Origin of the sequence: Mesorhizobium sp. B2-9-1 (assembly GCF_006439455.1) — a bacterium.
GTDB lineage: Bacteria > Pseudomonadota > Alphaproteobacteria > Rhizobiales > Rhizobiaceae > Mesorhizobium.
Genome location: NZ_VFTP01000003.1, coordinates 397,084 through 568,496 on the forward strand (window position 1 = coordinate 397,084; position 171,413 = coordinate 568,496).

A 171,413-nucleotide genomic window follows, 5' to 3' on the forward strand; every position below is an offset into this window, starting at 1 on the left:
CACGTCCGACGAAAACGGCTTCGAAACGGTCAATGCCGCCGGGGGAATTTCGATCCGCGTCAAGCCGCAGGGCGAGACCACCGCGCGCTTCGCCATCGAGGATGTTGCGAGCGCCATTGCCTGGCTCGAGGCCAATTTCGGAGAGCCGGCCATGCAAACGCCAAGGAGCGATCTCGTCGCTTAGGCCTGTCGGCCAGGAAATCCGCCCGGCTCAAGCCGCTCAGTCCAAGCTCGCGCTGCCGCGTTGCCGCACCCTGTCAGCTTGAGCGTGTTCAGCCGCGCTTTCGCGGCGGCCCGGCAACATGTGGGGGACGGCCTGGCAAATCGCGCGCCGCGCGTTTTGGCTTATTCGAAACTAGTTCCCCGACACAGGGATTTTGAAAGGTTGCCGTTGGTGCGAGATTTTCCATTCATTTCCGTGAAATCAGCGCAAACGCCGGGGATTGGTTGAAGCCGCCCCAATCTCGTCATTCTATGGCGGAGCAAGGAGCGAAGCGACGCGCGCAGACCATAGAATCCATTCCGTGACTTGGAAGCGTTGCTGCGGTGCAGAATTCTGCTCCGTTGCACGCCTTGGCGAAGGTAACGGCATGGATTCCAGGGTCTTCGCGACGGAGCTTCGCTCCTGCTCCGCCCTGGAATGACGATCGCGATGGGTGTTTCGGCCAATCTCCACCTGCCAACGCAAACAGAGCGGACCGGTCAAAACCCCCTGTGCAGTGCCACTAGTTCCTGTCGACCGGCTTGGAGCGCATGCGCGAAACCGTCTCGCGCTCGGCGCGCTTGGAGCGGAGCGGCGGCAGGCCGCGGTCGATAAGGTCCATATCCTCCAACACCATGTCGCCCATGCGCTTGAAGGCGACGTCGAGCGCGCCGGCGCGATGCGCCGAACGCAGGAAGCCGGGCAGGGTGCGGACGGGATGGTCCTTTGCCAGCGGCTCCTCCGGGAAGACGTCGCTCGCGGCGACGATGTGGCCGCTCTTCACCGCTTGCATCAAAGCCGGGAAATCGACGACGCCGGCGCGGCTGAGCAGGATGAAGGCCGCGCCCTTGCGCATCCTCGCAAAGGCGTCGGCGCCCAGGAAACCCTCATTCTCGCTGGTGACGGAAGCGACGACGAAGACGAAATCGCTTTGCGACAGCACCTCGTCCAGCGAGGCCGGCTCGACGCCGTTGTCGATCAGGATCGACGGCGGCAGCCAAGGATCATAGACCTTGGTGCGGGTGCGAAAACCGGCCAGCAGGCGGTTGAGCGCACGGCCGAGATCGCCGAAGCCGATGATGCCCACATCGGCGCCGGAGAGAAGCCGAGCCGTCTGGTTGCCGTCGCCGCCCCAGAGCTCCTTGCCCTGCCGGAAGGCGAGGTCGGCGTCGACAATGTCGCGCGCAAGGTTCAGCGCCATGGCAAGGCCGAGTTCCGCGACCGGCTCAGCAAAGACCAGGCCCGTGGTGACGACATGGATGCCGCGCGCAAACAGCGTCTCATAAGGCATGTTGTTGAGCAGGTTGGTCTCCACGTTGAAGATGCAGCGCAGCCCCTTCAGCTTCTCCAGCGTCTCAGCTGAAATCGGCGGCTGGCCGATGATAAAACGCGCCTCGGCCAGGGTTTCGGCGGGCAGGGCGGCAACGACTTCCGGGGTGGTCTCGACAATGCGATAGTGTTTGCGCAGGCGCGCCAGCTGCGGCGGCGTGAAGATGAGCTCCAATGTGCGCGGTTCGGGGGCGCTGATGACCAGCGGCAAGGCTTTGTCGGGCATGTTTTTCCTCCGGGCGCGATTGGATCGCGTCAATCACGCATTCAAGTCTTACTCCCGATGAAACGATTTACAAGAACGAAAAATCGATTTATCGATTACAACAGCAAGGCAGAAAATCGGCTGCTTGCCCTCGGGAGGGGTCAATGGCACAACACCAAACCCGGCAGCGGCGTCCGTCGATCCACGACGTCGCAAGCCATGCCGGCGTGTCCGCGGCCACTGTCTCCAAGGTGCTGGCCGGCGTCACCACGGTCAAGCCCGAAAACGCGCAGCGTGTATTCGATGCCGTCGAGCATCTGGGCTATCGCGTCGATCCTTTAGCCTCTGACATGCGCAGGGCCAAGCGCCGTATCATCGGCGCCATCATGCCTGAGTTCGAGAGCGAGTTCTTCGGCCAGATGGTGACCGAGCTCGAAGGCCTTGCCGAGCAGCGCGGCTACACGTTGGTCGCCGCATCGAGCCGTGAATCGGAGGCGCGCGAGAAGGAAATCCTTGCCCGCATGCATGACTGGCGTGTTGCCGGAGTCGTGCTGGCGCCTGTGCGCAACGAGCATGGTCCGGCGGCCGCCTTCATGAAAGCCCACGGCATGACCGGCGTGCTGATCGACCGCGTCTTGTCCGACGACGCTTTCGACACGGTATCGGCTGATAGTTTCACCGCCAGCGCCGAAGTGGCGCGGATGCTGGTCGGCAAGGGCCATAACCATATCCTGGTCATCGGCCTTGCCGAGCAGGCGGCGACGGTGCGGGCGCGCCTGGAAGGTTTTCGCAGCCAGGCGCTGGCGCTCAACCCATCGGTGCGCATCGACGTCATCACCTCGGAAGTCAGCGTCGAGCCGCTGAGGTCCTCGCTGCGCGAATACTTCGCCAGGGGAGAGCGGCCGACCGCCGTTTATTCGCTGCTTTTGAAGGGCACGCTGGTCGCGCTGTCCGAATTCCGCCGGCGCGACTGGCATTGCCCGAACGACATCTCGCTGGTCGGCTTCGACGATGCCGAATGGATGCAGGTGACATGGCCGGCGATCGCCGCCGTGGTGCAGCCGGTGCACCGGATCGCCAGCGAGGCGATGAACCTTTTGTTTCGCAGGGTCGAGGGTGATGTGGGACCACCCACGGCGCGGCTCGAGCCCTGCCAGGTGTTGATGCGGGAATCCGTTGGCTCGCCAGGCAGCGGTCCGCATTCCGGGGGAGGAGACCGACAACAGCCCCCATTGTCGTGAGCGGAAGCATGCGCCGGCCCTGGCCGTGGCATCCGGCGCCAAGGATCAACGGAGGATAGAATGATATCGCATTTCCCCAGGATAAATCGATTTACCATTGCCATCGGCGCCGCGCTTGCGTTTTCCGCCGTCGGCGTTGCCAATGCCGAGGACGGCGAATATGGCGTGCTGATGAAGACGCTGGCCAACCCGTTCTGGGGCGCGATGGCGCAGGGTGTCGCGGACGGCGCCAAGGAAGCCGGCGTGAAATATTTCCAGCAGGCGGCCGAGAGCGATCAGGCGGCCGAACCGCAGCTCAACCTTTGCAACACCATGCTCGAGCGCAAGCCGGTGGCGATGATCACCGCAGCCATCAACTCGACCAACCTTCTACCTTGCCTGAAGTCGGCGCAGGAGGCCGGCATCAAGATCGTCGACCTCGACAACAATCTCGACCAGGCGGTGCTCGACAAGGAAGGCGTCAAGGTCACCTTCCATATCGGCTCCGATAACATCGCCGCCGGCGCGCAGGGCGCGGAGTATCTCGCCAACAAGCTCGGGAAGGACGCCAAGGGTCCGGTGCTGGTGATCGAAGGCCTGTCCGGCAACATCACCGGCGAGAAGCGTGCCAAGGGTTTTGCCGACAAGCTGAAGGAGCTGGCGCCCGGCCTCGAAATCGTCGCTTCGCTGCCGGGCGACTGGGACCGCGGCAAGGCCGCTTCGATCGCCACCGACACGCTGACGGCGCATCCCGATCTCGTCGCCATCTTCTGCGCCAATGACGGCATGGCGCTTGGTGCAGTCGAGTCTGTCTATGCGGCGGGCAAGGGTTCGCAGGTGACGCTCATCGGCGTCGACGGCAATGTCGATGCGGTGAAATCGATCAAGGAAGGCCGCCTCAATGCCTCGGTGGCGCAGCTTCCCTATTTGGTCGGCAAGCAGGCGGTGGAGAACGTCAAGAAGGCGCTGGCCGGCGAGAAGGTCGAGGACAGCATCGCAGTACCCACGCTGGTGCTGACCAAGGACGTGATCGACGCCGGCAAGGAACCGATGCTGCAATATGTGAAGTAAGGAAGGAAGGGAGTAGGGGAGTAAGGCAGTAGGGGAGTAGGGGAGCGCGGTTTGCGCTTCGCCCATCTTTCCCTACTCCCCTACTCCCCTACTCCCTTACCCGAAGGGTAGAAAACATGGCTTCTGAACAGCCCGGCTTCTGGGCTCGGGTGCAGCGAGCATCCGTCGAAAGGCTCCACATCCGGCTGGAGTCGCTGGTGGTGCTTCTGGCGCTGAGCACGGCAATGGCGCTCTTGTCGCCCTATTTCCTGTCGCTCAGCAATTTCCTCAACATCCTGCTCGCGACCTCGACGATCGGCGTGCTGGCGATCGCCGCCACTTTCGTCATCGGTTCCGGCGGGCTCGACCTGTCGCTCGGCTCGGTCATGGGGCTTGCGGGCGTCGCAGGCGCTTTCGTGGCGGTCAATCTCGGCTGGCCGTCGGTCTTCGCCGTCGCCGCCTGCATCCTCGCAGGCGCGATCGCCGGCTACATCAACGGGCAACTGGTCACCCGCGCCTTCGTGCCGGCTTTCATTGTCACGCTCGGCATGCTGGGCCTGGCGCGCGGGCTGGCGCTGGTCATCTCGAAGGGCAGGGCGATCTACGGACTGCCGCAGGAGATCGTCTATATCGGGCAGGGGCGGCCGTTCGGCGTTCCGATGCCCGTGATCATCCTGGTGCTGACGGCCATCGTCGCGCATGCGGTGCTTGCTTATACGCGTTTCGGCCGCCACACGCTGGCGCTGGGAGATAGCGAAGGTGCTGCGCGAGCCGCGGGCATCCGCGTCGAGCATCACCGCCGCATCATCTACACGCTGTCGGGCGCGCTGGCCGGGCTCGCCGGCCTGCTCTTCACCGCCCGCGTCAATGCCGGCGACCCGACCGCCGGCATCAACTACGAGCTCACCGCCATCACGGCGGCGATCATCGGCGGCACCAATCTGTTCGGCGGCCGCGCCTCGATCCTCGGCACCATGATCGGGGCGCTGATCATGGGCGTCTTGCAGAACGGGCTGACGCTGCTTGCCGTGCAATCCTATTACCAGCAGATGGCGATCGGCGCGGTGCTGATCCTCGCGGTCTTCATCGACCAGTACCAGGTGCGGAAGGAGTCGCGCGTATGACCCTGCTTTCGCTGCGCGGCATCCGCAAAAGCTTCGGCGCGGTCGATGTGCTGCATGGCGTCGATCTTTCGGTCGCGGCCGGCGAGGTGGTCGGGCTGGTCGGCGACAATGGCGCCGGCAAATCGACGCTGATGAAGACCATCACCGGCATCTACCGCGCCGACACCGGCTCGATCGAGTTCGACGGCAAGGACATCCTGGCGCTGGACCCCGGTCAGCGGCGGCGCCTCGGCATCGAAATGATCTACCAGGATCTTTCTTTGGCCAAGCAACAGGACGTGGCGTCGAACATCTTCCTCGGACGCGAACCGACGAAAAAGTTGCTCGGCCTGTTCCCCGGCTTCGTCGACAAAAGCGAGATGGATCGCCAAGCGTCGAAAATGATCGAGCGGCTGGGCGCGCACCTGCCGTCAATAAACCGGTCGGTCGGTTCGTTTTCCGGCGGCCAACAGCAGACGGTGGCGATCGCGCGGGCGCTCACCTTCAATCCGAAGCTCGTTATCATGGACGAGCCGACGGCGGCTCTGGCCGTGCGCGAGGTGCAGAGCGTGCTCGACCTTATCCGGCGGCTGAAGTCGGAAGGCATCGCCGTCATCCTGATCTCGCACCGGCTGAACGACGTGCTGTCGGTCACCGATCGCATCGTCGTGCTTCGCCACGGCAGGGCGGATGCCGATCTCGTCACCGCCAGGACCAACATGAACGAAGTCGTCAGCCGCATCGTCGGCGGCGGCGATACGGCCGCAGCGGCGGCGCATGAGCAACGAGGCTGACATGAACACCTTCGGACTGCACACTTTCGCCATCGCGCCGGTCTGGGACCTCGCCCGCATCGAGCCGCAGATGGACAGGCTCAAGGAATACGGCATCGGGCTGATGGAGATCCCTTTGCTTCGGCCTGAGGAGATCGACACCAAGCGGACGCGCAGCTTTGCCAATCACTATCGTGTTGAACTGGTCCCCTCGCTCGGCCTGCCGCGCGCGCTCGATGTGGTCGAACGGCCGGACGAGGCGCTGGATTTCCTCGAACCGGCTTTCCGGGTCTGCAATGAGGTCGGCGCGGAAGCGCTCGGCGGCGTCACCTACGGCACGATCGGCAAGACCACCGGCCGCGCGCCGACGCAAAGGGAAATCGACGGTATGTGCCGTTTCCTCGAACGCGCGGCGAAGGCGGCGAAGTCCCGCGGCCTGAAGCTCGGCATCGAGCCCTGCAACCGCTATGAGACGCATCTGATCAACCGCGGCATCGATGCGGCGAAGATCATCGAGCGCATCGGCGCGCCCAACATCTTCATTCATCTCGACACCTACCACATGCATATCGAGGAGGAGAGCTTTGCTTCCGGTTTCGAGGCGGCGGCGCCCTATCTCGGCTATGTGCATGTGTCGGAGGCCAACCGCGGCGTGCCGGGACGAGGCATGCTCAACTGGGCAGCCTGCATGAAGGCCATCGCCGACATCGGCTATCAGGGCGCGATCACGCTCGAAAGCATGAACCATGTCGATGTCGACATCGCCGGCGGGCTCGCCGTTTGGCGCCCCGTGGCGGAAGATCCGCGCGACGTGATCGAGGTCGGCCTGCCGTTCCTGCGGGAGGAGGCGAAGAAGGCGGGGCTGACGCTCGGATAACAGCAAGCTTCCGCATAGGGAGCCGCCGAAGCAACCCTGGACGGTTTCGATTTACCGAACCAAATAGCTGGTGCAATGTGGGTTCGGAGGATCGGAACCGTGCCATTCGTCAGCATAGGCGGCGTCACGCTGCACCACCGTTATATCGAAGCGACCGGCACGTCGCGTCCGATCATCTTCATCAATTCGCTCGGCACCGACTTCCGGATCTGGGACGATGTCGTCGCGCGACTGAGCGGCGAAATGCCGATGCTCGTCTACGACAAGCGCGGTCACGGCCTGTCCGACATCGGCAACGGGGTTCATTCGATAGACGACCATGTCGACGACCTGCTGGGTCTCATCGATCATTTCGGTTTCGACAAGGTCGTGCTGTTCGGCCTGTCGGTCGGCGGCCTGATCGCGCAGCGGCTCTATACCCGTCATCCAAAATGCGTCGAGGCCCTGATCCTCAGCGACACCGCGCACAAGATCGGCACCGCCGAGAGCTGGAACACGCGCATGGCGACCGTCGAGCGCGACGGCATAGAGGCGATCGCCGACGGCGTGCTGCAAGTGTGGTTCACCCCCGATTTCCATGCCAGGCGCGCCGCCGAGCTGGCCGGCTGCCGCAACATGCTGACCAGGCAGGCGCTGCCTGGTTATATCGGGACATGCGCGGCGGTGCGCGATGCCGATCTTACCGACGCGGCGCGGCGTATCGCTGCGCCGACGCTCTGCATCGTCGGCGATCAGGACGGCTCGACGCCACCCGACCTTGTTCGCTCGCTGGCGGATCTGATCCCCGGCGCACGCTTCGAGGTGATCCGCGATGCCGCGCACATCCTGTGTATCGAGCAGCCCGAAGCGCTCGTCACCTTGATCCGCGATTTCGTCGCCTCGTTGCCTGGGGGAAAGTCTGCTCATGGATGATGTCGCGAAGAACCGCTACCGGACCGGGCTCGAGGTCCGTCGCGCCGTGCTCGGCGATCCGCATGTCGACGGCGCCGAGGCTGCCGCTACCGATTTCGACCGGCCGTTCCAGCGGCTGATCACCGAGGCTGCCTGGGGAACGGTGTGGGCGCGACCCGGCTGGTCGAAGCGCGAACGCTCGATCGTGACGCTGGCGCTGCTTGCAGCACTTGGCCATGACGAGGAGGTCGCCCTGCATGTGCGGGCCACCGTCAACACCGGCGCGTCGCGCGACGACATCTGCGAAGCCTTCCTGCATGTCGCGATCTATGCCGGGGTGCCGGCCGCCAACCGCGCCTTCAAGATCGCCAAGGAGGTGTTTGCGCAGATGGACGGGGCCGCTCATGGCTGAGACCGGCTCCAACCGGGCGCCGGAAACCGGCGCCTTCTTCCAGCGCGACCGCCAATGGCACCCGCCTGCGTTGACGCCGAACTACAAAAGTTCGGTGCTGCGCTCGCCGCAGAAAGCATTGGTGTCGTTCGACAACACGCTGTCGGAATCGACCGGCCCGGTGTTCGGGCATGCGATGCTCGGCGAGCTCGATAACGACCTGATCCACAATTTCGCCAGACCCGGCGAAAGCGCCATCGGCGAGCGCATCATCGTTCATGGGCGGGTGCTCGACGAGCGCGGCAATGGCGTGCCCGGCGTGCTGCTCGAACTCTGGCAAGCCAATGCAGGCGGCCGCTACCGACACAAGAGGGAGGGGTATCTTGCGCCCCTCGATCCGAATTTCGGCGGCTGCGGGCGCGCGATTACCGGCGAGGACGGCGGCTACGCCTTGCGCACCATCAGGCCCGGACCGTATCCCTGGCCCAACGGACCGAACGACTGGCGGCCGGCGCATATCCATTTTTCCGTGTTCGGCCACGGCTTCGCGCAGCGCCTGATCACGCAGATGTATTTCGAGGGCGATCCGTTGATCTGGCGCTGCCCGATCGTCGGCGGGATCTCCAACAAGGCAGCCATCGAAGCGCTGATCGCCGCGCTCGACATGCAGTCGACGATCCCGATGGATGCGCTCGCCTACAAGTTCGACATCGTGCTGCGCGGGCGACGCTCGACGCTGTTCGAGAACAGACCGGAGGGCAACTGATGGCACAGTCGCTCGACCGGTTGAAGGAGAGCCCTTCGCAGACCGCCGGACCTTATGTGCATATCGGGCTCACGCCCAATTTCTGCGGCATCGGCGGCGTCTATGCGAGCGACCTCGGCTCGTCGATGATCAACGACCAGACCAAGGGCGAGCGCATCGAATTGCGCATTCGCGTGCTCGACGGCACCGGCACGCCGCTGAGGGAGGCGCTGGTCGAGATCTGGCAGGCGGACGCCAACGGGTTCTACAATTCACCGGCAGAGATGCGCGGCGCAGCCGATCCGAATTTCCCTGGTTGGGGCCGGCAGCCGACCGACACGGAAACGGGCGTCTGCCTGTTCCAGACGATCAAGCCGGGCCGCGTGCCGTTCCGCGACGGGCGCCTGATGGCGCCGCACATCACGCTTTGGATCGCGGCGCGCGGCATCAATGTCGGCCTGCACACCAGGCTCTATTTTTCGGACGAGGAAAAGGCCAATGCCGAGGACCCGATCCTCGCCCGCATCGAGCATCGCCTGCGTGTGCCGACGCTGATCGCCGAGCGCCAACGCGATACTTACGTCTTCGACATCCACCTGCAGGGCGAAAAGGAGACGGTCTTTTTCGACAGCTGACCGTGGCCGCCATGACCGTTTCGCCCTTCGATCACCCGCTGCTTTCCGGCCTGCTCGGCGACGAAGAGGCGGCCAGACATTTTTCCGTCGAAGCCGACATCGCCGCGATGCTCAGCTTCGAGCGGGCGCTGGCCGAGGCGGAAGCCGAGTGCGGCGCAATACCCTGCGATGCGGCGGCGATCGTGAAAGCGCTGGCGGCGTTCCGGCCGGACACGGCGAAGCTGCGCGCCGGCGTCGCCACCGACGGCGTCGTGGTGCCGGAACTGGTGCGACAGATCAAGGCTGCTGTTGGCGTGCCGCACGATGCGCACGTTCATTTCGGCGCCACCAGCCAGGATGTGATCGATACGTCGCTGGTGCTGCGCCTGGGCGAGGCGGTCGAGCATGTCGGCCTGCTGCTCAGCGAGAACGTCGTGCGGCTCGCCGGACTCGAACAGGATTTCGAGGGCAGGGCGATGATGGCGGTCACGCGCATGCAACCGGCGATACCGATCGCCGTGACCGACCGGATCGCTTCCTGGCGAGCGCCGCTCCAGCGTCACCAGGAGCGTTTGAAGGAGCTCTCCGGCCGGCTGCTGGTGGTGCAGTTCGGCGGTGCCGCCGGCACGCTGGAAAAGCTCGGCGACAAGGCCGCCGCAGTGCGCGCCGCGCTTGCCGGCAAGCTCGGCCTTGCCGACGCGCCGCAATGGCACAATCAGCGCGACGCGCTCGCCGAGTTCGCCGGCTGGCTGTCGCTGGTGACCGGCAGCCTCGGCAAGTTCGGGCAGGACGTTGCGCTGATGGCGCAGGCGGGCACCGACATCAAGCTCACCGGCGGCGGCGGTTCATCTACCATGCCGCATAAGCAGAATCCCGTGAAGGCGGAAGCCCTGGTGGCGCTCGCCCGCTTCAATGCCATCCAGCTTTCCGGAATGCACCAGGCGCTGGTGCATGAGCAGGAGCGCTCGGGTTCGGCCTGGACGCTGGAATGGCTTATCCTGCCGCAAATGGTCGTGGCGACGGCGGCCGCGCTCAGGCTTGCGGCAGAGTTGGCCGCGCAGGTCGAGAGCCTCGGTCATTGATGCGCACGCAGGTCGCCATCATTGGCTCCGGGCCGTCCGGGCTGTTGCTCGGCCAATTGCTTGCCACGATTGGCGTCGAGACAATCATCCTCGAGCGGTCGAGCCGCGAGCATGTGCTTGGGCGGGTGCGCGCCGGTGTGCTCGAACAGGGCACGGTGGACCTGCTCGGCGAAGCGGGCGCGGCGGAGAGGCTCTATGCCCAGGGCCTGCAGCATGCCGGCATCTCGCTCGCCTTCGGCGGCCGCGCGCATCGCATCGACATGACGGCGCTCACCGGCGGCAAGCATGTGACCGTCTATGGCCAGACCGAGGTGACGCTCGATCTGATGCAGAAGCGCGAAGCGGCGGGTCTCCCGACCGCCTTCGAGACGTCGAATGTCGCGCTGCATGATTTCGGCGGCGCGTCGCCCTTCGTCACCTACGACAAGGACGGCCTCACGCATCGCATCGACTGCGACTTCATTGCCGGTTGCGACGGTTATCACGGCATCAGCCGCCGCTCGGTGCCAGAGGACGCGCTGAAGACGTTCGAGCGGCAATATCCGTTCGGCTGGCTGGGCGTGCTGGCCGAGGTGCCGCCGGCCGACCGCGAGCTGGTCTATGCCAATCATGAGCGCGGCTTTGCGCTCTGCTCGATGCGCTCGCCGCGACGCAGCCGTTACTATGTGCAGGTTCCCGCCGACGAGCGCGTCGAGGCCTGGTCCGACGACCGCTTCTGGGACGAGTTGCGCCGCCGCCTGCCGCCGGCGACGGCTGCCGCCGTCACCACCGGCCCCTCGTTCGAGAAGTCGATCGCGCCGCTGCGCTCCTTCGTCGCCGAGCCGATGCGCTTCGGCAGGCTGTTCCTGGTCGGAGACGCCGCCCATATCGTGCCGCCGACCGGCGCCAAAGGCCTCAACCTCGCTGCCAGCGACGTGCGCTATCTGTTTGCCGGGCTTCGTGAATTCTATCGCGACGGCTCGCAGACAGGACTCGACGCCTATTCTGCCAAGGCGCTGGCGCGGGTGTGGAAAGCGGTGCGCTTTTCCTGGTGGATGACGACAATGCTGCACCGTTTTCCGGAGACGGGAGAGTTCGGCCAACGCATCCAGGAAGCCGAGCTCGACTATCTCGTGCATTCGAGAGCCGCATCGACCGCACTCGCCGAAAACTATGTCGGCTTGCCCTATTGATCTGCCTGGGCCGTCAAACCCGCTCCAGCGCGATGGCGATGCCCTGGCCGACACCGATGCACATGGTGGCCAAAGCCAGCTTGCCGCCGCGCTCGCGCAGCTCGAGCGCCGCCGTGCCGGTGATGCGCGCGCCCGACATGCCGAGCGGGTGACCGAGCGCGATCGCGCCGCCGTTCGGATTGACGTGCGCGGCGTCCTCGGCGATGCCGAGCTGGCGCAGCACGGCAATGCCTTGCGAGGCGAAAGCTTCGTTCAATTCGACGACGTCGAATTGCTCGGGCGTCAGGCCAAGGCGAGCGCAAAGCTTCTTGGTGGCCGGCGCCGGACCGATGCCCATGATGCGCGGCGCCACACCGGCGACGGCACCGCCGAGGATGCGAGCGATCGGCGTCAGGCCATGCTTCTTCGCCGCCGCTTCGGAGGCGATGATCAGCGCGGCCGCGCCGTCATTGACGCCAGAGGCGTTGCCGGCGGTGATGCTGCCGCCCTGGCGGAACGGCGTCGGCAGTTTGGCCAGCGCTTCTATGGTGGTGCCGGCCCGGGGATGCTCGTCCTTCGAGACGACGACCGGATCGCCCTTCTTCTGCGGGATGGTCACCGGCGTGATCTCCTTCGCCAGCCGGCCGCTTCCTTGCGCGGCCACCGCCTTGTCCTGGCTGCGCATGGCGAAGGCGTCCTGGTCCGCGCGGGAAACGGAAAAATCCTCGGCCACGTTCTCGCCGGTCTCCGGCATGGACTCGACGCCATACTGCTTCTTCATCAGCGGGTTGACGAAGCGCCAGCCGATGGTGGTGTCGTAGATCTCGGCATTGCGCGAGAAGGCGGCGTCGGCCTTCGGCATGACGAAGGGCGCGCGGCTCATCGATTCGACGCCGCCGGCGATCATCAATTCGGCTTCGCCGGACTTGATGGCGCGCGCGGCGATGGTGACGGCATCCATGCCCGAGCCGCACAAGCGGTTGACTGTCGAACCGGGGATGTCCTGCGGCAGGCCGGCAAGCAGCAGCGCCATGCGCGCCACGTTGCGATTGTCCTCGCCGGCCTGGTTGGCGCAGCCATAGACGACATCATCGACGGCCGACCAGTCGACGCCCAGATTGCGCTCGACCGAGGCCCTCAACGGGATGGCGCCAAGATCGTCGGCGCGGACGGAGGACAACGAGCCGCCGAAGCGGCCGATGGGCGTGCGGATGTAATCGCAGATGAAGGCGTCGATCATCTAGGCAGCTTTCCCTTCGGCGATTCCTTGATGCGCCGCCTTGGTGCGGGCGTGCAGGTCGCGCAATGTCTTCAGCTCGAGTTCCGTCGGCGCCGGCGTCTCGTCAAGAGCCTCGGCGAACTTGACCGTCCAGCCACAGGTCTCCTGCACCTGCTCGCGCGTGACGCCGGGATGCAGCGACACCACGGTAAACTCCTTGGTCGCCGGGTCCGGCTTCCAGATGGCGAGGTCGGTGATCAAAAGCATCGGCCCTGCGGTGTCGATGCCGAGCCGCTTGCGATGATCGCCGCCTTCGCCATGGCCGAAGGAGGTGAAGAAGTCGATCTTTTCGACCATGCCGCGCTTCGACTGCGCCATGGTAATGTAGACTTGCTTTGACGAGGTGGCGATTTCCGGCGCGCCGCCGCCGCCGGGCAGGCGGGTCTTCGGATGCGCATAGTCGCCGATGACGGTTGTGTTGATGTTGCCGAATTTGTCGAGCTGGGCGGCGCCCAGGAAGCCGATCGAGATGCGGCCGCCCTGCAGCCAATAGCGGAACATCTCCGGCACGGAGACGGTGGCGACCGCGGTCTCGCACAATTCGCCGTCGCCGATCGACAGCGGCAGAACGTCGGGGGCGGCGCCGATGGTGCCGCTCTCGTAGATCAGCGTGATGTCGGGCGCATGGGTCAGCCGCGCGACGTTGCAGGCGGCCGACGGCGCGCCGATGCCGACGAAGCAGACATCGTCGCTCTTCAAGGCGCGGCTGGCGGCGATCGTCATCATCTCGTTCGGGGTGAAACCAATATCCTTCGCGTCGCTCATGCGGCTTTCCTCAGATGCTCGACGCGGCCGGCAAAGTCATCCGGGCTGCTCTCCATGACGTTCTGCTGCATCCACGCCTGGAAGCGGCCGCGGTCGGCGGCGATCTCGTCCCATTCGAGATAGGCGGCGTTGTCGCGCTCGTAATAGCCATGCGTGTAGGAGGGATGCGAGCCGCCGGGCACGACCGAAATCGCCGCGATCGTCCAGTTCGGCAGCACCGTGAGATTGGGGTGGAGGTCGTCGAAATTGTCCACCATTTCCTCGACCGTCACAACAGCGCGCTTTGCGGCAAGGACGGCCTCCTTCTGGATCCCGATGATGCCCTCGACCAGCACATTGCCTTTCCGGTCCGCCTTCTGCGCGTGGATGAAGGTAACGTCAGGCCTTATCGCCGGGACGGCGGCCAGCACCTCGCCGGTGAAAGGGCATGTGACGGATTTGATGTTCGGATTGACCGCGGCAAGGCCGGCGCCGCGATAGCCGCGGAACACCGCGCAGGGCAGGCCGGCGGCGCCCGCCTCATAGGCATTGGCCATGCCGGCGTGGCTGTGCTCCTCGACCTCGATGACGCGAGGAAAGCCGTTCTCGATGGCGTCGCGGGCGCGCCTGAGCAGGCCGACGCCAGGATTGCCGATATAGGAGAAGACGATTTTCCGCGCCATGCCCATGCCGATCATCTGGTCGTAGATCAGGTCGGGCGTCATGCGGATCAGCGTCAGGTCGCGAAAGCCCTGGCGGATCGCCTCATGCGCGGCGGCGGTCGGGATCAGATGGGTGAAACCCTCGAAGGCGACCGTATCGCCGTCATGCAGGTTTTCCGCGACCGCCTCTTTCAGCGGCAGGAACTTGACCATCGGGGCGGCTCCGGAGATGCAAAAAAGTTCGCATTGCGAACATAGTCTTATCACCGGTCGTGCCGCTCCGGGCAAGCCATCGACAAGGCGAAGGCCGATGCCTTCGCCATTGTCGAACCTACGCTCGATCGCCGTGCCGATCACGGACCGCTGGCACGGAACGCCCCACCGTCGTCATCCACGGGCGGAGCGGGAGCGAAGCGGACGCGTAGACCCGAGGATCCATTCCGTGACTTCGAAGCGTTGCTGCGGTGCAGAATTCTGCTCCGCTGCGCTCTTCGATCAAGGTCACGGAATGGATTCCAGGGTCTCCGCGACGGAGCTTCGCTCCTGCTCCGCCCTGGAATGACGAGGGATTTTGAAAGGTTGCCGTTTGTCTTCGAGCAAGATTTTCCGTTCATTTCCGTGAAATCAGCGCAAACGCTGGGGATTGGTTGAAGCCGCCCCAACATCGTCATTCTATGGCGGAGCAAGGAGCGAAGCGACGCGCGCAGACCATAGAATCCATTCCGTGATGTCGAGGCGTTGCCACGGTCCAGAATTCCGCACCGCTGCACCCCACGGCAAAGGTCACGGAATGGATTCCAGGGTCTCCGCGACGCCGCTTCGCGGCTGCTCCGCCCTGGAATGACGATCGCGATAGGCGTTTCGGCCAATCTCCAACGCATGCCACCGGGGGAGTTTGAGAGAGACCTAAATCTCCGGGATGCTCTCGCGGAAGATCACTTGCAGCCGAGGCTGGTGCAGCTCGTAGGGCAATCCTCTGACCGAATGCGACAGGATGTTGAGCGCCTCCCTGGCCTCCACGCGCGGGTTCTGGTCGATCACCGCGTCGAGCGTGCCGTCGAGCAAAAGCTCCTTCGTGCCGTCGGTCACCTCATGGCCGAGGAAGATGATCTCCTTCGCGCGTCCGCGTTCCTTCAGCGCTCGGGCGATCCCGGTGTTGCCGGCGCCGACATTGTAGATCGCAGCGAGGTCGGGGTGGCGCTCCAGCAATGCGGAGGCCTCGGAATAGGCCTTGTCGCGATCGTCGAGCATTTCACGCATCTCGACGATTTCGAGGTTGGGCGATTCTTCGGCGAGGATATGGCGGAAACCCATCTCGCGCTCCTCATGGCCGCGATAGGCGAGCGAGCCTGCGAACAGCGCGACTTTGCCCGGATGGCCGGCGCCCATGAAGCGGTTGAGCAGATAGCCGGCCAGCCGGCCCGCGGCGCGGTTGTCGATGCCGATATAGGCGACCCTCGGCACGTGCAGGATGTCGGAGGCGATGGTGACGACCTTGATGTCGCTCGCCGATAGCGAGCGGATCGCCTCGCGCACCGTCGGGTGGTCGAGCGCGATGACGCCGACGCCTTGCGTCTGGCCATGCAGGTCCTGCAGCAGGCGGGCAAGCCGGTCGGGGTTGAAGCCTTCGATGGTCGTCACGCGGACGTCGAGATCGGGCCGCGCCAATGCCTGCGCCTCGATGTGCCGGTGTAAGAGCTTGATGAAGGAGTTGGTGCCGGCCGGCAGCGCGAAGTCGAGCCTTACCGTTTGGCCCGGCACGAAACGTTGCGGCGTCCCGTTCGGCGTTTCGGCGATGTATCCCAGGCGTTGCGCCATCTCGATGACGATCTCGCGCGTGCGCGCCCGCACGCCCGGCCGGTTGTTGAGCACGCGGTCGACCGTGGCCGGAGAAACGCCGGCTTCCCGGGCTATGTCTGTCAGGGTTGACCGCACGTCGAGCACCTCATCGCAAGCATCAAAATCACGCAGCGTCCACTCAGTTCCGGAAAACGCCTCGGCAGCGCCCGCGATTCTGATGTGAAATGATGTAACCGCCCTTGGCCTGGGCGCAAGCCGGCGCGGTACATAAGGCGGCGAAGGTCCGGCCAAGCCGGGAGGATCGGGGCGAAAGCCCCTCAAATCCAAGCAATGGGTGCGCTGTGATGGGTCGGGCGGGCGGCATTTTCTCTCTCATCTGCGATCTTATGACGTATTTTGAGCATTTATGATGTTGACAGGCTTCATGCACTGCCGTCAATATCCCTCACGTGGGCCATGGAGGAACAGGCCCGAGGGAGGAATTCGATGTCTCAACTGATCCGCATGTCGCGGCGCCGCCTGTTGGCGTCCGGAGGAAAGGCGGCTGTCTTCGTCGCCGCGACTGGTATTGCACCGCAGTTCATTCGTCCCGGCCGCGCCTTCGCGGCGGATGCGCTGGCGCCTGGCATGATCGGCGGGCCGACCGGCTTCGACGGCGCCGAACGCTATCAGTACGGTCCCGACACGCCGGAAGGGCGCGCGGTCGAGGCGGCCAAGGCGCTGAAGGCGGCGGGCAAGGCGCCGACGAAGATCGTTCTCGGCCTGTCCGATGGCTCGATCGGCCAGCTGACCAAGCCTTTCCCGGCCGGCGCGCCGTCGATCAAGGATCTGTGGGAAAAGGAAACCGGCATCCAGATAGAGATCGTCGGCCTGCCGAACGGCCAGGAATTCACCAAGACGATGCAGGACATCTCCACCAAGGGTGGGGCCTACGACATCTATTCGACCGAATGGAACCGCCTTGGCGATCTCGCCGAGACCGGCGGCATCGCCAAGCTCGACGACTTCGTCGCCAAGCACAAGCCGGAATGGGACGACCCGAAGCAGGGTTACGTCAACGGCGCCAAGGGCGTGTCGCTGCTCAACCAGTATCGCGGCTCGACCTATGGCGTGTCGCTCGACGGCGACTTCCAGACCTGGGTCTATCGCAAGGACCTGTTCGGCGATGCGGCCGAGCAAAAGGCCTTCAAGGACAAATATGGCTACGACCTCGCTCCGCCGAAGACCTGGAAGCAGCACAGCGACGTCGCGGCCTTCTTCCAGCGGCCGGACAAGGGCCTGTTCGGCTCCACCGACCTGCGCAACCAGGGCTGGGGCTACACAAACTGGTACCAGCGCTATGTCTCCATGGCCTCGCCCAACCAGTTCCTGTTCGGCGATGACGGCAAGCCGCTGATCAATTCCGAGCATGGCATCGCCGCCACCAAGGAATATGTCGATTCGCTGGCGCATCATTCGCCCGACGCGATCTCGTGGGGCTGGCCGGAGCAGTACGGCAACTTCGCCAAGGGGGGTGCTGCGATGACCTGCGCCTTCTCCAACCTGCCGAAATTCCTCGATAATGCCGGCAACAAGGATTCGGCTGTCACCGGCAAGATCGGCTCGATGCTGCCGCCGGGGCGCGAGATCGACGGCAAGCTGATCAGCCGTTCGGTGCTCTGGTTCTCGCTGACCGGCATGGTGTCGTCGCAGTCGAAGAATCCGGAGGCAGCCTACCTGTTGCTGCAGTGGCTCGGCTCCGCCCGCATCTATGCCTGGATGAGCGCCAATCCCGGCGGCTATCTCGATCCTTTCCGGCTCTCGGATTTCTCCGATCCGCTCGTACGCCAGACCTATCACGCCTACCACATGGACGTGGTGCGCGAGACGGTGGCGCGCACGGTGCCGACCATCAACTATCCAGGCGCCACGGCCTTCCACAACGCGCTCGACGAGAATCTTGTGGCCTCGCTGACCAAGGCCAAGACGCCGGAGCAGGCTATGGCCGACACCGAACGCGAGTGGAAGAAGATCGCGCGCCGCATCGGCGAGGACAAGCTCCTCGAAGCCATCAAGACCAACAAGGAGGCCTGGCCCACGGTTCTCGATCCGATCAGCTGATCCGCCTCCCTGGATCAGAGCCGGAGGGGAGGGGCGTCAGCTCTTCCCCTCCTTCCTTAACGCCGCCAGCAAAGCAGCCAGATGAAGCGTTCCGTTCTCTTCGAGATATTTCGTTACGCCGCGATCCTCGCGGCGATGGCGGTGACGCTGGTGCCGATCCTGTGGATGGTGTCGATGGCCTTCAAGCCGATCGGCGAGTGGTCGGCGACCGGCGCCGACCTCACCTGGTGGCCGAAGCATCCGACTCTCAGCAATTTCCGCTTCGTCTTCGGCGAATCCGACAACGACCTGATCGTCGCACTCGACCATACGGCGCTGAAGCCGATCCTGTCGTCGCTGCTCTCGGCGGTGTTCGGCACCGTGATCGCCATGTCGGCGGGCACCGCCGCGGCCTACGGCCTGTCGCGTTTCGGTTCGGGCCAGAACCTGCCGCTGGCGCTGATCCAGCTCAGGCTGTTTCCGCCGATGGCGGTGATGATCCCGGTGATGATCATGTGGGCCTTTCTCAACCTCAACGACACGTGGTTGGGGCTGGCGCTGATCTACGGCATCGTCACGCTGCCCTTCGCCTTCTGGCTGATGAAGACCTTCTTCGATGACATGCCGCGCGAGATCGAGGAGGCAGCACTTGTCGAAGGCTGCTCGCGGCTGCGCGTCTTCACGCGCATCACGCTGCCGATGATGCGGGCGCCGCTGGCGAGCGCCGCGCTCTTCGTCTTCATCCTCAACTGGTCGGACTATCTCATCGCGCTGCTGCTCACCACGCGCGAATGGGTGACGGTTCCCGTCTATATGGCGTCGCTGTCCTCCTCGATGACCGGGCAGCTCTACGGCGCCAAGGCCGCGCTCGGCCTGATCGCGGCGGTGCCGCCGGTGATCATGGGCATCGCTATCCAGCGCCATCTGGTGCGCGGGCTGACCTTCGGAGCGCTCAAGCAATGAGCGCGGTGACGGCGATGATTTCGGAGGACAAGATGGGCGCGCGGACAAAGCCCGCCACGCCTGACGAGGGCGCACGGCTGGGCTTCCGCCTGACCTTGCCGGCGCAGATCCTGGTGCTGTTCATCTCGGCCTTTCCGCTGCTGATGCAGCTCTACATCAGCGTCACCGACTGGTCGCCGCTCTCCGGCATCGGCTGGTGGAACGCCTGGGAGATGTGGAACAGTTTCGCCAACTACACCGACCTTGCGGCCGACACCCGCTTCTGGAGCGCGCTGCAGCGCACCGCGATCGTCATGCTCGTCTGCGTGCCGGCCGAGTTCCTGCTGGGTCTCGCGCTGGCGACGCTGTTTGCGGACGACTTTCCCGGCAAGCGCATCTTCTATTCGATCCTTTTGATGCCGATGATGGTCGTGCCGGCGGTCGCCGGCTACATGTTCTTCATGCTGTTCCAGTCGGGCGGCCCGGTGAACGACATCCTGTCGCGGATCGTCGGCACGCCGGTGACCATCGCCTGGCTGTCGGATCCGAACCTGGCGCTGATCGCCGTCATGATCGCCGACATCTGGCAGTGGACGCCGCTGATGTTCCTCATCCTGCTCGCCGGCCTGGTCGGCGTGCCGGAGGACCAGATGAAGGCGGCGACCCTGCTCGGCGCCAATGCGTGGCAGCGCTTCGTCACCATCGTGCTGCCGAAGATGAAGACGATCATCATCATCGCGCTGGCGATCCGGGTGATCGAGAACTTCAAGATCTTCGACACGCTCTACATCATGACCGACGGCGGCCCCGGCGTCGCCACCGAGACGATCTCCGTCTACATCTACAAGGTCACCACGCAGGACCTGATCTGGGGTTATGTGGCGGCGATCGCTTTAGCCATCCTGATCGTGCTCTCGATCGTCGCGGTCTACGCCATGAAGCGCATGGCCAAGGGCCGGGAGGTGCCGGCATGAGCACCATCCACCTTCAAAACCTGGTCAAGAAATTCGGCGACTTCACCGCGCTGAAGACGATGGATCTCGAAATCGCCGATGGCGAGTTCATGGCGCTGCTCGGGCCGTCCGGCTGCGGCAAGTCGACGACGATGAACATGATCGCCGGCATGGAGGAGCCGACCAGCGGCAAGATCCTGTTCGGCGAGCGCGACATGGCGGGCGTGCCGATGGGGCGGCGCGGCGTCGGCTTCGTGTTCCAGAACTACGCCATCTTCACCCATATGACGGTGCGCCAGAACCTTGCCTATGGTCCGAGGATGCGCGGCGCCGCCAGGGCCGAGATCGACCGCCGCGTCGGCGCCATCGCCGAGATGCTGCAGCTTTCGCCGCTGCTCGACCGCAAGGCGGACCGGCTCTCCGTCAACATCCTGCAGCGCGTGGCGATCGGCCGCTCGGCGATCATGGAGCCGGCAATCTTCCTGCTCGACGAGCCGCTGTCCAATGTCGACGCGGCCTTCCGCGCGGTGATGCGCACCGAGCTCAAACAACTGCAGCGCCAATTCAGGCAGACGATGGTCTATGTCACGCATGACCAGCTCGAAGCGATGACCATGGCCGACCGCATCGCGGTGATGGACCATGGCGTGCTGCAGCAGGTCGGCACGCCGCTCGAAGTCTATAACAATCCGGCCAATGTCTTCGTCGCGCGCTTCATCGGCGCCCCGGGCATGAACCTGCTGAAGGGCAGGCCGGCCGAAAGCGATCGCGGGCTGGTGATCGATCTCGGACCGCTCGGCGTCACGCCGCCCTTGCCGGATGACCTGGTTTCGGCTGTGCGCGCGGTGCGCGGCGACGTGCTCTATGGCTTCCGACCTGAGCAGGTGGCGCTTGCCGAGCGCGGGCTGTCGATGCCGGTGAGCTTCGTCGAACGGATCGGCGCGCGCACCATCGTCCATCTCGGCGAAGCCGAGAGCGCGGTGAAGGCGGTGTTCGAGAACGATGTCGGGCTGTCGGTCGGGCAGACGGCGATCGTCGCGCCGCCGGCTTCCTCGGTACGCGTGTTTGACGCCGAGACCGGCCTTGCAGTGAGGGCGGGCTGAGACATGGCCGATATCATTTTCCGCAATGTCACGAAGCGCTATGGCAATACGCTTGCCGTCGACGACGCTTCCTTCACCGTCAACGACAACGAGTTCTTCTGCTTCTTCGGCCCGCCGCTGTCGGGCAAGTCGACGATCCTGCGCCTTGTGCTCGGCCTGGAAGTGCCGGACCAAGGCGAGATCCTGATCGGCGGCAAGCCGGTCAACGGCGTTTCGCCGGCCGAACGCAATGTCGCCATGGTGTTTCAGAACCTGGCGCTGTTCCCGCATATGAGCGCGCGCGACAATGTCCGTTTCCCGCTGGTCGAGCGGAAGGTTGCCGAAGCCGAGATCGAGAAGCGGCTGGCCGACGTCGCGGCGAAGCTGCATATCGGCCACATCCTACACAAGCCGCCGGCGCAGCTTTCCGGCGGCGAGCGGCAGCGCGTGGCGATCGCGCGCGCTTTGGTGCGCGACCCGGCCGCCTATCTGATGGACGATCCGATCTCGGCGCTCGATGCGCGGCTGCGCGAGGAGACGCGCGTCGAGCTTAAGCGCATCCAGCGCGAGCTCGGCAAGACGCTGATCTACGTCACGCACGACCAGGAGGAGGCGATGTCGGTCGCCGACCGCATGGCGATCCTGGAGAATGGCCGCATCAGGCAGATCGGCGCGCCGGCCGAAATCTACGACCGGCCGGCCAGCGCCTATGTGGCGCGTATGCTGGGTTCCCCGATGATGAACATCCTGCCGTCGGTGCGCGGCGTAAGCGGGATCGAGGCGGCCGAAGGGACCATCCGAATTGCCGATGCCAAGGCGCCCGCCGAGGCGGTCGAGATCGGGCTGAGGCCGGAAGACATCAAGGTGCGGCCCTGGACGAGCAACGGGACGGCGGAAGGCCGCCCGGCGCGGGTGTTCGAGGTCGAGCCGCTCGGCGGCTACACCGTGGTGACTTTAGCGGCAGGGGAAGCGCGGCTCAGGGCACTGCTGCGCGGGCAGCCCGATATCAGGCCGGATGCGATGGTGGCGATATCCTGCGAGCCGGGTCGCGTGCATTATTTCGGCCAGGACGGAGGTGCGCTGTGACGGCGGCCGCGAGGACAGAATTTCGGGAGGAAGAGATGGCAGAAAAAGGCTTCGAGCCGGACGTCAAGGTTCGCACCAGGGACTACCGGATCGGCTGCGTCGGCGCCGGCATGATCATGGCCGAGTGCCATCTGGCGGCCTACAAGGAAGCGGGCTTTCCGGTGGTGGCAATCGCCTCTCGCACCAAGGCGAATGCTCAGAAGGTCGCCACCCGCTGGGGCATTCCGACCGTACACGACACGCCGGAACAGCTGATCGACGATACCAACGTCGACATCATCGACCTGGCCTTTCCGCCGGACCAGCAGCCGGCGCTGATCCGCCATGCGCTGAAGCAGAAGCACATCAAGGCGATCCTGGCGCAGAAACCGCTGGCGCTGTCGGTCGAAGAAGCCGTCAAGCTGCGCGACGAGGCGGCGAAGTCGGGCAAGATCCTCTCGGTCAACCAGAACATGCGCTACGACCAGTCGATGCGCGTGTTGAAGCAGATCATCGACAGCGGCGCGCTTGGCGACATCGTCTTCGCGCAGATCGACATGCACGCGATCCCGCACTGGCAGACCTTCCTCCAGGGCTACGACCGGCTGACGCTTGCCAATATGAGCGTGCACCATCTCGACGTGCTGCGCTTCCTGTTCGGCGATCCCGACGAGATCACGACGCTGACGCGCAAGGACCCGCGCACCCAGTTCGACCATTCCGACGGCATCACCGTGTCGACGCTGCGCTTCCCGTCGGGCGTGCTTGCCGTCTCGCTGGAGGACGTCTGGTCCGGTCCGCGCCAGGAAGGTTACAAGGACGACCAGCACATCAACTGGCGCGTCGACGGCACCAAGGGCGTCGCCAAGGGCACGATCGGCTGGCCGACCGGTGCTGCCTCGACGCTGACCTACGCTTCGGCCGAGACGGCCGGCGGCGAATGGGTGAGCCCGAGCTGGGAAACGATGTGGTTCCCGCATGCCTTCATCGGCGTGATGGAACAGCTGCAGCACGCCGTGAAGACCGGCACGCCGCCGGCGCTCTCCGTCGCCGACAACGTCAAGACCATGGCGCTGGTCGAGGCGGGCTACCGCTCTATTGCCATGGGCCGCACGGTCAAGCTCTCCGAAATCTCAACAAACTGAATCAACTGAATCGCTTACAGGGAGGAATTCAAGATCATGATGCAGGCAGGTATTTTCACGGGCTATTTCCCGTACGGCCTCGAGGAGACGGCGCAGAAGATCCGCGGTCTCGGTTTCAACACGGTGCAGCTCGACCTGCACTTCAAGGACATCGACCTCTCGGCCGGCCAGATCACCGCGGACAAGGCCAAGAAGGTGCGCAACACCTTCCGCGACCACAACCTGCCGATCTGCTGCGTGTCGGGCTACACCAACATCATCCATCCGGACAAGGCGGAGCGCGAGAAGCGCGTCGGCTATCTCAAGGAGATCATCCGCAATGCGCGCCATTTCGGCTCGCCTTACGTGATCTCGGAGACCGGCACCTACAACACCGAGTCCGACTGGGTGCATCACCCGAAGAACAAGACCGAAGAAGGTTTTGAGGAATGCCGCAAGGTGATCGCCGACCTTGCCCAGACGGCTTACGACCACGGCGCGGTCTTCCTGCTCGAAACCTATGTCAACAACGTCGTCGGCTCGGTCGAGGAGACGGTGAAGATGTTCGCGCAGGTCGACCATCCTGGCCTCGGCCTGCTGATGGACCCGACCAACTATTTCGAGACCCACAACATCGACCGGATGGACCAGATCCTGAACCAGGTCTTCGACACGCTGACCGACAAGATCAGAATAGCCCACGCCAAGGACGTCAAGCGCTCGGGCGACGACAAGTCCGAGAAGCATGCCGATATCGGCGACGCCGACGCGATGGAAAGCCACACCTTCCGCGGTGTCGGCGAGATCGAGCTGCCGGCGCCCGGCCTCGGTTCGCTGAACTACGACCTCTACCTCAAGCGTCTCGCCGAGAAGCATCCGAACATCCCGGTGATCATCGAGCATCTGTCGGAAGACGACGTGCCGCGCGCGAAGAAGTTCCTCGACGGGAAGCTGCGCGTCAACGGCCTTTAAGGGTCGCGCGGGCGCCGTCGCTCGGACGGCGTCCTGCGGCTTGCACGAACACATAGTGGAGGAAACCAGATGTTGAAATTCGGATTGAAACTGGCGGCCGCGGCGACCGTATTCGCCAGCGTTGCGTTCGGCTCGGCTGCGCAGGCCGCGGACGGCCAGAAGACATTCTATCTCTTGTCGCATGGCGGTCCGTCCGACGCGTTCTGGATCGACTGGAATGCCGGCGCCACCAAGGCCTGCGACCAGCTCAAGGTGACCTGCAAGATCTCCTTCAGCGGCGGCGACATGGCGGCGCAGAAGGAAGCCTTCAACTCGGCGCTCGCCGCCAAGCCGGACGGCATTGCCACGACCTCGGCGCAGCCGGGGCTGTGGACCGAGGAAGTGAAGGCAGCTAAGGCGGCCGGCATTCCGATCGTGTTCTTCAACACGGACGATCCGGCCACTGGCCGCCAGGCCTATGTCGGCGCCGACCTCAAGGAAGCCGGCGCCATCTGGGCGAAATATCTCGTCGACCACAAGATGGTGAAGCAGGGCGACAAGGTGTTCCTCCCGGTCGAGGTGCCTGGCGCCAGCTACCAGCAGCTCGAGACGGAAGGCATCGCCGGCGTCTTCGATCCGCTCGGCATCAAATATGACGTGGTCGATTGCGGCACCGATCCGGCCGGCATCATCGCCAAGATGACCGACTATATGGTCGCCAACAATCCGCCGGCGATCATCGCGCTCGGCGATTCCGTGGCGGCCAGCGTCAAGCGGGTGTTCGACGGCGCCGGCATTCCGGCCGGCAAGATCCCGGTCGTCGGCTGGGGCAATTCCAAGGAGACGGCGCAGGCTGTCAAGGACGGCTTCGTCAATGCCGCCGCCTGGCAGTACCCGTCGGCGCAAGGCTTCATGCCGGTCGCGCTGCTCGGTCTCGCGGCTTCGGGCGAGCCGATCGGCTACGACATCCACACATTCGGCCTCTACGACGCCTCCAGCGTCGAGCCGATCCTGAAGCTCTACGACAAGAAGTGAAAAAACTGGCGCCCGCCGTGTGAGCGGCGGGCGCAAGGCAGAGAGCATGGTTCAGCAAGTCATGGTTGAGCAAGTCGGGGCGGTCACCTCGGAAGACGGCGCAGGGCGCGCGAAAGGCAGGTCGAGCCTGATGCGCTCGCCGCAATTCTCCTCCTTCGTCATCCTCATCGTGCTGCTGGCGGTGTTCGCGGTCGCCGACGGCAATTTCCTGTCGCCGCTCAACATCTCCAACATGATGGCGTTCCTGCCGGAGCTTGGCATCATCGCGCTCGGCATGACGCTGCTTCTGACCGCCGGCGAATTCGACCTGTCGGTCGGCGCGGTGTTCGCGCTTGCCCCGGTGGTTGTGATGCTGCTGGTGCAGAATGCCGGGATCGATATCGGCGTGGCGCTGCTTGCGGGGCTACTGCTCTGCATCGCGATCGGCGCGATCAACGGCGTGATCGTCACCAAGATCGGCATCTCGTCCTTCCTGGTGACGCTGTCGATGCTGCTTATCGTGCGCGGTGCGGCGCTCTACATCACGCAGGGTTTTCCGCTGAAGTCCTGGGACCAGCCGGGCTTCTTCGTCACGCTGCTGGCCGGCAGCTTCAACATCGGCGCGTTCCGCTTCTACACCTCGCTCTGGTGGTTCATCGGCCTGTCGCTGCTTGCGGTCCATGTGCTGCGCTACGCCAAGCTCGGCAACTGGATCAGCGCCATCGGCTCCAACCGCAGCGCGGCGGTGGCGCGCGGCGTGCCGGCCGACGCGGTCAAGATCTGGCTGTTCATCCTGACTTCGGTGCTCGCCGGGCTCGCCGGCATGATCAGCGCTTTCCGCATCTCGGCGGCTTCGCCGGTTGCGGGCACGGGCTACGAGTTGGAGGTGATCGCCATGGTCGTGGTGGGTGGCACGGCCCTGACCGGCGGCCGCGGCACGATCCTCGGCACCATCGTCGGCGCGCTGATGCTGCGGGCGATCCGCAACGGCATCGTGCTCGTCGGCGTGCCGGGGCTGGCCTACAACATCTTCGTCGGCGTTATCATCCTCGCCATGCTCATCCTGCACGCGCTGCTGCAGAAAAACGCCGCAAGGAGCTGACGATGATGCAGGAAGTGCTCCGGCTGCAGAATCTGCAAAAATCCTTCGGCAGCGTGCGCGCGCTGAAGAATGCCTCGCTGACGCTCAAGGAAGGCGAGGTAGTGGCGCTGCTCGGCGACAACGGCGCCGGCAAATCGACGCTGATCAAGGCGATCTCTGGCGTTTTCCCGATCGATCGCGGCGATATCTATGTGCGCGGCGAGAAGGTCTCGATCCGCTCGACGCGCGAGGCGATGGACCTCGGCATCGAGACCATCCACCAGGACACCTCGCTTGCGCCCGACCTCAGCATCGCGCGCAACCTGTTCCTCGGCCGCGAGCCGGTCAATCTCAAATGGCTGGGCGTCTTCGCGCCGCTCGACCTCGCCAAATTGCGCGATGCGGCTTCGGCGCTTCTCAAGCGCGTCGGCATCTCCAAGAAGCTCGACGCCGATGCACTGGTCTCGACGCTTTCCGGCGGCGAGCGCCAGTCGATCGCGATCTCGCGCGCCATGCAGTTCGCCGCCAAGGTGATCATACTTGACGAGCCGACCAACAATCTCGGCGTCGAGGAGACGCATGGCGTGCTGCGCTTCGTCAAAGAGATGCGCGCGGCCGGGCATTCAGTGCTCTTGATCACTCACAACATCCACCACGTCTTCGAGGTCGCCGACCGCATCATCGTCATGCGCCGCGGCGAGATCGTCGCCGAGCAGACGGTCGCCGACACCGACCTCCTGACCGTGGAAAGCCTGATAACCGGCGCCGACCTGTCGGCCCTGATGAAAAGGGCGCAGTGACGGCATGGTGAAGCTCTACGGACAGACGCTTTCGCGCCGGCAGGTCGCCGAACGCTCCGGCATGCTGTCGCAGTTCGCCGGCGTGCGGCTGATGACGCTCGGCGACGGCGTCGAGCGCGGCATCCGCATGCTTGAATTCCGCACCGGCTCGGGCCTGCGCTTCACCGCGCTGGTCGACCGCGCGCTCGACATTGCCGATTGCGAATACAAGGGCCAGGCGATCGGCTGGCACTCGCCGAGCGGCTTTCGCCATCCCGGTCTGCATGATTATGAAGGCGAGGACGGCTTCGCCTGGGGCCGGTCCTTTTCCGGCCTGCTGGTCACCTGCGGCCTCGACCACATTCTCGGCCGCAACGAGGTGCCTGCCGAAAACTACAATTATCCCGGACGCAAGACTGTAAAGCATTCGCTGCATGGCCGCGTCGGCACCATTCCGGCGCGGCTCACCGGCTACGGCGAAAGCTGGGACGGCGACCGCTGCGTCTTGTGGGCGGAAGGCATCGTCCAGCAGGCCAGCGTGTTCGGCGAGGACCTGCATCTCATCCGCCGCATCGAGGCCGATGTCGGCGGCAGCGAGATCCGGCTATCGGACCGCGCCGTCAATCACGGCTTCCACCGCACGCCGCATATGTATTTCTACCACGTCAATGTCGGGCATCCGCTGCTCGACGAAGGCTCGCGCTATTTGGCGCCGATCCGTGACGTGGTCTGGGCCGCGCATGAAGGCGAGCGCTACGAAGCGCAGAAGGTCGGCTACCGCACGGTTTCTGGGCCACAGCACGGCTTCAGCGAGCAGGTCTGGCAGCATGAGCTTGGCGCCGACACCAGCGGCGAGGTGCCGGTCGCCGTCGTCAACGATCGGCTTGGCCTCGGATTCGAGGTCGTCACCCGCAAGGACCAGCTGCCTTGTTGCTATGAGTGGCAGAATTTCCAGGCCGGGCAGTATGCGCTTGGCATCGAGCCCTCGACCCATCATGTGCTCGGCAATCTTGCCGCGCGCGAGCGCGGCGAGATGATCTGGCTGGAGCATGGCGAGACACGGGCCTATGACGCCGTGTTTCGCGTCCTTGATGGCAAGGATGCGATTGCCGATGCGGAACACAGGATAGCGACCATCGCCCGCCAGCCCGAGCAGGATTATCCTCAGCCCTCCGGCAATTTCCCAGGACTGGCGGGCAGGGGATGAGCGCGACGACTATCCATAGCAAGCCCTCCGGCCGGAGGACCGGATTTGATTGGAGGCCGATTTGACGATGGCAAAGAAGCGTGACTACAGCCTTGTCGGCGAAAGCACTCGGCTTGCGATCGAGACCGGGCTCGCCTCGGCCGAGTGGTACCATACCGACGTGCCGCGCAAGACCATGAAGGAATTGATGCAGCGCTCCGACGGCCCGGCGATCCGCGACACCATCATCTGGATCGTCGCGATCCTGGGCTCGGCGGCCGGCATCGTCTGGTTCTGGGGCGGTTGGTGGGTCGTGCCGTTCCTGTTCGTCTATGGCGTGCTCTACGGCTCGTCGAGCGACTCGCGCTGGCACGAATGCGGCCACGGCACCGCCTTCCGCACGCGCTGGATGAACGACGTCGTCTACCACATCGCCTCGTTCATGCTGATGCGCAATCCGGTGCAGTGGCGCTGGAGCCATGCGCGCCACCACACCGACACCATCATCGTCGGCCGCGATGCCGAGATCGCGGTGATGCGGCCGCCGGACCTTATCAAGGCGGCGCTTGCCTTCACCGGCATTCTCGACTTCCGCTATTCGCTGCCGACGCTGGTACGCCAGGCCCTCGGCACATTGTCGGACGAGGAGAAGAGCTACATCCCGGAGATGGAGCAGCACAAGGCGGTGACTGCGGCGCGCTGGCACATGGTCGTCTACGCCGCGACGATCGCCGTCGCGATCGCGCTTGGGTCATGGATACCGCTGGTGCTGATCGGCCTGCCGCGCCTCTACGGCACCTGGCACATGGTGCTGACGGGGCTGTTGCAGCATATCGGGCTCGCCGACAACGTCACCGACCACCGGCTGAACACCCGCACCGTCCACATGAACCCGATCAGCCGGTTCATCTACTGGAACATGAATTACCATGTGGAGCACCACATGTTCCCGATGGTTCCGTATCACGCGCTGCCGAAACTGCATGAATTGATCAAGCACGATCTGCCGGTGGCGAACCCCTCGATGTGGCATGCCTATCGCGAGGTCTGGCCGGTGCTGCTCAGGCAACTGAAATACGAGGACTATTATCTCAAGCGCGAATTGCCGCCGACGGCCAAGCCCTATCGCGGCGAATTCCATGATCTCGACATAACGGCGGCGGCCGCCGAATAGGCGCAGCTTAGGCAAATTGGAGACAGACGATGGCGGAGTGGGTCGAAGCATGCGCGGTGGATGACGTGGACGAGGAAGATGTGATCCGCTTCGATCATGGCGGCCGCACCTTCGCGATCTACCGCTCGCCGGACAACGCGTTCTTCGCCACGGACGGCTTCTGCACGCATGAAAAGGCCCATCTCGCCGACGGGCTGGTGATGGACGACATCATCGAATGCCCCAAGCACAATGGCCGCTTCAACTACAAGACCGGCCAAGCCAAGGGCGCGCCGGTCTGCGTCAACCTCAAGACCTATCCGGTCAAGGTCGAGGCCGGTAAGGTGATGATCGATATCGGCTGAAAGCCGCCAGACAAACAGGATGTACCGATGAGCCGAAAGAGACCGACCGTTGCCGACCTGCGCGCCATGAAGGGCAAGCGGCAGCTGACCATGCTGCGCGTGCTGACGCTGGAGGAAGCCGAGGCTGCCGAGCGGGCAGGGGTCGACATCGTCTCGGTGCCGCCGGAACTGGTGCTCAACCCGCAATATCGCGACGCCGCGCCCCGCCTCTTCACCATGCCGGGCGACAATTTCTTCGAGATCGGCACGGCCGACGATTTCGTGCGCTGGTCGTTCCGGCTCTACAAAGCCGGCGCCGACGCGGTCTATTGCAGCGCCGGCTACGCCACGATCAAGCGCATGGCCGACGACGCCATTCCGGTGATCGGCCATGTCGGCCTGATCCCGTCGCGCGCGACCTGGACCGGCGGCTTCAAGGCGGTCGGCAAGACCGCCGATACGGCCATGCAGGTGTTCGAGGCGGTCAAGCAGTTGGAGGCGGCCGGCGCCGTCGGCGCCGAGATCGAGGTGGTGCCGGTGGAGGTGGCGAAGGCGATCTCGGAGCGCACTTCGCTGATCATGCTGTCGATGGGTGCCGGCACCGGCTGCGACGCGCAATATCTGTTCGCCGAGGATATCCTCGGCACAAATCGCGGTCACATGCCGCGCCACTCGAAAGTATACCGCAATTTCGCCGCCGAATATGACCGGCTGCAGCAGGAGCGCATCGCGGCGTTCTCGGAATATGTGGCCGACGTCAACAGCGGCGCCTATCCCGAAGACAGGCATATCGTGCACATGGATCCGGACGAGCTCACCCACTTCATGAAGAAGGTGGATGCAAAGCCCTGAACCGAGAATCGAAAAGCGTCAGCCCGTGGCCGGAGGGCCTTGCCAGATTCCGCTGACGAGAGCGGCATAGAGCGCTTCGACATCGATGCCGAGCGGCCTGTCTTCCTTGAGCGTCGCCACATGCGAACGCACGGCCGCGTGGATCGCGCCGGTGGCCGGCGCGAGCGCCATGCCCTCGCGCAAGTCGATGGCCTGCGCCGCGGCCATCAGCTCGAAAGCGATCAGCCGCCGCCACAGCACGATCATCTCGGCGCATTTGGCGATGGCGAGCGGCGTCTGCGTGGCGTGATCCTCGACGCCCTCGGACACGGGCAGGAAATCGAGCATCACCGGATTGGCCTTGTGGCGGATCGCGGCCAGGATCGCCGTCACCGTCTTCTGCAACGGGACGAAGCCGGCAGAGGCACCGCCGACCGGCGAGAGGTACTTCGGCAGGCCGTGACGGGTCGAGCCGGTGAGCTGGATGAAGCGCGCGGCGGACGCTGCCGCGCATTGCGCGATCGCAAGGCCCAGCGTCTCGAAGGCGAGCGCCAGCGACGCGGTGTGGAAATTGCCGGTCGACATGACCAGTTCATCCTCCACAAGCACCAACGGATTGTCGGCGGCGGCGTTGAGCTCGATCTCGACAGCCAACCTGGCATGGTCGATCGCCTGGATCAGCGCGCCGTGGATCGAGGGCATGCAGCGGATCGACAGCGGGTCCTGGATGGCGGTCGGCGCCGGCGCCTCATCGCGCGCCAACAGGTCGCGCAGCGCCTTCGCCGCAAGCTGCTGGCAGGCGCCCGGGCGTGCCTGATGCTGGCGCGGATCGAGGATGGTGCGGTTGGCGCCGATGCCTTCCATCGTGAGCGCGCCGGCCTGCTGCTGTTGTTCGAGCGCCGACAGCGCATCGGTCAGCGCCAGCGCCGCGGTCCCGACGGAAACCGCTGAAGCGTTGATCAGCGATAGACCGTCCTTCGGCGAGAGAATGACGGGTGCAAGGCGCGCCATCATCAGCGCCTTGGCGGCAGGCATGCGGCGGCCCTGATATTCGGCTTCGCCATCGCCGATCAGCACGCGGGCGATCGCCGTCATCAGCAGAAGGTCGCCGGCGCCGATCGAACCCAGCGACGGCATCACCGGATGCACGCCGGCATTGAGCGCCTCGACCAGCGCGGTGAACACGCGCGGCGACAGGCCCGAGCCGCCGGCGGCGAGCATCGCGATGCGGGCGAACATCGCCGCCCGCGCCGCCGGCACCGGCAGAGCCTCGCCGACGGCGGCGCTGCGGCCGTCGATCAACTGGCGCTGGAAGGCGCCGGCGTCGCCTTCGACAGCCGTGACGAGATTGGCGCCGAGCCCGGTGTTCAGCCCGTAAATCTGCTGGCCGCCGGCCGCGGCGGCATCGAGAACCTGGCGAGCCTTGTCGAGCTTTTCGAGGACTGCCGGCGTGACCTCGACCTTGCAGGCGTTGCGCGCGGCGGCAACCACATCCTCGATGCTGACGCCAGCGCCGGTGAGAACGAGCGGGCTCATGCGAAGCGCAGCCTCTGGCCGATGCCGTTTTCGCCGGCCTTGGCGAGCATGGCCTTGCCGAGCGCGATGTCTGAGAGCGAGAGGCCGCGATGCCAGAACAGGATCGTCTCGCCATCGCTTTGCCGGCCGGGTTTGAGGCCGGCGGCGATCTGGCCGAGCTCGGCGTGCAGCGTCGCTTCGCTCAGCCGTCCCGTCTCGACATGCGCGCGCAGCGAGCCGAACTTGCCGCCCTTGCACTGGCCCCAATCGTCGACGACGATCTTCTGCATAATATCGGTCAATGACAGCTCGACCGCGCTCATCGTGCCATAGGGCACGACCAGCGCGCCGCGCTTGATCCATTCGGTCTTGAGCAGCGGCTGCGGTTCCGGCAGCCGCGAGGCTTCGACGACGATGTCGGCGCCCTCGACACAGCTTTTCCAGTCAGCCACGGCCATGACCGGCTTGCCGAGGTCGGCCGCCAGCCTCGCGACGAAGCTATCGCGGCTTTCGGGCCGGCGTGAGTGGACGCGGATCTCGTCGAAGTCGAAGAGATGGTCGAGCAGGCGCACGTTCCAATAGGCGGTGCCGCGCGCGCCGATATGGCCGAGCACCTTGGACGACCTCTTCGCCAGATGCTTGGCGCCGATGGCGGTGACCGCGCCGGTGCGCATATCGGTGATGACGGTGGCGTCGAGGATAGCGCGCGGCGCGCCGGTGCGCGGATCGAAAAGGTTGAGGATGCCGAATTCCGACGGCAGGCCGTGCCTGTAGTTGTCGACATAGTCGCCCACGATCTTCACGCCGGCGGTGTCGAGCGGCGCCACATAGCCGCGCAGCACGTTGAAGTGGCCGTGGAAGGACGGGTCGGGCTCGAGATGGACCCGCGGCTCGATAACGGTCTGGCCGTTGCCCTGCGCGACGAGCCCGGCTTCGACGGCGCCGATGATCTCGGCGTCGGTCATGGCAAGCGCTTCGATGTCGAGAGCATTGAGGTAGTCGATATAAATCGGCTTCATGCGTTTTCCTCGGCCACCCCGGGCTCATCCATAACAGGCGAGACGGCGACACGGAAGTTTGTTGGATAAGCTCTGGACTGGGCCGGCGCCACGGCGAAGTGTGCATGGTTCTGCCGTCCAAAGCCGGCGCGGAGGTTTCGGGTCTGCGCGCGTCGCTTCGCTCCTTGCTCCGCCCTGGACGCGCAGCATGGCGAGCTGGTGTCGATCGGGCTTGCGGGACAGACGAACCATCTGGTGACGGCTTTGCAGATACCGCTCGACCCGCAGTTCGAGGTGAAGTGAGGCGCCGGCTTCCCCTTCTCCCCTTGTGGGAGAAGGTGGCCGAGCGAAGCTCGGTCGGATGAGGGTGTTCCAGGGAATGCCAACGTCTCACTCCGCTGGAACACCCCTCAGCCGTCTCGGCGCTGCGCGCCGATCCACCTTCTCCCACAAGGGGAGAAGGGAAGACCTCTACACCGGCCGGTAAACCCTCTCGGCCGTGTTCCAGAAGATATCCGCCTCAGCGTTCGCGCCATGCTTCGTCACCGCCGCGCGGTGCGCCTGGATCAGCTCGGCATGGCTGGTCCACAGCTTCTCGATCGGGAAGTTCGAGCCGAACATCAGCCGGTCGCTGCCGAGGATCTCGATCGCGTTGTCGACGATGTAGGCGATGAGCTCCGGATCGTTGCGGTGGACGAAGGTGCCGAGCCCCGACAGCTTGGCGTAGAAATTGGGCGCTGCCGAAAGCGTGCGCAGGCCCGCCTTCCATGCTTCGGTGGTTTCCGGCTCCATGCCGGTCAGCATGCCGGCATGGGTGAGGATGAAATTCGTCTGAGGGTTCTCGCCGACCAGTGTCAGCCCGTCCTTCATCTGCGCGGGAAAGAGCTGCAGGTCGAAGGAGAGGCCGTAATCCTTCAAACGCGCCACGTTCTTCCGCACTTTCGGATCGATCACCTGGTCGGCCGAAGCGGCGAAACGGAAGGCGGGCGTCTCGTGCCAGTGGAGCTGCATGCGCACGCCGCGCAGCAGCTTGTATTTCATCAGCCGGTCGATCTGCGGGCGGACATCGTCGACCGTCATGTCGGCATAGCCGACGATGGCGTGCGGCCAGCCGGTTTCATCTGCGGTGTTCTGCAGGAACGCGACCTCCTTTTCGAAATCCTCCTTGGCCCAGTTGGTCTGGACGTAGACGGCCTTCTCGACGCCCGAGCCTTTCTGGTCCTCGAGAAACTCCGTGATCGGATAGTCGCGGCGGATCGGCTCGTAGGGGCCGAAGATGCGCGGCACCATCGGCCCGACCAGCCAGGGCTGGTCCTTCTGGCGCCAGATGTGGAAATGCGCGTCGATGGCTTTCTGCATCACGATATCCTTTTCCAGATGGAAGCGGCCGCAGGCGCAGGACGGGCGAGCGACAGGATGAAATCGGTCAGGCTTCCGACCGACGAGCCGTCGACGAGATCGTCAAGCGCCGGCAGGATGGCGCGGAGCGCCGCAGTTTCCGGCCGAAAGCGCGGATCGCCGGCGAGCGGCGTCGCCAGCGACAGCCGGAAGGCGCGGGCGCTGAACCGCCGCATCGCGATCTCCAGTTCGGCATGGCTGCCGCGTTCCAGGCCATCGGACAGGATGACGACGCAGGCACCGCGCGGGAAGGCGGAAAAGCGTGGCACCGACAGGAAGGCGAGCAAGGTCGGGCCCATGCGCGTGCCGCCGTCCCAATCGTCGACAAGTGCTGCGGCGCTGGCGAGCGCCTGCTCGCGGTCGCGGATGCGCAGCGCCGAGGTGATGCGGGTGAGCCGCGTACCGAAGGTGAAGACTTCGGCGCGGTCCGCGCCTTGCACCGCCGCATGCGCCAGCTTGAGGTAGTCGGCGGTGTGCAGCTTCATCGATCCGGAGACATCGATGAGCAGAAGCAGTTTTCGCGAAATTGTTTGCCGGCGACGCAGCAGCGGCGAGGGTATGTCGCCATCGGCGCTGACGATTTCGCTCAGCGAGCGCCGGAGGTCGAGCGTGCCGCGCGAACGCGTGCGCGCGGTGCGGAAGGAACGGCGCGCGGGCAGGGCGGAGGCGAGCTTGCTGCGGAACTGGCCAAGACCATCGGGATCGCGCTGGAAATCGCGGCTGCTCAGCTGCTCGAGCGCCGAGGAGAGCTCGCCGCCTTTCTCCTGGCGAGCGATCTGGTTCTCTTCCTCGCGCGTGCCGCGATTGTCCTTGACGCGGGTTTCGTCGTCCTCCTCATCTTGGATCGAAGGCTTGGCGTCGCCGTAGAAATAGGCGCGGAAATGCGCCTCGAATTCGCCGCGGCGATCGGGCGAGGGCGCCAGTGTTGCCAGGGCTGCCTCGCGGATGTCGTTCATCGAGCGCGGCCCAAGCAGGGTGACCGCTTGCATGAAACCGGTCACCTGTTCGGGTGCGATGGCGAAGGCGTGACGGCGCAGCAGGCGGGCGAAGCCGAGAAAAGGCGCGGCGGCACGAGGCAAGCTTTCCTCTCCCCGTTCACGGGGAGAGGATGCCGGCAGGCAGGTGAGGGGCGGCGCCATGTTCTGCCTAGCGTGGCGCTGCCCCTCATCCGCCCCTTCGGGGCACCTTCTCCCCGTGAACGGGGAGAAGGGATTGTTGAGGTCACGCATCACGCCAGCGCCTCCTCGACAATCCTCCCCAGCTCAGGCGCAATGGCAGTCAAATCCTCCTCGTCCTTGATCAGCACGCCGATGGCGCGGCGGAAGGCTTGCGGCCATGGGCTGCCGCCTTTTTCGAGGATGGTCGCGGCATTCGCCCATTCGACCGCTTCGGCGATACCCGGCGGCTTGGCCAGGGGCCGCGCGCGGATCTCTTGCACGGCATTCGCCACCGCTTTTGCCGTCGCCTCGGCGACGTTGCCCGAGCGCAGCATGATGATCTCGGCCTCGCGCGCGGCGTCTGGATAACCAATCCAATGATAGACGCAGCGGCGGCGCAGCGCCTCGGCCAGCTCGCGCGTGCGGTTGGAGGTGAGGACGACGATCGGCTGCGTGGCGGCACGGATCGTGCCGCGTTCCGGGATGCTGATCTGGAAGTCGGAGAGGAATTCGAGCAGCAGCGCCTCGAACTCGTGGTCCGAACGATCGATCTCGTCGACCAGCAGCACACGCTCAACCGGTGCGCGCAACACCTGCAGCAGCGGCCGGGCGATCAGAAAACGGTCGTCATAGATGTCGATCTCATGCTCGCCGGCATGGCGGATGGCGAGCAGCTGGCGCTGGTAGTTCCACTCGTAGAGCGCATGCCCGGCATCGATGCCTTCATAGCATTGCAGCCGCACCAGCTCGCGGCCAAGCAGTTCGGCCACCGCCTTGGCGGCCTCGGTCTTGCCGACGCCCGGCGCGCCTTCGAGCAGCAGCGGCTTGCCCAGGCGGATCGCCAGGAAGATCGCGGTGGCAAGGCTGTCGTCGGCCAGGTAGCGCGAAGCGGCAAGGCGCGCGGCTATCGCTTCCGGCGAAACCGCGACCGCAACGGCGTCGGCGCTGGTCATCTTCCCCTCAGCCCGCGGCCTGCGCCTTCAGCGCGCGCAGGATGCGCTCGGGCGTGATCGGCAGCGTGTCGATGCGGACGCCGACGGCGTCGAACACGGCATTGGCGACGGCCGGGATCTGCGGGTTGGCGCACATCTCGCCCGGACCCTTGGCGCCGAACGGGCCGTCGGCGGAAGGACGCTCCAGCACGATGACCTCGGTCTCGGCCAGATCGCCGGGACCCGGCATCAGATACTGGTTGAAGTCGGTGCCGCCATGGTCGCGGCTCGGATAATAAGGTTCGGTCGTCTCGTAGAGCGCATGGCTGATGCCCATCCACGAGCCGCCGACGAGCTGCTGCTCGACCATCTTCGGGTTGAGCGCGCGGCCGATCTCGAAGACGTTCTTCACGGTGAGCACCGTGACCTCGCCGGTCTCGTCGTCGACCTCAACCTCGGCCACCGTGCAGGCATGGGCGTAGCAGGTCGACGGCTTCATCGCGCCGGTCTCCTTCTCCGGATAGGAGCGCGGGATCAGGAACATGCCGCGGCCGGAGATCGAGCGGCCGCGCTTGAAATGCGCCGACAGCGCGACATCGAAGATCGAGATCGATTTCTGCGGCGCGCCCTTCACCTGTATGTTGCCCTGGCCGTCGGTCTCAAGGTCGGAGGCGTTCACCTCCAGCTCCTCGGCGGCCACTTCCAGCATCACCTGGCGGGCTTCCTTGGCCGCCTGGATGACCGCGTTGCCGGCGCGGTGCGTGCCGCGCGAGGCGAAGGTGCCCATGCAGTGCGGGCCGGTGTCGGTGTCGGCGGTGTCGATGACGACGCGGTCGGTCGGCACGCCGATCGTCTCGGCGCAGATCTGCGCCATGATCTGTTTCATGCCCTGGCCCAGATCGACGCTGGACAACGTCACCATGAAGTTACCGGTCGGGGTCGAATGGACCAGCGCCTGGGTCGGGTCGCCGCCGAGGTTCATGCCGGTCGGATAGTTGATCGCGGCGACGCCGCGTCCACGCCGGATCGCCATCTCAGGCTCCCTTCCTGTAGGAGGACATCGCCATGTACTTTTCCGCCACCGGCCAGTTGGCGGCACGCGAGGCTTCCTGCATGCATTCGATCAGCGCCGCGCCCTCGGTCGGCTGGCGATGCGCCTTCATGTCGCCGTCGCGATAGGCATTGACGAAGCGGAACTCGAGCGGGTCCATGCCGATCAGCCGCGCCAGCTTGTCCATCTGCACCTCCAGCGCGAAGTCGCCGATGGTGACGCCAAAGCCGCGCATGGCCGACGAAGGGGTGCGGTTGGTGTAGACGCAATAGGTGTCAATCCAGACATTCGGGATCGCGTAGGGGCCTGGATAGTGCGCCGCGCCCTTCTGCGCGCCATAGGGCGAGTGGCGCGAATAGGCGCCCGCATCGGTGTAGCCGGTCACCTTGCGCGCGACGATGCGGCCGTCCTTCATCACGCCGTCCTTGATGACAACTTTCTCGGCGGCGCGCGGCGAGGAGATCTGCATCTCCTCCTCACGGCTGTAGATAAAACAGACCGGGCGTCCGGTCAGCTTGGCCGCGAGGATGGCGATCGGCTCGACGATGACGTCGACCTTGCCGCCAAAACCGCCGCCAACGGTGCCGCCGACGAAATGCAGTTTCGAGCCCGGCATCTGCAGGATGATCGAGGCGTTGTCGAGGGTGAAGAACATCGCCTGCGTGTTGGTGTAGCAGGTGAAGCGGTCATTGCCTTCCGGCGCCACCACGCAGCCCGTCGTCTCGGTCGGCGCATGCTCGATCGGCGAGGACTGGTATGACTGTTCGAGGATGTGGTCGGCGTGGGCAAAGCCTGCCTCGACATCGCCGAAGCGCACCTTGCGGCACTCGCCGCTGTCATAGAGATAGTAATTCTGGCCGTGATATTCGTTGACCAAAGGCGCGCCGGGCTTCAGCGCCTCCTCCATGTCGAAGACCGCCGGCAGCACCTCGTAGTCGACCTTCACCTTGGCGGCGGCTTCCTGCGCTGCGCGCTCGGTCTCGGCCAGCACCGCCACCACGGCCTCGCCCTTCCAGCGCACCTTGCCGTCGGCGAGCACGGTTTCGTCCTCGGGGCCGATCTGGATCAGGATCAGGATGGTGTAGACATTGTGCGGCACATCCTTGGCGGTCAGCACGCGCACGACTCCCGGATGCTTCTCCGCTTCGGACGTGTCGATCGAGCGGATGCAGGCATGGTGGTGCGGGCTGCGCACCATCTTCAGATGCAGCATGCCCGGGAAGTTTCGGTCGGCGAAATAAGCGGTCTTGCCGGTGACGTGTCCCGGCGAGTCGAGCCGCGGGCGGCCCTGACCGATCTCATGCAGGCCGTCCTTGCGGACATCGGCGAAATAATCCTTGCGCAGTTGCATGGCTCGTTCCCTCAAGCGGCGTTCTGCGAGTTGGCGCGCGCCGCAAGCAGCACCGCCTGGATGATCGGCTCGTAGCCGGTGCAGCGGCAGATGTTGCCGGACAGCGCCTCGACCACATCCTCGCGGCTGGGGTTGGGCGTGCGGTCGAGCAGAACTTTAGCGGCCATGATCATCCCCGGCGTGCAGAAGCCGCATTGCGTGGCGAAGGCATCGAGGAAGGCGCGTTGCAGCGGATGCAGGACGCCGCCTTCGGCAAGGCCGGCGGTGGTCCTGATGTCGGCACCGCCGCAGGTTTCGGCCAGCGTCAGGCAGGAGAGCCTGAGTTCCCCGTCGATGATGACCGAGCAGGCGCCGCAGGTGCCCTGGTGGCAACCGCCTTTGGGCGAGGTGTCGCCGATCTTGTCGCGCAGCGCGTGGAGCAACGTCGTGCCGCTTTCGACGAACTCGGCTTTTTCGGAGCCGTTGAGTGTGAATTGAACAGGTACTTTTGCCATTTTTCCTCCCTGCGCGCCTGCCCGGACCGGCCGGACAGACGCGCGTCCCCCACGGATATTAGTCAAGCAGCAGCCGGCCGAGATGGACCGGCAGAACCACGGCGCGATACCAGGCGCTGGCGATCGGGTCGGTGATCGGCGCGATGCCTTCGCTCGCGGCCATCAGCACCGGCGCGATCTCCTGCGGGGTGAGCTTGCAGCCGAGCAGCGCCTTTTCGGCCGCCAAAGCGCGCATTGGACGATCGGCCATGCAGCCCAGCGCGATGCGAGCCGAGGTCACCGCGCCGTCCGACGCGAGCTCCAGAAGCGCGGCGATGCTCAGCACCGACACACCCTTGGGCTTGACCCGCGATACTTTCAGGAAGCGGAAGCTCTCGGCTTTGGGCAATGAAAAGCCGACAGCCGAGACGATGGCGCGGCTGGTGTCGCGATCGGCCAAAAAAGTCTCGATCGGCACTTCGCCGTCTTCGGTGGCGACGGTCGCGTCCAGCGCCAGCAGCGCCACCGCGAAATCCCCATAAGGGGCAGGGGCGAACAGATTGCCGCCGACGGTCGCCATGTTGCGGATCGCCGGCCCGCCAACGGCGCGCGCGGCCGGCGCGAGCGCGGCAAGCTCGGGATGGCGGGCAATCGCGGCCATGGTGACAGAAGCGCCGAGCCGGACCTTGCCGCCGGAAACCGCGATCTGCGAGAGGCCGGGATCGGTGACGCGGATCAGGCTGGAGACGGAAACGTCGCCTTCATTGGCGGAGCGGACCATCAGCGTGCCGCCGCCAAGATAACGCGTGCCGGCTGCCTGCAAGGCGGCATTGGCGTCTTTCACGCTCGAAAAAGTCTGCAGCATAAGCGACATGGCGCGCTCCGTCAGCTCTGGCCGGCGAAATGGGCCTTCAGGGCGTTGAAACCGCCCTGGAAGACGTTGGCGCCCATGCCTTCGGCCAGCTTGTCGGCCTCCTCGGGCGCGGCGTCGAAGCTCGCTGTCCATTCGGCATAGGTGCGGTTGCCGTCGGTGACGCGCCGCAACTGCAGCGTCGCCTTGTGATTGGTGAGCGGTTGCGGCGTTTCGAGGATCGAATAGCTGACCAGGAAGTTCTCATCCGAAAAGTCCAGCAGCTTCTCGCGCAGCCGCGCGCCGCTGACCAGTTGGAAGTTGCGCACGCAGCCGATCGCGGTGGCGTCCTTGCCGTCCTCGATATGGCTTTCCACCATGCGCGGATGCCAACTGGGCAAATCGTTGAAGTCGCGGATGCGCGCCCAGACCTGCTCGACCGGCGCGTCGATGACGCTGGAGATGGTGACTTTCGCCATAGGCTGGTCCTCTTGCAAAGATCGGGAGCAGGCTAGAGCGGCGGACGGACCCGCGCTTATCAATGCGTCTTGAGCGCCTATCAACCAGTCGGAAAAACCGGCGCGTCGATATTCAGGTGATGCCGGCCTGCAAATGGCGGCTTCCTGCGCTTCCGGTGCTCACGTACCTGAAGTGCGCTCCGCTCCGGCCTTCGCCGGCCGAAGCCCTCATAAGTGTCTTTGCTCTATGAAGGCTACGGCCGGCGTAGGCCGGTTCTCGGGAGCCACCTTGTTTGGTCGCTTCGCGCCCGTCTTCGACTCCGGCTCGGCCTGACCTGAATCTCAACGCGCCTTACGCTGTCGCCCGCGCGGCTTCCCGGTAGAGCGTCGGCGGCACGCCGACATGGTCGCGGAAGAAGCGCGAGAAATTGCCCTGGGTGGTGAAGCCGAGGTTGCAGGCGACGGAGATCAGCGGTTCCTGCGACCACTGCAGCTGGCGCACGGCTTCCTCCATGCGCAGCGTGTTCCAGTAGACGTTCGGCGTCAGGTTGGTCTGTTCCTTGAAGAGCGCGAAAAAGTGCGGCCTAGACAGGCCAACCGAACGGGCGACGTCGTCGAAGGAGATGCGCTCGCAGACATTGGCCTTCATCAGCTGGATCGCCTTGCGGACGCGGAAATCGAGCATCGTGTTGATGCGCGCGCGGGCTATCTGTGGGGCGGATGTATCGGCCGCGTCGAGAACGCTGTCGATGAAACGCTCGATCTCGTAATTGGCGACGTCGTCGATGCTTTCATTGTCGGTGAGGTGATCGAGCAGGTTCGCCGCCGCCTGGTGCAGCCAGGGCTCCAGTGTGATCGCCGCTTGCGTGAACAGCGGCGCGGAGGAGGGCAGGTCGCGGCGCCGGCGCGCCCAATCCGGGTCGATGTAGAAGGCGAGGAACAGGCCGGGCTTGCCGTCGTGGGAAAGGGCGTGGCTGTGCGGCTGGAACGAATTGATGCCGGCCGCGGTGCCAGGCCCAAGCCGCACCGTTTCGCGGCCGATGGTCATTTCGCCTGCCGTGCCTTCCAGCCAGATGATGAGATGCGCTTCGCCATGGGCATGGGTAACGAAGTCGTTGGCGACATTGAGCACGGAAACATGTCCGAACCGGCCCCAGTAGAGCCTGATCGCGTCCGTCATGGCTATCGTTCCTCCCGCAGGCGACTGGCCTCCCTTCGCCTGCCGGGGGATTGTGCGGCTGGGGTGAGGCTGCGTCAAGGCAGACAGGAATGGTGGCCATCTCGCATCGCCCGGCCGGGGCGGATTTTCAGACTGGGCGATAGGCGCGTTCCCTTCTCCCCTTGTGGGAGAAGGTGGATCGGCGCGCAAGCGCCGAGACGGATGAGGGGTGTTCCAGCGGAGTGAGACGCTGGCTTTCCCTGGAGCACCCCTCATCCGTCGCCTTCGGCGACACCTTCTCCCACAGGGGGAGAAGGGAAAGCTAGTCGCTACGCCTGAAATTGCGGATACGGTCGAACAGAACCGCCAGGATGATCGCGCCGCCGATGAAGGTGCCTTGCCAGAAGGCGTTGATGCCGAGCAGGCCGAGGCTGTTGCGGATCACCTCGATCAGCGCGGCGCCGACGATGGCGCCGAGCGCGGTGCCGACGCCGCCGGCCAGATTGGCGCCGCCGATGACGGTGGCGGCAATCACCTGCAGCTCCATGCCGTTGCCGAGATTGGTGGTGACGGCGCCCAGCCACCCGGTCTGAATGATGCCGGCAAGCCCTGCCGACAGCGCCGAGATCATGTAGACGACGACCTTGATCTGCTTGACGGGAACACCGGTCAGCGTCGCCGCATGCTCATTGCCGCCGATGGCGAAGATGTGCCGGCCGAACTTGGTCCAGCGCAGGATGAAGCCGGTGATCGCCGCCAGGAGGATCATGTAGAGCACCGGATTGGCGATGCCGAAAAGCCAGGCGCCGCCGCCCAGTGCCAGAAGCTTCTGGTGGTCCGGCCCGAACTGGAACACCACGGTGTTGTTCGAGGCGACCATGGCAAGGCTGCGCGCCACCGACAGCATGCCGAGCGTGACCACGAAAGGCGGGAAGCCGAGATAGGCGATGAGTAGGCCGTTGAAGGCGCCGATCGCAAGCGCGGTGGCGATCGAGGCCAGGATGCCCACTTCGATCGAATAGCCGGCATGCATGGTGACGGCGAGCACCATCGAGGAAAGGCAAAGCACCGAGCCGACCGAAAGGTCGATGCCGCCGGTGATGATGACGAAGGTCATGCCGAGCGCGACGATGGCGACGAAGGTGATGTTGCGCGTGATGTTGAAGATGTTCTTCGACGTGGCGAAGGAATCGGTGGCGACGGACAGGAACAGGCAGGCGAGGATGACCGCGATCACCACCCAGAAGGTCTGGTTGGCAAAGAGCCGCGACAGGAAGGTGTGCTGCTTCTGCGCGATCGTCTGGTCAAGTGTGACTGCCATTATCGACCTTTCCTGAGGCGTGGACGCCCGATCCACGCGACTACGCAACCTGTTCGATGGCGCCGGTGATCAGCCCGGTGACTTCCTCGGGCGAGCTAGAGGCGATTTTCTTGTCGGCCACCTTCCGGCCGCGCCGCATGACGATAACACGGTCGGCGACGTCGAACACGTCGGGCATGCGGTGGCTGATCAGCACCACGGCGATGCCCTGATCGCGCAGGTGGCGGATGAGATTGAGCACTTCGGCGACCTGCCTGACCGAAATCGCCGCCGTCGGCTCATCCATCAGCACGATCTTGGCCTGCGACAGCATGGTGCGGGCAATCGCCACCGCCTGGCGCTGGCCACCCGACATCTGCTTGACGAGGTCGCGCGGCCGCGTCTCGGATTTCAGCTCGGCAAAGAGCTGGCCGGCGCGCTTGTACATCGCGCCATAGTCGAGAATGCGCAGCGGACCGAAGCCGCGGCGCAGCTCGCGGCCCAGATAGACATTGGCCGCGGCGGTCAGGTTGTTGCAGAGCGCGAGGTCCTGGTGGACGATCTCGATGCCGTGCTGGCGCGCATCCGCAGGCTTGTGCAGGACAAGGTCCTTGCCGTCCAGCCGCATGGTGCCGTGGCTCGGGTGGAAATTGCCAGCGATCATCTTTACCAGCGTCGACTTGCCAGCGCCGTTATCGCCCATCAGGCCGACGACTTCGCCGGCTTCCAGCGAAAACGATACATCGTTGACCGCCTGGATGGCGCCGAAATGCTTCGAGATGTTGGCGAGTTCCAGAACCGACACCAGCCTTAACCCTCCCCTTATTGGCGCAACTGGCCACCGAACCCGCCGGCGCCGCTTGCGTCCTTGTCCCGTCCATCTCCTCCGGAACGGTGCATCCACGCATTTAGGCAAAAGCGGACGGGGGCGTCAATCAATTGTCTGACGATTAATTTCGAGACTCGACGAAAAATCCGTTTTGTAGGACAAATAGCAATTGACGCTGGCGGAAAGCCGATATTAGCTAAGCTTCGGAACAAGACTTTGCCAATCGTCCGTCTATCCGGCGGAGGCAGGCAGATGATTTGAGGGTAAAGGATTCGACTGCATCGGTATTCGGGCGGACGGATCGGCAAATGCTTATCAGCCCGGCGCGGGGCGCGAACATCATGAGATGCTCGTCGTGGTTCTTGTGTATCCGGGTTGATCAGTGTGGCGGGCACGCGGTGTCCGTCTGTTTCAAGGGAGGACTGATATGAGGAAAACACTTTTGCTTGCCGCCGTCGCCGCCATGGCGTTGGGCGCCGGGCCGGCTTTGGCCAAGAAACAGCTCGTCATCGTTGTGAAGGGTCTCGACAATCCGTTCTTCGAAGCCATCCATCAGGGCTGCGAGAAGTGGAACAAGGAAAACGCCAGCTCGGAATATGAATGCTTCTACACCGGCCCGGCATCGACTTCCGACGAAGCCGGCGAGGCGCAGATCGTGCAGGATATGCTGAGCAAGCCCGACACCGTGGCGATGGCGATCTCGCCGTCGAACGCGCCGCTGATCGCGCAGACGATCAAGAGCGCCAATCCGTCGATCCCGATCATGACGGTCGACGCCGACCTTGCCAAGGAAGACGCCGCCCTTCGCAAGACCTATCTCGGGACCGACAACTACCTGATGGGCAAGAAGATCGGTGAGTACATCAAGAAAGCCAAGCCGAATGGCGGCACGATCTGCACGATCGAGGGCAATCCGGCGGCCGACAACATCCTGCGCCGCGCGCAAGGCATGCGCGATGCGCTGACCGGGAAGGAAGGTCTTGCGGCACTTGCCGGCGAAGGCGGCTGGACCGAAGCTCCCGGCTGCCCGGTGTTCACCAACGACGACGGCGCCAAGGGCGTGCAGGCGATGACCGACATCCTCGCCGCCAACCCGAAGCTCGACGCCTTCGGCATCATGGGCGGCTGGCCGCTGTTCGGCGCCCCGCAGCCCTATCGCGACCTGTTCAAGCCGATGGCCGACAAGATCGCCAAGAACGAGTTCGTCATCGGCGCCGCCGACACGATCGGCGACGAGGTGGCGATCGCCAAGGAAGGACTTGTCACCGCGCTGGTCGGCCAGCGGCCGTTCGAAATGGGCTACAAGGCGCCTTCGGTGATGCTCGACCTCGTCGGCGGCAAGAAGGTCGACGATCCGGTCTTCACCGGCCTCGACGAATGCACCAAGGAAACGGCCGACACCTGCATCCAGAAGTAGGCGCAGGTCGCATCCATAACCAATGCAACAGGGGCGCCGCGAGGCGCCCCTGACTTCTTGATGAAGGGCGCTTTCGTCTCAGATCTTCTGCTTCACGCTGTCCTTCGAAGGCATCAGGTCGACGCCGTTGAGCTTGCCGACATGCGTGGCGAGCATCGGCACATACTGTTCCGTGGGGCCGGTGGCGAAGGCGGTCGCAAAGGAATTCTTGGTCGCGTTGCCCAGAGGGTTGGCGATGCCTGCCGCGCCCGCCATCGATTCCAGATAGGTCAGGTCCTTGAAGGCGTTGGCGATGGTGAACTTGTGCGCGTCGCGGTCGCCCTCCAGCGTCCAGCGCATGAAGGTCTGGTAGAAGCCGCAATCCATGCGGCCGTTGCGAATGACGCTGTCGAAGCGTGGCGGCGAGATGCCGACCTTCTCGGCCAGCGCCAGCGCCTCGGAATAGATCGCGGCGTAGCCCAGCGAGATGAAGTTGTTGAGCAGCTTCATGCGGTGGCCGTCGCCGGTATCGCCGATATGGACGATGCGGCCGGCCCAGGTCTCGAGTACCGGCTTCAGTCTGGCGAACACGGTGTCCGGCGCGCCGACCATGGCGTCGAGCGTGCCTTCCCAGGCCTCCTTCGGCGTGCGGCTGAGCGGCGCATCGACATAGTCGACGCCGAGCGCCTTGAGTTCGGCGGCCAGGGCCACGGTCGAGACCGGATCGGAGGTCGAGCAATCGACGACGACCGAGCCTTGCTTCAGGCCCCCCTTCAATCCGCCGGCGCCGCGGATGATCGCCTCCACCTCGCGCGAGCCGGTGACGCAGATGAAGACGATGTCGGAGGCCGCGGCCACGTCCTTGGACGTGGCAACCTCCGTGGCGCCGCGTCCGGCCAAGTCTTCCGCCGGCTTGCGGTTCTTGCGACCGAGGAAAGTCAGCGGATAGCCCTTGTCGACGATGTTCTTGGCGATGCCGTGCCCCATCAGGCCCAGGCCGATGAAACCGATGTTCTCGCGGGCAGCGGTGGTGCTCATGTCGTCTCTTCCCTGTCTTTCATGGTGATGGGCGGCCCGCGCGGCGGGCGATTGTCGAGAAGGTTTCCGCGGATCGCGGGTGGCGGGCGATCGCAGAATGCCATATTGTCTGACAATACACATAATTACCTAGCATTGTGGAGAGCAAAATGACGAAGCGGATCATGTTCACCGGCGGCAGCGGCAAGGCTGGCCGGCATGTCGTGGAATATCTGGTCGAACATGGCTGCCAGGTGCTCAACATCGACACCAAGCCGCTCGACAATCCGAAGGTGCGCACCTTGATCACCGACATCACCGACAGCGGCCAGGTTTTCAACGCGCTGTCGAGCTATATGGGCCTGCACGAGTTCGACCCGTCGCTGAGGGCGCAGCCGGTCGACGCCGTGGTGCATTTCGCGGCGATCCCGCGCATCATGATCACGCCGGACAACGAGGTGTTCCGCATCAATGCGATGGGCACCTACAATGTTATCGAGGCGGCGGTGAAGCTCGGCATCCGCAAGGTTATTATCGCTTCCAGCGAGACGACCTACGGTCTTGTCTTCGCCAACGAGCCACGCAATCCGACGCATTTCCCGCTCGACGAGGATTATGACGTCGACCCGATGGACTCCTATGCGCTGTCGAAGATCGTCAATGAGAAGACCGCGCGGGCCTTCGCTTTGCGCAGCGGCTTCGACATCTATGCGCTGCGCATCGGCAATGTCATCGAGCCGCATGAATATTCGCTATTCCCGAAATGGTTCGCCGATCCCGGTTTCCGCAAGCGCATCGCCTGGAGCTATATCGATGCGCGCGATCTCGGCCAGATTACCTTGCGCGCCATCGAGAAGGACGGCCTGGGCTATCAGGTGTTCAACGCGGCCAACGACGACACCTCGTCGGACCTGCCGACGGCGGAGCTGTTGAAGCGCTTTTATCCGGGCGTGCCGGTCAAGGCCGAACTTGGCGAATATGAGACGCTGCTTTCGAACCGCAAGGCGCGCGATGTGCTTGGCTTCCGGCCCGAGCACAGCTGGCGCAAATACGTCAAGACGGCGTGAGCCGGCGGCAAATGCCGGTTGATCTGTGCACATCCTCGCGCATTGCGGCAAAGCGGGCTTGCCGTGCTTGACAGCTTCTGAAAACGGGATTTTGTGGAACCATGCGGGACGCTAAGCCGAACAACGAAAAGAGGCCGACGAAAATGGCAGCGGCGGAACGTCCGTCCGGCGTTCGCCGGGCCAACGCGTCACGCATCCCGGGCGCCAGCGTGCATGCTTCGCTTGCGAGCGAAATCGGCCTTCGGATCGTGCGCGGCGACTATCCGCCGGGCACTATCCTGCCCAATGAGGCCAAATGGTCGGAGACCTTCGACGTCAGCCGCTCGGCGGTGCGCGAGGCGATCAAGATGCTGATGGCAAAGAGCCTTCTGGCCTCGCGACCGAAGATCGGCAGCTGGGTCGAACCGAAGGAACGCTGGAACCTTCTCGACCGCGACGTGCTCGCCTGGTACGCGACTTCGCCGGACCGCGAGGTGTTCCTCAAGACCGTGCAGGAGTTCCGCCACATCATCGAGCCGGAGGCGACGGCCTTCGCGGCGATCCGGCGCACCCACGAGCAGATGGCCGAGATCAGCCAGGCCTGTCGCGAGATGGGCGAGGCGACCAACCTGCAGGAGCGCACGCGGGCCGACACGCGCTTCCACCTCGCCATCCTCAGGGCTTCCGGCAACGACCTCCTGGTGCCGCTGGGCGTCTTGATCGAATCCGCCTTCGACCATCTCTTCACCTATACGACGCGCGAGCTCGACAATCTGCAGCACGCCCAGAAGCTGCATGAGGCGATCGAACGCAGTATCCGCCTGCAAAGGCCGGACGCGGCGCGCAATGCGGTGCGCAAGCTGCTGGCCAATACCGACGAAGTGATCCAGTCGCGCTAAGGCCTTGTACTGGGCCAGTTCTCCAGCGCAGAAACTTTGACCGCTGCCCATGCGTCCATAGGCAGATCCCATGCGTTGGCGATTGGCCAAGACGCCTATCGCGGTCGTCATCCACGGGCGGAGCAAGGAGCGAAGCGACGCGCGCAGACCCGAGGATCCATGCCGTGACTTGGAAGCGCCGTGGCGGTCCAGAATTCTGCACCGTTGCACACTTCGGTCGATGTAACGGCATGGATTCTAGGGTCTACGCTCCGCTTCGCGTAGCTCCGCCCTAGAATGACGAGGTTGGGGTCTTCAGCTCATCGCCAGCGTTTGCGCTGACTACCCCAAACGGATGTTGATAGCCTTGCCCGACAAGCCTGCAATATTTCCAGATCCCTGCGTTGAGGAACTGGTGCTAGCCGCTCTCAGCAATCCTCAATTCTGCTTTTCGCGACCGAAGGCGACACGCAGCTCGTCCTTCGCTTTTTCCAGCACCTTCTTGCGCTCGTCAGGCAGATTCTTGCCGGCACGGTTGATGTAGAAATTCAACATCGACATGGCGGATTGGAACGGCTCTGCCTTGCGGCGGTGGCTGTGCTCGGCCGAGCGCTTGAGCGATGCGGCGATCTTCTTCGCGTCATCGGATTCGAAGACGTGCTCCTCGAGATCGAGGGCGTCGCTGTGCTCGGTCACGTCGGCCGACCATTTCTTCTTGGCGGTCATGACAAACTCCTTCCTTCAAAGAAACCCCATGAGGTGAGGCGGGTTCCCGGTTCTGGAGCCACGGATTTGCCGGTCGTGGCGCTGCTCGGCCCGGAAAATGGGCCGATAGTGCGCTCAAACACCCGATCTCGAAGAAATCGTGGACAGGAAACGCCGTGACGACAGTTCCAGGAAACGCGGCAAACAGCGCCGGCATCGACAGCTTCTATGCGTGGACGCGGCTCGGCATCTCCTTGCTGCTGGCGACCATCGGCGGCGTCGGCATGTGGGCCGTAGTCGTGGTCCTGCCCGCCGTGCAGGCCGAGTTCGGCGTCGATCGTGCCGCCGCGTCGATGCCTTACACCGCTACCATGGTCGGCTTCGCCGCCGGCAATGTGCTGGTCGGCCGCGCCATCGACCGTGTCGGTTACTGGATCCCGGCGCTGGTTTCCTCGATGGCCCTGGTTGCCGGCTTCGCGCTGGCGTCGCTCTCCACTTCGATCGTGCAATTCACGCTCGCCCAAGGCTTGCTCATCGGGGTGGGGACATCGGCGATTTTCGGACCGCTGATCGCCGATATCTCGCACTGGTTCAACCGCCGGCGCGGCGTTGCCGTGGCCACGGCCGCGGCCGGCAGCTATCTCGCCGGAACGGTCTGGCCAGCAATCATACCGCCGCTGATGAAGGCGGAGGGTTGGCGCTTCACCTATGTGGCTATCGGCATCGCTTGCCTGGTGACTATGGCGCCGCTGGTCATAATGCTGCGACGTCGCGCCCCGGTGGTCGTCGCAGGCTCGCCAGGCGCACGCCCGGTCCAGCCGATTTCATTGTCGCCGGCCGCCCTTCAGGCGCTGCTCGTCATAGCCGGTCTTGGCTGTTGCGTGGCGATGTCGATGCCGCAGGTGCATATCGTCGCCTATTGCATGGACCTCGGCTATGGCGTCGCTCACGGCGCCGATATGCTGTCGATCATGATGGCCGCCGGCGTCGTCAGCCGCCTTGTTTCCGGCTTCGTCGCCGACCGTATCGGCGGGGTGAAGACCTTGCTGATCGGTTCGGTGCTGCAGTGCCTGTCGCTGTTCTTCTACATTCCCTTCGACGGTCTTGCCTCGCTCTATGTCGTCTCGCTGGTGTTCGGCCTGTCGCAAGGCGGCATCGTGCCCTGCTATGCGATCATCGTGCGCGAATACATGCCTGCCAGGGAGGCCGGCCAGCGCGTTGGCATCGTCATCATGGCGACCATTTTCGGCATGGCCATCGGCGGCTGGATGTCGGGCTGGATCTACGATCTCACCGGGTCTTACGCGGCCGCCTTCCTCAACGGAATTGGCTGGAACCTGCTCAACATCCTGATGATGGTCGTGGTGTTCTGGAGGGCAAGGCGCAGCGGCGTCGTCATGGCCTGACGGCTCGCGACGGCGCTTCTCCTGGAAATGCCCTCAGCTTGACAACAAATCGCGGCTGCGCGACGCCAAGGGCAGGGAACGTGGCACAGGCCTGCGAGATGGCGACACCAGGGTCAATGGCATTGCAAGCGCGCAGCAGGCGGGATTTGACGCACGAGGCTCGCCCTTGACCAAGCCGCGCTCCCGCCGCGGCGGCGGCCGTCCGACCATTGCCGATGTGGCGCGCAAGGCCGGCGTCGGCGCGATCACCGTGTCGCGGGCGTTGCGTGAGCCCGGGCGAGTGTCGGAAGACCTTCGACGGCAGATACGGGCCGCGGTCGACGAACTCGGCTACGTGCCCGACCCGAATGCCCGCGCGCTTGCCTCGGCGCGTGCGGAGGTGTTCGGCGTGCTGGTGCCATCGCTGACCAACAACGTCTTCGCCGAGGTGGTGCGCGGCATCTATGACAGCCTTTCCGACAGTCCGTTCCGCATCCAGATCGGCAACACCCATTATTCAGGCCTGGAGGAAGAGCGGCTGCTGCAGGTCTTCGGATCGCAACGCCCGGCGGCGCTGATCGTGGCCGGCATCGACCAGACGCCCAGCGCGCGACGACTGCTGGAGAATGCCGGCTGCCCGGTGGTTCAAGTGATGGAGACCGGGCCGGACCCGGTCGACATGATGGTCGGCTTCTCGCATTTCGACGGCGGCAGGACCGCCGCCGAACACCTGCTGCAAGCCGGATACCGCAAGATCGGCTTCATCGGCGCGCGGATGGATCCGCGTTCGCAGCGGCGCCTTGCCGGCTACCGCGCCGCGATGGAGGCCGCCGGCCTGTTCGACGCGCGGCTGGTCACCACAACGCCGGTGCCGTCAAGCGTGACGCTCGGGCGCGAGTTGTTCCGCGACGCGCTGGCCAAGATGCCGACGCTGGACGGCGTGTTCTGCAACAATGACGATATCGCGCTTGGCGTTCTGTTCGAATGCCATCGAGCATCGATCGACGTGCCGAAGCAGATCGGCATCGTCGGTTTCAACGATCTCGACATGATGCAGGTGTCGTTTCCTTCAATCACAAGCGTGCGCACGCATCGCTATGAAATCGGCACCCGTGCCGTCGCCATGGCGCTGTCGGCGATCGCCGGAAACCGGCCGGAACAGCGGATCGTCGATCTCGGTTTCGAGCTGATGCGGCGCGAGAGCACCGGGCGCTGACGCGGTACTGTCGGTTCTTAAGATGATGCTTTACAGCCCGAGATGGTAGCGCTACCATTTGCATGGCGGCAAAGGCTCGGCGAGGCGGGAAGGCTGTTTATTATACATAAGCAACAGCTCATACTTGTTTATTATGTATAATATGATAGTTTTCTAAATTGCCAGAGAGCTGAGGGGGACGAGGAGGATCAGGGCGGCGCGGCCATCCTGTGCAGGTGTCTGGTTGGCCGGAGGATGCCGACCGTATCGCCAAAGATTCATAACAGCAGAACTGCAACTGGGAGGAATATCAATGATCAAGTCACTCGTTGGCGGCGTCATTGCCGCCACCGCATTCGCCATGCTGAGCTCGTCGGCGATCGCCGGACCCGAGGTCGTCAAGGGGCCCGCGGCCGAGCCGGACTGCTTCGCGCCGTGGTCGGCCGACACGCGGTTTTTCAAGTATCCGAAGAAGGACGGTCCCTACCGCATCGCGCTTGCCAACGGCTACATCGCCAACACCTGGCGCATCCAGATGATCCAGACGGCCAAGGCCTATGCGGCGCAGCCCGATGTCGCCAAGAAGCTAAAGGAATTCAAGGTCGTGTCGACCAGCGAGGATGTGCCGGCGCAGATCTCGGCGATCAACAACTTCATCGATTCCGGCTTTGACGCAATCGTCGTCAACGCGCAGAACCCGACCGCATTCGGGCCGGTCATCAAGCGTGCCAAGGAAGCCGGTGTCGTGCTGGTCGCCTTCGACAACATCCTCGACACCAAGGACGCCATCAACGTCAATGTCGATCAGAAGGGCCTCGGCGAACTCTGGGGCAAGTGGCTGGTCGCGCATGTGCCGAACGGCGGCAAGGTGCTCGAGGTGCGCGGCGTCGCCGGCACTTCGGTCGACACCGACCGCCACAACGGCATCCACGAGGTGCTCGACGGTTCCGGCAAGAAGTGGGCCGTCACCGAGGTGGTCGGCAAGTGGGATGACGGCGTGGCGCAAAAGGCCACGGCCGATGCGATCGCCACCAGCGGCCCGTTCGACGGCATCACCGGGCAGGGCGGTGACACCGGCATCGTGCAGGCGATGATCGACGCCAAGCATCCGTTCGTGCCGTTCGGCGGCGAGACGGAAAACGGCTTCCGCAAATTCTGCGCCGCGCATGCGGCTGACGGGCTGAAATGCTCGTCCGCCGGTACCGGTCCGGCCCAGGTGGCGGTCGCCATCAAGACGGCGATTGCCGCGCTCGAAGGCAATGTCGTGCCACAATCGGTCAAGCTGCCTTTGGCCATCGTCGAGGATCCGAACTTCAAGGCAGGGCAGGATTTCTTCCCCGACCAGTCCGACAATTTCTTCGTCGGCAATTCCTTCCCGACCTGCGGCATCAATTTCACCGCGCAGGAAATCATGGGCCAGACCAAGGAAAACAAATAGTCTGACCGGACAGTGCCGCGGCGAGCCCGAGGCACTGTCTCCCTAAATCGAAACCGGCCGGGAGGGCTGATGGACGGCACGGCTCCGCTCTTCCGCATGGAAGGCATATCCAAGCGCTATGGCGGCGTGCGGGCCTTGGAAAAGGCCGAGCTGACGGTCACCGCCGGCAGCATCCACGCCATCCTCGGCGAGAACGGCGCCGGCAAATCGACGCTGATCAAGATCATGGCTGGCGTCGTGGCGCCGGATGAAGGGCGCATGACGCTGGACGGAAGCGAGGTCACCTTCGCTTCGCCTGCCGCCGCCAACCAGTCCGGCATCGTCTGCATTTTCCAGGAGCTGTCGCTGATTCCGGAGCTCAGCGTCGCCGACAACATCGTCATTTCCAATCCACCCAAGCGTTTCGGCATGATCGACCGCAAGGCGCAGCGGAAGATCGCTGAGGAAGCGCTGGCACGCGCCGGCGCTTCCGACATTCATCCCCGCGCGCTGGTCAAGGACCTGCCGCTGTCGCGCCGGCAGATGGTGGAGATCGCCAAGGCATTGGCCCGGAAGCCGCGCATCCTGATCCTCGACGAGGCGACCTCGGCGCTGACGGCAGCGGACGTCGCCAGGGTCTTCGAGGTGTTGAAACGCCTGCGCTCGGAAGGGTTGGCGCTGCTCTACATCTCGCACCGCATGAACGAGATCGCGGAACTCGCCGACCATTGCACGGTGTTCCGCAACGGCCGCAACGTCGCCAGCTACCCCGCCGGCTCGAAGAGCGACAATGAGGTGGTCGAGCTGATGATCGGCCGCGAATACAGCCATATCTTCCCGCCGAAACCGGCTTCCGCCCCGGCCGCTGCAACGGTGCTCGAAGCGCGCAATCTCTCCTGGGCCGACCGGCTGGACAATATTTCGCTGAGCGTCAGGGCAGGGGAGGTCGTGGGCCTGGGCGGTCTCGACGGGCAGGGTCAGCGTGAATTGCTGCTTGCCTTCTTCGGCGTGCTGCGCGGCCTGCGCGGCGAGGTGCTGATCGACGGCAGGCCGGTCTCGATCGCCAGCCCGACCGCGGCCAGCCATGGCCGCATCGGCATGGCGCTGATCCCCGAGGATCGCAAGACCGAAGGACTGATGCTGCCGATGACGGTGCGCGAGAACCTGTCGTTTGCCGCGCTCGACCGGTTGTCCAAGGCCGGCATCATCGACCGCGCCGCCGAACAGCGCCTGATCGACGACATGGTCGGGCTGCTGGCGATCAAGACGGCGGGCCTGGACATTCCGGTCGGCGCGCTTTCCGGCGGCAACCAGCAGAAGGTGGTGATCGCCAAATGGCTGATGCGGCAGCCGCGCATCATCCTGCTCAACGATCCGACGCGCGGCATCGATGTCGGCACCAAGCAGGAGCTCTACCAGCTTATGCGCAAGCTCGCCGATGCGGGTGCCGCGATCCTGTTCTATTCGACCGACTATGACGAGCTGATCGGCTGCTGCGACCGCGTGCTCGTGCTCTATGACGGCGCGGTCAAGCGCGAGCTGGTCGGCGCGGGGCTCACCGAGCACGCGCTGATCGCCAGCGCGCTCAACATCCACGGCGATGACGTCCGCATCGGGCAGGGAGAGCACGCGTGAAGGATTGGCGCTACCGGCTGGCCGAACAACGCGGAACGCTTTTGGCCTTCGGCATCTTCATCGTCATGTTCGCCATCTACAGCGGAAACCATCCGGCCGGCTTCACCGCCAATGTCGTGCAGACGGCCGCCAACAAGGGCGTGCTGCTCGCCTTCGTCGCGATGGCGCAGACATTGGTGGTGATCACCGCCGGCATCGATCTGTCGGTCGGCATGATCTTCACGCTGACCAACTGCATGGCTTCATGGCTGGTGGTCGGCACCGGCCTGGAAACGGCGTTCGGCGTGCTGGCGGTGCTGGGCACCGGGCTCATCTGCGGGGCGGTCAACGGCGCCATCGTCATCTACGGGCGGCTGCAGCCGATCGTTACCACCATCGCCACGGGCGCCGTCTATTTCGGCCTGGCTTTGCTTTTGCGCCCCGTTCCGGGCGGTTCGGTCAACGAGGACCTTGCCGATTTCCTGACCGGGCGTTTCTTCGGCGTCGTGCCGGCGAGCCTCGTGGCGCTGCTCGTCATCGTGCTTGTCGTCTGGGTGCCGTTCAGTCGCTCCGAACTTGGGCGCGCCGCTTATGCCGCGGGCTCGTCGGAGACGGCGGCCTACATGTCCGGGGTGCCGATCCGCAGAGGCAAGTTGCTGGCTTATACGCTTGCCGGCCTGCTTGCGGCCATCGGCGGACTGTTCCTGACCTTCTTCACCTATACGGGCGAGGCGGCCTATGCCAGCGGCAATGCCTATACGCTGTTTTCGATCGCGGCCGTCGTGCTCGGCGGCGTGTCGCTGTTCGGCGGCAAGGGCAGCGCCATCGGCGCGATCTTCGGCGCGCTTGCCTTCCGCACCATCGGCGACCTCTTGTTCGTCTTCGATTTCGATCCGCTCTGGCAGCCGTTGTTCCAGGGCGTTATCCTGTTGATCGCGGTCAGCCTTGGCGCCTTCGCGCTGTTTCGGGTACGCAACCGGCTGGAGTGGTTCCTGTGAGCGAGACGACGCATGGCGGCATCATGGGCGGCATTGCCGGCCGCATGCCCAAATTCATCCGGCGCGCCGACCCGGCCGTGCTGACGGCCTTTGCCTGCATCGTGGTCCTGCTCCTGCTCGGCAGCCTCTATTCGCGCAACTTCCTGTCGCCGGAATATCTCCTGCAGCAATTGAAGGTCGCGTCTTTCCTCGGCGTCATCGCCACCGGCATGATGCTGGTCATCCTGCTTGGCCAGATCGACCTTTCCGTGCCATGGGCCGTGGCCGCCGGCGCCATGATGGCCTGCGCGGCCGCTGCTTACGGGTCGGTCGGCGTTGCTCTCGCCATCCCCTTCGGCGTCCTGTGCGGCGTGGCGATCGGCATCGTCAACGGCATCGGGGTCGCCTATCTGCGCATCCCCTCGATGATCATTACCTTAGCCACCAATGCCGTGGCGCAAGGGCTGATGGTGGTCTACACAGGCGGCTTCTCGCCACAGGATTCGGCGACCGCCGCGATGCGCTACCTGGCAACCGGTTTCACCATTCCAGGTGTTCCCAATGCCGTCATCATCTGGGCGCTGATCGGCGCCGCGATGGTCTTCGCGCTGACCCGCACCAGCTTCGGCCGCGCCGTCTACGGCATCGGCAACCGTGAGCGCGCCGCTTATCTTTCGGGCATCGACACGCGTCGCGTCGTCATGATCGCCTTCGCCGTCTCCGGCGGGCTGTCTGCCTTTGGCGGCGTGCTTCTGGCGGGCTATGCATCCAAGGCGGCGCAGTCCATGGGCGATGCCTATCTCCTGCCGTCGATCGCGGCGGTTGTCCTGGGCGGCACATCGATCCTGGGCGGGCGAGGCTCCTATCTGGGCACGGTGGCCGGCGTGATCCTGATCACGCTCCTGCAATCCATCCTCTCCGTCATGCAGATGCCCGAGGCCGGACGGCAGATCATCTATGGTGTCGTCATCGTCGCCATGCTTCTGCTCTACGGGCGCGCGCCGGCAAGCCGCTGACCGTGGACGAGGCGCACACGAGACCGCAGATCCCGGAGCCTTGCATGAACGATCTTCGGACAGCGCCCGCCATCGTCGTGATGGGCGTTGCCGGCTGCGGCAAGACGGCCGTCGGCGAGGCGCTCGCCAAGGCGCTGGGCGCCGACTTCATCGAAGGAGACCTGCTGCATCCGCCGGAGAACGTGGCGCGCATGGCGCGCGGCGAGCCGCTGACCGATGCGTTGCGCGCGGGCTGGCTCGACGCCATAGGCGAGCGTATCGCGACCTCGGTTGCCGATGGACGGAAGGCGGTGGCGGCGTGCTCGGCGCTGAAGCGTGGCTATCGCGACCGGCTGAGCCGCTTCTGCCCCGACACAGTCTTCCTCTATCTCAGGATCGATCGGGAGACCGCCTGGCGACGGGTCGCCGATCGCAAGGGCCATTTCATGCCGGCAAGCCTGGTCGACAGCCAGTTCGCCACGCTGGAGGAGCCTGCGGCGGACGAACGAGCCGTGACGGTCGACGGAACGCGAAGTGTTGCAGGAATCCTGCAAGAGATCATCCGCTAGATCAGTTGGTAATCAGGCTTCGTCGTTGCCGATCGCGGCTTCGGCTGGCTGCTCGGTCAGCCGCACGGCGCTCGACCAGGCCATCATCTGTTCAGGACAGAGTTTGAGCGTCTCCAGCATCCGGTCGCGCTTCGACAGGATAAATCCCGCCTGAACGACGAGGTTCTTCCCTGTCATGTCCTTGGCAGGCGATGCGGGCGCCCCTGGAGTCGCGCTCAGTTCTTTGACGATCGCCCTATATTCGCGAAAGGGCGCCGTCTCGATGGTCGCCATATGAAACAGCACAGCGCCGGCGCGCGCGGCGAAGTTTGCCGGCGCCGAGGCGAGATGGGTCCAGCCGCGCTCGCCCATGGCGGTCTCGGTGAAGGCGGAGCCTGCATAGACGGTGTTGGTCATCAGCACTAAGCCATTTGCTTTCAGCACCTTCTGGATGCGCGTGGTGACCTGATAGGCGTCGGTGCGCTCAAAGATGATCCGGCTTTTCAGGAAGCGGTTCTCGAGCCTGACCAGCGGCGGGTTGATCACGCGCAGGCCGAACTTGCTCGGCGAGAAGCCGTGGTAGCGCGCGCTCACCTGATGGGCATCGATGCCGGCCTGATGCAGGGCGCGCTTGCCCATGATCGTCTGCGCCGTGAACTGGTCGCACCACACGATGGCGCCGCGCCCGTTGCGCAGGGCTTGTTGCAGAGCCTCGAGGCCTTCGAGCCGGATCGCCGGCGACCAGCGCCAGCCGGCGACGAGATGCGCCGCGAGCGTCAGCCGCCGGCGGTGAACAGCGGCGAGTTGCGCCTCGAACATGCTTTTCGTGTCGACGGTATTGCCGAGCACGGCCTTCACCGCGACGTCGTAACGGGCAAACTCCTTGCGGAAGTGGCGCTTGCGCCTGAGCCTGGACACCCAGCCGCAGATCGGGCTCCACCAGGAGACCGGCAGCATCGCCGCGACACCGAGATAGAAACAGGACAACAGGCTCTCGCGCGGGTCCCGATTGGTGAAGCGACGCAATTTGCCGGGGCGCACAACCTTGCGGCTGAAGAAGCGAACGGACTCGTCGCGCTCCGGCACCGGCACGTCGGCCGTGATCTCGGTATGATAGATGTCGTTCGACGATGGTTGCCGGCTGGCCTTACGGGAATTGCCAAGCCAAGGCAGCCTCATGCGTCAGAGCCCCGTTTCATCCTCCAGCCGCTTTACTGCGTGGAAAGCAGACAAGCAACCGATGGGACTGCCGGGTGGGCAGGGTCGCTTCAAATCTGAGAGGTGAGCTCCGCCGGGAAATCGTCGTTGTCGGCGTCGCGCATGGCGGCGAGGCTGCGGTTGTCGAGCACCTCGGCGATCGCCTGGCGTACTTCCAGCATCATGTGGCGGACCTGGCAGGTTGCCTCGTCGCAGTCCTCGCAGCGCTGGTATTGCGTGCGGCTGGCGCAAGGGATCGGCGCCAGCGGGCCGTCGAGCACGCGCACGACATGGCCGATCTTGATCTCGGAAGCGGGACTGGCGAGGCGGTAACCGCCTTCCTTGCCCTTGCGGCTCTGGACGAAACCGGCATTGCGCAATTCGCCCAGGATCGCATCCAGGAATTTCTTCGGGATGTTGTTGGCGACGGCGATGTCGTTGACGAATGCAAGCTGGCCAGCCGGCAGGCCGGAAAGATGCACGAGGGCCTTGAGGCCGTATTTGCCTTTTTTGGTCAGCATGCCCGATTCAGTTCGTCAAACCCCAATGCGCCTGCATCTGGCGGTTGTTTGTGTGCAAATCATGACAGTTGGACCGCCTGACGCCGCCTGGCCCAATAATTCCCACCGCAGCTTAGGCACAAACGCGTTGATTCTTCGTAACGTTTTTCACATTTCGGGTTGGGATTTCCCCCCGCGAACTCATGCAGCCCAGCTTACATGAAGAAAGCCGGCAAAGCCGGCTTACTTGCTCTTCCTGATTGCGGAGCTTTTCAACGGCTGCCGTAGGCCTGATCGAGCAGCCCGCCGGCGGCGAAATGCTCTTTCTGCACCTTGTCCCAGCCGCCAAAGACGTCCTCCACGGTCAGCAGCCGGACATCCGGGAAGTCGGCCTTGTGCTTGGCGGCGACCGTCGCGTCGCGGACCCGCAAGCCGTTTCCGGCGGCGATCTCCTGGCCCTCCGGCGTGTAGAGGAAGTCGAGATAGGTCTTGGCGAGATCGCGGCTGCCATGCTCGTCGGCGACCTTGTCAACGACCGCTACCGGGAACTCGGCCAGCAGGCTGACCGAAGGCGTGACCTGCTCGAACTTGTCGTCGCCATACTCCTTGCGAATACTGCGCGTCTCCGACTCGAAGGTGATCAGCACGTCGCCGATCTCGCGCTGGACGAAAGTGGTGGTGGCGGCGCGGCCGCCGGTGTCGAAGATCGGCACGTTGTTGAAGAGCTTGGTGATGAACTCCTTCACCTTGGCGTCGTCGCCTTTGAAGGCTTCCTTGGCGTAGGCGGTGGCGGCGAGATAGGTGTAGCGCGCATTGCCGGATGTCTTCGGGTTCGGGAAGATCACCTGCACGTCGTCGCGCACCAAATCGTTCCAGTCCTTGATATGCTTGGGATTGCCGGCGCGCACCAGGAAGGACGGCAGCGAATAGAAGGGCGAGGCGTTGTCCGGGAAGTTCTTCTGCCAGTCGGCCGAGACAAGGCCCTTCTTGACCAGGAAGTCGACATCGGTGACCTGGTTGAAGGTGACGACATCGGCGCCAAGACCTTCGGCGATCGCGCGCGCCTGCGCCGAGGTGCCGGCGTGCGACTGGTCGATCGCGACGCCGGGGTGCTTCGCGATGAAGGCCTTGTTGATGTCGGCGAACAACTCGCGGCCGACGTCGTAGGATGCATTCAAAAGCTTGTCGGCCGACCAGGCTTGGGAGGACGCGAGGAGGAGACCGGCAACAGCCGCGATGCCGAGCAACAGACGCTTCATGAAAACGGGCTCCAAGGAAAATATGGCAATGGCTGATGATAGCCGTGGCGCTGTCGCGCGGCGAGACACGCGCGCCGGCTAGACGGCATCACGTGAGAAAAGTCACCGCCGGAACAGTCGGTTGCTAGGATTTCTTTCCAGCAAGAGTCACCGTGGGGCGATATCCATAGGCAGAGAGATTGCGCTTCGGCGCCTTGGCATAAACATATGGCATATACAAGGGAATGCCGTGATGAGCCAACAACGCCATGCAGCGACGCCGCCGAAGGAGGCGAAGCTGTTCCGCAACAACCGCAGCCAGGCGGTGCGGATTCCAGTCGAGTTCGAACTCCCCGGCGACAAGGTCCTGATCAGCCGTGAGGGCGACCGTCTTGTCATCGAGCCCATTCGTAAATCTGGTCTCACGGCGCTGCTCGCTCAGTGGGCGAAGGAAGCCCCGCTCCGTCCTGAAGATGACTTCCCCGAGATCAAGGATAGTCCTGTCGGACCCGAGGACATTTTTTGATGCGGTTTATGCTCGACACGAACATCATAAGCGGCATGATCCGAAACCCGGGCGGCAAGGCCGCCGGCGTCATGGCGCGCGTGGGAGACGCCGCTGTGTGCACCAGCATCGTCGTCGCTTCGGAACTTCGGTATGGCTGCGCCAGGAAGGGATCGGCCAAGTTGCTCAAGAAGGTCGAGGAACTGCTGGCCGAGATTCCGGTGCTGCCGCTCGATGTGCGGGCGGATGCCGAGTACGCCGCGCTGCGCGCCGAACTGGAAGGCAGGGGCGAGACCATCGGCCACAACGACCTCTTTATCGCTGCTCACGCCTGCGCGTCAGGTTCCACGCTGGTGACAGCCAACATGGCCGAGTTCAGCCGTATCAGAAAACTGAACGTCGAGAACTGGCTGGAATAACGCTCGACGCGACGATCACGTCGCCGGAAAAAGCTTCCAGCGTCGCGGCCTGAAAGCCACCCGGCTCTTCTGCGCCGCGGGATGGTCGACCGGCAACTCGATCTCGACGCGCTGGCGCTCACCGCCGATCTCGAGCTCGACGCGCCTGGTGCCGGCGACGCGGCGGCTGGCGGCAACCGTGCCGGCGATGCAGCCGCTGCAGCCGTCGACCAGGTCGACGTCATGCGGACGGAAGTGGAGGACTGCCTCGCCGGACGGCGCGTGCGGCGCCGAGAGCCCGATCGGCCTGTCGGCGATCCACACCTCGCCGTTCTCGACCTTGACCGGCAGCGAGCTCGACTCGCCGATGAAGGAGTAGACGAAGGGCGAGTTCGGCGTGTCGTAGATATCGTCGGCGGTGCCGACCTGCTCGATGCGGCCCTGGCTCATGACCACGACGCGGTCGGCAAGCTCCAGCGCTTCTTCCTGGTCATGCGTGACGAAGACGGTCGTGTGGCCGGTGCGGTCGTGGATCTCTCGCAGCCAGCGGCGAAGCTCACGACGAACCTGCGCGTCGAGCGCGCCGAACGGTTCGTCGAGCAAAAGCACCTTGGGCTCGATCGCCATGGCGCGGGCGAGCGCGACGCGCTGGCGCTGGCCGCCTGAAAGTTGCGCCGGATAGCGCTTTTCCAGTCCCGACAGCTGAACGAGATCGAGCAGTTCCAGCGCCCGGCGGCGGATTTCCTGCCCCGACGGCCTTGCGGCGCCGTGCCGGACCTTCAGGCCGAAGCCGATGTTGTCGGCAACCGTCATGTGGCGGAACAGCGCGTAATGCTGGAAGACGAAGCCGACATTGCGCTCCTGGATCGACTTCTGCGAGGCGTCCTCGTCGCCGAAGAAGATCGCGCCCTTGGTCGGCCGTTCCAGGCCGGCGATCAGCCGAAGCAGGGTCGTCTTGCCGGAGCCGGACGGCCCGAGCAGCGCGATGAGCTCGCCGGACCTGATGTCGAGCGATACGTCGTGGAGCGCTGGAAACCGCTCGAACTCCTTGCGCACGTTGACGACGCGAACTTCCATGCAAATCCCTCGGTTCGTTGATGCTGTCGGTGTTCCCAAACTGCCAGCCACTCTCGGGCGACAGGTAGTGTTCAGTGTCCGCGTGCCGCGGCAAGCTCGGCGCCGTAGCGCATCTCCAGAAGCGTTTTCAAGACCAGCGTCACCAGCGCCAGGCCGGCCAGCAGCGAAGCGACGGCAAAGGCGCCGACGGCGTTGTATTCGTTGTAGAGTATCTCGACATGCAGCGGCATGGTGTTGGTGAGGCCGCGTATGTGGCCCGAAACCACCGAGACCGCGCCGAACTCGCCCATGGCGCGCGCATTGCACAGAAGCACGCCGTAGAGCAGTCCCCATTTGACGTTGGGCAGCGTCACATACCAGAAGGCTTGCCAGCCGCTGGCGCCCAGCGAAAGCGCCGCCTCTTCGTCGCCATTGCCCTGTTCCTGCATCAGCGGGATGAGCTCGCGGGCGACGAAGGGGAAGGTGACGAAGATGGTGGCCAGCACGATGCCGGGCACGGCGAAGAGGATGACGATGCCATGCGCCTTCAACCAGGCGCCGAGCAGCCCTTGCGCGCCGAAGAGAAGCACATAGACCAGGCCGGAGATGACCGGCGAGACCGAGAAGGGCAGGTCGATCAGCGTGGTCAGGAACGCCTTGCCCTTGAATTCGAACTTGGCGATGGCCCAGGCGGCAGAGATGCCGAAGACGACGTTGAGCGGCACCGAGATCGCCGCCACAAGCAATGTCAGGCGGATGGCGGAGCGCGTGTCGGGGCTGGAAAGGGCTTCCGTGTAGGCGCCGGCGCCTTTGGCAAGCGCCTCATGAAAGACGACGATCAGCGGCAAAAGCAGGAAGACTGCAAGGAAGGCGAAGGCGAATGCCATCAGCACGGCCTTGACGGGCCGGCTTTCGGTCACCGCTGCCGACTGGCTCTCGTGATGCGGCTCGTAGGATTTGATCTCGGGATCAGCCATAGCGCTTGCGGCTCCATGTCTGGACGAGATTGACCACCAAAAGCATCACGAAGGACAGCGCCAGCATGATCGCGGCGATCGCGGTCGCCGCCTCGTAATTGTATTCCTCTAGCCTGATCACGATGAGAAGCGGCGCGATCTCGGACTTGAAGGGCAGGTTGCCGGCGATGAAGATGACCGAGCCGTATTCGCCGACGCCGCGCGCGAAGGCGAGCGAAAAGCCGGTGATGATCGCCGGCGCCAGGCCTGGGAAAAGCACCCGGGCGATGATCTGGAAACGGCTGGCGCCGAGCGTGGCGGCTGCTTCCTCGACCTCCTTGTCGACCTCTTCCATGATCGGCTGGACGGTGCGCACGACGAAGGGCAGGCCGATGAACACCAGCGCGACGACGATGCCGAGCGGCGTGTAGGCGACCTTGATGCCGAGCGGCATCAGAAGCTGGCCGATCCAGCCGTTCGGCGCATAGAGCGTGGTGAGCGCTATGCCGGCGACGGCCGTTGGCAGGGCGAAGGGCAGGTCGACCATCGCGTCGGCGATGCGGCGTCCGGGGAAGCGGTAGCGGACCAGAACCCAGGCGACGATGGTGCCGAACACGACGTTGACGACAGCCGCCAGGAAGGCAGTGCCGAAGCTTATCTTCAGCGCGTTGAGGGTGCGCCGGTCGACGGCGATCGCCCAGAAATCGACCCAGCCGAGCGCGGCCGAACGCCAGACCAGTCCCGAAAGCGGTATGAGGATGATGAGCGTGAGGTAGGCAAGTGAGAAGCCGAGCGTCAATCCGAACCCCGGAATGACACTCGGCTGTCTGAATCGCCACCCCGCCTTGGCAGGTGCTGTGGTCATGCTGTCCTGGATCGTCCTTCTATTCAAACCGGAATGGCTCTGCGCAGTCGCATTCAGCCGGGACGCCCGTGAGGCTCACCGGCCGTCCGTCCTCACTGCGCCGGTTTGTAGATCTGGTCGAATATACCGCCGTCGCCGAAATGGTAAGGCTGCGCTTTCTTCCAACCGCCGAACTGCGGGTCGTCGATGGTGACCAGTTTGATTGCCGGCAGCTTGGCAAGGTCCTCGGCCGGCACCAGGTCGGGCTTGGCCGGGCGATAGTGGTTCTTGGCGATGATGGTCTGCGCTTCCTTGGAATAGAGCCAGCCCAGATAGGCCTCCGCGACCTTGCGCGTGCCCTTGGCGTCGACATTGGCGTCGACGACCGCGACCGGCGGCTCGGCCAGGATCGAGGTCGGCGGGTAGACGATGTCGAAATTGTCGGCGCCGAATTCGTCGAGCGCGAGATAGGCTTCATTCTCCCAGGCGATCAGCACGTCGCCCAGGCCCTTCTGCGCGAAGGTCACCGTCGAGCCGCGCGCGCCGGTATCGAGCACCGGGACATTCGCATAAAGCTTGCCGACGAACTCCTTGGTCTTGGCTTCGTCATTGCCGTCATTGGCGTTCGCATAGGCCCAGGCGGCAAGATAGTTCCAGCGCGCGCCGCCGGACGTCTTCGGGTTCGGCGTGATCACCTGGACGCCGTCCTTCACCAGATCGCTCCAGTCCTGGATGCCCTTGAGATTGCCCTTGCGCACCAGGAAGATGATGGTCGAGGTATAGGGTGCGGAGTTGTTCTCGAACTTCGTGCGCCAATCCGGGTTGATCTTCTTCGTCTTCGAGACGATGGCGTTGATGTCGCCTTCGAGGGCCAGCGTGACGACGTCGGCGTCGAGGCCGTCGATCACCGCCCGGGCCTGCGCGCCGGAACCGCCATGCGACTGCTGGATGGTGACTGTTTCTCCGGTCTCAGCCTTCCAGTGCGCGGCGAACGCCTCATCATAGGCCTTGTAGAGTTCACGTGTCGGGTCATAGGACACATTCAGAATGGTCGTGTCGGCAAACGCGAAACCGAGCGTGCCGAACTGGACAGACGTGGCGACCAGCGCGCCGAGCAGTTTCCTGAAATGAGGTTTGGTCATTCCGGCCTCCGTTGAACTGCTGCGAACTCTACCGAGTTTATAGAATTTAGATGCATTGAATGTTGCCTTTTTCATCTCCTCGAAACAATTTTTCGCCGAGCGTGGGTCGGTTAAGGAAATAACTTCCTCAGCGGCCGCATGGCTCTTCATCCGCCGGCCCTAATTAGAAGCGGTCAGGGTGATGACAACCCCGGGCGCCTCAATTGGCGTTAACCGGAAAATCGAAGCGCTGTTTTGGGAAAGGCTCTTTTGCCAGGGTGAAGTGCCACCATTCGCGCGCATAGTTGCGAAAGCCGGCGGCGCGCATTGCGCTCAGCAGCGTCTTGCGGTTTGCGGTGGCTTCGGCGCCGATCAAGGCACTGGCGGTTTCGCTCTTTGGGTCAAAGCAGTCGAAACCGGTGCCGAAATCGAGCGTGCCGCCGTCCGGCGCGCCGCAGGCCGGATGAACCGCGCTTTTATTGCCGGCCTTGGCGATGGCAAGGTCCACCGTCGAACCTCGAGAATGGCTGGAGAACTCGCCGATATAGCCTTTGGCGATGAGATCGCCACGCTCGGCGGTCGGATACCATTGCGGGTCGGGCTGGCCGCCTTCTCTTGTCCACCTGCCCATATCGGCAACCGCTCGCGCCGGGCGGTAGCAGTCGAAGACGACCAGCGTCAGGCCTTTGGCGGTCATGGCTTTCTGGACGCTGGACAGCGCCTTCGCGGCCTGCGCGGTCAGGATGCAGACCGGCGCGTCATAGCCGTCGGCTTTGCGGTGCAGGAAGTTTTCCAGGCCGGCGTAGCGGATATCCTGGCGAATGGTCGGATCGATTTCGGCCAGCCTGACGAAGCCGGCGGGGAGGGGACCGGCGCGGACTGAGAGAGGGCTCGCGATTGCTAGCGCAAGCGCTGCGAAGAATGCTCTCGACAAAAGTCGGCCGAGAAACGCAATCCCCTGAATCGCTTGCCGCGTTCTACTCAACGAAAACCTTCACGCTTGCCGCTCGCCCCACAGCGTCGATCACCGTCAGCGTCGAATAGCCGGTGCCGTCGGGTTGCCAGGTTGCCGTGCGGCGGCGGTCGATGCCGGCGAGCGGCTTGCCATTGGCAAGCCAGCGGAACGGGGCGCGGCCGCCCTGCAGTTTCAGCACCAGCGGCGTGGCATCGGCCGAATTGGTGCCGAGGTCGACGCGGGCGCCGTTGGGCGGGAAGATGATGGTCGGCGCCGGCTCGGTGGCGGTGGCCTGCACCAGACCGTCGGCGCCGGCGCCGAAGCGGGTGAGCGTCACCGGCAATTCATCGCGCTTGGGGTTGAAGACGCCCGGCGGCCGGCCGGGCAGCGGCACGCCGGCAAGGCCGGAACGGACGAAGCCTTCGAACAGGATGGGTGCTGCCGAGACATAGCCCGACAGGCCGGGGACAGGGCTGGCATCGGCGCGGCCGACCCACACACCCAGCACGTAGCGGCCGTCGAAGCCGACGGACCAGGCATCGCGATAACCGTAAGAGGTGCCGGTCTTGTAGGCGATGCCACGCTGCATGGCGCCTTCCGGCGGCTTCACGCCAGACAGGATGTCGTTGATCTGCCAGGCTGCCTGGTCGTCGAGAATGGTGGCGATGGCGCGCTCGGCGGCGGCCGGCTCGGTGCCGTCATGCAGCGTATGCATCTTGCCGCCATTGGCGAGCCCCGTATAGAGCTGCACCAGGTCGCGCAAGGTCACGCCGACGCCGCCAAGTCCGATCGCCAAGCCCGGCGCTTCGTTGACCGGCAGGATCGGGTTGACGCCGGCCTGGCGGAAGCGCGCGGTGAGCCGCGCGGGGCCGACCGCGTCGAGCACGCGGATCGCCGGCACGTTGAGCGACAATTGCAGCGCCTGGCGAATCGAGACGTCGCCCTGGTAACCCATGTCGAAATTCTTCGGACGGTAGCCGCCGAAATCGGCCGGACTGTCCTCGATGATCATCTCCTGCGCCACCAGCCCCTGCTCGAAGGCAAGCCCATAGATGAAGGGCTTCAGCGTCGAGCCGGGTGAGCGCACCACCTTGGTCATGTCGATCCAGCCGGAGCGGCTGGCATCGAAGAAATCGGCCGAGCCGACCTCGCCCAGGACGTCGCCGGTGCGCGCATCGGCCATGACCATGGCGACGGAAAGTTTCGGGCCAAGCTTCCTGGCGGCATCCCTTGCCACCTGTTCCAGCCCCTGCTGCACGCTTTTGCGGATGGTGAGCCGCAGCGGCTTGCCTGGCACGGCCTTCGGCAGCATGGCGTAGGAAGCATGCGCGGCCAGCGCCGGCAGTTTTCTGCGCAGGCCGGAGACGTCGTCCAGCGCGGCGCGCGCGGCTTCGCGTTCGCCGAGCAGGCCGGCCGAGACCATACGGGTGAGCACACGGTCCCGTGCGGCGTGGGCGATGTCGAGGTTGCGGTCGGGCCGGCGCTTTTCCGGCAGTTGCGGCAGGGCGACGAGCAGGGCGGCTTCCGAGACCGTGAGCCGCTTCGGCTCCTTGCCGAAATAAGCGAGCGATGCGGCGCGCACGCCTTCGAGATTGCCGCCATAGGGCGCCAGCGTCAGGTAGCGTTCGAGGATTTCCTGCTTGGTGAGCCGCCGTTCGATCTGGACGGCGCGCAGCATCTGCCTGAGCTTGGAGGCAAGGCTGCGGCTGTCGCGCGGCTCGATCAGCCGGGCGAGCTGCATCGACAAGGTCGAGCCGCCGGACACGATATGACCGCTGGTGACGAGCTGGCCGGCAGCCCGGCAAAGCGCCAGGACATCGACGCCGCGGTGATCCCAGAAGCGCTTGTCTTCATAAGTCACCAGCATGTCGACGAATTGCCTGTCGACCTGGTCGAGGCGGGTTTCGAGCCGCCAGTAGCCGTCGGGCGTGGCGAAGGCGCGCAGCAGCTGACCGTCGCGGTCCTGCACCTCCGTCGAGACCGTCAGCTTTGCCGGCAGCGGCGGCGGGAAGGCGCGGTCGAGCTCCCAGAGCGCGGCGACCGAAAGCGCCGCGAAGCCGGCGAGGCAAAGGCCTGCGATGGCGGTGCGTCTGAGAAATTTCCTGGAGAACATGGCGCTGACCTTCATCCGCCTGCCCCTCCTTCGCAGCAGCTACGCTGCAGCTTCGGAGGGTGAACCGGCCCCTTCTCCCGGTGTAGAGTGGGGGAGAAGGGGGATATCGGCGACCTTGTCATCGCTACTCGGCCTTCACCTCCATCACGCCGGTGGCGGTGCGGGCCGAGTATTGCGGCCGGTACATGTCCTCCACCGTCGCCGCCGGATGGGCGTAGGTGCCCGGCGTCACGGCGCGCACGACATAGGCCAGCGTGATGTTGCGGCCGTGGTCGCCTTCATCGGGGTTGAAAGCGGCGACGAAGCGGTCGTCGCGGAATTCCAGATGCGCGGCGTCGGTTTGCGCCAGCCAGGAGAAGTTCGACAATTGCGCGCTGGAAACCAGGCTCGGATTGTCGATCTCGAAGCCGGCCGGCAACAGATCGGTGATCAGGAGCCGCGACGGCCATTTGTTCTGCTCATAGACCTTGAGCACGACCACGTAGCGCTCGTTCTGCTTGGCCTCGGTGACATTGGCCTCGGTGCCGTCGAGCTTGTAGTAGGTGCGCGCGATGGTGAAGCCGTCGCCGCCGGCCGGCAGCGGCTCGACCGGCGCGGCGACCGCGGTCACCACCGCCTGCAGCGGCGTCGCGCCGGTGTTGGCGATGGTGAGGGGGCTGTCGACAAGCTCGCTGCCGGCGACCTGGTCTGAATAGCCGCCCGAATGCGGCGCGCCGTTGACGGAAAGCGTGATGGAATCATTGCCTTCCTTCAGCGCCCGCGCGGCGAGCAGCATCCAGGATTCGTCCTGCGTGCTCGTCCAGCGGGCGTCCGCTCGTGCCACTCCCACCAGCTTGATCAGCTGCGGCATGATGCTCGGTACCGGCTTCGATTCCGCCGCCAACGCGAGCATCGCCGCGCCGTCACGCAGCCGCGAGCCGTAGTCCGAGCGGTAGTAGTCGTAGTCGGTTTCCGACTTCGCCAGCCTGAGCGCCGTCTGGAAGGTGGCTTCCGAACGCTGCGCGTCGCCGTAGAGCGCCAGGCTTGCCGCCAACTGGGCGACGGCCATGGGGCTGGAGAAGGCTTCAAGCTGCGTGTCGGCATAATAGCGCAGATCGCCGATCGAGGCCTTCTTGTTGCGGGCGAGCACATAGAGCGCATAGGCGATGTCGCTGCCCCTGTCCTGGACGTCCTGGTCGTAGCCGAGCGAGTTCTGCAGGTTGTTGAGCGCCTGGTTCATGGCCAGCGCCGGCACATCGTACTTCTGCTCACGCGCCCGGGTCAGGAACTCCGTGACATAAGCGTCGAGCCACAGATCGCCGGAGCCGGGTCCCCAGAGGCCGAAGCTGCCGCTTGCCGCCTGGTAGGACAGCACCTTGTAGATGGCGTCCTGGATGCGGCCATGGAGGTCCGGATCGCTCTCCATGCCGATGCTCTTGGCCATGTCGTTGACATAGAGCAGCGGCATGGCGCGGCTGGTGGTCTGCTCCGCACAGCCATAGGGGTAGCGGTCGAGCGACATCAGAAGCGACGGCACGTCGAGCGCGGACGACTGCGAGACGCCGACGCTGACCGAAGCGCCGCCGAGCACGCTTGCGGCAAGCAGTTCCTTGTCGACGCGCAACGAGCCGCCATTGGGCTTCAGGTCGACAACCATGCGGTTGGTGACCGGAAGCTGCGCCGGGCGCACCGGCAGGTAGAGCGTCTGCTCGACTTCCGTGCCATCGGCCTGCGCGAGCTTGATCGTGACCGAGGCGTCGCCCGCGGTCTTGGCGACCAGCGGGAAGGTGAGCGACTGACGCTTGCCCTGGGCGAGCGTCAGCTTCTCGGGCAATGGCTTGTCGCCGGTCGTGAGGTCCCCGGTCGTGGTGACCGAGAGCGCATAGTCGCCGGCCGGGCCGTCGGTGTCGGCAATGTCGAGGCGCATGGTCGCCGCATCGCCCGGCGCCAGGAAGCGCGGCAGGCCGGCGGTGATCACCACCGGATCGCGCACGATGACGTCGGTCTGGGCGTGGCCGACCGCATCCTTGGTCCAGGCGACGGCCATGACGCGCACGGTGCCGTTGAACTGCGGGATGTCGAAATCGACCCGCGCCTTGCCATTGGCATCGAGCTCGACCGGGCCGGAGAAGAAGGCGACCAACTTTTCCGTCGGCGGGCTGCCCTGCGCCTGCATGTTCGCCCCATCGCCGCCGGTGCGTATCTTGCCCATGGCGCCGAGCGAGCCGTCGATCAGGCGTCCGTAGAGGTCGCGGATCTCCAGCCCCAGCATGCGCTGGCCGAAGAACCAGTCCTCGGGATCGGGCGCCTTGTAGTTGGTGAGGTTGAGGATGCCGACATCGACGGCAGCCACCATCACATAGGCATTGCTGCCGGCCTGAGCGCCGCTGACGGCGACCGGGATCGACAGCTGCTGGCGCGGCACGGTTTTTTCCGGCGGCGTCAGGCTGACCGCCAGCTTCTTCGAGCCCGGATCGACCGACAGCCATTGGATGCCGATGGCGCGGGCCGGCATGCGCGATTCCTGCGCGTCGCCGGGCCGGAACAAGGTCGCCGTGACATAGGCGCCGGCGCCCCAGTCGTCGCCGACGGGGATGTCGACGGTGCTGCCGCCGGCCGGCACCGAAGCGGTGACGGTCTTCAGCAGCTTTTCGGCACCGATGGTGACCAGAAGCTCGCCGGCAAAATGCGGCGAGACCTTCAGCTTGGCGACTTCGCCGGCGGCATAAGTGTCCTTGTCCAGCGCGATCTCCAGGCCGTCCGGCGTCTCGGTGGTGGAGGAGGCGACGTACCAGCCGGCGTCGAACTCATAGCTGGTGGCCGGACCGTCGGGATCGGCCGTCTCGACCTCGAGCCGGTAGCGGCCCCAGTCGACGGGCAGCGACACCGTCGCCTCGCCATTGGCCTTCAGGTCCATCGCGCCGTTGGCGACGGCCTTGGTGAGGCTGACCGCCTCGTAGTTCCAGGAATTGTTGGAACGATACCATTGATAGTTGCGCTCGACCTTAACCAGCGACCACTGCGCGCCCTTCAGGTCCTCGCGCTTGCCGTTGGGGTCGACGGCGATGATGCTGAACTTGGCGGTGCCGCCCTGCGGCACCTCATCGCCCTCGAAATCCGGGCGAATGCCGATGACGTCGCGCTGTGGGCGCACGCCGATTTCGAGCGAGCGCTCGACGGCGCGGCCGCCGGCCTCGCGCATGCGCACGGTGACCTTGGCGTTGACCAGCTTGGTGGTCGACGGCAACTGGTCGATCGTGACCGGGAAAGTCGCCTTGCCGTCGTCGCCGACCACGGGGAGGTTGGCGAGAGGCGTCACGGTCGGCTCGCCCGACTGCTCGTCGGCCAGGCCGAAGGTGAAATCCTTGAAGCTGTCCCAGGTGCTTGTGGTCGACAGCGTCAGCTCGCCTTCAAGCGCGAGGCCCGCGGCCGGCGCGCCATAGAGAAAGCGGCCGTCGACGGTAGCGTTGGCAGTCTCGCCCTGGGCGATCTCCTTCTTGTCGGCGGTCAGGTCGAATTCGATGCGATCCGGCACGAAATCCTCGACCAGGAACATCTGGCTGGCGACCGGCGACTGCTTGGGATCGGTGTAGATCGACACCGTCCAGGTGCCGCGCATGGCGTTGGCCTCGAGCGGCAGGTCGACGGCGTGGCCGCCGGCCGACTCGCCATTGCTGATTATGCGGCGGTTCTCGACGCCGTCTGGACGTGTGAAGATAAAGGTCAGCGGCAGGTTCTCAACCGCTTTTGCCGCGCCGTCGCGGGCAAGGGCCGCGACATGCACGTCCTCGCCGGCGCGGTAGATGCCGCGCTCCGTCCAGGCATAGACGTCGAGCGCGCCCGGCGAGGCACGCCCCTCGACGCCGCGATCCGACAGGTCGAAGCCGGCCTTGCCCATGTCGAGGAAGACGAAGTCGTTGTCGCCCTGCTTGGCCATCAGCACGGCCGGCACCATACCGTTCTCGCCGCGGGTGAGGCCCGGATTGAAGACGGCGTGGCCCTCGGCGTCGGTGGTCGCCGTGCCGAGAATCTCGTTGTTTCTGGCAAGCATCGTCAGTTCGGCACCGGAGATCGGCTTGGCCGAGCCCAGCGAACGGGCAAAGACGTTGAGGCCGTCCTGGCCGGTATAGGTGGAAAGGCCGATATCTGAGACGACGAACCACTGCGTGGCGCGTGAACCATAGTCGTCGCTCTTGTCGTCGACCGGCTGCGCGGTCAGCACATAGACGCCGGGCTTGCGCTGCGGGATCGCCTCATCCACCGGGAACGAGGTGGTAACCTCCTTATTGAGATCATTGGCGATTTCGAGCGTGCCAGACCAGACGGGCGAGCCCATCTGGTCCGAAATGGTGGAGATGTCATAGCCGTCGAGCTGATGCAGGAACTGATAGCCGGACAGAAGCTGCGCCAGCGAACGATCGCCGATGCGATAGAGCGTCATCTTGGCGGCGTTCATGTTGACGGTGACGACCGGGATGCCTCGGCGCGCGCCGGCCGGCAGCACGAAGCTGTCGCCGGTGAAGCGGGCGGAGGGAGCGCGGTCCTGGACGTAGATTGACAGCACGACGGGCGCCGCGATCGTCTCGCCGATCGCCGACGGCAAGCCGGCGCGGAAGGTCACGTCATAATGCTGGCCGTGTTCCAGGCCTTCGACGCAGATCTGCTTGTCCTTGGCCTCGACGGCCTTGGGCGCCGCGTTATCGACCGTCACGAATTGCGAATAGTCGACCCCGGTCTTGACCAGTCCTTCGGAAAACTGGGCGCAGATGCGCGGCGAGGAGGAATCGGCGTCGACGGTGTGCTCGACGACGCGAAAGCCCTTGCGCGCCTTGAGGTCGGCATAGTCGGCCTGGACGGCAGGCGAGCTCACCAGCGCAAGGCTTGCCTCATAGGCCTGCAGCGAGGGCCGGTAGAGATCGCGCTTGTCGAGGCCGGCGCCAAGCAGCGCCAACGTCTCGGCTCGGGTCTTCGCCGTGCGCACCAGCTTGTAGGCGTTGAAGGCCGCCGAAGTGGCGTTCATCGGGAACGTCGAAGGTTCGGTGGTGTTCGACGCCGGCTGCACGGCAAGCGTCTCGCGCGCCAGCGCCAGCCACAGCGCGCCGTCATCGGGCAGCACCGAGACCGCGGCCTGGTATTTCTGCATGGCAAGGCGATGATCGCCGGTAAGCGATGCCTGCTCGGCGGCGGCCTGCAGGGCGGCAAGGCCTTCGGTCGGCTTGTCATAGGCCGGATCGGTCAGCTTATTGCGGAACTGCTGAGCCTGGTCGGCCATCCAGTTGGGGAAAAAGGCCAGTGCCGGCGGAGCGCCGATATCGGGATCGCCGTCAACATTCGCGACCTTGCCGGCGACGGCGCCGGTGAAGGATTTCAACTGGTTATAGTCGGATTTGAGAAAACACCATTTGGCCTTGGTGTTGTAGGTGAAGGCGCGGCAGGCGGGATCGCCGAGACATGCGGTCTTGCACTGGTCAAGGCTGACATTCTGCTCCGATCTGAGGTCGAAACCGAAATAGTCGGAATTATCGGTCGTCACGATTCGCCGGGCTTCGGCCGCAAAGGCCGCTCCGCCCAGGGCGAAAAAGATCAGAAGAAGGAAAGAGAGACCACGAGCCGCGCGCATTGCCATACCACCCTCCAGACATCGCCAGCGTCCGGGCATGATCAAGCCTCGTGCAGGCTTGTCAACGCCGGATCGCCGCAGGTTTATCACCCGCGAACGGTTTCCATGCCGGCCAAAGGCCGGTATTTCGACAGAACCTCTGTGAGACGGATCACACATTCTTGCGAAAATGCAAAAGGTGTGAATTCCAAGCCCGGTCTATTTCAGACAATTGGATTGTGGCCCCTTTACGAACGTTTCGGAACTTCATTCCAATTTTAGTTTTGTCGACTAGGTTGTCTTAATGCCGGCGCATGAAACGCAGATGTCAAAGGGGTTCGCGCCAGGGCGCGGGCTTCCGCGCGCCCTGCTTTTCGCGCTCGTCTGCTCGACCGTGCTGGCCGCAGAGGTACGGCAGGCAGCGGCTTTCGAGATTTTCGGCATCAAGCTTTGGGGCTCGTCCAAGGACGAGGATGCCGACATCGTCGATCCGCTGCGCTACTCGGTGACGATCAATGCGCCTGATGCCGACAAGGATCTGATCAAGAGGCTCGAAAACGCCTCGGCGCTGAAAAATGACGAGGATCATCCGGTGTCCGGATCGCTCGGCCTGATGGCCAAGGCGCGCGGCGACCGCGAACAGCTCGTCGCCGCCCTCTACGCCGATGCCCGCTACGAAGGCGTGGTCACCATCACGATCGAGGGCAAGTCGATCGACGAATTGCCGCCGGATGCCGAGTTCAAGGGGCCACAGCCCATTCCGGTGGTCATTACGGTTTCCCCCGGGGCGAAATTCACGCTTGGCAATATCCGGCTGAAGGGCGATGCGGCGGGGTTGGCGGCAGCCGATTTCGGCCTGATCGCCGGCGGCGATGCCGGTTCCGGCGCGGTGCTCAAGGCCGAAGTGCTGATCGTGCGGGCGCTGAAGGAAGAGGGCAGGCCGCTTGCCAAGGTCACGGACCGCGAGATCGTCGCCGAGCACGCCAGCTCGACGCTGGACGTGACGCTGACGGTGGCCGCCGGCCCGGTCGCCGGCTATGGCGACACGACGGTCGAGGGCACGGAAAAGGTCGATCGCGACTTCACTGAATACATGACCGGGCTGAAACGGGGCCAGCAATATTCGCCGCAGGAGATCGATGACGCGCGCGACCGGCTGCTCGGGCTCGAGGTCTTCAACAGCGTGACGATCAAGGAAGGCGACAGGCTCGACGCCAGCGGCAACATTCCGATCGGCGTCCAGGTGAGCGAGCGCAAGCCGCGCTATTTCGGCGTCGGCGGCAGCTTCTCGAACACGGAAGGCCTGGGGCTCGAAGGCTATTGGGGCCACCGCAACCTCTTCGGCCAGGCCGAGAAGCTGCGCATCGACGGCTCGATCAGCGGCATCGGCAGCAATAGCCTTTCCGCGCTCAACTACAATGCCGGCGTCATGTTCGAGAAGCCGGGCGTGCTCGGGCCGACGTCGAAGTTCTTCACCGGCGTCAAGACAGTTCTCGAACACCCCGATGCCTACGACCATTTCTCGGTCAAGGGCGACGTCGGCGTCTCCTACGACCTCGACAAGAAGCAGCGGGTCTCGGCCGAGTTCGACCTCGATTATTCGAAGATCACCGACGCCTTCGGCAAGCATACCTATCTGATCGCCAGCGTGCCGCTGCAATATGTCTATGACAGCCGCGACAACAAGCTGAACCCGACCAAGGGGTTCCGCTTCCTCGCTTATGCCGAGCCGAGCTACGACATAATGAACGGCGCGGCCTTCCTGAAGCTGAAGGGCGAAGGCTATGCCTACCAGTCGATCGACACGGCAAGCCGGTTCGTGCTCGCCGAGCGCGCGACGCTAGGCTCGATCGTCGGCACCGGGCTGCAGAACGTGCCGGCCGACCGGCGCTTCTATTCCGGCGGCGGCGGCTCGGTGCGCGGCTATGCCTACCAGGGCATCGGCCCGAAAGACATTGACGGCCAGCCGATCGGCGGTCTCTCCTTCTTCGAGACCTCGGTCGAGATGCGCATCGGCGTCACCGACACGATCGGCATCGTGCCCTTCGTCGATGCCGGCACGGTCTCGACCAAATCCTTTCCCGATTTCTCGAATGTGAAGGTCGGCGCCGGCGTCGGCCTGCGCTATATTACTCCCTTCGGGCCGTTGCGCATCGACGCTGCCGTGCCGCTCAACCGCGATCCGGGCGATCCGCATTTCGGCATTTATGCCGGCATCGGCCAGGCGTTCTGACGATGAAGATGGTCTGGCGCATCCTCCGTATCTGCCTCTACGCGCTGCTTGTGCTGCTCGTGGTGGCGATCGGCGCGCTTGTCGTTTTGACCGGCACCGAAGGCGGCCGGCAGAATCTCGCCGGCCTGATTTCGAAGATGGCTTCGAGCGAGGACCGCAAGGTGACGGTCAGCGGCATCGAAGGCATCTGGTCGGGCGCGCTCAGGGTGGACCATGTCGTGCTGGAAGACCGCGCCGGCCCCTGGATGGTGGCGCGCAAGGTGGCGCTCGACTGGTCGCCGACGGCGCTGCTCTCCTGGAATTTCAATGCCGACCGCTTTGCCGCCGAGCGCATCGAGCTGGCGCGGCTGCCGCAGCCAGGCCTGCAGCCGTCGCAAGGCGGCTCGTCCAGCCTGCCGGTGTCGATCGACGTGAAGCAGATCGACCTGCCGGAGATCGCGCTTGGACAGGAGCTTGCCGGCAGCGGCATCGCCGAGTTGGCCGCCAAGGGTTCGCTCAAGGCCGATCCGTCGCCGCTGGCGATCGAGAGCGTGCTCAACGTCAGCCGCCATGACGGCAAGCAAGGCAATGTCGACGCCAAAGTCCACTTTGCGCCGGCCGACAACAAGCTCGACCTCGACCTCAAGGCGTCGGAACCGGCCGGCGGCATCATCGCCAATTTGCTCAAGCTGCCGGATGCGCCGCCCGTCAACATCGTCGTTTCCGGCGGCGGGCCTTTGGCCAACTGGAGCGGCGTCGGCACCTTCATGGTCGACGGTCGGATCGTCAGCCAGTTGACCGGTCGGCACCAGCTCACCGACAAGGGCCGCCGCATCGAGGCCAAGGGCGACGGCCAGTTCGAAGGGTTCCTGCCGGAGAAGATAAAGGCTTTGTTTGCCGGCAAGACGAGCTTCGACCTCGCCGGAACGGCGACCGCGTCGGGTGGGATCGATATCGAGCAGGCCATCATAGAGAGCGATGCGGTGCACGGCACTGCAACCGGCAATGTCGATCCGAAGGGCGCCAGCGACCTGGCGGTCGAGCTCTCCGCCAAGAACAAGCCGGTCACCGTCGATGTCGGCAACAGCGCGGTTCCGATCCTGGTCGCGGTCGAAAAGGCCACGGTGCGCGCCTTCGGCGACGGCAAGGCGCCGATGGTCGATATCGGCACGTCGCTTACTTCGGTCGCCGTCGGCGGCACCCAGCTCAACAATATTACGGGCGAGATCCATTCCGACGGCTTCGACATCGAGACCGTTAACGGCCCGGTCGCCATCAAGCTCGCGGCCGCCGGCCTGAAGACCGATGTCGCGACGCTGGCGCCGCTGGTGACCGGCAAGCTCGCCGCGGATCTTTCCGGCACGATCAGCCGCGAGACCGTGACCATCGACAAAGGCACCTTGCGCAGCGATGCGCTCAATGCCGGGCTGACGGCAAATGTGGCGCTGGCCGATTTGTCGATGACGCTGAAGATGAATGCCGACGCCGTCTCGAAGGCATTGCCGCCGCAGATCAGCTCGCTGCTTGGCGAGCGGGTGAAATTCTCGGCCACCGCCACGCGCGATCCGCAAGGGGCGTTCGCCGCCAATTCGCTGGAGATCAGTTCCGGCTCGCTTAGCGCCAGCGGTACCGGCAGCATGCAAGGATCGGATATCCAGGCCAGCGTCAAAGGCACGTTGGGCGATGTCTCGCCACTGTCGTCGCTCGCCGGCACGCCGCTTGCCGGCGGGGTCAATTTCGCGCTGACCACGAGCGGTCCGCGCTGGGCGCCTGATTTCTCCGTTTCAGCAGACAGCGCCAGCCTGACGGCCGCCGGCCGCACGGTGAAGGACATCAAACTCTCGGCCAAGGGCAAGGCCGACATCGCCAACCCGTCCGCTGAAATCTCGCTGACCGGCAGCGCCGAGGGGCAGGCGCTAGACATCGCAGCCTCGCTGGTGACGGCCGACGGCAAGCGCTCGATCAGGGGTCTTAGCCTTGCGCTTGGCAACAACAAAGTCTCGGGCGATCTTGCGCTCGACGACAAGTTCCTGCCGCTCGGCACGCTGACGCTTGCCGTGCCCGACATCGGACCGCTCGCGGCGCTCGCGAATCAGAGCGCGACCGGCGATATCAACGGCACGATCGCCTTCGCCAAGGACGGCGAGGCGCCGACCGTCACCGTAAATGCGACCAGCACGTCGATCGCGCGCGGCGATCTGGCGGCGAAAGCCATCACCGTCAACGCGCTGATCGCCAACTACCTGAAAGGGCCGGCGATCTCAGGCACGATCAAGGCCGATAGCGTGACCTCCGGCGGCACGGTCATCAGCGGCATCAGCATCGACTTGAAGCGCGACGGCGATTGGACCAACTTTACCGGCGGCGCCACCGCGTCCGGCATTCCGGCCACCGCCACCGGCCGGGTGAAGATCGCCAACGGCACGACGAGCGTGGAAATCGCTTCCGGCGAGGCGACGGTGCGCGGCATCAAGGCGGCCATCGCCGAGCCTTCCAGCATCTCCATCGCCAATGGCGTGACCGCCATCGAGAAGCTCGCGCTCAATCTCGGCGGCGGCTCGGCGACGGTTTCCGGCAGCGCCGGTCAGGCCCTGGACCTGACGGCAAACCTCACCAATCTCCCGTTGGCGCTCGCCAATGATTTCGTGCCGGGCCTCGACGGGGCCGGAACGCTGGAGGGCACGGCACACGTCACGGGTCCATCGTCCAATCCCGACGTTCAGTTCAACGCGAAGGTGGCGGGCGCCGAGACCAGCCAGACCCGCCAGGCCGGACTCGGGCCGCTGGATCTGGACGCCGCCGGCAGCTACACGCTGGAGGGCGGCGTCGCCCTGGACCACGCCACGCTTTCGGGCGAAGGGATTTCAGGCAAGGCCGCCGGCACCCTCAACCCGAACGGCGCCAGCGATTTCTCCTTCGACCTTACCTCGTCCGGAGCCAGCCTGCCGTTGACAGTCGGCAGCGCCCAAAGCCCGGTCAAGATCGCCGTCCAGTCCTTGTCGGCAAAGATGGCGGGCGAAAGCACGCAAGCACGGCTCGATGTGTCCGCGATCCTGCCTTCCATTGCCGCCAGCCAGGCGACGGTCGACGGCCTCACACTGGCGCTGCATTCGGATGCCTTCGACCTCAAGGGGCGGGCAGGTCAGGTTTCCGGCACGGTGTCGGTGGACAGGATCGGCCTCGACAATCCGATGATCGCGCCGCTGATCGCCGGCAAGGTCACGGCGAAAGTCAATGGCCGCCTGACGACCGATGCCGTCGCCGTCAATAGCGGCTCGATCACCAGCGATGCGCTCGACGGCCAGGTCGCCGGCCGGATATCGCTGGGCGACGGTTCGGTCGACCTCAACATGAAGGCCAATGTCGCCTCTTCAGCCTTGCCGGCGGCGGTGCGGGGCATGCTTGGCGAGAGCGCTGCGTTGAGCGCCGTGCTGAAGCGCGATGCCAATGGCAATGTCAATGTCGACGGGCTGAAGCTGAATTCCGGCGCGCTTGGCGCCGACGGGCAGGCGAGCCTTGCCGACGGCAAGCTGGCCGCCGGGATCAGAGGCGCGTTGAGCGATGTTTCGGGGCTGTCGAAAGACGCCAAGGGCGCCATCGCCTTTGCCTTGAACGCGCAAGGCCCGGTCACCACGCCGGACTTGTCGATGACGGTGAGCAGCGACCGGCTTTCGGTGGCGGCGCGCGAGATCACCGGGCTGAAGCTGACGGCCAGCGGCAAGGCCGATGCCGCCAATCCGGCGGCCAATGTTGAGCTCACCGGCAACGTCGCCGGGCAGAACCTGCAAGGCAGCGCGGTGCTCGCCACGACCAATGGCAGCCGCGCGATCAACGGGCTTTTGCTGTCGCTCGGTCCGAACAAGATTTCCGGCGATCTCACTCTCGACGATGCCTTCGTGCCGGTCGGCACCGTTTCGCTCGACTTGCCCGATATCGGGCCGCTGGCCGCGCTGGCGCTGGAAAAAGCCGAGGGCAATGTGCGCGGCACGATCGCTTTTACCAAGGCAGGCAATGGACCCAATGTCGCGGTCAAGGCGAACACCTCCGAGATCAAGCGCGGCGATCTCTCCGCCAGGAATGTCGCCATCGACGCGCAGATCGCGAATTACATGGCAGCACCGGTTATTGCCGGCACGGTGCGCGCCGAGAGCGTGACTTCCGGCGGCACGGCCGTCACCGGTATCGATGTCAATCTCAAGCGCGACGGCGACTGGACCGGATTCTCCGGCGGCGCCACCGTCAAGAATATCCCGGCGAAGGCAGCCGGCCGGGTGAGGATCGCCAACGGCACGACGACCGTCGAGCTCGCGTCGGGCCAGGCGACGGTGCAGGGCATCAAGGCCGCGATCGCGCAGGCCTCGACCGTGACCATCGCCAACGGGGTGACGACGCTCGACCGGCTGGTGCTGAATCTCGGCGGCGGCACGGCGACGGTGACAGGCAAGGTCGCGCAGACGCTCGACATCAACGCCAATCTGGCTCGGGTGCCGATCTCGCTCGCCAACAGTTTCTCGCCGGGCCTCGATGCAGCCGGCACGGTCTCGGGCAGGGTCAAGGTCACCGGCGCGCCGGCGACCCCTTCGGCGGCCTTCAACATCGATGCTTCCGGCGTGCAGACCTCGCAGACGCGCGGCGCCGGCCTCGGCGGCATGAATGTGTCGTCGTCGGGAACCTTCGCCGGCAACAAGCTCGCCTTCGACGCCAACATCAGCGATGGCGCCGGCCTCGGCCTCAAGGGCGGCGGCACGGTGGCGACGGCAGGCACGCCCACCTTGGCGCTCGATTTCAGCGGCAAGGTGCCGTTTTCCTTCCTTGCTGCCAAGCTCGCCGCGCAAGGTCTGGCGCTCAACGGCACTGCCAATGTCGATGTGCAGGTGCGCGGTCCCGCATCCGCGCCGGTGATCAGCGGCAAAGTCACGACATCCGGCGCGCGCCTTATCGATGCGCGTTCCGGCCTGGCGGTCAACGATATCGCCGCCGATGTCTCGATTGGCGGCGGCGTCGCCAGGATCAATCGCTTGACCGGAAAGCTGTCGACGCGCGGCAGCCTGTCGGCCAGCGGCACGGTGGGCATCACGCCGGCGCAAGGCTTTCCGGCCGACCTGTCGATCAAGCTCACCGATGGCCGTTATACCGACGGCCGGGTGGTGACCGCCAATCTCGGCGGCGACCTGACCGTCAAGGGGCCGCTGGTCTCGGCGCCGGTGATCGCCGGCACCGTCAACCTGGCGAGGACGGTCATCACCGTTCCGGACAAGCTGCCGGGGTCGCTTTCGGAACTCAACGTCAAACACAAGAACGCGCCTCGCGCCGTGCGAGCACAGGACAAGGCGCTGCGCCCGCCGACGTCCAGCGGCAGCAGCAAGGGCGGCAGCGGCCTGACGCTTGACGTGACGGTCAACGCGCCGAACCAGATATTCATCCAGGGCAGGGGCGTCGACGCCGAGCTCGGCGGCTCGCTCAAACTAACCGGGACGGCGTCGTCACCGCAGGCCGTGGGCACTTTCACCTTGCAGCGCGGACGGCTAACGATCCTTGCAAAACGGCTGACATTCACGGACGGCACGGTCGGGTTCCAGGGATCGCTGGTGCCTTACCTCAATCTCACCGCGACCACGACGACAAGCAGTGCCACCGTGACAATCGTGGTTTCCGGCGAGGCGACCGATCCGAAATTCAACTTCTCCTCGGTGCCGGCGCTGCCGCAGGACGAGGTCCTGGCGCAGCTCATCTTCGGTCAATCCATGTCCAGACTATCACCGCTGCAGATCGCCCAGCTCGCCGATGCCGCCGCGCAATTAGCAGGCGCCGGCGGCACGACCTCGCTGCTCGACAACCTGCGCAACGCAATCGGCGTCGACGACCTCGACGTGACGACGGACGAGAAGGGCGGCACCGCGGTCTCGGCCGGCAAATACCTTAACGACCGCACCTATGTGACCATACAGAAGGGCGACAAGCCAGGCTCCGGCAAGGCCACGATCGACCTTAATGTCGGTCGTGGCGTGAAGCTGCGCGGCGAGGCCAATGATGCCGGCGAAGCCAAGGGCGGCGTCTTCTACGAACGCGAATATTGAGGCCGCGCCGGCGCTTCTGTGTTTGCCCAGCAGGCGGGCGGGGCCGTTATCCGTATAAAATGTATTGATTTAATCGCCCAACGATTTTTTGGGAAATCCGCCTCGCGATAACAAATTTGCGTCAAGACTGTCGCTAACGCGCGAACCGGGTTGTAGCCAAAGATGCACATTCCCTGGCATGTTCCTATTCCACACCGTGTTTTGACATCACGGTCTGGATGCGGAATGTTACAAGGCGGAAAGCCAACAATGGGAGTAAGTCATGGCAATCTATAAGAGCAATGGTGATCGTGTTCCCGATCACATCCTGAAAATGGCTGAAGAGGCCAAATCGGGCGGCGTGGACCGCCGCGAATTCCTGGCTTTGGCCAGTGTCTTCGGCGCATCGACCGCAATGGCCTATGGCATGCTCGGCCTCGCCGCGCCGACCCCGGCCCGGGCCGAGGACGTGCAGGGCAAGAAGGGCGGCGTGCTCAAGGTCGCGATGTCGATCAAGGATCCGAAGGATCCGCGCACCGCCGACTGGTCCGAAATCTCCAATGCCGAGCGCCAGGCGCTCGAGCCGCTGGTGAAATACACGAAGGAATATACCTTCGCGCCCTACCTCCTGGCGAGCTGGGACATCAACGACGATGCCACCGAATACACGCTGCATGTGCGGCCGGGCGTCGAATGGAACAACGGCGACAAGTTCACCGCCGACGACGTGATCCACAATTTCACCCGCTGGGCGGATAAGGGCGCGGAAGGCAACTCGATGCCTGGCCGCCTCGGCAGCCTCGTCGACGACACGACCAAGAAGCTGCGCGAAGGCTCCGTCGTCAAGGTCGACGACATGACCGTCAAGCTCAAGCTGACCAAGCCCGACATCGCCATCATCCCGAACCTTTGCGACTATCCGGCGCTGGTCGTGCACAAGACCTTCGACGAGAAGGGCGCCAACTTCAAGAACTGCCCGATCGGCACCGGTCCGTTCGAGCTCGTCTCCTATGACGTCGGCCAGAAGGTGGTCTACAAGCGCCGCACGACCGGCAAATGGTGGCAGGGCGAGGCCTTCCTCGACGGCGTCGAGTTCATCGATTACGGCACCGATCCGGCCGCGACCGTCTCGGCCTTCGAGTCGGGCGAAGTCCAGACCAACCACGAAACGACCGCCGACTACATCAAGATCATCGCCGACGTCGGCGCTCCGGTCTCGGAAGTCGTGACGGCTGCCACCGTGGTGTCGCGCTTCAACGTCACCCACAAGCCTTATGACGACCAGAAGGTTCGCCAGGCGATGTTGCTTGCCGTCGACAATGCCACCGTGCTGCAGCTCGGCTACGGCAATGCCGGCACGCCGGCGGAAAACCACCACGTCGCGCCGATCCATCCGGAATATGTCAAGCTGCCGGAGGTCAAGCGCGATATCGCCAAGGCCAAGCAGATGCTGACGGAAGCGGGCGCGATCGATTTCGAGCACGAGCTGATCAGCAACGACGAGGACTACCACAAGAACACCACGGACGCGATCGCCGCCCAGCTGCGCGAAGCCGGCATCAAGGTGAAGCGCACCGTGCTGCCGAGCTCGACCTTCTGGAACGACTGGACGAAGTATCCGTTCTCGGAAACCAACTGGAACATGCGCCCGCTGGGCATCCAGGTGATCGCCATCGCTTACCGCTCCGGTGAAGCGTGGAACGAGACGGCCTACGCCAATCCGGACTTCGACAAGAAGGTGAACGAGGCGCTCGGCATTGCCGATGCGGAGAAGCGCAAGGTTGTGATGAAGGATATCGAGCAGACCCTGCAAGAGTCCGGCATCATCATCCAGCCCTACTGGCGCAAGCTCTACATCAATATCAAGCCCGAGGTGAAGAACCACTCGATGCACCCCACCTACGAGCACGACTTCGGCAAGGTTTGGCTCGACCAGGCGTGATCCATAGCGCGATGGATACGAGGGGCTGCGGCCCCTCGTATTTGCAGCTTCGTCGCCGTTGCATATCCTGCAGCGGTGGCGGGGCGTTCATCCGCTTTTCGAAACAGGGTTGAACCTATCTGACCCCAACCCGGCCGGCAGGGGGGCACATGTTCTCATTCATCGCCAGACGCATCGGCACGATACTGCTCACGATGCTGTGCCTGACGCTGGTCGTCTTCTTCCTCGTCAATCTCGAGCCCAATCTGAAGAAACTGGCGATCAGCCAGACCGAGATGCATACGCCCGCCGACCAGCTCGAAAGCTGGCTGGTCAATCATGGCTACCGGCAGAACTTCTTCGTGCGCTACGGCCAGTGGCTGGGCGTCTTGCCGAAGCATCCGATCACCGATCCGGCGACCGGCAAGACGACGCAACGCTTCTCCTTCTGCAACGACCCGGTCGAGCCGACATTCTCGGGGGTCCTGCAGGGCGATTTCGGCTGCTCGACCAAGTTCAAGACGACGGTCGCAGCCAAGCTGTTCCCGGCCCTCGGCGCCACCGGATTGCTGATGTTTTGGGTGCTGGCGGTGATGGTGCCGATCTCGCTGCTGATCGGCATTCTCGCCGGCATGCGCGAAGGCTCGCGCACCGACCGTGTGCTGTCGGTGGCCTCGATCGCCTCGACGGCGACGCCCGAATATGTGTCGGGCGTCATCTTCACCGTCATCTTTGCATCCTGGCTCGGCTGGCTGAACGGCTCGGCGGCGTCCGCCAGCCAGGGCATAACCTTCTACAATTTCACGCTGCCGGTGATCACGCTGGCGATCTACGGCATCGGCTATATCGCGCGCATGACACGCGCCTCGATGGTCGAGGTGATGACGCAGCAATATATCCGCACCGCCCGGCTGAAGGGCCTGTCCTTCAGCAGCGTGGTCATCAAGCATGCGTTGCGCAACGCGCTGATCGCGCCCTTCACCGTCATCATGCTGCAGTTCCCATGGCTGCTCACCGGCGTCGTCATCGTCGAGGTGATGTTCCGCTACCAGGGTTTCGGCTACACGCTGGTCGAGGCCGCCGGCAACAACGACATCGACCTGCTGCTCGGCTGCTCGCTGGTCTCGGTGTTCATCGTGCTGATCACGCAGCTGATTTCCGACGTCGGCTACGCGTTTCTCAATCCGCGTATCAGGGTTCAGTAGGGGCAGGGGCCGATGCAAACCGAATATATCAGCGCCTTCGACGTGGTTATCGGCGTGCTCTGGCGGTTCTGGCCGGTGTGGGTCGGGCTCATCCTGGTGATGGGCGCCAGCTTTACCTACAAGAAGCGGCTCGGGCTCTACGGCCAGCTCTTCGACAGCGGCGTCGGCATCGCCGGGGTCTTCATCTGCCTGTTCTGGCTGTTCACGGCGATCTTCGCCTCCACCATCTCGCCCTTCGATCCGCTGGCGCAGGTCTCGGTGATGAAGGACACGCTGCCCGGGGCGATCGAGCCGGCGTCGAAGCTCGTCTATTATTTCGGCGGCGACAAGCTTGCCCGCGACGTGTTCTCGCGCATGGTCTATGGCAGCCAGATCGTGCTGATCATCGCGCCGGCCGCCACCGGCTTCGCGCTGATGGTCGGCATCACGCTCGGCCTGCCGGCCGGTTATTATGGCGGCAAGATCGACACGCTCTTGTCGTTCCTTGCCAATCTGGTGCTGGCCTTCCCGGTCATCCTCTTGTTCTACTTGCTGGTGACGCCGGGCATCATGGACACGCCGATCCCCTATGGGATGGCGGGGCTGTTCTTCCTGTTCCCGATCATCTTCTTCTGCGTGCTGTTCTGGACCCGCTACAAGAACCGGCCGGACCGCCTCTATATCCTGCTCGGCATCACGCTGGTCCTGGGCGGCTGGATCTATACGGGCCTCGTCTTCGACAAGGATCCGCTCCACATCGTCCACATCGATCCCAACCAGCTCAACATCTTCGTGGCGGTGGTGTTCGCCTCCAGCCCGGGCGTGTTCCGCATCGTGCGCGGGCTGACCATGGACATCAAGACGCGCGACTATGTGGCGGCGGCGCAGACGCGCGGTGAATCGCCCTGGTACATCATGCTGTGGGAGATCCTGCCCAATGCGCGCGGTCCGCTGATCGTCGATGCCTGCCTGCGCATCGGCTACACGACGATCCTGCTCGGAACGCTCGGTTATTTCGGCCTGGGCCTGGCGCCGGAAAGCCCCGATTGGGGCACAGCGATCAAGGATGCCAGCCGCCTCTTGCGGTCCTTCATCCACCCGGCGCTGCCGCCGACGATCGCGCTGATGTCGTTCGTGCTGGGGCTGAACCTGTTGGCGGATTCGCTGCGTGAACAGTCGATGAAAGATTGATGGCGGGGTTTTCGGCCCCATCTTCCAAGGACCAAGGATTGGAGCGACCCATGAACGAGGCAGTTCGAGATCCAGCCAAGGCGACCAGTCAGCCGATCATCGAGATCGAGAACCTCTCGATCTCCTTCTTCACCCGCAAGGGCGAGATCCCGGCCGTGATGGATTTTTCCTGCACGGTCATGCCGGGCGAGGCGATGGGCATCGTCGGCGAGTCCGGCTGCGGCAAGTCGACCGTGTCGCTCGGCATCATGCGCGACCTCTCCAACATCGGGAAGATCGTCGGCGGAAAGATCAAGTTCCAGGGCAAGGACATGGGCGAGCTCTCCGAGGATGAGCTGCGCTCGATCCGCGGCAACAAGATCGCCATGATCTACCAGGAGCCGATGGCGAGCCTCAATCCGGCGATGAAGATCGGCCAGCAGCTGATGGAAGTGCCGCTGATCCACGACAGGGTGTCGAAGGAAGAGGCGTACAACCGCGCCCTTGAGATGGTGCGGGCGGTGAGGCTGCCCGATCCGGAGCGCATGATGCGCTCCTATCCGCACCAGCTTTCCGGCGGCCAGCAGCAGCGCATCGTCATCGCCATGGCGCTGCTTTCCAAGCCGGCGCTCTTGCTGCTCGACGAGCCGACGACGGCGCTCGACGTCACCGTCGAGGCCGGTATCGTCGAGCTGGTCAAGGGTCTGGGCGAGAAGTTCGGCACCTCGATGATTTTCGTGTCGCACAATCTCGGCCTTATCCTCGAGACCTGCGACAAGATCACGGTGATGTATTCGGGCGAGGCGGTCGAGACCGGCAAGATCGAGGACGTGTTCGACCGGATGCGCCACCCCTACACGCAAGGGCTGTTCCGTTCGATCCCGCTGCCTGGCGCGGACAAGAACTCACGGCCGCTGATCTCCATTCCTGGACAGTTGCCGCTGCCGCATGAGCGGCCGAAGGGCTGCAATTTCGGGCCGCGCTGCCACCATTTCGTCGAGGGCGTCTGCAACGCCGCGGAAATCCCGATGATCCCGGTCGAGGGCCATGAGGGCCATTTCTCGCGCTGCGTGCGGTTCAACGAGATCGACTGGGAGGCGCTGCCCCCCGGTGCCAAGAAGGTCAACGAAAAGGTCGAGCCCGGCGCGCCGGTGCTCAAGATCGACGACCTCAAGAAATACTACAAGGTCGGCGGCAGCGAGGTGTTCGGCTCCAGCGAAGGCCGCGTCGTCAAGGCCAACGAAACGATCTCGTTCACCGCGCGCGAATCCGAGACGGTCGCAATCGTCGGTGAATCCGGCTGCGGAAAATCGACGCTCGCCAAGGTGTTGTTGGGCCTCGAGACCGCAAGCTCCGGCACCGTGACGCTGGGCAACAAGGAGATCCAATCGACCGGCATCGAGCGCCGCAATGTCGAGACGGTGTCTTCGATCCAGATGGTGTTCCAGAATCCGTTCGACACGCTGAACCCCAGCCACACGGTCGGCTCGCAGATCATCCGCACGCTGGAGAAGTTCAAAGTCGGCAGGACAGTCGCCGAGCGGCGCCAGCGGATGCTGGAACTGCTCGACCTGGTGAAGCTGCCGCGCGCCTTCGAAACCCGCAAGCCGCGCCAGCTGTCGGGCGGGCAGAAGCAGCGTATCGGCGTTGCGCGCGCCTTTGCCGGTGACGCCAAGGTGGTGGTGGCCGACGAGCCGGTCTCGGCGCTCGACGTCTCGGTGCAGGCGGCGGTGACCGAGTTGTTGATGGACATCCAGCGCAAGAACAAGACGACGATGCTGTTCATCAGCCACGATCTGTCGGTGGTGCGCTATATCGCCGACCGCGTCGTCGTCATGTATCTCGGCTACATCGTCGAGCAGGGGACGACCGACCAGATCTTCTCGCCGCCCTACCACCCCTATACCGAGGCATTGCTGTCGGCGATCCCGATCGCCGACACCAGCGTGGTCAAGAAGCATATCGTGCTGGAAGGCGACATCCCGTCGGCGATGAACCCGCCGACCGGCTGCCCGTTCCAGACGCGCTGCGGCTATAAGAAGCTGGTGCCCGACAATCTGTGCGAGACCAAGGTGCCGCCGGTGAAGAACCTCGGCGACGGCCATATGAGCCTTTGCTGGCTTGCCGACGACGTGCTGGCCAAGATGGAGCCGGTCATCAAGTTCGACAAGGAACATGCCGCGCATGAGGGCGTGCCGGATGATGCGCCGCACGGCGAGGGGCCGGGCTTTGCCGGTTCGCCGCCGCAGCGCCCCGACGGCAAGAACGCCAGCGCGGAGGCCGATGCGACCGGAGAGGGCGTCGAAAACGACGAGGTGCTCAAAGCCCGTCGCCACGAAGTGCGCGACGAGGATTCGGAAACCGGTGTTTCAAGGCCGAAGGACACGACAAGGCGGCACTAGACCGTGATGGCGTTTCGTTGAATCGCCATCACGGTCTAACTCTTTGTTGGAGCATGATCTTCATCCGAAACCCGGTTCCACTTTCGGGATCATGCTCTGACCCCGAAGGGTGCTAACTGCCGCACTGCCGAATCTGCGCGGCGTAATCGCGCGCCATCTGATCGGTGGCGCGTGCGTAGCCTTGAACGCCGGCGTCGCCCCGGTTGCCGCGGCCGTAGGCGGTCCAGCCGAGATAATAGGCCAGATAGAGATTGTAGGTGTCGTTGCGGGCGACGCTGAACGTATCGGCCGTTTTTGAGTGATACCAGCCGACGAAATCGATGGCGTCGGCAAAGCGCGTGCGGCGCGCCGTCCAGTTTCCGGTCTCGCTTTGATATTGCGACCATGTGCCGTCGAGCGCCTGCGAGTAGCCGGTGGCGCTCGAGACATGCGTCCACGGGATGAAGCCGAGCAGCTTGGTGCGCGGCGGGCGGGCATTGCTCTTGAAGCCGGATTCCTTGCGCACTGTCGCCATCAGCACGGGGACGGGAACGCCGTATTTCTGCTCGGTCCGCTCGGCGGCGGACTGCCAGTTGTCGAACCAGCCGTCATTCTGGTCGAAGACCGCGCAGACGTTGTTGATATGACTGGGCGCCGTCGCGCAGGCCGAAAGCGCCAGCAGCACGGAGATAGCGACAATTTTACTAAAACTCGACCTACGCATTGGAAGACGAATAGGCCGAAATCATAAAGGGAGTGTTGCGCGCTTCCTTAACGCGGGGCGCGGGAAGCGCGAAAAACCGAATATCGATATTGCGACTGTTTGCGTCGCCATTCTTTTCGTCGATTTTGAAAAATGCCGCCTTGGCTAAAATCACGCCGGCAAATGGCGAATTCCTGACAGCCCGCATGCGATGCCGGCGCTCTGATGCGGGCATGAGCGAACCAAGACGCAAGCGCGGCGCCGAGCGCACCAGCAACCGGGGACCAGCCGCCATCCCGCAACTGCCGGCGCGGCGGGTGGAGAATCCCTATCCGCCCATGGCGCTGCTGTCGGCCAACCAGATCGAAGCCATCCACCAGGCATCGATGCACATACTGGAGAATTTCGGCATCGAGGTGATGAGCGCACGCGCCCTGTCGCTGTTCGACCGCGCCGGCGCCAAGGTCGACCACGGCTCGATGAACGTGCGCGTCGATCGCGGCATGATCGAGGAGGCGCTGAAGTCGACGCGCTCGGCCTATACGCTGACGCCCCGAAACCCAGACCACGCCATTCATCTTGGCGGCAGCACCATCAACTTCACACTCGTCGCCGGGCCGCCCAATGTGCACGACATGGAGCGCGGCCGTCGCGCCGGCAATCTTGCGGATTATTCGGACCTTGTGCGGCTGGCGCAGCATTTCAACTGCATCCACATGCTGGGCAACCAGGTCTGTGCCCCGGTCGAGCTGCCGGCGAACACCAGGCATATGGACACCTATTTCGCCAATCTGACGCTGACCGACAAATGTTTCCACGTCTCGGCGATTGGGCGGGGCAGGGCGCTCGACGGCATCGAGATGATGGCGATCGCGCGCGGGCTGACGCTTGAGCAGATGGGAGAGGATCCCGGCGTCACCACCATCATTTCGGTCAACTCGCCGCGCCGCTTCGACGAGATGATGGCCGAAGGGCTGATGACCATGGCCGAATACGGGCAGTCGGTGGCGGTGACGCCGTTCACGCTGATGGGGGCGATGAGCCCGGTGACGTTGGCCGGTGCGCTGGCGCAGCAGAATGCCGAAGCGCTGTTCGGCATCGTGCTGACGCAGCTGGTGCGTCCGGGGGCACCGGTGATGTATGGCGCCTTCACCTCCAATGTCGACATGAAGTCGGGCGCGCCGGCCTTCGGCACGCCGGAAAACACCAAAGCCAACATCGCTTCGGGACAGCTGGCGCGGCGCTACAGATTGCCTTATCGCACGACGCCGGGCTCCGCCTCCAATGCCGCCGATGCGCAAGGCGCCTACGAGACGCTGATGGCCTTGTGGGGCGCGGTGCTCGGCCACGGCAATCTCGTCTACCATGCCGCCGGCTGGCAGGAGGGCGGGCTGACAGCCTCGTTCGAAAAGCTCATCATTGACGTCGAGATGATCCAGCACATGATGGAATTCTTGCGGCCGATCGTCGTCGACGAGGCGGAGCTTGCGGTGGAGGCGCTCGGCGCGGTGCCGACCGGCGGCCATTTCTTCGGCGAGCCGCACACGCTGGAGCGCTACGCCACCGCCTTCTACCAGCCGATGCTTTCCAACTGGCAGAATTACGAGGCATGGCAGGAGGCGGGCGCCCTCGACACGACGGCGCGCGCGACGCGGCTGTGGAAGAAGGCGCTGGAGGAGTATGTCCAGCCGGCGATGGATCCCGCGGTGCGCGAGGCGCTCGAAGCCTATATGGCGCGCCGCAAGGAAGCGATCGGGCAGGGTGAGCCGTGAGGGAACAGCTTCCCATCCTGATTCATTTCAATCTCTCAACTCACTGAACCAACGAGAAAAGTCCATGAAGTCGCATGCAAAGGTCGTGGTCATCGGCGGCGGTGTCGTCGGATGCTCGGTGCTGTTCCATCTTGCCCGCCATGGCTGGACCGATGTCGTGCTTCTGGAGCGCGACGAGCTGACTTCCGGCTCGACCTGGCACGCGGCCGGCGGCATGCACACCATCAACGGCGACCCCAATGTCGCCAAGCTGCAGAAATACACGATCTCTCTCTACAAGGAGATCGAGGAACTGTCGGGGCAGGCCACCGGCGTACATCTCACCGGCGGCGTGCTTCTGGCGGCGACGGAGGCGCGGCTCGACTGGCTGCGCGGCGTGGTGTCCAAGGGCCGCTATCTCGGCATCGACCTCGAGGTGATCTCGGCCAAGGAAGCGGCGGAATTGATGCCGCTCATCGATCCCAGCCAGTTTGTCGGCGCCGTGCGCAACAAGGAGGACGGCCATCTCGACCCCTCCGGCGTGACGCATGCCTATGCCAAGGCGGCGCGGAAACTGGGGGCCGAGGTGGAGCGCTTCACCAAGGTCGAGGACATCGTGCGCCGTCCCGACGGGCTGTGGCGGATCATCACCAACAAGGGCGATATCGTTGCCGAGCACGTCGTCAATGCCGGCGGTCTGTGGGCGCGCGAGGTCGGCCGCATGGTCGGGCTCGAACTGCCGGTTCTGGCCATGGAGCACATGTACCTGATCACCGAGGACATGCCGGAGGTCGCCGACTGGAACAAGAAGACCGGCACCGAGGTCATCCATGCCGTCGACTTCGACGGCGAGCTCTATCTGCGCCAGGAACGCGGCGGCATGCTGATGGGCACTTACGAGAAGGCCAACAAGGTCTGGTCCGAGTTCCAGACGCCCTGGAATTTCGGCCATGAGCTTTTGGAGCCGGACATCGACCGCATCGCGCCGTCGCTCGAAGTCGGCTTCCGCCATTTCCCGGCCTTCCAGAAGACCGGCATCAAGCAGATCATCAATGGCCCCTTCACCTTCGCGCCGGACGGCAATCCGCTGGTCGGTCCGGTGCGCGGCCTGCCCGGCTTCTGGGTCGCCTGCGGCGTCATGGCCGGTTTCAGCCAGGGCGGCGGCGTGGGGCTCGCGCTCTCCAACTGGATGATCGAGGGGGATCCGGGCGCCGACATCTGGGCTATGGACGTGGCGCGCTACGGCGACTGGGCGACTATGGCCTATACCAACGCCAAGGTGCGCGAGAATTATTCGCGTCGTTTCTCGATCCGCTTCCCGAATGAGGAACTGCCGGCCGGGCGGCCGCTGAAGACGACGCCGGTCTATGACACGCTGTCGGCCAAGGGCGCGCAATGGGGCGTGTCCTATGGGCTCGAAGTGCCGCTCTGGTATGCGCCGGAAGGCGTCAAGGACGAGTTTTCCTGGCGGCGCTCGACCGACTTCGACCATGTTGCAAAGGAAGTCGCGGCGGTACGCGACGGCGTCGGCCTGTCGGAGATCTCGAACTTCGCCAAATACAAGGTGACGGGCGAGGGCGCGGCCGCTTGGCTCGACCGCATGCTTGCCTGCAGGCTGCCAAAGCGCGGCCGCATGACCCTGGCGCCGATGCTGAAGGAAGACGGCAGGCTGATCGGCGATTTCACTTTAGCCAATATTGACGACGGCGAATGGTTCATCGCCGGCTCCGGCATCGCCGAGCAGTACCACATGCGCTGGTTCGAGGCGCATCTGCCGAAGGACGGCTCGGTGCAAATCGAGGCGCTGGGCCAAAAGCTCGCGGGTCTCGCCATCGCCGGGCCGAAGGCCAGGGAAGTGCTCGCCAAAGTCACCCGCGCCGACGTTTCCAGTGAGGCGTTCCCCTTCATGGCGGTTGCGCGGATGGATATCGGCATGGTGCCTTGCCTCGTCGGCCGCGTCAGCTACACCGGCGATCTCGGCTACGAGATTTGGGTGGCGCCCGAATATCAGCGCGCCGCATACCAGGCGCTGCTGGCCGCGGGCGAAGCGTCAGGCATCGGCCTGTTCGGCTCGCGCGCGCTCAATGCGCTGAGGCTCGAGAAGAACTATGGCTCATGGGCGCGCGAGTACCGGCCGATCTATGGGCCGCTTGAGGCCGGGCTCGACCGCTTCGTCGCCTATGGCAAGGACGCCGATTTTATCGGCAAGGAAGCAGCACTTGCCGAGCGCAAAGAGGGCGGCAGCCTCAGGCTGCGCGCCTTCATCGTCGAGGCCACCGATGCCGATGTGATCGGCGACGAGGCGATCTGGCATGACGGCGTCGTGCGCGGCTGGGTCAGCTCGGGCGGCTATGCACATCACTCGAAGAAGTCGGTCGCGATGGGCTATGTGCCCAAGGAGATCGCCGACAGACCGGACGGTTTCGAGATCGAGATCCTCGGCAAGCGCCATGCGGCGCGCATCCAGGCGGCGCCGCTGTTCGACGCCAATTTCGAGCGGATGCGCGGCTAGAGCAATTCCAGGAAAGATGCGAAGCGGTTTTTCGTCCGGAATTGCGTCAAAACAAAAAACCTCCAGACGCGCACCCTTCGATGCTTCAGGCGCTGCGGCGGTTATCCAGTGCGAAGGCGCCGGACCCGGCGAAGATCAGATAGAGGAAGATGAAGCAGAAGGAGATCGCCGAGTCGCCGCCGTTGTTGACGGGGAAGAAGTCGCGCGGGAAGTGCGCCATGAAATAGGCGATCGCCATTTCGCCGGCCAGGAGGAATGCGACCGGGCGGGTGAAGAGGCCGAGCGCCAGCAGGATGCCGCCGGCGAATTCGAGAATGCCGGCAGCCGTCGTCAGCCCAGTGAGGACGTGCGGTTCGGCGCTGACCGGGAAGTTGAACAGTTTCTGCGAGCCGTGTTCGACGAACTGCAAGGCGGTCATGATGCGCAACACACCCAGCGCCTGCGGGCTGTACTGAGCTAGGCTTTCGAAAAGCTTCATCTAAAACTCCATTTTACCCCGATCGGGCCTTAGATTATCGCCCGGCGACGGACCACTCACATCCCATGGCCTGCCATCAACAATCGGTGAGTGGAAATGGTTTCAATCCCCATATTTCTTCTCTCCATGGTTGCATATGTATCCTTATGGTTGTATCACCAGGGGTGACGCATCAAACCAGGCAGGTCCCTTAATCATGAGAAAAGTCGTCATCAGCCTTTTGGCAATCCTTGCGGGCACCAGCTTCGCCGCAGCCGCGGATACCGGCTGCGACGCCTTCAAATGGCCGGTTGAACGTGAGCAGGCCCTGTTTCCGGCTGCACCCGCCGCCCAATCCGGCGCCACCCTGACGGTCGGCCAAGCGGTGGATTTCTCGCTCGCGGCTGTCGACGCGGTCAGCTTTGAAGTGCCGCCTGACCGTGCACCGAAAGCCGGCACCTTCGGCGCGACGGCAAATGTGACCGTGCCGCCTGAAGGCGAGTTGCAGTTCAGCCTGTCCGACGAGGCCTGGATCGATGTCGTGCAGGATGGCAAGATCGTGAAATCGGCGGCTTTCAGCGGCGTGAAGACCTGCCCGGGCATTCGCAAGAGCGTGCGTTTCAAGCTCCAGGGCGGAGCGGCCGTCGTCCAGCTCAGCGGCGCCAGGAAGGCCGATCTGAAGCTGGCGGTGCTGACGCCGGAGTGATCCAGCGCCAGCGATCGAACAGTGCTGTTATCGCACCGGCGCCAGCAACGCGAAATGCGCGCCTTGCGGGTCCTGGCACTGGATGATCCACTGGCCGCTCGGCACGTCCATCGGACCCATGATGACTTTGCCGCCATGGTCGGTGACGCGCTTGGCGGCGGCGTCGATGGCATCGACGTTGAAATAGAACTGCCAGACGGGAACCGGCATCTGCGGCGGCTTGTTCATGATGCCGCCGCCGGATTCGGGGCCGGCGCCGAAGGTTTTGTAGATACCCATCTCGCCCATGTCGAACTCGCCGGCGCTGGTCCAGCCGAACTGGCTGGAATAGAAGTCGAAAGCCGCTTTCCAGTCCGAGGTGTAGAGCTCATGCCAGCCGACATGGCCAGGCGTGGTTGCCGGCACCGGCGGCTGCTCGGCCTGATTGGGCTGCAGGAACATGAAGGAAGCCCCTTGCGGGTCCGCGACGACGGCGAAGCGGCCGACGCCCGGAATGTCGTCCGGCGCGCGATGGACGGCACCGCCGGCGTCCTTGAGCGCTTGCGTCGAGGCGTCGGCATCCTTGGTGTAGATGTAGCCCATCCAGGCTGGCGGCATGCCCATCTTGGCGGGCTCTTCCGGCATCGTCATCAGCCCGCCGACGCCGCGCACGCTGGAATTCACGACGATGTAGCGAGGCATGCCGGGCGCCTTGTCGAAGGGCTCGGCTTTCCAGCCGACAACGGCGGTGTAGAAAGCCTCGGCGGCGTCGAGGTCGGTGGTCATCAACTCGTACCAGAAGAAAGGTTGCGGGGATTTCGGCATGGTCGGTCTCCTCACGGGTTCAGGCAGCGATCGTTTGTTCGATCCATCTTAGGACGATCCTGACGACAGGAATCCGACATCTGGGCCAGAATTCGAGGATGGCAAGCGGCTTAAATCGCGTCGCGCTGAAACGGATTCAGGCGGCGCGCTTCAAGTCTTTGTTTTGATGCATATCGTTGTCCCAGAGCCGCTGCACACTTCTGAGTGACATGCATTAGGCCCATGATCTTGCGTATCCAGCGCTTTTCGACTTTGCTGCCCTCAAAGAGGGGGCTGTCTTCATGCGTCGAATGTCGCTCACGCCTGAGCTCGTGGCCTTGTGCCATCGCGACGAGGTCGATCCTGGTCCCGATGGCAGCTGGACACAGCTAAGCGATGATGATTTCCGGACGCTCGCCACGCGCCTGTCCGGCGAAGCCGACGACGGTCCGCTGTGGGTGTTCGCCTATGGCTCGTTGATCTGGAAGCCGGCCTTCGAATCGGTCGAGCAACGGCGCGCGGCCGCGCATGGCTGGCACCGCTCGTTCTGCCTCGACATAAAGCGCTGGCGCGGCAGTCGCGAGCAGCCTGGATTGATGATGGCGCTGGAACGGGGCGGGCGCTGCGACGGCGTCATCTATCGTTTGCCGGACGGCGAGAAACCAGCCCAGATCGAGAGACTGCTGCGGCGTGAAATCGACGACCACGAAAGCGTCAGCTCGGTCCGCTGGGTTCCGGTAAGAACGGCGCAAGGGTCTTTGCGGGCGCTCGGCTTCTGGGTCGGTGTGACCGGCAAGGGCACTTCGCTCGGGCAGCCGCTGGAAAGGGTAGCAAAGATACTGGCACGCGCGTGCGGCCATGTCGGCTCGGGTGCCGAATACCTCTACAATACCGTCAGCCACCTCGAGACCTTCGGCATCCATGACCGCAATCTGTGGCGGCTGCAGGAACTGGTGGCGGACGAGATCCGGTTGGTCCATGGCCACAGCGTCACAAGCCATGACACAGCTGAGGTTGCCGAGCCGGCTATAACATGACTATGTTTATCATGTTTTTGGGCAAGCAATACAGTGGCTTGGCCGAAAATTGACCAATTGATAAAAAAATAAAACGTGCTAGCCTTCCCCAAAACGACAACAAGGGGAACTGGAATGGCGACTGGTCATTTCATCGAAGGCATTGCCGGCGGCCGGCTGTCGTCCGAGCAATATGCCGACAATTTTTCCGACCTGCATCCGCCGCTCGATCATCACGAGGCGCTGGTCGAGTCCGATCGCTGCTATTTCTGCTACGACGCGCCGTGCATGAACGCGTGTCCGACCTCGATCGACATCCCGCTGTTCATCCGGCAGATCGCGACGGGCAATCCCCTGGGCTCGGCCAAGACGATCTTCGACCAGAACATCCTCGGCGGCATGTGCGCCCGCGTCTGCCCGACCGAGACGCTGTGCGAGGAGGTCTGCGTGCGCGAGGTGGCCGAAGGCAAGCCGGTGCAGATCGGCCGGCTGCAGCGCTACGCCACCGATGTCGCGATGGGCGAGGGCAAGCAGTTCTACAAGCGCGCCGAGCCGACTGGAAAAAGCATTGCCGTGGTCGGCGCCGGGCCGGCCGGACTGGCGGCGGCGCATCGGCTTGCCCGCCACGGCCATGACGTGACCATCCTCGAGGCGCGGCCGAAGGCCGGCGGGCTGAACGAATATGGCATCGCCGCCTATAAGAGCGTCGACGATTTCGCCCAGGCGGAAGTGGACTATGTCACCGCGATCGGCGGCATCGATATCCAGAACGGCAAGGCGCTCGGCCGCGACTTCCAGCTTGCCGACCTGATCCGCAACTACGACGCGGTGTTCCTCGGCATGGGGCTTGGCGGCGTCAACGCTTTGCGCGCCGATGGCGAGGACGCCGACGGCGTCGCCAACGCGGTGGAATTCATCTCCGAATTGCGGCAGGCGAGCGATCTTTCCGGCCTGCCGGTCGGCCGGCGCGTCGTCGTCATCGGCGGCGGCATGACGGCGATCGACGCCGCGGTACAGTCGAAGCTGCTCGGCGCGGAAGAGGTGACGATCTGCTACCGGCGCGGCCAGGAGCACATGAACGCTTCGGAGTTCGAGCAGGATCTGGCCGCCGCCAATGGCGTCACCATCCGCCACTGGCTGCAGCCGAAGCGCGTCATTGCCGAAAACGGCAAAGTGTCGGCCATCGAGCTCGAATACACGGCGATGAGCGGCGACAAGCTTATCGGCACCGGCGAGACGCTGCGGCTCAATGCCGACCAGGTGTTCAAGGCGATCGGCCAGAGCTTCGTGCCGGCGCATCTCAACGGCAGCGCGGAACAGATCGAGCTCGAAGGCGGCCGCATCAAGGTCGATGCCGAAGGCCGCACCTCGCTCTCAAAAGTCTGGGCGGGCGGCGACTGCATCTTCGGCGGCGACGATTTGACTGTTTCGGCAGTGGCGCAAGGGCGCGACGCGGCCGAGAGCATCCACCGGGCACTGACCTCTAACGGGAGGGCATGAGCATGGCAGACATCCGCAACAATTTCGTCGGCATCAAATCGCCCAACCCGTTCTGGCTGGCCTCGGCGCCGCCCACCGACAAGGCCTACAATGTCGAGCGCGCCTTCAAGGCCGGCTGGGGCGGCGTGGTCTGGAAGACGCTGGGCGAGGAAGGCCCGCCGGTCGTCAACGTCAACGGCCCGCGCTATGGCGCGATCTGGGGCGCCGACCGCCGCCTGCTTGGCTTGAACAATATCGAGCTGATCACCGACCGCGATCTGCAGACCAATCTGCGCGAGATGAAGCAGGTGAAGATGAACTGGCCGGACCGGGCGCTGATCGCCTCGATCATGGTGCCTTGCGTGGAGGAAAGCTGGAAGGCGATCCTGCCGCTGGTCGAGGAGACCGGCGCCGACGGCATCGAGCTCAATTTCGGCTGCCCGCACGGCATGAGCGAGCGCGGCATGGGCTCGGCGGTCGGCCAGGTGCCGGAATATATCGAAATGGTCGTGCGCTGGTGCAAGCAGTACACGTGCATGCCGGTCATCACCAAGCTGACGCCCAACATCACCGACATCCGCAAGCCGGCCCGGGCGGCGCATGCCGGCGGCACCGATGCCGTGTCGCTGATCAATACCATCAACTCGATCACCGGCGTCGATCTCGACAATTTCGCGCCGCAGCCGACCATTGACGGCAAGGGCTCGCATGGCGGCTATTGCGGCCCAGCGGTGAAGCCGATCGCCATGAACATGGTGGCCGAGATCGCGCGCGATCCCGAAACCCGCGGCCTGCCGATCTCCGGCATCGGCGGCATCACCACCTGGCGCGACGCCGCCGAATTCATGGCGCTCGGCGCCGGCAATGTGCAGGTCTGCACGGCGGCGATGACCTATGGCTTCAAGATCGTGCAGGAGATGATCGCGGGGCTCGAGAACTGGATGGACGAGAAGGGCCACGCCTCGCTCTCCGACATCATCGGCCGTGCCACGCCCAATGTCACCGACTGGCAGTATCTCAACCTCAACTATGTCGCCAAGGCGCATATCGACCAGGATGCCTGCATCAAATGCGGCCGCTGCCACATCGCCTGCGAGGACACCTCGCACCAGGCGATCACCAGCATGGTCGACGGTGTCAGGCATTTCGAGGTGATCGAGGCTGAATGCGTCGGCTGCAATCTCTGCGTCAATGTCTGCCCGGTGGAGGGCTGCATCACCATGCAGCCGCTGGCCGCCGGCGTGCTCGACCAGCGCACCGGCTTGCCGGTGTCGCCGGTCTACGCCAACTGGACCACGCACCCCAACAATCCGATGGCCAAGGAGGCCGCGGAGTAGGCTTGGTTCTCGCCCCACGTAGTGGGCTACGCTATGCACACATCTTCTGTGACTGGCGCGACTGATCGACCTGAGGCTTGATTGCCACGTGGTTCCCCCAATCAGTCGCTGCTTCGCAGCGCCACCTTTCCCCCCTCCGGAGGGAAAGGAAGGGAGCGTTGCTGGAAGGGCGTTGACGAAAGAAAGCTTGGCGCCTTCCTCTACCCCGTCGATCGGGGGAGAGGTGGCTCGGCGAAGCCGAGACGGAGTGGGGGTCGACCAGCGCTACATAAGACAATGCATGCGCCAAGCTGCCATACACGGCATGCGCGAAGCTGCCAAGCACGCTATCGCCAAAGGCCAGCCGCTTGGAAATGTGTGCATGCCGTAGACGAAGTGGGGAGAGGTGGCCCGGCGAAGCCGGGACGGAGAGAGGCCTTCGGACCGCTGGGAATTGCCGGACGGTTCCTGACCGCCTTTCCATCCCGCTCGCGTCTCTTCCTTCATCGATTCTGACGTCGCAAAGGTCGTCTCCCCCTCTCCGTCCCGGCTTCGCCGGGCCACCTCTCCCCCGCTTTGCGGGGTGCGAGGAATCCAAGTCGTGCGAAGCGCCGCTCTCATATTGCCGTTGCGAATTGGCGGGCAATTTTGGTTTTCCATATTGCAGATAGGATTTATCCAAGATAAAGTATATCCATGATTAGGAGATCAGCACAATGAAACTGGGCGATGGCGTCGAGGCGGCCATCCATTGCGCGGCGACGCTGGCCAGCGTCGATGGCAACAGCACGATGCCCGGTGCCGCGCTCGCCGAGTGCTTCGGGTTATCGCCGAGCTATCTCCTGAAACATCTCAATCAACTGACGGCGGCGCGCATCCTGGAATCGGTGCCGGGGCCGGCGGGCGGCTACAGGCTGGCGCGGGCGGCCGAGCGCATCACGCTGCTCGACATTGTGCTTGCAGTGGAGGGCAGGGAGCCCGCCTTCCGCTGCGGCGAGATCCGCCAGCGCGGCCCGGTCAAGATCAATGCCTCCGCCTATGTGAAGCCCTGCGGCATCAATGCCGCGATGCTCAAGGCCGAGCGCGCCTATCGGGCGGCGCTCGCCGAAGTGAAGCTGTCCGACATCGTGGCGGAGTACGCGGCCGAAGGCGATCCGCGATCCTATGCCGCGAGTTGCGCCTTCGTCGAGCGTCACCAGCGGCGCCAGAAATCCGCTTCACCGAAGCAGATTTGAACCTCTAACCCACCCCAAGCCCGAAAGGAAAAGACGATGAAACCGAGACTGCAGTTCTTTGCCAAGGCGCCGGAAATCATGAAGGCGGTATCGGGGCTCAACAAGGCCGTCGACGAATGCGGGTTGGAGGTCAGCCTGCTGCACCTGATCAAGCTCAGGGCGTCGCAGATCAATGGCTGCTCATACTGCGTCGAAATGCACAGTCGCGAGGCGCGACGCGACGGCGAGACCGAAACACGTCTTTATCTCGTCGCCGCCTGGAAGGAATCGCCGCTGTTTTCCGAGCGCGAACGGGCCGCCCTCGCATGGACCGAGGCCGTGACGCTGATCGCCGACAATGGCGTATCGGACGAACTCTATGCCCGCACGCTCGAGCACTTCTCGGAAGAGGAACTGGTCAAGCTCTCGGTCGCGCTCGGCATGATCAACACCTGGAACCGGCTGTGCATTCCCTTCCACGCCATCCATCCGATACCGGCCGCCAAGGCCGCCTGATCGGACGGCCTAGCGCGCGGATGAGAGATCCGCGCGCCCTATTGTTCACGCCGCGTAGCGCAGACCGCCGTCGCAGGTCAGCACCTGGCCGGTCATGAAGCTGTTCGAGACCAGGAAGGCGATAGCTTCGGCGACGTCCTCGGCGCGGCCGATACGGCCGACCGGCGTCTTGCCGGCATATTCGGCGAACACCGCCTGCCGCTGATCGTCCGGCAAAAAGTCCCACCAGGGGGTGTCGATGACACCGGGCGCCACGACGTTGACACGCAAAGGCTTCAGCTCGACGGCGAGGATCGGCGCGACGGTAAGCAGCATGCCGTTGATGGCGCCGATGCCGGCGACGCCGGGCGCGGCAATCTGCGCCGACACGGCTGAGATGAAAGTCACCGAGCCGGCTTTGTTCAAGGTCGGCAGGGCCGCCTGCAGGCAGGAGAGTTGCGGCCGGATCTTTTCATCGACGCCGCTGCCGATATCGGCGAGGTCGAGCGTCGCGAACGGTCCCAGTCCCTTGCCGCCGCTCGCGGCGAGAACCAGATGATCGAATGGCCCGAGGCGCTCGAAGAAATTCCGGACCTCGTCCGGTTTGGTGGCGTCGAACGCTGCCTTGTCGACGGTGCCGTCGAGGCTTTTCCAGGCGCTCTTCAGCTTCTCCTCGCTGCGGCCGGTGATCGTGACTTTCATCGCAGGGCTGACCAGCTTCTTGGCCGTGGCAAGGCCGATGCCGGACGAGCCGCCGATTATGACGCAGTGTTCGGTGGTCTCGCTCATGAGTGCTTTTCCCTGGATGTTGCGGAAGATTGTCCGATCAATTCGAGGCTAAGCGCGCGCAGCCGGCGGCGGGCTTTCTCGTCATAGGCTTGCGGGTCGGCGCGCGATTCACGCTGGCCGTCGAAGTAGCGGCCGCTGCGGCCTTCGAGCGCCGGCGACGTTGCCAGGTTGAGAATGGCGTCGGCGCCGGTCTCGACCGAGCTCCATGGCGTGACGCCCGCCTGCCGGACCATGGTGGTGTCCATATAGCTTGCCGGATGCAAGGCGTTGACCGTGACGCCGGTGCCGTCGAGTTGTTCCGCCAGGTCGACGGTGAACAGGATCTGCGCCAACTTGCTCTGGCAGTAGGCGCGCACGCCGCTATAGCCATTTGTCAGCATGACGTCGTCGAAGTCGATCGCCTGCTGGCCGGCCGAGGCGACATTGACGATGCGCGCCGGCGCGCTTGCCTTGATGAGCGGCAAGAGCTCCGACGTCAGCAGAAAGCCGGCGAGATAGTTGACGGCGAAGCGCAACTCGTAGCCGTCGGCGCTGACCTGCCGGCTGGCGGCCTGGCCGCCGGTGCCGACGCCGGCATTGTTGATCAGGACGTTGAGCCGATCGGTCCTGGCGCGCACCGCTTCGGCGAGGCGACGCACCTCGGCAAGCGACGAAAGATCGGCGATGAGAAATTCGGCCTTGCCACCCTTTGCTTCGATGGCGGCGACGGTGGCTTTGCCACGGCCTTCATCGCGGCCATGCACCAGCACGCGGGCGCCGGCGGCGCCGAGCCGCTCGGCGACCACGCGGCCGACGCCGTCGGTCGAGCCGGTGACGAGAATTGTTTTTTCGTTGAGTTCCATGTCCGGAGCCTCCTTGCGCTGCTCTGAACGCAAAGATGGGACATCGCGCGGGGCGCAAACAGTTCAAACTTTATCCTGGTATCGGTACTGCTATAATAGGTGCATGGACGCCGTCATCCATTCTCCCGAAGATCACCGCCGGCGCGAGCTCGGCGCCTTCCTGCGTTCCCGTCGCGAGCGGCTTTCGCCGGATACCGCCGGCATCGCCTGCGGCGCGCGGCGGCGCACGCCGGGCCTGCGGCGCGAGGAAGTGGCGATGATCGCCGGCGTCGGCACCACTTGGTACACCTGGCTGGAGCAGGGCAGGGATGTGCGGCCTTCGGTCGAGGTGCTGTCGGCGCTCTGCCAGGCGTTGCGGCTCGACGCCGCCGAGCAGCGGCATCTGTTCACGCTCGCCGGCCGCCAGCAGCCGGAGCGGCGGCGCATCGTGCAGGGCAAGGTCGATGGACCCTTGCTGCACATGCTGCAGAGCCTGGTCCTGCAGCCCGCCTATGTCGTCGGCCCGCGCTGGGACGTGCTGGCATGGAACGACGCGGCGGTCGCCATTTTCGGCGATTACGGCCTGCTGGAGGGCGACGCCCGCAACATCATCCACGGCGTCTTCACCGATCCGCACCGGCGGCATCTGCTGGTGGATTGGGAACAGCTGGCGCGCGCGACCCTTGCCGCCTTCCGCGCCGAGAGCGCGAAATACACCGGCGATCCGGATTTCGAACGGCTGATCGAGTTGATGATGCGCTCAAGCCCCGAGTTCCGCGAATGGTGGCCGCAGCGCGATGTGGTGCATCGGCTCTCCGGCCTGAAGCATCTGCGGCATCCGATCGCCGGCGCGATGACGTTCGAGCATATGAGCCTGTCGATCGATGACGGTTCGGACATGCGATTGATCGTCTACACGCCGCTGGCGGAGCAGAACTCGGTGGTGAAGCTCAAGAAGCTGCTGGAGGGGCTTCCGATAGAGCGGCGCAGCGCGTGAGGTTGCTGGCGGCATCCCTCTTCTTCGTCATCCACGGGCGGAGCAGGGAGCGAAGCGGACGCGCAGACCCGAGGATCCATTCCGTTACCTCCGCCGTGGGATGCAGTGATGCAGAATTCTGCACCGTAGCTGCGCTCCGAGGTCACGGAATGGATCCTCGGGTCTGCGCCGCGTCGCTTCGCTCCTTGCTCCGCCCTTGGATGACGAAATGATGGGCGCCTCGGCCAATCTCCAAGGTCAGCAAAAGTTGGCCCCACACACGGGGACCACCTGCTAAGCCATCTCGTCGACGCTAACCCTTCGGCTTCAGCCCATCCAGGAACAGCTGCTCCAGGAACCGCGCTGCGTCCTCGAAGCGGCCGTCGCCGCCGCGGTCGGCGCCGAGCACGGCGCGCACCTGGACGTCGAAATCGGCATAGTGCTGCGTCGTCGCCCAGATCGAGAAGATCAGGTGCCAGGGATCGGTGCGGGCGATCTTGCCGGCGCGCATCCAGCCCTTGATGACGGCGGCCTTCTCGTCGACCAGCGTCTTCAGCTCGCCCTCCAGCATCGGCTTGATGCGCGGCGCGCCCTGCAGGATTTCATTGGCGAACAGCCGGCTTTCGCGCGGAAAATCGCGCGCCATTTCGAGCTTCCTGCGGATGTAGCTTCTGAGCTCCGTCAGCGGGTCGCCGATGTCGTCCAGCTCGCGCAGCGGCGCCAGCCAGGTGTCGAGCAGGCGCTGCATCAACGTCTCGTGAATGTCTTCCTTGCGGCGGAAGTAATAGAGAAGGTTGGGCTTCGACATGCCGGCGGCTTCGGCGATCTGGTCGATGGTCGAGCCGCGAAAACCGTTGGTGGAGAAGACCTCGAGCGCGGCTTCGAGGATCAGCTCGCGCTTTTCCTGCTGGATGCGGGTGCGGCGGGGAGCGGAGCCTTCCATCGCCGCCGTCATGCTTGCCGGCCGTCTTCGCGCGGGCTCTCTGGACCAATTGTCTGGACCAGTTTTTCCTTGGGCTGTGGAGCGCGCTTTTTATGCCGCATTTCCGCTAGTAATCCCTTGACCGCCGACAGGCGGTGCTAACGTTTGTCCAACCGGTCAAAAATTTGCGTAGCACGAAAACGCAGCGAAGACCAAGCGTTGGCCGTACCGAAACACGCTTACAAGGGGAAGTCCTGGTCATGTCCAACCGGCTGAAAGTCACGCCGAACGATCTCAGCGCATTCTGGATGCCGTTCACGGCAAACCGCCAGTTCAAGCAGGCGCCGCGCATGTTCGTGTCCGCCAAGGACATGCATTACACCACCAGCGACGGCCGCAAGGTGCTCGACGGCACCGCGGGCCTGTGGTGCGTGAACGCCGGCCACTGCCGGCCGAAGATCACCGAGGCGATCCAGAACCAGGCTGCCGAGCTCGACTACGCGCCGGCTTTCCAGATGGGCCATCCGATCGTATTCGAGCTGGCGAACCGCCTGGTCGATATCGCGCCCAAGGGCATGGACCATGTCTTCTTCACCAATTCCGGATCGGAATCGGTGGACACCGCGCTGAAGATGGCGATCGCCTATCACCGCGTTCGCGGCGAGGGCTCGCGCACCCGCCTGATCGGCCGCGAGCGCGGCTATCACGGCGTCAATTTCGGCGGCATCTCGGTCGGCGGCATCGTCTCCAACCGCAAGATGTTCGGCACGCTGCTCGGCGGCGTCGACCATCTGCCGCACACGCATCTGCCGGAGAAGAACGCCTTCTCGAAGGGCGTGCCGGAGCATGGCGCCGAGCTCGCCAATGAGCTGGAGCGTCTCGTCACCTTGCATGACGCCTCGACCATCGCTGCCGTCATCGTCGAGCCGGTCGCCGGCTCCACCGGCGTCATCCTGCCGCCGAAGGGCTATCTGCAGAAACTTCGGGAAATCTGCACGAAGCACGGCATATTGTTGATTTTCGATGAAGTGATCACCGGATTCGGCCGCCTCGGCGCGCCGTTCGCGGCAGACTATTTCGGGGTCACGCCGGACATCATGACGACGGCCAAGGGCGTCTCCAACGGCGTCATTCCGATGGGCGCGGTGTTCGTCAAGAAGGAGATCCACGACGCCTTCATGACCGGCCCTGAGCACATGATCGAGTTCTTCCACGGCTACACCTATTCGGGCAATCCGATCGCCTGCGCCGCGGCGCTCGGCACGCTCGATACCTACAAGGAAGAGGGCCTGCTGACCCGCGGCGAGGAGCTGGCGCCTTACTGGGAAGACGCGCTGCATTCGCTGAAGGGTGAGCCGCATGTCATCGACATCCGCAACATCGGCCTGATCGGTGCGATCGAGCTGGCGCCGATCGCCGGTAGCCCGACCAAGCGGGCGTTCTCGGCCTTCGTCAAAGCGTTCGAACGCGGCGCGCTGATCCGCACCACCGGCGACATCATCGCGCTGTCGCCGCCGCTGATCATCACCAAGGGCCAGATCAACGAACTGATCGACCATGTGCGTGAGGTGCTGAGGTCGATCGACTGACAAGCCGGAGCGGGCACTCTGCCGTGGAGGGCAGGGCAATCGCATATAGCTTTGGCAGTTCGGACATGTCTGGGCGTCATCCTCGGGCTTGTCCCGAGGATCTACCGGCCCCTGATCTTGTCGCGCTATATCCGCGTGCGACGGCGGATCCTCGGGTCAAGCCCGAGGATGACGGCCTCGTGTTGGCCTTCGCCGATAAGCCTCGTATGCGATTGCCCTATCGCGTGGAAGGGAGGGTGTCCGCGAAGCCGCTGGCTGAGGTCGACGCCGCAGCGCCGACATTCGGTGAGATTCAGGCCGGCTGCGCGCCGATGCCGGTCAGAATCACCCGCTTGATGTTTTCCTTGGCTTCCCGCCATTGCCGGTCCGAGAGCGACTTGCCGCCGTTCAGCGTCTCGATTTGGTGGCCGAAATCGGCGTAATGCTGGGTCGTGGCCCAGAGCATGTAAAGCAGATGACGCGGGTCGACCGGGTCCATCTTGCCCTCCTCGATCCAGCGCCTGATGATCTCGACGCGGCCGTCGGTCCATTCGCGCAGCGTCGATTCCATATAGTCCTGAAGCACCGGCGCGCCGTGCATCACCTCCGAGGCCCAGACCTTCGACCCGTCCGGGTGGCGGCGCGATATTTCCATCTTGGCGTCGATATAGGCGCTGATGCCGTCAACCGGGCCGCGCGCGGCGTCGAAGCAATTGGCCGCCTGCAGCCAGATCTCGAAGATGTTCTGGACGACGGACCGGTAGAGCTCTTCCTTGGTGGCGAAATAATAGTGGAGATTTGCCTTCGGCAGCCCCGCCAGATCGGCGATCAGCTGCATCGTGGCGCCGCCGAACCCGGCTTCCGCGAACACCTTCTCGGCAGCGAGCAGAATTGCTTTTTCATTCTCCCGCCTTATGTCCTGTCGCCGCATGGGACGGGTAGATTCGCTCATGTCTCCCCCAAGATTCTCGTTGACCGCTTGGTCAGCTTGTGTAGTCTGAAAGCTGACCATACGGTCAGGATGCAAACCACTCAAGGGGCGACAAGACCCCCGGTGAAAATGGGAACGCAAATGGCCGCACCCGGCGAAAACCTGCGCGTTAATTCAGACCGCTTGTGGGACTCCATCATGGAGATGGCGAAGATCGGCCCCGGCATTGCCGGCGGCAACAATCGCCAGACCGTTACCGACGAGGACGGCGAGGGCCGCCATCTGTTCAAGCGCTGGTGCGAGGCCGCGGGGCTCGAAATGAGCCTCGACGAGATGGGCACGATGTTTGCCCGCCGCGAGGGCACCGATCCCAGCCTGCCGCCCGTCTATGTCGGCAGCCACCTCGACACGCAGCCGACCGGCGGCAAGTATGACGGCGTGCTCGGCGTGCTGGGCGGTTTGGAAGTCGTGCGCTCGCTCAACGATCTCGGCATCAAGACGAGGCATCCGATCGTCGTCACCAATTGGACCAATGAGGAAGGCGCGCGCTTCGCGCCGGCGATGATGGCGTCCGGCGTGTTCGCCGGCGTGCTCGACCAGGCCGATGTCTACCAGCATGTCGACAAGGACGGCAAAAAGTTCGGCGAGGAGCTTGAGCGCATTGGCTGGAAGGGCGCCGAGAAGGTCGGCGACCGCAAGATCCATGCCTTCTTCGAACTGCATATCGAGCAAGGGCCGATCCTCGAGGACGAGGGTATCGATATCGGCGTCGTGACCCACGGCCAGGGCCTGAAATGGCTGCAGGTGACGCTGACCGGCAAGGAAGCGCACACCGGCTCGACGCCGATGCCGAAGCGCCGCAATGCCGGGCTCGGCATGGCGCGCGTGATCGAATTGGTGCACGAGATCGCCATGGACTACCAGCCGGACGCCGTCGGCGCGGTCGGCCACATGCAGGCCTATCCAAACTCGCGCAACATCATCGCCGGCCGCACGGTCTTCACGATCGACATCCGCTCGCCCGAGAAGGAAGTGCTCGACGCCATGGACGGCCGCATACGCGAAGGCATCGACACGATCTGCGACGCGCTCGACATCAAATACGAGATCGAGCAGGTCGGACATTTCGACCCGGTCACCTTCGACAAGAATTGCGTCAAGGCTGTGCGGGATGCGGCAGACCGCTTGGGTTATTCCCATCGCAATATCGTCTCCGGCGCCGGCCACGATGCCTGCTGGATCAACCGCGTCGCGCCGACCGCGATGGTGATGTGCCCCTGCGTCGACGGGCTCAGCCACAACGAGGCCGAGGAGATTACCAAGGAATGGGCGGCGGCGGGCGCCGATGTGCTGTTCCATGCGGTGGTCGAGACGGCTGGAATCGTTGAATGACCGATAGAGCATCTCACCATTTCACGGAAACGGTGAGATGCTCTATCTCTTTGTTTTAACGCAATTTCGGACGGAAAACCGCTTCACACTTTTCCTGAAATTGCTCTAGACCAGTCACCTCGCAACGCCGCTCGCAAAGAAGCGCGAAAGAACAGGGGAACAGAGAATGACCAAAGTCATCCGGAACGGCACCATCGTGACCGCCGACCGCACCTGGAAGGCCGACGTGCTTATGCAGCACGGCAAGATCGTCGCCATCGGCTCCAATCTGCACGGCGACCATGAGTTCGACGCCACGGGCTGCTATGTCATGCCGGGTGGCATCGATCCGCACACCCATCTCGAAATGCCCTTCATGGGCACTTATTCGGCCGACGATTTCGAATCCGGCACGCGCGCGGCGCTCTCCGGCGGCACGACGATGGTGGTCGATTTCTGCCTGCCGGCGCCGCAGCAATCGCTGCTGGAAGCGCTGCAGATGTGGGACAACAAGACCTCGAAGGCGTCCTGCGACTATTCCTTCCACATGGCGATCACCTGGTGGGGCAAGCAGGTGTTCGACGAGATGGCTCAAGTCGTCGACCGGGGCATCACCTCGTTCAAGCATTTCATGGCCTATAAGGGCGCGCTGATGGTGGATGACGACGAGATGTATTCGTCGTTTCAGCGCTGCGCCGATCTCGGCGCGCTGCCGCTGGTCCATGCCGAGAATGGCGACGTGGTTGCGGCACTGTCGCAAAAGCTTTTAGCCGCCGGCAACAACGGCCCGGAAGGCCATGCCTATTCGCGGCCGCCGGAAGTGGAGGGGGAAGCCACCAATCGCGCGATCATGATCGCCGACATGGCCGGCGTGCCGCTCTATGTCGTGCATGTCTCCTGCGAGCAGAGCCACGAGGCGATCCGCCGCGCCCGCCAGAAGGGCATGCGGGTGTTCGGCGAGCCGCTGATCCAGCACCTGACGCTCGACGAGACCGAATATTTCAACAAGGACTGGGACCATGCGGCGCGCCGGGTGATGAGCCCGCCTTTCCGCAGCAAGTGGCACCAGGATTCGCTGTGGGCCGGCCTGCAGGCCGGCTCGCTGCAGGTCGTGGCGACCGATCACTGCTCCTTCACCACCAGCCAAAAGCGCAACGGCGTCGGCGACTTCACCAAGATCCCGAACGGCACCGGCGGGCTCGAGGACCGCTTGCCGGTGCTGTGGACGAGAGGCGTCAACACCGGGCGTCTGACGATGAACGAGTTCGTCGCGGTGACCTCGACCAACACCGCCAAGATCCTCAACATGTATCCGAAGAAGGGCGCGATCGTCGAAGGCGCCGACGCCGACATCGTCGTGTGGGATCCGAAGCGCAAGAAGACGATCTCGGCCAAGAACCAGCAGTCGGTGATTGACTACAACGTCTTCGAAGGCGTCGAGGTGACCGGCCTGCCGCGCTTCGTCTTCTCGCGCGGCGAGCTGTCGATCGAGGAGGCGGACGTCAAAGCCAAGGCCGGCCATGGCGAGTTCGTCGCCCGCGAGCCGAACGCTGCGGTCAACCGGGCGCTGTCGACCTGGAAGGAGATTTCAGCGCCGCGCAAGGTCGAGCGTACGGGCATTCCGGCAACCGGGGTCTGACCATGCGGGTTCTTCATCTTGCGATCGCGGCGGCCGCGATGCTTGCCGCCGGCCAGGCGCTCGCCGCCGGCATAGACCTCAGCAAGCCCTATGGCGACAAATATGGCTGCATCAACCGGAACGGCCAGCAAGTGGCCGCCGACAAGATGCTGCTTCTAACCGACAAGGAACTGATCACGGCGGCCAGCGCCTGCACCTTCAGCAACCACCAAGCGCAGGCCGATGGATCGCTGGTGGTGACGGAAAAATGCGAGGCTGAAGGCGAAGAGGGACAGCCGACCAAGTTCACCATCAAGCGCAGCGCGAAGGATGCGAAGAAGCTGGTCGTGGTCGACGAGGACGGCAATGTGATGGGCGAAGTCGCGCGATGCCGATGATCGCCGAGGTCGGCGCTGCCCCTCATCCGCCTGCCGGCACCTTCTCCCCGTATAGTGACGGGGGGGAGGGGTATGAATGCCGCCTCGACGATCCCTCCGGCAACGTTGGGGATTGGCGAAATCTTTCGAGGCGGCGTCCTTCTCCCCGTCACTATGCCAGGGCAATCGCATATTGCTTTGGGAGTTCGGACGACCCGGCATGTCTTGGCGTCATCCTCGGGCTTGTCCCGAGGATCTACCGGCCCCTGAACCGGTCGCGCTATAGCCGCGTGCGACGGCGGATCCTCGGGACAAGCCCGAGGATGACGGCCTTGTGTTGGCCTTCGCCGATAAACCCCATATGCGATTGTCCTGGTCACCATACCGGGAGAAGTGCCCGGCAGGGCGATGAGGGGCAGCGCAAACCTGAGGCGGTTGCGCGAATTGCCAGTCCTATGCTGATCTCAGGCGACGAGGCCATCCAGTTCCGGCAGCAGGACGACGCTTTCCTGCTCGTTGGGATCGGTGCGGGCGATGACCGCGGAGGAGGGGGCGCCGCTCAGATTGGCGGGCAGATGCGGCACGCCCGCCGGAATGTAGAACAGGTCGCCGGCCTTGACGACGATGTGGTGCTCGAGCCTGTCGCCGTACCAGGTGTGGACTTCGCCGGAGAGCACGTAGATGGCCGTCTCGTGGCTTTCATGCATGTGCGCCTTGGCGCGCGCGCCGGGCGGCATGGTGAGAAGATGCATGCAGATGCCGGAGGAGCCGACGGTTTCGGCGGCGATGCCGGCGAAATAGCTCAGCCCCTGCTTGCCCTGATAGGTGCTTTCGGGGCGAACGAGACGACAGGTGGGTTTAAGCGACATCGGCAAGGCTCCGGGCGGCGTCGATCGGGTGGGACAGGACGAGTGGAAAGCAACGCTATCATAAAATCAACCGGATTGCGGACAGCGCGGCAGCGGCTGCGAAAGGCAGGCTGCAGCCAATGACCGAACAGCCGCCAGCCGTCGTCTCGGCAAGCAAGCTCGGCCTCACCTTCCAGACCAATGACGGTCCGGTGCAGGCGCTGTCCAATGTCGATCTGACCATCGGCAAGGGCGAATTCGTCTCCTTCATCGGCCCGTCCGGCTGCGGCAAGACCACCTTGCTGCGCGTCATCGCCGATCTGGAGAAGGCGACCGCCGGGGCGATCTCCGTCAACGGCATGACGCCGGAGCAGGCGCGCGAGAAACGCGCCTATGGCTATGTCTTCCAGGCGGCGGCCTTGTTCCCGTGGCGCACGATCGAGCGCAACGTGGCGCTGCCGCTGGAAATCATCGGCCTCAGCCAGGCCGAGCAGGCCGAGCGCATCAAGCGCACGATGGAGTTGGTCAACCTTTCCGGCTTCGAGAAGAAATACCCCTGGCAACTTTCCGGCGGCATGCAGCAGCGCGCGTCGATCGCACGCGCTTTAGCCTTCGATGCGGACCTGCTTTTGATGGACGAGCCGTTCGGCGCGCTGGACGAGATCGTGCGCGACCATCTGAACGAGCAGCTTTTGGAGTTGTGGAAGCGGACCGACAAGACGATATGCTTCGTCACTCATTCGATTCCCGAAGCGGTGTACCTGTCGACGCGCATCGTGGTGATGTCGCCGCGGCCCGGCCGCGTCACCGACATCATCGAATCGACGCTGCCGAGGGAGCGGCCGCTCGACATCCGCGAGACGCCGGAGTTTTTGGCGATCGCCGCGCGCGTGCGGGATGGGCTGAGGGCAGGGCACAGCTATGATGATTGAGGCGGACGGGCCTCCTCCTCTCCCCACCGGGGAGAGGGTGGCCGCGCAGCGGCCGGGTGAGGGGGCGTCTACTCGCGCCTTCGTCATCCTAGGGCGGAGCAGGCGCGCCACCCCGCGTGTTAAGGAAGCCGGCCATCGCGATTTCGTCATCCTAGGGCGTAGCGACGCGAAGCGGAGCGCAGACCCTAGGATCCATTCCGTGACGCTGGTCGAAGGGCGTAAGCCGCTCAGAATACCGGACGAGCAGAGCGCGGCGCAGGGAGCTGTATTCTGGAACGTTGCGGAGCTCAGAAGTAACGGAATGGATCCTAGGGTCTGCGCCGCGTCGCTTTGCTCCTTGCTCCGCCCTAGGATGACGAAAAATACCAGCGCCGCAGCACTCCAGTCGAACGTGCCCGGCCTTCGCTTCGCTCCGGCCGCCCTCTCCCCGATGGGGAGAGGAGGAGAGCCGCGCTGATGGACACCTTCCGCTCCAAGATCGTCCCCGTCACCAGCATCCTCGCCGGCGTGGTCGTGCTCTGGTACGTCTTCGCCGTCATCCTCAACGCGCCGTTCCAGCGCGATCTCGACCGCCGTGCCAATGAGACGCCGGGTATCGTCGACTTCATCGGCAAGACGCTGGCGCAGCCGAAGCCGACGCTGCCGGCACCGCACCAGGTGGCGGTGAATTTCTTCGAAAATACCTTCCTGCGGTCCGTCACCTCGAACCGCAGCCTGGTCTACAACGCCTGGGTGACGCTGTCCTCGACGCTGCTCGGCTTCGCCTTCGGCACCGCTCTCGGCATCCTTATCGCGGTGGGTATCGTGCATGTGGCGACGCTCGACCGCAGCTTGATGCCGTGGATCATTGCTTCGCAGACCATTCCGATCCTCGCGGTCGCGCCGATGATCATCGTGGTGCTGGCGGCGATCGGCATCACCGGCCTGATTCCCAAGGCGCTGATCTCGACCTATCTGTCGTTCTTCCCGGTCGCCGTCGGCATGGTGAAGGGCCTGCGCTCGCCCGAGCTCATGCATCTCGACCTGATGCATACCTACAATGCCAGCGCCTCGCAGACCTTCTGGAAGCTGAGGGTGCCAGCCTCGGTGCCGTTCCTGTTCACCTCGATGAAGGTTGCGGTGGCGGCAAGCCTCGTCGGCGCCATCGTCGGCGAATTGCCGACAGGCGCGGTCGCCGGCATCGGCGCGAAGCTGCTGGCGGGTGCCTATTACAGCCAGACCATCGATATCTGGTCGGCGCTGGTCGCTGGTTCCGTGGTCGCGGCGCTGCTGGTGATGGTAGTGGGTATCGCCGGACGCCTGGTCGACCGCGCGATGGGCGGGAGGCCGGCATGAACTGGTTGAAGCCATCCTGGCAAGCAGTGCTGGCAATCCTGCTTTGTCTCATCGTTTTTGCGCTTGGCGCAATGACGAAGCCGGAGGCAGCCGCGCTGGCGGAGCCGGCCGCAACGCTGGCCTATCCCTATATGGGCGCGAAGGGGCTGATCATCGGGCTGGTGCTCATTGCGGCACTGGTCTCGACCTTAAGGCTGACGCCGGTCGTTGAGGCCATCGCGCTCTTCGTCGGCGCACATGCCGCAGCCTGGCTCTTGATCAAGGGCATAGCCGGTTTCGAAGGCACGGCGCTGGCGCCATATTTCCTGCTGCTTGCCGCTGCCTGGCTGCTTGCCTGGCGCTGCGTTGCCTTGCTCTCGTCGCTGCGTCTAAACGAGAGCGTCGCAAGGAACGCGCTGCGTCTGATCATCCCGGCGATCTTCGGCGCCTGGATCCTGATCATCTGGGAGGCGGTGACGCGCGGCGCCGGGATCCCCTTCATTCTTTTGCCGCCGCCCAGCGTCATCGGCGCGCGCTTCGCCAACTCGCTGCCGATCCTGGGGTCGGATGTGCGGCAGACGATCTTCAAGGCGGTGCTGATCGGCTATGTCGTCGGCAATCTCGCCGGCTTCGCCGTCGCTATCCTGGCCGACCGCGTGCCGTTCCTGCGGCGCGGCCTGCTGCCGATCGGCAATATGGTTTCGGCGCTGCCGATCATCGGCGTGGCGCCCATCATGGTCATGTGGTTCGGCTTCGACTGGCCGTCCAAGGCCGCGGTCGTCATCATCATGACCTTCTTCCCGATGCTGGTGAACACGGTCGCGGGGCTTGCCGCATCCGGGCATATGGAGCGCGACCTGATGCGCACTTATGCATCGGCCTATTGGCCGACCTTGCTCAAGCTAAGGCTGCCGGCGGCCATGCCGTTCATCTTCAACGCGCTGAAGATCAACTCGACGCTGGCGCTGATCGGCGCCATCGTCGCGGAGTTCTTCGGAACGCCGGTGGTCGGCATGGGATTTCGCATCTCGACGGAAGTCGGGCGGATGAACATCGACATGGTGTGGGCCGAAATCGCAGTTGCAGCACTGGCGGGTTCGGTCTTTTATGGCGTGGTCGCTCTCATCGAGAGAGCCGTCACGTTTTGGCATCCCTCTGTCCGAGGTGGATAGGGGCGGTGGGTTTGGGTGCTAACTTCAGAGGGTAAAAACATGAAAAGACTGCTGATTTCTGCTCTGGCCGGCGCCATGTCGCTGGCCGCCTTCCAGGCGATGGCCGCCGACAAGGTGACATTGCAATTGAAATGGGTCACGCAGGCCCAGTTTGCCGGCTACTATGTCGCCAAGGCCAAAGGTTTCTATGACGCCGAAGGCCTCGACGTCGACATCAAGCCGGGCGGCCCGGACATCGCGCCCGAGCAGGTGATCGCCGGCGGCGGTGCCGACGTCATCGTCGACTGGATGGGCGGAGCGCTCGCGGCCCGCGACAAGGGCGTGGGGCTCGTCAACATCGCCCAGCCGTTCAAGAAGGCGGGCATGGAACTGGTCTGCCCCAAGGACGGACCGATCAAGACGGAAGCCGACTTCAAGGGCCATACGCTCGGCGTCTGGTTCTTCGGCAACGAATATCCGTTCTACGCCTGGATGAACAAGATCGGCCTCAAGACCGATGGCGGCCCGGACGGCGTGACCGTGCTCAAGCAGAGTTTTGACGTGCAGCCGCTGATCCAGAAGCAGGCCGACTGCATCTCGGTGATGACCTATAACGAATATGGTCAGGTGCTGGACGCCGGCTACAAGCCGGAAGACCTGGTCGTGTTCAATTATTCCGCCATGGGCAACGACCTTCTGGAGGACGGGCTCTACACGCTCGAGGACAAGCTCAAGGACCCGGCCTTCGAGGACAAGATGGTGCGCTTCGTGCGCGCCTCGATGAAGGGCTGGAAATACGCCACGGAGAACACCGACGAGGCGGCCGGGATCGTCGTGGACGCCGGCGGCCAGGACGAGAACCACCAGAAGTTCATGATGAAGGAAGTGGCCAAGCTGGTCGACAATGCCGACGGCAAGCTGATCCCGGCCGCTTATGAGCGCACCGCCAAGGCGCTGCTCGACCAGAAGATCATCAGCAAGGAAGCCAGCGGCGCCTACACGACCGCGATCACCGACAAGGCGATCAAGTAAGCTCCGCTCTCAGCGCGGGTGGAAAGGGGCGGGCGACCGCCCCTTTTTGCTGGTTGAGGTAAAATAATTGTGCGCACAGGGATACATCCGGCCGTCCAGCCGTTGATTGGTGCATCCGCGCGCCGGGGAGCCGCGAAGGATGCTGCAATCAACGGAGGTTCTTCATGCGCATCCTATCCCTGCCGATGCTTTCGGCCTTGGCCGTTTCGACCGCCTTCCTTCTTGCATCGCCGGCCATGGCCGAGATGGTGAAGTACAAGGCGACGCTCGACGGCAGTCAGCAGAGCCCGCCCGTCACCACCAAGGGCAAGGGAACCGCCACACTCACCTTCGACACCACAAGCAAGAAACTCAGCTGGAACGTCAAATATTCCGGCCTCAGCGGGCCTGCCGTGGCCGGCCACATCCACGGTCCGGCGGACATGGGGCGAATGCGGACCCGGTCATCCCGTTCAAGAAGCTGAAGAGCCCGATCAAGGGATCGGAGACATTGACCGACGCGCAGGCGGCCGACCTCGAGGCAGGCAAGTATTACGTCAACATCCACACCGCCAAGAACAAGGACGGTGAAATCCGCGGCCAGATCGAGAAGGCGATGTAGGGTTCGGAAGGGTTGCGGTCACTTTGGAAGCCGGCGGGACAGCGCCCCCCTCTGTCCTGCCGGACATCTCCCCCACAAGGGGGTAGATCAGATAGTCACGCCGGCTTTCGCCAATCACCAGCGTTGCAGGAATGGCGAGGCGATGGAACTGGTAATCTCCCCCCTCGTGGGGGAGATGGCCGGCAGGCCAGAGGGGGGCGCGAAGGAACTCGGCCTATCCCTTCACCGGCGCTCAGCTCTTGTCGCGGATCTGCGTCAGCGTGCGGGTCGGGGTAATCGCTTCGGGATCGAGCTTGATTTCGACGATGGCCGGCTTGCCGCTGGCGCGCGCGCGTTCGAAGGCCGGCGCGAAGTCGGCGGTTTTTTCCACCGTCTCGCCATGGCCGCCATAGGCGCGGGCCAGCGCCGCGAAGTCCGGGTTCTTGAGGGTTGTGGCGACGACGCGGCTTGGATATTCCCGCTCCTGATGCATGCGGATCGTGCCGTAAATGCCATTGTTGACGACGATCACGACGATCGGCAGGTCATACTGGACAGCCGTCGCGAACTCCTGGCCGTTCATCAGGAAGCAGCCGTCGCCGGCGAAAGCAACCACGGTGCGATCCGGGAACAGCGACTTGGCGGCGACCGCGGCCGGCGTGCCGTAGCCCATCGAGCCGGAGGTGGGCGCCGCCTGTGTGCCGAAGCGGCGCGAGCGGTAGAAGCGATGCACCCAGGTGGCGTAGTTGCCGGCGCCGTTGGTGAGGATGGCATTCTCCGGCAGGACCTTTCCGAGATAGTCCATGATCGGGCCCATCTGGACGGCGCCCGGGCCGGTCTGGGGCGGCGTCGACCATTCGAGATAGGCGGCGTGCGCCTTTTCCGCCTCGCCCGCCCAGGCGGGCTTGGCCATTGGCTTGCGCTTGGCGAAGGTCTCGACGAAGGCGGCGGGCGAAGCATTGATGGCCAGCGTCGGCCGGTAGACGCGACCGAGCTCGCCGGCATCGGCATGAACATGCACCAGCGCCTGATCGGGGTAGGGGCTCTTCAGCAGCGTGTAGTCGGAAGACGGCATCTCGCCCAGGCGGCCGCCGATCAAAAGCACCACGTCGGCCTGCTTGATCCGCTCCGCCAGCTTCGGATTGATGCCGATGCCGACATCGCCGGCATAATTCGGATGCAGATGGTCGAACAGCATCTGCCGCCGGAAGGAGCAGCCGACCGGCAGCGACCAGGTCTCGGCGATCTGGCGCATATGCGCCACCGCTTCCTCGTTCCAGCGCGTGCCGCCGAGGATGACGAACGGCCGCCTGGCGTTGGCGAGCAACATCTCCAGCGCGTCGAGCTCGGCTTCGCCCGGGCGCGTCTCGACCGGCGTGTGCGGCAGCGCTTCCGGAGCCTCGACCTCGCTGGTCAGCATGTCTTCCGGCAGCGAGATGACCACCGGGCCGGGGCGGCCGGAGGTCGCGACGGCGAAGGCGCGGGTGACGAATTCCGGAATGCGCGCAGCGTCGTCGATCTCGACCACCCATTTGGCGATGTCGCCGAAGAAGCGCTTGTAGTCGACCTCCTGGAAGGCCTCGCGCTCCTTGGCGTGGCTGGCGACCTGGCCGATGAAGAGGATCATCGGCACCGAATCCTGCATGGCGATATGGACGCCGGCCGAAGCGTTGGTGGCGCCGGGGCCGCGGGTGACGAAGCAGATGCCGGGCTTGCCGGTCAGCCGACCCTGGCAATCGGCCATCATCGCAGCACCGCCTTCCTGGCGGCAGACGATGGTGCGGATCGAAGAGTCATGCAGCGCGTCGAGCACCGCGAGATAGGATTCGCCCGGGACGCAGAAGATGCGGTCGGTGCCGTTCGCTTCGAGCGCCTCGACGATCAGTTGTCCGCCGGTTTTCATTTTGCTGCTCTCTCCAGTTCGGCAAGGATTTCTTGCGTGTGCTCGCCAAGGCGCGGCGAGGGGCGCTCATAGACGAGCGGCGTGCCCGACATCACCATCGGCGCGCGCACCGAAGGCAGGCGATTGCCGTGGCCGTCGTCAAGATCGAGCCGCATGCCGCGCGCGATGGTCTGTGGGTCGTCGAACATCTGGCCAATGGTGTTGATCGGGCTTGCCGGCACGCCTGCCGCCTCGAGCTTCGCCAACAGCGGATCGCGATCCCAGGTGCTCAGCGCCTCGATAATCGTCTCGCGCAGTTTTGAGCGGTTGGCGACGCGGGCGGGGTTGGTGGCGAAATCCGGATTGGCGGGCAGATCGGCCAGCCCGACCGCCGCGCAGAACTTGCCGAACTGGCCGTCATTTCCGACCGCCACGATGATGTGGCCGTCCCTGACCGGCAGCACCTCGTACGGGGCGATGTTCATATGCGCATTGCCCATCTGCACCGGCGACTTGCCGGAGACGAGATAGTTGAGGTTCTGGTTGCCGAGCGCCGAGATCTGGCTGTCGTAGAGCGCCATGTCGATATGCTGGCCTTCGCCGGTCTTTTCGGCATGGCGCAGTGCCGCCTGGATGGCGATCACCGAATAGAGGCCGGTAAAGAGATCCGAGATGGCGACGCCGGCCTTCTGTGGCTCGCGGCCGGGCTCGCCGGTGATCGACATCATGCCGGCCATGGCCTGGATGATGAAATCGTAGCCGGCGCGCGGCGCATAGGGGCCGTCCTGGCCAAAGCCGGTGATCGAGCAATAGACGAGGCGCGAATTGATCGCCTTGAGGCTCTCGTAGTCGAGGCCGTATTTCTTCAGACCGCCGAGCTTGAAGTTCTCGATCAGCACGTCGGCGGTGGCGACCAGCTTGCGCAGCGTCTCGGCACCGTCGGGCTTGGAGAAATCGACGGCGATGGAACGCTTGCCGCGATTGCAGGAGTGGTAATAGGCGGCCGACAGGTTCTCGCCGTCATGGCTCATGACGAAGGGCGGACCCCATTTGCGGGTATCGTCGCCGCCATCCGGGCTCTCGACCTTGATGACATCGGCGCCGAGATCGGCCAGCAATTGCCCGGCCCAGGGGCCGGCCAGAATGCGAGCAAGTTCGATAACGCGGATGCCTTTCAGCGGAGGTTCGGCCATGGATCACCGTGTTCTAACGAAACGCAGCCTCTATCAACAGCCGCCGCACCTGTCACGGTCCTTGCAGTGGGCCACGCCGGATCAGGATTTCAGCACGCTGTCCGCCCAAGCGACGAAATCATTCATGACGGCATCGCGATTGATCTCGTTCAGGCTTTCATGGCGGGTTTCCGGATAAACCTTTGAAACCAGATTCGAAAAGCCCATTGCCTGCATGCGCCTTGCCAAGTGATGGACAGCCTTGCCGTAGTCCGACGCGGGGTCCTTCTCGCCGCCGATGAGGTTGAAAGGAAGGTCGCGGCGCACATTCGCGAAGCTCGAATCCTTGCCGGCATGTTGCGCCATGTCGACCACGTCGCGCCACATCGAGACCGACGCATCCCAGCCGCAGAGCGGATCGGCGATGTATTTTTCGACCTCGGCCGGATCGCGCGACAGCCAGTCGAACAAGGTCCGGTGGTCGGGCACTGCCTTGCCCCAGGCCTGGAAGGTCAGCTTGGGCAGAAGGCGCGACGGCACATCGGAACCCAGTCGCATCCGCTCCCAGCCGAGTATGCCCAGCGCCAACTGGCCGAGCCGGCCTTGCGCGAAATTGCCGTTCCAGATCGCGGCGGCATGGACGCGCCCGGAATGGCGCAGGACAAAGTTCAGCGCAACCGAGGCGCCGAGCGAATGCCCAAAGGCGATCACCGGCAATCCGGGATGCTCGGTCGCGATCAGGTCGTGAACCGCTCCGACATCGGCCATCACCTTGGCGATGCCGTCGCTATCGGCGAATTTGCCGAGCGGCGCGTCGGGCGCCTTCGTTGCGCCATGGCCGCGATGGTCATGTGCGTAAACGTGGAAGCCGCGCTCGCTCAGGAAATCGGCAAAGCGCGCGTAACGAGCCGCATGCTCGGCCAGGCCGTGATTGATCTGGACCACGGCGCGCGGATTTCCGGCGGCTTCTTCCACATAGAGGTTGAGGTCGGCCCCGGTCGGTGAGGCCAGCCTAGTCTTTCTGTCGAATGGCATGTCTCGCTCCCTCGGCGACTGTTGGGCGAGGCGTTTGCCGGCGTCAAGAGGATGAGCGCGCTTGCCATCATGCCACGCCGGCGCTCAGGGCCCTTGCGCACACGCCGACGGAAGCGCTCATTTGGGGATTGTTTTTTTCGCGCGGTGAAAAAGATCGCAATTCTGACACGTCGGCTGTTCTAGTGTGACATATCCAATACAGTTCAATGATCGCCGGGAGAGCGGGATGCGGGTTTGGGCATTGTGGGGTTCGATGGTGCTGGCTCTGGCCGGTGCCGGGGTGGCGCATGCCGACGTGAAGATGAGCGGCACTTTCGTTGCCGACAGCGCCTGCCCGGCGACGCAGGCCATCAAGAACGGCAAGAACCCCGGCAATGTCTCGACCGAGACGGGCAAGAGCTATGAGCTTCTTGCCGGCAACAAGGACGAGCCCACCCATTATCTCATCCAGGTGCCGGGCGCCGACCCGGAGCGGCGCTGGGTGAAGATCGGCTGCGGCCATGTCAACGGCGGCAGCGCGCAGACGACTCCGACGCCTGCCGGCCAGGCCAAACCGTCGCCTTCAGCCTCCGGAAAACCCGAATATGTCTTTGCGCTGAGCTGGCAGCCGGCATTCTGCGAGACCAAGGCGGGCAAGCCCGAATGCAAGGCACAGAGCCCGAGCGAGTTCGATGCCTCGCACTTCACGTTGCATGGGCTGTGGCCGCAGCCGAACGGCAATTTCTATTGCCAGGTCTCGGCGAACGACAAGGCCAATGACAATCCGGCGCATTGGGGAGACCTGCCGCCGGTCGATCTCGACGCAAAGACGCGTGCCGAGCTCGACCAGGTGATGCCCGGCACGGCGTCGAGGCTCGAGCGCCATGAATGGATCAAGCACGGCACCTGCTATGGCAAGAACCAGCAGGACTATTTCTCCGACGCGCTGAACCTGATGCGGGCGGTGAACGCCTCGGCGGTGCGCGATCTGTTCAACAAGAACATCGGCAAGCAGCTGACATCGGATGCGATCCGCGGCGCCTTCAACCAGGCTTTCGGTCCCGGCGCCGGGGATCGCGTGCGCGTTTCCTGTCTGGTCGACCCGTCGAGCGGCCGGCGTATGATCGGCGAGATCACGCTCGGATTGTCCGGCCCGATTGGCCCGGACAGCAAGCTCGGCGATCTCCTGATGGCGTCCGCGCCGACGGCCAAGGCCGGCTGCCCGAAGGGCACGGTCGACGCGATCGGTTTTCAGTAGGCGGGAGTTCCTTGGCCGGGCCGTTCTTCCGTTAGGCCGATCTTCTGTCAGGCTGATCCGGGGGGCGGAATCGGCAGCGCAAACCGGCGAATGCGCGCGGATTGGCCGTCGCGTGCCGAAAGCGATTGCCGTTCGGCGCTTCATCGCCTACATAGCGCGCAACCCCCATTCACCTTGACACTCCATCCAGGGAAAGCGCGCGTGGCTCGCCAGTTCATCTATCACATGTCCGGCCTGTCGAAGGCCTATGGCACCAAGAAGGTGCTCGATAACGTTCACCTGTCCTTCTATCCGGACGCCAAGATCGGCATTCTCGGCCCCAACGGCTCGGGCAAGTCGACGATCCTGCGCATCATGGCCGGGCTCGACAAGGAGTTCCAGGGCGAAGCGTGGCTGGCCGAGGGTGCAACCGTGGGCTATCTCCCTCAGGAGCCGCAACTCGATCCAAACAAGACCGTGATGGAAAACGTCATGGAAGGCGTCGCCAGGAAGACGGCCATCATCGAGCGCTACAACGAGCTGATGATGAACTATTCCGACGAGACGGCGGACGAGTCGGCCAAGCTCCAGGACGAGATGGATCGCCTGAACCTGTGGGACCTCGAGCAGCAGGTCGAGATGGCGATGGACGCGCTGCAGTGCCCGCCGGGGGATTCCGAGGTGACGAACCTTTCAGGCGGCGAGCGCCGCCGCGTCGCGCTTTGCCAGCTTCTGTTGCGCCAGCCGGATCTGCTGTTGCTCGACGAACCGACCAACCATCTCGACGCCGAGACCACGGCGTGGCTGGAAAAGCATCTGCGCGACTATCCGGGCTCGGTGCTGATCATCACCCACGACCGCTACTTCCTCGACAACGTGACCGGCTGGATCCTCGAGCTCGATCGCGGCCGCGGCATTCCCTACGAGGGCAACTACACCAAATATCTCGACGCCAAGGCCAAGCGCCTGATCCAGGAAGGCCGCGAGGACGACGCCCGCCAGAAGTCGATCTGGCGCGAGCGCGAGTGGATCCAGTCCTCGCCCAAGGCGCGTCAGACCAAGTCCAAGGCGCGTATCAAGGCCTATGAGGAACTTGTCGAGCAATCGCAGAACCGCAAGCCGACCGACACGCAGATCGTCATCCCGTCGAGTGAGCGCCTCGGCAATCTCGTCATCGAGATCGAAGGCCTCAACAAGGGTTTCGGCGACGAGCTGCTGATCGAGAACCTGTCGTTCAAGCTGCCGCCGGGCGGCATCGTCGGCGTCATCGGCCCGAACGGCGCCGGCAAGACGACGCTGTTCAAGATGATCACCGGCCAGGAAACGCCGGACGCCGGCTCGATCCGCAAGGGCGAGACGGTGCGGCTCGGCTATGTCGACCAGAGCCGCGACGCGCTCGAGCCGAACAAGACCGTGTGGGAAGAGATCTCCGGCGGCGCCGAAGTCATCAAGCTCGGCAAGCATGAGGTCAACAGCCGTGCCTATTGCTCGTCGTTCAACTTCCGCGGCGGCGACCAGCAGCAGAAGGTCGGCAACCTGTCGGGCGGCCAGCGCAACCGCGTCCACCTGGCCAAGATGCTGAAGGGCGGCGGCAACGTGCTTCTGCTCGACGAACCGACCAACGACCTCGACACCGAAACGCTGAGCGCGCTGGAAGACGCGCTGGAAGCCTATGCCGGCTGCGCCGTGATCATCAGCCACGATCGCATGTTCCTCGACCGCATGGCGACCCACATGCTTGCCTTCGAGGGCGACGCGCATGTCGAATGGTTCGAAGGCAATTTCGAGGAATATGAGAAGGACAAGCTGCGCCGCCTGGGCGCCGAAGCGGCGGCCCCGCACCGCATGACGCACAAGCGGCTGACGCGGTAGGAGGTCATCTCGGCGGCTTACCTGTAGCGTAGCTCAAGCCGAGTTTCGAAGTCGAACTTCGTCAGCAAATGCTTCAGCGAATGTGGGCGTTTCAAACGCGCCCACACGCTTATAATCGGGTCTATGCTCGGCTGTCGGTGGGGAGGCCAGCACTACAAAGCGGTGGTCTTCTTCCACAACCAGTACGCTTAGGTCTTGACTATCCAATGCGGTGACGTTGCGAGCCTCACAGTAGGGGCATTCGCTATCGCAACCGCAAGACCATTGCTCGATCCAGTATTGATCGCAGCGATAGCAGTGATAGCTATTGAGATACCATGCCATTTGAACCCCAAAAAAGAGATTTTAGACAGTCAAACGGTACCGTCCTCGACCGATGAATTCAAGGTATCCGCGATCTCTTAGATACTGCAGCTGCTGACGAATCTTCGGCCTAACATTCCTGTTGTTCGGGTATTTCTGAGAAAGGAATGTTTCGAAAGAGTAGGCGTCGCCAATATCGAACTCGCCGCGGCCGAGCTGATCAAGGCACCTCATCATGTCGAGCAACCAGCCCCGCGCGTTGGAGTCCGCGTCACGCAGAAATCGGGTCCGCTGCCACGCCGAGACAACTAGTTCCTTCGGGGTCACGACCCCGTCTCGGATCAAATAGATTCTGCCCGCATCCGGAATATGCGAGATGACGATGTTCGACCCAATCCAGCCAGCCCTGCGAGCGTGAGGTCCTAACGGAGGACGCGCTTCAACAATATCTGGCGAGAAAAAATGCTTGGGAATCATACACACGGACAGGACCATCCTGCGATCGAGATTGTACTTAAGCAGGATGAAATTCGGGTTTGTATTGGATGTCAGACGTTCGATCTTCTTTCCATACGCTCCGTTAGTTATCTTCGCACCGAACTCCCCCTTCTTGCTCTTCAGCTCATATTGATCTGAGCAGCTGTCACAGAAGAGATCAGCAACGGGAAGATTTGCGGTGAATCGCGTTAGCTGACCGGTCCCGCAGTTGGGGCAGTAAAGCCATTGGGCTGCCCATTCCTCGGTCCATACGCGTGCATTTTGCGACCCGCTGTTGTAAGACGCTTGGGTTTCCCTAAATCCGAACTCCACGTTCTCTCTCGTCGGCTGGCTGATGAATTCGGTGGTGGAGCATACGATACGAGTCACTAATGAGTTTAACTCCAAAGCTGACTGGTCCGCCGCCCAATATCTGAAGTTCGAGGATGAGCGCACGCGGCCCGCGCGCGACCTGGTGGCGCAGGTGCCGGTCGATTTTCCGCGTCGCGTCGTCGATATCGGCTGCGGTCCCGGCAATTCGACCGAGCTTCTGGTCGAGCGCTGGCCGGATGCTCAGGTCAGCGGCTTCGACACTTCGCCGGACATGATCGAGAAGGCGCGGGCGCGGCTGCCCGATGTCAATTTCGAGCTGGCGGATGCCGCCGAATGGCAGCCCGAGCATCCCATCGACGTCATCTTCGCCAACGCCGTCTTCCAATGGCTGCCGGAGCATCCGGTGGTGTTCCAGCGGCTGATGGGACTGCTTGCGCCCGGCGGCGCCCTGGCCATCCAGATGCCCGACAATCTCGGCGAGGCTTCGCACCAGCTGATGCGCGAAACCGCAGCGGAAGTGCCGTTTGCGGCCAAGCTCAGGAGTGCGGCGCGCGGGCCGCTGCCGCCGGTGTCCTTCTACTATGATTTGTTGTCGCCGCTCGCCGACCGGCTCGACATCTGGCACACCATCTACAACCATCCGCTGGCCGATGCCGAGGCGATCGTCGAATGGGTCAAGGCGACCGGGCTGAAGCCTTTCCTCGATCCGCTCGACGCGGATGAGAAGAAGCTGTTCCTCGACAGCTACACCGCCAAGATCGCCAAGGCCTATCCAAAGACGGCGAACAGCAAGGTGCTGCTGCGCTTCCCGCGCATCTTCATCGTGGCCAAGCGCGCTTGAGCATCCACCACTTGAATGCCAGCGGTGGTTGTCGAATTAAGCTGGAATAAACCGGGCAAATGCGACAAGTGTAGCGCCTCGCCTCGGCACAACTTGCCGCCCCCTCGGACGGATTGGACATGCATCGCGTCATCATCAGCGGCATCGGCGCCGAAATCCCTGAACCCGTCATCACCAATGAAGAGCTGGTCGCAAGCTTCAACAGCTGGGTCGACACCGAGAATGCGCGCCGCGCCGACACCGGCGAGCCGCTTTTGCAAAAGTCGGATAGCGACTTCATCGTGCATGCCTCCGGCGTGAGAAGCCGCCATGTGATCGAGCGCGAGGGCATCCTTGACCCGACCCGCATGTCGCCGCGCATTCCGGCGCGGCCGGACGACGCGCTGTCGTTGGAGGCGGAGTTCGGCCTCGCCTCGGCCAGGAAGGCGCTTGCCCATGCCGGGGTCGATGGATCGGACATCGACCTGGTGATCTGCTCGGCCTCGCATCATCAGCGGCCCTATCCGGCGATCGCCATAGAGATGCAGGAGGCGCTGGGAACCAAGGGCGCCGGCTTCGATATGGGGCTTGGCTGCTCTTCCGCCGCGGCGGCGCTGCATATCGCGGTCAACCTGGTGAGGGCAGGGGCGCACAAGCGCATCCTGGTGTCGACGCCGGAGATCATCACCGGCCATCTCAACTTCCGCGACCGGCAGACGCATTTCATCTTCGGGGACGCCTCGGTCGCCATGGTCGTCGAGGGTTTGGCGCAGGGCGAGAAGCGGCCGGGGCGTTTCGAGGTGCTCGACACGCGCACCTGGACGCAGATGTCGAACAACATCCGCACCAATCTTGGCTATCACACGCGCACCGCCCAGCACGATCCCTACATGATCAACCTGGAAGGCAATCTCATCAAGCAGGTCGGCAACAAGGTGTTCAAGGAAGTTACCGTTGCCGGCCAGAAATTCATCGTCGAATTCCTGGCCGAGCACGGGCTGACGCCTGACGGCATCCGCCGCTTCTGGCTGCATCAGGCCAATGCGCGCATGAATGCCATGATCCTGAAACTGTCCTTCGGTCACGACGTCGACCATGACCGCGCGCCGATGGTGCTGGAGCGGCTCGGCAACACCGCCGGGGCCGGCGCGATCGTGGCGCTGTCGGAGAACCATGCCGACATGAAGGCCGGCGATTTCGGGCTGATCTGCGCCTTCGGCGCCGGCTATTCGATCGGCGGCGCACTGCTCAGGATGCTTTAAGCCGGCGCGAGGGGCACCAGCATCGGCACGCGCCTGGCGTAGTCGTCATAGGCCGGGCCGAGCTCGCCGCGCAGGAAGCTCTCTTCCAGCCGCGCCTTGACGACGACGCCGACGAGCAGCAGGCCGGCGCCGGCAACACCCCATACGGTGCCCTTGACCGCCATGGTCGCCAGGATGGACAGCAGCAGTCCCGTGTAGATCGGATGGCGGACCAGGCCGTAGGGGCCGGTATCGACCACGCGATGATCAGCCTTGGCGGTGACGTTTGCCGACCACAGGCGGCCGAGATGCAGGCGCGCCCACCAGGCGAAAGCGATGCCGATGGCGATCAAGGCAACGCATATCCAGGCTTCGGTGAGCGTCGGCGTCCACAGCCGCAGCCTGCCGGCATAGCCGTGCGCCGGCACGAACATCAGAACGGTGCCGGCGAGCCAAAGGACCCGATAGCGCGCCTCCGACTTGGGATCGGCGCGCTTTTGCGCGGGATCTGCCCAGGCAGCAGCAAGGAGCCAGGATACCACCCAGAACAGCCAAAGCGCCGCTACAGCGTGTCCAACCTGCATGATCGAGCCTCTCGTCTGCCACGCGTTTAAATCCGCGCGGCAGGCGAAAGAAAGTCGAAGTCGGTAAGAATGTCGTGATCAAACCGGTGCCGTCACGCTGCGGCCATCGCCGCCGCGACAAGCGCCTCGCCCGAATATTGCCGGCCGCCGATACCCCAGCCCCCGTCGGGAGCGTTGAGGATGTTAATCCAGGTGTTCTCGGGCTTGTGGCCCGGCACGCAACATTCGTCGACGATCCTGGCGGCTGCGGCGATGAAGGCCTCGCGCGCCTCGTTGGTCGCAAGGCCGATATTCGGCAACTTCAATTCCACCATGACGACAGGACGATTGGCGCCGCCAGCATAGATGCGATCGATCGGCAGGATATGAACCGTTCCGCCGACGATTGCGGTGAAGAATGAATTCCCGGTGGCTCCGGAGGCCTCGATGAGCGCGGCGCTGAGGCGAGGCAGGATTTCGCGCTCGCCCGCTGCGCTCAGCACGCCCTCGGGCGCGGTCACGGTAATCGGCATGTTGGTTCTCCTTCGTGCTGCGGATGGTTCCGCTTGTCAGGTTACGTATTGATTGTTACGTTATCCAAAAGAGTCGAGTCAACAGGTTTCGTATCGATCACTATGGAAAATTCTGAGAAGTCTCGCGGCGGCAGGCCGCGGGCGTTCGACCCGGAGGCCGCGCTCGACGCGGCCATGCATCTGTTCTGGGAGCATGGCTATGAAGCGACTTCGCTTGCCATGCTGCGCGAGGCCATGGGCCTGACGCCGCCGCAGATCTACAACGCCTTCACCGACAAGGAGACGCTGTTTCGTCGGGCGCTAGCGCGCTACCACGAAAGGGAGGTCGGGTTTGCGCTCGACGCGCTTAGCGCGCCGGTATCGGTCAAGGAGGCGATGCGTTTGCTGCTGATGGGCGCGGCTGAGGCCTACACCCGGCCGGGTAAGCCCGGCGGCTGCCTTTTCATCAGCGGTGCGCTGGCGACCTCGCCGCAGGCGCAAGCCATCGCGGACGAGCTCAAGACATATCGCAAGGCAACCGAAGCGGCGATCGCAGCGCGGCTGGGCAAGGGCCAAGAGGCCGGCGAATTGCCGGCAAATCTGTCCGTCGAGCGATTGGCCAAATACCTGACCGGAGTCATGCACGGAATGTCGATCCAGGCGCGTGACGGCGCTTCGGCAGAGGACCTCAGGGCTTTGGCCGAGATCGCTCTTGCCGCCTGGGCAGCCGAAATGCGAAAAGCGGCCGACTCAAATGGCGAAACCGATGCCAGACCTGTTCTCCACGATTGAAACGCCCGTCGAGATCGTGCCGGGCCGCAAGCTGACGGCAAGGGCAGCGGCGCTCTATGCCGCTCCGCACGACCATTTCGAGACGAGGGCGGTCGAGGAACTGCAGCTTGGCTTCGACGGGATCGCCGGCGACTTCCATGGCGGAACAACGCGGCGTTCGGGCGGGCGCGAGCCATGGTATCCGCGCGGCACCGAGATGCGCAACGAGCGGCAATTGTCGCTGGTCGCGGCGGACGAGCTCGCCATCGTCGCCCAACGCATGGGGCTCGAGGAGATCAAGCCGGAGTGGATCGGCGCCAATCTTGCGGTCGAGGGCGTGCCGCATCTTTCGATGCTGCCGGCCGGCTCGCTGATGTTCTTCAAGGGCGGCGTGACGCTCAAGGTCGACGGCCAGAACAAGCCGTGCCGCTTTGCCGGACAGTCAATCGCCGAGCATGTCGGCGCCGCGGATCAGGAGGCCACCGCGCTGCTCTTTCCAAAGGAGGCGAAACGGCTGCGCGGCCTTGTCGCCTGGGTCGAGAAGCCGGGCGTCATCAGGGCCGGCGAGGAAATTTCCATCCGGGTGCCGGAGCAGTGGATTTATCAGGCCTGAGGCCACGCCGCTGAAGCAGCGTGGCCGGCGTTTTTGATTAGGCTTTGCGGTTCTTGTTGGCGCCCTGCGCCATCACCGAGACATGGTCCCACTTTTCCCAGGTGGCGATGCGGTTGGCATATTCCTGCCTGATCATCGGCAGGCCGCCATCGCCGAAGAAGACCCTGAGCGGCGGCTCGGCGGCATCGACGACCGCCAGCATCGCCGGGCCGGTCGCTTGCGGATCGCCGGCCACGGAACGGCTGCGACGCTCGGCCATCGCCGCGTGGACGGGCTCATAGACATCCAACGGGTTGGAAACCCTCGCCGACGGTCCGGCCCAGTCCGTGGAGAAACCGCCCGGCTCGACCAGGGTCACGTGAATGCCGAACTCCGCGACCTCCAGGCTGAGCGACTGGCTGAAGGCTTCCAGCGCCCATTTCGAGGCGTGATAAAGGCCGAGCGAGGCAAAGGCGTTGACGCCGCCGATCGAGGAGATCTGGATGATGTGGCCGGAGCGTTGCGCACGCATGACGGGCAGCGCGGCCTGGGTCACCCAAAGCGCGCCGAAGACGTTGGTCTCGATCTGGTCGCGGGCTTCCTGTTCGGTGACTTCCTCGATGGCGCCGAAATGGCCGTAGCCGGCATTGTTGATGACGACGTCGAGCCGACCGAAGCGCTTGTGCGCTTCGGCGATCGCGGCGTCGACCGCCTGCTTGTCGGTGACGTCGAGCTGCATGGCTGCGACCCTGTCGCCATATTTCTCGACGAAATCGGCGAGCGTGCCGGCATCGCGCGCGGTTGCGGCGACGCGATCGCCGCGGGCGAGCGCGGCCTCGGCCCAGACGCGGCCAAAGCCCTTCGATGATCCGGTGATGAACCAAACCTTGTCAGTCATGATCTGTGATCCTTGCCCAGAGGGCGATGAATTCGGAGGGATAAACGGAGGAATCTCCGTTTGCCCATGTACGGCGCCGCCGCCGTTTTTCCAGAGGCGGCACCCGAATTAATTGGCGGAATGCGGCGTAGAGGACGCAGGCGTCTATTCGTCCTCGTCGTCTTCCTCGAGCAACCGTGTCGCCCGCCAACGGGTGAGCACCTCATTGGTCCGCCTGATGACGAAGAAGCGCGCCGAATCCCGGTCGTAGCCTTCGGCCAGCAGCTTTTCGTAATCGGTGTGGACGTGGCGGACATGGGCGATGGTGGCCAGCCACACCGCGATTGTCGGCGGCAAGCTCTTCATGTGCACCGAGCCGGCTTCGGCGCGGATTTTCTCCATGTCGGCATAAGGCGCGAGCGGCAGCAGCGCGGTCAGCGCCTTGGCGATGGCGCGGCGGCGGCCGGTGGGGGCGCTCATTTCTCGTCGCGCCCGGCGATCGTCGCTTCGGGGAAGGCATCCGTGGAAGCGTAGTAGGGCTTGATATCGATGACCGGCGTGCCGTCGAGCACGTCGATGGCGTCGATCTCGATCCGGCCGGCCTCAATGCCGAGCGCGACGAGCTTCGCCACATGCAGGCCGACAGGGTTCGGCCGGGCAGGGGAGCGCAGCGAGAAAACGCCTTTCGCTTCAGCCGCATGGCGCGGTTTCTGCACAATCAGATTCCGCGGCGCGTGATGGAGCCACGACAGGATGACGACGTGGCTGGCGCGTTCCAGGTTTTGCAACCCCGGGCGATAGGGCTGGTCGATCAGGATTGTTGCGGTTCGCCCGGTTTCGCGGGCGGCGCGCATGTTCTTGGGACAATCCTCGCGACCGACCCAGGGTGAGACGATGTGGCCGATGAAGACGACATGGCCGTCCGGCCGCAACTGCGCCGGGTCGGCCGCAAGAAGCATTTCACCTTGGCGCGTCTCAAACATCCTGTTCGTCCCGCGGAGAAACCGCCTGCCGGCGCGGATCACGGCTGCGCCATTTTCTTGTCCGGAAGCGACATAGCCCTTGCCACGGTTTCGAAATCGACATAAACATATCTTTATATCTTTCAACGAGAAACTCACGCATGCACGTCTCACTCGACACAATGGTAGATACATTGAAGGCGGCGGCCGAATCCAGCCGGCTGCGCATCCTGGTGCTGCTTTCGCGCGGGGATCTCACCGTCTCCGATCTCACGGAGATCCTCGGCCAGTCGCAACCGCGCGTTTCGCGGCATCTGAAGCTGCTGCTCGATGCCGGGCTGATCGGCCGCTATCAGGAAGGGTCCTGGGCTTTTTTCAGGCTGACCGACATCGATAATTCGCGCGATTTCGTCCAGCGTCTGGTCTCGGCCATAAGCGAGGCCGATCCGCAAGTGGTGCGCGATCTCGAGCGGCTCGCGGCGGTCAAGCGCAAGCGGCAGGACCGGGCGGCCGAATATTTTTCCGAGAATGCCGCGAGCTGGGATCACATCCGCTCGCTGCATGTGCCGGACCGGGCGGTGGAAGCGGCACTCATCAAGCTCGTCGGCAAGCGGCCGTTCCAGTCCATGCTCGATCTTGGCACCGGTACGGGCAGGCTGCTCGAAATCTTTGCGCCGCTCTACCGGCGCGGCGTCGGCATCGACATGTCGCGCGAGATGCTGAGCGTGGCGCGCGCCAATCTCGACAAGGCCGGCATCGCCAATGCGCAGGTACGCCAGGGCGACATCTTCTCGCCGCCGGTCGAGCGCAACGCCTTCGATCTCGTCACAATCCACCAGGTGCTGCACTATCTCGACGATCCCGCGCGCGCCATCGCCGAGGCGGCGCGGCTGCTCAGGCCATCGGGCCGGCTGATCGTCGTCGACTTCGCGCCGCATAATCTCGAATTCCTGCGCGACCAGCATGCGCATATGCGGCTAGGCTTTTCCGACCGGCAGATGTCCGACTGGTTCGCCGAGGCCGGCCTCGACCTCGAGGACAGCCAGGAATTCGAGCCGCGTGGCGGCAACGAGGCAAGGCTTACGGTGAAGCTCTGGCTCGGCCGCGATCAGCGACTGCTGATCGCCGATCCATCCAATGACCCGCTGCCTGCCAAGGCATATCCAATGGGGGAAACAGCCTGATGAACCAGTTCCGCTTTTCCCGCCGCCCCGACATCGGCGACAAGGTCCGGGTCTCGTTCGAATTCTTCCCGCCGAAGACCGACGAGATGGAAGTGAGGCTCTGGGACACGGTCACCCGGCTGGAACCGCTCAAGCCGAAATTCGTCTCGGTGACCTACGGCGCCGGCGGCTCGACCCGCGAGCGCACGGCGCGCACGGTCAGGCGCATCTTGAACGAGACGACGCTGACGCCTGCGGCGCACATGACTTGCGTCGATGCCGCGCGCGATCAGGTCGACACGGTCATTCGCGAATTCGCGGATATGGGCGTCAAACGTTTCGTCGCGTTGCGCGGCGATCCGGCGGCCGGTGTAGGCGCAAGTTACCACCCGCATCCCGATGGCTATGCCAATGGCGCCGAACTGGTCGGGGCGCTGAAGAACGCCGGCGATTTCGATATCTCGGTCTCCGCCTATCCGGAAAAGCATCCGGAAAGCCCGGATTTCGCCACCGACATCGATATGCTGAAACGCAAGGCCGACAATGGCGCGACGCGGGCGATCACTCAGTTCTTCTTCGACAACGACCTTTACGAGCGCTATGTCGAGCGGGCGCGCCGCGCCGGCATCTACATCCCGATCGTGCCGGGCATCCTCCCGGTGCATAATTTCACCCAGGTCGCCAATTTCTCGTCGCGCTGCGGGGCGCTGGTGCCGGCCTGGCTGGCCGAGCGCTTCGAAGGACTGGAGAACGACCCGCAGACGCATGCCCTCGTGGCCTCCGCCGTGGCCGCCGAGCAGGTGCTCGACCTTGTCGAGCGCGGCGTCGGCGACTTCCATTTCTACACGATGAACCGCGCCGACCTCGTCTTTGCCGTCTGCCACATGATCGGCATCCGCTCGCATGAGACGGAGGCGGCGGGTTCGGCCGCCGCCTAGGGCAGGCTGCAACGGAAAAGGCCGGGTAGAACCCGGCCTTTTCGAACTGTTTGGACTATATCTCGGTACTGGTCTTCCCGGCTTTGGCGGGTCAGGGAAGAACACCTATGATAAGGGCACCGATGAATGCGAATGCGGCACAAATCATCAACGCGTTGATCGGCCTCGTCAGTCCCATGCCATAGCCTCCTCTTCAGAGCTATGGCCGGAATCTAGAGTCATTTGGGTTACAGGCAAGCGGAAAACGTGCTGCAATGCGACATGATTGTGGGATTTGCGACTTCCGATTTATCGTTAGCCGTTGAAACTCTTCGGCAAAAGCCGCCTCAAGCGTTGTGAATAAATTGTGGCGGAGCCGTGGCATGACACCGCTACCATCGGCCCAACAGGCGACCGTCTATGGTGACCAGGCCGAGTCCGATCAGCGTCATGCCGCCGATTTCGAACAGCGCCAGGCGCTCGCCGAGGAACAGGAAGCCGAGCAGCACCGCGCTCACCGGCACGACCAGGGTGACCAGCGAGGCATTGGTAGCGCCGGCCGAGGCGACGAGGTTGAAATAGAGGATGTAAGCAAAGGCGGTTGAAAGCAGCGCCAGGCCCAGAACCGCGGCCCAAACGGGCGGCGAGACCGAGAAAAGCCCCGCAGGGCCATACGCAATCAGCACGAGCGGGATCATGATGATGGTCGATGCGGTCAGCTGTCCGGTGGCGATGACCGGCGACGGCACGCCCTTGAAGCGGCGCGCGATCATCAGGGCGACGGCGTAGGAGATCGAAGCGCCGATCAGTGCGAACTTGGCCCACACCGGTCCGCCAAGCCCGGCAAGCAGGCCAGGTCCGATCATCACCGCGGTGCCGGCGACACCGAGCGCGATGCCGGCGAACTTGTTCCAGGACAGCTTCTCGTCGGTGGTGAGCGCATTGGCCAGGATCAGCGTCCAGAACGGCGTCGTGGCGTTGAGCACCGAAGCGACGCCGGCGCCGAGCTGCGTCTGGCCGGCGAAGATCAGCGAGAAGGGCACGACATTGTTGGTGAGCGCCAGCAGGAAGAACAGGCCGGCATGCGGGAAGGCGAGCCGGAACGAAGGGCCGCGGGCTGCCAGATAGAGGTGAAGTGCCGCCGCGGCGATGGAGACGCGGAACAGCACCAGCGCCAGCGGATGGATCTCGGAAACGGCGATGCGGGCAAAGAAGAACGAACCGCCCCAGATCGCGCCGAGCAGGAGAAGCTGCGCCCAATCCTTGAGCGTCATCGCTCCGCGCGTCGGCGCGGCGCCGGCCGTAATCGACATGTCCTGTTCCTCCCCGGGGCCGATCGCAACCTCGGCCCGTCAAATACCCCAAGAACCGATATCTCATCCGCAGGCAAGGGCCACCCGAAACATGACCAATGGTTTAGCGTCGCCAAAATGTGCAACAGGCCGCTCCGGATCGCCAAGACACAGAACTGTTTTCTTTGGTGGCTAGCTAGGATTAATTGTGCGCGCTCCAGACCTGAGGATTCGTCCATGCAGCGATTCGAAAATGCCCGTGAGGCGGCACTGGCGCTTCGTCCCGACGACCCGGTCTACTGTTTCCGCCCGCAGGTGTTGAAGGAGGATGCCCTGCAGTTCATGGGCATGTTTCCCGGCAAGACTGCTTATGCGGTCAAGACCAATGGCGAGCAGATCGTTCTGAAGACGCTGGTGGAAACCGGCGTCAGCGCCTTCGACGTCGCCTCGCCCGGCGAGTTCGCCGCCGTGCGCGCCGTCTCGCCCGACGCCGAGATGCTCTACATGCATCCGGTCAAGGCGCAGTCGGACATCAAGCTGGCGCTTGAAAAATACGGCATCCGGGTGATCTCGCTCGACCATGAGGACGAGATCGCGAAGCTGACGCGTGTGGTGCGGGCGCTCGATATCGATCCCGGCGCTCTCACCGTCTTCGTGCGCATCCAGACCAAGGGCCATGCGGCTTACGAACTGTCGAAGAAATTCGGCGCCGGGCCCGCCAACGCGGTGGAGCTTGCCGAGCGGCTGAACCGCACCGGCTATAAGGTCGGCCTCTGCTTCCACGTCGGCAGCCAGATCGAGGATCCGGATACCTATGAACGCGCTCTCGCCTCGGCGGACTGGGTGCGCAACCGCCTGACCTTCGACATCGCCGGGCTCGATGTCGGCGGCGGCTTTCCCGCCGAATACGGCCATGATCCCAATCGCAGGCACATCGAGATGCCGTCGCTCGGGCAGTTGATGTCGCGGCTGGCCGGCGACCTTAAAGAATATCAGTTCGACCAGATGCCCTTGGTGGCCGAGCCCGGACGCGTGATCGTGGCGCGGTGCCTGTCGCTGATCGTGCGCGTGCTATTGCGCAAGGGCAAGCGGCTCTACATCAATGACGGCATCTGGGCGTCGCTGTCGGATTCATGGACGGGCAAGATCACGCTGCCGGCGCGCTTCATTCCAGATCCCGCGATCCGTACCCGCAACGGCAACGAGAACACGATCGTGCCGTTCAAGGTCTGCGGCGCGACCTGCGATTCCGTCGATATTCTGTCCCGGCCGTTCTGGCTGCCGGAAACGGTCGACACCGGCGACTGGATCGAGATCGGCCATATCGGCGCCTACTCGCTGTCGCTCAGGACACGCTTCAACGGCTTCTACCCCGATACGTTCGTCGAAGTGACGACACCGTTCGACGAGGGCGATGCACCGCAGGGCTTTGCGAGCTTGGAGACGATGGCGGATTGAGTTCCCCCTTCTCCCCTTGTGGGAGAAGGTGTCGCCGAAGGCGACGGATGAGGGGTGCTCCAGGGAAAGCCAACGTCTCACTCCGCTGGAACACCCCTCATCCGTCTCGGCGCTGATCCACCACCCGGGGGCGAGCCACGGGTCTCGCCCCGTCCTTCGGACCCCGCAAGGCGAGAAGGGAGAGGCGCTACAGCTTCGCCAAAAGCTCGGGCGTCGGCCAACCATCCACCGGCAGGCCAAGCCGCATCTGCTCCTTGCGGACCGCTTCGCGCGTGTTGGTGCCGAGGATGCCGTCGACGGTGCCGACGTCGTAGCCCCTGGCCTCGAGCTTGGTCTGCAGCGCCTTCATCTGGTCGCCGCTCAGGCCTTGCTCGGGCGTGCGCGGATCGAATTGCGGCGCACCGGCGAGGCGGGTCGCAAGCACTGCCGCCGTCAGCGCGTAGGTGAAGGACTGGTTCCATTCCAGATAGACGTCGAAATTGTCGTAGGTCAGGAAGGCGGGACCCTTGCGGCCCATCGGCAGCGCCAGGCCAGCCTTGAGACCATTGTCGATGAGCGGGTTGCCGTTGGGTTCGGTGACGCCCCATTGCGCCCATTGCGACAGCGGCAGCTTGTTGGTGCGGCCGGTCTGGTCCCATGGCATCTCATCGGGGACGCGCACTTCCTGGACCCAGGGCTGGTCGCGCTTCCAGCCGCGCGACATGATCTTGTCGGCCGTGGTCATGATGACGTCCGGCACGCTGTTCCGCAGATCGACCTTGCCGTCTCCGTCTCCGTCGACGCCGCGCGCCAGATAGTCGGTCGGCAGAATCTGCGTCTGGCCGATCTCACCAGCCCAGGCGCCCTTGACGTCGGCCGGCAGTACCCCGCGGTCGATCAAGGTAAGCAGCGGCACCAATTGCTGCCGAAACAGCTGGGGGCGGCGGCAATCATGCGAAAGCGTCACCAGCGCATCGAGGGTGTGGAAGTCGCCCTGCACGGCGCCGAAGTCGGTTTCCAACCCCCAGAAAGCCGCGATGATCGCCGGCTGTACGCCGAACTCCTTGTCGGCGCGGTCGAAGGTTTCGGCATATTTCTTCAGATTGGCCGCACCCTGCTTCAGGCGGTAGGCCGAAATCATGCGGTTGGCGAATTCGGTGAAAGTCTGGGTGAAGACGCCCTGGGCGCGGTCGCGCGCCAATGCCCGCTGGTCGATGGCGGCGTCCTCCAGCGCGTCGAGCCCGACGGCGCCGACGCCGGCTGCCTTGGCTTCTGCCGCGACACCCTGTTTCCAGGCCTCGAAATCGCCGCCGCATTCCTGCGCCGCCGCGGGCAGCGCAAGCGCGCCGACGAAGAGCGCCGCCAGGATTTCAACGCGCAATCGCATCGCTTTCCTTTCGAGACCGGCGCATGACCCGATCGCGACCCCGGACGGGATCGGACGGGCGCATGCGAGGATTTCAAAGCTCAGGAGTCTTGCCAGGCACTCGCACGAGTACGCCGCTCCAGATTACCAGCGGTTGCATGTTTCGCCGCCCGCCGTGTCGAAAAGCAGGCGCGGCGGCCGATGTCAACGGGTGTTCTGCCGCAGCCACTTCTTCCAGGCGGCTTCCGAGCCGTTGAAGACGTTGATGTCGGATTTGCCGGTCATGCCGGGCACGATACCGGTGCCGGTGTACTGCCAGAAGGTGAAGGGGTGGCTGCCGTATTTCTCGCGCGGGTGGCCGGCGACCGAGCGCAGCCAATAGGGATAGCCGCGGAAGGTCGCCAGCTGGTTGTCGTCGAAGAAGTCGAGCGAGGTGTAGATGATCGGCTTCTTGCCATAATAGCGCTCGACCATTTGCAGGAAGACGGTCATCTCGCTGCGCACCGTGGTGGGGTCGGGGCGCAGCCTGCAGGTCGGCGAGTTCGGGTTCCATTCCATGTCGAGCACCGGCGGCATTGCCGACGGGTCTCTCGGGACATTGGCGATGAACCAGCGCGCCTGGGTTTCGGCCGGCGTGCAGAAGTAGAAGAAATGATAGGCCGCGCGCGGGACGCCGGCCGCTCTTGTACGCGCCCAGTGCTCGTTGAAATAGTCGTCGAAACGATCGCCGCCCTCCGTCGCCTTGATGAAGGCAAAGGAGATGCCGCTGGCCCTGGCCGTCGGCCAGTCGATCGAGCTCTGGTATTTGGAGACGTCCGTGCCGTGGATGGCGTAGGTCCATGGCGCGCCGCTGTCCCACTCATGCGGCTTGGAGTCCTCGAATTTGGGCGCGCGCACGGCAACCGCCGGCGACGACGGCGACAATGGTGAGAGGTCCTCCACGGTCGAGCAGGCGCCCAGCAGCGTAAGCATCAGGATGGCCGCAAGACGGCGCATGATCTTCCCCGAGCCGGGATCAGCCGGCCGCTGATGGGTCCTTCATTGATGGTGGTCGCTTTCGCAGGCCCCCCTCCGGACGATCGCCCCACAGGACCGTCCCGATTTATTCCGTCTTCCAAATCGTTGTCCCAAAACCGCTGCGCACTTTTGGGCGACATGGAATCATTTGATCGCCGAACATGGTTGATAATCCATTGACGGCGCTCGACGATGCCGGCGATTTTGCGGAAGCAATGGCGGCAAATCGATGACATAAATCGAGCCGGCGAATCCAAAAGGCGGGGAAAGATGCGGGCTGTCGTGAAGTTCATCAAATGGCTGGTTGGGCTTGTGATCCTGGCGGTGGTCGCGCTCTTCGCGTGGCTCTATTTCGCGCCGCCGGAGTTGATCCGCGTCGGCTCCGGCTACTCGGCCAAGATCGTCTGCTCGAATGTCTTCATCGCCGGCCGCGACGCCAAAGAGGTCTTGGCCGTCGATGTGCAGGCACCAGGCCATCCGCTGCTCAAGCTGATGAAGGTCTCCGTCGACAAGGAGCGGGGGCTGGTTTCGGCCGGCCTGCTTTGGGTTTTCGGCAAGAGTGTCGCGGTCGAGCGCGACGGCGTCGGCTGCGCGTCGGTTGCCGACGGCGACACCGGCAAGGCAAGGCAGACGTCGCTGCGCGCCGCGCCGCCGGCCGCGGCGCAACCCGACGCGCTCTGGCCCGATGGCGAGCGGGTCGATGCTTCGCAGAATCCCGAGGTCGCGAAGATCGTCGACGATGCCGCGATGGCCGGCACCGGCATGCGCGCCATCGTGGTGGTGAAGAACGGCCGGGTCGTCGCGGAGCGCTATGGCGAGGGCTTTTCGGCCAAGACGCCGCTGCTCGGCTGGTCGATGACCAAGACGGTGAATGCCGCGATCGTCGGCACGCTGGTCAAGGACGGCAAGCTGGCGCTCGATAACAAGGGCTTGTTCAAGCCGTGGAAGGCCGACGGCCGCGCCGCCATCAGCCTTGCCGACATGATGGCGATGTCGAGCGGGCTGGCGTTCAACGAAGATTATGGCGACGTCGCCGACGTGACGCGCATGCTTTATCTCGAGCCGGACATGGCAGGCTTCGCCGAGGCCCAACCTCTGACCGGCGAGGTGGGAAAAGTGTTTTCCTATTCGAGCGGCACGGCGGTGATGCTGTCGCGGCTATGGCAAGATGCGATCGGCGACAAGGCGAAGGCGCTGGCATGGCCGCGCACGGCGCTGTTCGAGCCGCTCGGCATGCATAGCGCGGTGCTCGAGACCGACGAGCAAGGTACCTTCGTCGGCTCGTCCTATCTCTACGCCACGGCGCATGACTGGGCGCGCTTCGGCCAGTTCCTTCTGCAGGGCGGCGCCTGGAACGGAAACCAGATCCTGCCTGCCGGTTTCGTCGACTGGATGCGCGAGGCCGCACCGGCCTCAAAGGTGTATGGCAAAGGCCAGGTCTGGATCGAGGGGCCGGGCGATGAGGAAAATGCCGGCGCAGGCGTCGCTGCAGGCCTGCCCAAGGACACCTATTGGATGGAGGGCCATGACGGACAGACGGCTGCAATCATTCCGTCCGAGCAGTTGGTGGTGGTGCGGCTTGGATTGACGCCGGCCAAGCTTGGTTATCGTCCACAAGCGATGGTCAGCGCGCTGGTGAAGGCGCTCCATTAGAGGCGTGGCGGTCAATCGCCGGCCTCTATGCGGCGGTCGGCAAAGGCTTGGCGCGATCCACGCGCGCCCGCTCGTCAGGCGAGTTCATGACTTGCCAAAGATCGCTGCGGCGCTGGACGTTCAGCCAGAAATCCGGGCTGTTGCCGAACACCCGCGCCAATATGAGCGCGGTCGCCGCGGTAATGCTGCGGCGATCGTTGCACAATTCGTTCACATGCTTGCGCGGGACGCCCATTGCCTCGGCCAGAGCGGCTTGCGTCAAGCCAAGCGGGTGCATGAACTCCTCCGCGAGGATTTCGCCAACCGTTGCGGGCTTGCGTGCGGTCATCAACATGTCTCACCTCACTTGTAGCTGTGGTCGTCCAAGTAGATGTCCGATGCCTCACCCCGACCGCCATCCCAGCGGAAAACCAATCGCCATTGCTTGTTGACCCGTATGGAATGAAAGCCTTCGAGATTTCCGCGTAACTTTTCGAAGTGGTTGCTGGGCGGCACTCGCAAATCCTGGTCGGCGGCAGCGTCGTCGATCATCTGGAGCTTGCGAAACAAGCGGCTTTCGAGATCGGACGGAATGTTACGGGAGTGATCGTCGTTCACGAAGAAGGCCCGCAGCCATTCATCTCTAAATCCGACGATCATCACATGTTTCCAAGCAGGGTCAATGTACCACCCTTTGGGTCATGGCGCAATTGTTGATTGCGTTCGCTACGGCCACAGGCGTCAAATTGCAAAATTCAGTGGGCGATCTTGACTATGGCCAGCCAGGCGTATCCGCGATAAAGCGTTCTGAAACGGAAGGTTGCGCCGGTGCGCTGCGATTCCGATTCAAGCACGTCGCGAAGCGAGGCGCGCGGCGCGACATGGAATTTCCGCAGCCAGCCACGCAGCAGGGCGCGGAACCAGCGCGGCAGGCCTTCCTGCTGGCCGAAGTCGACGACATGCAACGAGCCGCCGGGCGCAAGCGCGGCGAGCGCGGCCGAAACCGTCTTTTCCCAGCTGGGGATCATCGACAGGGAATAGGACACGAACACGCGGTCGAACTGCGCGATGCCGAAGAGCGCCCTGGCATCGAAGTCGGTTGCGTCGCCACGCGCCAGGCTGACCTTGGCGGCGAGGCCTTCGCGAGCAATGGCCGCGCTAGCCGTCTCCAGCATCTCGGCCGAGATGTCCAAACCGAAGAAGCGCGCATCCGGATAGCGGCGGGCGGCAAGCGCGATGTTGCGGCCGGTGCCGCAGCCGAGCTCCAGCACGGTGCCGCCTTGCGGCACGTCCAATCCGTCGATCAGCCGGTCGCGGCCGAGCAGGTAATATTTGCGGGTCAGATCATAGATATGGCGCTGCCAGCGGTAGACGCCGTCCATCAGTTCGGCATGGCCGGCCGGCAGCTCCGTCGTGCTCATGCTGCCCGCTTCACATAGAGATGGAAGCCGCCATAGATCGCCGAGCGGTCTTTTGCCGCGAATTCGCGCGAGGCGTCGGCCTCGTAGGTCCACTGGTCGAGCAGCGAGCTGGAGACACGGCCGGGCAGGAGGCTCGGTTCGGCCGCGGTGCGGAAGATGACGCGGGCGCCGGCCGAGGCCGTGCGGGTGATCTCGGTCCACAGCGCATTGAGCAGGTCGTCGGTCATCCAGTCCTGCGCGTCGAGCAGGACGAAGCGGTCGACGGTGCCGGCGTCCTTGGCGCCCAGGAACTTGATCAGGTTGGCGTGGTGGATGGCGACGCGATCGATGTGGTCGCGGATCGTCTTGTAGTTGTTCTGTTCCAGATAGGCAGGCAGCGCCGCCTCGCCGGGCTGCGGATAGCGGCGGGCAAAGGCCTGCCAGGCGAAGTAGTTGTTCTTCAGCGGGAAATCGCAGGCGAGCTTTTCCAGCCGTGCCTTCAAGACGCTCGCCATCGAGCCGTCGCCGGATGTGATCAGCGAGTCATACTGTGCCGGCGGGATGCCGAGGCCGAACAGCGAAGCCTTGCGCGAGGTCGCCCAGCGCAGCAGCTTCTTGTCGAACACCGGCGCCAACTCCTCATTGAAGAAGCGGCGCTGCTCGCCAATGTTCTCCGCCTTCATGATGCCGGCCGGATCGACACCAAACAGCTTGCCGACGCGATGGCCCATGGCGATGAAGAGGCCGAGCAGGCCGGTCTGGTAGAAGTTGCGGTCGAAAACCGAGATGCGGCGGCGGCCGCGCCAGTTGCGGCGCTCCCAGTAATGGCGGCTCACTGGATCGAGATGCGGCGCGATGAAGCGATCATAGGCATCCGAATTGTGTCTGGTGCCGGCGGCGCCGAAGAAACGGAACAGGTCGCCCTGCGACGGCAGGTGGCGCACCGCTTCCAGCTTCATGCGGTTCAGCGCGACATGCGCGGCATTGAGATCGACGGCCTCGATCCGGGCCGGCGTGCGGGTCAGGTAAGCCAGGATGTTGCAGCCGCCCGAGGCGATCGTGACGACGCGATGGCCGGCGCCGAGCTGCATGGCCTCCATGTCGACATCGGGATCTTCCCAGATCTGCGGATAGACGAGGCCGGAGAACAGGAAGGCGAAGAGCCGCTCGGAAATGCCGTCCTTCGACAATGCCCGGTTCTGGTAGACGGCCTTTCCGACTTCCTTGCCTCGACGATAAACGAGTTCTCCGGATACGTCCGACATCGAAAGGTGATTCCCCGTTTGCTTTGGCGCAAGCGGGTAGCGCAGCGGCATGACAGGCAGGTGACAGCCTGTTGACGGCAGGTTGGCGCCAATTGCTACGCTTTGCCGAACGCTCCCGGCGTCGGCGTGGTGACGATGACGGCCTCGCCGGCATCGAGCGTGGTCTGGTCGCAGGCCTTCAAGACGTTGACCGAGCCGTCATTGCGCCTGACCTTGGTCGAGCCCGCCTCGCCGTCACCGCCGCCGTCGAGGCCCTGGGGCGGGCGATTGCGGTGCGAGGACAGGATCGCGCATTCCATCTTTTCGAGGAAGCGGATCGTACGCCTGGTGCCGTCGCCGGCATTCCACTTGCCCTTGCCGCCGGAGCCCTCGCGGATATGGAAGTCTTCCAACACGACGGGGAAGCGCAGTTCCAGCACCTCAGGGTCGGTAAGGCGCGAATTGGTCATATGGGTGTGGACGCCGGACGTGCCGGCGAAGCCGCGCCCGGAATTCATCCGGCCGGCCGGCGAGCCGGAGCAGATCGTCTCGTAATACTGGTATTTCTTGTTGCCGAAGGTGAGGTTGTTCATCGTGCCCTGGGCGTTGGCCATCGCGCCCATCGCGCCGAACAGCGCGTTGGTGACATGCTGCGAGGTCTCGACATTGCCGGCGACGACGGCAGCAGGATAGGACGGTTTGAGCATGCAACCATCCGGAATAACGATGTTGATCGGCCTCAGGCAGCCGGCATTCATCGGGATCATGTCCTCGACCATGACGCGGAACGCATAAAGCACGGCGGCGCGGGCGACGGGCTCCGGCGCGTTGAAGTTGTTCTTCATGACAGGCGACGTGCCGGTGAAATCGACGGTCGACTCGCGCTTTTGCCGATCGACGGTGATCTTCACCCTGATCACCTGGCCGGTGTCGGTGCGATATTCGTAAGCCGCGCTGTCGGGAAGTCGCTCGATCACGCGGCGCACGCTTTCGGCGGCATTGTCCTGCACGTGGCCCATATAGGCCTCGACCACGTCGAGCCCGAAATGCACGATCATCTTGCGCAGCTCCGCCACACCCTTTTCGTTGGCGGCGATCTGCGCCTTCAAGTCGGCGATGTTCTGGACGGGATTGCGGGCCGGATGAGGATGGTCGGTCAGCAGCGTCTCCAGCTCCTTCTCGCGGAAGCGGCCGCGATCGACGATGCGGAAATTGTCGAACAGCACGCCTTCCTCGTCGACCGTTGTCGCAAGCGGCGTCATCGAGCCCGGCGCGGTGCCGCCGACATCGGCGTGATGGCCGCGCGAGGCCGCCCAGAACAGGATTTCCTTGCGGGCGTCGTCAAACACCGGCGTCACCACGGTGATGTCGGGCAAATGCGTGCCGCCATTATAGGGCGCGTTGAGCGCGAAGACGTCGCCGGGATGGATATCGCCGGAGTTCAGGCGGATGATTGTCTCCACCGAACGGTCCATTGAACCCAGATGCACCGGCATATGCGGCGCGTTGGCGACCAGCGCGCCATGGCGGTCGAACACGGCGCAGGAGAAGTCGAGCCGTTCCTTGATGTTGACCGAATAGGCGGTGTTCTGCAGCGTCACGCCCATCTGTTCGGCGATCGACATGAAGAGGTTGTTGAAGACCTCCAGCATCACCGGATCGGCCTCGGTGCCGAGTGCCGCGGCACGCGCCTTTCTTTCTGTCCGGCGTATCACAACGTGATTGAGATCGGTGATTTCGGCGCGCCAGCCCGGCTCGACGACGATGGTCTGGTTCGGCTCGATGATAAGCGCGGGCCCGGCGACCGTGTGGGACGGCCGCAGGCCTGCGCGACGATAGACGCCGGCCTCGTGCCAGCGGCCTTCGGTGTAGATGCGCCGGCTTTCCAAAGGTTTGGCGTCAATTCCTGCCGGTCCGGCGGGCGCTGGGGCTTCAGCCTTGTCCTGTCTGGCGGCTTCCATGCCTTCGACGGCGACGGTCTCGACGACGATCGGCTTATCGTCATAGACGAAGCCGAACTGCGCCTTGTGCGCGGCCTCGAAATCGCTTCTGGCGCGGAAGATCGAGCCATGCTCGAAATTCACCGGCAGCGCCGTATCGGTGCCGTCATAGCGGATATGCAGGACAGGCCTCGTTGAAACCTCGTCCCCGGCAATGCCTTGCTCGCCGAGCTCGGCAATGACATCGCCGCGCAGCGCCGCGATGAGCGCCTCGATCGCCGCGCGGGATTCTTCGGCAAGCGGCTGCAGCAGACCCTGTTGGCGCGAGGCGAAGACCGACGAGAGGCCGATGCCGTAAGCCGAGAGAAGGCCGGAGAAGGGATGGATGAGCACCGCTTCCATGCCGAGCGCATCGGCGACCAGGCAGGCGTGCTGGCCGCCGGCACCGCCAAAACAGTTCAGGAGATATTCGGTGACGTCATAGCCGCGCTGCACCGAGATCTTCTTGATGGCGTTGGCCACGTTCTCGACGGCGATGGTGACAAAGCCTTCGGCGACCGCCTCGGGCGTCCGGCCGTCGCCGATTTCGGCGGCAAGCGCCGCGAATTTTTCGCCAACCGTGCCGATGTCGAGCGTTTGGTCTTGGTCCGCGCCGAAAATCGCCGGAAAGAAATCGGGCTGCAATTTGCCGAGCATGACATTGGCATCGGTGACGGCGAGCGGGCCGCCGCGGCGGTAGGCGGCAGGCCCGGGATTGGCGCCGGCGGAATCCGGGCCGACGCGGAAGCGGCCCGCCTCATAGTGCAGGATCGAGCCGCCGCCGGCGGCGACGGTGTGGATGCGCATCATCGGCGCGCGGATGCGCACGCCGGCGACCTCGGTGTCAAAGGCGCGCTCATATTCGCCGTCATAGTGGGCGACGTCGGTCGAGGTGCCACCCATATCGAAGCCGATGACCTTTTCGAAGCCGGCGAGCTTCGCCGTCTCGACCATGCCGACGACGCCACCCGCCGGTCCCGAAAGCAGCGCGTCCTTGCCCTGGAACATGTCGGCGGCGGTGAGGCCGCCCGACGACATCATGAACATCAGGCGCGGGCCGGCGCCCAACTCCCCGGCCACCCGCTGCACATAGCGCGACAGGATCGGCGACAGATAGGCGTCGACCACGGTGGTGTCGCCGCGGCCGACCAGCTTGATGAGCGGAGAGACCTCGTGAGACACCGAGATCTGGCTGAAGCCGATCTTGCGGCAGACTTTCGCCACGGCCTTTTCGTGGTCCGGGTATTTCCAGGCGTGCATGAAGACAATGGCGACCGCGTCGATGCCGTCGGCTTTCGCCTGCTCGATCGCCGAGCGGCAGGCCGCGATGTCGAGCAGGCGCTCGACGCAGCCGTCGGCGCGCACGCGTTCATTGACCTCGATCACCCGCTCGTAGAGCTGCTCCGGCAGGATGATCTCCTTGGCGAAGATATCCGGCCTTGCCTGATAGGCGATGCGCAAAGCGTCGCGGAACCCCTTGGTGATGAGCAGCAGCACACGGTCGCCCTTGCGCTCGAGCAGCGCATTGGTGGCAACGGTCGTGCCCATTTTGACGTCGCCGATCGCATCGGCGGAGATGGCGGCGCCCGTTTTCAGGTCCAACAGGTCGCGGATGCCTTGGATAGCAGCGTCCGAATAGGCCTCGGGATTTTCGGACAGAAGTTTTCGGGGGTGCAGCCGGCCTCGCGGATCACGGCCGATGATGTCGGTGAAAGTGCCGCCGCGGTCGATCCAAAAGTCCCATTTCCCAGTCCCCACGGCTGCCGGCATTCTGCTTATCCATAATCTCTTTGGCATATGTTGTGTTAGTTCGGGATTTCGGCGCCAGCAATCGCAAGTTGATGTTACACGTGGAAATGCAACGTTACGAAACCGGCAGCTGGCTGATGCATTTCCCCTGCGACCGCTCACCGAAATGTGAGCGTCTGTTGAAGGAGAGATAGCATGAAGAAGCTCATTCTGGCGTCTGTTTCGGCGCTCGCCCTGCTGGGGGTCGCGGCTTGCAGCAACAGTGGCACCGGCACTGACAACACCACCACCCAGAGCACCAATCCGCCGGCCAACGAACAGCCGATGAAACCGGCTTCGCCCGACGCTTCGAAGCCTGCTGAACCGGCTCCGGCAACAAAACCGGCTCCTACCGCGCCTGCGCAGTAAGGGGCCGTCCCGCAATATCGAAGAAGGCCGGCACTGCCGGCCTTCTTTTTTGCGCCGTCGATCCCACGCATCGCCGGTCAACTGCGGCATCGTCCCGGCTTGATAGAACCGCCCGGTTCGCACTATGAAGCCGACATGTCGATTTGGGACCGCCTTGGCGACTTCATCGCTCGTGTTTCGTCGTCGGCGTCCACGGGCGTCGCGGACGTCGTTGAAGCCGTGCGCACCGTGTTTTCCGGCGATCCGGACTTGCGCCGGCGCGTTGCCTTTTCGGTGGCGATGATCGCGCTCTCGGCCAAGATGGCCAAGGCCGACGGCATCGTCACGCAGGACGAGGTGCGCGCTTTCCAGGAAATCTTCGAGGTGCCGCCGAGCGAGACGCGCAACGTGGCGCGGCTTTACGACATCGCCAAGCAGGACGTCGCCGGGTTCGAGACCTACGCCCGGCGCATGGCGCAACTCTGCGGTTCCGGCCATGCCAACTGCATGATGCTGGAAGATATACTCGACGGCCTATTCCATATCGCCAAGGCTGACGGCCTGATCCATGAGCGGGAAGGGCAGTTCCTGCATCGGATCGCGGAGATTTTCCGGATCGATGAGGCGCATTACGAGACGATCCTGTCGCGGCACGTCAATCTCGGCGCCGCCGATCCTTACGTCGTACTGGGCATCGAGCGCGGCAAGCCATTCGAGGAAATCAGGAAGCGCTACCGCAAGCTGATCTCGGACAATCACCCCGACAGGTTGATCGCACGCGGCTTGCCGCAAGAATTCATCAAGATCGCCACGACCAGGGTCGCGGCGATCAATGCCGCTTATGAGATGATCGAGCGGGGCCTCAGGCACGCATGAGCGGTTTCCTGCCCGACCAGCCAGGTGCCGAGGTCCGGGTGTCGCCGAATTTCGGTCCGCGCCGCGAGACGCTGCGGCCCGACATGATCGTGCTGCACTATACCGGCATGGCAACCGGCGCCGGCGCCGAGGCGTGGCTGTGCGATCCGGCAAGCGAAGTGTCCTCGCATTATCTTGTCCATGAGGACGGCCGCGTCGTCCAGATGGTGCGCGAGAGCGATCGCGCCTGGCATGCCGGCAAGAGCTCCTGGCTCGGGCGCACCGACATCAACTCCTGCTCGGTCGGCATCGAGATCGTCAATCCCGGGCATTCACTGGGCTACAAGCCCTTCCCGAGGCGGCAGATCGATGCCGTGATCGATTTGTGCGCGGGCATCGTGGGCCGTTATTCCATCCCCGCGACGAGGGTGCTTGCCCATTCCGACGTGGCACCGGGCCGCAAGGTCGACCCGGGCGAAAAATTTCCGTGGAAGGCGCTGTTCGCGGCCGGTATCGGTCACCTCGTACCGGCGGCGCCGATAAAACCGGGCACCGCGTTGAAGGCCGGCGACACCGGCTCCGATGTCGAGGCGCTGCAATCGATGCTGGCGCTCTATGGCTATGGTATTGAGATATCGGGTATTTACGACCGGCAGACGGAAATGGCGGTAGCGGCGTTCCAGCGGCATTTCCGGCGGCGGCTGGTGGATGGCGTGGCCGACAATTCGACGATCCGCACGCTGCAGAGGCTCCTGACTTCCGTCACGGCAGCCTCTGCCAATAATCGCGATAAGGTCATTTAAATTACAACCTGTTATTTAAAGTGAATTGCGCCGCCTTCATTGCCGCCAATTCCGCCGCCAAATGCCTCTCCCGCAAGTTGTTGGACGTCTAGCCTCTCTGATGCTCCGATGTTGAATTGACACAACTGCGTGAAGTTCTTCGCGCGGTTCTAACAGAACAGGATTACATGCAGAAATTGACCGTTGTAGCGGCAGCCGTTGCTGCCGGAGTAATAAGCTTTGCCTTCAGTCCGGCAAACAGCGCCCCCTTAAGCCTCAGGGCAGACAATGGCCTCCCCGTCGTCCCAACGACCAAGGCTGCCCCAGCGAGCAAAGCGCCAAAGATCAAGAGAGCTCCGGCTAAGGTGCAGAAGGCCGCCGCGACCAGGGCGGCGAAATCGACGGCCAAGCGCGCCAAGCGCGGCAAAAAGACGATCGATCTCACCACGACAGCCTCGATCCCCACGGGCCAGATCGCTCTGGCGACACCCGCCGCACCCGGCGGCGGCCAGTATTCGTCGATCATCGCCCGCTATGCCGCGAGCTACGGCGTGCCGGTGTCCCTGGCCAAGGCCGTCATCAAGATCGAAAGCAACTACCGGCCGAACCTGGTCGGCAGCGCCGGCGAGATCGGCCTGATGCAGATCAAGCCGGCCACGGCGCGCATGATGGGTTACACCGGTTCGGCCAAGGGGCTGTTCGATCCCGACACCAATATCAAATACGGCATGAAGTACCTCGCCATGGCGCAGGGTCTCGGCGGTGGCACCACCTGCGGCACGATCCTGAAATACAATGCCGGTCACGGCGCGACGCGGATGAATCCGATTTCGGCCGCCTATTGCAGCAAGGTGAAGGTGCAGATGGCAGCGCTGGGTTCGCCGGCCTAAGCTCGTCCGCCGAAGTGGATCTGGGCGACGCGGGTCTGTTTCAGCACGTCGTTGTCCCAAACCGCTGCGCATTTGAGCGATGGCAACAGCTTTTTCGTTTGCGTTTTCAGGCGGGAATCCCTTTATACGCCCTTGTCAGCTGGCCGGGCGGCCGCGCCCGCGCGTGCCGAAAGGTTGCGGGTGAGGAAAGTCCGGGCTCCATGGAGACACGGTGCCGGCTAACGGCCGGCGGGGGCGACCCCAGGGAAAGTGCCACAGAAAGCAAACCGCCGCGGCTTCGGCCACGGCAAGGGTGAAAGGGTGGGGTAAGAGCCCACCGCGCGACTGGCAACAGAAGCGGCAGGGCAAACCCCACCGGGAGCAAAACCGAATAGGGGCGGTACGAGGGGAAACCTTCGAGGGCTGTTTCCGGCCCGCCGTCCGGGTAGGTTGCGTGAGGCGCGTGGCAACATGCGCCCAAGATGAATGGCCGCCACGTTCTCGCCGCGAGGCGAGGGCCATACAGAACCCGGCTTACAGGCCAGCTGGCATTTTTCTCGTAGCGACAGCTGAACGGGATCAGGAAGTTACGCCGACAGGCGTATCTTCCGATTCAAGCATTCTGCAAGACAGCTTCCGCGGTGGTCAAACCTGTTTCTTGAAGCTGGTGCGATTAAATCGTACTATCGAGGGAAAAGCAGGAGCCTGTCATGGGTCAGGTCGATAAACGCAGCATCACACTTTCGCCGGAACTGGCGGCCGCGGTCGACGATGTCGTCGCGGCGGGCGAATACGCCTCGGCCAGCGAGGTGATCCGCGATGCGCTCAGGCAATGGAAGGAGCGACGCGACTTGCTTGGCTACAGCGTCGAAGAGCTGCGGAAACTGGTGCAGGAGGGGATCGACAGCGGGCCGGCCCTCGACGGCCCGTCTGTCATTGAACGAGCGCGTGCCAAATATCGTAAGATGGCTGAAGCGAAGGGCTTCGAAGAGTGAAATATCGGCTGCTTCCTCAAGCGGCGGCCGATCTCGAAGACATCGGCGACTACATCGCCAGCCATAGTCCCAATGCCGCGGTCCGGTTCGTAGACGACATGGAGAGGAGGTGGAGCTTGCTCAGCCTGCATCCCTTTTCAGGTGCTCCGCGCGACGATATCGCGCCCGGTATCCGCCATCTGGTGGTTGGCGAATACCTTACCTTGTACCGGGTTGGTCACGATGCGGTCGAGATCGTCCGCGTATTACACGGTCGGCGCAAGATCGAAGCGGATGATGTGAATCCGTGACAGGTCTGCTCAGCTTGCAATCTTGTCCAGGGACGCCTCGATCGACTGCCAGAGTTCCTCGACCGGCTCGCAGCCGATCGCGAGACGAACGAAGCCCGGCGGAACGGCGTCGCCGCGTTTCGAGCGCCGCTCGGCCGATGTGTGCACGCCGCCGAAGGACGTTGCCGCTTCGATCAGCGCGCAACCGTCGATGAACGCCTCTGCCTGTTCTTCGGAGGCCAGTTCGAACGAAATCAGGAAGCCGAAGCGCTCCATCTGGGCGCGCGCCAGATTGTGCGAGGCATCGCCCTCGAGCCCGGGAAAGCGCACGCCGCTGACGGAGCGGTGACCCTTCAGCCGCCGCGCGATGGTTTCAGCCGACGAGCACATGCGATCGAAGCGCACTTCCAGCGTTTCGAGGCCGCGATGCACCAGCCATGCTTCGAACGGACCGGGGATGCCGCCGGCCGTCTCGCGCCAATCCTTCACCTTGGCGACAATATCGGGATCGCGGCAGGCGACATGGCCGAAGAGAACGTCCGAATGGCCATTGATCGCCTTGGTGTCGGCCGAGACCACGATGTCGGCGCCAAGATCGAGCGGGCGCTGGCCGAAGGGCGTCATCGTCGTGTTGTCGACGATCAGGATTCCGCCTTGCGTATGGACCGCCTTGGCGACGGCGGCGATGTCGCAAATGTCCAGTTGCGGGTTGGACGGACTTTCGACGAAAACCGCCCGGTAGCCGGCGAAGCCGCCGTCGAGCATGCTTGCCGTCGGCCGCACATCATAGGCGACGCCGAGCGGTTTCAGGAAACGCTCGGCCAGCGCGCGCGTCGTGTGATAGCCGTCCGACGGCAAGAGGATGCGGTCGCCCGATTTGACGAGCGCGAACAAAGCCGCGGAAATCGCCGCCATTCCCGACGGAAAAATAATGCTTTGCGCCTCTTCCAGGTGGCCGAGCGCATGCTCGACGGCATGCCAGGTCGGATTGCTGAAGCGGCCGTATTGATCGAAACCCGTCGCGTCGCCCGGCGCGTGGAAGATCGAGGCCATGGTCAGCGGCAAGGGGATGGGATCGCCCTTGGCAAAATCGGCGCTACGCAAATGGGCAAGTGTCGCGGCGCGTGACTTCGCAGTGTCGGACATTGGCTCGATCCTTTGGGCAGAAAACTTCAACCGACGCTATGCGCGCCGGCTGTGCGCGGCAAGCTGCGTCTTTTTGGGCCAGAGGGCTCTAAACGCTTCGTTAGGCTTAATAGACGATAAAGACGAGACGTGCCTTCAGCTTACGCTTTCTGGTTGTGGTGCGCGTGTTTGTGAATGCCTGTTCCCGTTGACGCCCATAGTGCCCCATGATATCCCATTCAGATCAAGCTTTCGTTCCGCGTCAGGGTGAAGCGTACGCCAATCGGGCAGCCGCGGCGGCTGCGCGTTTGTCGGTTTTCGCCCCGGTGAATGAAGCGATTTGCTGCAAATGCGGCAGGGGCGCGGAGAACAACATGAGGGGTGCAGCGGCAACGGCGGCTGTAGCGTTTATTGGACCGGTTTCTGTCAAACACGGTGAGCAGGATCGATGCGAAGGGGCGGGTGTCCGTTCCGGCGCATTTTCGTGCCGTGGTGCAAAAACGCGGCTATGCGGAACTCTATGCGCTGCGCTGCCTGGATCTGCCGGCCATGGACGTCGGCGGGCTCGACCTACTCGACCGCTACGAGCAGCGGATCGGGCTGGAGGATCCCTTTCTGCAGACGGCGGACGACATGTCGTTCTTTTGCCATGGCGACGGGACATTTCTGAAGCTCGACCAGGACGGCCGCATCACCATGACCGATTTCATCCGCGAGCATACGGGCATCTCGAACGAGGTGGCCTTTGTCGGCCGCGGCAATTTCTTTCAGGTCTGGGAGCCGGGACGGCTTGCCGCCTATGGGGCGCAGGCGCGGGCCCGGCTTTTGCAGCTTCGGCAGGGGACGAAGCCCGGGGAGCGATCGGAATGATGGCTGGCCACGGCGATGACCCTCACGCCGTTGGCGGACCGGCCCGTCACATTCCGGTCCTCCTTGCCGAGGTGCTCGACGCGCTTGCGCCAAAGGCCGGCGAGACGATCGTCGACGGGACATTCGGCGCCGGCGGCTACACCAGCGCCATCCTCGATCGCGGCGCCTCCGTCGTCGCCATCGACCGCGACCCGGACGCAATCGCGGCGGGCAGGGCGCTCGAACGACAGGCCGGCGGCAGGCTGAGGCTTGTCCAGGCGCCGTTCTCGACGTTGGACGAGCATATCGAGGGCGCCGACGGCGTGGTGCTCGACATCGGCGTTTCCTCCATGCAACTCGACCAGGCGGAGCGGGGTTTCTCCTTTCGCGCCGACGGGCCGCTCGACATGCGCATGGCGCAGGCGGGTCTGTCCGCTGCCGACGTCGTCAACACCTTCAAGGCGGGCGACCTTGCCCGCATCTTCGGCTTTCTCGGCGAGGAACGCCATGCCGGCCGCATCGCGCGCATGATCGAGAGCCGTCGCGAGAAGAAGCCCTTCGAACGCACGCTCGATCTCGCCGACGCCATCGAAACCCATATCGGAAGAGGTCCGAAGGACAAGATCCACCCGGCGACACGCGTCTTCCAGGCGCTGCGCATCTTCGTCAATGATGAACTTGGCGAGCTTGCAAGGGCGCTGCTGTCCGCCGAGCGGGCGCTGAAGCCCGGCGGGCGCCTTGCCGTGGTGACATTCCATTCGCTGGAAGACCGCATCGTCAAGCGCTTCATCGCCGACCGCTCCGAAGCGGCCAGCGGCTCGCGGCATTTACCCGATGCGCCCCTGCGCGTCGCGACTTTCCGTAAGGCTGGCGGCGGCGTGACGGCGGGAGAGGCCGAGCTCGACGCCAATCCGCGGGCGCGCTCGGCCAGGCTGCGCGCGGCGATCCGCACCGAGGCGCCTGCGCGCGCCGGCGATTTTTCGATTTTCGGTCTTCCAAAGCTTCCCGCCGTCGAGCGGCCGGGGGAGAGGTGAGCACGTGTTTCGTACCAGCGACATAGTCCTGATCGCCGTCATGGTCTCGGCCGCCGCGCTGACCTACAAGACGAAGCGCGAAGCCGAAGAGCAACAGGCGGCGGTGCAGAAGATCCAGGCGCAGATCCACTACGAGGAAGAGACCATCGATCTCCTCAAGGCGGACTGGAGCCTGCTTACACAGCCGTCGCGGCTGCAGAAGCTTGCCGATGTCTATAAGAGCCAGCTCGGGCTCGAACCGGTCAACGCGCACCAGATCGGCGGGCTCGAGGACATACCCGTGAAACCCGTGACGATCGAAGACCTCTCCTCGCAGCGGCTTGGCGGCATGGCCGACAATTCGGGCAAGGAGCCCTCGGACGGCAAGGATCCGGTGGTCACCGGGAGCACCGTTCAATGATCGGTCTTCCAAGGATCGGCGGCCTGCTGACGCGCCGGAAGAGGCAGGCGGAGGACGGCTCGATCGTCGTCGATGCGGCCCGCAAGGCGACTGGCGGCAAGGCAAAGACGCGCATCGTCATGACGATGGCGGTGTTCTTCACCATCTATTCGACCATCGCCGGCAGGCTCGTCTATCTCGGGCTGCAGAATCCCGATCTTTCGGGCGGCCCGGAGAACCGGGTCACTGCATCGCGTCCGGATATCGTCGACCGCAACGGCGAGGTGCTGGCGACCGACATCAAGACGGCGTCGCTGTTTGCCGAGCCGCGCCGAATCGTCGATGCCGACGAAGCGATCGAGAGATTGTCGACCGTGCTGCCGGAGATCGACTACGAGCAGACCTATCGCAAGCTCAAGAGCGGCGCCGGGTTTGTCTGGCTGCAGCGCCAGCTGACGCCGAAGCAGCAGGCCGACATCCTGGCGCTAGGCGTCCCCGGCCTCGGCTTCCGCACCGAAAAGCGGCGCTTCTATCCGAGCGGCGAGACCTCGTCCTATATCGTCGGCCTCACCAACATCGACAACCAGGGCATCTCCGGCATGGAGAAGTATATCGACGAGCAGGGGCTGAGCGATCTGCAGGCGTCGGGGCTCGCCGTGGCCAAGGATCTCAAGCCGGTCAAGCTTTCGATCGATCTGCGCGTCCAGCATGTGGTGCGCGACGAGATCGCCGCCGGGCTGGAGCGCTATCGCGCCATCGGCGCCGGCGCCGTTGTGCTGAACATCAAGACCGGCGAAGTGGTCGCCATGGCCTCGGTGCCGGATTTCGATCCGAACAATCCGTATAATGCGCAGGAAAAGGATCGCCTAAACCGCATGTCGGCCGGGCTCTACGAGATGGGCTCGACCTTCAAGAGCTTCACCTCGGCCATGGCGCTCGATTCCGGCAAGGCGACGATGGCGAGCCGCTTCGACGCGTCGCATCCGATCCGGGTCGGCCATCAGGCCATCCACGATTTCCACGGCAAGAACCGCGTGCTGTCGCTGCCGGAAGTGTTCCTCTTTTCGTCCAACATCGGGTCGGCCAGGGAGGCTGAGCTGGTCGGCATCGAGGGGCATCGCGAATTCCTGCACCGCCTCGGCATTCTGGACAGGATGCAGACCGAACTGCCGGAAGTCGCGCGCCCGACCGAACCCAAGGTCTGGAAACAGGTCAACTCGTTCACCATCGCCTTCGGTCACGGCGTGTCGACGACGCCCCTGCAGGCCGCCGTCGGCTGCGCGGCGCTGATGCAGGGCTATCTGATCGAGCCGACATTCCTGGTGCGCAGCGAGCAGGAGGCAATGGCGGTGGCCAAGAAAGTGGTCGGCGACAAGACGGTCGCAGGCATGCGCTACCTCTATACGCTCAACGCCGAGAAGGGCTCGGCCAGAAACGCCCGGGTTCCCGGCTACCGCGTTGGCGGCAAGACCGGAACGGCCGAGAAGGTCATCAACGGCCGCTACTCCAAGGACTTGAATTTCAACACCTTCGTCGCCGCCTTCCCGATGGACGATCCGCAATATCTGGTGTTCACGATCGCCGACGCCCCGCATCCTGAAAAGCCCGGGATGACCGACGTCGCCGCCAACAATGCGGGGGTCATGGCCGGCAACATCATCAGACGCGCGGCCGCCATGCTTGGCGTGAAGCCAGATTTCAGCCATGAAAATGGTGCAACGCTGGTTTCCTATCAGTGATTCTTGCGGCGCGCCGGCAACTGCGCGCTATTTTGTTGCGGTGAACGGGACTCAATGCATCTAAAAGATCTAGCCGGCATCCTGCCTGTCGAGGGAACAGCTTCCCCCGACCTGGAGGTGACCGGACTTTCCTCCGATTCCCGCGCGGTCAAGACCGGCGTCGTCTTCTTCGCGCTTGCCGGCAGCAAGGCCGATGGCTCGACCTATGCCGCCGATGCCGCGGCCCGCGGCGCGGCTGCGATCGTCACCGGCAAGGGCGTGAGCGTCTCCAGCCTGTCGATCCCGGTCCTTGCCGTCGATGATCCGCGCCTGGCGCTGGCGCTCAGCGCGGCGCGCTTCTTCGGACGCCAGCCGCAGACCATGGTCGCCGTCACCGGCACCGCCGGCAAGACATCCGTCGCCGCCTTCACCCGCCAGATCTGGGAGCAGGCGGGTTTTGCCGCCGCCTCGATCGGCACGACCGGCGTCGTGGCGCCCGGCCGCAACGAATATGGCTCGCTGACGACGCCCGATCCGGTGGCGTTGCACCGATTGCTCAAGGAGCTGGCGGATGCGGGCGTCACCCACGCCTCGATGGAAGCCTCAAGCCACGGTCTCGACCAGCGCCGCCTCGACGGGGTGAAGCTGGCGGCCGGCGCTTTCACCAATCTCGGCCGCGACCACATGGATTACCATCCAACGGTCGAGGATTATCACCGCGCCAAGCTGCGCCTGTTCGACACGTTGCTGCCGAAGGGCGCGCCCGCGATCGTCTTTGCCGACGACCCATGGTCGGAGCCGACCATCAAAGCCGCGAAAGCGGCGGGGCTGGAAGTGCTGACCGTCGGCCGCCATGGCGATTTCCTGACGCTGAAGCGGGTCGAGCATGAGCGGCATCGCCAGCGCGCCGAAATCGTGGCCGACGGCGTGCTGCACGAGGTCGACCTGCCTTTGGCCGGCGATTTCCAGATCGCCAACGCGCTGGTCTCGGCCGGACTTGCCATCGCAACTGGAACACCCGCGGGCAAGGCTTTGGCGGCATTGGAGAAATTGAAGGGCGCGCCGGGCCGGCTCGACCTCGTCGGCGCCACCGCGGCCGGCGCTCCCGTTTATGTCGACTATGCCCATAAGCCCGATGCGCTGGAGAATGTGCTGACCTCGGTCCGGCCTTTCACCACGGGTCGCGTCGTCGTGGTGTTCGGTTGCGGCGGCGACCGCGACCGGGGAAAAAGGCCGATCATGGGCGAGATCGCGACCCGGCTCGCCGATGTCGTCATCGTCACCGACGACAATCCGCGCACCGAAGTGCCCGAGACCATCCGCGCAGCGATCCTCGCCGCCGCGCCCGGCGCCATCGAGATCGGCGATCGCCGCAAGGCGATCCACGAGGCGGTGGCGATGCTTCGCGCCGGCGACACCCTCATCGTCGCCGGCAAGGGACATGAGGAAGGCCAGACCGTCGGCACCGAAACCTTCCACTTCTCCGACCATGAGGAAGTGCGTGAGGCGCTCAAGGAGCGCGCCGCATGAACCTGCTGTGGACGTCGGAAGCGCTCGTCGAAGCCATGGGCGGCAGGCCGATCGGCTCGCTGCCGGAAGGCATCACCGGCATTTCGATCGACAGCCGCAGCCTGGACCCGGGAAACGCGTTCTTCGCCATCAAGGGCGAAGCGATGGACGGGCATGATTTCGCGACCGCGGCGGTCAAGGCCGGAGCGGCGGTGCTGGTCGTCGCCGAGGGCAAGCTGCCGTCGCTCGGCCGGCTGACGGCACCGATGATCGTCGTTCAGGACGTGCTCGCGGCCCTCGAGAAGCTCGGCGTCGCGGCCCGCGCCCGCTCGAAGGCCAGGATCATCGCGGTCACCGGATCGGCCGGCAAGACGACCACCAAGGAAGCGTTGCGGCATGTGCTGTCGGCGGTCGGCAAGGTGCACGCCTCGGCGCAGTCGTTCAACAACCATTGGGGCGTGCCGCTGACGCTGGCGCGCATGCCGCAGGACTGCGACTATGCCGTCTTCGAGATCGGCATGAATCATCCGGGCGAGATCCGGCCGCTGGTCAAGATGGTAAGGCCGCATGTCGCCATCGTGACGATCATTGCCGCCGCTCATCTCGGCTTCTTCAGGAATCTCGACGAGATTGCCGTGGCCAAGGCCGAGGTTTTCGAGGGGATCGAGCCAGGTGGCGCAGCGCTGCTCAACCGCGACGATCCGCGCTGGAAGCTGCTCGGCAAAATGGCGAAAGAGGCGGGCGTCGAGCATGTCTTCGGCTTCGGCGAAAATGTCCGCTCGGCCTTCCGCCTTGTCGGCTGCGAGCTTCATGCCGACCATTCCGACATCGCCGTCAAGATCGGCAAGAGGGACCTGAGCGCCCGTGTCGGGGCGCCTGGTCGCCATATCGTGCAGAACGTTCTGGCCGTGCTTGGCGCCGCGCAGCTGGTCGGCGCCGATGTCGACAAGGTCGCGGCGGCACTGGCAGATCTTTCGGCCGAGCGCGGGCGGGGCCGGCGCCATATCCTGCATCATCCCAACGGGCCGCTCACGCTGATCGACGAGAGCTACAACGCCAATCCGGCGTCGATGGCGGCGGCCATGGCGCTGCTCAACGCCACGCCGGTCTCAGGCGAGGGCCGGCGTATCGCGGTGCTCGGCGACATGCTGGAGCTCGGCAGCCATTCGGCAGATCTCCACGCGGCGCTTGCCAAGCTGATCGTCGGCACGGGCACACGCAACGTCTTTCTCGGCGGGCCGGAAATGCGGGCGCTGGCCGAGGTTTTGCCGTCAGACATTGCAACCGAGTATCGATCGGGAGCGGAAGAACTGAAGCCGATCGTGATCGCCGCGCTCAGGCCGGGCGACGTGGTGATGGTCAAGTCGTCGAAGGGCATCGGGTTTTCAAAGCTGGTCGAGGCGTTGCTCGGCAAATTTCCGGCGGAAGCCACAAACATTAATCCGGCCTAGATCGGGCTCCGGGGGACGGAAGGACCATGTTCACACTGCTCGTCGATTTCGCGGACAAGATCTCGTTCTTCAACGTCTTCCGCTACATCACTTTTCGCACAGGCGGCGCGCTGATCACGTCTGCGCTGATCGTCTTCATCTTTGGGCCGACGATCATCAATTCGCTGCGCCTGCGGCAAGGCAAGGGCCAGCCGATCCGCGCCGACGGCCCGCAGACGCATTTCAAGAAGGCCGGAACGCCGACCATGGGCGGGCTGATGATCCTGTCCGGCATCATCGGTTCGTCGCTCTTATGGGCGAACCTGTCCAGCATCTATGTCTGGGTGGTGCTCTTGGTCACCGTCGGCTTCGGCTCGATCGGCTTCTACGACGACTATCTCAAGGTGACCAAGCAGTCGCATCTGGGCTTCTCCGGCAAGGCCCGCCTGGCGATCGAGTTCATCATCGCCGCCATCGCGGCCTGGGTGATCATGCATAACGGCCAGGCGCCGTTCTCGTCGTCGCTGACCTTTCCCTTCGCCAAGGAATTCCTGATCAATCTCGGCTGGTTCTTCGTGCCGTTCTCCTGCTTCGTTATCGTCGGCGCCGGCAATGCGGTGAACCTGACCGACGGCCTCGACGGCCTGGCGATCGTGCCGATCATGATCGCGGCGGCGTCCTTCGGCGTCATCGCCTATCTGTCGGGCAACGCGGTGTTCGCCGAATATCTGCAGATCCATTTCGTTCCCGGCACCGGCGAGCTCGCCGTCGTGCTCGGCGCGGTAATCGGCGCAGGCCTCGGCTTCCTTTGGTTCAACGCGCCGCCGGCCGCCATCTTCATGGGCGACACCGGCTCGCTGGCGATGGGCGGGCTGATCGGCACCATCGCGGTCGCCACCAAGCACGAGATCGTGCTGGTCATCGTCGGCGGCTTGTTCGTGGTCGAGATCCTGTCGGTCATCATCCAGGTCGGCTATTTCAAGATGACCGGCAAGCGCGTCTTCCTGATGGCGCCGATCCATCACCATTTCGAAAAGCTCGGCTGGACCGAAAGCCAGGTGGTGATACGCTTCTGGATCATTGCCGTCATCCTGGCGCTGGTCGGCCTTTCGACCCTCAAGCTCAGATAGGACTCGCTGCTTGATCCCCGCCGCTTCCTTCTCAGGCAAACGCATTTCGCTCTTCGGGCTTGGCGGCTCGGGCATCGCCACCGCGCATGCGCTGATCGCAGGCGGCGCCGAGGTGCTGGCCTGGGACGACAATCCGGACAGCGTCGCCAAGGCAGCGGCCGCGGGGATTACGACCGGGGATCTGCGCTTGGCCGACTGGCCGCGTTTCGCCGCCTTCGTGCTGTCGCCAGGGGTGCCGCTGACGCATCCCAAGCCGCATTGGACGGTGGAGCTGGCGCGCGGCGCCGGCGTCGAGGTGATCGGCGACATCGAGCTGTTCTGCCGCGAGCGCAACAGCCATGCGCCGGCAGCACCCTTCATCGCGATTACCGGCACCAACGGCAAGTCCACGACGACGGCGCTGACGGCGCATATCGTGAAGTCGGCAGGCCGCGACACGCAGATGGGCGGCAATATCGGCCGTGCCGTCATGACGCTCGATCCGCCCGAGCCGACGCGGCACTATGTGGTCGAGTGCTCGTCCTACCAGATCGATCTCGCTCCCTCCATCAATCCGACCGCCGGCATCCTGCTCAACCTGACGCCAGACCATCTCGACCGGCACGGCACGATGGCGCATTACGCCTCGATCAAGGAGCGGCTGGTCGCCGGCAGCGATACCGCGATCGTCGGCGTCGACGATTCCTGGTGCGCCCAGATCGCCGACCGGCTGGAACGGGCCGGCCGGCCGGTCATCCGCATTTCCAAGCGCCTGCCGTTGACCGACGGCTATTTCGCCGACGGCACCAACCTGATGGAAGCCGTGCATGGCCGCTACAGCCGCGTCGCCTTCCTCGAAGGCATCGGGTCGCTGCGCGGCCAGCACAACGCGCAGAATGCGCTGGCGGCGGTCGCCGCGTGCCTGAGGATCGGGCTCGATCTCGGCGAGATCCAGGCCGGGCTCGAAAGCTTCCCCGGGCTGGCGCATCGCATGGAGCAGGTCGGCCGCAAGGACCATGTGCTGTTCGTCAACGATTCCAAGGCGACCAATGCCGATGCGGCCGCACCGGCGCTATCGAGCTTCAACCGCGTCTACTGGATCGCCGGCGGCCTGCCCAAGGAAGGCGGCATCGAGCCGCTGCGCGGCTTCTTCCCGCGCATCGCCAAGGCCTATCTGATCGGTGAGGCGGCGCCCGCCTTCTCGGCGACGCTCGGCGAGGCGGTGCCTTACGAAATATCCGGAACGCTGGCGGCGGCGGTCGAGCATGCCGCCAACGACGCGGCAAAGGACACCGGTGGCGAGGCCGTGGTGCTGCTTTCGCCGGCCTGCGCCAGTTTCGACCAGTTCAAGAATTTCGAAGTTCGCGGCGAAGCCTTCAGGCAAGCTGCGACTGCTATTGATGGGGTGAAATCCATCGGAGGGCCACGTTGATGCAAAGCCGTCTCGACAAAAGTCCTGTCGCCACCTGGTGGTGGACGATCGATCGCTGGTTCCTGGCGGCATTCCTGTCGCTGATGGGACTGGGCATCGTGCTGTCTTTCGCCGCAAGTCCGGCTGTGGCCGAGCGCATCGGTCTCGACAGCTTCCACTTCGCCACGCGCCAGATCATCTTCACCATCCCGGCGCTTATCGTGATGCTGGCGGTCTCTTTCCTGGAGGCGCGGCAGATAAGGCGCATGTCGCTGGTGATGATCTGCATCATGCTGGTGCTGATGGTGGCGGTGCTCTACATCGGCGTCGAGGTGAAGGGGGCGCGGCGCTGGGTGTCGCTTGCAGGCCTTTCCATTCAGCCGTCCGAGTTCCTGAAACCGGCCTTCGTCGTCATCTGCGCCTGGCTGTTTGCGGAGCACAGGCGCCAGCCCGACATTCCCGGCAACCTGTTCGCCATGCTTTTGCTGGCGCTGGTCATCTCGCTTCTGGTGGCCCAGCCCGATCTCGGCCAGACGATGCTGGTGCTGGGCACCTGGGGCGTGATGTTCTTCATGGCCGGCCTGCCCTGGTTCTGGATCGTCGCGCTGGGGGCTGCCGGGGTCGGCGGCGTGTTCGCTGCCTATACGGTGTTTCCGCACGTCGCCGCGCGCATCGACAAGTTCATGACCGGCGAAGGCGACACCTTCCAGGTCGATATGGGCCGCGAGGCGCTGATCAATGGCGGCTGGTTCGGCGTCGGCCCGGGCGAGGGCACGGTAAAGCGGGTCATCCCCGACAGCCACGCCGATTTCGTCTTCTCGGTCGCCGGCGAGGAGTTCGGCCTCATAATGTGCTTCTTCATCATGTCGATCTTCGCCTTCATCGTGCTGCGCGGCCTAAGCATCGCGCTCAAGGAGCAGGACGATTTCACCCGCTATGCGGTCGGCGGCCTGGTCACCGTCTTCGGCCTGCAATCGGCCATCAACATGTGCGTGAACCTGCAGCTGATGCCGGCCAAGGGCATGACGCTGCCCTTCATCTCCTATGGCGGCTCCTCGCAGATCGCCATCGCCGTCTCGATGGGCATGGTGCTCGCCTTGACGCGCAAGCGTCCGGAAAAGCGCAAGCAGATGGGCTTCGTCCTTTCGCAGCGCGCAATGCCGGCGGAATGAGGCAGGATGGCGAAGGGTGTCATCCTGCTTGCGGCCGGCGGAACGGGCGGACATCTGTTTCCGGCCGAGGCGCTGGCGCATGAGCTGATCGACCGCGGCTGGAAGGTGCATCTTGCCACCGACAATCGCGCCGAGCGCTATTCCCGCCATTTCCCGGCAGCCGACATTCACACCATCCCCTCGGCCACGCTGGGTTCGAAGAACCCGGTCGCCATGCTCTCGGCCTTCTGGAAGATCTGGCAGGGCGTGCGGGAGGCCGGCCGTGTAATCGCCAGGATCAAGCCGGAGGCTGTCGTCGGCTTCGGCGGCTATCCGACGCTGCCGCCGCTCTATGCCGCGACAAGGCGAAAAGTGCCGACGCTGATCCATGAGCAGAACGCCGTCATGGGCCGCGCCAACAAGGCGCTTGCCGGCCGCGTGGATGCGATTGCCGGCGGTTTCCTGCCGGAGGGCGCAAGCGCTGACGGCGTAAAGACGGTGACCACCGGCAATCCGGTCAGGCCGCAGGTCCTCGATGCGGCGAAAACGCCTTACGTGGTATCGAATGAGGGCGAACCGTTCCGCTTCCTGGTGTTCGGCGGCAGTCAGGGCGCGCAGTTCTTTTCCGATGCCGTGCCTGCGGCGATCGCGCTGCTGCCGCAAGACCTGCGCAAGCGGCTGGCGATCACGCAGCAGGCGCGCGCCGAGGATGTGGTGCGGGTGAAGGCCGCCTATGCCGATCTCGGCGTCGACGTCCAGGTCTCGCCCTTCTTCACCGACATGGCGGCGCGCATGGCGGCGGCGCATCTGGTGATGTCGCGCTCCGGAGCCTCGACGGTTTCGGAAATCGCCGTCATCGGCCGGCCGGCGCTGCTGGTGCCTTATCCGCATGCGCTCGACCACGACCAGGCTGCGAATGCCGCGGCGCTTGCCGCCGCCGGCGGGGCCGAGCTTCATCCGCAGTCGACGCTGTCGGCGGAGCGGATCGCCGAACTGGTCGGCGGGCTGATCAAGGATCCGAACCGGCTGGCGACCATGGCCGCCGCCGCCCGCTCGGCCGGGAAACCGAACGCGGCGCGGTTGCTCGCCGATCTGACAGAGGCTATTGCGTCCGGCAAAACGGTTTCGGACTACAGGAGGACGCGCGTATGAAGATGCCGCAGACCATCGGCCTTGTGCATTTCATCGGCATCGGCGGCATCGGCATGAGCGGCATCGCGGAAGTGCTGCACAATCTCGGCTACAAGGTGCAGGGGTCCGACCAGGCCGACGGCGCCAATGTGCAGCGGCTGCGCGACAAGGGCATCGAATGCTTCGTCGGCCACAAGGCCGAGAATCTCGGCGACGCCGAAGTGGTGGTCGTTTCGACCGCGATCAAGAAATCCAACCCGGAGCTCAAGGCCGCGCGGGAGAAGTTGCTCCCCATTGTCCGCCGCGCCGAGATGCTGGCCGAGCTGATGCGGTTCCGCCAGGCGGTCGCCATCGGCGGCACGCATGGCAAGACGACGACGACTTCGATGGTGGCGACCTTGCTCGAGGCCGGCGGGCTCGACCCGACCGTCATCAATGGCGGCATCATCAACGCCTACGGCACCAATGCGCGCATGGGCGATGGCGAGTGGATGGTGGTCGAAGCCGACGAGAGCGACGGAACGTTCCTGAAGCTGCCGGCCGATATCGCCGTCGTCACCAACATCGATCCCGAGCATCTCGACCACTATGGCAGCTTCGACAAGGTGCGCGAGGCGTTCCGCCAGTTCGTCGAAAACGTGCCGTTCTATGGCTTCGGCGTGATGTGCACCGACCACCCGGAAGTCCAGGCGCTGGTCGGACGGATCGAGGACCGGCGCGTCATCACCTATGGCGAGAACGCGCAGGCCGATGTGCGCTTCAGCAACCACCGCATGCAGGGCGCGATCTCCGAATTCGATGTCGTGATCCGCGATCGCAAGGGGCGGGGCACGACCTCGATAAAGGACCTGCGCCTGCCGATGCCTGGCCGCCACAACGTCTCCAACGCGACGGCGGCGATCGCGGTCGCGCATGAGCTTGGCCTCTCGGCCGAGGCGATCAAGAAGGGCCTGTCGTCCTTCGCCGGCGTCAGGCGGCGCTTCACCCGTACCGGCTCGTGGGACGGCGTCGAGGTGTTCGACGACTACGGCCACCATCCGGTCGAGATCGCGGCGGTGCTGAAGGCCGCGCGCAGCGCGACCGATGGCAGGGTGATCGCCATCGCGCAGCCGCATCGCTTCACCCGGCTGCACGATCTCTTCGATGAGTTCTCGGTCTGCTTCAACGACGCCGACACGGTGATGGTGGCGCCGGTCTATGCGGCAGGCGAGGAACCCATCGAAGGCGCGACCTCCGACGCGCTGGTGTCGCGCATCCGTTCCGGCGGCCACCGCGACGCGCGCTATATCGAGGGTCAGGCGGCGATCGCGCCAGCCATTCGCGAGCTTGCCAAGCCCGGCGATTTCGTCATCTTCCTCGGCGCCGGCAACATCACGCAATGGGCTTACGCGCTGCCCAAGGAACTTGGTGGGACGCCCTCATGATGCACGGCCAGGACCTGATCCTTAAGCTCAGCGACAAGCTTGCCGGCCTGCGCGGCCGTATCACGCCGAACGCCGAGATGGACAAGATCACCTGGTTCCGGGCCGGCGGCCTCGCCGAGGCGTTGTTCCAGCCGGCCGACGAGGAAGATCTTGCGGCTTTCCTTCGGGCTGTGCCGGAAGAGGTGCCGATCACGGTGGTCGGCGTCGGCTCGAACCTTCTGGTGCGCGACGGCGGCGTTCCGGGTTTTGTCGTCAGGCTCTCGGCCAAGGGTTTCGGCGAGGCCGAGACCACCGGGCCGACCACGATCAAAGCCGGCGCGGCGACGCCGGACAAGCGTCTCGCAGCGGTGGCCTACGAGGCCGGCATCGGCGGCTTCCATTTCTATCACGGCATTCCTGGCGCCGTCGGCGGCGCGCTCAGGATGAATGCCGGCGCCAACGGCGTCGAGACCCGCGAACGGCTCGTCGAGGTGAGGGCGCTGGACCGCAAGGGCAATCTCCATACGCTGAGCAATGCCGATATGGGCTATGCCTATCGCCATTCGTCCGCGCCTGCCGGACTGATCTTCACCTCGGCCATTTTCGAAGGGTTTGCGGAAGACAAGGCGGCGATCAAGGCGGCGATGGATGCCGTGCAGAACCATCGCGAGACGGTGCAGCCGATCAGGGAAAAGACCGGCGGCTCGACCTTCCAGAATCCGGAAGGCACCTCGGCCTGGAAGGAGATCGACAAGGCCGGCTGCCGCGGGCTCATGATCGGCGGCGCGCAGATGTCGCCGATGCATTGCAACTTCATGATCAACACCGGCACGGCCACCGGCTACGACCTCGAATATCTCGGCGAGACGGTGCGGGCGCGGGTGCTCGAGAATTCGGGCATCAGGCTGCACTGGGAGATCAAGCGCCTCGGCAATTTCAGGCCGGGCCATGCGGTGCAGGAGTTTCTCGGGCAGCTTCTTTAGCTTAGGCTTAAGTTCATGTGATGCTTGAACTTCCAGCGGTCTGAAACAGCCGTAGAACCGTTGCCTCAAAGACTCACAATTCACTTTTTGCGGCTGTTTTCGCGGAAAGTGAATCTCTCGGAATCATAGGTACTTGCCAGCGAATCAACTCTCTGATTCTCTGCCCTAAAGCGTTTCCTGATTTGAGTCGTTCGACGCGTTAAGCCGCGTTTTCCGTCTGGGGGGGGCAACCTGCCGGAGGGCTCGGACTCAATGTTTGGAAATGCGGTGCGGGAATATCGGTTGCAGGCCCGGCGTGAGAGGGGATGACGGGATGAAGAAGAAGCATGTGGCTGTCCTCCTGGGTGGATTCTCCTCGGAGCGGCCCGTGTCTCTGTCCTCGGGGAAGGCGTGTGCGGATGCGCTCGAGAATGAAGGCTATCAGGTCACCCGGGTCGATGTTTCGCGCGATGTCGGGTCTGTGCTTGCCGAGCTCAAGCCTGACGTCGCCTTCAACGCGCTGCACGGTCCGTTCGGCGAGGACGGCACCATCCAGGGAATTCTCGAATATCTCGCAATTCCCTACACCCATTCGGGTGTGCTCGCTTCGGCGCTCGCCATGAACAAGGAGCAGGCCAAGAAGATCGCCAAGGCGTCCGGCATTCCGGTCGCGGAATCGAAGGTGGTCAACCGCTTCGCCGTCCAGAACAAGCATCCGATGAAGCCGCCTTATGTGGTCAAGCCGGTCAATGAGGGGTCGAGCTTTGGCGTGGTCATCGTGCTTGAGGGGCAGTCGCATCCGCCGCAGGTGATCGGCTCCACGGAATGGCAATATGGCGAGACCGTGATGGTCGAACGCTACATCCACGGACGCGAATTGACCTGCGCGGTGATGGGCGATGTGGCGCTCGGCGTTTGCGAGATCATCCCGACCGGGCATTCCTTCTACGATTACGATTCAAAATACGTTCCCGGCGGATCAAAACACGAAATCCCTGCTAAAATTTCACCGAATATTTACCAAAAAATACAGACACTGGCCCTCAAGGCTCATCTTGCCATTGGTTGCCGGGGCGTTTCCCGATCGGACTTCCGTTACGACGACCGCCACTCCGAAAACGGCGAGGTTGTCTGGCTCGAGGTCAACACTCAGCCGGGCATGACGCCGACGTCTCTGGTGCCTGAAATCGCCGCGCAAGCGGGGCACCCGTTCGGCGATTTGTTGAGTTGGATGGTGGAGGACGCTTCGTGTCTGCGTTGAGGTGGGGACAGGGTAATGGCGTCGGTGCGGCTGGTCTCGCGCTTTTCGGCGTTTCGCTGTCATTCGACCGTTTCGTGCTGCCGCGTCAGCTTCGCCGGCCGATGCGCGTACTGGCGCGTCTGTGCGGCGGCGAGTATGAGGCGCCGCGCTTTTCGGCGGCGATCCTTTCCGCTGCGCTGATCGCGTCCAGCAGCGCCTACGGCGCCTATCTCGGCGGCTACGCCGACAGCATCGTGCAGGGCGTGACGGCGCGCACCGGCTTCGCCGTCGACCAAATCAAGGTGGTCGGCAACCGCCAGACCTCCGAGATCGATGTGCTCGACCGGCTCGGCCTCGACGGCTGGACCTCGCTGATCGGCTTCGATGCCGAGGCCGCGCGCGAGCGCATCGCGACGCTGCCGTGGGTCGAGGGAGCCGCGGTGCGCAAGATATACCCGCATGCGCTGGAAGTGCGCATCGAGGAGCGCCAACCCTTCGCGCTTTGGCAGCAGGGCACCTCGGTCTCGGTCATCGAGCGATCGGGCGAGATGATCGCGCCGTTCTCGGGCGGCAAGCAGGCGCTGCTGCCGCTGATCATCGGCACCGGCGCGCCGGCCATGGCGCCGGCCTTCCTCGCCAAGATCGAGCGCTATCCCGAGCTTGCGGCGCGGGTCAAAGGCTACATCCGGGTCGGCGAACGGCGCTGGGACCTGAGGCTTGAAAACGGCATCACGATCAAGCTGCCGGAAGACGGCGAGGACCAGGCGATCGCCGAGCTCGTCAAGATCGACCATGACAACGGATTGCTGACTCGCGACATCGCCGCCGTCGACATGCGGCTTTCCGACCGGCTGGTCGTGGAGCTGTCGCCGGAAGCGGCGACACAGCGCGAAGCAGCGCTCAGCGACAAGCCGAAGTCCCTGGCCAAGCGCAAGGCGGAGAGAAAGATATGAGCTGGCTTGGCGGCAGCAGCGACGCTTCTTCGCGCCGGTCGGGCACACTCACGGTGCTCGATGTCGGCTCCAGCAAGGTTTGCTGCGTCGTGGCGAAGCTGAAGCCGAACGAGGACGGCAAGCTGCTGCGCGGACGTTCGCATCGCATCCAGGTGATCGGCATCGGCCACCAGAAGTCGCAAGGCGTGAAGTCTGGCGTGGTGGTCGATCTCGATCGCGCCGAGCATGCCATCCGGCTTGCCGTCGATGCGGCCGAGCGCATGGCCGGGCTCACGGTCGATTCCCTCATCGTCAACATGACGGCGGGTCGGCTGAAGAGCGAAGCCTTCTCGGCGACCATCAATCTCGGCGGCCATCCGGTCGAGGAAGTCGACATCAAGCGCGTGCTCGCCGCCGGCGCCAAGCAGGCGCTGCGGGCCGAGCGCGAGGTGGTTCATTCGCTGCCCGTCGGTTTCTCCCTCGACGGCGAGCGCGGCATGCGCGACCCGCGCGGCATGGTGGGCGATGCGCTTGGCGTCGACATGCATGTGCTGACGGGCGACGCGGCGCCGATGCGAAATCTGGAGCTTTGCATCAACCGTTCGCATCTGTCGGTCGAGCGCATGGTGGCGACGCCCTATGCCAGCGGGCTTGCCTCGCTGGTCGACGACGAGCTCGAAATGGGCGCAGCCTGCATCGACATGGGCGGCGGGACGACGACCATCTCGGTCTTCTCGGAGGGCAAGTTCGTCCATGGCGACGCGATCGCCATCGGCGGCAACCATGTGACGCTGGATATGGCCAAGGGCCTGTCGACCTCGCTCCATGCCGCGGAGCGGCTGAAGGTGATGCATGGCTCGGCGCTGCCCGGCAGCGCCGACGACCGCGACCTCGTCTCGATCCAGCCGATCGGCGAGGACGGCGATATACCGCTGCAGATCCCGCGCTCAGTAATGACGCGCATCATCCGCGCCCGCATCGACGAGACGCTGGAGCTGCTGCGCGACCGGCTGAACAAGTCCGGCTACGGCAATGCCGTCGGCAAGCGGGTCGTGCTCACCGGAGGCGCCAGCCAGCTCGCCGGCCTGCCGGAAGCGGCGCGCCGCATTCTCGGGCGCAATGTGCGCATCGGCCGGCCGCTGGGCGTCGCAGGGCTGCCTGAGGCGGCCAAGGGACCGGCGTTCTCGACCCCGGTCGGACTGATGATCTATCCGCAGATGGCGAGCTTCGAGAGCCATTCGGCGAAAGGACTTTCCGGTTTCAGGATGACCGGAACGGGCGGAAAACTGCATCGCATGAGTCAGTGGTTGAGAGACAGTTTTTAATTTGACGGGGACAGCCCCATAGGCGGCCGCAGCGGCGAGGCGGCGGGAAAGGCAAAGGACGGAGACAATGACCATCAATCTGCAGAAGCCGGACATCACCGAGCTCAAGCCACGCATCACCGTGTTCGGTGTCGGCGGCGGCGGCGGCAATGCCGTGAACAACATGATCACAGCCGGCCTGCGCGGCGTCGAGTTCGTGGTGGCCAACACCGACGCGCAGGCGTTGACGATGTCCAAGGCAGAGCGGCTGATCCAGCTCGGCGCGCACGTCACCGAAGGCCTCGGCGCCGGTTCGCAGCCCGAAGTCGGCCGCGCGGCGGCGGAAGAGTGCATCGACGAGATCATCGATCACCTCTCCAACACCCATATGTGCTTCGTCACCGCCGGCATGGGCGGCGGCACCGGCACGGGCGCTGCTCCGGTCGTTGCCCGCGCGGCGCGCGAGAAGGGCATCCTCACCGTCGGCGTCGTCACCAAGCCGTTCCATTTCGAGGGCCAGCGCCGCATGAAGACGGCCGACATGGGCATCGAGGAACTGCAGAAATGCGTAGATACGCTCATTGTCATCCCCAACCAGAACCTGTTCCGGCTGGCCAATGACAAGACCACCTTCGCCGATGCCTTCGCAATGGCCGACCAGGTGCTCTATTCGGGCGTCGCCTGCATCACCGACCTGATGGTCAAGGAAGGCCTGATCAACCTCGACTTCGCCGACGTCCGTTCGGTGATGCGCGAGATGGGCAAGGCGATGATGGGCACGGGCGAGGCTTCGGGCGAGGGCCGCGCGATGGCCGCCGCTGAAGCCGCCATCGCCAATCCGCTGCTCGACGAGACCTCGATGAAGGGCGCCAAGGGCCTGCTGATCTCGATCACCGGCGGCCGCGATCTCACCCTGTTCGAGGTGGACGAGGCGGCGACCCGCATCCGCGAGGAAGTCGACCAGGACGCCAACATCATCCTGGGCGCCACCTTCGACGAGGAGCTGGAAGGCGTGATCCGTGTGTCGGTCGTCGCCACCGGCATCGACAAGTCGGCGGCCGAAATCGCGGCTGCGCCGATCTCGATTCGCGCGCCGCAGAAGCCGGCCGCCCGCCCGGCGGCGGCTCCGGTGGCCGAAATCCGCCCCGCTCCGGTTCAGCCGCAGGCCTATGAGCCGCGCGCGGCCGATCCGGTCGCGGAGGCGATCCAGCTTGCCGAGGCGAACGCCGCCGCCATGGCGCAGCCGCGCGCCTTGCCGGTCGACGACTTCCGGCCGCAGAGCAAGATCTTCCAAGCCCCGCCTGCGCAGCCGCAGCCGGTGGTGCCGCAGCAGGTCATGCAGCAGCCCGCGCCGCAGCGCGAGATGCCGCAGCCTGTGGCCGCGGCGCCGCAGCGCATGCCTCGCGTGGAAGATTTTCCGCCGGTGGTAAGGGCCGAAGTCGAAGCCAAGAGCCGGCCGGCGGACCATGAAAACAGCGGTCCGATGGGGCTGATCAAGCGGCTGACCAACGGCCTTACCCGCCGCGAGGAAGAGCCGGCCCGGCTTCAGCCGGCGCAGCCGCGCGAGCCGAAGCTGCGTCAGGCCGCGCCTGAGATGCGCCGTCTCGCTAGCCAGGATCCTGCGCTCTATGCGCCGCGCCGCGGCCAGCTCGACGACCAGGGCCGGCTGACGCCGCAGGCCCGCACAGTCCAGGAAGACGACCAGCTGGAAATCCCGGCCTTCCTGCGTCGCCAGGCCAACTGATCGGTACGGCGGGCCGCCGATCGTCGATACGGCGCGGACCGCTGATCGTCGATACAGCGTAGCGCTGATCGTTAACGATGTATAACGGTTGTTAACAGGCAGACGAGAAATCGTCTGCCTGTCGCTTTTACAAAAGACATTGAAAACAATGGCTTAAGAGCTATTTCTGTCACATTTCCGTGGTTACACGGGGTAAGAAACCGTGATTTGGAGTCTCCAGGGCGGGCCATTATCTTCGCCACGGACTAAAGTCGGTTTGCCGGGATTCGGGGAGTAGCCCTGCCTGCCGATTATACAGAGCCGCATGCTCTTGCTTATTTTGCCGCATTTGTGCGAGCGCCAGACCATCAGACTGGCTGCAAGATACCCAGGGCCAGTGGAGCGGACGCAGGCATTTTGGGCGTATGGGGTTACTCTTGCACGACTATCAGACGACAGTGAAATCGCGCGCGACGCTGGCTGGCATCGGCGTCCATAGCGGCAAGACCGTCACCGTTCATTTCCTGCCGGCCGACGCCGATACCGGCATCGTCTTTCATCTTTCGAATGGCGGCGAAGCCCGGGAGCTCCGCGCCTTGGTCGCGGAAGTCGGCGCCACCGATCTCTGC

The 171,413-nt window shown here is 64.2% G+C and carries 151 protein-coding genes, 1 other RNA gene and 2 pseudogenes (1 of these 154 running past the window's edge); 97 read left to right on the plus strand and 57 right to left on the minus strand.

The features are described from left to right. Positions 1–184, plus strand: partial view of a trehalose-phosphatase gene (otsB, locus tag FJW05_RS09165; RefSeq protein WP_140630589.1) — the 3' end only. The gene continues 599 nt to the left of window position 1, outside the view; only the last 184 of its 783 coding nucleotides appear in the window; its start codon lies off the left edge, out of view; it ends in the stop codon at positions 182–184. 541 nt (positions 185–725) lie between these two features. On the opposite strand, the gene FJW05_RS09170 is transcribed toward otsB, so the two are convergent. Continuing rightward, on the minus strand, positions 726–1,757 hold the full coding sequence (locus FJW05_RS09170) for a hydroxyacid dehydrogenase (RefSeq protein ID WP_140630592.1): 1,032 nt from the start codon (positions 1,755–1,757) through the stop codon (positions 726–728). Positions 1,758–1,900: 143 nt separating this feature from the next. Here FJW05_RS09170 and FJW05_RS09175 point away from each other — a divergent pair, with 143 nt between their 5' ends. The 11 genes from FJW05_RS09175 to pobA all read left to right on the plus strand — a co-directional run bounded on the left by FJW05_RS09175 (position 1,901) and on the right by pobA (position 11,654). Continuing rightward, positions 1,901–2,977, plus strand: a complete 1,077-nt coding sequence (locus FJW05_RS09175) for a LacI family DNA-binding transcriptional regulator (protein ID WP_140630595.1) — start codon at positions 1,901–1,903, stop codon at positions 2,975–2,977. Positions 2,978–3,037: 60 nt separating this feature from the next. Continuing rightward, positions 3,038–4,027 carry a substrate-binding domain-containing protein gene (locus FJW05_RS09180; RefSeq protein ID WP_140630598.1) on the plus strand — a complete coding sequence of 330 codons (990 nt, stop codon included), beginning with the start codon at positions 3,038–3,040 and terminating at the stop codon, positions 4,025–4,027. Positions 4,028–4,143: 116 nt separating this feature from the next. Continuing rightward, the gene (locus FJW05_RS09185) at positions 4,144–5,130 is read left to right on the plus strand and encodes an ABC transporter permease (RefSeq protein ID WP_140630600.1); all 987 of its coding nucleotides are present in this window, start codon (positions 4,144–4,146) and stop codon (positions 5,128–5,130) included. Further along, a complete protein-coding gene (locus FJW05_RS09190) occupies positions 5,127–5,903 on the plus strand; it encodes an ATP-binding cassette domain-containing protein (RefSeq protein ID WP_140546490.1) in 777 nt (258 codons plus the stop codon). Before FJW05_RS09185 ends, FJW05_RS09190 begins: the two co-directional genes overlap by 4 nt. A 1-nt stretch (position 5,904) precedes the next feature. After that, a complete protein-coding gene (locus tag FJW05_RS09195) occupies positions 5,905–6,759 on the plus strand; it encodes a sugar phosphate isomerase/epimerase family protein (protein WP_140546489.1) in 855 nt (284 codons plus the stop codon). 99 nt (positions 6,760–6,858) lie between these two features. Then, complete coding sequence (gene pcaD, locus FJW05_RS09200; protein ID WP_140630603.1) at positions 6,859–7,671, plus strand: 3-oxoadipate enol-lactonase; 813 nt, start codon at positions 6,859–6,861, stop codon at positions 7,669–7,671. Continuing rightward, a complete protein-coding gene (gene pcaC / locus FJW05_RS09205) occupies positions 7,664–8,062 on the plus strand; it encodes a 4-carboxymuconolactone decarboxylase (RefSeq protein ID WP_140630605.1) in 399 nt (132 codons plus the stop codon). The genes pcaD and pcaC overlap by 8 nt, the downstream gene beginning before the upstream one ends. Next, positions 8,055–8,807: a protocatechuate 3,4-dioxygenase subunit beta gene (gene pcaH, locus FJW05_RS09210; RefSeq protein ID WP_140630609.1), complete on the plus strand. Its 753-nt coding sequence runs from the start codon at positions 8,055–8,057 to the stop codon at positions 8,805–8,807. The genes pcaC and pcaH overlap by 8 nt, the downstream gene beginning before the upstream one ends. Next, a complete protein-coding gene (gene pcaG, locus FJW05_RS09215) occupies positions 8,807–9,421 on the plus strand; it encodes a protocatechuate 3,4-dioxygenase subunit alpha (RefSeq protein ID WP_140630612.1) in 615 nt (204 codons plus the stop codon). The genes pcaH and pcaG overlap by 1 nt, the downstream gene beginning before the upstream one ends. Positions 9,422–9,432: 11 nt before the next feature. Continuing rightward, positions 9,433–10,482, plus strand: coding sequence for a 3-carboxy-cis,cis-muconate cycloisomerase (locus tag FJW05_RS09220; protein WP_140630615.1), 1,050 nt, complete (start codon positions 9,433–9,435; stop codon positions 10,480–10,482). Beyond that, positions 10,482–11,654, plus strand: a complete 1,173-nt coding sequence (gene pobA / locus FJW05_RS09225) for a 4-hydroxybenzoate 3-monooxygenase (protein WP_140630617.1) — start codon at positions 10,482–10,484, stop codon at positions 11,652–11,654. The genes FJW05_RS09220 and pobA overlap by 1 nt, the downstream gene beginning before the upstream one ends. 13 nt (positions 11,655–11,667) lie before the next feature. Here the strand turns inward: pobA and pcaF are convergent, their stop codons facing one another. From pcaF to FJW05_RS09245, 4 genes are all read right to left on the minus strand, one after another. Further along, the gene (gene pcaF, locus FJW05_RS09230) at positions 11,668–12,873 is read right to left on the minus strand and encodes a 3-oxoadipyl-CoA thiolase (protein ID WP_140630620.1); all 1,206 of its coding nucleotides are present in this window, start codon (positions 12,871–12,873) and stop codon (positions 11,668–11,670) included. Continuing rightward, the gene (locus FJW05_RS09235; protein ID WP_140630622.1) at positions 12,874–13,677 is read right to left on the minus strand and encodes a CoA-transferase subunit beta; all 804 of its coding nucleotides are present in this window, start codon (positions 13,675–13,677) and stop codon (positions 12,874–12,876) included. Then, positions 13,674–14,531, minus strand: a complete 858-nt coding sequence (locus FJW05_RS09240) for a CoA transferase subunit A (RefSeq protein WP_140630625.1) — start codon at positions 14,529–14,531, stop codon at positions 13,674–13,676. Before FJW05_RS09240 ends, FJW05_RS09235 begins: the two co-directional genes overlap by 4 nt. A gap of 693 nt (positions 14,532–15,224) precedes the next feature. Continuing rightward, positions 15,225–16,253 carry a LacI family DNA-binding transcriptional regulator gene (locus FJW05_RS09245; protein ID WP_140630628.1) on the minus strand — a complete coding sequence of 343 codons (1,029 nt, stop codon included), beginning with the start codon at positions 16,251–16,253 and terminating at the stop codon, positions 15,225–15,227. 351 nt (positions 16,254–16,604) lie between these two features. Between FJW05_RS09245 and FJW05_RS09250 the strand changes: the two genes are divergently transcribed. From FJW05_RS09250 to FJW05_RS09315, 14 genes are all read left to right on the plus strand, one after another. After that, a complete protein-coding gene (locus tag FJW05_RS09250; protein ID WP_140630631.1) occupies positions 16,605–18,218 on the plus strand; it encodes an extracellular solute-binding protein in 1,614 nt (537 codons plus the stop codon). An 81-nt stretch (positions 18,219–18,299) separates the two neighbouring features. Then, positions 18,300–19,160 carry a carbohydrate ABC transporter permease gene (locus FJW05_RS09255; protein WP_140630634.1) on the plus strand — a complete coding sequence of 287 codons (861 nt, stop codon included), beginning with the start codon at positions 18,300–18,302 and terminating at the stop codon, positions 19,158–19,160. Beyond that, positions 19,157–20,113: a sugar ABC transporter permease gene (locus tag FJW05_RS09260; protein WP_140630636.1), complete on the plus strand. Its 957-nt coding sequence runs from the start codon at positions 19,157–19,159 to the stop codon at positions 20,111–20,113. Before FJW05_RS09255 ends, FJW05_RS09260 begins: the two co-directional genes overlap by 4 nt. Continuing rightward, the gene (locus tag FJW05_RS09265) at positions 20,110–21,195 is read left to right on the plus strand and encodes an ABC transporter ATP-binding protein (protein ID WP_140630639.1); all 1,086 of its coding nucleotides are present in this window, start codon (positions 20,110–20,112) and stop codon (positions 21,193–21,195) included. Before FJW05_RS09260 ends, FJW05_RS09265 begins: the two co-directional genes overlap by 4 nt. A gap of 3 nt (positions 21,196–21,198) precedes the next feature. Beyond that, complete coding sequence (locus FJW05_RS09270; protein ID WP_140630642.1) at positions 21,199–22,260, plus strand: ABC transporter ATP-binding protein; 1,062 nt, start codon at positions 21,199–21,201, stop codon at positions 22,258–22,260. 35 nt (positions 22,261–22,295) lie between these two features. Beyond that, complete coding sequence (locus FJW05_RS09275) at positions 22,296–23,384, plus strand: Gfo/Idh/MocA family oxidoreductase (protein ID WP_140630645.1); 1,089 nt, start codon at positions 22,296–22,298, stop codon at positions 23,382–23,384. A gap of 36 nt (positions 23,385–23,420) precedes the next feature. Next, positions 23,421–24,335, plus strand: coding sequence for a sugar phosphate isomerase/epimerase (locus FJW05_RS09280; RefSeq protein ID WP_140630648.1), 915 nt, complete (start codon positions 23,421–23,423; stop codon positions 24,333–24,335). A 69-nt stretch (positions 24,336–24,404) separates the two neighbouring features. Then, a complete protein-coding gene (locus tag FJW05_RS09285) occupies positions 24,405–25,349 on the plus strand; it encodes a substrate-binding domain-containing protein (protein ID WP_140630651.1) in 945 nt (314 codons plus the stop codon). Positions 25,350–25,479: 130 nt separating this feature from the next. Then, complete coding sequence (locus FJW05_RS09290) at positions 25,480–26,430, plus strand: ABC transporter permease (RefSeq protein ID WP_140631036.1); 951 nt, start codon at positions 25,480–25,482, stop codon at positions 26,428–26,430. A gap of 2 nt (positions 26,431–26,432) precedes the next feature. Further along, positions 26,433–27,209 (plus strand): ATP-binding cassette domain-containing protein, encoded by a 777-nt coding sequence (locus tag FJW05_RS09295; RefSeq protein ID WP_140630653.1) that lies wholly within the window; start codon positions 26,433–26,435, stop codon positions 27,207–27,209. 4 nt (positions 27,210–27,213) lie between these two features. Beyond that, positions 27,214–28,395 (plus strand): aldose 1-epimerase family protein, encoded by a 1,182-nt coding sequence (locus FJW05_RS09300; protein WP_140630656.1) that lies wholly within the window; start codon positions 27,214–27,216, stop codon positions 28,393–28,395. A 67-nt stretch (positions 28,396–28,462) separates the two neighbouring features. Then, the gene (locus FJW05_RS09305) at positions 28,463–29,548 is read left to right on the plus strand and encodes a fatty acid desaturase family protein (RefSeq protein ID WP_140630659.1); all 1,086 of its coding nucleotides are present in this window, start codon (positions 28,463–28,465) and stop codon (positions 29,546–29,548) included. A 29-nt stretch (positions 29,549–29,577) separates the two neighbouring features. Continuing rightward, positions 29,578–29,892, plus strand: a complete 315-nt coding sequence (locus FJW05_RS09310; RefSeq protein WP_140544396.1) for a MocE family 2Fe-2S type ferredoxin — start codon at positions 29,578–29,580, stop codon at positions 29,890–29,892. Between the two features lie 27 nt (positions 29,893–29,919). Then, positions 29,920–30,723 (plus strand): 3-methyl-2-oxobutanoate hydroxymethyltransferase, encoded by an 804-nt coding sequence (locus FJW05_RS09315; RefSeq protein ID WP_140630662.1) that lies wholly within the window; start codon positions 29,920–29,922, stop codon positions 30,721–30,723. An 18-nt stretch (positions 30,724–30,741) separates the two neighbouring features. On the opposite strand, the gene hutH is transcribed toward FJW05_RS09315, so the two are convergent. Both hutH and FJW05_RS09325 read right to left on the minus strand, forming a co-directional pair. Beyond that, complete coding sequence (gene hutH / locus FJW05_RS09320; RefSeq protein WP_140630664.1) at positions 30,742–32,238, minus strand: histidine ammonia-lyase; 1,497 nt, start codon at positions 32,236–32,238, stop codon at positions 30,742–30,744. After that, positions 32,235–33,236 carry an ornithine cyclodeaminase family protein gene (locus FJW05_RS09325; protein WP_140630667.1) on the minus strand — a complete coding sequence of 334 codons (1,002 nt, stop codon included), beginning with the start codon at positions 33,234–33,236 and terminating at the stop codon, positions 32,235–32,237. The genes hutH and FJW05_RS09325 overlap by 4 nt, the downstream gene beginning before the upstream one ends. 177 nt (positions 33,237–33,413) lie before the next feature. Between FJW05_RS09325 and FJW05_RS27680 the strand changes: the two are divergent. Then, positions 33,414–33,518, plus strand: a pseudogene (locus FJW05_RS27680) (carboxymuconolactone decarboxylase family protein); the annotation flags it as partial. Between the two features lie 168 nt (positions 33,519–33,686). On the opposite strand, the gene FJW05_RS09335 reads toward FJW05_RS27680, so the two are convergent. From FJW05_RS09335 to FJW05_RS09385, 11 genes are all read right to left on the minus strand, one after another. Further along, positions 33,687–34,574, minus strand: a complete 888-nt coding sequence (locus FJW05_RS09335; RefSeq protein WP_181164889.1) for an amidohydrolase — start codon at positions 34,572–34,574, stop codon at positions 33,687–33,689. After that, complete coding sequence (locus FJW05_RS09340; protein WP_246673303.1) at positions 34,574–35,692, minus strand: VWA domain-containing protein; 1,119 nt, start codon at positions 35,690–35,692, stop codon at positions 34,574–34,576. Before FJW05_RS09340 ends, FJW05_RS09335 begins: the two co-directional genes overlap by 1 nt. A 149-nt stretch (positions 35,693–35,841) precedes the next feature. Next, the gene (locus FJW05_RS09345; RefSeq protein WP_140630676.1) at positions 35,842–36,723 is read right to left on the minus strand and encodes a MoxR family ATPase; all 882 of its coding nucleotides are present in this window, start codon (positions 36,721–36,723) and stop codon (positions 35,842–35,844) included. A gap of 7 nt (positions 36,724–36,730) precedes the next feature. Then, positions 36,731–37,735 (minus strand): molybdopterin cofactor-binding domain-containing protein, encoded by a 1,005-nt coding sequence (locus FJW05_RS27885; protein WP_140630678.1) that lies wholly within the window; start codon positions 37,733–37,735, stop codon positions 36,731–36,733. Between the two features lies 1 nt (position 37,736). Next, positions 37,737–39,104 carry a xanthine dehydrogenase family protein molybdopterin-binding subunit gene (locus tag FJW05_RS27890; protein WP_140630681.1) on the minus strand — a complete coding sequence of 456 codons (1,368 nt, stop codon included), beginning with the start codon at positions 39,102–39,104 and terminating at the stop codon, positions 37,737–37,739. Between the two features lie 11 nt (positions 39,105–39,115). After that, positions 39,116–39,598: a (2Fe-2S)-binding protein gene (locus FJW05_RS09360; protein WP_140630684.1), complete on the minus strand. Its 483-nt coding sequence runs from the start codon at positions 39,596–39,598 to the stop codon at positions 39,116–39,118. A 58-nt stretch (positions 39,599–39,656) separates the two neighbouring features. Further along, positions 39,657–40,451 carry an FAD binding domain-containing protein gene (locus FJW05_RS09365; RefSeq protein WP_140630687.1) on the minus strand — a complete coding sequence of 265 codons (795 nt, stop codon included), beginning with the start codon at positions 40,449–40,451 and terminating at the stop codon, positions 39,657–39,659. Positions 40,452–40,462: 11 nt separating this feature from the next. Beyond that, complete coding sequence (locus tag FJW05_RS09370; RefSeq protein ID WP_140630689.1) at positions 40,463–40,906, minus strand: SRPBCC family protein; 444 nt, start codon at positions 40,904–40,906, stop codon at positions 40,463–40,465. A 331-nt stretch (positions 40,907–41,237) separates the two neighbouring features. After that, on the minus strand, positions 41,238–42,065 hold the full coding sequence (locus tag FJW05_RS09375; RefSeq protein WP_140630692.1) for an AraC family transcriptional regulator: 828 nt from the start codon (positions 42,063–42,065) through the stop codon (positions 41,238–41,240). 301 nt (positions 42,066–42,366) lie between these two features. Next, complete coding sequence (locus FJW05_RS09380; RefSeq protein ID WP_140544420.1) at positions 42,367–43,365, minus strand: ABC transporter permease; 999 nt, start codon at positions 43,363–43,365, stop codon at positions 42,367–42,369. 40 nt (positions 43,366–43,405) lie between these two features. Beyond that, entirely contained in the window at positions 43,406–44,149 is a 744-nt protein-coding gene (locus FJW05_RS09385) for an ATP-binding cassette domain-containing protein (protein WP_140544422.1), read from the minus strand. A 451-nt stretch (positions 44,150–44,600) separates the two neighbouring features. Here FJW05_RS09385 and FJW05_RS09390 point away from each other — a divergent pair, with 451 nt between their 5' ends. After that, positions 44,601–45,590, plus strand: a complete 990-nt coding sequence (locus FJW05_RS09390; protein WP_140630695.1) for a sugar-binding protein — start codon at positions 44,601–44,603, stop codon at positions 45,588–45,590. Positions 45,591–45,668: 78 nt separating this feature from the next. On the opposite strand, the gene FJW05_RS09395 is transcribed toward FJW05_RS09390, so the two are convergent. Beyond that, a complete protein-coding gene (locus FJW05_RS09395) occupies positions 45,669–46,730 on the minus strand; it encodes an NAD(P)-dependent oxidoreductase (protein WP_281405766.1) in 1,062 nt (353 codons plus the stop codon). Between the two features lie 26 nt (positions 46,731–46,756). Here FJW05_RS09395 and FJW05_RS09400 point away from each other — a divergent pair, with 26 nt between their 5' ends. Then, positions 46,757–47,653 (plus strand): NAD(P)-dependent oxidoreductase, encoded by an 897-nt coding sequence (locus FJW05_RS09400; protein ID WP_140630702.1) that lies wholly within the window; start codon positions 46,757–46,759, stop codon positions 47,651–47,653. A gap of 101 nt (positions 47,654–47,754) precedes the next feature. After that, positions 47,755–48,531, plus strand: a complete 777-nt coding sequence (locus FJW05_RS09405; RefSeq protein WP_140630706.1) for a FadR/GntR family transcriptional regulator — start codon at positions 47,755–47,757, stop codon at positions 48,529–48,531. A gap of 417 nt (positions 48,532–48,948) precedes the next feature. Here the strand turns inward: FJW05_RS09405 and FJW05_RS09410 are convergent, their stop codons facing one another. After that, positions 48,949–49,236, minus strand: a complete 288-nt coding sequence (locus FJW05_RS09410) for a DUF3175 domain-containing protein (RefSeq protein WP_140630710.1) — start codon at positions 49,234–49,236, stop codon at positions 48,949–48,951. A gap of 155 nt (positions 49,237–49,391) precedes the next feature. Here FJW05_RS09410 and FJW05_RS09415 point away from each other — a divergent pair, with 155 nt between their 5' ends. From FJW05_RS09415 to FJW05_RS09445, 7 genes are all read left to right on the plus strand, one after another. Further along, complete coding sequence (locus FJW05_RS09415; RefSeq protein ID WP_140630713.1) at positions 49,392–50,621, plus strand: MFS transporter; 1,230 nt, start codon at positions 49,392–49,394, stop codon at positions 50,619–50,621. Between the two features lie 166 nt (positions 50,622–50,787). Beyond that, a complete protein-coding gene (locus FJW05_RS09420; RefSeq protein ID WP_140630716.1) occupies positions 50,788–51,816 on the plus strand; it encodes a LacI family DNA-binding transcriptional regulator in 1,029 nt (342 codons plus the stop codon). Between the two features lie 292 nt (positions 51,817–52,108). Then, positions 52,109–53,233 carry a sugar ABC transporter substrate-binding protein gene (locus FJW05_RS09425; protein WP_140630721.1) on the plus strand — a complete coding sequence of 375 codons (1,125 nt, stop codon included), beginning with the start codon at positions 52,109–52,111 and terminating at the stop codon, positions 53,231–53,233. 69 nt (positions 53,234–53,302) lie between these two features. After that, positions 53,303–54,847: a sugar ABC transporter ATP-binding protein gene (locus FJW05_RS09430; RefSeq protein ID WP_140630723.1), complete on the plus strand. Its 1,545-nt coding sequence runs from the start codon at positions 53,303–53,305 to the stop codon at positions 54,845–54,847. Next, positions 54,844–55,824 (plus strand): ABC transporter permease, encoded by a 981-nt coding sequence (locus tag FJW05_RS09435; protein WP_140546345.1) that lies wholly within the window; start codon positions 54,844–54,846, stop codon positions 55,822–55,824. Before FJW05_RS09430 ends, FJW05_RS09435 begins: the two co-directional genes overlap by 4 nt. After that, entirely contained in the window at positions 55,821–56,819 is a 999-nt protein-coding gene (locus tag FJW05_RS09440; protein ID WP_140630726.1) for an ABC transporter permease, read from the plus strand. Before FJW05_RS09435 ends, FJW05_RS09440 begins: the two co-directional genes overlap by 4 nt. A 44-nt stretch (positions 56,820–56,863) precedes the next feature. After that, positions 56,864–57,367, plus strand: a complete 504-nt coding sequence (locus tag FJW05_RS09445) for a gluconokinase (RefSeq protein ID WP_246673305.1) — start codon at positions 56,864–56,866, stop codon at positions 57,365–57,367. 12 nt (positions 57,368–57,379) lie between these two features. Here FJW05_RS09445 and FJW05_RS09450 read toward each other — a convergent pair whose 3' ends face one another. From FJW05_RS09450 to FJW05_RS09460, 3 genes are all read right to left on the minus strand, one after another. Continuing rightward, positions 57,380–58,525 (minus strand): hypothetical protein, encoded by a 1,146-nt coding sequence (locus FJW05_RS09450; RefSeq protein WP_140630729.1) that lies wholly within the window; start codon positions 58,523–58,525, stop codon positions 57,380–57,382. Positions 58,526–58,614: 89 nt separating this feature from the next. Next, a complete protein-coding gene (locus FJW05_RS09455; RefSeq protein WP_140630731.1) occupies positions 58,615–59,064 on the minus strand; it encodes an Rrf2 family transcriptional regulator in 450 nt (149 codons plus the stop codon). Between the two features lie 251 nt (positions 59,065–59,315). Further along, on the minus strand, positions 59,316–60,302 hold the full coding sequence (locus tag FJW05_RS09460; RefSeq protein WP_140630734.1) for a sulfate ABC transporter substrate-binding protein: 987 nt from the start codon (positions 60,300–60,302) through the stop codon (positions 59,316–59,318). Between the two features lie 232 nt (positions 60,303–60,534). On the opposite strand from FJW05_RS09460, the gene FJW05_RS09465 reads away from it, so the two are divergent. Together FJW05_RS09465 and FJW05_RS09470 are read left to right on the plus strand one after the other, a co-directional pair. Beyond that, positions 60,535–60,807 carry an antitoxin gene (locus tag FJW05_RS09465; RefSeq protein WP_140630737.1) on the plus strand — a complete coding sequence of 91 codons (273 nt, stop codon included), beginning with the start codon at positions 60,535–60,537 and terminating at the stop codon, positions 60,805–60,807. Then, entirely contained in the window at positions 60,807–61,205 is a 399-nt protein-coding gene (locus FJW05_RS09470; protein ID WP_140630740.1) for a type II toxin-antitoxin system VapC family toxin, read from the plus strand. The genes FJW05_RS09465 and FJW05_RS09470 overlap by 1 nt, the downstream gene beginning before the upstream one ends. A 15-nt stretch (positions 61,206–61,220) precedes the next feature. Here the strand turns inward: FJW05_RS09470 and FJW05_RS09475 are convergent, their stop codons facing one another. From FJW05_RS09475 to FJW05_RS09505, 7 genes are all read right to left on the minus strand, one after another. Beyond that, the gene (locus FJW05_RS09475) at positions 61,221–62,261 is read right to left on the minus strand and encodes a sulfate/molybdate ABC transporter ATP-binding protein (protein WP_140630743.1); all 1,041 of its coding nucleotides are present in this window, start codon (positions 62,259–62,261) and stop codon (positions 61,221–61,223) included. A 71-nt stretch (positions 62,262–62,332) separates the two neighbouring features. After that, the gene (cysW, locus tag FJW05_RS09480) at positions 62,333–63,217 is read right to left on the minus strand and encodes a sulfate ABC transporter permease subunit CysW (RefSeq protein ID WP_140630746.1); all 885 of its coding nucleotides are present in this window, start codon (positions 63,215–63,217) and stop codon (positions 62,333–62,335) included. Then, a complete protein-coding gene (cysT, locus tag FJW05_RS09485; protein WP_140630749.1) occupies positions 63,210–64,061 on the minus strand; it encodes a sulfate ABC transporter permease subunit CysT in 852 nt (283 codons plus the stop codon). Before cysT ends, cysW begins: the two co-directional genes overlap by 8 nt. Before the next feature lie 92 nt (positions 64,062–64,153). Then, complete coding sequence (locus FJW05_RS09490; protein WP_140630752.1) at positions 64,154–65,182, minus strand: sulfate ABC transporter substrate-binding protein; 1,029 nt, start codon at positions 65,180–65,182, stop codon at positions 64,154–64,156. A 199-nt stretch (positions 65,183–65,381) separates the two neighbouring features. Then, a complete protein-coding gene (locus tag FJW05_RS09495; RefSeq protein ID WP_140630755.1) occupies positions 65,382–66,095 on the minus strand; it encodes a M15 family metallopeptidase in 714 nt (237 codons plus the stop codon). Positions 66,096–66,138: 43 nt separating this feature from the next. After that, positions 66,139–68,229: a penicillin-binding protein 1C gene (pbpC, locus tag FJW05_RS09500; protein WP_181164896.1), complete on the minus strand. Its 2,091-nt coding sequence runs from the start codon at positions 68,227–68,229 to the stop codon at positions 66,139–66,141. 124 nt (positions 68,230–68,353) lie between these two features. After that, positions 68,354–73,834 (minus strand): alpha-2-macroglobulin family protein, encoded by a 5,481-nt coding sequence (locus FJW05_RS09505; RefSeq protein ID WP_140630758.1) that lies wholly within the window; start codon positions 73,832–73,834, stop codon positions 68,354–68,356. Positions 73,835–74,111: 277 nt separating this feature from the next. Here FJW05_RS09505 and FJW05_RS09510 point away from each other — a divergent pair, with 277 nt between their 5' ends. The 6 genes from FJW05_RS09510 to FJW05_RS09535 all read left to right on the plus strand — a co-directional run bounded on the left by FJW05_RS09510 (position 74,112) and on the right by FJW05_RS09535 (position 88,752). Next, positions 74,112–76,040, plus strand: a complete 1,929-nt coding sequence (locus tag FJW05_RS09510; protein WP_140630761.1) for an autotransporter assembly complex family protein — start codon at positions 74,112–74,114, stop codon at positions 76,038–76,040. Between the two features lie 2 nt (positions 76,041–76,042). After that, positions 76,043–82,096: a translocation/assembly module TamB domain-containing protein gene (locus tag FJW05_RS09515; protein WP_140630764.1), complete on the plus strand. Its 6,054-nt coding sequence runs from the start codon at positions 76,043–76,045 to the stop codon at positions 82,094–82,096. A 262-nt stretch (positions 82,097–82,358) separates the two neighbouring features. Beyond that, a complete protein-coding gene (locus FJW05_RS09520; RefSeq protein ID WP_140630768.1) occupies positions 82,359–84,017 on the plus strand; it encodes an ABC transporter substrate-binding protein in 1,659 nt (552 codons plus the stop codon). A 149-nt stretch (positions 84,018–84,166) separates the two neighbouring features. After that, a complete protein-coding gene (locus tag FJW05_RS09525; RefSeq protein ID WP_140545748.1) occupies positions 84,167–85,201 on the plus strand; it encodes an ABC transporter permease in 1,035 nt (344 codons plus the stop codon). A 12-nt stretch (positions 85,202–85,213) separates the two neighbouring features. Then, positions 85,214–86,371: an ABC transporter permease gene (locus FJW05_RS09530; RefSeq protein ID WP_140545747.1), complete on the plus strand. Its 1,158-nt coding sequence runs from the start codon at positions 85,214–85,216 to the stop codon at positions 86,369–86,371. A 50-nt stretch (positions 86,372–86,421) separates the two neighbouring features. Further along, the gene (locus FJW05_RS09535; protein ID WP_140630771.1) at positions 86,422–88,752 is read left to right on the plus strand and encodes an ABC transporter ATP-binding protein; all 2,331 of its coding nucleotides are present in this window, start codon (positions 86,422–86,424) and stop codon (positions 88,750–88,752) included. A gap of 112 nt (positions 88,753–88,864) precedes the next feature. Here the strand turns inward: FJW05_RS09535 and FJW05_RS09540 are convergent, their stop codons facing one another. Continuing rightward, positions 88,865–89,455, minus strand: a complete 591-nt coding sequence (locus FJW05_RS09540; RefSeq protein WP_140630774.1) for a transglycosylase SLT domain-containing protein — start codon at positions 89,453–89,455, stop codon at positions 88,865–88,867. Beyond that, positions 89,448–89,669 carry a hypothetical protein gene (locus FJW05_RS09545; RefSeq protein ID WP_140630777.1) on the minus strand — a complete coding sequence of 74 codons (222 nt, stop codon included), beginning with the start codon at positions 89,667–89,669 and terminating at the stop codon, positions 89,448–89,450. Before FJW05_RS09545 ends, FJW05_RS09540 begins: the two co-directional genes overlap by 8 nt. Between FJW05_RS09545 and FJW05_RS09550 the strand changes: the two genes are divergently transcribed. Continuing rightward, on the plus strand, positions 89,668–91,206 hold the full coding sequence (locus FJW05_RS09550) for a trimethylamine methyltransferase family protein (protein WP_140630780.1): 1,539 nt from the start codon (positions 89,668–89,670) through the stop codon (positions 91,204–91,206). The two genes, FJW05_RS09545 and FJW05_RS09550, sit on opposite strands and share 2 nt — an antisense overlap. Before the next feature lie 64 nt (positions 91,207–91,270). After that, the gene (locus FJW05_RS09555; protein WP_140630783.1) at positions 91,271–93,697 is read left to right on the plus strand and encodes an FAD-dependent oxidoreductase; all 2,427 of its coding nucleotides are present in this window, start codon (positions 91,271–91,273) and stop codon (positions 93,695–93,697) included. Positions 93,698–93,782: 85 nt separating this feature from the next. Here FJW05_RS09555 and FJW05_RS09560 read toward each other — a convergent pair whose 3' ends face one another. Then, the gene (locus FJW05_RS09560) at positions 93,783–94,175 is read right to left on the minus strand and encodes a DoxX family protein (protein ID WP_140630786.1); all 393 of its coding nucleotides are present in this window, start codon (positions 94,173–94,175) and stop codon (positions 93,783–93,785) included. Positions 94,176–94,371: 196 nt separating this feature from the next. Between FJW05_RS09560 and FJW05_RS09565 the strand changes: the two genes are divergently transcribed. Further along, the gene (locus FJW05_RS09565) at positions 94,372–94,860 is read left to right on the plus strand and encodes a hypothetical protein (protein WP_140630789.1); all 489 of its coding nucleotides are present in this window, start codon (positions 94,372–94,374) and stop codon (positions 94,858–94,860) included. A gap of 27 nt (positions 94,861–94,887) precedes the next feature. Here FJW05_RS09565 and FJW05_RS09570 read toward each other — a convergent pair whose 3' ends face one another. Continuing rightward, positions 94,888–95,664, minus strand: coding sequence for a VOC family protein (locus tag FJW05_RS09570; protein ID WP_140630791.1), 777 nt, complete (start codon positions 95,662–95,664; stop codon positions 94,888–94,890). Between the two features lie 281 nt (positions 95,665–95,945). On the opposite strand from FJW05_RS09570, the gene FJW05_RS09575 reads away from it, so the two are divergent. The 5 genes from FJW05_RS09575 to FJW05_RS09595 all read left to right on the plus strand — a co-directional run bounded on the left by FJW05_RS09575 (position 95,946) and on the right by FJW05_RS09595 (position 101,184). Further along, the gene (locus FJW05_RS09575; RefSeq protein WP_140630794.1) at positions 95,946–96,680 is read left to right on the plus strand and encodes a gamma-glutamylcyclotransferase; all 735 of its coding nucleotides are present in this window, start codon (positions 95,946–95,948) and stop codon (positions 96,678–96,680) included. Positions 96,681–96,794: 114 nt separating this feature from the next. Further along, positions 96,795–98,159: an NAD(P)-dependent oxidoreductase gene (locus FJW05_RS09580; RefSeq protein ID WP_140630796.1), complete on the plus strand. Its 1,365-nt coding sequence runs from the start codon at positions 96,795–96,797 to the stop codon at positions 98,157–98,159. A gap of 2 nt (positions 98,160–98,161) precedes the next feature. Continuing rightward, positions 98,162–99,475, plus strand: a complete 1,314-nt coding sequence (gene preA, locus FJW05_RS09585; RefSeq protein ID WP_140631044.1) for an NAD-dependent dihydropyrimidine dehydrogenase subunit PreA — start codon at positions 98,162–98,164, stop codon at positions 99,473–99,475. Positions 99,476–100,170: 695 nt separating this feature from the next. Then, the gene (locus tag FJW05_RS09590) at positions 100,171–100,689 is read left to right on the plus strand and encodes an Rrf2 family transcriptional regulator (RefSeq protein ID WP_140546688.1); all 519 of its coding nucleotides are present in this window, start codon (positions 100,171–100,173) and stop codon (positions 100,687–100,689) included. A gap of 36 nt (positions 100,690–100,725) precedes the next feature. Next, entirely contained in the window at positions 100,726–101,184 is a 459-nt protein-coding gene (locus tag FJW05_RS09595) for a carboxymuconolactone decarboxylase family protein (protein WP_140546687.1), read from the plus strand. Between the two features lie 45 nt (positions 101,185–101,229). Here the strand turns inward: FJW05_RS09595 and FJW05_RS09600 are convergent, their stop codons facing one another. Both FJW05_RS09600 and FJW05_RS09605 read right to left on the minus strand, forming a co-directional pair. Then, on the minus strand, positions 101,230–101,952 hold the full coding sequence (locus FJW05_RS09600; protein WP_140546686.1) for an SDR family oxidoreductase: 723 nt from the start codon (positions 101,950–101,952) through the stop codon (positions 101,230–101,232). Beyond that, complete coding sequence (locus tag FJW05_RS09605; protein ID WP_140630799.1) at positions 101,949–102,794, minus strand: SDR family oxidoreductase; 846 nt, start codon at positions 102,792–102,794, stop codon at positions 101,949–101,951. The genes FJW05_RS09600 and FJW05_RS09605 overlap by 4 nt, the downstream gene beginning before the upstream one ends. Before the next feature lie 103 nt (positions 102,795–102,897). Here FJW05_RS09605 and FJW05_RS09610 point away from each other — a divergent pair, with 103 nt between their 5' ends. Then, positions 102,898–103,770, plus strand: coding sequence for a helix-turn-helix transcriptional regulator (locus FJW05_RS09610; protein WP_140630802.1), 873 nt, complete (start codon positions 102,898–102,900; stop codon positions 103,768–103,770). Positions 103,771–104,062: 292 nt separating this feature from the next. On the opposite strand, the gene FJW05_RS09615 is transcribed toward FJW05_RS09610, so the two are convergent. Beyond that, entirely contained in the window at positions 104,063–104,692 is a 630-nt protein-coding gene (locus FJW05_RS09615; RefSeq protein ID WP_135872613.1) for a TetR family transcriptional regulator C-terminal domain-containing protein, read from the minus strand. A 239-nt stretch (positions 104,693–104,931) separates the two neighbouring features. On the opposite strand from FJW05_RS09615, the gene FJW05_RS09620 reads away from it, so the two are divergent. Beyond that, positions 104,932–106,260: an aspartate aminotransferase family protein gene (locus FJW05_RS09620; protein WP_140546683.1), complete on the plus strand. Its 1,329-nt coding sequence runs from the start codon at positions 104,932–104,934 to the stop codon at positions 106,258–106,260. Between the two features lie 292 nt (positions 106,261–106,552). Here the strand turns inward: FJW05_RS09620 and FJW05_RS09625 are convergent, their stop codons facing one another. Further along, positions 106,553–107,191, minus strand: coding sequence for a TetR/AcrR family transcriptional regulator (locus FJW05_RS09625; protein WP_095768951.1), 639 nt, complete (start codon positions 107,189–107,191; stop codon positions 106,553–106,555). Positions 107,192–107,311: 120 nt separating this feature from the next. On the opposite strand from FJW05_RS09625, the gene FJW05_RS09630 reads away from it, so the two are divergent. The 3 genes from FJW05_RS09630 (at position 107,312) to FJW05_RS09640 (ending at position 110,557) form a co-directional block, all read left to right on the plus strand. Then, positions 107,312–108,562: a Zn-dependent hydrolase gene (locus FJW05_RS09630; RefSeq protein ID WP_140630804.1), complete on the plus strand. Its 1,251-nt coding sequence runs from the start codon at positions 107,312–107,314 to the stop codon at positions 108,560–108,562. 166 nt (positions 108,563–108,728) lie between these two features. Next, positions 108,729–110,180 (plus strand): dihydropyrimidinase, encoded by a 1,452-nt coding sequence (gene hydA / locus FJW05_RS09635; protein ID WP_140630807.1) that lies wholly within the window; start codon positions 108,729–108,731, stop codon positions 110,178–110,180. A gap of 2 nt (positions 110,181–110,182) precedes the next feature. Beyond that, positions 110,183–110,557, plus strand: a complete 375-nt coding sequence (locus tag FJW05_RS09640) for a hypothetical protein (RefSeq protein WP_140630810.1) — start codon at positions 110,183–110,185, stop codon at positions 110,555–110,557. 443 nt (positions 110,558–111,000) lie between these two features. On the opposite strand, the gene FJW05_RS09645 is transcribed toward FJW05_RS09640, so the two are convergent. Then, complete coding sequence (locus FJW05_RS09645) at positions 111,001–111,411, minus strand: cupin domain-containing protein (RefSeq protein WP_181164891.1); 411 nt, start codon at positions 111,409–111,411, stop codon at positions 111,001–111,003. Between the two features lie 113 nt (positions 111,412–111,524). Between FJW05_RS09645 and FJW05_RS09650 the strand changes: the two genes are divergently transcribed. The 5 genes and pseudogenes from FJW05_RS09650 (at position 111,525) to FJW05_RS09675 (ending at position 116,414) form a co-directional block, all read left to right on the plus strand. Beyond that, the gene (locus FJW05_RS09650) at positions 111,525–112,316 is read left to right on the plus strand and encodes an ABC transporter ATP-binding protein (protein ID WP_140546677.1); all 792 of its coding nucleotides are present in this window, start codon (positions 111,525–111,527) and stop codon (positions 112,314–112,316) included. Between the two features lie 456 nt (positions 112,317–112,772). Continuing rightward, positions 112,773–113,651: an ABC transporter permease gene (locus tag FJW05_RS09660; RefSeq protein ID WP_140630815.1), complete on the plus strand. Its 879-nt coding sequence runs from the start codon at positions 112,773–112,775 to the stop codon at positions 113,649–113,651. After that, the gene (locus FJW05_RS09665; RefSeq protein WP_140630818.1) at positions 113,648–114,802 is read left to right on the plus strand and encodes an ABC transporter permease; all 1,155 of its coding nucleotides are present in this window, start codon (positions 113,648–113,650) and stop codon (positions 114,800–114,802) included. The genes FJW05_RS09660 and FJW05_RS09665 overlap by 4 nt, the downstream gene beginning before the upstream one ends. A 39-nt stretch (positions 114,803–114,841) precedes the next feature. Beyond that, the gene (locus FJW05_RS09670; protein WP_140630820.1) at positions 114,842–115,813 is read left to right on the plus strand and encodes an ABC transporter substrate-binding protein; all 972 of its coding nucleotides are present in this window, start codon (positions 114,842–114,844) and stop codon (positions 115,811–115,813) included. Positions 115,814–115,977: 164 nt separating this feature from the next. Beyond that, a pseudogene (locus FJW05_RS09675) lies at positions 115,978–116,414 on the plus strand (CHRD domain-containing protein). Between the two features lie 232 nt (positions 116,415–116,646). Here the strand turns inward: FJW05_RS09675 and FJW05_RS09680 are convergent. The 3 genes from FJW05_RS09680 to FJW05_RS09690 all read right to left on the minus strand — a co-directional run bounded on the left by FJW05_RS09680 (position 116,647) and on the right by FJW05_RS09690 (position 120,482). After that, a complete protein-coding gene (locus FJW05_RS09680; RefSeq protein WP_140630822.1) occupies positions 116,647–118,296 on the minus strand; it encodes a thiamine pyrophosphate-binding protein in 1,650 nt (549 codons plus the stop codon). Continuing rightward, positions 118,293–119,468, minus strand: coding sequence for a CaiB/BaiF CoA-transferase family protein (locus FJW05_RS09685; protein ID WP_140630825.1), 1,176 nt, complete (start codon positions 119,466–119,468; stop codon positions 118,293–118,295). The genes FJW05_RS09680 and FJW05_RS09685 overlap by 4 nt, the downstream gene beginning before the upstream one ends. 81 nt (positions 119,469–119,549) lie before the next feature. After that, positions 119,550–120,482, minus strand: coding sequence for an alpha/beta hydrolase (locus FJW05_RS09690; RefSeq protein WP_140630827.1), 933 nt, complete (start codon positions 120,480–120,482; stop codon positions 119,550–119,552). Positions 120,483–120,708: 226 nt separating this feature from the next. On the opposite strand from FJW05_RS09690, the gene FJW05_RS09695 reads away from it, so the two are divergent. Together FJW05_RS09695 and ettA are read left to right on the plus strand one after the other, a co-directional pair. Next, positions 120,709–121,719, plus strand: a complete 1,011-nt coding sequence (locus FJW05_RS09695) for a ribonuclease (RefSeq protein ID WP_140630830.1) — start codon at positions 120,709–120,711, stop codon at positions 121,717–121,719. A gap of 201 nt (positions 121,720–121,920) precedes the next feature. Then, complete coding sequence (gene ettA, locus FJW05_RS09700; RefSeq protein ID WP_140630832.1) at positions 121,921–123,570, plus strand: energy-dependent translational throttle protein EttA; 1,650 nt, start codon at positions 121,921–121,923, stop codon at positions 123,568–123,570. Positions 123,571–123,915: 345 nt separating this feature from the next. Here the strand turns inward: ettA and FJW05_RS09710 are convergent, their stop codons facing one another. Beyond that, positions 123,916–124,683, minus strand: a complete 768-nt coding sequence (locus tag FJW05_RS09710) for a DpnI domain-containing protein (protein WP_140630837.1) — start codon at positions 124,681–124,683, stop codon at positions 123,916–123,918. A gap of 22 nt (positions 124,684–124,705) precedes the next feature. Here FJW05_RS09710 and tam point away from each other — a divergent pair, with 22 nt between their 5' ends. Next, positions 124,706–125,524: a trans-aconitate 2-methyltransferase gene (gene tam / locus FJW05_RS09715; RefSeq protein ID WP_140630841.1), complete on the plus strand. Its 819-nt coding sequence runs from the start codon at positions 124,706–124,708 to the stop codon at positions 125,522–125,524. Positions 125,525–125,643: 119 nt separating this feature from the next. Then, entirely contained in the window at positions 125,644–126,765 is a 1,122-nt protein-coding gene (locus FJW05_RS09720) for a beta-ketoacyl-ACP synthase III (RefSeq protein ID WP_140630844.1), read from the plus strand. On the opposite strand, the gene FJW05_RS09725 is transcribed toward FJW05_RS09720, so the two are convergent. Together FJW05_RS09725 and FJW05_RS09730 are read right to left on the minus strand one after the other, a co-directional pair. Further along, the gene (locus FJW05_RS09725) at positions 126,762–127,328 is read right to left on the minus strand and encodes an isoprenylcysteine carboxylmethyltransferase family protein (RefSeq protein ID WP_140630847.1); all 567 of its coding nucleotides are present in this window, start codon (positions 127,326–127,328) and stop codon (positions 126,762–126,764) included. The two genes, FJW05_RS09720 and FJW05_RS09725, sit on opposite strands and share 4 nt — an antisense overlap. Positions 127,329–127,420: 92 nt before the next feature. Further along, positions 127,421–127,840, minus strand: coding sequence for a hypothetical protein (locus FJW05_RS09730; protein WP_140630849.1), 420 nt, complete (start codon positions 127,838–127,840; stop codon positions 127,421–127,423). Between the two features lie 102 nt (positions 127,841–127,942). Between FJW05_RS09730 and FJW05_RS09735 the strand changes: the two genes are divergently transcribed. Further along, entirely contained in the window at positions 127,943–128,611 is a 669-nt protein-coding gene (locus FJW05_RS09735; protein ID WP_140630850.1) for a TetR/AcrR family transcriptional regulator, read from the plus strand. Further along, positions 128,586–129,203, plus strand: a complete 618-nt coding sequence (locus tag FJW05_RS09740; RefSeq protein WP_140630853.1) for an MOSC domain-containing protein — start codon at positions 128,586–128,588, stop codon at positions 129,201–129,203. The genes FJW05_RS09735 and FJW05_RS09740 overlap by 26 nt, the downstream gene beginning before the upstream one ends. A gap of 37 nt (positions 129,204–129,240) precedes the next feature. Here the strand turns inward: FJW05_RS09740 and FJW05_RS09745 are convergent, their stop codons facing one another. The 3 genes from FJW05_RS09745 to tsaA form a co-directional block, all read right to left on the minus strand. Next, on the minus strand, positions 129,241–130,080 hold the full coding sequence (locus tag FJW05_RS09745; RefSeq protein WP_140630855.1) for an SDR family oxidoreductase: 840 nt from the start codon (positions 130,078–130,080) through the stop codon (positions 129,241–129,243). Positions 130,081–130,224: 144 nt separating this feature from the next. Further along, a complete protein-coding gene (locus FJW05_RS09750; RefSeq protein ID WP_140630858.1) occupies positions 130,225–130,539 on the minus strand; it encodes a DUF2293 domain-containing protein in 315 nt (104 codons plus the stop codon). Beyond that, a complete protein-coding gene (tsaA, locus tag FJW05_RS09755; protein ID WP_140631047.1) occupies positions 130,536–131,042 on the minus strand; it encodes a tRNA (N6-threonylcarbamoyladenosine(37)-N6)-methyltransferase TrmO in 507 nt (168 codons plus the stop codon). The genes FJW05_RS09750 and tsaA overlap by 4 nt, the downstream gene beginning before the upstream one ends. Positions 131,043–131,182: 140 nt before the next feature. Between tsaA and FJW05_RS09760 the strand changes: the two genes are divergently transcribed. Together FJW05_RS09760 and metF are read left to right on the plus strand one after the other, a co-directional pair. After that, a complete protein-coding gene (locus FJW05_RS09760) occupies positions 131,183–132,205 on the plus strand; it encodes a metalloregulator ArsR/SmtB family transcription factor (protein WP_140630861.1) in 1,023 nt (340 codons plus the stop codon). Beyond that, entirely contained in the window at positions 132,205–133,122 is a 918-nt protein-coding gene (gene metF, locus FJW05_RS09765) for a methylenetetrahydrofolate reductase [NAD(P)H] (RefSeq protein ID WP_140630864.1), read from the plus strand. Before FJW05_RS09760 ends, metF begins: the two co-directional genes overlap by 1 nt. A 371-nt stretch (positions 133,123–133,493) precedes the next feature. On the opposite strand, the gene FJW05_RS09770 is transcribed toward metF, so the two are convergent. Continuing rightward, entirely contained in the window at positions 133,494–134,414 is a 921-nt protein-coding gene (locus FJW05_RS09770) for a DMT family transporter (protein ID WP_140630866.1), read from the minus strand. Positions 134,415–134,630: 216 nt separating this feature from the next. On the opposite strand from FJW05_RS09770, the gene FJW05_RS09775 reads away from it, so the two are divergent. After that, complete coding sequence (locus FJW05_RS09775; RefSeq protein WP_140630868.1) at positions 134,631–135,851, plus strand: alanine racemase; 1,221 nt, start codon at positions 134,631–134,633, stop codon at positions 135,849–135,851. Between the two features lie 187 nt (positions 135,852–136,038). Here FJW05_RS09775 and FJW05_RS09780 read toward each other — a convergent pair whose 3' ends face one another. Next, positions 136,039–137,217 carry a lytic murein transglycosylase gene (locus tag FJW05_RS09780; protein ID WP_140630871.1) on the minus strand — a complete coding sequence of 393 codons (1,179 nt, stop codon included), beginning with the start codon at positions 137,215–137,217 and terminating at the stop codon, positions 136,039–136,041. Positions 137,218–137,400: 183 nt separating this feature from the next. After that, positions 137,401–138,192: a GH25 family lysozyme gene (locus FJW05_RS09785; protein ID WP_140544494.1), complete on the minus strand. Its 792-nt coding sequence runs from the start codon at positions 138,190–138,192 to the stop codon at positions 137,401–137,403. A gap of 291 nt (positions 138,193–138,483) precedes the next feature. On the opposite strand from FJW05_RS09785, the gene FJW05_RS09790 reads away from it, so the two are divergent. Next, the gene (locus tag FJW05_RS09790) at positions 138,484–139,866 is read left to right on the plus strand and encodes a serine hydrolase (protein ID WP_140630874.1); all 1,383 of its coding nucleotides are present in this window, start codon (positions 138,484–138,486) and stop codon (positions 139,864–139,866) included. Positions 139,867–139,891: 25 nt separating this feature from the next. On the opposite strand, the gene FJW05_RS09795 is transcribed toward FJW05_RS09790, so the two are convergent. The 5 genes from FJW05_RS09795 to FJW05_RS09815 form a co-directional block, all read right to left on the minus strand. Further along, positions 139,892–140,200 (minus strand): HigA family addiction module antitoxin, encoded by a 309-nt coding sequence (locus FJW05_RS09795; protein ID WP_140630878.1) that lies wholly within the window; start codon positions 140,198–140,200, stop codon positions 139,892–139,894. Between the two features lie 8 nt (positions 140,201–140,208). Then, positions 140,209–140,505 (minus strand): type II toxin-antitoxin system RelE/ParE family toxin, encoded by a 297-nt coding sequence (locus tag FJW05_RS09800; protein ID WP_140630880.1) that lies wholly within the window; start codon positions 140,503–140,505, stop codon positions 140,209–140,211. Positions 140,506–140,600: 95 nt separating this feature from the next. After that, positions 140,601–141,266: a class I SAM-dependent methyltransferase gene (locus tag FJW05_RS09805; protein WP_140544488.1), complete on the minus strand. Its 666-nt coding sequence runs from the start codon at positions 141,264–141,266 to the stop codon at positions 140,601–140,603. Further along, positions 141,263–142,561 carry a DUF3419 family protein gene (locus FJW05_RS09810; RefSeq protein WP_140630882.1) on the minus strand — a complete coding sequence of 433 codons (1,299 nt, stop codon included), beginning with the start codon at positions 142,559–142,561 and terminating at the stop codon, positions 141,263–141,265. The genes FJW05_RS09805 and FJW05_RS09810 overlap by 4 nt, the downstream gene beginning before the upstream one ends. 44 nt (positions 142,562–142,605) lie before the next feature. After that, positions 142,606–146,238, minus strand: a complete 3,633-nt coding sequence (locus tag FJW05_RS09815; RefSeq protein ID WP_140630885.1) for a hydantoinase B/oxoprolinase family protein — start codon at positions 146,236–146,238, stop codon at positions 142,606–142,608. 174 nt (positions 146,239–146,412) lie between these two features. On the opposite strand from FJW05_RS09815, the gene FJW05_RS09820 reads away from it, so the two are divergent. From FJW05_RS09820 to FJW05_RS09850, 7 genes are all read left to right on the plus strand, one after another. Continuing rightward, positions 146,413–146,625, plus strand: a complete 213-nt coding sequence (locus FJW05_RS09820) for a hypothetical protein (RefSeq protein ID WP_140544482.1) — start codon at positions 146,413–146,415, stop codon at positions 146,623–146,625. A gap of 135 nt (positions 146,626–146,760) precedes the next feature. After that, a complete protein-coding gene (locus tag FJW05_RS09825) occupies positions 146,761–147,480 on the plus strand; it encodes a DnaJ family molecular chaperone (protein ID WP_140544480.1) in 720 nt (239 codons plus the stop codon). After that, the gene (locus tag FJW05_RS09830) at positions 147,477–148,262 is read left to right on the plus strand and encodes an N-acetylmuramoyl-L-alanine amidase (RefSeq protein WP_140630890.1); all 786 of its coding nucleotides are present in this window, start codon (positions 147,477–147,479) and stop codon (positions 148,260–148,262) included. Before FJW05_RS09825 ends, FJW05_RS09830 begins: the two co-directional genes overlap by 4 nt. Positions 148,263–148,429: 167 nt before the next feature. Further along, the gene (locus tag FJW05_RS09835; protein ID WP_140630893.1) at positions 148,430–149,131 is read left to right on the plus strand and encodes a lytic transglycosylase domain-containing protein; all 702 of its coding nucleotides are present in this window, start codon (positions 148,430–148,432) and stop codon (positions 149,129–149,131) included. Between the two features lie 135 nt (positions 149,132–149,266). Further along, positions 149,267–149,663: RNase P RNA component class A (gene rnpB / locus FJW05_RS09840), an RNA gene on the plus strand. A gap of 157 nt (positions 149,664–149,820) precedes the next feature. Next, the gene (locus FJW05_RS09845) at positions 149,821–150,105 is read left to right on the plus strand and encodes a type II toxin-antitoxin system ParD family antitoxin (RefSeq protein ID WP_140630896.1); all 285 of its coding nucleotides are present in this window, start codon (positions 149,821–149,823) and stop codon (positions 150,103–150,105) included. After that, positions 150,102–150,395 carry a type II toxin-antitoxin system RelE/ParE family toxin gene (locus FJW05_RS09850; protein ID WP_140630899.1) on the plus strand — a complete coding sequence of 98 codons (294 nt, stop codon included), beginning with the start codon at positions 150,102–150,104 and terminating at the stop codon, positions 150,393–150,395. Before FJW05_RS09845 ends, FJW05_RS09850 begins: the two co-directional genes overlap by 4 nt. A gap of 9 nt (positions 150,396–150,404) precedes the next feature. Here the strand turns inward: FJW05_RS09850 and FJW05_RS09855 are convergent, their stop codons facing one another. Next, positions 150,405–151,520 (minus strand): cystathionine gamma-lyase, encoded by a 1,116-nt coding sequence (locus tag FJW05_RS09855; protein WP_140630901.1) that lies wholly within the window; start codon positions 151,518–151,520, stop codon positions 150,405–150,407. Between the two features lie 390 nt (positions 151,521–151,910). On the opposite strand from FJW05_RS09855, the gene mraZ reads away from it, so the two are divergent. The 17 genes from mraZ to FJW05_RS09940 all read left to right on the plus strand — a co-directional run. Continuing rightward, positions 151,911–152,369 (plus strand): division/cell wall cluster transcriptional repressor MraZ, encoded by a 459-nt coding sequence (mraZ, locus tag FJW05_RS09860; protein ID WP_140630904.1) that lies wholly within the window; start codon positions 151,911–151,913, stop codon positions 152,367–152,369. Further along, entirely contained in the window at positions 152,366–153,382 is a 1,017-nt protein-coding gene (gene rsmH, locus FJW05_RS09865) for a 16S rRNA (cytosine(1402)-N(4))-methyltransferase RsmH (protein WP_140630906.1), read from the plus strand. Before mraZ ends, rsmH begins: the two co-directional genes overlap by 4 nt. A gap of 4 nt (positions 153,383–153,386) precedes the next feature. Continuing rightward, on the plus strand, positions 153,387–153,782 hold the full coding sequence (locus FJW05_RS09870) for a hypothetical protein (RefSeq protein WP_140630909.1): 396 nt from the start codon (positions 153,387–153,389) through the stop codon (positions 153,780–153,782). Then, complete coding sequence (locus FJW05_RS09875; protein WP_140630912.1) at positions 153,779–155,500, plus strand: penicillin-binding protein 2; 1,722 nt, start codon at positions 153,779–153,781, stop codon at positions 155,498–155,500. Before FJW05_RS09870 ends, FJW05_RS09875 begins: the two co-directional genes overlap by 4 nt. 54 nt (positions 155,501–155,554) lie before the next feature. Continuing rightward, positions 155,555–157,009 (plus strand): UDP-N-acetylmuramoyl-L-alanyl-D-glutamate--2,6-diaminopimelate ligase, encoded by a 1,455-nt coding sequence (locus tag FJW05_RS09880; protein WP_140630914.1) that lies wholly within the window; start codon positions 155,555–155,557, stop codon positions 157,007–157,009. Then, the gene (locus tag FJW05_RS09885; protein ID WP_140630916.1) at positions 157,006–158,439 is read left to right on the plus strand and encodes a UDP-N-acetylmuramoylalanyl-D-glutamyl-2,6-diaminopimelate--D-alanyl-D-alanine ligase; all 1,434 of its coding nucleotides are present in this window, start codon (positions 157,006–157,008) and stop codon (positions 158,437–158,439) included. The genes FJW05_RS09880 and FJW05_RS09885 overlap by 4 nt, the downstream gene beginning before the upstream one ends. 26 nt (positions 158,440–158,465) lie before the next feature. Then, complete coding sequence (gene mraY / locus FJW05_RS09890) at positions 158,466–159,548, plus strand: phospho-N-acetylmuramoyl-pentapeptide-transferase (protein ID WP_140544456.1); 1,083 nt, start codon at positions 158,466–158,468, stop codon at positions 159,546–159,548. 10 nt (positions 159,549–159,558) lie between these two features. Next, positions 159,559–160,959: a UDP-N-acetylmuramoyl-L-alanine--D-glutamate ligase gene (murD, locus tag FJW05_RS09895; protein WP_140630919.1), complete on the plus strand. Its 1,401-nt coding sequence runs from the start codon at positions 159,559–159,561 to the stop codon at positions 160,957–160,959. Then, a complete protein-coding gene (gene ftsW, locus FJW05_RS09900) occupies positions 160,959–162,110 on the plus strand; it encodes a putative lipid II flippase FtsW (RefSeq protein WP_095768993.1) in 1,152 nt (383 codons plus the stop codon). Before murD ends, ftsW begins: the two co-directional genes overlap by 1 nt. 6 nt (positions 162,111–162,116) lie before the next feature. Continuing rightward, complete coding sequence (murG, locus tag FJW05_RS09905; RefSeq protein ID WP_140544452.1) at positions 162,117–163,241, plus strand: undecaprenyldiphospho-muramoylpentapeptide beta-N-acetylglucosaminyltransferase; 1,125 nt, start codon at positions 162,117–162,119, stop codon at positions 163,239–163,241. Continuing rightward, positions 163,238–164,644, plus strand: coding sequence for a UDP-N-acetylmuramate--L-alanine ligase (gene murC / locus FJW05_RS09910; protein WP_140544450.1), 1,407 nt, complete (start codon positions 163,238–163,240; stop codon positions 164,642–164,644). Before murG ends, murC begins: the two co-directional genes overlap by 4 nt. After that, on the plus strand, positions 164,641–165,606 hold the full coding sequence (gene murB / locus FJW05_RS09915) for a UDP-N-acetylmuramate dehydrogenase (RefSeq protein WP_140544448.1): 966 nt from the start codon (positions 164,641–164,643) through the stop codon (positions 165,604–165,606). Before murC ends, murB begins: the two co-directional genes overlap by 4 nt. 313 nt (positions 165,607–165,919) lie before the next feature. After that, complete coding sequence (locus FJW05_RS09920) at positions 165,920–166,846, plus strand: D-alanine--D-alanine ligase (protein ID WP_140630922.1); 927 nt, start codon at positions 165,920–165,922, stop codon at positions 166,844–166,846. Further along, positions 166,834–167,778, plus strand: coding sequence for a cell division protein FtsQ/DivIB (locus FJW05_RS09925; protein ID WP_140630925.1), 945 nt, complete (start codon positions 166,834–166,836; stop codon positions 167,776–167,778). Before FJW05_RS09920 ends, FJW05_RS09925 begins: the two co-directional genes overlap by 13 nt. Beyond that, complete coding sequence (ftsA, locus tag FJW05_RS09930; protein WP_140630928.1) at positions 167,775–169,082, plus strand: cell division protein FtsA; 1,308 nt, start codon at positions 167,775–167,777, stop codon at positions 169,080–169,082. The genes FJW05_RS09925 and ftsA overlap by 4 nt, the downstream gene beginning before the upstream one ends. A 67-nt stretch (positions 169,083–169,149) precedes the next feature. Further along, entirely contained in the window at positions 169,150–170,805 is a 1,656-nt protein-coding gene (gene ftsZ, locus FJW05_RS09935; RefSeq protein ID WP_140630931.1) for a cell division protein FtsZ, read from the plus strand. A 404-nt stretch (positions 170,806–171,209) separates the two neighbouring features. Further along, positions 171,210–171,413, plus strand: a 204-nt coding sequence (locus FJW05_RS09940; RefSeq protein ID WP_181164892.1) for a UDP-3-O-acyl-N-acetylglucosamine deacetylase, incomplete at its 3' end; no start/stop codon positions are given.

Bases quoted from the DNA above. Each gene is read 5' to 3' on its own strand.
- FJW05_RS09525 (WP_140545748.1), top strand. From the start codon at position 84,167: ATGTTCTCATTCATCGCCAGACGCATCGGCACGATACTGCTCACGATG.
- FJW05_RS09520 (WP_140630768.1), top strand. From the start codon at position 82,359: ATGGCAATCTATAAGAGCAATGGTGATCGTGTTCCCGATCACATCCTG.
- FJW05_RS09445 (WP_246673305.1), top strand. From the start codon at position 56,864: ATGAACGATCTTCGGACAGCGCCCGCCATCGTCGTGATGGGCGTTGCC.
- FJW05_RS09665 (WP_140630818.1), top strand. From the start codon at position 113,648: ATGAACTGGTTGAAGCCATCCTGGCAAGCAGTGCTGGCAATCCTGCTT.
- hutH (WP_140630664.1), bottom strand. From the start codon at position 32,238: ATGAGCCCGCTCGTTCTCACCGGCGCTGGCGTCAGCATCGAGGATGTG.
- FJW05_RS09795 (WP_140630878.1), bottom strand. From the start codon at position 140,200: ATGTTGATGACCGCACGCAAGCCCGCAACGGTTGGCGAAATCCTCGCG.
- preA (WP_140631044.1), top strand. From the start codon at position 98,162: ATGGCAGACATCCGCAACAATTTCGTCGGCATCAAATCGCCCAACCCG.
- FJW05_RS09685 (WP_140630825.1), bottom strand. From the start codon at position 119,468: ATGGCCGAACCTCCGCTGAAAGGCATCCGCGTTATCGAACTTGCTCGC.
- FJW05_RS09465 (WP_140630737.1), top strand. From the start codon at position 60,535: ATGAGCCAACAACGCCATGCAGCGACGCCGCCGAAGGAGGCGAAGCTG.
- FJW05_RS09285 (WP_140630651.1), top strand. From the start codon at position 24,405: ATGTTGAAATTCGGATTGAAACTGGCGGCCGCGGCGACCGTATTCGCC.
- FJW05_RS09425 (WP_140630721.1), top strand. From the start codon at position 52,109: ATGATCAAGTCACTCGTTGGCGGCGTCATTGCCGCCACCGCATTCGCC.
- FJW05_RS09690 (WP_140630827.1), bottom strand. From the start codon at position 120,482: ATGCCATTCGACAGAAAGACTAGGCTGGCCTCACCGACCGGGGCCGAC.
- FJW05_RS09575 (WP_140630794.1), top strand. From the start codon at position 95,946: ATGCGTCGAATGTCGCTCACGCCTGAGCTCGTGGCCTTGTGCCATCGC.
- FJW05_RS09880 (WP_140630914.1), top strand. From the start codon at position 155,555: ATGCATCTAAAAGATCTAGCCGGCATCCTGCCTGTCGAGGGAACAGCT.
- FJW05_RS09750 (WP_140630858.1), bottom strand. From the start codon at position 130,539: ATGAGCGCCCCCACCGGCCGCCGCCGCGCCATCGCCAAGGCGCTGACC.
- FJW05_RS09235 (WP_140630622.1), bottom strand. From the start codon at position 13,677: ATGAGCGACGCGAAGGATATTGGTTTCACCCCGAACGAGATGATGACG.
- FJW05_RS09400 (WP_140630702.1), top strand. From the start codon at position 46,757: ATGACGAAGCGGATCATGTTCACCGGCGGCAGCGGCAAGGCTGGCCGG.
- pobA (WP_140630617.1), top strand. From the start codon at position 10,482: ATGCGCACGCAGGTCGCCATCATTGGCTCCGGGCCGTCCGGGCTGTTG.
- FJW05_RS09595 (WP_140546687.1), top strand. From the start codon at position 100,726: ATGAAACCGAGACTGCAGTTCTTTGCCAAGGCGCCGGAAATCATGAAG.
- FJW05_RS27885 (WP_140630678.1), bottom strand. From the start codon at position 37,735: ATGGCGATCCGGCGTGGACGCGGCGTCGCCGCGATCAACTATCCGACC.
- FJW05_RS09240 (WP_140630625.1), bottom strand. From the start codon at position 14,531: ATGGTCAAGTTCCTGCCGCTGAAAGAGGCGGTCGCGGAAAACCTGCAT.
- FJW05_RS09515 (WP_140630764.1), top strand. From the start codon at position 76,043: ATGAAGATGGTCTGGCGCATCCTCCGTATCTGCCTCTACGCGCTGCTT.
- metF (WP_140630864.1), top strand. From the start codon at position 132,205: ATGAACCAGTTCCGCTTTTCCCGCCGCCCCGACATCGGCGACAAGGTC.
- FJW05_RS09275 (WP_140630645.1), top strand. From the start codon at position 22,296: ATGGCAGAAAAAGGCTTCGAGCCGGACGTCAAGGTTCGCACCAGGGAC.
- FJW05_RS09390 (WP_140630695.1), top strand. From the start codon at position 44,601: ATGAGGAAAACACTTTTGCTTGCCGCCGTCGCCGCCATGGCGTTGGGC.
- FJW05_RS09725 (WP_140630847.1), bottom strand. From the start codon at position 127,328: ATGCAGGTTGGACACGCTGTAGCGGCGCTTTGGCTGTTCTGGGTGGTA.
- FJW05_RS09325 (WP_140630667.1), bottom strand. From the start codon at position 33,236: ATGAAGCCGATTTATATCGACTACCTCAATGCTCTCGACATCGAAGCG.
- FJW05_RS09570 (WP_140630791.1), bottom strand. From the start codon at position 95,664: ATGCCGAAATCCCCGCAACCTTTCTTCTGGTACGAGTTGATGACCACC.
- FJW05_RS09370 (WP_140630689.1), bottom strand. From the start codon at position 40,906: ATGGCGAAAGTCACCATCTCCAGCGTCATCGACGCGCCGGTCGAGCAG.
- pcaG (WP_140630612.1), top strand. From the start codon at position 8,807: ATGGCACAGTCGCTCGACCGGTTGAAGGAGAGCCCTTCGCAGACCGCC.
- FJW05_RS09265 (WP_140630639.1), top strand. From the start codon at position 20,110: ATGAGCACCATCCACCTTCAAAACCTGGTCAAGAAATTCGGCGACTTC.
- FJW05_RS09185 (WP_140630600.1), top strand. From the start codon at position 4,144: ATGGCTTCTGAACAGCCCGGCTTCTGGGCTCGGGTGCAGCGAGCATCC.
- FJW05_RS09800 (WP_140630880.1), bottom strand. From the start codon at position 140,505: ATGATCGTCGGATTTAGAGATGAATGGCTGCGGGCCTTCTTCGTGAAC.
- tam (WP_140630841.1), top strand. From the start codon at position 124,706: ATGAATTCGGTGGTGGAGCATACGATACGAGTCACTAATGAGTTTAAC.
- FJW05_RS09630 (WP_140630804.1), top strand. From the start codon at position 107,312: ATGGCCGCACCCGGCGAAAACCTGCGCGTTAATTCAGACCGCTTGTGG.
- FJW05_RS09875 (WP_140630912.1), top strand. From the start codon at position 153,779: ATGATCGGTCTTCCAAGGATCGGCGGCCTGCTGACGCGCCGGAAGAGG.
- FJW05_RS09250 (WP_140630631.1), top strand. From the start codon at position 16,605: ATGTCTCAACTGATCCGCATGTCGCGGCGCCGCCTGTTGGCGTCCGGA.
- FJW05_RS09455 (WP_140630731.1), bottom strand. From the start codon at position 59,064: ATGCTGACCAAAAAAGGCAAATACGGCCTCAAGGCCCTCGTGCATCTT.
- FJW05_RS09280 (WP_140630648.1), top strand. From the start codon at position 23,421: ATGATGCAGGCAGGTATTTTCACGGGCTATTTCCCGTACGGCCTCGAG.
- FJW05_RS09490 (WP_140630752.1), bottom strand. From the start codon at position 65,182: ATGACCAAACCTCATTTCAGGAAACTGCTCGGCGCGCTGGTCGCCACG.
- FJW05_RS09470 (WP_140630740.1), top strand. From the start codon at position 60,807: ATGCGGTTTATGCTCGACACGAACATCATAAGCGGCATGATCCGAAAC.
- FJW05_RS09375 (WP_140630692.1), bottom strand. From the start codon at position 42,065: ATGACGGACGCGATCAGGCTCTACTGGGGCCGGTTCGGACATGTTTCC.
- FJW05_RS09670 (WP_140630820.1), top strand. From the start codon at position 114,842: ATGAAAAGACTGCTGATTTCTGCTCTGGCCGGCGCCATGTCGCTGGCC.
- FJW05_RS09660 (WP_140630815.1), top strand. From the start codon at position 112,773: ATGGACACCTTCCGCTCCAAGATCGTCCCCGTCACCAGCATCCTCGCC.
- FJW05_RS09815 (WP_140630885.1), bottom strand. From the start codon at position 146,238: ATGCCGGCAGCCGTGGGGACTGGGAAATGGGACTTTTGGATCGACCGC.
- cysW (WP_140630746.1), bottom strand. From the start codon at position 63,217: ATGGCTGATCCCGAGATCAAATCCTACGAGCCGCATCACGAGAGCCAG.
- FJW05_RS09305 (WP_140630659.1), top strand. From the start codon at position 28,463: ATGGCAAAGAAGCGTGACTACAGCCTTGTCGGCGAAAGCACTCGGCTT.
- hydA (WP_140630807.1), top strand. From the start codon at position 108,729: ATGACCAAAGTCATCCGGAACGGCACCATCGTGACCGCCGACCGCACC.
- FJW05_RS09830 (WP_140630890.1), top strand. From the start codon at position 147,477: ATGAGCGGTTTCCTGCCCGACCAGCCAGGTGCCGAGGTCCGGGTGTCG.
- FJW05_RS09745 (WP_140630855.1), bottom strand. From the start codon at position 130,080: ATGACTGACAAGGTTTGGTTCATCACCGGATCATCGAAGGGCTTTGGC.
- murG (WP_140544452.1), top strand. From the start codon at position 162,117: ATGGCGAAGGGTGTCATCCTGCTTGCGGCCGGCGGAACGGGCGGACAT.
- pbpC (WP_181164896.1), bottom strand. From the start codon at position 68,229: ATGTTCTCCAGGAAATTTCTCAGACGCACCGCCATCGCAGGCCTTTGC.
- FJW05_RS09565 (WP_140630789.1), top strand. From the start codon at position 94,372: ATGAGAAAAGTCGTCATCAGCCTTTTGGCAATCCTTGCGGGCACCAGC.
- FJW05_RS09180 (WP_140630598.1), top strand. From the start codon at position 3,038: ATGATATCGCATTTCCCCAGGATAAATCGATTTACCATTGCCATCGGC.
- cysT (WP_140630749.1), bottom strand. From the start codon at position 64,061: ATGACCACAGCACCTGCCAAGGCGGGGTGGCGATTCAGACAGCCGAGT.
- FJW05_RS09290 (WP_140631036.1), top strand. From the start codon at position 25,480: ATGCGCTCGCCGCAATTCTCCTCCTTCGTCATCCTCATCGTGCTGCTG.
- FJW05_RS09175 (WP_140630595.1), top strand. From the start codon at position 1,901: ATGGCACAACACCAAACCCGGCAGCGGCGTCCGTCGATCCACGACGTC.
- pcaC (WP_140630605.1), top strand. From the start codon at position 7,664: ATGGATGATGTCGCGAAGAACCGCTACCGGACCGGGCTCGAGGTCCGT.
- FJW05_RS09775 (WP_140630868.1), top strand. From the start codon at position 134,631: ATGCAGCGATTCGAAAATGCCCGTGAGGCGGCACTGGCGCTTCGTCCC.
- FJW05_RS09590 (WP_140546688.1), top strand. From the start codon at position 100,171: ATGAAACTGGGCGATGGCGTCGAGGCGGCCATCCATTGCGCGGCGACG.
- FJW05_RS09550 (WP_140630780.1), top strand. From the start codon at position 89,668: ATGAGCGAACCAAGACGCAAGCGCGGCGCCGAGCGCACCAGCAACCGG.
- FJW05_RS09770 (WP_140630866.1), bottom strand. From the start codon at position 134,414: ATGTCGATTACGGCCGGCGCCGCGCCGACGCGCGGAGCGATGACGCTC.
- FJW05_RS09615 (WP_135872613.1), bottom strand. From the start codon at position 104,692: ATGGAAGGCTCCGCTCCCCGCCGCACCCGCATCCAGCAGGAAAAGCGC.
- FJW05_RS09600 (WP_140546686.1), bottom strand. From the start codon at position 101,952: ATGAGCGAGACCACCGAACACTGCGTCATAATCGGCGGCTCGTCCGGC.
- FJW05_RS09730 (WP_140630849.1), bottom strand. From the start codon at position 127,840: ATGCCGATTACCGTGACCGCGCCCGAGGGCGTGCTGAGCGCAGCGGGC.
- FJW05_RS09395 (WP_281405766.1), bottom strand. From the start codon at position 46,730: ATGTGTATTGTCAGACAATATGGCATTCTGCGATCGCCCGCCACCCGC.
- FJW05_RS09680 (WP_140630822.1), bottom strand. From the start codon at position 118,296: ATGAAAACCGGCGGACAACTGATCGTCGAGGCGCTCGAAGCGAACGGC.
- tsaA (WP_140631047.1), bottom strand. From the start codon at position 131,042: ATGTTTGAGACGCGCCAAGGTGAAATGCTTCTTGCGGCCGACCCGGCG.
- FJW05_RS09605 (WP_140630799.1), bottom strand. From the start codon at position 102,794: ATGGAACTCAACGAAAAAACAATTCTCGTCACCGGCTCGACCGACGGC.
- FJW05_RS09625 (WP_095768951.1), bottom strand. From the start codon at position 107,191: ATGAGCGAATCTACCCGTCCCATGCGGCGACAGGACATAAGGCGGGAG.
- FJW05_RS09785 (WP_140544494.1), bottom strand. From the start codon at position 138,192: ATGCGCCGTCTTGCGGCCATCCTGATGCTTACGCTGCTGGGCGCCTGC.
- FJW05_RS09580 (WP_140630796.1), top strand. From the start codon at position 96,795: ATGGCGACTGGTCATTTCATCGAAGGCATTGCCGGCGGCCGGCTGTCG.
- FJW05_RS09640 (WP_140630810.1), top strand. From the start codon at position 110,183: ATGCGGGTTCTTCATCTTGCGATCGCGGCGGCCGCGATGCTTGCCGCC.
- FJW05_RS09190 (WP_140546490.1), top strand. From the start codon at position 5,127: ATGACCCTGCTTTCGCTGCGCGGCATCCGCAAAAGCTTCGGCGCGGTC.
- FJW05_RS09260 (WP_140630636.1), top strand. From the start codon at position 19,157: ATGAGCGCGGTGACGGCGATGATTTCGGAGGACAAGATGGGCGCGCGG.
- pcaF (WP_140630620.1), bottom strand. From the start codon at position 12,873: ATGATCGACGCCTTCATCTGCGATTACATCCGCACGCCCATCGGCCGC.
- FJW05_RS09315 (WP_140630662.1), top strand. From the start codon at position 29,920: ATGAGCCGAAAGAGACCGACCGTTGCCGACCTGCGCGCCATGAAGGGC.
- FJW05_RS09535 (WP_140630771.1), top strand. From the start codon at position 86,422: ATGAACGAGGCAGTTCGAGATCCAGCCAAGGCGACCAGTCAGCCGATC.
- FJW05_RS09195 (WP_140546489.1), top strand. From the start codon at position 5,905: ATGAACACCTTCGGACTGCACACTTTCGCCATCGCGCCGGTCTGGGAC.
- FJW05_RS09885 (WP_140630916.1), top strand. From the start codon at position 157,006: ATGAACCTGCTGTGGACGTCGGAAGCGCTCGTCGAAGCCATGGGCGGC.
- rsmH (WP_140630906.1), top strand. From the start codon at position 152,366: ATGATGGCTGGCCACGGCGATGACCCTCACGCCGTTGGCGGACCGGCC.
- FJW05_RS09475 (WP_140630743.1), bottom strand. From the start codon at position 62,261: ATGGAAGTTCGCGTCGTCAACGTGCGCAAGGAGTTCGAGCGGTTTCCA.
- FJW05_RS09170 (WP_140630592.1), bottom strand. From the start codon at position 1,757: ATGCCCGACAAAGCCTTGCCGCTGGTCATCAGCGCCCCCGAACCGCGC.
- FJW05_RS09345 (WP_140630676.1), bottom strand. From the start codon at position 36,723: ATGACCAGCGCCGACGCCGTTGCGGTCGCGGTTTCGCCGGAAGCGATA.
- FJW05_RS09530 (WP_140545747.1), top strand. From the start codon at position 85,214: ATGCAAACCGAATATATCAGCGCCTTCGACGTGGTTATCGGCGTGCTC.
- FJW05_RS09740 (WP_140630853.1), top strand. From the start codon at position 128,586: ATGCCAGACCTGTTCTCCACGATTGAAACGCCCGTCGAGATCGTGCCG.
- FJW05_RS09510 (WP_140630761.1), top strand. From the start codon at position 74,112: ATGCCGGCGCATGAAACGCAGATGTCAAAGGGGTTCGCGCCAGGGCGC.
- FJW05_RS09335 (WP_181164889.1), bottom strand. From the start codon at position 34,574: ATGCAGAAAGCCATCGACGCGCATTTCCACATCTGGCGCCAGAAGGAC.
- FJW05_RS09825 (WP_140544480.1), top strand. From the start codon at position 146,761: ATGTCGATTTGGGACCGCCTTGGCGACTTCATCGCTCGTGTTTCGTCG.
- FJW05_RS09310 (WP_140544396.1), top strand. From the start codon at position 29,578: ATGGCGGAGTGGGTCGAAGCATGCGCGGTGGATGACGTGGACGAGGAA.
- murC (WP_140544450.1), top strand. From the start codon at position 163,238: ATGAAGATGCCGCAGACCATCGGCCTTGTGCATTTCATCGGCATCGGC.
- FJW05_RS27890 (WP_140630681.1), bottom strand. From the start codon at position 39,104: ATGCAACTGCGCAAGGATTATTTCGCCGATGTCCGCAAGGACGGCCTG.
- FJW05_RS09720 (WP_140630844.1), top strand. From the start codon at position 125,644: ATGCATCGCGTCATCATCAGCGGCATCGGCGCCGAAATCCCTGAACCC.
- ftsA (WP_140630928.1), top strand. From the start codon at position 167,775: ATGAGCTGGCTTGGCGGCAGCAGCGACGCTTCTTCGCGCCGGTCGGGC.
- FJW05_RS09780 (WP_140630871.1), bottom strand. From the start codon at position 137,217: ATGCGATTGCGCGTTGAAATCCTGGCGGCGCTCTTCGTCGGCGCGCTT.
- FJW05_RS09835 (WP_140630893.1), top strand. From the start codon at position 148,430: ATGCAGAAATTGACCGTTGTAGCGGCAGCCGTTGCTGCCGGAGTAATA.
- FJW05_RS09405 (WP_140630706.1), top strand. From the start codon at position 47,755: ATGCGGGACGCTAAGCCGAACAACGAAAAGAGGCCGACGAAAATGGCA.
- FJW05_RS09360 (WP_140630684.1), bottom strand. From the start codon at position 39,598: ATGGCAAAAGTACCTGTTCAATTCACACTCAACGGCTCCGAAAAAGCC.
- FJW05_RS09255 (WP_140630634.1), top strand. From the start codon at position 18,300: ATGAAGCGTTCCGTTCTCTTCGAGATATTTCGTTACGCCGCGATCCTC.
- FJW05_RS09695 (WP_140630830.1), top strand. From the start codon at position 120,709: ATGCGGGTTTGGGCATTGTGGGGTTCGATGGTGCTGGCTCTGGCCGGT.
- FJW05_RS09735 (WP_140630850.1), top strand. From the start codon at position 127,943: ATGGAAAATTCTGAGAAGTCTCGCGGCGGCAGGCCGCGGGCGTTCGAC.
- FJW05_RS09505 (WP_140630758.1), bottom strand. From the start codon at position 73,834: ATGGCAATGCGCGCGGCTCGTGGTCTCTCTTTCCTTCTTCTGATCTTT.
- FJW05_RS09295 (WP_140630653.1), top strand. From the start codon at position 26,433: ATGATGCAGGAAGTGCTCCGGCTGCAGAATCTGCAAAAATCCTTCGGC.
- FJW05_RS09805 (WP_140544488.1), bottom strand. From the start codon at position 141,266: ATGAGCACGACGGAGCTGCCGGCCGGCCATGCCGAACTGATGGACGGC.
- FJW05_RS09760 (WP_140630861.1), top strand. From the start codon at position 131,183: ATGCACGTCTCACTCGACACAATGGTAGATACATTGAAGGCGGCGGCC.
- pcaH (WP_140630609.1), top strand. From the start codon at position 8,055: ATGGCTGAGACCGGCTCCAACCGGGCGCCGGAAACCGGCGCCTTCTTC.
- FJW05_RS09450 (WP_140630729.1), bottom strand. From the start codon at position 58,525: ATGAGGCTGCCTTGGCTTGGCAATTCCCGTAAGGCCAGCCGGCAACCA.
- FJW05_RS09430 (WP_140630723.1), top strand. From the start codon at position 53,303: ATGGACGGCACGGCTCCGCTCTTCCGCATGGAAGGCATATCCAAGCGC.
- FJW05_RS09810 (WP_140630882.1), bottom strand. From the start codon at position 142,561: ATGCCGCTGCGCTACCCGCTTGCGCCAAAGCAAACGGGGAATCACCTT.
- FJW05_RS09855 (WP_140630901.1), bottom strand. From the start codon at position 151,520: ATGTCCGACACTGCGAAGTCACGCGCCGCGACACTTGCCCATTTGCGT.
- FJW05_RS09620 (WP_140546683.1), top strand. From the start codon at position 104,932: ATGTCCAACCGGCTGAAAGTCACGCCGAACGATCTCAGCGCATTCTGG.
- FJW05_RS09545 (WP_140630777.1), bottom strand. From the start codon at position 89,669: ATGCCCGCATCAGAGCGCCGGCATCGCATGCGGGCTGTCAGGAATTCG.
- FJW05_RS09555 (WP_140630783.1), top strand. From the start codon at position 91,271: ATGAAGTCGCATGCAAAGGTCGTGGTCATCGGCGGCGGTGTCGTCGGA.
- FJW05_RS09560 (WP_140630786.1), bottom strand. From the start codon at position 94,175: ATGAAGCTTTTCGAAAGCCTAGCTCAGTACAGCCCGCAGGCGCTGGGT.
- ftsZ (WP_140630931.1), top strand. From the start codon at position 169,150: ATGACCATCAATCTGCAGAAGCCGGACATCACCGAGCTCAAGCCACGC.
- FJW05_RS09410 (WP_140630710.1), bottom strand. From the start codon at position 49,236: ATGACCGCCAAGAAGAAATGGTCGGCCGACGTGACCGAGCACAGCGAC.
- ftsW (WP_095768993.1), top strand. From the start codon at position 160,959: ATGCAAAGCCGTCTCGACAAAAGTCCTGTCGCCACCTGGTGGTGGACG.
- FJW05_RS09220 (WP_140630615.1), top strand. From the start codon at position 9,433: ATGACCGTTTCGCCCTTCGATCACCCGCTGCTTTCCGGCCTGCTCGGC.
- FJW05_RS09365 (WP_140630687.1), bottom strand. From the start codon at position 40,451: ATGTCGCTTATGCTGCAGACTTTTTCGAGCGTGAAAGACGCCAATGCC.
- mraY (WP_140544456.1), top strand. From the start codon at position 158,466: ATGTTCACACTGCTCGTCGATTTCGCGGACAAGATCTCGTTCTTCAAC.
- FJW05_RS09820 (WP_140544482.1), top strand. From the start codon at position 146,413: ATGAAGAAGCTCATTCTGGCGTCTGTTTCGGCGCTCGCCCTGCTGGGG.
- FJW05_RS09790 (WP_140630874.1), top strand. From the start codon at position 138,484: ATGCGGGCTGTCGTGAAGTTCATCAAATGGCTGGTTGGGCTTGTGATC.
- FJW05_RS09460 (WP_140630734.1), bottom strand. From the start codon at position 60,302: ATGAAGCGTCTGTTGCTCGGCATCGCGGCTGTTGCCGGTCTCCTCCTC.
- FJW05_RS09380 (WP_140544420.1), bottom strand. From the start codon at position 43,365: ATGGCAGTCACACTTGACCAGACGATCGCGCAGAAGCAGCACACCTTC.
- FJW05_RS09610 (WP_140630802.1), top strand. From the start codon at position 102,898: ATGGACGCCGTCATCCATTCTCCCGAAGATCACCGCCGGCGCGAGCTC.
- FJW05_RS09540 (WP_140630774.1), bottom strand. From the start codon at position 89,455: ATGCGTAGGTCGAGTTTTAGTAAAATTGTCGCTATCTCCGTGCTGCTG.
- FJW05_RS09845 (WP_140630896.1), top strand. From the start codon at position 149,821: ATGGGTCAGGTCGATAAACGCAGCATCACACTTTCGCCGGAACTGGCG.
- FJW05_RS09920 (WP_140630922.1), top strand. From the start codon at position 165,920: ATGAAGAAGAAGCATGTGGCTGTCCTCCTGGGTGGATTCTCCTCGGAG.
- FJW05_RS09270 (WP_140630642.1), top strand. From the start codon at position 21,199: ATGGCCGATATCATTTTCCGCAATGTCACGAAGCGCTATGGCAATACG.
- FJW05_RS09650 (WP_140546677.1), top strand. From the start codon at position 111,525: ATGACCGAACAGCCGCCAGCCGTCGTCTCGGCAAGCAAGCTCGGCCTC.
- FJW05_RS09300 (WP_140630656.1), top strand. From the start codon at position 27,214: ATGGTGAAGCTCTACGGACAGACGCTTTCGCGCCGGCAGGTCGCCGAA.
- murB (WP_140544448.1), top strand. From the start codon at position 164,641: ATGATGCACGGCCAGGACCTGATCCTTAAGCTCAGCGACAAGCTTGCC.